The organism is Desulfosarcina alkanivorans, assembly GCF_009688945.1.
In the GTDB taxonomy this organism is placed as follows: Bacteria; Desulfobacterota; Desulfobacteria; order Desulfobacterales; family Desulfosarcinaceae; genus Desulfosarcina; species Desulfosarcina alkanivorans.
On the sequence record NZ_AP021874.1, the window covers coordinates 6617519 to 6787500 of the forward strand.

At 57.9% G+C, this 169982-nt stretch carries 163 protein-coding genes, 1 tRNA gene, 1 other RNA gene and 1 riboswitch (2 of these 166 running past the window's edge); of the genes, 101 read left to right on the forward strand and 64 right to left on the reverse strand.

Features of this window, described 5'->3' with window-relative positions; genetic code table 11:
* Positions 1-48, forward strand: the 3' portion of a protein-coding gene (locus DSCA_RS28710) for an FtsX-like permease family protein (RefSeq protein ID WP_155319707.1). It extends 2556 nt beyond the left edge of the window; only the last 48 of its 2604 coding nucleotides appear in the window; the start codon falls outside the window, past its left edge; the stop codon is at positions 46-48.
* 31 nt (positions 49-79) lie between these two features.
* On the forward strand, positions 80-1216 hold the full coding sequence (locus DSCA_RS28715) for a lipocalin-like domain-containing protein (RefSeq protein ID WP_155319708.1): 1137 nt from the start codon (positions 80-82) through the stop codon (positions 1214-1216).
* A gap of 208 nt (positions 1217-1424) precedes the next feature.
* Here DSCA_RS28715 and DSCA_RS28720 read toward each other — a convergent pair whose 3' ends face one another.
* The 4 genes from DSCA_RS28720 to lon all read right to left on the reverse strand — a co-directional run bounded on the left by DSCA_RS28720 (position 1425) and on the right by lon (position 8194).
* Positions 1425-2438 carry a DegV family protein gene (locus DSCA_RS28720; RefSeq protein WP_155319709.1) on the reverse strand — a complete coding sequence of 338 codons (1014 nt, stop codon included), beginning with the start codon at positions 2436-2438 and terminating at the stop codon, positions 1425-1427.
* Positions 2439-2461: 23 nt separating this feature from the next.
* Positions 2462-3553 (reverse strand): S1C family serine protease, encoded by a 1092-nt coding sequence (locus DSCA_RS28725; protein ID WP_155319710.1) that lies wholly within the window; start codon positions 3551-3553, stop codon positions 2462-2464.
* A gap of 101 nt (positions 3554-3654) precedes the next feature.
* Positions 3655-5517, reverse strand: a complete 1863-nt coding sequence (gene ftsH, locus DSCA_RS28730) for an ATP-dependent zinc metalloprotease FtsH (protein WP_155319711.1) — start codon at positions 5515-5517, stop codon at positions 3655-3657.
* 193 nt (positions 5518-5710) lie between these two features.
* Positions 5711-8194 (reverse strand): endopeptidase La, encoded by a 2484-nt coding sequence (lon, locus tag DSCA_RS28735; RefSeq protein WP_155319712.1) that lies wholly within the window; start codon positions 8192-8194, stop codon positions 5711-5713.
* A 116-nt stretch (positions 8195-8310) separates the two neighbouring features.
* Here lon and DSCA_RS28740 point away from each other — a divergent pair, with 116 nt between their 5' ends.
* On the forward strand, positions 8311-9264 hold the full coding sequence (locus DSCA_RS28740) for a MerR family transcriptional regulator (RefSeq protein WP_155319713.1): 954 nt from the start codon (positions 8311-8313) through the stop codon (positions 9262-9264).
* Between the two features lie 90 nt (positions 9265-9354).
* On the opposite strand, the gene DSCA_RS28745 is transcribed toward DSCA_RS28740, so the two are convergent.
* From DSCA_RS28745 to DSCA_RS28755, 3 genes are all read right to left on the reverse strand, one after another.
* A complete protein-coding gene (locus DSCA_RS28745; protein WP_155320586.1) occupies positions 9355-9645 on the reverse strand; it encodes an EF-hand domain-containing protein in 291 nt (96 codons plus the stop codon).
* Between the two features lie 267 nt (positions 9646-9912).
* Positions 9913-11079, reverse strand: a complete 1167-nt coding sequence (locus DSCA_RS28750) for a cryptochrome/photolyase family protein (protein ID WP_155319714.1) — start codon at positions 11077-11079, stop codon at positions 9913-9915.
* 161 nt (positions 11080-11240) lie between these two features.
* A complete protein-coding gene (locus DSCA_RS28755) occupies positions 11241-11642 on the reverse strand; it encodes an SRPBCC family protein (protein ID WP_155319715.1) in 402 nt (133 codons plus the stop codon).
* Positions 11643-12074: 432 nt separating this feature from the next.
* Between DSCA_RS28755 and sdhA the strand changes: the two genes are divergently transcribed.
* Complete coding sequence (sdhA, locus tag DSCA_RS28760) at positions 12075-13811, forward strand: succinate dehydrogenase flavoprotein subunit (protein ID WP_155319716.1); 1737 nt, start codon at positions 12075-12077, stop codon at positions 13809-13811.
* 16 nt (positions 13812-13827) lie between these two features.
* The gene (locus tag DSCA_RS28765; protein WP_155319717.1) at positions 13828-14556 is read left to right on the forward strand and encodes a succinate dehydrogenase iron-sulfur subunit; all 729 of its coding nucleotides are present in this window, start codon (positions 13828-13830) and stop codon (positions 14554-14556) included.
* A gap of 147 nt (positions 14557-14703) precedes the next feature.
* Here the strand turns inward: DSCA_RS28765 and DSCA_RS28770 are convergent, their stop codons facing one another.
* The 3 genes from DSCA_RS28770 to DSCA_RS28780 form a co-directional block, all read right to left on the reverse strand.
* Positions 14704-15225 (reverse strand): hypothetical protein, encoded by a 522-nt coding sequence (locus tag DSCA_RS28770; RefSeq protein WP_155319718.1) that lies wholly within the window; start codon positions 15223-15225, stop codon positions 14704-14706.
* A gap of 443 nt (positions 15226-15668) precedes the next feature.
* Positions 15669-16052, reverse strand: a complete 384-nt coding sequence (locus DSCA_RS28775) for a DUF2237 family protein (RefSeq protein WP_155319719.1) — start codon at positions 16050-16052, stop codon at positions 15669-15671.
* 235 nt (positions 16053-16287) lie between these two features.
* Complete coding sequence (locus DSCA_RS28780; RefSeq protein ID WP_155319720.1) at positions 16288-17613, reverse strand: acyl-CoA dehydrogenase family protein; 1326 nt, start codon at positions 17611-17613, stop codon at positions 16288-16290.
* 436 nt (positions 17614-18049) lie between these two features.
* Here DSCA_RS28780 and DSCA_RS28785 point away from each other — a divergent pair, with 436 nt between their 5' ends.
* The 8 genes from DSCA_RS28785 (at position 18050) to DSCA_RS28825 (ending at position 24126) form a co-directional block, all read left to right on the forward strand.
* Positions 18050-18256: a hypothetical protein gene (locus DSCA_RS28785; RefSeq protein ID WP_155319721.1), complete on the forward strand. Its 207-nt coding sequence runs from the start codon at positions 18050-18052 to the stop codon at positions 18254-18256.
* Complete coding sequence (locus DSCA_RS28790) at positions 18213-18473, forward strand: SDR family NAD(P)-dependent oxidoreductase (RefSeq protein WP_167527997.1); 261 nt, start codon at positions 18213-18215, stop codon at positions 18471-18473. Before DSCA_RS28785 ends, DSCA_RS28790 begins: the two co-directional genes overlap by 44 nt.
* A gap of 110 nt (positions 18474-18583) precedes the next feature.
* A complete protein-coding gene (locus DSCA_RS32075) occupies positions 18584-20551 on the forward strand; it encodes a putative DNA modification/repair radical SAM protein (RefSeq protein WP_167527998.1) in 1968 nt (655 codons plus the stop codon).
* A gap of 325 nt (positions 20552-20876) precedes the next feature.
* Positions 20877-21338 (forward strand): thioredoxin-dependent thiol peroxidase, encoded by a 462-nt coding sequence (bcp, locus tag DSCA_RS28805; RefSeq protein ID WP_231716310.1) that lies wholly within the window; start codon positions 20877-20879, stop codon positions 21336-21338.
* Positions 21339-21386: 48 nt separating this feature from the next.
* Complete coding sequence (locus DSCA_RS28810) at positions 21387-21869, forward strand: hypothetical protein (RefSeq protein ID WP_155319725.1); 483 nt, start codon at positions 21387-21389, stop codon at positions 21867-21869.
* 299 nt (positions 21870-22168) lie between these two features.
* Positions 22169-22606 carry an adenylyl-sulfate reductase subunit beta gene (gene aprB / locus DSCA_RS28815; RefSeq protein WP_155319726.1) on the forward strand — a complete coding sequence of 146 codons (438 nt, stop codon included), beginning with the start codon at positions 22169-22171 and terminating at the stop codon, positions 22604-22606.
* A gap of 210 nt (positions 22607-22816) precedes the next feature.
* Entirely contained in the window at positions 22817-23002 is a 186-nt protein-coding gene (locus DSCA_RS28820; protein ID WP_155319727.1) for a hypothetical protein, read from the forward strand.
* A gap of 59 nt (positions 23003-23061) precedes the next feature.
* Complete coding sequence (locus DSCA_RS28825) at positions 23062-24126, forward strand: MerR family transcriptional regulator (protein WP_155319728.1); 1065 nt, start codon at positions 23062-23064, stop codon at positions 24124-24126.
* Between the two features lie 77 nt (positions 24127-24203).
* On the opposite strand, the gene DSCA_RS28830 is transcribed toward DSCA_RS28825, so the two are convergent.
* On the reverse strand, positions 24204-24983 hold the full coding sequence (locus tag DSCA_RS28830; protein WP_197904687.1) for a lytic transglycosylase domain-containing protein: 780 nt from the start codon (positions 24981-24983) through the stop codon (positions 24204-24206).
* A 69-nt stretch (positions 24984-25052) separates the two neighbouring features.
* On the opposite strand from DSCA_RS28830, the gene DSCA_RS28835 reads away from it, so the two are divergent.
* The gene (locus tag DSCA_RS28835) at positions 25053-25193 is read left to right on the forward strand and encodes a hypothetical protein (protein WP_155319729.1); all 141 of its coding nucleotides are present in this window, start codon (positions 25053-25055) and stop codon (positions 25191-25193) included.
* Between the two features lie 233 nt (positions 25194-25426).
* Here DSCA_RS28835 and DSCA_RS28840 read toward each other — a convergent pair whose 3' ends face one another.
* The 3 genes from DSCA_RS28840 to DSCA_RS28850 are packed head-to-tail and all read right to left on the reverse strand — an operon-like array spanning position 25427 to position 29006.
* Positions 25427-26695 carry a DUF4382 domain-containing protein gene (locus DSCA_RS28840; protein ID WP_167527999.1) on the reverse strand — a complete coding sequence of 423 codons (1269 nt, stop codon included), beginning with the start codon at positions 26693-26695 and terminating at the stop codon, positions 25427-25429.
* Between the two features lie 49 nt (positions 26696-26744).
* Positions 26745-28205 (reverse strand): DUF5666 domain-containing protein, encoded by a 1461-nt coding sequence (locus DSCA_RS28845; RefSeq protein WP_155319731.1) that lies wholly within the window; start codon positions 28203-28205, stop codon positions 26745-26747.
* 3 nt (positions 28206-28208) lie between these two features.
* Positions 28209-29006 (reverse strand): DUF6502 family protein, encoded by a 798-nt coding sequence (locus DSCA_RS28850; RefSeq protein WP_155319732.1) that lies wholly within the window; start codon positions 29004-29006, stop codon positions 28209-28211.
* Positions 29007-29789: 783 nt separating this feature from the next.
* Here DSCA_RS28850 and murA point away from each other — a divergent pair.
* The 7 genes from murA (at position 29790) to thiC (ending at position 37486) form a co-directional block, all read left to right on the forward strand.
* Positions 29790-31061 carry a UDP-N-acetylglucosamine 1-carboxyvinyltransferase gene (gene murA / locus DSCA_RS28855; RefSeq protein ID WP_155319733.1) on the forward strand — a complete coding sequence of 424 codons (1272 nt, stop codon included), beginning with the start codon at positions 29790-29792 and terminating at the stop codon, positions 31059-31061.
* 114 nt (positions 31062-31175) lie between these two features.
* Positions 31176-31284: riboswitch (TPP riboswitch) on the forward strand.
* Positions 31285-31747: 463 nt separating this feature from the next.
* Positions 31748-33163, forward strand: coding sequence for a group II intron reverse transcriptase/maturase (ltrA, locus tag DSCA_RS28860; protein WP_155319734.1), 1416 nt, complete (start codon positions 31748-31750; stop codon positions 33161-33163).
* A 131-nt stretch (positions 33164-33294) separates the two neighbouring features.
* Complete coding sequence (thiS, locus tag DSCA_RS28865) at positions 33295-33495, forward strand: sulfur carrier protein ThiS (protein ID WP_155319735.1); 201 nt, start codon at positions 33295-33297, stop codon at positions 33493-33495.
* A 4-nt stretch (positions 33496-33499) separates the two neighbouring features.
* The gene (locus tag DSCA_RS28870; protein ID WP_155319736.1) at positions 33500-34300 is read left to right on the forward strand and encodes a thiazole synthase; all 801 of its coding nucleotides are present in this window, start codon (positions 33500-33502) and stop codon (positions 34298-34300) included.
* Positions 34297-35403: a 2-iminoacetate synthase ThiH gene (gene thiH, locus DSCA_RS28875; RefSeq protein WP_155319737.1), complete on the forward strand. Its 1107-nt coding sequence runs from the start codon at positions 34297-34299 to the stop codon at positions 35401-35403. Before DSCA_RS28870 ends, thiH begins: the two co-directional genes overlap by 4 nt.
* A 68-nt stretch (positions 35404-35471) precedes the next feature.
* A complete protein-coding gene (gene thiF / locus DSCA_RS28880) occupies positions 35472-36098 on the forward strand; it encodes a sulfur carrier protein ThiS adenylyltransferase ThiF (RefSeq protein WP_197904688.1) in 627 nt (208 codons plus the stop codon).
* A gap of 83 nt (positions 36099-36181) precedes the next feature.
* A complete protein-coding gene (gene thiC, locus DSCA_RS28885; protein WP_155319738.1) occupies positions 36182-37486 on the forward strand; it encodes a phosphomethylpyrimidine synthase ThiC in 1305 nt (434 codons plus the stop codon).
* Between the two features lie 218 nt (positions 37487-37704).
* Here the strand turns inward: thiC and cysK are convergent, their stop codons facing one another.
* Together cysK and epsC are read right to left on the reverse strand one after the other, a co-directional pair.
* Positions 37705-38625, reverse strand: coding sequence for a cysteine synthase A (gene cysK, locus DSCA_RS28890; RefSeq protein ID WP_155319739.1), 921 nt, complete (start codon positions 38623-38625; stop codon positions 37705-37707).
* A gap of 25 nt (positions 38626-38650) precedes the next feature.
* The gene (epsC, locus tag DSCA_RS28895; RefSeq protein ID WP_155319740.1) at positions 38651-39625 is read right to left on the reverse strand and encodes a serine O-acetyltransferase EpsC; all 975 of its coding nucleotides are present in this window, start codon (positions 39623-39625) and stop codon (positions 38651-38653) included.
* Positions 39626-39933: 308 nt separating this feature from the next.
* Between epsC and DSCA_RS28900 the strand changes: the two genes are divergently transcribed.
* On the forward strand, positions 39934-40278 hold the full coding sequence (locus tag DSCA_RS28900) for a hypothetical protein (protein ID WP_155319741.1): 345 nt from the start codon (positions 39934-39936) through the stop codon (positions 40276-40278).
* Positions 40279-40489: 211 nt separating this feature from the next.
* On the opposite strand, the gene DSCA_RS28905 is transcribed toward DSCA_RS28900, so the two are convergent.
* On the reverse strand, positions 40490-40951 hold the full coding sequence (locus DSCA_RS28905) for an Lrp/AsnC family transcriptional regulator (protein WP_155319742.1): 462 nt from the start codon (positions 40949-40951) through the stop codon (positions 40490-40492).
* Positions 40952-41043: 92 nt separating this feature from the next.
* On the opposite strand from DSCA_RS28905, the gene DSCA_RS28910 reads away from it, so the two are divergent.
* Positions 41044-41658, forward strand: coding sequence for a LysE family translocator (locus tag DSCA_RS28910; RefSeq protein ID WP_155319743.1), 615 nt, complete (start codon positions 41044-41046; stop codon positions 41656-41658).
* Here DSCA_RS28910 and DSCA_RS28915 read toward each other — a convergent pair.
* Together DSCA_RS28915 and DSCA_RS28920 are read right to left on the reverse strand one after the other, a co-directional pair.
* Entirely contained in the window at positions 41655-43274 is a 1620-nt protein-coding gene (locus DSCA_RS28915) for a B12-binding domain-containing radical SAM protein (RefSeq protein ID WP_155319744.1), read from the reverse strand. The genes DSCA_RS28910 and DSCA_RS28915 overlap by 4 nt on opposite strands.
* A 27-nt stretch (positions 43275-43301) precedes the next feature.
* Positions 43302-44450, reverse strand: coding sequence for a sigma-54-dependent transcriptional regulator (locus DSCA_RS28920; RefSeq protein ID WP_155319745.1), 1149 nt, complete (start codon positions 44448-44450; stop codon positions 43302-43304).
* A gap of 159 nt (positions 44451-44609) precedes the next feature.
* On the opposite strand from DSCA_RS28920, the gene DSCA_RS28925 reads away from it, so the two are divergent.
* From DSCA_RS28925 to DSCA_RS28945, 5 genes are all read left to right on the forward strand, one after another.
* Positions 44610-45089, forward strand: a complete 480-nt coding sequence (locus DSCA_RS28925; RefSeq protein WP_167528000.1) for a low molecular weight protein-tyrosine-phosphatase — start codon at positions 44610-44612, stop codon at positions 45087-45089.
* 8 nt (positions 45090-45097) lie between these two features.
* Entirely contained in the window at positions 45098-45385 is a 288-nt protein-coding gene (locus DSCA_RS28930; RefSeq protein ID WP_155319747.1) for a transcriptional regulator, read from the forward strand.
* Between the two features lie 37 nt (positions 45386-45422).
* The gene (locus DSCA_RS28935; protein ID WP_155319748.1) at positions 45423-45875 is read left to right on the forward strand and encodes a PaaI family thioesterase; all 453 of its coding nucleotides are present in this window, start codon (positions 45423-45425) and stop codon (positions 45873-45875) included.
* 94 nt (positions 45876-45969) lie between these two features.
* Positions 45970-46725: an SDR family NAD(P)-dependent oxidoreductase gene (locus tag DSCA_RS28940; RefSeq protein ID WP_155319749.1), complete on the forward strand. Its 756-nt coding sequence runs from the start codon at positions 45970-45972 to the stop codon at positions 46723-46725.
* 2 nt (positions 46726-46727) lie between these two features.
* The gene (locus tag DSCA_RS28945; RefSeq protein WP_155319750.1) at positions 46728-47648 is read left to right on the forward strand and encodes a DUF3786 domain-containing protein; all 921 of its coding nucleotides are present in this window, start codon (positions 46728-46730) and stop codon (positions 47646-47648) included.
* A gap of 62 nt (positions 47649-47710) precedes the next feature.
* Here the strand turns inward: DSCA_RS28945 and DSCA_RS28950 are convergent, their stop codons facing one another.
* From DSCA_RS28950 to DSCA_RS28975, 6 genes are all read right to left on the reverse strand, one after another.
* Positions 47711-49285, reverse strand: coding sequence for an MBL fold metallo-hydrolase RNA specificity domain-containing protein (locus DSCA_RS28950; protein WP_155319751.1), 1575 nt, complete (start codon positions 49283-49285; stop codon positions 47711-47713).
* The gene (locus tag DSCA_RS28955) at positions 49258-50019 is read right to left on the reverse strand and encodes a hypothetical protein (RefSeq protein ID WP_155319752.1); all 762 of its coding nucleotides are present in this window, start codon (positions 50017-50019) and stop codon (positions 49258-49260) included. Before DSCA_RS28955 ends, DSCA_RS28950 begins: the two co-directional genes overlap by 28 nt.
* A 68-nt stretch (positions 50020-50087) precedes the next feature.
* Entirely contained in the window at positions 50088-51365 is a 1278-nt protein-coding gene (locus DSCA_RS28960) for a diaminopimelate decarboxylase family protein (RefSeq protein WP_231716311.1), read from the reverse strand.
* Positions 51365-52651: an ATP-grasp domain-containing protein gene (locus DSCA_RS28965; RefSeq protein ID WP_155319753.1), complete on the reverse strand. Its 1287-nt coding sequence runs from the start codon at positions 52649-52651 to the stop codon at positions 51365-51367. Before DSCA_RS28965 ends, DSCA_RS28960 begins: the two co-directional genes overlap by 1 nt.
* Positions 52620-53591, reverse strand: a complete 972-nt coding sequence (locus DSCA_RS28970; RefSeq protein WP_155319754.1) for a GNAT family N-acetyltransferase — start codon at positions 53589-53591, stop codon at positions 52620-52622. The genes DSCA_RS28965 and DSCA_RS28970 overlap by 32 nt, the downstream gene beginning before the upstream one ends.
* A gap of 20 nt (positions 53592-53611) precedes the next feature.
* Positions 53612-53803, reverse strand: coding sequence for a hypothetical protein (locus tag DSCA_RS28975; protein ID WP_155319755.1), 192 nt, complete (start codon positions 53801-53803; stop codon positions 53612-53614).
* Positions 53804-54238: 435 nt separating this feature from the next.
* Here DSCA_RS28975 and DSCA_RS28980 point away from each other — a divergent pair, with 435 nt between their 5' ends.
* The 15 genes from DSCA_RS28980 to DSCA_RS29050 all read left to right on the forward strand — a co-directional run bounded on the left by DSCA_RS28980 (position 54239) and on the right by DSCA_RS29050 (position 71165).
* The gene (locus DSCA_RS28980) at positions 54239-55654 is read left to right on the forward strand and encodes a sigma-54 interaction domain-containing protein (protein ID WP_155319756.1); all 1416 of its coding nucleotides are present in this window, start codon (positions 54239-54241) and stop codon (positions 55652-55654) included.
* 158 nt (positions 55655-55812) lie between these two features.
* Positions 55813-56847 (forward strand): 3-dehydroquinate synthase, encoded by a 1035-nt coding sequence (gene aroB, locus DSCA_RS28985; RefSeq protein ID WP_155319757.1) that lies wholly within the window; start codon positions 55813-55815, stop codon positions 56845-56847.
* A gap of 13 nt (positions 56848-56860) precedes the next feature.
* Entirely contained in the window at positions 56861-57955 is a 1095-nt protein-coding gene (locus tag DSCA_RS28990) for a tRNA-queuosine alpha-mannosyltransferase domain-containing protein (protein WP_155319758.1), read from the forward strand.
* Positions 57956-58533: 578 nt separating this feature from the next.
* On the forward strand, positions 58534-59010 hold the full coding sequence (locus DSCA_RS28995; RefSeq protein WP_155319759.1) for a hypothetical protein: 477 nt from the start codon (positions 58534-58536) through the stop codon (positions 59008-59010).
* 109 nt (positions 59011-59119) lie between these two features.
* Entirely contained in the window at positions 59120-59704 is a 585-nt protein-coding gene (locus DSCA_RS29000) for a lipid-binding SYLF domain-containing protein (RefSeq protein WP_231716312.1), read from the forward strand.
* Positions 59705-59873: 169 nt separating this feature from the next.
* Positions 59874-60398 (forward strand): peptidylprolyl isomerase, encoded by a 525-nt coding sequence (locus tag DSCA_RS29005; protein WP_155319760.1) that lies wholly within the window; start codon positions 59874-59876, stop codon positions 60396-60398.
* Between the two features lie 90 nt (positions 60399-60488).
* Entirely contained in the window at positions 60489-61958 is a 1470-nt protein-coding gene (locus DSCA_RS29010; RefSeq protein WP_155319761.1) for a leucyl aminopeptidase, read from the forward strand.
* Between the two features lie 717 nt (positions 61959-62675).
* Positions 62676-63719 carry a GGDEF domain-containing protein gene (locus DSCA_RS29015; RefSeq protein WP_167528001.1) on the forward strand — a complete coding sequence of 348 codons (1044 nt, stop codon included), beginning with the start codon at positions 62676-62678 and terminating at the stop codon, positions 63717-63719.
* A gap of 392 nt (positions 63720-64111) precedes the next feature.
* A complete protein-coding gene (locus DSCA_RS29020) occupies positions 64112-64909 on the forward strand; it encodes an SPL family radical SAM protein (RefSeq protein ID WP_155319763.1) in 798 nt (265 codons plus the stop codon).
* A 142-nt stretch (positions 64910-65051) separates the two neighbouring features.
* Positions 65052-65654 (forward strand): GNAT family N-acetyltransferase, encoded by a 603-nt coding sequence (locus DSCA_RS29025; protein WP_155319764.1) that lies wholly within the window; start codon positions 65052-65054, stop codon positions 65652-65654.
* Positions 65655-66264: 610 nt separating this feature from the next.
* On the forward strand, positions 66265-67032 hold the full coding sequence (locus tag DSCA_RS29030) for a FadR/GntR family transcriptional regulator (protein ID WP_155319765.1): 768 nt from the start codon (positions 66265-66267) through the stop codon (positions 67030-67032).
* Positions 67033-67069: 37 nt separating this feature from the next.
* Positions 67070-68569 (forward strand): trimethylamine methyltransferase family protein, encoded by a 1500-nt coding sequence (locus DSCA_RS29035; protein WP_269434694.1) that lies wholly within the window; start codon positions 67070-67072, stop codon positions 68567-68569.
* A gap of 33 nt (positions 68570-68602) precedes the next feature.
* Positions 68603-69910, forward strand: a complete 1308-nt coding sequence (locus DSCA_RS29040) for an NAD(P)/FAD-dependent oxidoreductase (RefSeq protein ID WP_155319767.1) — start codon at positions 68603-68605, stop codon at positions 69908-69910.
* A gap of 350 nt (positions 69911-70260) precedes the next feature.
* A complete protein-coding gene (locus DSCA_RS33400; protein ID WP_155319768.1) occupies positions 70261-70404 on the forward strand; it encodes a glutamine amidotransferase-related protein in 144 nt (47 codons plus the stop codon).
* Positions 70362-71165, forward strand: coding sequence for a DUF3786 domain-containing protein (locus DSCA_RS29050; protein ID WP_155319769.1), 804 nt, complete (start codon positions 70362-70364; stop codon positions 71163-71165). Before DSCA_RS33400 ends, DSCA_RS29050 begins: the two co-directional genes overlap by 43 nt.
* A 7-nt stretch (positions 71166-71172) precedes the next feature.
* Here the strand turns inward: DSCA_RS29050 and DSCA_RS29055 are convergent, their stop codons facing one another.
* From DSCA_RS29055 to DSCA_RS29100, 10 genes are all read right to left on the reverse strand, one after another.
* On the reverse strand, positions 71173-74940 hold the full coding sequence (locus DSCA_RS29055; RefSeq protein ID WP_155319770.1) for an SIS domain-containing protein: 3768 nt from the start codon (positions 74938-74940) through the stop codon (positions 71173-71175).
* 49 nt (positions 74941-74989) lie between these two features.
* Entirely contained in the window at positions 74990-76069 is a 1080-nt protein-coding gene (locus tag DSCA_RS29060) for an iron-containing alcohol dehydrogenase family protein (protein WP_155319771.1), read from the reverse strand.
* A 183-nt stretch (positions 76070-76252) separates the two neighbouring features.
* A complete protein-coding gene (locus tag DSCA_RS29065; protein ID WP_155319772.1) occupies positions 76253-77446 on the reverse strand; it encodes a DegT/DnrJ/EryC1/StrS family aminotransferase in 1194 nt (397 codons plus the stop codon).
* Positions 77447-77680: 234 nt separating this feature from the next.
* Positions 77681-79072: a penicillin-binding transpeptidase domain-containing protein gene (locus tag DSCA_RS29070; protein WP_155319773.1), complete on the reverse strand. Its 1392-nt coding sequence runs from the start codon at positions 79070-79072 to the stop codon at positions 77681-77683.
* Between the two features lie 27 nt (positions 79073-79099).
* Positions 79100-81022, reverse strand: coding sequence for a methionine--tRNA ligase (gene metG / locus DSCA_RS29075; RefSeq protein WP_155319774.1), 1923 nt, complete (start codon positions 81020-81022; stop codon positions 79100-79102).
* Between the two features lie 3 nt (positions 81023-81025).
* The gene (locus DSCA_RS29080; RefSeq protein ID WP_155319775.1) at positions 81026-81832 is read right to left on the reverse strand and encodes a PSP1 domain-containing protein; all 807 of its coding nucleotides are present in this window, start codon (positions 81830-81832) and stop codon (positions 81026-81028) included.
* Positions 81833-81845: 13 nt separating this feature from the next.
* Positions 81846-82883, reverse strand: a complete 1038-nt coding sequence (gene holB / locus DSCA_RS29085) for a DNA polymerase III subunit delta' (protein WP_155319776.1) — start codon at positions 82881-82883, stop codon at positions 81846-81848.
* 99 nt (positions 82884-82982) lie between these two features.
* Positions 82983-83258: an HU family DNA-binding protein gene (locus DSCA_RS29090; RefSeq protein WP_155319777.1), complete on the reverse strand. Its 276-nt coding sequence runs from the start codon at positions 83256-83258 to the stop codon at positions 82983-82985.
* An 80-nt stretch (positions 83259-83338) separates the two neighbouring features.
* A complete protein-coding gene (gene nusG, locus DSCA_RS29095; RefSeq protein ID WP_155319778.1) occupies positions 83339-83866 on the reverse strand; it encodes a transcription termination/antitermination protein NusG in 528 nt (175 codons plus the stop codon).
* Between the two features lie 119 nt (positions 83867-83985).
* A complete protein-coding gene (locus DSCA_RS29100) occupies positions 83986-86277 on the reverse strand; it encodes an LPS-assembly protein LptD (RefSeq protein ID WP_167528002.1) in 2292 nt (763 codons plus the stop codon).
* Between the two features lie 217 nt (positions 86278-86494).
* On the opposite strand from DSCA_RS29100, the gene surE reads away from it, so the two are divergent.
* The 8 genes from surE to rsgA all read left to right on the forward strand — a co-directional run bounded on the left by surE (position 86495) and on the right by rsgA (position 95363).
* Entirely contained in the window at positions 86495-87259 is a 765-nt protein-coding gene (surE, locus tag DSCA_RS29105) for a 5'/3'-nucleotidase SurE (protein ID WP_155320591.1), read from the forward strand.
* A 44-nt stretch (positions 87260-87303) separates the two neighbouring features.
* Positions 87304-88272, forward strand: a complete 969-nt coding sequence (locus DSCA_RS29110; RefSeq protein ID WP_167528003.1) for a 3'-5' exoribonuclease YhaM family protein — start codon at positions 87304-87306, stop codon at positions 88270-88272.
* Between the two features lie 176 nt (positions 88273-88448).
* On the forward strand, positions 88449-89090 hold the full coding sequence (gene tmk, locus DSCA_RS29115) for a dTMP kinase (RefSeq protein WP_155319781.1): 642 nt from the start codon (positions 88449-88451) through the stop codon (positions 89088-89090).
* 210 nt (positions 89091-89300) lie between these two features.
* Positions 89301-91583 (forward strand): cysteine--tRNA ligase, encoded by a 2283-nt coding sequence (gene cysS / locus DSCA_RS29120; protein ID WP_155319782.1) that lies wholly within the window; start codon positions 89301-89303, stop codon positions 91581-91583.
* Between the two features lie 49 nt (positions 91584-91632).
* Positions 91633-92628, forward strand: a complete 996-nt coding sequence (locus DSCA_RS29125; RefSeq protein WP_155319783.1) for a hypothetical protein — start codon at positions 91633-91635, stop codon at positions 92626-92628.
* Between the two features lie 295 nt (positions 92629-92923).
* Positions 92924-93112 carry a ferredoxin gene (locus tag DSCA_RS29130; RefSeq protein ID WP_155319784.1) on the forward strand — a complete coding sequence of 63 codons (189 nt, stop codon included), beginning with the start codon at positions 92924-92926 and terminating at the stop codon, positions 93110-93112.
* A 143-nt stretch (positions 93113-93255) separates the two neighbouring features.
* Complete coding sequence (locus DSCA_RS29135; RefSeq protein ID WP_155319785.1) at positions 93256-93768, forward strand: methylated-DNA--[protein]-cysteine S-methyltransferase; 513 nt, start codon at positions 93256-93258, stop codon at positions 93766-93768.
* Positions 93769-94454: 686 nt separating this feature from the next.
* A complete protein-coding gene (gene rsgA, locus DSCA_RS29140; RefSeq protein WP_231716313.1) occupies positions 94455-95363 on the forward strand; it encodes a ribosome small subunit-dependent GTPase A in 909 nt (302 codons plus the stop codon).
* Positions 95364-95530: 167 nt separating this feature from the next.
* Here rsgA and DSCA_RS29145 read toward each other — a convergent pair whose 3' ends face one another.
* From DSCA_RS29145 to DSCA_RS29185, 9 genes are all read right to left on the reverse strand, one after another.
* Positions 95531-96931, reverse strand: coding sequence for a S8 family peptidase (locus tag DSCA_RS29145; protein ID WP_155319787.1), 1401 nt, complete (start codon positions 96929-96931; stop codon positions 95531-95533).
* A gap of 12 nt (positions 96932-96943) precedes the next feature.
* Positions 96944-100306, reverse strand: coding sequence for an AsmA family protein (locus DSCA_RS29150; RefSeq protein ID WP_155319788.1), 3363 nt, complete (start codon positions 100304-100306; stop codon positions 96944-96946).
* Complete coding sequence (locus DSCA_RS29155) at positions 100307-100972, reverse strand: potassium channel family protein (RefSeq protein WP_155319789.1); 666 nt, start codon at positions 100970-100972, stop codon at positions 100307-100309.
* Positions 100973-101132: 160 nt separating this feature from the next.
* Positions 101133-102821, reverse strand: a complete 1689-nt coding sequence (locus tag DSCA_RS29160) for a DUF6909 family protein (RefSeq protein ID WP_155319790.1) — start codon at positions 102819-102821, stop codon at positions 101133-101135.
* A gap of 47 nt (positions 102822-102868) precedes the next feature.
* Positions 102869-103351: a hypothetical protein gene (locus DSCA_RS29165; protein ID WP_155319791.1), complete on the reverse strand. Its 483-nt coding sequence runs from the start codon at positions 103349-103351 to the stop codon at positions 102869-102871.
* A gap of 26 nt (positions 103352-103377) precedes the next feature.
* Entirely contained in the window at positions 103378-104196 is an 819-nt protein-coding gene (locus DSCA_RS29170) for a transporter substrate-binding domain-containing protein (RefSeq protein ID WP_155319792.1), read from the reverse strand.
* A gap of 294 nt (positions 104197-104490) precedes the next feature.
* Positions 104491-104925, reverse strand: coding sequence for a hypothetical protein (locus tag DSCA_RS29175; protein ID WP_155319793.1), 435 nt, complete (start codon positions 104923-104925; stop codon positions 104491-104493).
* 265 nt (positions 104926-105190) lie between these two features.
* Positions 105191-105841: a PAS domain S-box protein gene (locus DSCA_RS29180; protein ID WP_155319794.1), complete on the reverse strand. Its 651-nt coding sequence runs from the start codon at positions 105839-105841 to the stop codon at positions 105191-105193.
* 188 nt (positions 105842-106029) lie between these two features.
* A complete protein-coding gene (locus tag DSCA_RS29185) occupies positions 106030-107472 on the reverse strand; it encodes a DNA integrity scanning protein DisA nucleotide-binding domain protein (protein WP_197904689.1) in 1443 nt (480 codons plus the stop codon).
* Positions 107473-107795: 323 nt separating this feature from the next.
* On the opposite strand from DSCA_RS29185, the gene DSCA_RS29190 reads away from it, so the two are divergent.
* Genes DSCA_RS29190 through DSCA_RS29205 form a run of 4 tightly spaced genes read left to right on the forward strand, consistent with a single transcriptional unit; the run spans position 107796 to position 112099 of the window.
* On the forward strand, positions 107796-108716 hold the full coding sequence (locus DSCA_RS29190) for an acyl-CoA desaturase (protein WP_155319795.1): 921 nt from the start codon (positions 107796-107798) through the stop codon (positions 108714-108716).
* A 53-nt stretch (positions 108717-108769) separates the two neighbouring features.
* Positions 108770-110017, forward strand: a complete 1248-nt coding sequence (locus tag DSCA_RS29195) for an NAD(P)/FAD-dependent oxidoreductase (RefSeq protein ID WP_155319796.1) — start codon at positions 108770-108772, stop codon at positions 110015-110017.
* A complete protein-coding gene (locus DSCA_RS29200; protein WP_155319797.1) occupies positions 110014-110781 on the forward strand; it encodes a DUF1365 domain-containing protein in 768 nt (255 codons plus the stop codon). Before DSCA_RS29195 ends, DSCA_RS29200 begins: the two co-directional genes overlap by 4 nt.
* A 16-nt stretch (positions 110782-110797) precedes the next feature.
* On the forward strand, positions 110798-112099 hold the full coding sequence (locus DSCA_RS29205) for an SAM-dependent methyltransferase (protein ID WP_155319798.1): 1302 nt from the start codon (positions 110798-110800) through the stop codon (positions 112097-112099).
* A 189-nt stretch (positions 112100-112288) separates the two neighbouring features.
* Here DSCA_RS29205 and DSCA_RS29210 read toward each other — a convergent pair whose 3' ends face one another.
* From DSCA_RS29210 to DSCA_RS29220, 3 genes are read right to left on the reverse strand one after another with little or no spacing between them, the layout of a single operon-like run.
* The gene (locus DSCA_RS29210; protein WP_155319799.1) at positions 112289-113083 is read right to left on the reverse strand and encodes a DUF1295 domain-containing protein; all 795 of its coding nucleotides are present in this window, start codon (positions 113081-113083) and stop codon (positions 112289-112291) included.
* A 10-nt stretch (positions 113084-113093) separates the two neighbouring features.
* Positions 113094-114482, reverse strand: coding sequence for an MFS transporter (locus tag DSCA_RS29215; protein ID WP_155319800.1), 1389 nt, complete (start codon positions 114480-114482; stop codon positions 113094-113096).
* Positions 114483-114489: 7 nt separating this feature from the next.
* Positions 114490-115071: a chalcone isomerase family protein gene (locus DSCA_RS29220; RefSeq protein WP_155319801.1), complete on the reverse strand. Its 582-nt coding sequence runs from the start codon at positions 115069-115071 to the stop codon at positions 114490-114492.
* A 675-nt stretch (positions 115072-115746) separates the two neighbouring features.
* On the opposite strand from DSCA_RS29220, the gene DSCA_RS29225 reads away from it, so the two are divergent.
* Positions 115747-116769 carry a hypothetical protein gene (locus DSCA_RS29225; protein WP_155319802.1) on the forward strand — a complete coding sequence of 341 codons (1023 nt, stop codon included), beginning with the start codon at positions 115747-115749 and terminating at the stop codon, positions 116767-116769.
* On the opposite strand, the gene DSCA_RS29230 is transcribed toward DSCA_RS29225, so the two are convergent.
* The 5 genes from DSCA_RS29230 to DSCA_RS29250 form a co-directional block, all read right to left on the reverse strand.
* Positions 116766-117662 (reverse strand): ABC transporter substrate-binding protein, encoded by an 897-nt coding sequence (locus tag DSCA_RS29230; protein ID WP_167528004.1) that lies wholly within the window; start codon positions 117660-117662, stop codon positions 116766-116768. The two genes, DSCA_RS29225 and DSCA_RS29230, sit on opposite strands and share 4 nt — an antisense overlap.
* A 265-nt stretch (positions 117663-117927) precedes the next feature.
* Positions 117928-119076, reverse strand: a complete 1149-nt coding sequence (locus DSCA_RS29235) for a hypothetical protein (protein WP_155319804.1) — start codon at positions 119074-119076, stop codon at positions 117928-117930.
* Position 119077: 1 nt separating this feature from the next.
* A complete protein-coding gene (locus tag DSCA_RS29240) occupies positions 119078-119986 on the reverse strand; it encodes an ATP-grasp domain-containing protein (protein WP_155319805.1) in 909 nt (302 codons plus the stop codon).
* Positions 119987-120245: 259 nt separating this feature from the next.
* A complete protein-coding gene (locus DSCA_RS29245) occupies positions 120246-121469 on the reverse strand; it encodes a GNAT family N-acetyltransferase (RefSeq protein WP_155319806.1) in 1224 nt (407 codons plus the stop codon).
* A gap of 4 nt (positions 121470-121473) precedes the next feature.
* The gene (locus DSCA_RS29250) at positions 121474-121770 is read right to left on the reverse strand and encodes a hypothetical protein (protein WP_155319807.1); all 297 of its coding nucleotides are present in this window, start codon (positions 121768-121770) and stop codon (positions 121474-121476) included.
* A gap of 351 nt (positions 121771-122121) precedes the next feature.
* On the opposite strand from DSCA_RS29250, the gene DSCA_RS29255 reads away from it, so the two are divergent.
* The 12 genes from DSCA_RS29255 to DSCA_RS29310 all read left to right on the forward strand — a co-directional run bounded on the left by DSCA_RS29255 (position 122122) and on the right by DSCA_RS29310 (position 136442).
* Complete coding sequence (locus tag DSCA_RS29255) at positions 122122-123132, forward strand: ATP-grasp domain-containing protein (protein WP_155319808.1); 1011 nt, start codon at positions 122122-122124, stop codon at positions 123130-123132.
* A 2-nt stretch (positions 123133-123134) separates the two neighbouring features.
* Positions 123135-124856: an ABC transporter substrate-binding protein gene (locus DSCA_RS29260; protein WP_155319809.1), complete on the forward strand. Its 1722-nt coding sequence runs from the start codon at positions 123135-123137 to the stop codon at positions 124854-124856.
* Positions 124846-125823, forward strand: a complete 978-nt coding sequence (locus DSCA_RS29265; protein WP_155319810.1) for an ABC transporter permease — start codon at positions 124846-124848, stop codon at positions 125821-125823. Before DSCA_RS29260 ends, DSCA_RS29265 begins: the two co-directional genes overlap by 11 nt.
* Position 125824: 1 nt before the next feature.
* On the forward strand, positions 125825-126781 hold the full coding sequence (locus tag DSCA_RS29270) for an ABC transporter permease (RefSeq protein ID WP_155319811.1): 957 nt from the start codon (positions 125825-125827) through the stop codon (positions 126779-126781).
* Positions 126778-127758 carry an ABC transporter ATP-binding protein gene (locus tag DSCA_RS29275; protein ID WP_197904690.1) on the forward strand — a complete coding sequence of 327 codons (981 nt, stop codon included), beginning with the start codon at positions 126778-126780 and terminating at the stop codon, positions 127756-127758. The genes DSCA_RS29270 and DSCA_RS29275 overlap by 4 nt, the downstream gene beginning before the upstream one ends.
* On the forward strand, positions 127755-128738 hold the full coding sequence (locus tag DSCA_RS29280; protein ID WP_155319812.1) for an ABC transporter ATP-binding protein: 984 nt from the start codon (positions 127755-127757) through the stop codon (positions 128736-128738). Before DSCA_RS29275 ends, DSCA_RS29280 begins: the two co-directional genes overlap by 4 nt.
* A gap of 256 nt (positions 128739-128994) precedes the next feature.
* Positions 128995-130434, forward strand: a complete 1440-nt coding sequence (locus DSCA_RS29285; RefSeq protein ID WP_155319813.1) for an adenylate/guanylate cyclase domain-containing protein — start codon at positions 128995-128997, stop codon at positions 130432-130434.
* A 258-nt stretch (positions 130435-130692) separates the two neighbouring features.
* Positions 130693-131481 carry a formylglycine-generating enzyme family protein gene (locus DSCA_RS29290; protein WP_167528005.1) on the forward strand — a complete coding sequence of 263 codons (789 nt, stop codon included), beginning with the start codon at positions 130693-130695 and terminating at the stop codon, positions 131479-131481.
* A 124-nt stretch (positions 131482-131605) separates the two neighbouring features.
* The gene (locus DSCA_RS29295) at positions 131606-134404 is read left to right on the forward strand and encodes an Npt1/Npt2 family nucleotide transporter (protein WP_155319815.1); all 2799 of its coding nucleotides are present in this window, start codon (positions 131606-131608) and stop codon (positions 134402-134404) included.
* Complete coding sequence (locus DSCA_RS29300; RefSeq protein ID WP_167528006.1) at positions 134370-134834, forward strand: cyclic nucleotide-binding domain-containing protein; 465 nt, start codon at positions 134370-134372, stop codon at positions 134832-134834. Before DSCA_RS29295 ends, DSCA_RS29300 begins: the two co-directional genes overlap by 35 nt.
* 291 nt (positions 134835-135125) lie before the next feature.
* Positions 135126-135533, forward strand: coding sequence for an SET domain-containing protein-lysine N-methyltransferase (locus tag DSCA_RS29305; protein ID WP_155319817.1), 408 nt, complete (start codon positions 135126-135128; stop codon positions 135531-135533).
* 102 nt (positions 135534-135635) lie between these two features.
* On the forward strand, positions 135636-136442 hold the full coding sequence (locus DSCA_RS29310; protein WP_155319818.1) for a crotonase/enoyl-CoA hydratase family protein: 807 nt from the start codon (positions 135636-135638) through the stop codon (positions 136440-136442).
* 190 nt (positions 136443-136632) lie between these two features.
* Here the strand turns inward: DSCA_RS29310 and DSCA_RS29315 are convergent, their stop codons facing one another.
* From DSCA_RS29315 to DSCA_RS29355, 9 genes are all read right to left on the reverse strand, one after another.
* A complete protein-coding gene (locus DSCA_RS29315; protein ID WP_155319819.1) occupies positions 136633-136956 on the reverse strand; it encodes a hypothetical protein in 324 nt (107 codons plus the stop codon).
* 329 nt (positions 136957-137285) lie between these two features.
* Positions 137286-138128, reverse strand: a complete 843-nt coding sequence (locus DSCA_RS29320; protein ID WP_174784004.1) for an ion transporter — start codon at positions 138126-138128, stop codon at positions 137286-137288.
* Positions 138129-138369: 241 nt separating this feature from the next.
* Positions 138370-138969, reverse strand: coding sequence for a hypothetical protein (locus tag DSCA_RS29325; RefSeq protein WP_197904691.1), 600 nt, complete (start codon positions 138967-138969; stop codon positions 138370-138372).
* Positions 138953-139495, reverse strand: coding sequence for a YeeE/YedE thiosulfate transporter family protein (locus tag DSCA_RS29330; RefSeq protein WP_155319820.1), 543 nt, complete (start codon positions 139493-139495; stop codon positions 138953-138955). Before DSCA_RS29330 ends, DSCA_RS29325 begins: the two co-directional genes overlap by 17 nt.
* Before the next feature lie 4 nt (positions 139496-139499).
* Positions 139500-140021, reverse strand: a complete 522-nt coding sequence (locus tag DSCA_RS29335) for a YeeE/YedE thiosulfate transporter family protein (RefSeq protein WP_155319821.1) — start codon at positions 140019-140021, stop codon at positions 139500-139502.
* Between the two features lie 5 nt (positions 140022-140026).
* Positions 140027-141112, reverse strand: a complete 1086-nt coding sequence (locus DSCA_RS29340) for a sulfurtransferase (protein WP_155319822.1) — start codon at positions 141110-141112, stop codon at positions 140027-140029.
* Between the two features lie 569 nt (positions 141113-141681).
* A complete protein-coding gene (locus DSCA_RS29345; RefSeq protein WP_231716314.1) occupies positions 141682-141981 on the reverse strand; it encodes a type 2 periplasmic-binding domain-containing protein in 300 nt (99 codons plus the stop codon).
* Positions 141982-142038: 57 nt separating this feature from the next.
* Positions 142039-142401 carry a hypothetical protein gene (locus tag DSCA_RS29350; RefSeq protein ID WP_155319824.1) on the reverse strand — a complete coding sequence of 121 codons (363 nt, stop codon included), beginning with the start codon at positions 142399-142401 and terminating at the stop codon, positions 142039-142041.
* A complete protein-coding gene (locus DSCA_RS29355; RefSeq protein ID WP_155319825.1) occupies positions 142398-142646 on the reverse strand; it encodes a hypothetical protein in 249 nt (82 codons plus the stop codon). The genes DSCA_RS29350 and DSCA_RS29355 overlap by 4 nt, the downstream gene beginning before the upstream one ends.
* Between DSCA_RS29355 and DSCA_RS33405 the strand changes: the two genes are divergently transcribed.
* The 11 genes from DSCA_RS33405 to DSCA_RS29410 all read left to right on the forward strand — a co-directional run bounded on the left by DSCA_RS33405 (position 142638) and on the right by DSCA_RS29410 (position 149936).
* On the forward strand, positions 142638-142847 hold the full coding sequence (locus DSCA_RS33405) for a tyrosine-type recombinase/integrase (RefSeq protein ID WP_407924264.1): 210 nt from the start codon (positions 142638-142640) through the stop codon (positions 142845-142847). The two genes, DSCA_RS29355 and DSCA_RS33405, sit on opposite strands and share 9 nt — an antisense overlap.
* A gap of 374 nt (positions 142848-143221) precedes the next feature.
* Complete coding sequence (locus DSCA_RS29365) at positions 143222-144433, forward strand: tyrosine-type recombinase/integrase (RefSeq protein WP_155319826.1); 1212 nt, start codon at positions 143222-143224, stop codon at positions 144431-144433.
* A complete protein-coding gene (locus DSCA_RS29370) occupies positions 144433-145065 on the forward strand; it encodes a hypothetical protein (protein WP_155319827.1) in 633 nt (210 codons plus the stop codon). Before DSCA_RS29365 ends, DSCA_RS29370 begins: the two co-directional genes overlap by 1 nt.
* A 170-nt stretch (positions 145066-145235) precedes the next feature.
* A complete protein-coding gene (locus tag DSCA_RS29375; RefSeq protein WP_155319828.1) occupies positions 145236-145415 on the forward strand; it encodes a helix-turn-helix transcriptional regulator in 180 nt (59 codons plus the stop codon).
* On the forward strand, positions 145412-145909 hold the full coding sequence (locus DSCA_RS29380; RefSeq protein ID WP_155319829.1) for a hypothetical protein: 498 nt from the start codon (positions 145412-145414) through the stop codon (positions 145907-145909). The genes DSCA_RS29375 and DSCA_RS29380 overlap by 4 nt, the downstream gene beginning before the upstream one ends.
* A 135-nt stretch (positions 145910-146044) precedes the next feature.
* On the forward strand, positions 146045-146455 hold the full coding sequence (locus DSCA_RS29385; RefSeq protein WP_155319830.1) for a hypothetical protein: 411 nt from the start codon (positions 146045-146047) through the stop codon (positions 146453-146455).
* Positions 146456-146762: 307 nt separating this feature from the next.
* Positions 146763-146978 carry a 30S ribosomal protein S21 gene (rpsU, locus tag DSCA_RS33410; RefSeq protein ID WP_155319831.1) on the forward strand — a complete coding sequence of 72 codons (216 nt, stop codon included), beginning with the start codon at positions 146763-146765 and terminating at the stop codon, positions 146976-146978.
* Between the two features lie 21 nt (positions 146979-146999).
* Positions 147000-147518, forward strand: a complete 519-nt coding sequence (locus tag DSCA_RS29395; protein ID WP_155319832.1) for a hypothetical protein — start codon at positions 147000-147002, stop codon at positions 147516-147518.
* A 180-nt stretch (positions 147519-147698) separates the two neighbouring features.
* Positions 147699-148220, forward strand: a complete 522-nt coding sequence (locus tag DSCA_RS29400) for a hypothetical protein (protein ID WP_155319833.1) — start codon at positions 147699-147701, stop codon at positions 148218-148220.
* Positions 148221-148602: 382 nt separating this feature from the next.
* Entirely contained in the window at positions 148603-148965 is a 363-nt protein-coding gene (locus DSCA_RS29405) for a hypothetical protein (protein ID WP_155319834.1), read from the forward strand.
* 14 nt (positions 148966-148979) lie between these two features.
* Entirely contained in the window at positions 148980-149936 is a 957-nt protein-coding gene (locus DSCA_RS29410) for a hypothetical protein (protein ID WP_155319835.1), read from the forward strand.
* Between the two features lie 90 nt (positions 149937-150026).
* Here DSCA_RS29410 and DSCA_RS29415 read toward each other — a convergent pair whose 3' ends face one another.
* Together DSCA_RS29415 and DSCA_RS29420 are read right to left on the reverse strand one after the other, a co-directional pair.
* Positions 150027-150338, reverse strand: coding sequence for a hypothetical protein (locus DSCA_RS29415; protein WP_155319836.1), 312 nt, complete (start codon positions 150336-150338; stop codon positions 150027-150029).
* The gene (locus DSCA_RS29420; protein WP_155319837.1) at positions 150328-150510 is read right to left on the reverse strand and encodes a ribbon-helix-helix domain-containing protein; all 183 of its coding nucleotides are present in this window, start codon (positions 150508-150510) and stop codon (positions 150328-150330) included. Before DSCA_RS29420 ends, DSCA_RS29415 begins: the two co-directional genes overlap by 11 nt.
* Before the next feature lie 216 nt (positions 150511-150726).
* On the opposite strand from DSCA_RS29420, the gene DSCA_RS29425 reads away from it, so the two are divergent.
* Together DSCA_RS29425 and DSCA_RS29430 are read left to right on the forward strand one after the other, a co-directional pair.
* Complete coding sequence (locus DSCA_RS29425) at positions 150727-150972, forward strand: hypothetical protein (RefSeq protein WP_155319838.1); 246 nt, start codon at positions 150727-150729, stop codon at positions 150970-150972.
* Entirely contained in the window at positions 150969-151223 is a 255-nt protein-coding gene (locus DSCA_RS29430) for a hypothetical protein (protein ID WP_155319839.1), read from the forward strand. Before DSCA_RS29425 ends, DSCA_RS29430 begins: the two co-directional genes overlap by 4 nt.
* A 252-nt stretch (positions 151224-151475) precedes the next feature.
* On the opposite strand, the gene DSCA_RS29435 is transcribed toward DSCA_RS29430, so the two are convergent.
* Positions 151476-151552: transfer RNA gene (locus DSCA_RS29435), tRNA-Pro, on the reverse strand.
* A gap of 60 nt (positions 151553-151612) precedes the next feature.
* On the opposite strand from DSCA_RS29435, the gene DSCA_RS29440 reads away from it, so the two are divergent.
* From DSCA_RS29440 to tyrS, 20 genes are all read left to right on the forward strand, one after another.
* Complete coding sequence (locus tag DSCA_RS29440; RefSeq protein WP_155319840.1) at positions 151613-152539, forward strand: S66 peptidase family protein; 927 nt, start codon at positions 151613-151615, stop codon at positions 152537-152539.
* 6 nt (positions 152540-152545) lie between these two features.
* Entirely contained in the window at positions 152546-153634 is a 1089-nt protein-coding gene (locus tag DSCA_RS29445) for a serine hydrolase domain-containing protein (RefSeq protein WP_155319841.1), read from the forward strand.
* A gap of 155 nt (positions 153635-153789) precedes the next feature.
* The gene (locus DSCA_RS29450; RefSeq protein ID WP_155319842.1) at positions 153790-154830 is read left to right on the forward strand and encodes a rod shape-determining protein; all 1041 of its coding nucleotides are present in this window, start codon (positions 153790-153792) and stop codon (positions 154828-154830) included.
* An 8-nt stretch (positions 154831-154838) separates the two neighbouring features.
* On the forward strand, positions 154839-155675 hold the full coding sequence (gene mreC, locus DSCA_RS29455) for a rod shape-determining protein MreC (protein WP_155319843.1): 837 nt from the start codon (positions 154839-154841) through the stop codon (positions 155673-155675).
* Positions 155676-155701: 26 nt separating this feature from the next.
* Complete coding sequence (locus tag DSCA_RS29460) at positions 155702-156199, forward strand: hypothetical protein (RefSeq protein WP_155319844.1); 498 nt, start codon at positions 155702-155704, stop codon at positions 156197-156199.
* The gene (gene mrdA / locus DSCA_RS29465; RefSeq protein ID WP_231716315.1) at positions 156196-158040 is read left to right on the forward strand and encodes a penicillin-binding protein 2; all 1845 of its coding nucleotides are present in this window, start codon (positions 156196-156198) and stop codon (positions 158038-158040) included. The genes DSCA_RS29460 and mrdA overlap by 4 nt, the downstream gene beginning before the upstream one ends.
* Before the next feature lie 97 nt (positions 158041-158137).
* Positions 158138-159241, forward strand: a complete 1104-nt coding sequence (rodA, locus tag DSCA_RS29470) for a rod shape-determining protein RodA (RefSeq protein ID WP_155319845.1) — start codon at positions 158138-158140, stop codon at positions 159239-159241.
* A gap of 212 nt (positions 159242-159453) precedes the next feature.
* Positions 159454-159855 (forward strand): bactofilin family protein, encoded by a 402-nt coding sequence (locus tag DSCA_RS29475; protein ID WP_167528008.1) that lies wholly within the window; start codon positions 159454-159456, stop codon positions 159853-159855.
* Positions 159856-160036: 181 nt separating this feature from the next.
* Positions 160037-160429, forward strand: coding sequence for an ATP synthase F0 subunit B (locus DSCA_RS29480; protein ID WP_269434695.1), 393 nt, complete (start codon positions 160037-160039; stop codon positions 160427-160429).
* Positions 160429-161040: a F0F1 ATP synthase subunit B family protein gene (locus tag DSCA_RS29485; RefSeq protein ID WP_155319848.1), complete on the forward strand. Its 612-nt coding sequence runs from the start codon at positions 160429-160431 to the stop codon at positions 161038-161040. The genes DSCA_RS29480 and DSCA_RS29485 overlap by 1 nt, the downstream gene beginning before the upstream one ends.
* Positions 161040-161591: an ATP synthase F1 subunit delta gene (atpH, locus tag DSCA_RS29490; protein ID WP_155319849.1), complete on the forward strand. Its 552-nt coding sequence runs from the start codon at positions 161040-161042 to the stop codon at positions 161589-161591. The genes DSCA_RS29485 and atpH overlap by 1 nt, the downstream gene beginning before the upstream one ends.
* A complete protein-coding gene (gene atpA / locus DSCA_RS29495) occupies positions 161591-163108 on the forward strand; it encodes a F0F1 ATP synthase subunit alpha (RefSeq protein ID WP_155319850.1) in 1518 nt (505 codons plus the stop codon). The genes atpH and atpA overlap by 1 nt, the downstream gene beginning before the upstream one ends.
* Before the next feature lie 54 nt (positions 163109-163162).
* Positions 163163-164053 carry an ATP synthase F1 subunit gamma gene (gene atpG / locus DSCA_RS29500; RefSeq protein WP_155319851.1) on the forward strand — a complete coding sequence of 297 codons (891 nt, stop codon included), beginning with the start codon at positions 163163-163165 and terminating at the stop codon, positions 164051-164053.
* A gap of 22 nt (positions 164054-164075) precedes the next feature.
* The gene (gene atpD, locus DSCA_RS29505; RefSeq protein ID WP_155319852.1) at positions 164076-165491 is read left to right on the forward strand and encodes a F0F1 ATP synthase subunit beta; all 1416 of its coding nucleotides are present in this window, start codon (positions 164076-164078) and stop codon (positions 165489-165491) included.
* 20 nt (positions 165492-165511) lie between these two features.
* Complete coding sequence (locus tag DSCA_RS29510) at positions 165512-165919, forward strand: F0F1 ATP synthase subunit epsilon (protein WP_155319853.1); 408 nt, start codon at positions 165512-165514, stop codon at positions 165917-165919.
* Between the two features lie 263 nt (positions 165920-166182).
* On the forward strand, positions 166183-166425 hold the full coding sequence (locus DSCA_RS29515) for a hypothetical protein (protein ID WP_155319854.1): 243 nt from the start codon (positions 166183-166185) through the stop codon (positions 166423-166425).
* A gap of 38 nt (positions 166426-166463) precedes the next feature.
* Positions 166464-166757, forward strand: coding sequence for a cell division protein ZapA (locus tag DSCA_RS29520; RefSeq protein WP_155319855.1), 294 nt, complete (start codon positions 166464-166466; stop codon positions 166755-166757).
* A gap of 93 nt (positions 166758-166850) precedes the next feature.
* Positions 166851-167030: non-coding RNA, 6S RNA (gene ssrS / locus DSCA_RS29525), on the forward strand.
* 154 nt (positions 167031-167184) lie between these two features.
* Complete coding sequence (gene rny / locus DSCA_RS29530; protein WP_155319856.1) at positions 167185-168747, forward strand: ribonuclease Y; 1563 nt, start codon at positions 167185-167187, stop codon at positions 168745-168747.
* 46 nt (positions 168748-168793) lie between these two features.
* Positions 168794-169982 carry the 5' portion of a tyrosine--tRNA ligase gene (gene tyrS / locus DSCA_RS29535; RefSeq protein WP_155319857.1) on the forward strand. The gene runs 101 nt beyond the window's last position, so only the first 1189 of its 1290 coding nucleotides appear in the window; it begins with the start codon at positions 168794-168796; its stop codon lies beyond the right edge, outside the window.

Here is a 169982-nt window from a genome sequence, read left to right on the forward strand (position 1 = left end):
GCCCTGAGCACTTCTCCGGCCACGCTGCTGAGGGGAGGCACACGCTAACCCCATGGTCGCATTGAAAAGAGAACAACCCATGACACCATGCAAGAAAGTCAGTGTGCTGGTCCAGATTCTTTTTCTGATGGCAACGGGCGGCTTCCCGGCGGTTGCCGCGGACGACGGGTTCATGAAGGTTACCGGTCCCTGCGGCCTCTCCTTTCCCGCCGATCATGGCCCCCATCCGGACTACCGCACCGAGTGGTGGTACTACACCGGCAACCTGACCGGCCGGGACGGCCATCGCTTCGGCTTCCAACTCACCTTTTTTCGCCGCGGGATCCAGCCGCCGGCGGATCGCAAGGGGTGGCCCGACCCCTCCTCGGCCTGGCGCACCGACCAGATCTACCTGGCCCACGCCGCGATCAGCGACATCACCGGCGGCCGGCACCCGCAGGCCGACCGGATGGCCCGTCCGGTGCTTTCCATGGCCGGGGCCGAGCTGGCGGATGGAGACGTGACCATCCACCTCCACGGCTGGCAGGCAACGATCACCCCGCAAGGTCACCGGCTGCAGGCCGATGCCGGTGACTTTGCCCTGGCCCTGGACCTGACCGCGCTCAAACCGCCGGTGCCGCACGGGGAAGGCGGCTACAGCCGCAAGGGGCAGTCTCCCGATCGGGCCAGCTGCTATTACTCCTTTACCCGGCTGCATGCCACGGGCAGCCTGACCGTGGCCGGCACCCGCCACACGGTGCAGGGGACGGCCTGGATGGACCACGAATTCAGCACGGCCCCCCTGCAGCCGGGCATTGTCGGCTGGGACTGGTTCAGCCTGCAGCTGGCCGACCACTCGGAGGTGATGCTTTTCCTGCTGCGCCAGCCGGACGGGACATTGAACCCGGCTTCCAGCGGTACCGTCGTGCTACCCGGAGGGGACACCCGGCACCTGACGCTCGGCGACGTGCGGGTCACCCCGCTGTCGTTCTGGACCAGCCCGCATTCCGGTGCACGGTACCCGGTCGGATGGCGGCTGCGCGTCCTGCCGCTGCAACTGGATTTCACCCTGACGGCCAGTCTGAAGGACCAGGAAATGCGCACCCCGCACAGCACCGGGGTGGTCTACTGGGAAGGCAGCGTGCAGGCCAGGGGCACCGGCCATGAAAAGACGATCGACGGAGTCGGCTACGTGGAGTTGACCGGCTATGCCGCGCCCTTCGACGCACCCATGTAAACCGCCGGGGCATACCGTATTATAATGTTTTGGGAGGTTCATGGCAGGTGCTCACCCCGCCGCTCGTACGGCGGGCAGTGCATCGACCGGCGGATGACCGTCGGCCGGTCGACACCGACGCTGGCGCACAGGCGATAAAAACCATTATGACTCCGAAGACATCCCCCTTCAGGACGTGCCGGGCGACGGCCTTTCTGCGGATCAGGGATCAACCGAACATGAAGGCCACGGAGGCGGCCCCCAATCCGGCACTGGCGCCGATGACCGGTGAGATGTTGACCCGGGCCACCGGGGAGGCGGCGGTGAGGGCCGTCATCTGGCGTGTATACCAGTCGGCCGCCGGCCGGTTGTTGGCATGCAGAACGATACAGTTCCAGATGGCCCGGTCCCGACTGGTCCGGTGGATGTGGGCCATGACCTTTTTCATGTTGGCCTTCTGGCTGAAGGGTTTGCCAAACACCATCGAATTCCCGTCGGTATCGATCGACACGATCGGCTTGAGGTTGAGCAGATTGGCCAGCAGGCCTTTCAGCGGCGAGACGCGTCCCCCCCGGACCATGTATTTCAAGGTGCTGACGCTTACCAGGATGCGCGTGTCGTCCACGACCACGTTGGCCCCGGCCAGAACGTCCAGTTGGAGCGGGGTCTCGGCCAGCACCTTTTCGAGGATGGCCTTCGATTCGACAAACAGCTGGCCAAAATCGTCGATCCGGTGCTGCTTGGCATCGATGAAGTCGGCCCAGGCCCTGACGATGGTCAACAAGGTCCCCTCCATCGGGTCGGCCACAGCCTGGTAGATGTATCGCACCGCATTTTTGACGCTGGCCGTAAACGGCTCAATCGACACACTGGCCCTCTCGCCGGTTTCGCTGCTCACACCGAAGAGGAACTGGGCGAAGATCATGCCTGAATTGCCGCGCGCGTTCGTCAGGGCCGTTTCGGCAATCCGATCCAGCATCTGTTTGTAGGGCCGCTCGGGCCTGACCGACGCGACGACCGCGCCCAGGGTAAACGCCATGTTGGCACCGGTGTCACCGTCTTTGACGGGAAAGACGTTGATCCGGTTCAGGTGTTTCCGGTCGGCAACCACATTCCGGGTGCCGGCCAGGAACATGTAGTACAGCCATCGACCATCAATTTCTCTAATGGGATCGGTTGCTTCTCTACCACCAGGTTGGTTGAACGGCTCATCTGCGGCCGGGGTATGCTGTCGCACCTGCATCGTGACTCCCGCCCGGGCCGGATTCAGGATATGTCCATGATCGTAACCGCCACATCGCGAACCGCATCCCCCCGCCGCACCTGGAGGGTGATGCGCCTGCCTATCTCGAAGGCCTGCAGGAATTGAGCGAAATCGGCCATGTTGGCGACCGGCTTTCCCTCCACGGCGACAATGGTATCTCCAAGGATTCGCCTGCGGTAATCGATTCCCTCCAGCCCGGCGCGTTGGGCTTCCGAATCGGGAATCACCCGGTCGATTACCACACCGACCACACCGAGACCGGCGGCGGCTTCCTCATCCAGCACAACGATTCCGATACCGGGCCGGGGGAACTTGCCCTTGGCGATGAGTTGCGGCACCACCCGGTTGACCACGTCCACTGGAACGGCGAATCCGATTCCGGCCGAACTGCCGGAGCCGGAGATAATAGCGGTGTTAACGCCGATCAGGCGGCCACTCGAATCAATCAGCGGCCCCCCGGAGTTACCCGGGTTGATGGCCGCGTCGGTTTGAATCACCCCGACCACGTCGCGTCCGGTGGCTGTGGGCAGCCGGCGATCGAGGGCGCTGATCACGCCGGTGGTCAGTGTGCGTGAGAGGCCGAAAGGATTGCCGATGGCCAGGACGCTCTGTCCCACCTGCAGGTTGTCGGATGTCCCCACAGGAATCGGCTGAATGGTGGAAAGGGGCCGCCGCAACCGGATGACCGCCAGGTCGTAATCGGGAGCGCCGCCGACATAAGTGGCGTCGATGGCCTCGCCGCTCTCGAGGCGTACCTGGACGCGCCGGGCGCCCTCGATGACGTGGAAATTGGTCACCACATGCCCATTGTTATCCCACAGAAAGCCTGAACCCGCTCCCTGGCGGACCTCACGCGTGCCGAAGAATCCGGCCACCGCATTTTCGGTGAAGATGTAGACCACGGACGGTGCCGACGCGTTGAAAATGGAGATGGTCGTTTTTTCGATGTCCGCCAGGCTCCCGCGCGGCGTGATTTCGCGGGTGTGGCTGGCGATGCGCTGCTTTTCATCGGCGAAGCGGTTCCAAAAGAAAAAACCTGCTGCTACGGCCAGGGCAATGATGGTGAAGACGGTGGTGCGGTTCACTCGTTGCATGGTTGATGGCTCCGATTTCCCGGGTTGTTGCAGGGCAGAAAACCAGGCGTTTCGCATAAGCCTGAACGCTTGATACCGGTCAAACGGGCGTCCTGTCAATGTCAGGCCGCCTTTTCCGCTTGCGTGGCCTCAGGTCCGGGGCGATCCTCCGGGATTGCGGCGGGGGTCACCGCCCCGGCCAACCGGGTCAGCGCATCTCCTTCGATGACTTCATCGGCAAGCAGCCGGCCGACCGTTTCAACCAGAAGCGCCCGGTTGGCCGTCAGAATGTGGAAGGCCACATCATATTGTTCGTCGACGATGCGCCTGACTTCCTCATCGATGGTTTTGGCGGTTTCATCGCTGTATTGACCGCCGGCATCACCCATTCCGCCCAGGAAATTCGGTTGCTGATTGTGGGCAAAGTAAACCTGCCCCATGCGTTCGCTCATGCCATACTCTTTGACCATGGAGCGTGCAATGCCGGTGGCGCGGGAGAGATCGTCCTGGGCACCGGTTGAGATGTCGTTAAAGATGAGCGCCTCTGCCGCTCTTCCGCCCAACAGGGTCGCGATGCGGTTGTTCAGTTCGGTCTTGCGCATCAGGAATCGGTCTTCGGTCGGCACCTGCATGGTGTAACCCAGAGCGGCAATGCCCCGGGGAATAATCGATATCTTCCGGACCGGGTCGGTTCCGGGCAATGCCATGGCGACCAGCGCATGCCCCAGTTCATGGTAGGCGACGATCTCTTTCTCCGCCGGATTGATCAGCCGGTTTTTCTTTTCCAGCCCGGCCACCACGCGCTCAACCGCCTCTTCCACTTCGGCCATGCCGACACATGCCCTGTCGCGCCTGACGGCCAGCAGGGCCGCTTCATTGACCAGGTTGGCCAGATCTGCGCCGACCATACCCGCGGTCATCGCCGCGATTTTCTCCGGATCGATATCCGTCCCGGTTTCGATCTTCTCCAGATAGATCCTGAGGATGTCCACCCGTCCGGTTTTGTCCGGGCGGTCGACGAGCACCTGGCGATCGAACCGGCCGGGCCGCATCAGCGCCGGGTCCAATATCTCAGGGCGGTTGGTGGCCGCCATCAGAATGACGCCAACATTGGCATCGAATCCGTCCAGTTCCACGAGCAGCTGGTTCAGGGTCTGCTCCCGCTCATCGTGACCCCCGGCCATACCGACGCCACGGGCCTTTCCCAGCGCATCCAACTCGTCGATGAAGATGATACACGGTGCTTTCTCTTTGGCCTGCTTGAAGAGGTCGCGGACCCTGGCCGCTCCCAGGCCCACAAACATTTCGACGAACTCGGAGCCGCTGAGGCTGAAAAACGGCACACCGCTTTCTCCGGCCACCGCCTTTGCCAGCAGCGTTTTACCGGTACCCGGCGGGCCGACAAGCAGTGTGCCCCGCGGGATCTGCCCGCCCAGACGCGTGTAGCGTTGCGGCTCTTTCAGGAAATTGATGATTTCCTCCAATTCCTGTTTGGCTTCGTCAACACCGGCCGCGTCATCGAACCGGACCGAGACGTCGTCATCGACGTATATCTTGGCCTTGCTCTTCCCGACGGTCATAAATCCGGCCTGCTGCCGGAAACGGCGCATCATCAGGACCCAGATACCGAAAAAGATGCCAACCGGTATCAGCCAGGAGAAGAGTGTTCCCCAAAAGTGGGTCTCGCGTCTTCCGGAGTACTTGACATCGTTCTCATCCATCAGCTGGGAAATTTCGGGATCCACCCGGACCGTCCTGAAAAGCGTGTTTGACTCCGCCCCGTCCTTCGAGATCAGCATGCGGCCTTGAATTTCATTTTCGGAAATGGCGATTTCAGAGACCTTGCCCTCCTTGACCGCTTTGACGAAGTCGCTGTAAGGGATGTTCTTCACGGCCAGAGTTGAAGCAATCAGGTTGTGCAGAAGCAAAACAGCCCACATGCCGATAATCGCGTACCAGATGGAGAATCGATGTTGTTTTTTCATATTGCCCCCTTCGGGCCATGCGTCGTGGCCTGTCCGTAAGCATGTCAAAAAAATCATTCCGTCGGCAAACCGATGGTGTCGCGGCGCAGCTCGTTGGAAAAGGCGTCGCGGCATGGTGATACCCTGCATCGGTCGACAGCCGGTCACCCTTTTCCGAGTAACCGGCACAAGCACGCCGCCTGCAGCAATTGGCTCAGCAGGCCATGGGCGTCAGGTCCGTATCACATTCATTGCCGCCACCGGTGTCTGCCGCGGAATTGCCGCGATCTGACGCACTGCCGCCAGGCTGGTCGGCGAATCCCCCGGCAATGGCCTCATCGATGTGGTCCACGGTCACAACGGTCAGTTCGCTGCGGACCTCTTCGGGCAGGTCTTCCACGTCGGATGCGTTCCGCCGGGGAAGGATCACCGTTTTCAGTCCGGCCCGATGGGCTGCCAGCACTTTCATCTTGATGCCGCCAACCGGAAGCACCCGGCCGCGAAGCGTTATTTCACCGGTTATGCCGACATCGCTGCGCACCGGCTTGCCGCTGAACAGGCTGGCCAGGGTCATGACCATGGCCACGCCTGCCGAGGGGCCGTCTTTGGGCAGGGCGCCTGCCGGGACGTGCAGATGCACATCCGACTGTTCGAAGGCGACCGGATCGATGCCCAGCTGATCTGCCTTCGTGCGCACGTAGCTGAGCGCAATTTCGGCACTTTCTTTCATCACGCTGCCCAGCTGGCCCGTCAGGGACAACCGTCCCTTGCCCGGCATGCGGGTTGCCTCGATGTAAAGAATATCGCCCCCGACCGACGTGACCGCCAACCCCTTGGCGATGCCCGGTGTATTGAAGGCCTCCGACCGTTCGGCCTCGAAGCGCTCTTTTTTCAGGCAATCACGAACCATCTGTTCCGTGACCACCACATGCGACCAGCCCTTTTCGCTCAGTGCCACGATGCCTTTCCGGCAGATGGCGGCGACGTGTCTTTCGAGATTGCGAACGCCGGCCTCGCGGGTATAGTCGTGGATGATTTTCAGGACGGCATCCTCCACAAAGGTGACCTCGTCATTGTCGAGGCGATGCGACCTGAGCTGACGGGGGATCAGGTGCCGTCGCGCAATCTGAAGCTTTTCGAGCGACGTATAGCCATCGATCCGGATGATTTCCATGCGGTCTCTCAGCGGGCCCGGTATGGTGTCCAGACTATTGGCCGTAGCGATAAAAATGATCTCGCTGAGATCGAAATCCACATCCAGGTAGTGGTCACGAAAGGTACGGTTTTGCGCCGGGTCCAGGACTTCAAGCAGGGCACTGCTGGGGTCGCCGCGCCAGTCCTGACCGATCTTGTCGATTTCGTCGAGCATAAAAACCGGATTGCGGGTACCGGCGCGCTTGACCGACTGGATGATCCGTCCGGGCATCGCTCCGATATAGGTACGACGATGGCCGCGGATCTCGGCCTCATCCCTGACACCCCCCAGGCTCATGCGGGTGAATTTTCGACCCATGGCGCGGGCCACGCTGCGGCCCAAACTGGTTTTGCCGACGCCCGGAGGACCGACCAGACACAAAATGACGCCCAGGGCGGTGCGCTCGTCTGCCTCGTTCGGCATCTCTTCCCGGCGATTGACGAGACGCCTCACGGCGATATATTCGATCAGGCGCTCTTTGATTTCCTCCAGGCCAAAATGGTCCTCATCCATAATGCGTCGTGCGTCGGGGATATTTCCACTGTCATCGCTCACCTGGCCCCAGGGCAGATCGATCAGCCAGTCAAGATAGGTCTTGACGATCGGATATTCGGCGGACTGGGGAGTCATTTGCTGCATGCGTTCCAGTTCGCGGACCGCCTCTTTGCGTGCTTCATCGGGCATGTCTGAGCCTTCGATGCGCTCGGCGTAATTATCCGGCTCCGACGGGGGGGCGTCGGTTTCGCCCAGCTCCTTTCGGATGGCCTTGAGCTGCTGCCTCAAAAAATAATTCCTCTGCGTTTTGCTCATTTTTTCCTGAACTTCGGACTGGATTTTTTTTCCGATGGTGAGCATTTCTTTTTCGTGGGACAAATGCGAAAGGAGCACACGAATTTTCTGGGACACACTGTCGATCTCGAGCAATTCCTGGCGTGACTCCGTGGTCAGATTCATGTTGAACGTCGTCACGTATGCCAGCTGGAGCGGATCGCTGATGCGCGTGATGGTCCCAGCCGCATCCTCCGAGGAATTGGGGGTCAACGCCAGCACCTCGGATACAGCGTCCCGCAACTGGCGTTGCAGCGCCTCCAGTTCAATGCCCGTTTCCACGATTTCCGGGGCGTGAAGTACACTTGCCTTGAGGTGCGGGCCATCGGTTTGCCAGGTGGACACCTTGAACCTGCGGATGCCATTCAGCAAGGCGACCATGACGCCCTCTTCATTTTTCTTGGCATGCAGAATTTTGGCAATGGTTCCCACTTCATGCAGTTGGCCCGGTACGGGATGCTCGACCGCCGGGTCCTTGACCGTCAGCAGTCCAACGGTCCGGTCCGCTTTCATGGCATCGTCAATCATGGATGCCGAACTGAAGGAGATCATAAACGGCACACTCATCTGCGGGAACGCCACCATGCTGCGAAGCGGCAGAATGGGAATGACCTCCTGGCCGTCGGTTTTCACTCCAATGCCATCGTCTTCGTATCGGTCATTGTCGTTGTTCATGTCTGGTTTCATCATAGCACCTCAGCGTTTGGGTGGGGGCGTTGGTTTTTGGATTAATTTAAACAAATGTTAAACATAATCTTGACATTGGCAAACGTTTTTTTTATCATTCATCCATGGACATGAAACCTTCCTACACCATCAAATACGTTGCCTCGAAAACAGGCCTGAAACCCTATCTGATCCGGAGTTGGGAATCCCGCTATCAGGCCATCTGCCCACGGCGATCCGACGGCAATCGCCGATGTTTCAGCGATAGCGATATCGAACGGCTGGGATTGCTCAAACAAGCGGTGGACGACGGGCATCCCATTTCCGCAGTCGCCAAAATGAGCCGTGATGAACTCACCCGCCTGCTGGAAAGGGGGGCCGCTCTGGCCGCTTCCGGCGGCGCCATCGAAGGCGGCACTGAATCCGGTGGGTTGGACGAGGGCGCAACGGCCGCACAATTGGTCGAACAAGCCCTGTCGCATATCATTCGACTGGACCCGTCGGCGCTGGAGTGCGTGCTGGAAGGTGCGGCAGTCGACATGCCCCGGCAATACTTTCTGCAGATGGTGGTGCTGCCCCTTTTTGAGCGTGTCGGTGAACTCTGGCGGCTTGGTCGACTGAAGACCATCAACGAACACATGGCCTCGGTCGTTGTCCGTACTATTTTGTGGGACATGCTGCGCAGCGTTCACGTCGCAGAGGCGGCCCCCCGGATCGTCGTGGCCACACCTGTGGGCCACTGGCATGAACTGGGAGCCCTGGCTTCGGCGCTGGCGGCATCTGAATCGGGCTGGCGCGTCTATTACTTCGGCCCCAACCTTCCGGCTGAGGAGATCGCCTATGCGGTCAAAAAATTCAGGGCCAGGGCCCTGGCCCTGAGCCTGTGTCACCTGCTGAACGATCACCGTCTGAGTGGTGAGCTGAAAAAACTCCGTCGTTTGGTCGGCAGCGAGCCATCGATCTTTATCGGCGGGCCGGGGGCCGGCACCGTCCGCCGGACCATCGCCCAAATCAATGCGGTGTCGGGTGCCGATCTGGGCGAATTCAGGGATAAACTCGAATTGTTGACCAAGGCGTGATGCAGCCGCGCGGCGGGCGGGGCGGTGCCCGGCGGGAACGCGGGGAAGGAGATGGCCGTCAGCAGGACGACATGCTGACGGCCCTGCGGGCTACTGGCCCGATTTCATGCTGTGCACTTCCAGAAACGCATTCCATTCGTCGACGCCGAGGTCGCCGTCACCGTTCGTGTCGATCATGTCAAAACCGGAGCGCCATTTTTCCATGTTGGGCGCGATGAACTCGGCGAAGGTCAACCGGCCGTTGCCGTCCGTGTCCAATGCCGCCATATCCCAGACCATATCCATGTTTCCATGACCGCCGTAATGGTGTCCGGCAAGAGCGAGTGGCGGCAGGGTCAAGGCCAAGATGGCCAGCGTCGATGCCAGCGTTTTCAAATGCATATGGACCTCCCGGCTCCATTTCGGAGCGTTGCTTGTTTAACATTAAACAAATGTTAAACTTTGATTCTGCGCTGTCAAGGGGGATGGAAAGGACCGCAATCGCGAGCGCATTCCCCCTGCCTGCCGGAGCAAGGCCCTGTTGCGGCGGGGATGGTGAGCGAACTGGGAACCGATTCGGGGGTCTTCCGGGGAACCTCTCCGCAACGCGTCGTCCGGATCCGCCCCGGTAACGTCAATCCCGGCGGCAGGTCGCGATTCAGCCGCGGCTCACAGGTCGTTCAGCACGGCCCGATAGGTTTCGGCCTGGGCCAGCAGTTCCTGCCGCCTGTCGTCTTTCATCCGGTTCCAGGTCCGAACCATCATTGCCACGCGCGGATTGCCGGCGAGTTTTTGTCGATGGCGGTGGATAAACGCCCAATAGAGGCTGTTGAATGGGCAGGATCTGTCACCCGTCGGTTTGCGCCACAGGTAATGGCAGTCCTCACAGTAGTCGCTCATCTTGTGGATATCGTTGGCCGAAGAGACGTAGGGTTTGGTCGCCACGATACAGCCGTCCGCGAACTGGCTCATTCCGCGGGTGTTGACGATCTCCACCCACTGAACGGCATCGATATAGACGCCCAGATACCAGTTGTCGACGCGATCGGGATGGACACCCGCCAGGAGGGCGAAATTGCCGGTGATCATCAATCGCTGAATGTGGTGGGCATAGGCATGCGTGAGCGATTGGGATATGGCTTTTCGCATGCAGTTCATGCGCGTGTCCGCAGTCCAGTAAAAATCCGGCAGGCCGGCCGTGTGGCCGAAATGGTTCATCGCTGCGTAGGCGGGCATGTGAGACCAGTAGATACCGCGCATGTACTCGCGCCAGCCGAGTATCTGGCGAACGAAGCCCTCCAGCTGTTCGATGCTCACGGTCACGCCCGAAGTCGCCTGTGAACGGGCGATTGCCGCCTGGATCACCTCCATGGGATGAAGCATTTTGGTGTTCAGCCCAAAAGAGAGCAGCGAATGAAACAGGCACCAGCTGCCGGCAGTCATGGCATCCTGATACGTGCCGAAGTGGGGCAGCCGATGGTCGATGAAGGTTGACAGCTGATGCAGGGCCTGGTCGCGGGTCACGGGCCAGATGAACCCCCTGGCGTCAATGTCGCCGAAGGTGGGCACCCCGCAACGATCGATCATGGCGACAATATCGGACACATCGTTGTCGAAAACGGCTGGCTCGGGAAGCGGCACAGCGCTATCGTAGCGCCTGCGATTGCTGTGGTCGTAATTCCACTTGCCCCCCGCGGGTCTGCCATCCTCCATGAGGATATCGTAACGTTTACGCATCAACCGATAGATGGTATCTTTTCGAACCTTCCGGAACCACCTGTGCTGTGCGTTGAGCTGGTCGCCGAGGATCAATCGAAGGGTTGTGCCTTTTTTCATGGGTGTTCTGCCTGAAATGCCCGGCGGCAATGGGAGTTCAACTGCCGGCCAGGGGAACCGGTTTGATGCCTGGCGTGTCAATCTTTGGCGGCCTGGAGGGCGCGAACGGAGTGCATCGATCGGGTTGGCAGGTCGACGGCCCAGGCGACCGCAGCCCCCCTCTATCCGCCATACCGGTTGCCGGCCTGCGCCAGCCACCGGTCAATGCGGTTCAGCGCCAGGCGGCAGACGAGACCGTATCCGAAAGCCCAGGCCGGCACGGTGAAGGTCAGCCGGCATCGATTCGGTCCAATAGGGGCCACACGGTGGCCGGTGGCAGCCAGACCGCCTACCCGCCAGTCCCAGTAACGCCCGGGGTCGAATGTCTCCGCCGAGAAGGGTACCCATATGCCGATCGGGGTGAGGATGCGCCCCGAAGATCCGGCATGGATGAAACGATCACCGCAATCGACCGCCCTTACAGACGGCCCCCAGTGTGGCCAGCTTCTTGTGTCCGTGATCAGCCGCCACACGTGCCCGCCGGCTGCGTCGAGTCGTTTGGAAAACCCACGTGGAGGGCTCATGGTCAACCGTTCTGGGGGTGAGGCGAATCGGCACGCCGGTGTCGGCTGCGGTGGGAACCACTTCGGGTGAGGCGCTGAACGTAAAGCGTGATGTCCTTTTCGCCGCGTGTCAATAAAAAAATGCTTGTCTGAACCCTTCCCGGTTGGTTTAATACCGGGGAGCATGTCGCGGTCTGAAGGGGGCCGGCACCACCGTGCGGGGCACCCCCCTCCAATCGCCGCGTCCATGCGTTTTTCCTCCATGGCGCGACCCATTCCTGCCGATTGCGTGGTCCAAAAGGTTCTTCACACAAAAATCTCCGGGTGGGGCCGTATGGACCGGGTGCTCCTGCCCGGCCGATACAACCGTTCAATGAATCGGGCGCCCGGCCGTTTTCGGTTGCCCGATATGAATAAACCAGCGTTTCCAACCACAGGGACAGGGAGGTGCTCGTGATCCATCAATTCGACACGGTGATCGTCGGGTCCGGCGGCGCCGGGCTATACGCCGCACTGGAAGCCAGTCAGCGATCGAAAACGGCGGTTCTCTCCAAGCTGTACCCCATCCGCAGCCATACCGGTGCGGCCCAGGGCGGGATCAGTGCCGCGCTGGGCAACGTGGAGGAGGACAAACCCGAATGGCACGCCTTCGACACGGTCAAGGGCGGCGATTATCTCGTCGATCAGCAGGCCGCCGCCATTCTGGCCGAGGAGGCGGTCCAGGCGGTCTATGATCTGGAAAACCGGGGCCTGCCCTTCAACCGCACCCCGGAAGGGCGCATCGACCAGCGCCGGTTCGGCGGGCACACCCGCAACTTCGGCGAGGGGCCGGTGCGGCGGGCCTGCTACGCGGCGGACCGCACCGGACACATGATTCTGCAGACCCTTTATCAGCAGTGCATCAAGAACGCGGTGACCTTTTTCGACGAATTCCAGGTCGTGGACCTGATCCTGGACGGCTCCACCGCCCAGGGGGTCGTGGCCGTGGAACTGGCCACCGGCGACCTGCATGTCTTTGCCGCCAAGGCCGTCCTGTTTGCCACCGGCGGGTTCGGGCGCATCTTCAGGATCACCTCCAACGCCTACGCCAATACGGGTGACGGTCCGGCGGTGTGCGCCCGGCGCGGGATCCCCCTGGAAGACATGGAGTTCTTCCAGTTCCACCCCACCGGGATCATGGGGCTGGGCATCCTGATATCCGAGGCGGTGCGCGGCGAAGGCGGCATCCTGCGCAACCGGGACGGGGAGCGCTTCATGCAGCGCTACTCGCCAACATTGCTGGACCTGGCCCCCCGGGATATCGTCGCCCGCTCCATCCTGACCGAAGTGCGGGCCGGGCAGGGGATCCGCGGCGACCGCCGCATCGACGACTACGTCCATCTGGACGCGACGCATCTGGGAAAAGAGACCCTGGGCAGCAAACTGCCCGACATCACCGGTTTCTGCAAGACCTACCTGGGCATCGATCCGGCCGATGCACCCATCCCGGTGCTGCCCACGGCCCATTACGCCATGGGCGGCATCCCCACGGATGTGCAGGGGCGGGTGATCATGGACGGTGCCGGCACCATCGTCAACGGCCTGTATGCCGCCGGGGAATGCGCCTGCGTCTCGGTGCACGGTGCCAACCGCCTGGGCACCAACAGCCTGCTCGACCTGGTGGTGTTCGGCCGCCGGGCGGGGCGGCACATCGGCGATTATGTGCGCCAGGCCGACATGCCCCGGCCCGGCACCGCCGCCGCCGACGAGGCCCGGGCCTTCATCGGTCGGCTGACCGACGGCGCATCCGGTCCCCACGGCGGCCACATCACGGACGACATGCAGACCACCATGATGGAGAACGTGGGCATTTACCGCAACGCGACTGACATGCAGGCCGCCGTGGACCGGATTCAGGAACTGCGGCAGCGCTACCGGTCCGTGCGCGTTCAGGACACCGGCAGGCCCTTCAACACCGATCTGCTGGAAATCATCGAACTGGGCAACCTGCTGGACCTGTCACTGGTCACCGCCGCCTCGGCACTCAACCGCCGGGAGAGCCGCGGGGCCCACAGCCGGGAGGATTTCCCCGAACGGGACGACGACAACTGGCTCACCCACACCCTGGCCTATCTGAAAGACGATTCGGTGCGTCTGGACGACAAAGCGGTGGACACCTCCGTCTGGGAACCCAAACCGCGCACCTATTGAAACCAAGGAGCCATACATGGAAATCACCCTCAAGGTACAACGCTTCAACCCCGACATCGACAAGGCCCCCTATTACCAGACCTACACGGTGGCGGCCGACCCCAACGAGCGGCTGCTGGACGCACTGATGCAGGTCAAGCGCTTTCAGGACGGCAGCCTGGGATTCCGCAAAAGCTGCGCCCACGGCGTCTGCGGGTCGGACGCCATGCGCATCAACGGAAAGGACGGCCTGGCCTGCAAGACCCTGATCAGGGAGGTGGCCGAAAAAGACGGCGACACCGTTACCGTGGAACCGCTTCGCTACCTGCCCGTGCAGCGGGACCTGATCGTCGATCAGAGCGCCTTTTTCAAAAAATACAGGTCGGTCAGGCCCTTTTTGATCAACGACGAACCGGTGGACGCCAAAGAGCGGATCCAGTCCCAGGACGAGCGCATGCGTTTCGATGATACCACCAACTGCATCCTGTGCGCCTCGTGCTATTCGGCCTGCCCCGTACTGGAAGACAATCCGGCGTTTCTCGGACCGGCGGCCATCGCCCAGGCCTATCGCTTCAACGCCGACACGCGCGATCGTGGATTCGACCAGCGACTGGCCGTCCTGGACCTGCCCGACGGGGTGTGGCCCTGCCAGAATCATTTCCAATGCACCCGATCCTGTCCGCGCGGCATACTGATTACCAAGCGGATCAACCAGACCAAGCGCATGCTCGAGGCGCACGAGCAGAAGGCGCCCTCGGAGAAATAGGACCTTCAGGGCATCAGGATATGGGGCCGATGTTTACGGGGACCGCTTTACTTCCGCAGGCATTCACGAATCCGCCGGGCAGCGGACACACGGCTTCCTACTCGGCGAGGGAATAGAAAGGCCGGGTGCCTTTCCTGTCGGCCGTTCTCAGTGAGGGGTGTCGAACGGGTCAAGCAGCATTTCAGGCTGCTCGGCCTCAAACGTCTTGAGATCGGGATGGTTGTTGATGAATCGGGCACAGGAGTTCCAGCGCAGCACGGCATCCTGGTTGTCCGGGTCGCAGCCGGCCAGGGCCTCGCCATAGGCCTTCATCGCCTTGGCAAACCAGTCGTAAGCCACCGCGCCGGATCCCGGGCCGCCCTGCTTGAGATGAAACTTGGCCCGCCGCTCGAAAAGAATGCCGGTGTAATAGGATTTGCAATAGGCGCTGTCGAGTTTGTCCACGATCTTGCGGCCCTGCTCATAGGCCGGATTGAGACCGTGGTCGGCAAACTTGTCGGTCAGCGCCAGGAGAAGGAGTACCAGGGCTTCCTGATTGGCGGCATCGACCGCCAGGATATCCAGGCAGATGCTTTCCGCCTCATCCGGTTCGTTGAGCAGACGATATCGTTTGGCCTTCTCAAGTGCAGATGGAACCACTTCGGGGCTGAGGGTTTTCAATGCGACCATGAGGACCTCCCTTCCTGTTTGGGTGACGGACAGCGACAAAATGGCTGTATCGTTTAGTATACGAATTTTTTTAGTATTTTCAAGAGGCTGGCAGATGGAAACACTCTCCGGCCCCCTCAGTTTCAGGTCACCGGCGGCCTGCCGCGCCCAATCCGGAGGACGCACAGCGCCATATCAACGGGCCGACTTGCCCGGCCTGGGGATGCATCCGGCATCCGCAGGCTCACCCCACCTCCGACAATGCCCAAGCGTGCCAGGGAACCGATCAGCCCCTGGACGCCGTGCATCCGGGCGATAATGACCGGCATTTTTGAAGACCCGTTCAAAGGTGGACATTCATCGATCCGGTGATTTTCCGCTGAGCTCCGCATGAACGCGTCCGATTCCTCCGGAGGGAAGCATCGCGGTTGTATGGCGGACGACACGGGTGGTCATGGCGTCGTTCACCCGTCGGTCGGGGTCGCCAGGGCGTGCGTCTCTATCCGGGCCAGGGGAATACGGTCCAGCACGCGTGCGTGCGTGGCGGCCATAATCACCGGCGGCGCAACGCCGTGGTCGAAGGCCTCCTGCCAGCGGTCCTCGCACAGGCACCAGCGGTCGCCCGGTTTCAGTCCGGGGAAACCGCCCAGGCGATCGGGGGTGTACAAATCGTTTCCGCGGCGTCGGGTAAATTCAAGAAACGCGCGGGTTACCTGGGCGCAGACCCCGTGCCTGCCGCGATCGGCCGCAGAAATCCGGCAGTCGCCATTGCGATTAAACCCGGTCAGCGGCTGCAGGCTGCAGGTTTCCAGTTTTTCGTTGAGTACATTTTTCTCATGGCTGTTCATGGTCGGCCCCCGATGCATTTCCAGCTTCAGTCTGGTGAGCGGGCCGACATGCTACGGCCAGCCCGTTTTACTGACCGGGTGTGCGACTTCTTCACACGCACACCCGGTCACATCTCCAGGGAGTGAAGGTAGTTCCTCTGACGGCAACGGCAATATGAGCCGGTTGACCGTTTGGTGATGGTTCAGAACTACCAGCCGGAGGCGAACCGGCGCCATCAGCGGGGGCCGCCGTACCTCAGCCCACCTTCTTGAAGGCCGATTGCGGGAAAAAGCAATAGGGGCACTCATCGGGAGCCTCATCCCCGTAGTGCACATAGCCGCACATCCGGCAACGCCACACGGGCCCCGTTTGCGGATCGGCATGGGGATCGGCGTCCCGGTGCAGGGGCAGGTCTTCCAGGGCCGGCATGACCGGCTGGTATTCACTCATCACGTAACCGGAAACGATCACCCGCTGGACTTCACTGGTCCCTTCGTAGATGCGCAGAAGGCGGACATCGCGCAGCAGCTTCTCGACAGGGAACATCTTGGTATAGCCATAGCCGCCGAAAATCTGCAGGGCCTCGTTGACCACTTCCAGGGCCACTTCCGTGCCATAAAATTTGGCCAGGGAGGCATTCAGGGTAGGATCCTGGCCCTGGTCGGCCTCCCAGGCCGCCTTGAGGGTCATCAGGCGCGCCGTTTCGACTTTCTGGTACATGTCCGCGATCTTGAACTGGATGGCCTGGAAAGCGCTGACGGGCATGCCAAACGCCCGGCGTTTTTTGGCGTAGTCCATGGCGAATTCCATGGCTGAACGGGCCGCACCTACGCCGAAAGCGCCGATGATGGGTCGCGTCCGGCCGAAGGTTTTCATGGCCAGGACGAATCCCTTGCCCGGCGGCGCCAGCACGTTGGCCTTGGGAACCCGGACATCGTCAAATTTCAGGCCCACCGTGTTGGAGCATCGCTGCCCCATTTTGGGGATCGGGCGGCCGACCCGTACGCCGGGCCAGTCCTTTTCCACCACAAAGGCGCAGATGCCGTCGTGCTGCGTTTCGGTATCGACCGTGGCAAAGACCGATATGTAGTCGGCAAGGCCACCATTGGTGATCCAGTATTTGGTGCCGCTGAGGATGAAGTCGTCGCCATCGGCCCGGGCCCGGCAGCGAATACCGGCCACGTCCGACCCCATGGTCGGCTCCGAGGTGGCAAAACAGATATTCTTGAAATCGTTGAGGATGCGGGGCAGGTACCGTTTGCGGGCGTCCTCGTTGTCAGACAGCAGGAGCGGCTCCATGCCCAGTGAATTGTCAAAAATCGACGTAGCCAGACCGGGGCAGGCTGCGGCCAGTTCTTCGGTCAGGATGGCGCCCTCGACCAGCCCCAAGCCCTGACCGCCGTATGCCTCAGGGATGTCCGTGTTCATAATCCCGGCATCGTAGGCCTTGCGCAGCACCGAGATCGGCATCTCGTCTTTCTCATCATAGTACCAGGCGATTGGAAGGACTTCTTTCAGCGCAAACTCGCGGGCTTTTGACTGAAGGGCGATCTGCTTTTTGGTCAGCGTAAAATCAAGCATTGGTTCCCCCTTTTTAAAAGTTTAGGGCCTGCCGCGATACCACTGATCGGTGCCTGTCGGTGCGTTGCCTGCACCCGATGGCACCGCATGCAGGCGGTGTGTCATGGTGATGGGATCGCTTCCACCATGGCACGGCGGCGGCCGCGATGCAAGTGGCGGAACTTCAGGCGGCTCGGGGCAACCCGACGTTTTTAGACGACCGGATCTTGCAGTCCCCGCCGGGTTTATAAAACCCCATAACCGCAAAAGGAAGCAATGTGCTTAAACCGCAAATGTGTACGCGTTGGTTTATGGCGGTTGCAATGGTATCCGGGATGCTTGTATTTGCCGGCAATGCCATGGGTTCCGGGTTTGCCCTTATCGCGCAGAGTGCATCCGGTGCCGGTTGTGCATATGCCGGCATCGGCGTCACCGCCCCCTGCGGACTGGATACCGAATGCAGCGACGGCTGGCCGGCCGCTGCCATGCCCTCAAATCCGAACTGGCCACGGTCAACATCAACCCCACCGACAACCGTCGCACACCGCGCATTCCCGGGGCAGACCGCATCTGGATGACCCTGGGCGCCGGAGGAGATTATCGAGGAAGTCAACCGGCGTTTGCGTCGGGTCGACATCCTGGTGAACAATGCCGGCTTCAATGAATGCGGCTATTTTTCAGAAACCAACCCGGGTCGTGAACTGCAGATGATCCAGCCCCATGTGGGTGCCGTAGCCAGCCTCACCCAGCGGTTGCTGCCGGCAAGGGGCAAACGGGCTTCAGGGAGAATTCTCAACGTGGGCTCCACCGGCAGCCTGGTTCCCAGCCCCTTCTGGCGGAATGCATATCGAAACCGGGCTGCCGACCGCCGGCCGGCCTGAAACGGTCACGCCGTATCGCGCACAAGCCATTGATCCGGCTGAAATTGCACCGCCTCCCATCGATGCCTATATTCGTCTCTGGCATTGATCCGAGGATATAGGGAAACGGTATGCGCATCGAGGACAAGCTGACCATACTGGCCGACGCGGCCAAATACGATGTCTCGTGTGCATCCAGCGGCAGCCGGCGCAAAAACAGCGGACGCCGGCTGGGCAACGCCGCCCCCTCGGGCGTCTGTCACACCTACACCGAGGACGGCCGCTGCGTGTCGCTGCTGAAGATCCTTTTCACCAACCAGTGCATCTATGATTGCGCCTATTGCGTCAACCGCTGCAGCAACGAAATTCCCCGGGCGGCCTTTACTCCCCGTGAAATCGTGGGCCTGACCATCGATTTTTACCGGCGCAACTACATCGAAGGCCTTTTTCTGAGTTCGGGCGTCATGCGCAGCCCCGACGACACCATGGAGCGGCTGGTTCGAACGGTTGAGGACCTGCGCCGCCAGGGATTCAACGGATACGTTCACCTGAAATGCGTGCCCTTTGCCAGCCGGCGATTGATCCGGCATGCCGGCCGGCATGCCGACCGGTTGAGCGTCAATATCGAGCTGCCTTCCGAGGCCAGCCTGAAGCGCCTGACCCGGTCCAAAACCTATCCCTCCGTGCTGACCCCCATGGGTATCATCCGTGAGAATATCGCGGAGAATCGCGAAGACCGCAAACGCCTGCGCCGGGTGCCGGCCTTCGCTCCGGCGGGCCAGAGCACCCAGCTGATTGTGGGTGCCAGCCCGGAATCCGACTACGAGGTGTTGAATCTGGCTGACCGGTTGTACCGGGGGCAGTCACTCAAGCGGGTCTACTATTCGGCCTACATCCCGGTGGCCGATATGCCGGCGCGGCTGCCGGATCTGGAAGGTCCCCCGCTGCAGCGGGAAAGCCGGCTCTACCAGGCCGACTGGCTGATGCGGCTGTACGGATTTTCAATCGACGAGGTGGTCAGCAGCACGTCGCCCTGGCTCGATCTGAGCGTCGATCCCAAGCAGGCCTTTGCCCGGCGTCATCCCGAGCTGTTCCCGGTCGACATCAACCGTGCTGACCGGGAAATGATTCTCAGGGTGCCGGGCATCGGACTGAAATCGGCCGACCGCATTGTGCGCCTGAGAAAAAAGGGCAGAATTCGAATCGAGCATCTTCGGCAGCTGGGTGCCATCGTCTCACGGGCGCGTCCCTACATCCGTTGTGACGGCCTTCCAACGGAGCAATGGTCGGGTGGCCGGCCGGCGACCCGCTCAGCCGCCGGGTCAGCGGTCCTGGTCGATGCCCGTCGACTGGTATTCGAAACGGACGGCAGTTTTGAAGGGCTGCTGACGGCCATTTACGAGGCCTATGCGAAGAACCGGGCACCGGATGCCATCCGGCCCGGGGGCCGTGGGCAGAAGGGGCTGTTCGACCAGGCGGCGACCATCGACACCGACCCGGATCTTGCCGGTCGGGTGTGGAAAGGCCTCAGGACCCACCTGGGCGTCCGGCGGCGCCGCAAACTGCTGGATGCCTATCTGTCGGGGCATGCCGACGTGGAGACGCTGATCTATCAGCTGGTCGCAGATGCCGTCGCGGTTCGCCGCGGGTTCGCCGCCAATGCTCATCTTTCCGCCAGCATCCGGATCGACAGGCTCAGCCGGCAGGTCCGCCAGGAGGCCCACCGCATCAAGGGCCTGGTTCGCTTTCAAAAAATAAGCGACGAGGGCTATCTGGCCCTGGTGGGGCCCCGTTACGACGTGCTGCCGCTGGTTCGCCGCCACTTTGAATCCCGTTTTGCCGACCAGCGCTGGATGATTGTCGATACGAACCGGGGCTATGGCCTCTGCTACGACCGACGGCAAACCCGCCAGGTCCAGGTGGATCCGGCCGCCATCCAGGCCGCCTCTCCGGGCGAACGGGCCGACGAGCGGCTTAGCCGCAGGCTCTGGCAGCGCTACTACGCTGCAGTGAACATCACCGCGCGCAACAACCCCAAATTGCACGCAAGTAAACTGCCGCGCCGCTACTGGCGGTACTTGACAGAAAAGCGGAACTGAAGGGCCGCCGGGATGGCCGTGCCGACCGGCCGGAGTCACGTCTTTGGGCCTGTCCCCCACCCGTGACGAGCTGGACCCCGGCAGACTGTCGCCGTCCGCATCCGATGCACCGTCGGGCCTTAACGGCAACACCCCCGGGAGATCGGGCCGCACTGCTGCGACGGTTGTCCGGACCAGCAGCAGCGGGCCATCTCATCCCTGCAAAAAGGGTGAGCACGGGGCTTCATGGTGACTGGCGGGCGCAAAAGAACGACCTTGCGGTGGAAAAAACCCCGATCCGCGTTATATTGGTTGATTTGAATCATTATACAAGGGGCGTAACGCGATGAATCAGCTGCAATCAGAGGACCGGGCTCCGGCATTCAGCGCCGTGGATCAGAACGGCGACACCGTCAGTCTGAAAGATTTCAAGGGGCGCAAGTGTTTTGTCTTTTTTTATCCCAAGGCCAACACGTCCGGCTGAGCCACCCAGGCCAAGGCGGTGCGGGACGCACTGCCCGATCTGGCGGCTGCCGGTGTGGCTGTTGTCGGTATCAGCCCGGACGACATTTCCCAGCAGAAAAAGTTCGACGACAGGCACGGGCTGGGATTTCCCCTGCTCAGCGACGGCGATCACCGCATCGCCGAGAGCTATGGGGTGTGGGGCGAGAAGAAAATGTACGGCAAAACCTTCATGGGCATTGTCCGCTCGGCCTTTCTGATCGACGAAGCCGGCAACCTTGCCGCCACCGGATACAAAATCAGTCCCAAGAATACCGTTCCCACATTGATGAAATGGCTGGCATGACGGCTCCGGCACTGAGGCCGCGGTTTCGCATGAACGCGGTCGGCTCCCATGGACAGTGATTTGGCGCTCAGCGGGAAGTACACCTTCCGGGCCGGCGGCCGCAAACTGGTGGTGGTCAAAAGGCCGGTTGAGCGCTTTCGTCACGTCGTGATGAAAGCATTGCTGTGGGCCCTTTTCCTGCCGTCATACCCACACCTTCGCGTCGAGGTGCCCATTGGCTGCAAGTACAAGCCCGACCTCGTCCAAACCGGCCCGCAGGGCCCCGAATTCTGGGCGGAAGCCGGCCACATCGGGACACAGAAGCTCCGTTGCATGCTCCGCCGCTTCCCGCGGACCCACTTTGCCCTGGCCGTGTGGGGCGGCTCGTTTGCCCCCCTGGAATCCCGCATCCACCATCAGACCTCACCAATGCGGCGCTCGGCGCCCATCGACCTGATCGCTTTTCCCGAAGATGCCGATACGCACTTCATCGATGGGCGCGGATGGATTCGCATCACCCTCGACGACCTGAACCGGCGACGCCTTCAGTGACACCGGGCAGCCCCCCGGTGCTGACCGCTGTCGAAGGATCGCTCCTGATCACAGCTGTATAAAAAATATGAACCTAACCTATACATCTCTGCCATTCGTCCGCCTGCTTGAATCGTGGTAATGGCCCCAATCCCTGTTTGGTCCGATCCGCAAACCTATACAAAACATTGACACCCCGGCCGGCGACACTATGTTGTGAACGTGTCATGATGGGCATGGCACCGCTGATGACGCTGCCAGTGGATGGTTCGGCAATCCCGACCGGCGTCATGTCCAACCCGAACGGGAAAGGAGGTTATATGCCGAGTTTCGTAATCGCTGAAAAATGCGATGGTTGCAAAGGCGGAGATAAAACGGCATGCATGTACATCTGCCCCAACGACCTGATGGTTCTGGATCCCAATCAAATGAAGGCCTACAATCAGGAACCGGACCAGTGTTGGGAATGTTTTTCGTGCGTGAAGATCTGCCCGACGCAAGCGATCGAGGTGAGAGGTTACGCCGACTTCGTGCCACTGGGCAGCAGCATTATGCCCATGATGGGAACCGAGGACGTCATGTGGACCTGCAAGTTTCGCAACGGGACCATCAAGCGTTTCAAGTTCCCCATTCGCACCACGCCCGAAGGCATGGCAAACGCCTACACGGACCTGAAAGGAAAGGATCTCGAGAGCAGCCTGCTGTCAACGGAAGAGGCCGACGGATATGAAATGCCACGGCCGAAGACGGCAGGGTAGCGATCGACTTCGCCTGACCGGATGGTCCTGCTTCAGTCGCGCACGGGGGGCTTCGGCCCCCCGTGTTCCCCCGTCTTTTCAAACCGATTGCCCGGCCTCTTGACCTCACCGGTTCCCTGACAGGGTCCGGCCCGGAATTTTATTTCACCCCTTTTTACACAGTTCTTTTTTTAATGTCGACCCATTGCCCGCAGGATACGTCTGGCGGCGATGACAGACGAAAGCGATGACATCATGAACGAAACCATATTTTTGAACTTGCTTAAAATGACAGTTGAAAACCATGGCTGCACCATCGTAGACTTGGATCTTGAAAATCACATCGTGAATCTGGACGGACCGGATGACGCTGTTGATGCATGCGCGCGGGCTATCGCCGAACTCGTCGGAGACTAGACGATGCGCCCGCCATCAGCCGGCATCGGGTGATCCGTTAAGGGCGATGATGCCGGTCGATGAGAGGTTTCCGACCCATGCGCGAAAGGGCGCTGCTCAGCGGCGCAGGCGTCACGCTGGATGGCAATCAACATACACGCCTGACCGTTTTCGCGGCCATCATGCCGGATCCGGGCGAGGAGGATTTTCGGATGAAGGAACCGGTTGGTTTCCCGATTGGGTTTGTCAGTTTGCGTACGGGGCTCTCCGTTCATGTGCTCAGAGCATGGGAACGGCGGTACCGCGCGGTGACACCGAAACGCTCAGCCGGCGGTCGTCGCCTGTACACCCAATCGGACATCGATCGCCTCGTTCTGCTCAAACGGGTCATCCAGAAGGGCCAGAGCATATCCCACATTGCCGGACTGGGGCAGGCCGAACTCCACCGGATGGCCGTCGCCGATTCCGGGGCGCCTGCTTCTGCCGGCACCCGCCCCCAACCGGTTTCCGGCATCCCCGCCCGTGGATGCACGGAAATGGTCGATGCCTGCCTGGAAGCGGTTGTGCGGCTCAACGGCGGTGCGTTGCGCCGGATACTGCAACAGGCCGCCATCGGCTTCAGCAGGCAAGCGATGCTTGAAACGGTCGTGAGGCCGCTGGCGGAAGCGGTTGGCCGTGGCTGGTCCGAGGGCTCGATGCGGATCGTGCACGGGCATCTGGTTGCCACCGTGATTCATGAACAGCTGGTCGCCATGCTGAATCATTCCAACGGAGACACAACCGGTCAACCCTGTGTCCTGATCACCACACCGACGGGGCAGCACTGCTATCTGGGCGCACTGGCGGCGGCCGTCACGGTTCAGGATCACGGCTGGGCACCGGTCTTTCTGGGGGCCAACCTGCCTGTGGAAGAAATTGCCGCCGCCCGCTCGATCCTCGATCCCCAGCTGCTGGCCCTGAGCATCACCTGCCGCGTCGACGACACCTTCATGCATGACCAGCTCGACCAGCTGTCGACCCTGCTGAATGGTCACTGTCCCCTCGTGATCGGCGGCCGGGCCAGCAATTATTATCGTCGAAGCATCGAAACGGCGGGCGCTGAAGTCTGTTTAACCGCCGCGGAGCTGGTCACTTTTCTCGAATAAACCGACCTGATTGCCTCCGGGCGAAAACCGTGCGCGATCGTCTCAACAGCCCTGAAAATCCCTTTCTTTTGGCACCCTCAGGCCGAAATCCCTTTGAGAACCCGTTCGATATAGTTTTGCGTCTCCCGGTATGGAACGTTTCCGTTGTACTTTTCTACGGTTCCCGGCCCGGCATTGTAGGCGGCCAGGGCCAGTTTGACATCCCCGCCGAAGCGATCCATCATCCGCCGCAGATAGCCGGCGCCGCCGTCGATATTCTGCCGGACATCAAAGGGGTCGTCCACCCCGAGTTCTTTCGCCGTCCCCGGCATGAGCTGCATCAGCCCCTGGGCGCCGGCCGGTGACACGGCATCCACCCGGAAGCTGGATTCGGCCTGTATTACGCTTTCAATCAGTTTGGCCGGAAGGTTGTATTTTCTGGCCGCGTCTTTGATGCTGTCGGCGATCAGTGCCCGGCTGTCCGTTTGGGGAGGGCCGCCGGCGTCGGCCTCAACCCCGCCGCCGTCGGATGCCGAATCTGAAATGACGTGCTTTCCTCTTGACGCCGCAACCGCATCGCCGAACCCCTTCGGGCCGCCGGGGCGGGGGGAACCGTTCATAAGGGTCGATTTCTGGAAGAATCGGGCTGTGGCAGGCGGGACGGCCTGGCGTCGATAGTCCGAGAGGGTCAGCCCGGCTGGTTTTCCCGTCGAGCCCACGGCGTTCTCTGGAACAGGCGATATCGCCGCTGCAAGATTCTCTGAAAAAACCGGATCGGGGCCGGTTTTTGCCGGGATGGATGATCTGCGGGCCGCCGTGGTGGCCGGCTTGATTCCCGCATTTCGCAGATACGCATCGATGGTCATATGGGTTTTCATGATCGTTCCGTTCCTGTTGACATTGCCTGCAGTCAGATTCAATTTTCATACCAGCACCGGGAAGGCCCAATGGGTAGAAAAAACAGGGGGCTTGGCAATGATCGCGCCGGCGGCATCGCTGCATCCGTCAATTCCACCGGGTCAGGAGACAAAACCATGACACCCGACGCCTGCGACTATGAATCCGGACCCATTTTGCGGGGGCAATGAAGCTGACGCCAGTTCTGGAAGCGTGTGGTAAATTATCGCTGCTCAGTTCTTCCGGATGTCAGCGACGCTTACCTCTTTCGTGGTAAGGTGATGGGGCCGTTGACGCCGCTTTTCGTTTTCCGCAGGGTTGATTTCCATGAATTGACATCGAACGCTGTTGCTCTCTGGAAAAAGGTGTGCCGGGCAGGATCGGGGCGTTCCTGCCCGGCACCGCTTACCCCAAATTGAAAGGGCTAATCGGAAAAGTTGAAGTTCAACGTATACGCCGCTTCCGTGTCGCCGGCATCAAAACCGACCACTGTTTGAGGGGCCAGTCCATCGCTGGTGGCCGTGACATCATAGCTGCCTGAAGGAAGCTCGATTCCGTATGTATACCGGAATGCGCCATCTGCAGGGGTGTAGACGGTCTCTGATGAGTCCTCATCGTCGGTGGTCCGGACATAGGCGGTTTCGACCGGGACCGGAAAACAGTCGCCGATCTGACGGCTGAAGCTGACGGTCACCACAGGCGCTTCTTCCGGGAAGGATTCCTCATCATCGTCAACAGGCGCCGTCCCGGTAACGGTCCCCGTTACTGTCACCACTCCAGTGGGTGAAAGGATAAAATCCGTATCGGGGTAGGTCTGGTCGGCCTCCACCGTCAGGGTGGTGCAGCCGGGGGCAAACCCATCTGCCGTGGCCACGATCCGGTACTCCCTGGCATCCAGCGCAACATCACCGCCCAGGTCCAGGTAGAGCATATAGTTGCCGTCTTCACCGGTCGGCGAACTCATGGCCTCGTTCCAGTTGCCCTCCGCATCTTCATACCAGGCGGTGACCGTTGCACCGGGCAGGGGGGCCGCTGTCAGACCATCCGTGGCCACCATCCCGGACACAACGGCCCGGTTGCGGGTGCCGATGACCTTGATGGTCGGTTTCAACAGGTATTTGCCACTGTTTCCGGCCTTGACCACACTGCGCGCCACATCGAAATCCAGGATCAGTTCGGTGGTCAGACGCGCCACGATGTCGAAGGGATGAACCAGCTTGATGCCGGTCTGGTACCCACTGGGGACCTTCATCTCGTGCGCTGCGCCTTCCTCGTCGATCAGGTATTGGGGGTATGGGTGCTCCGCCAAATCGTCCGGCTGATCGTCAAGCAGCAGTCGCATCTGGTTGTATGTCCCGGCTTCAAGATCCTTTTGCCCCAACGTTGCCATGACGCCGTTGACCAGTTCAAGGAGGTTGTAGGTCTGTCCGGGCGCGGCGATGGTATTCCATTGACACGCACAATCATCCTCCTCCTCGTCCTGGTCGCACAGGCCCGTTTGCATGCAGACCTGAACTTCCTTGATGGTCACATATACCGCCTGATAGGACCCTCCGGGCGCATCCACCATGGTGAGGCTCAATGTTCCCGAACTGCTTTCCGTCGACGCGCTGCCTGATCCGCCGCTGCAGGACCACAAGAATAAGATAAGTATCCCCAGGATCATGCATGCGGTTGTTCTGGATTTTTTCATTGTCGCTCTCCTTTGTGATTGTTTAATATGATCTAAACCTTCAACCCGTCTATTCCGTTGGTTCTGAACCCATGGTGATCGTTTCCCAGACCACCGAATTGCCGGCAAGCAGTTCTCCCCTGACCGCCACCGGGTCATTTTCCTGTAACCGGGCAAAAAAGACCTCTTTGGTTACCGACATCTCGTCAGCGGCAAAGAATCCGTCATCAGGGATCTCATCCGTATCGATGGCCACACCGTTGATGGTAAGGACCGGATCGTTGATTGACGTGACGCTGCCGCGAAGAAAAATTTTATTCTGAACCTCCGGTAACCCGAAGATCCGGGTCGCCGTTATTGTCCGATGATCTGTCGGCCACCCTTTGATCACCAGGTGGTCCCCCGCATTCAATTGCTGGAAACTGTCGGTTGAACCGGAGTACCGTGTGAGAGCATTGACCTGGAGGGTCAGCCCGTCCAACCCGGCAAGCGTCAGCGTGTTCCCGGACGGGTCTTTTTCGGCCAGGTGCGATTCCGCCCTGAAAACCTGGTTGAACGCTATCTTCTCTGCGAAGACGACACCTGCTGAATAGTTGCCCTCCACTTCCAACCCGACCCCGGCCAGCAGATCCTCGCTGTCTCCTCCGGCAAACTCGGTCGCAGGTGAAATTTCAACCGGAATTCCTTCCAACTGAAACCGGTTTTGATCCAGAGCAGCACTGATAATGCTTTCAATCTCCATGTAATCCGTTTCGATTTCTCCCAAACGTCCGTAATTGCCTATGGCGATAGCGATGAAGACGGCACCGTTATCCGCCATCTGGCCGGTAACGGTGACCATGCTCCCGTCTGCCATACCGGACGGCAGCCCCTGCCCGTTTTCCACTTGGCGGTAATCGATTTCCTGATCGTTAATTTGGAACGTCCGGTTGACCGGATTCAGTGTGCTGACCGGGCCGGTGATGGTGAAAATGACACCCGGAGCGGCCGCATCGGCCAAGTGGAGCAGAAAGGTGGCCTGTATTTGATTGACCTCGTTAAAGAAGCCTGAAACCTCTGCAAGATTTTCCGTGGTCAGTGCATCGATGCTCAGATTGTTGAGTACGGTTCGGTCGTCAACGATCACCCGTTGTCCCAGAATCGTCAGAACCAAAGTTGAATCATCAATGGTATCAATTGCTTGAACGGGTCCAACCAGTAACGGATCATAATACACCCTGTCGGCGTTGCCGTTGCCGTCGGGGGTCAGTCGCCCGATGACCCGCACGACCCTTCCCGGATCCAGATTGTCGATGACGGCCTGATCGCCGCTTCCTTGAAATCGGTCGCCCACATAAACCCCGGCCTCACTGGTATCGAACCTGACGCCGTTGACCCAGACGCTGCCAATGGCGGTTACCGAACCGGTGCTGACAACACCGGTTCCTCCAATACCTCCCCCGTCCGCAATTTCGCCGCCGCCGCCGCAGGATGCGGCGGTCAGGAGGAAAAATAACACCGTAAGATGAAGCATATTTACCGTGGGCTTCATGGCTTATCCGTCCTTATCGCTGTGTGGGCGCTGAAAGTAATAGATGCCCAATCCGGCGCAATGTCTGCCGACGCCCTGCACCTCCGGATTGGAATCCCGGTCGTTTCGTGCCAGCCATCCGTCAAGTTTCTCCAGGAGATGTTGGGCTGATTCCGCAGCCATGACCTCAAAAACGGGCAACGCTGCTTCGGGCAAATTGTCATAGCTGACTTTTCTCTGGAAAACCCGTCGAGATTCGTCTGCCTGCATATTGTGGTCGATGGTCTCGATCAGGAGGCCCGCGTCCGTCCCGAGGATATGAAGATTGACAGGGTCATCAGTCGCGGAAACATAGGCGGGGCGGAGCAATTTCACGCGATGCATGTCGGTTATCTCTACGGCGTCTGTATTGACGAGTTCATCCAGTATGGCCCGATAGGGCAGGTCGCCACTGAATTGTCGGACCAATTCCGCAAAGGAAGGCCCATCGCCCGTCAACGGAAGTACAAGCGGCGTTCCGCTTCGATCAGTATACCGCGGTTCCCGCCGCCAGGCCGCGATGACCCTGGCGGCCCGGTTGTATCGCTCTGCAATTTCAGCGTCCGAAGGGCGGGATTTTTCCTTTACCCGTTTTACTTCCTTGCGGGATAAGCCGGTAATCACCGAAATGCGGGATATGGTCTGCTTACGGTTGTCAAGGCCGAACTCATTTGCGGCGGTATCTACATAAACCCCCTTGGCGATATCGCTGAATGTCCTGAAGGAGACGCCGTTGCGCAACAAAATGCGTACAAGGGGGCGCAATATGCGAACAACAGCCATCGTCAGTGTCTTCAGGGCAGCAGATTCCATGGCCTTTATAAGTCGGACCGGTTACGCCTGATCCCGGCGAGCGGGGGCGAGATGCAATCAGGGTATTATGTTCAGAAACGGGATTGTTTGGGAAAAAATTCCCAAATTTTTTGCGCGTTGTCAAGCCATGATGCCCTTGTAAAAAGTCGTTTTAACGACGGGTTCGTAAGAAATTGGAGATCAGGCTTGAAGATTCCTTGGAATGATGGGTGCTTACGGTACAACGCAGTGACGGGGGATGGCCCGTAACGCAGGTATTGTTTTTTTTATGAATCCGTCATGTCATCAACGGCCATCCTTTTTTTTGCCCGGGAGTCGAAAGTGGACCTCAAGCCCGGGGATGAGCTTCCTTTACTTCCGATCCGGTGGCCTGAAGGAACGTCCGGGCGGCTTGAAATGCGGCGTCTGCCGGTATCCAGCGCTCGGGGCGTCTGACCCCAATTGCCCCCCATTGCCTTGTTGTCGCCGGGGCCTGCCCATGAATAAAAGCGGTTGCCGTCGGCATGCTTTTGTGCCTATTTATCGGACGGTGCCAGGAGTCGGAGGCGCTGATTTTCGTGGCGGTGGTTCTGCCGTTGCGTGTAAAACCATAGAGAGAGCCCACCCATAAATGGTCAATTTGCCCGATATCTGCGTTGCGCTCAAAATTTTATCCTCGGAATATCAACCATATGCCTGCGGTAAAATTTTTCGCGCGCCTTGATCTCGGCTAAACTGGCCTATTTCTGGACGAACACTAGAGAGGCAAATTAAATGACCGGTCAGGAATTCATCGAAATCGAGGGGGGAACCCCCCTTTCGGGCAGTGTCTGTGTCCAGGGATCAAAAAACGCCATCCTTCCCATGCTGGCGGCATCCCTGCTCCCCGAAAAAGGGTGCAGCGTCATCCGCAACGTACCCCCGTTGAACGATATCCTCGTCGCCTTTGAACTCATGCGTTACGTGGGTGCCAGGGTGGACTACTTCCCCAACGAAAAGGTGGTGTCCGTCGATGCGACCCACCTGACCCGGTCGGACCTTCCGGAGTCACTCACCTGCCGGCTGCGTGCCTCGGTGCTTTTCATCCCGCCGCTGCTGGCGCGGCTGGGGGAAGTACGACTGCCCAGTGTGGGCGGCTGCCCCCTGGGCGCCCGGAACCTGAACTACCACTACCGGGGGTTTGCCCGGCTGGGGGCGCAGATCACCAGTGAAGATGATTTTGTAATCAGCGGCGAAGATTTCACCGGCACGACCATGTACCTGGATTTTCCCAGTCACACCGGCACGGAAAACCTGATGATGGCGGCCTGTTATTCGACGGGGGTGTCCGTCATCGAAAATGCCGCGTCCGATCCTGAAATAACCGATTTTGCCAACTTCCTGATCAAAATGGGCGCCAAAATCCACGGCCTGGGCACCCGCACACTGACGGTGGAGGGCGTGCCGGCGTTGAACCCCATCGACTATTACGCCATGAACGACCGGCTGGATGCCGGCCTGTGGATGATGGCCGCCGGTATTGCCGGGGGGAAAATCTCGATTATCGGCGTCGCTCCCGGAGATATCCGCATTCTCATCGAAAAGATGATGCAGATGGGGATCGATATTGGTATTAACGGTCACGTGCTGGACGTCTCCTCACCGGGCCGCCACCTGAAGCCGGTGAACGTGCTGACCTGCCCCTACCCGGGGTTTGCCACGGATTTCCAGCCGGCCATCATGGCCCTGTCCTGCGTCGCCGACGGGCAAAGCTACATCCGGGAGCGCATTTTCGACAAGCGCTTCAGCCAGGTGGCGGAGCTGAGAAAGCTGGGGGCGTCCATCGAACTGGATGAAGAGGACGGCCTGGCGATCGTCAACGGCCCCACCACCTTCAGGGGCGCCGACACCAACCCGGACAACATCCGGGCCGCATCGTGCATTCTGCTGGCAGGACTGGCCTGCCCGGAAAAAACCATCATCCGCAATGTCTACCAGATCGATCGGGGGCATTTCGATATCGAGAGCCGATTCCAACAGCTGGGCGCCAGGGTGGTCAGAAAATAGCCGCCGCCCATCCGGCAACGGCTTCCACCAGTCCGGATTCTTGATCTCACTTCGCATGCGCGGCCCGCTGCCGTCTTGACTTTAGCGACCGTAAATTCTAACATATCAGATTGAACACGATGCTGGGGGTGCCCCGACCGAGGGGGCTGAGATGGCGCATCGGCGCCGACCCTTTGAACCTGATGCAGATAATACTGCCGTAGGGAAGCGCGACAAGAAAAACAGTTTGGGTTCTTTTTTGTCAGGCTTGCCTCTTGAGGCAGGCCTTTTTTTATGGTGTGCCAGGCATGACGTAATCCTATAGGGTGCAAGTCCCGAACAGGCCGTAGTGGTCGGAACTGTTAGCCGAAGGCAAGGGCGTTGTCGCGAGGCAAGGTCTGGAGGAAGCCGGAGGCAAAACTCGGACCCGACGAACAGAAACCGGATACAAGGCCGATGCTCGCAGGGTAATCTGGCCATGGACAGAGAAGCCCGATAGCCACTCGGATGCGACATAGGTAAATCCGGCGGGAGCCGAGGGAAAGGATTCCGTCTTACCCTGGGAGATCTCCAAACGTGTCTGACGAGCAGACTACCGATGCCGTAAGGCTACGGGATGCGTTTGGAGAAGTCAGCAGAGGCCATAGTAGACCAGACCGGTTGAAGGGCCGAATCCTTTAGTCCAAGGAGCAGTCTGAGACATCTCGATGAACGTGGAGCGGCAGCAAGGTATAACAGAACAACTGAGCCTGTTCGAGCAGGTAGGATCGGTTATACGCCCCGTCGATTTTGGAGAAGCCGGAAGCGGATCTGGAACGAGCGAGGAGCAGCAAGCGTTTGCGGCGGTGGCCCAGCAACGAGCCTTGACGCAGGACCTGATGGAACGGGTGGTCCTTCCATCCAACCTGAACGCTGCCTATCGGCGTGTGAAAGCCAACAAGGGATCAGCAGGGATCGACGGGATGACCGTCGACGACCTAAGCCCGTGGCTGAGCACCCATAAAGGGCAGTTGATCGAGCAGTTGGTCACCGGCACCTACAAGCCCTGTCAGATCAGGGGCGTGCAAATCCCCAAGCCAGCCGGTGGTATGCGACAATTGGGTATACCAACGGTGGTGGATCGGCTTGTCCAGCAGGCAATCCTGCAGGTATTGGAGCCAATTCTGGACGCGACGTTTTCACCTGCCAGCCATGGCTTTCGGCCAAGGCACAGCGCCCACACAGCACTGAAACAAGCTCAGGAGTACGTGGCCTCTGGCCATGAGGTCGTGGTGGACATGGACCTGGAGAAGTTTTTCGACCGGGTCAACCACGATGTGCTGATGGGTCGTCTATGCCGCTGGATCGGAGACAAACGGCTTCTGCGGGTTATTCGTCGGTTCCTGGAGGCGGGCATGCTGCAAGAGGGGGTAAAAATACGCCGTGTGGAAGGGACTCCGCAAGGCGGTCCCTTATCCCCGCTGTTGGCGAACCTTCTGCTTGACGATTTGGATAAGGAATTGGAACGGCGCGGCCACCGGTTCTGCCGGTATGCCGATGATTGCAACATCTACGTCCGGACAAAGCGTGCCGGAGAGCGGGTCATGCAGTCGATTACCCGCTTTCTGGAAAAGAAGCTATGTTTACGCGTGAATCAGGCCAAGAGCGCAGTGGCGCCCGTCCAGGAACGGAAGTTTCTGGGCTACAGGCTGATGCCAGGCGGCTGGCTGGGCATTGCCCCGGCCAGTCTAAAGCGAGTAAAAGATCGGATCCGACAGATCACCCGTCGGAACCGGGGTGTGAGTATGATGACGGTCATTCGGAAGTTAAATGAGTACCTGACCGGTTGGATAACATACTTTCGCTACGCGCGATGCCGGAAGTACTTAAGGCATCTGGATCAATGGCTACGGCGCAAAGTTCGGTGCTATCGTCTGAAACAACGTAAACGGCCAAAGCCGATTGTAGACTTTTTGGTTGATCAAGGCGAGCCGGAATGGCGATCCTGGCTGTTAGCACTATCTGGAAAAGGATGGTGGCGCATGGCAGGTTCCCCGCAGGCCAACGAAGCCATGCCGATCCAATGGTTCGAAAAGGTTGGAATGATAAACCTGACCAACAGGTATTTGTTGTTAAACCGCTAAAAGAAACCGCCGGGTACGTAGCACGTATGCCCGGTGGTGTGAGAGGGGGAGGCCGTGAGGCCCCCCTCTACTCGATTGGTCAGTTGCCATTAGGAGCCAAAATACAGGGCAACGGCAGCGTGGAGGAGACAATGGACATCCAGCTTAACGGTAGACGGACGTCGGTGGCCACCGGCACCACCATCGGCGATCTGATCCGGGCGAAGGACCTGGATCCGACCACCGTGGTGGTGGAGCGCAACCTGGCGATTGTCGCGTCGGCCGATTGGGACCGGATTACCCTGCAGGGAAACGATACCCTCGAAATCCTCAGATTCGTGGGTGGAGGATAACGCCATGCGCACAAAACCATCTACAGACCCCCTGATCATCGGAGGGCAGGAATTTGATTCACGCCTGCTGGTCGGCACCGGCAAATACCCGTCCGACGAGATGATACCGGATATTGCCGCGGCGTCGGGATCGCGAATCATCACCGTTGCCCTTCGTCGGGTCGATTTCGAAGCCGCCACCGACAATGTGATGCAGCATATTCCCGATCACATGCAACTGCTGCCCAACACCTCCGGTGCGCGCACCGCCGAAGAGGCCGTTCGCATCGCCCGCCTGGCCCGGGCCACCGGTTGCGGCAATTGGGTAAAAATCGAGGTTATTCCGGACAACAGGCACCTGCTGCCCGAGGGCAACGAAACCGTCCGGGCGACCAGAATACTGGTGGAGGAGGGGTTCGTGGTGCTCCCCTACATCAATGCCGACCCGATCGTCGCCCGCCAGCTGGAGGATGCGGGCGCCGCCGCGGTCATGCCCTTAGGGGCGCCTATCGGAACCAACCGGGGGCTGACCACCCGGGAGATGCTGCAGATCATTATCGACGAAATCAAGGTCCCCGTGGTGGTGGATGCAGGCATCGGCAAACCGTCGCAGGCCTGCGAGGCCATGGAGATGGGCGCCGACGCCTGCCTGGTCAACACGGCCATTGCCAGTGCCGCAGACCCGGTGGGCATGGCCGGGGCCTTTGCCGCCGCCATCCGGGCCGGCCGGGATGCCTGGCGCGCCGGACCGGGCGCAATACGCTCCGCTGCGGCGGCATCCTCCCCGCTGACCGGCTTTCTATACGAGCAAACGGACCCGTCATGAGTTTTTTTGATCCAATTACCGCCCTTGGAGACGGCGATCTTATCCGTCAGGTGGAATCGGTAACCGACGAAGATGTTCAGCGGGTGCTGGGCAGCCGCACCATATCCCCCGAGGCGTTTCTGTGTCTGCTGTCGCCGGCGGCCGAACCACATCTGGAACAGATGGCCCGGCAGGCCCACGACCTGACGGTGGCCCAATTCGGCCGCACCATGGTGCTCTACACCCCCTTGTACCTGTCCAATTTCTGCACCAACAGCTGCGTTTACTGCGGATTCAACCGGGACAACCGTATCGTTCGGCGCCAGTTAACCTTGGCCGAGCTCGACGTCGAAGCCTGCGCCGTGGCCGACACCGGGCTCAAACACATCCTGATTCTCACTGGCGACGCCCCGGCCAAGGCCAGCGTGGATTATATCGCGGCGTGCTGCGGGGTGCTGCGGCGGTATTTCCCGGCCATCGGCATAGAAATTTATGCCTTGTCGCAATCCGACTACCGGCGCCTTATCGATGCCCGGGTCGACAGCCTGACCATCTACCAGGAAACTTACAACGAAACGCTTTATGGTCGACTGCACCCCAAAGGCCCCAAGCGGGACTACCGCTTCCGCCTGGATGCGCCCGACAGGGCCTGCCTGGCAGGCATGCGCGCGGTCAACGTGGGGGCCCTCCTGGGCCTGGACGACTGGCGGCGGGACATCTTCTTTACCGCGATGCACGCCCGGTACTTGCAGGACCGTTATCCGGAGACGGAGATCAGTGTCTCGCTGCCGCGAATGCGGCCTCACGTGGGCGGTTTTCAGCCCGGATGCATCGTCGAGGACCGCCACATCGTCCAGACGATGACCGCCCTGCGCCTGTTCTTGCCCCGGGTGGGCATCACCATCTCCACACGCGAAAACGCCCGCTTCAGGGACCGCCTCCTGCCGCTGGGGGTCACCCGCATGTCCGCCGGATCCTGCACGGCCGTCGGCGGCCGGACCGAGGAGAACGCATCCGTCGGTCAGTTCGATATATCCGACGAACGGTCGGTGCCCGAAATGGTGGCCATGCTTCGTCGGGCCGGATGGCAGCCGGTGTTCAAGGATTGGCAGTGTCTGGGGTGATCGGCTGAAGCGCTATGGGCGCAAGGGGCGCGCCGACAGGCCACCGGGCGTGGCGAAAGAGATGATCAATGATGGATAATCCGTTGCTCGCCGGCCTTCGCACCCATTTTACGGATGATCAGATCCAACGATTTGAAGCGGTGTGCGTGGGTATCGCCGGAGCCGGCGGCCTGGGCTCCAACACCGCCGTTCACCTGGTGCGGTCCGGCATCCGCCGGCTGGTCGTCGCCGACTTCGATCATGTGGCCCCTTCCAACCTGAACCGCCAGTTCTACTTCCTTGACCAGGTGGGCATGAAGAAGGTGAGGGCTCTCGGCGTCAACCTGCAGCGAATCAATCCGGACCTCGAGATGCAGGGCCTTGATGTTCGCCTGGATGCCGGCAACGTCCGGCATGTGTTCCGGGACTGCCATCTGATTGTCGAAGCCCTGGACCGTGCCCGGGACAAAAAAATGATGGCCGACAGCTTCATGGCCGGCCCCCGGTTGCTGGTCTGCGCATCGGGCATCGGCGGCTGGGGGCAGAGCGACCGGATCCTCACCCGGCGGGTCCGCGACAGCTTTTACCTGGTCGGTGACGGGCGTTCGGAAATATCCGCGGTCCTGCCGCCCACCTCTGCCATCGTCGGCATCGCTGCCGCCAAACAGGCGGATGTGGTGATTGAAAAAATTTTGGAAGAACGGGTTCAAGGTTAGAAGACATCCGTTTGACAATCCGGCCAGGCCCTTGCCCTTGGAGTCCTTGGCCCCTAAACACCAAGTATTGAATGAGGACTCCCATGAACTACGCCACCCAGATGGACGCCGCACGGAAAGGCATCATCACTCCCCAGATGGTAACTGTTGCCCAAAAGGAGCAGATGACGCCAGAAGCCCTGCGTGAGTTGATTGCCGCCGGCCAGGTGATCATCCCGGCCAACAAGAACCACAAGAACCTTGATGCGGAGGGGGTCGGACAGGGCCTTCGAACCAAGATCAACGTCAATTTGGGCATTTCCAAGGACTGCCCCGATGTCGATCTGGAAATGGACAAGGTCAAAATGGCCCTGGCGATGAAAGCCGAAGCCATCATGGACCTGAGCTGTTATGGGAAAACCCGCGATTTCCGGCGCAAACTGGTTGACCTGTCGCCGGCCATGATCGGCACCGTTCCGATATACGATGCCGTGGGCTTTTACGACAAGGATCTCAAGGATCTTACAGCGGACGAGATCTTCGAGGTGGTGGAGCGCCACTGCGACGACGGCGTGGATTTTCTCACCATCCACGCCGGTATCAACCGCGGTGCAGCCGAAAAAATCAAGCGCCGGGAACGCATTACCAACATTGTCTCCCGGGGTGGATCGCTCATGTTCACCTGGATGGCGCTCAACGACCGGGAAAATCCCTTTTACGAATACTACGACCGGCTGCTGGATATCTGCCGGGCATACGATGTGAGCCTGAGTCTGGGAGATGGGTGCCGGCCCGGCTGCCTGCACGACGCAACCGATGCCTGCCAGGTGGAGGAGTTGATTACCTTGGGTGAATTGACCAGAAAGGCCTGGGAAAAAGATGTTCAGGTGATGATCGAGGGGCCGGGGCACATGGCCCTGAACGAAATCGCCGGCAACATGATGCTGGAAAAGCGCTTGTGTCATGGAGCGCCCTTTTACGTGCTGGGCCCCATCGTCACCGACGTGGCCCCCGGCTACGACCACATCACCAGCGCCATCGGCGGGGCCGTGGCCGCTGCCAACGGCGCCGATTTCCTCTGTTACGTCACTCCGGCCGAGCACCTGCGCCTGCCCGATCTGGAAGACATGAAGGAAGGCATCATTGCCGCCCGCATCGCCGCCCATGCCGCCGATATCGCCAAAGGCATCCCCGGCGCCCGGCGCTGGGACGATACCATGGCCCAGGCGCGGGCGGATCTGGACTGGGAGAAGATGCTCGGGCTGGCCATGGATCCGGACAAAGCAAGACGCTATCGTGAAAGTTCTCAACCCGAGCAGGAGGACAGCTGCACCATGTGCGGAAAGATGTGTGCCGTCCGCAACATGAACCGGGTGTTGGCGGGCAAGGATATACAGCTTAACGATTAGAACGCATGCTCTCAAGCGGCATCTTGGGGGCCATTTCAGCGTTCTCGAATCATCGGAATCCTCGACGTGGCGCTGCTACGCCTGTGGCTTCAATTATTCTGCGGCTTTGATCTGATTCCCAACCTACTGATTGAGAACAGGTGTTTCTTGGCGACTCCCGGCTTTTCGGCTGTTTGGAACAACGGCATGGACCAAAAGATGCCGTTTACGAACAAACACTAAATGAACAGTTCAGTACTTATGTACCGCTCCCCCGTACTGGGCAGCACGGTAACGATGCGTTTGCCGGCGTTTTCCGCCCGGGATGCAACCTGAAGGGCGGCCCACACCGCAGCACCCGAGGAGATGCCGCACAGGATGCCTTCCCGGGCGGCCAGGCCGCGGGCGGTTTCAAAGGCATCGTCGTTGGAAACGGTGACCACCTCGTCGATCAGCGTCTGGTCCAGCACCCGGGGAACGAAACCTGCACCGATGCCCTGGATCTTGTGGGGCCCTTTTTCGCCGCCGGAAAGTATGGGTGAGGCGCTCGGCTCCACGGCCACGACGCGAAAACCGGGTTTCTTCTCCTTGAGAAAACCACCCACTCCGGTGAGTGTGCCGCCGGTACCCACACCGCTTACCAGGATGTCCACCTCACCATCGGTATCCGCCCAGATCTCTTCGGCCGTTGTTTCCCGGTGGATGCGGGGGTTGGCCGGGTTCTCGAACTGGTTGGGCATGAACGCCCCCGGATTTTTGGCCACGATGCCATTGGCCGTTTCAATGGCCCCCCCCATGCCCTGGGGCCCGGGGGTGAGCACCAGCTGCGACCCCAGGTGCCGCAACAGTTTCTGGCGCTCGACACTCATGGTTTCGGGCATGGTGAGGCAAAGCCGGTACCCCCGGGCCGCACAGATAAAGGCCAGCCCGATACCGGTGTTGCCGCTGGTCGGCTCCACGATCAGGGTGTCGGGCCCCAGCTGTCCGTTTTTTTCCGCATCGTCGATCATGGCTGCGGCGATGCGGTCTTTGACGCTGCCCAGGGGGTTGAAAAATTCCAGTTTGGCGTCGACCTCGGCATGAAGTCCTTCCCCGGTCCGGTTCAGCCGAACCAGCGGGGTCCGGCCGATGGTGCTGTCAATGGCTTGGTGAACGGTCATGATTTCCTCCTTGCAGGGGCTGGCTTCAACTGCCGGCCTTCCGGCGGGCGTCCTTGATGATCAGTCTGGGCATTTCCATCATTACGGTGGTGTCCGGCGGAATGGATTCGGTCAGCCAGACGCTGCCGCCGACCACCGAACGGGCGCCGATCAACGTATCCCCGCCCAGAACGGTGGCGCCCGAATAGATGATGACATCGTCTTCGATGGTCGGATGCCGTTTTTTCCCGCGCAGCAGTTCTCCCGCATCCTTGGGCAGGCTCAGGGCACCCAGGGTCACTCCCTGGTAGATGCGCACGTTGTTGCCGATTTCGGTGGTTTCGCCGATGACCACCCCGGTGCCGTGATCGATCACAAAGCGTCCTCCGATGGTTGCTCCGGGATGGATGTCGATTCCGGTAATGCTGTGGGCATGCTCGCTCATGATCCGGGGGAGCATGGGGACCTCCAGCTCGTAAAGCCTGTGGGCCACCCGGTGGACGCTGATGGCATAAATGCCCGGATAGCTGAAAATGACTTCGTCATGGCTTTTGGCCGCCGGGTCGCCTTCGAAGGCCGCCCGCACGTCCGAGGCCAGGACCTGGCGGATGTCGGGGATGGCGTTCATCACCTCGAGGGCGATGCTGTGGCCCCGGGACTCGCATCCGCTGCACGATTGATGGTAGCGCAGGCAGTCATGGCGGATGTTGTGGGTGATCAGGTCGGCCAGCAGGTCGAACAGCTTGGACACGGTCTGCCCCAGGCTGTAGCGCAGGTTCACCGGATCAAGCTTTTCCCGGGTAAAATAGCCGGGGAAGAGCAGTTCCCGGAACATGTCGATGATGTCGGCCACAAAGCCTTCGGACGGAATGGGTTCGCTGTCGATGTGGGTGTAGCATGGGCTGTTTTCGCAGTGATCGATAATGCGTTCCGCGATTTCCGGCAGGTTGGACCGCGCCTGCTCGCGGCACTCGACTTCCGACCGGCAAACACCATCGGGAACGGGACTGCTTTCTTTCATCGATAATCTCCACAACTCCAATTGTTGGTCTTCAACCGGGGCGTTACGGTCGAGGGCGGGGGGGATACCTGCGACCTTTGATCTTCCTCCGGTCAAGCTGGTCAAATGGGACGGCCGTTATCAGTTTAGAGTAACCATAAAGAAAAGGTTGTCAAAAGCGGCCCCTTCGGGGCATATGGCAGAAGCGGCGCCCGGCAGGAATTGACAGGACGACGGAATCCCGATTATTTTCAATGCCAGCCGGGTATGGCCTCGACCGGTTCGTAACCCGCCGCTAAACCGATTTGAACCGATAAAGGAAGCACGCCATGACCGGACTGGAAGATCTCAAGATCGCCACCTTAAGCCCTGAGGATCTTGAAACCATTCGAATCCTCGAAAAGAAACTGGGGCCTGCCGTTCGGCTGGTGGCCGTGGAAACCAAAGATGTGCTCTACGCCCTGGAAGCCAAAATGGGCCCCAACCAGTGGCAGCGGGTGGATGAGGTCTACCCTATGATCAGGGACATCAAGGCCTACTATGCCGAGCAGGAAGCCGCCAGGGAAGCCAAGGGGTGGCTCAAAGGGTTTCTGATCAACAACAGCCTCACGCCCAGGCCCAAAAAACGACCCATCCGGATTCGCCAGGTGGTGAATACCGAGTCGGAAAAATAGCCCGGTCCCCGGAAAAAATAACATCTTGCGGCCCAGGCCGGCGTTCTCACGTCTCCGAAATCCTCAACGCAGCGCTGCTACGCCTGCGGTTGCGAAAACGCTGCGGCCTTGGCCTGAACCACAATCTGCCATTTTAAGCCGGGCAAAGAGCCTTGGTGGTTTACTAAATTTGTTGAAGGGCAGATAATGCCTCTTGCTTAGAATCGCCCAATCACTCCAGCGGCACCATCGTGCTTTTATCCACAGGCGTGGACAGCACGATGGCCGTTCGCGTCTGGCCGAAAGGGCTCAACCGGCCCACCACCGCTTCCAGGGCGGGCAGGTCGTCGACGCAAACACGCATGATAAACGAGGCATCGCCGCTGATGTGATGGCAGGAGGTGATCTGGGGCAGGTCGGCGGCCAGGTTTTTTATGGCCGGATAGTGCCTGGCGTCGGTGGTCAGGTGAACGAAGGCGGACACCGACCGGCCGACGGCTGCCGGATCGATACGGGCGTGGTAGCCTTGGATGATTCCCGCCTCCTCCATCTTTTTCACCCGTTCGGCGACCGCCGGCGCAGACAAGCCCACCTTTTCGCCGATGCGGGCCAATGGTATCCGTGCCATTTTCTGCAATTCGGCAAGTATTTTCAATCCGATGCGATCCAGCAATTTTTCAACCTGAAGGTCCATGGCCGGTAATTCCTTGTTTTATTAGGCGGACACCCCCAAAAAACGTTGATTCGCCATGGCATCGTCACTGTCGTTGACGTAGGATGGCCGCCATGGATCTCTCATTTTTTTTCAAAGGGCTGATATTCGGTTTTTCCATTGCCGCCCCGGTCGGGCCCATCGGCATTCTGTGCATCCGCCGCAGCCTGTCCGACGGGTGGCTGGCCGGATTGCTCACCGGTTTAGGTGCGGCCACTGCCGATGCCTGTTACGGCTGCGTGGCCGGTTTCGGGCTGGCCGGCATCAGCGGGTTTCTGGTGGACCAGCAGGTCTGGCTTCAGCTGTTCGGCGGCCTGTTTCTCTGCTGGCTGGGACTGCGCATCTTTCTGTCCGATGCCGATGGCCCGGCGGCGGAGAACATCTCCGGCAATGCCGCCATGGGCTACCTCTCTGCCCTTTTTCTCACCCTCACCAACCCCATGACCATTCTCGCGTTTGCCGCGGTCTTCGCAGGCATGGGGCTCGGGAGCGTGCGTGCCGCACACAGTGCCGTCGGCTGCCTGGTGGCCGGCGTGTTTGCCGGTTCCATGGCCTGGTGGGTGATTCTCTCATCGACGAGCAGCCTGTTCAGCCGCCGCATGAATGCCACGGCCATGCGCTGGATCAACCGCTTTTCCGGGGTGGTGCTGGTCGGTTTCGGCGCCATCGTGGTGATCGGGCGCTTCTAACCACCGAGGACGGGCCCCGCCTCCAGCCCCGACAGGAAACGCCTGCACAGACGGCCCGAAACCCGGTGGGCGTAAACGGTCCCGTCGGGTTCGACGCCCCTGATGACGCCGTCCATCAAAAATGCCGCCAGCAGTTTCGTGCCGATCTCCCTTCGTTCCAGTGCCGGATCGACCCGTTTGCCCATCGGTGCGGGGCGGGGAAGGGCCCCCTCGGTGGACAACAGGTGCTTCATGAAATTGAGCGTCCGACCCAGACGAAGCAGGGTGACCGAATCGGTGCGCGAGGTCCGCTGGTCGACAGGCAGGGCCGTGGCACGCATGCCGTCAAAGGATGCCGGCAGCAGGCCCAATTCCCGACAGCGCCCGTAATCCGTGCTGCCCGGTGCCGGGTAGAACACGGACACCCCGGCCAGCACCCTGCGCCGGGCCAGAAACAACAGGTCGTCCACCGAAACGAGCGGGTCCTGGTCCGGTGCCCCCACGATGATGTACCCCACTGTTGAAAGTCCTTCCCGGCGGGCCCATTCAAGCGCCCGGTCAAAGGCCTTGCGCACGTCAGGGCGGTTAAAACGCACCAGCTGGCCGCGGTCCGCACTTCCCAGGGAAAGATTCAGTGTCCTGAATCCGCTTATTCTCATGACCTTTACCACGGTTTCGGAGAGGGACGGCGGGAACAGGCCGTTCATGGCCCTGAGTTCGGGAAGCGATTGCCCGAAGATCTCACGAATTCCTTCCATCAGCTCAAGAAACCATTTTCGGTCCATGGTGAGGTTTTCATCCTCGAAATCGATAAACCCCACCTGCCGCTTCTCCGACGCCGACCGGATTTCACGCAACACCGCAGACACCGATCGCTTCCTGAACCCCATCCACGAACCCCTTCCGGTGGCACAGTAGCTGCAGGCCAGCGGGCACCCCCTGCCGGCGGTGGTTACGATGCTGTCCCTCCCGGCGCGTTGATAGAACTTGCGCCGGATCAACCCGAAGGCGGGAACGGGCAGCTGGTCCGGGTGCCTTGCCAGGGCAGGTCCGTCCACATGAAGGGAACCGTCGGCTCTTCGGAACACGATCCCGGGCACATCGGCCAGACGTCCACCGGCTTTCAGTGCCCTGGCCAGCAGCGGCAGGCCGGTCTCACCTTCTCCCCGCAAGACAAAATCCACGGCCGGTTCAGCCATCACCGCCGCCGGCAGGGTGGTGGGGTGGTGGCCGCCGAGAACCACTATGCAGTCGGGCAGGCTGGATTTAACCAGGCGCGCCACGGTAAGTGCCATCTCGCTGTAAGCGGTGAATAAAGAGGCGATGCCGACGAGAAAGGCCCCGGAGGCCTTTACCCCGCGGCCGATGTGTTCGAGGCTGTAGCCGTAGTGGCGAAATTGGTGAAACAGGGCAAACGGGCTCCGGTCCGCCCGGCCGTAAAAAGGGGAAAGGTCTCCCATTCCGTCGGGCGGAGATATGACCCGCGACCTGGCGGTGGCCATGGCATCCAGGATCTCCACTGAGAATCCTTTCCGGGAGGCGGCGGCGGCAATGGATGCCAGCCCATAAGGAATGGTCCGCTTGGCGGTAAGGTAGAAATCCGCGATAGGCGGCTGAATCAGAAGAATATCAACCATGACGGTGTGGGGGGATCAGACCCGCCTTCAGGCCATTTGGGAGATCGTGCCGAAAGTGCGAATTTCCGCGGGCAGGTCCTCAGGGCCGATGGCATTTTCAACACCCATGGCAAAGGCCCGCTCGATCACGTTCTGCAGCTGGATCAGGTTGCCCGGCCAGTGGTACCGGAGCAGGATGTTCATGGCCGCCGGCGTCATGCCGTATATCCGTGTCTTGGCTGCCGGGCTGTCAACGTAAAGAAAGTGGTTGATCAGCAGCGGGATATCCTCCTTGCGTTCCCGAAGCGGCGGCAGCTTGATGAACACGGCATTGAAAAGATCCAGCAGGTCTTTTTTAACGCTGCCGCTGGCAATGATTTCCTCAAGGTCCCTGCTGGTTCCGGCAATCAGACGGGGTCGATGCCCGGCGTCGACGTCCGTGTCGGCCAGCAGCGCCGTCATGCGTTTACGCACCGTCGATGAAAGTGACGAGATTTCGTCCAGGTAGAGCGTCCCGCCCCCGACGGATGTCAGCATGTCCGACAGATGCCCGGTGATCTCATCCTCTGTTTGGGTCGCTTTGGTCAGACTGTTGCAGTTTGCCAGAATGAAGGGCATCTCTTTCCGGTCGCTGTGATCGTGTATGGTCCGCGCCGTCAACTCCTTGCCCGTCCCGCTTTCTCCCTGGATCAACACCATGGGACTCTCGATGCTGATGGTGTCGATCACTTCATAAATTTCTCTCATCTTGGGACAGATGCCGATCAATTTGCCATAGTGGTGACGCTCCCGGGCAATCTTCCGGATCAGCTGGGCTTTGTTCTTGATCTTCTTCTCTTCAACGATCCGGTCGATGATCAGTTTGAGGTGGTCCAGCTTGAAGGGTTTTTGCAGGTAGTCGTAGCTGCCGAATTTCATCGCCTGTATGGCCGATTCCATGGACCCGTAGCCGGTGACGATGATCACTTCGGTCTGGGGCCGGTATTTTTTAATGGCCACCAGAAGTTCAAGGCCGTTGAATTCCGGCATCTTGTAGTCGGTGAAGACAATGTCAATCTCTTTTTCCTTCACAATGCCAACCGCTTCGATGCCGTTGTCCACGGTGGTCACATCGTATCCCTTGATCGTCAGGTACTGCTCGACCATGGCCAGAATGTCTCGGTCGTCGTCTACGAAAAGAATTCGGGTGTCAGGCATTGCATTCTCCGAAGATTGAACGGGGCAAAGGATAATCGTTCTTATTCAAGATGTATGTATAGTAAATCTCCTGTAAAAGATCAACCGCTGGCTTCATTGACTTTGCGCCGGGCCGTCTCTATAGTGAACCTACTGGCACCTTACGTTGATGGAGGCATTTTGACTTATCGCGTACTAATGGTCTGCACGGGGAATATCTGCCGCAGTCCCATGGCGGAAGGGCTGCTTCGCCAGATGCTGCCGGAATCCCTGACGCCGTCCGTAGAGATCAGATCGGCAGGGACCCACGGGCTTCACGGCAACCGGGCGGAGCCCTTCGCCATCAGGGCCGCCGCCGCCTACGGGGCCGACATCAGCGGGCACAGGGCCAGGATTCTGGACGCCGCCCTGGTCAGGGGGGCCGATCTGGTGCTGACCATGGAGCAATACCACATCGACAGGATCAATGAACTGCTGTTCCTTCGATGCAAATACGCCGTGATGCTGGGCACCTTTTCGGCGGACCGCGATAACCCGGAAATCGAAGATCCCTATGGGCAGCCATCAGGCGCCTATGAAGCCTGCGCCGATGAACTGGCCGCCTGCATGCCGGCACTCATCGATCATATCCGTCGCCAGGTGGGAACGGGTTCGTCGTGAGTTCGGCCATGAGAACGCCTCGCCAACAGATTATGGACCGGTTGCGCCAGGAATCCATGACGGCGCTGGAACTCTCCCAGGCGCTGCGACTTCCGGAAAAGGATGTATACCGGCATCTGGCCCACGTTCAAAAAACCATTGCCGGCCGGCGAGGAAAACTGACCGTCACCCCCAGCAGCTGCAGGGCCTGCGGCTATACGTTTACGGATCGGCGCCGGCTCACCAGACCGGGGCGCTGTCCCCGCTGCCGGGAGAGCCGCATCGATCACCCGGTTTTCAGGATTGCCCCCTATTAACATTCATCGTCCGCGACATCGGACGTGGAGTCTTGACATGCAACCAACGGCCATTCAGGATCATTTCAGCGGCGAACATGCCATCTGCTACGGCTGCGGCCACGATAACCCCAACGGTCTGCATGTCCGTACCCGGTGGGATGGACAATATGGAACGTTCTCCTTTACTCCGAAGGATTACCATACCGCTTTTCCCGGTGTGGTCTATGGCGGACTGATCGCCAGCCTGTTCGATTGCCATTGCATCGGCACGGCCATCGCTGCCGCCTATGACGCGGAGGGCCGCCAGCCGGGTACGGATCCGGCGATCATGTTCGTGACCGCCAACCTGAATGTGAACTTTCTCCGCCCCACGCCCATGGACCGTCTGCTGATGTTAAAGGCTCACATCGTCGAGACTGCGGGCAGGAAGGCCATTGTGTCGTGCACGCTGGCGGCAGACGACACGGAGTGTGCCAATGCCCGGGTTGTGGGGGTCCGGGTGACCTGAACCGTCACGGGCGGGTGAGAGGATCCGGTCCGGTTCGTGACGGTCCGTGAGAAAATGGCGCTGCCGGCCAACCTGTTGAGGAAATAATCGCACCATGGCGCAGGATCCCCTCGAGCATCTTTTTTTTATCACGGGCACCACCCGAGGCCTCGGCAAGGCGCTGGCGTCATCGGCATTGCATCTGCCGAACAGTTTTGTGGTCAGCCTTTCCCGGGCAGCCCCGTTTCTCTGGAACAACCATCAGAATATTTGCATTGATTTGAACGATGCCGGCGGCATCGGGCCGGCATTTAAGGGCATTCACCTGGCCGGGCAGCGCACCGGCCGGCTGAGACATACCGTCCTGATCAACAATGCGGGAGTCCTCGAACCCATTGCTCCCATCGGTGACTGTGATGACGCCCTGCTGGCCCGGAACATCCAGGTCAACCTGATCGCTCCGCTGATTCTCTCCCGGCATTTTTTTCACTTCAGCCGATCGCTTCCCGGTCGCAAGTGGATTGTCAACATCACCTCGGGGGCCAGCCGTTCGCCTTATTACGGCTGGTCGGCATACGGGGCCGGCAAGGCCGGTCTGGACATGGCCACCCGTGCCATGGCCCTGGAGTTTTCCAGCATCGACCCGGCCTTCGCTGCCTGTGCCGTGGCGCCGGGAACCGTGGACACGGCCATGCAGGAAAAGATCCGTGCCTGCTCGTCCGGGCAGTTTGAGCAGGTGGACAAGTTTCTCAGGCTGAAAGCCAGGGGCGGCCTGGCCTCGCCCGGGCGCGTGGCAGCGACCCTGGTCCGCTTATTGGTGGACGGGCGGTTTACCAACGGCGGACGATACGATTTGAGAAAAATGGAGTAAATATGGCCACCGGTGCCTGCGGCATCAATTGTGACGTCTGCCAGCTCAGCCTGCTGGGGCAGTGCACTTCCTGCGGACCGGGCCGAAGTGACCTGGCCGCTCGAAAAAGTGCCGCCCAGAAACGCAGCTTCGGTCATCCGTGCGCCATATTGGAATGCGCCCGCCTGAACCATATCGACTATTGCCCCAGAGACTGCCCGTCCTTTCCCTGCGACAACTTCAGTGAGTCGGCCTATCCCTATGGGGACGGCTTTCTGAATATGCAGCGCCGCCGCCGCAGCCAGGGGCCGCCGGCAGTTGATCCGTCGGGTCGGCCAATCGTGGTTTCCGATGCCCTGTGGGAGACCTTGCGCCAACGGGATATGGACCAGGTGGCGAACTTCACTTTGATGGACATCGACCCCGATTCGGGTCACCTGCGGTTCCAGTTTTTCAACCGGGAGATTCGGGTGGATATAGATGATCGATGCCTCGAGGAAAAAAGGGCCCGGGGCTGGGAAACGGTGACCGTTCCGCTGTTGGAGCTGGCGTTGCTGGACTACCTGTCCCGCGTGGAATGCCTTTATCCTGTCGGCCGGGAGATGGTGGGCATCGAAGACCTGGCGGATGCCCGATATTTCAGCGGCCGCAACCGTCTCAAAAAAGCGTCCCTGCTGGCGCGTTACGGCGACAACCCCAATGGGTTCGCCGCTGCAGGAAAATACCTGTGCGGGCGGCCGGAGAAAATGGGCGATGCCGCATTCCGGCTCAACCCCTTTCCACGGGTTCCCCTGTACTATCTGCTGTGGCTGGGAAACGGGGAATTTCCACCCCGCGTCTCGATCCTCCTCGACCGCTCCATCGAGCGGGCACTTTCCTCGCCGGCCATCTGGAGCCTGGTGACGCTCTGCACCTATTACCTGCTCAAGGCACCGGGAGACTGAACATGTGCTGAACCGGCGGCTGCCGGAATGCTGCCCCGGCAACGAATCCCCGGTTTCATCGATCAGATGGTCAAGGTTTCCCCCACCCGGGGCACCACTGCGTTGAATCCTTCGGTTTTCAGGTGTTGGGAAAAAGCCAGGCTCTGGTCTTCCTCGCCGTGGACCACGGCAATCCGCTTGACGTTCAGGTTGGATTCCTTCAGGAACCGGACCATCTCGTTGCGGTCCCCATGGGCGGAAAACCCGCCGATTTTAACCACCCGCGCCTCCAGCGGGTACTCCTTGTTGAAGATCCTGACGATGGGTGCCTCCCCCTTGCGGCCCGATTCGTCGTAGGCGGTTCCCTGCTCCAGGATACGCCGCCCCAGCGTATGGTTGGCCATATACCCCACGATGAGAATGGTATTTTTGGGATTGTGGATCTTGTAGCGCAGGTGGTGCAGGATGCGACCGGCCTCGCACATGCCCGAGGCGGAAATGACGATGTGGGGCTTTTCCTCGCGCATGAGCGCCATGGAGGCTTCGACACTTGCGGTGAACTGCACCTGCCGGAAGGCGAAGGGGTTTTTGCCCTGCTGCAGGAAGATCTCGTGGGTCTCCGCGTCGTAGACTTCCGGATGTTCGCCGAACACCTTGGTGATATTGGTGGCCAGGGGACTGTCAACGTATACCGGCATGGCCGGCACCTCACCGGCGTCGTAAAGTTCGTGGATCACGTAGAGCAGTTCCTGGGTCCGGCCATAGGCGAAGGAGGGGATCAGCACGGTGCCGCCCTGGTCGAAGGTTTCGTTGAGCACCTTTTTCAATCGGGGACGCAGGTCGATCACCGGTTCGTGGTCCCGGTTCCCATAGGTGCTTTCCATGATCATCAGATCCACATCGCTGCCGAGTCCGTTGAAATGACTGGCCGGGTCCCGCAGTATGGGCTTGTCGTAGCGACCGATGTCACCGGTGAAGCAGACGGTGCGGGACCGGCCGTTGTCGTCGCAGCGGATCATGGATATGGCCGATCCCAGAATATGACCGGCTTCGAAGAGGGTGCAGGTGATGTTGTTGCCGATGGTGACCGGCGTGCGGTAGGGGATGCCTTCGAAAGCCTTGAGGGCCCGGTCTGCATCCGCCGTGGTGTATAAGGGCTCGACCCCCTCCAGGTGGAACTTTTTGATATAGTCGTTGATTACCTCGGCGTTGAGCCCGTGCTTGTTTTTTTTCAGCAGCCGCTTGATCTCCTGAAGCTCGCGCTTGCTGGTTTTGCCGGCCTCGCCGGGCCGCATCTGGGACAGGGCCGAACGGACGGTTTTGTAGTTGAGGTATTCGGCGTCGCTCTCCTGGATGTGGGCCGAGTCGGGGAGCAGGTAGCCGCAGGCATCGGCGGTGGCCCGGGTGCAGTATATCCTGCCGTTGAACCCGTTTCTGGTGATCAGGGGAATACGGCCGGAGTGGTCGATGTGGGCGTGGGAGAGCACCATGTTGGTGAGAATTCCCGGATCGAAGGGCAGGACCCGGTTCTTTTCGGCGGCGGTTTTTCGTCGTCCCTGATACATGCCGCAATCCAGCAGGATCCGGTCCTGCTCGGTGCTCAACAGGTGCATGGAACCGGTCACTTCCCTTACCGCTCCGTAAAACGTGATGTGCATGCCAGCACTCCTTTTTTCTTTGTTTTAGGTGGTTGAATGATCAGCAGATCACCGTCATGGGTCAGGATGCCGAGCATGATGGCGCACACCAGACGGTCGATGTCGACGGAATAGTGCTGTCCGTCCGCCATGGGGTTGGAAAGAAACGGATCGGCGACCAGGGCGCGGCGGGTGTCGCGATTGTAACCGGCCAGGACGACGAAGTGACCGACGGATTCGCCGCGGACATCATCATAAACCACCTGATCGTCCACATCGTATTCCCGTGGCGTGTTATACAGATAGGTGGCACTCAGGCCGGTCATGATCGGGATTCCGCGTTTGAGATAGTGCCGGATCAAGGCAACCGTCAGCACCTTGAATTTCAGTCGGCCGCCAAGCTGAAGATAGTCCAGATAGGCGTCGGTCAGGCGATCGATTTCCGGCAGGTCCGGTTTGAGGGTGCGCTGCCGGCGGAGCTTCCCGGCGATATCGCCCGGGGCCGCATCAGCCCAGGTCGGATCGAAGATCTGCAGGTTGTATGGAAAAATGGTGGTCCGGTACCCGCGGCGCAGGGCGTGGTTGGCCAGATAGACCGACAGGGTGCCGCCGCCGTCCAGCGTGGGCACGTCGGCAATGATCGATGCCAGGCCGATTGGGTCGTCAAAATACCGATAGACGGCATGCAGGCAGGTTGGACCGCAGGTGGTGTTGTCCGGCTGGGGGCCGATATCGAAAGGGAAAGAGGTGGTCACGGGTCGCCGTTCATATGAAATTACCGTTTCCGGTGTTTCTCAAGATGCCATTTGTGTATGCATGGTCGCTAAATGGTAATAACACACGGCAGCGGTTTTATGAAGGTCTGTCTGAGGCTGTATGTATAGGCCCCCTGGGTGGGAATCATGAGGATGTCCCCGGGCTGGATATCCGTACCGAAATAGGTATAGCCCCACACGTCATGCGGGGTGCACAGGGAGCCGAGGATGTGGCAGGGCTTTTCCTCCAGCGACGGGCGGGTCAGGTTGAGCACCGGGAAGTAGTCGGTCTCGAACCGTTCCCAGCCGATGGTGTTGGTGCCGGCATCGGTGATCACCAGGTCCGGTGCTTTTTTATCGACCACCGAGAGCAGCAGGTGGACGGCATCGTTGCATATCCAGCGCCCCGGCTCCAGGCAGATCCGGCAGGCAGCGATCGACAGCAGGTGCGTTCGGACCGCATCGCCCAGCGCTTCGGCAAAGCCGTCGATGGACGTTGCCGGCAGATGATAATGGACGTCGTGCCCTTCGGTGGGCCGGCCCAATGCCTGGCGGCGCTTTCCCTGATCCGTTCCTGCCGCCTGAAGCCACTCGCCCTGTTCCGGCCAGTATCCCCCGCCGATATCGATAAATTCAATCTGCGCGCGCGCCGCCGCCGGCATTGCGGCCAGCGCGCTTCCCAGTTTGCCGATAAACGCAATCTGGGGCGCCGGCGAAAGGTTCCAGCTGCTGTGAAACTGCAATCCGCAAAGGGCCACCCGGGAATGCCGCCGGGCGGCGTCCATAAATGCCGGCAGATCGTGCAGGGGAATCCCGAACTTGCGCCACAGGCCGGTGGGGTTGACGGTCAACCGCACCCCGCAGCGGATGGTGGTCTTCATCGAAGCGGCCAGGGGCGCCAGCCGTTCCAGTTCGCCGAAGCTGTCCAGCAGCAGCACCACCCGGTCGGCGTGGGCTACCGCCAGGCACAATTCCGCGCCGGTTTTTCCCGGGCCGCTGAAAACGATGTCCTGCGCGCCCAGGGAAAGGGCCATCTCCAGTTCCTGCCCGCTGGACACGTCCAGGCCGAAGCCTTCTTCGATCAGTATCCCGGCCATCCGGGGGTGGTTGTTGCTTTTTACCGCGAAATAAAAGCCCACCTCGGGCAGGCGCTGTTGGAAGGCGCGCTTCATCCGTGCCGCGCTGGCCCGCAATACCGCCGATTCCTGGAGATAAATCGGGGCCGGGTGCTTTTCAAGGATCTTCAGATACCGGTCGCCCCGGTCAAAATACGTGCGCACGAAGGCCTGCAGCCGTTCCGGGGCCAGCAGCGGATCCGGTGAGCGTTCATCCGGATTCATCGGCATCAGGCCACCTTGACGGTCAACTTGTCGCCCAGCATATGGCATTGGGCGGCAATATCGGTGTGGGGGTCAGGCTCAAAGATGACATGGCCCAGCAACCAGGCATCGTAGTCCTGTGGGGGGCGTTGGATGCGATGGCCGGGTTTGCGGATCAGGTGGATTTCCCGCACACGCGGATCCTTTCCCAGATCGCGGGTGTCGATACCCACCAGCTCGCCCTCCTTTTCGGCATGCAGCCGCAGCCCCACCATCGGTGGATGCACCGGCAGGGGGCGCACGCCGAGCGGCTGCCGCCGGGCAAAATCGAGCATCAGCTGCAGGGTGTCCAGGCGGTAGCATCGGCGCACCAGCGACGGCAGGCAGTCCCCGCCGGGCCGGGGGGCCAGCTCCAGAAGGACCATCCTTTTGTCCTTTACGATAAAGTCCAGCATGCAGACGGCCCGCTCCAGCCCCAGGGCCCGGGCGCTTTGGTACAGGGTCCGTTCGAATTGGCCCGGATCGATCGCTTCGGGCCAGGTGCCCGGCAGGACGTAGGCCTTGGCCGTTCCGAAAGGATCCTGTGGGAAGCCTATCTTATGGGCCAGACGGATCGGTGTTACCCGGTCGTCCTGCAGCACGAAATCACAGCTGTATTCTTCACCGCCGACGAACGTCTCTGCGATAATGGCGGGGGCGCCCCCCGCCAGGGGCTGGTACAGGCGGTGATCCCGGCGGCGCGCCAGCCCCTGCACGATGCGCCGGTAATGGCGGTCACAATCGTCCTGGCTGTCGCACCTGAAAATCAGCTCGCTGCCGCTGCCGCTCAGGGGTTTCAATACACAGGGCCCATCCGTTTGCCGGAAAAAATCGATGGCGTCATCCGCTGAGTCGATCCTGCGAACGTCGGGCGTATCCAGGCCATGTTTCCGCCACAGGACTCTGGACCGGTTCTTGTCGCGGCAGTTGTCGACCGCCTGCACACCGGGGTAGGGCAGGGTGAACACGCGGGCCAGTCGGGCGGCCAGGGCCATGGACTCGCAGTCATAACAGGCGATGCCGTCCAGCGCCATGTGCCATTTTTGAAGGTGGCCGGCCAGGGCGTCGCGAACATGGTGCGCATCGGCCAGGTCGCACAGGAGCTCTTCCTCGGCGGAGGGCGCCGGTTCATCCGCCTCACGCCGTATGGCCGGATCGGTCAGGAACAGGACCTGACCCGGACGGCACCTCCGAAGCCACTGGATGTAATCGGCTGTGGTGCCGACAACCAGGACCCGCCGGTCAGCAGGCGGCACAGATTTGCTGCGATGCATAAGCCGGTTCACCCGCGCCGTCGATGCTGACGAGCTTCGACATCTGGTAAAGCGGACGGGGGGTCAGGTGGAAGCGGTTCTTCCAGTTGAATTCACCACAAAGGAAATCCACCTCGCGCATCTGCCGGCGGCAGGCCCATTCCAGGTGGTGGAAATTGATCAGCTTGGCAACCCCGGGAAAACCCTTGCCGGTTCCTCCCGCCACTACCGTATAGATACCGTTCCAGACCGCGCCGATATCCACCGCGGCAATTTCTCCGCCGACCAGCACCGTGGTCACCCGCAGCAGCTGATGCCGGCTGAGCCATACGACCATGTCTTCGAACGCACCCAGAAAACGTGGGTCGCTGAAATAGGAGTCGTCACCGAAACCGTCCAGGTTCAGGCGGAACAACCGGTCGACGTCGGACAACGTATCGTAGCGAAAGGATACGCCCCGCCTGTTGAGCCGGTCGATCTCACAGCGGAACTTTTTCCGGGTTTTTCCTGAAAACTGACCCAGATAGCGGGTGAAATCGTAGTCATACTGAGGCGGCCGAAACAGGTACCCCACCTCGTCCATGGTGACCGATGCATTCTCCGGCAGATACCCGTCGGGGTGCAGATAGCGGATCCGGGCCACATCGGGAACTGCCTCCCACAGGGCCTGGAACGATTCTTCATCCGCGGCGAGGATGCGGTTTTGCTCCAGCCAGGTTTTACCGTGCCACAATTCGCCCGGAAAATGCCCGTAGTAATGCCCTTCATCGATCCAGCTCAGGGCCAGCATCCCGCAGAATTGACCTTTTCTCCTGGCGACAAGCACATGCGGCGCATGCTGGAACCGTTTCTGGAAACAGGCCCTCACCGGCCACAGGTCAAACAGACACCGTCGGGGCCAGTGCCGCTGCCACAGTCGATGGATTTCTCCCAAATCGGTACAGACGCTGACGTCAATCATGGCGCGTGCTCCTTACCTCGTTATACGTCGGTATCGGGCCAGAACTCATCCTTGACCGTTTTCTGGCGGTGCGACCGTTTGCTTGATCGCTTCTCACGGTGAGCCACCGTATCCTCAATGTCCTCGACGGGCCTGAACTTGGTCCGCTGGGGCCGCCTGGGGCGGGTGCCGGTTTTGTCTTCATAGCCCTCGTCGTCTTCCTGCCAGGTCATTGCGACTGCATCTCCGTCTTCGGGTTGATTTTATTATTTTTCTTCCGTGAAAGTGTCTTCGCCTTATCACGGATCGTGCCATAGTCTGAAAAATTATTTAACCCATTTGTATTTCAATATAAAAATGTTTTGCCGTGGCTATCATGCGGAGATTTTTCGGGTAAAATTAAGCATAATTTTGCCTTTTATTGTATTTTTAGGTATATTAATGCTGATTTTGCCTCCTTTCGTCGATGTCGTGTCGTACCCCAGGATCAAAGGTCGCCGAATTTTCTTTTTTTAATTATAAATACAGCTTGTTGAAAGTATTATCACCTTGCGAACGCTAATTTGAACGGTTTTTTTCGGTATTATTTTGCTTTTTTTTTGAGATGGCAGTACATTGGCTTTCGATCAGAGGCTGTACCATGATTCCGTGAGCGTGGAGGTGCCGGCATGCTTATCCGGGTAGGGGTAGCGATTAAGGACAGTCGCCTGCAACGCTATCTGGCAAAGAAACTTTCGGATACCGATGTCCGGGTGGAGGTGTTCGGTCCACCCCGTTCGGTATGGCAGCATGCATTACGCAGCGGTATGGATGTCATCGTCATCAGCGACGCCTATGTCCTTCGTCCGATCGAAAACGGCATTGCCATTCTCAACGATCTGCCGGAAAGCCCCACCACGATCATCATTCATGGCAGCGAATCCCTGGAGGAACACGCCCACCTCGCTGCGGCCGGGGCCGATGTCGTTTTGTACGCGGGCTTGTCGCGAACCCGTCTTTACGAGGCGATCGATTCGGCCCTGGAATCCCGACGCCAGTTCATCCAGCGCAAACGCATTGACCGGAGGGGCATTGTCGAACCGAAGATTTCGGACTTTGTCATGGAAAGCCGGGCCATGCAGGTTTTCATCGAGGACGTCCAGCAGATTATTCCCAGTGACTCCCCCATCCTGCTGACCGGTGAAACCGGTGTCGGCAAGGAGCACCTGGCCAGGGCCATTCATGCCCAGAGTCCCCGTTCGGTGGGCCCCTTCATTTCCATCAACATGGCGGCCATGCCCGAGAACCTGCTCGAGAGCGAACTGTTCGGCCACGAGCAGGGGGCCTTTACGGGTGCGCTGCGCTATCGCCGGGGTGCCTTTGAACTGGCTCACGGAGGAACCATCTTCCTGGATGAAATCGGCGAAATGCCCCTGCATCTTCAAACCAAACTGCTGCGCGTCCTGCAGGATTATGAAGTCAAACCCCTGGGGGGAGAAAACATTGTCGAACTGGATGTCCGGGTGATCGCCGCGACCAACCGGGATCTGGAATCGGCTGTCACCCAGGGAACCTTCAGGCAGGACCTGTATTACCGACTGAGCGTGTTGACGCTTACGATACCGCCCCTGCGCCATCGCAAGGAAGATATTCCCGCAATGGTGAGGCGCTTTACCACCCTGTTTCGCTACAAGATCGGCCGGGAAATCAGCGGTTTTTCCGAACCGGCGCTCAGCGCCCTGTGCCGCTATGACTGGCCGGGCAACGTGCGCGAATTGATGAACGTTATCGAACGGGCCATCCTCTTGTGCCGCAACCCGGTGATCGGTATGGCTGAACTGCCCAATGTGTTCCATGGCGATGGGGTTGCCGATGGAACGCCCATGCAGGGAATGATGCTGGAAGCCGACGACCTGTTGAGCAGGACCCTTCCTGAAATCCAGCAGGAGGTGATGGACAGGGTGACGCGGATTTACCTTGAACGGGTCCTGTCAAAAACAAAGGGCCGGGTCAACCAGGCGGCCCGCATCGCCGGGATCCATTCCCGGGGCCTTTACAACAAAATGAAGCGGCTGGGCCTGCGAAAAGAGGACTTCAAGCGTTAATCCGCCGGAGCCTGGCGGCGGATGGATTTTGGTCGATGGCGGATTCACCGGTTTGGCTTTTCCATCCGGTCCTGCTGTGCTAAAGGAAGCAACGACATGGGACGCGCTGGCTTCTCCTGCCGGTTCTACCATCACATACATCCAATGGTGGTCTGGTTATGAAAAAATTATTGGTCAGAGGTGCATCCGGATCTTCCCAGATAATGGTGGGAGAATCCATCGCCAACCTGAAACGGTATATCGAGGCGCGGCGGACGGTGATCATCACCGACAGCACGGTCGAAGGTCTATACCGGGATCAGTTTCCCGACTGTCCGGTCATTGCCATTGGCGTGGGGGAGAAGATCAAAACCCTGGAAACGGTGACGACCATTTTCAGCCGTCTGGTCGACCTGGAGGCGGACCGGTCCACTTTCATCCTGGGCCTCGGAGGCGGGATCGTCTGCGATATCGCCGGTTTCGCGGCCTCCACGTACATGCGCGGCGCCCGTTTCGGGTTTGTCGCGACCACCCTGCTGGCGCAGGTGGATGCCAGCGTGGGGGGCAAGAACGGGGTCAATTTCGGTGGCTATAAGAACATGGTGGGCGTGTTCAATCAGCCCGATTTCGTCATCTGTGACCTGGGGTTGCTCAAAAGCCTGCCGGTTCGGGAACTGCTTTGCGGTTTTGCCGAAATCATCAAGCACGGGGCCATTGCCGACCCGTCCATGCTGGACTTTCTCGAAAACCACCGGGACGCCGCCCTGGATCTGGATGCGGCCATTATCCGGCACCTGGTTTACCGCTCCGTGGAGATCAAGGCCGGGGTGGTCACCCGCGATGAGCGGGAGCAGGGCGAGCGGCGCAAGCTCAATTTCGGACACACCTTCGGGCATGCCCTTGAAAAGCTGACCGGCATTCCCCACGGTGAAGCCGTGGGCATCGGCATGGTGCTGGCCGCCCGGCTGTCCGTCGAAAAAGGCCTGCTGGGCAGAAACGACGCCCGGCGCCTCGAGCGGATCGTCCACAGTTACGGGCTGCCGGTCCGGCCTCCCGTGGCGGTGTCCGCCATGCTGGCGGCCATGAGAAAAGACAAGAAGCGTGAAGGCGACCGGATCCATTTCGTTTTTCTGGACAGGCCGGGGCATGCCTGTGTGGAAGATCTGGCGTTCGAGGAACTCTCCCGTCTGGCCAAATCCGCCGGGATCGCATAGGAACTCATCCCCGATGCGTTTTCTTTTCATTGAACCGTTTTACGGGGGGTCCCACCAGGATTTTGCCCGGGGGCTGGCGGCCCACTCGCGGCACGATATACACCTGATGACGCTTCCCGCCCGGTTCTGGAAGTGGCGCATGCGCGGTGCCGCCCTTCACTTTGTACGCACCATCGACGACGTGTCCGCCTACGACGGGATCATTACCAGCGGCCTGATGAGCCTGTCCGATTTCACCGCCCTGTGCCCCGGCCGCCGCCCGCCGACGCTGGTCTATTTTCACGAAAACCAGTTGACCTATCCGCTGGCGCCGGGGGAACGCATGGACATGCAGTTCGGTTTTACCGATATCACCACGGCCCTTTGTGCGGACCGGGTCCTGTTCAATTCGCGGTTCCACTACGATCAGTTTTTTGCCGCCCTGCCCGGTTTTATCGGCCGGATGCCGGAGTTCAAACCCCACTGGGCCGTCGACGCCATCCGCAAAAAGGCCGGTGTTCTCCACCCCGGGTGCCGTTTTGACGCAGCGCCCGTTCCCCTTCCACCGCTGCCACCGGGGCCGCCGTTGATCGTCTGGAACCACCGCTGGGAGTTTGACAAGAATCCGGAGGCTTTTTTTACCGCCCTGGACCGTGTGGACTGCATGGGGATCGACTTCCGGATTGCCCTTTTGGGTGAGAACTACCAGGTCCAGCCAAAGGCGTTTGTCGCCGCCCGATCCCGTTTCGGTGAGAAGATCGTTCACTACGGGTTCGTCGAATCCCGGGGGGCGTATCAGGAGTGGCTGAAAAAGGGAGCCGCCGTTGTCAGCACCGCCAATCAGGAGAACTTCGGCATTTCCGTGGTGGAGGCCATGCGCCACGGCTGCCTGCCGCTGCTGCCGGACCGGCTCTCCTATCCCGAAGTGTTGCCCCCAGAATTCCACGACGCGTTTCTCTATCGGGGCGAAGATGACCTGGTGGAAAAACTCGCTGAAATCCTGCGGCATCCGGGGCGATTTGCCGGTGACCGGAAGGTGCTTTCCGGGATGATGGCCCGCCACGCCTGGCCCTCTGTGGTTGAGCGGTATGACCGGGAGCTGGATCTGCTTTCGTCGATGGCGACCTGATACCGGCTTGCGCAGCGGCGATCCCGACGCGGCCCAACCCGTCGATCACCTTTTTGACGATGTCATCGAATTTGATGTAGTGCCGGATCAACACGCGGCCGCGTTCGGGGAAGTCGGACTTGCAGTTGAGAAGATCTTTTCCCGCCTGCACCTCCCTCATCAATTTTTCCCAGCCAACCCAGATTCGCGGCCTTCAACAGCGGATCCCAGAACAGCCTGACCCGTTGGTTGGTCGGGGCTAATTTTACGCTTCGCTCGGCAAAGGCTGCGGCTTGTTCGATGGGGGGGCAGGTCGAACAACTCCAGGCTGTAATTGAGGGAATAGAGGCGTGCCAGCATGCTCCATGTCAGTCCGCACTCCGGTTCCTGGGGACACGCTTGCCAGAGGGCATCAAACGTACCGCGAAAGGTTTCTGGTGAGAAACTGTTCGAAAATCGTTAAAAACGAAGCATCGCCTGGCAGGAGGTGAGTTCCGCAGGGGGCATCCTTATCGCCTCAGGTGACAGGGTCTTGGCAATCACACCGATCGGCCGACCATTACCTATACCCCCCCTCATGGGAGAAAAAAGGGGTCAAAATGGTGATCATTTTCCGGCCGACGGCCAACGCCGCTGCCGAAGAGAACCTTTGCCGGCTGAAGAAACTGCTCGGTTTGGATCTCCATGTCAATGAATTCAAGGTCGTGCATGGCAAGTTCGCACTGGATAACAAGGAGATCGCCGTCCTCAACCGGTCGATGATGCAAATTATGACCGCATACGCTTCCTGTATCGACACGCAGGTATCTGATTTTAATGAAATTCCAATGGGTTCGGACGGGCAGGCCGGTGGGTCGAAGAAAATACCGGCCCAACCCTTGATTCATGCCCACAATGGTACGACAAGTCCGGACGACGCTTTTGTTTCCGTTCATTACCGGGACCGCTGGTGCTGGATCGATGATCGGGATGACGATTCAAAATTCATGTTTAATCTTTTGATCGTCCTATTCTCCTTTAAGGAGAGAGGAAGCCCCGATGCCTTTACGCCGGTGATAACCGTGCCGGCCAATTGAAATCCGACTCGTGCATGCGCAAACGAATGCTGCCGGGATTTACGGCTTCAGAGGAGGCCATGGCTGTCTCCTGGCGAGTCGCCTGATAATCTTAAGAAGAGGAGATTACATGATGAGAACAACGCGATGGATGGTTTTACCGGTTGCCCTGGTTTTGGCCCTGATTTGCTTCAATACGGCCCATGCCGACAAATATGCCAGTACGATCAATGTTTTTAAAAAGTCTGATACGGTCGCGCCCTTCTTCGAAGACTGCTACGGTTACGCGGTCTTTCCCACCGTGGGCAAGGGGGGCATCGGCATCGGCGGTGCATACGGCTCCGGACAGGTGTATGCGCAGGGTGTGCCTACCGGAATCGCCAAACTGTTCAAAGCGACGTTTGGTTTTCAATTGGGTGGGCAGGCTTTCAGCCAGATGATTTTTTTCGAGGATAAGCGTGCCTTCGAGGAATTTACCGGCGGCAACTTTGAATTTGACGCCGGCGTTTCTGCTGTGGCCATCACCGCCGGCGTGCAGGCCAAAGCCGGTACCGAAGGCGCCACGGCCGGAGCCAGCGCCGGTCCGGCCACCGGTGCACAGGCCGAGACGCGCTATCGCAAAGGGATGGCAGTGTTCGTTCATGCCAAAGGGGGGTTGATGTACGAAGCAACAATCGGCGGGCAGAAGTTCAGCTATACGGCCAACAAGCAGTGACGTGCCCACCCATATCAAACACCCCAAATTAAGCCGATGACCCGATCGGTCTTCCGGTGTGTGTGACATTGACACTACGGACAGACGTCACTATATTGCCCGTTTAAACGCAACCCGTTCCACGTCCGCGCGCGGCGTGGTTTTTCATTCCATGAACAAGGAGAAGTCAATGTCGAACCAGAAGGAGAGCTACAAGGAAGAGATCGATCGGGCGACGGCGGTTTTCGAGACCAGCATGGGGACCTTCGAGGCCGAGCTTTATGCCAAGGAATGCCCGGAAACCGTTTGGAATTTCATCAACCTGGCCGAAGGACGGCAGGAGACCGCCAGGGGCGGCAACTACTATGACGGCCTGGGTTTTCACCGTGTGATCGAAGGATTTGTCATTCAGGGCGGCTGCCCCTTCGGCAACGGCACCGGTGGGCCGGGCTATCAGTTTAAAGACGAGTTCGACGCCTCTCTCAGGCACGACGGCCCCGGTGTGCTCTCCATGGCCAATGCCGGCCCGGGCACCAACGGCAGCCAGTTTTTCGTGACCCTGGGCCCCACGCCCCACCTCGACGACCGCCACTCGGTGTTCGGCAAAGTGACCGAAGGACTGGACGTGGTTATGAAGATCGGTTCGGTGGCCACCGGCCCCATGGACAAGCCCAAGGAGCCTGTGGTCATGGAGAAGGTCACCATCCGGCGATAACTGCGCTGTCCGCGACGTAACCGCCGCACCACCAGGGCGATCACCCCCCCCATCCCGTCATCTGACGGGGCCTCCACGAAAGGGGCAAGCATGCTTGAACTCAAAACCGTCAATCTGAAACGTGTGAAGGTGGACACCCTGGTGGTGCCCGTATGTGAAGATCACGATATCCATGCCGACCAGACGTCGCGGTCATTGATCGACACAGCGAAGACCATAGCGGCGTTCAAGGGGCAAAAGGGCGACCGGGTCACCCTTTTTCAACCTGCTGGAACCCGCATCAACCGGGTCGTTTTTTTCGGGCTCGGCAGCCTCGATGATCTTGATGGGGAGGTCTTCAGGGTCTTTGCCGGCAAAGCGGTAACGTTCTGCATCGATGCCGGGCTGACCGCCATAACCGTTGCCACCCCGTCGGCCGCCAATCTGAAAATGGATGCCGGAACCCTATTCGGCGCCTTGATGGAAGGGGCCTGCCTGGGTAATCATATTTTTGACCGCTACAAGCAGAAGCGAGAAAAGACGCCGGTAAAAAAGATCATCCTTACGGCCACTGCCGCCCAGAAAAAGGCGTATGCCGGGCTGGCCGCCTCGGTGGCGGCCGTATGCGACGCCACGGTGATGGCCAGGGAGTGGGTGACGACACCCTCCAATGACAAGCGTCCTGCCGCATTTGCGGAGATGATCCAAAAGGCCGCCACGTCGGCGGGGTTGAAGGTCAGCGTCAGGGATGACCGCTGGCTGGAAAAACAAAAATTCGGCGCCATGCTGGCCGTCGGTCAGGGCAGCAGCGCCACACCCCGTCTGGTCATCCTCGAATATGCCCCCCGGGGTGCCAAGAAAACCCTGGTTCTTGTCGGCAAAGGCGTGACGTTTGATTCGGGCGGTATCAACCTGAAGCCTTCGGGAAGCATCGAGACCATGAAGATGGACATGTCCGGCGCCGCCGCCGTGGCCGGCACCATGATGGCCGTGGCCCGCCTCAAACCGGGTGTCAAGGTGGTGGGCGTCATGCCCCTGGTGGAGAACATGCCGTCGGGTACGGCGATCCGGCCCGGGGATATCATTCGATCCTATGATGGTAAAACCATCGAGATCGGCAATACCGATGCCGAGGGGCGCCTGATACTCGTCGATGCCATGGCCTGGGCCATCAGACGCTACAAGCCGGACACCATGATCGACCTGGCCACCCTTACCGGTGCCTGTGTCGTTGCCCTGGGTGAGAAGATTGCCGGTGTGTTCACAAAAGACCCATCGCTGGCCGATGCCATTGTCGCCTCGGGGGAGAAGACCCACGAACGCTGCTGGCCGCTGCCCCTTCCCGAAGACTACAGGGAACTTTTGAAAAATGACTTCGCCGATCTGAACAACGTAAGCAGCGGGCGCTGGGGCGGTGCCATCACGGCGGCCCTGTTTCTCTCTGAATTTGTCGGCGACACGCGCTGGGCGCACATTGACATCGCCGGGCCGGCCTGGGCCAAGAAGGCGTCAGACTACTGCGGGGCCGGCGGCACCGGTTTCGGCGTGCGGCTGTTGTGCGATTTGATCGAAAAGATATGAGATCGGCTGCCGGCCGTCTGAAATCGGAAATCCATCGGATTCCCGGGACAATGAATGGAACCCCGGGGGTGGAAGTACCGGGGGCGGGGGCTTGAAAGGGAAACGTTCAGCCGCGGCGAATCGAATTAAAGGTAATGGCCATACCCACGGCCGGGAATTTTTCCCGGCCGTCCCATATCTCAAACCAAAACACCGAATGGAAAAATTGAATAAAACAACTGGTATTTTCAGATCTGGTTCGTAAAACGCGCCCTGTATCTGCTGAGATGTCGATTTGTTGCCCATCGTCCAACATCGCAGGCATCTGTGTGGCTTTTGAGAATTTTAATTGCTCTTCAACGTGTATGAAAACGCACAAGTTTCATCAGTGTTCAATCCTCGTTCAACGGAGCGGCGGCGCTGAATTCGTAAAGAGCAGCCGCTTGTTTCCAAAAAACACAGCTCCCGGAGCCCTATTTTCCGCTTGACCACCAGGATCATCCCATCATATTCATACGTAATGACAGTGATTCACCGCTGCCTTCTTCCTTCCTGTCGCAACGGCTGTTTTGAAAATCCTGATCCTGAGATGCCCCTATATTTGATGCTTCATACCTGAAGGCGCTATCCATTAACGGTGATATGTCCGTCGATGATCCCATGGCGGGTGCCCGGATCCCGACATTTTCAGATGGACGGGTGGCGGCAATTGCCAGGCCTCGACCGCAGGGAGTGAAAATGAAATCGGGTAGCAGGCTAAGCCGTGAACAATTGTTGAGCTGTCTGGAATTTGGGAAAGCCCTGACTTCCGAGCTGGACCCGAACCGGCTGTTGAAGCGAATCATGGAAAAAATTTCCAGGCTTTTCCCTTCGGAGACATGGTCGCTTCTGCTTCTGGACGAGACCACGGAAACATTGAGATTCGAGCTGAGCATCGATCTCGATCTCGAGCAGATGAAAACGTTCCGGCTGCCCCTGGGACAGAGCGCGGCCGGGAGATGCGCCTTGACGCAGGAACTGCTCGTGCTGGAGGATGTCAGGCAATATGAATTTTTTCACGGCAAGGTGGATGAACTGTCCGGCTGCCGCACCGAGTCCCTGGTGTGTGTTCCCATCCTGTTCGCCGGCCGCACCCTGGGGGTTCTGGAAATGGTCAATCCCAGATCCCTGGACGAGGCGAGCATTACCTTGCTGGCCCTGATCTCAGACTATCTGGCCATTGGGATGGAGAACACCCGCCGATTCAGAAAATTGCGCGATATGGCCATCCGGGACAGTCTGACCGGTCTATACAACCAGCGCCATCTTTATCGTTCCCTGGAAGCCCTTATGGCAAAGTGTAAGGCCGGGGGAGGGTGTTTTTCACTTATTTTTCTGGACATCGATGATTTCAAGACGGTTGTCGACGCGGAAGGCCACCTGAATGGCAGCCGGACCCTGCGGGAAGTGGGCCAGAAGATAAAAGGGTGCCTTGACGCGTCATCCTTTGCCGTGGCTTATGGCGGGGATGAGTTCGTGGTGGTGCTGCCGGATGCCGACAGCGGCCAGGCGGCTGAGACCGCCCGCGAGATTCGAGAATCCATCAGAGCCGCCACGTTTCTGGCACGCTGGGGGCGCAGCGTTCAGGTGACGGCCAGTTTCGGTGTCGCGACCTTTCCTGATCATGCCGGCGATATCAAGGCGTTGCTGGCCCTGGCCGACCAGGCCATGTTCCGGGTCAAAAACACCGGAAAGGATCGGGTCGGATTGAGCCTGAATCGGCCCGGCGTTGAAACCGGCTGAGCGATTCAGCGCGGCGGCGGCAAGGGTGACGCCGAATTGGTTCCCATCGATGGGACAAACTGGGTTCGCTTGGATGAGAGGCGCTTCGTGACTGGAGTGCTTCACCTGTGGATCAGTCGGGGGGTAAACCGCCCTGCGATGCCCGGGGCTTTTTCCCCGGGTGGCCGCATCTTTCTTGTGCGTATCGCTGGTCTCCTCATATGCCGTTTTTCCAATTCCCCCACAGGCTTTTACGGTACTCCGGACACTCAGCTGTTTGAGCCGCATACAACCGCAAGGCAGTGCATCTTTTGCCGGCTGGATGAAAAGCGCCTTTTCCATAAATCGTTCCCGGGCAATGTCAGACAGGCAAGGGTGCATCCGGGCAAGATGCCGTAGTCAAGGGAGATAAAATGGCGAACATCAAGCCGTGCAGCAAGCGCCCTGTCCTGACCCCCTGCACTTTAGCGGGCCTGAACTACCAGGTCGATCCGTATATCGGATGTGAACATTATTGTTATTACTGCTACGCGCTCAACCAGGCTGAAACGGATTGGCGGGAAGAGATCCACATTCATGAGGACATCACCCGCCAGCTGGAATCTGAACTGGCAACAATTGCACCCCAGACCATATATATGGGCTGGCAAACCGATTCGTATCAGCCGTGTGAGGCGGAATACCGACAAACCCGCCAAGTGCTTGAGCTGATGCTGAAAAAAGGCTTTTCAGCAAGTATCCTGACCAAATCCGACCTGGTGTTGCGTGACACGGACCTGTTACAAAAAATGAACCGGGCATCGGTCAGTTTCTCGGTGGCATTCAATGATGATCGAACGCGCTGCCTGTTCGAGGCCAATACCGTTGACAATGAGAAAAGAATTGAAGCCCTCCGTGAACTGAAAAGGGCAGGGGTAAGAACCGCTGCGTTGCTCTGTCCGGTCATCCCTTATCTTACGGATGCGATCCAGTTGATAGAACTGCTGGCGCCATGCACTGAGGTTATCTGGATATACGGTCTTGGTATCGACGATCGTTCGGGCCGGAACTGGTTATATATGCATAAGATTCTAAACCGCGAGTTTCCCGGTTTGCTTGAGCCGATTGCGTCGGCTGTATTCTCAAAAGAACATGATTTTTGGGCACAGCTAAGAGGTGATCTGGTGAGGCTTAAAAATGATCGACAGTTGAACCTGAACATCCGTTTGTAGGAATTTCTTGTTGATTGTCGAGAAAAGGCCCAGCAAGGCTTTTGCTGCGGCGCGCAAAGCGCCGCACCCGTTGAAGGGCAAGGGCCCTGCAGGTGCGCCGCGTCACGGATGTCGACCCTCTATCCCCCCAAAAGGAACGAATATGGGCACCTTTCAGATCTCATTGATGGAAAAAAATGATATCCGGGAATCCGCAACCGTTCTCAGTGTGGCGATGCTCAACAATCCTCTCCACGTTGCTGTTTTTCAGGGCAACGGTGAGACAGAACGCCTGGAAATTGAAAACATGTTTTATACCCTTCTGGTTGAATTGCCCGGCATTGTCTTTCTGGCAAAAGAAAAACGAACGATTATCGGGGTGATGCGGATGACGTCATGCCAGGGGCGAAAAGTTGCCGGCGTCTCCAAAGCCGCAATATATGAAAATGATATCGGCTGGCGCAAGTCTGTATGGCATGCGGAGTGGGACCGTCACGACCCATCGGAGCAGCATTGGCATCTGGGGCCGATTGGCGTGCTGCCGGGTCGGCAGGGCTCAGGTATCGGTTCCATCCTCATGGAGCGTTTCTGCAGGGAAGTGGATGCCTGCCTGGCAAAGGCCTACCTGGAAACAGAGGGGGATAAAAATGTGCGCTTTTATGAGAAATTCGGGTTCAACATCGTTGGAGAGTCCGAAATATTCGATGTCCAAAATCGATACATGTCAAGAGATCGCATGAATCGACAGGATCGTTCGAAATGTTGACCAATGGCCAAGGCCAGCCACACGCGCACTCCGGTTGCACAAAACTGCTGCAAAAGGCCTGTTATTGGACGGGCGGCCACAACATCACCAGGTGGCGGCCGTTTTCGATCAAAAGTTGGATTCGTTTTCCCACCCGCGAGACCAGAACGGGCCAGTAATCGCTGACTGCCGATGATTCTGAAATGTTGGGGGAGACCTCAATATTCATGAACAGGCGCACCAAGGCCCGGTACGTTTGTTCCCCCAACCGGTCACTGCCTTCCCAACGCCAGGCAGCGCCCTGGTGGTTCAGAATAATGGAAATCGTCCGATCCTCTTTTTATGGACCGACCATATAAACCACCAATTTTACATTTTCTCCACTTGCAAACCGTTTATACCTTGACGCGACAAAGGCAAATCTGGTCTAAAGCCGTTATGGAAAGGTTAAATTAAAAAGAAGCCAACCACATAATAATATATTTAATATATAGTTATGTGCGTGGCCTCTGCTAAGGCTGAAATGTTGACCAAGCCAATCAGATCAGATTAAACGGCAAAATCGTAGCCTCAAGAAAATAATACTTATTGGTCGTACCATAAAAACACGGCCAAGATCAGAGGGGGTTAAGTGGTTACATTCAAACAGACCCGGAAAAAAGGCGTCGTTCAAGACGTCATCCAGCAAATCGAGAATGCCATCGTCCGGGCGGAACTGGTTGAGGGGGCCAAGCTCCCTCCGGAAAGAGAACTGCAGGGCGCGTTCCAGGCCTCCCGCACGACCATCCGGGAAGCCCTGCGGGTTCTGGAACAAAAGGGCCTTATCACTATCCGAAAGGGCAAAGGCGGTGGCTCTTTCGTAGACCCCAAAAGTGGACTCAGATTCGGTGAGAACCTGGACCTGATGATCCGTTTGGGCCAGGTCAGCTTGAGTCAATTGTTCGAGTTTCGCAGCAATATCGAAGTCCTCGCCTTCGAGTCGGCGATCTATAAGGCAACGGCGGCGGATATCCGCCACCTGAGAGAGATATACAGAAAAATGGAATGGGCCGCTGAAAACAATGGGGGTGACCACCAGGCGTTTTTCGAGATCGAAAAAAAACTGCACAGAACGATGGCGGTTCTCTCTGGAAACCCGCTGTATGGCCTGGTGCTGAATACCATCACGGCGAGCACCTGGAAAGTCATGCGCTTTTTACCGAACTCGGAAACAGAGATGGCGGCAGCGCTGGCGGACTGGCATGACATCCTCGACGCAATGGCCAAGGGCGATATCCACAAAGCGACCACGGTAATTCGGGCCCACCATTTAAATTACCGGCGGGTGTATGAAACCTATTTGAAAGAGAAGAACTTATGTGATCGGACGCTCGCACAGGCGATGGAAGACGTCGGATAGATCCGGCCTGGACCGTTTTTTATTTTGAGGAACGTCAATCAAGCGAAAAAGAAGGAAGAGGACCACCATGCTGCAATCGGGACAGACCCAGTCAAGTTCAATCCGAATGCGGATTTTTTCCGACGATCAGATCTGGGAAATTAAGCAGGCCGCTTTTGACATCGTCGAGAAGGTCGGTTTCGTCTGTTTCCATAAGGAGGCGCAGAAGATGCTGGCCGACGCAGGGGCCTGGGTGAAGGCGGACCGGATTCGGCTCCCGCGGCACATCGCCGAGGCCTGTCTGGCGACAACGCCCAAAGGATGGACCATCTACGACCGCGATGGCCGTCGCGCCATGGAGGTGGAAGGTCGCAAAAGCCACTACGGTACATCTACCGCCAGCCCCTATACCCGGGATGTGTATACGGGCGAAATCAGGGCCACTGGATTGACCGACATCGCCAATGGCGCCAGGGTGGCCGATGCCTGTGAGAATATCGACTTCGTCATGCCCATGGGGTCCTCCAGTGACGTGCCGCTCAATACAGCGGATGTCAACGAGTTCCCCACGGTGGCGGCCAACACGACCAAACCGATGGTGTTTATCGGGTACACCCCCCTGGGGTGCGCGTATGTCTATGAAATGGCAGCGGTTGTCGCCGGCGGTATGGACGCCCTGAAGGAGAAGCCTTTTGTCATCGCCTATCCCGAGGGCATCGCGCCGCTCTTCTATCCTGACGACACGATCGAACGCATCTTCGTCTCCGCCGATCGGTTCATGCCTCAGCTTCCCGGTTCCACTATCCAGGCCGGTGCTACCGGCCCGGTGACCCTGGCGGGGGTGACAGCCCAGATGACGGCTGAGGCCATCATTCACATCGTCATCGCCCAGCTGCGGAACCCCGGGTGTCCGGTGGCCATGAGCGCCAACGCAGCCGTTCTCAACATGACCACGGCCCTCAACACCATGGGGGCCCCGGAGCTGAGCCTGGGGCAATGTGCCCAGGCGGAGGTGGCCCAGTCCTTCAATCTGCCCACATGGGGGCTGGCCGGTGCGACTGATTCGAAAGGACTGGATGCCCAGGCAGGACTGGAGGCCGCCTTTTCGATTTTAAGCCAGGGCATGGGAGGACTCAACCTGATTCACGACGTCGGCTACATGGCCGCCGGCATGATCTGCAGTCTTGAACAGCTGGTCATGGGCAATGAAATCATCGGTATGGCCAAACGTTTCGTCAGCGGCATTACCGTCAACCGCGAGACCCTGGCGCGGGACGTCATCGAGGCCGTGGGACCGCGGGGCCATTTTTTGCAGCAGCGGCACACCATGAACCATTTCAAAGATGAGTTGTGGCGGCCCGGCCTGCTGGACCAGACTGCCATCGAGACATGGACCCAGGCCGGGCGGCAGACAATGGCGGACCGCACCCGCGACGCGACCGTCTCCATTCTGGAATCCCATACCCCGAAGGCGCTTTCCGACAAGACGATGGCTGAACTGGAGCGCCTCAGAAGGGAGGCGGAACGGGAACTTCTCGCCCAACTGGAAAAAGCGTAAGCCGCGTTTGGCTATAGAGAAAGGTTTATCCGGATGAACAAACTGAGATATGATGTCATCGTGATTGGCGCCGGAATCATCGGCAACTGCATCGCTTATGAGCTGGCCAGGAGCGGCCGCCGCAGTCTGGTCGTCGACAAGCTGGGCGGTTCAGGTTTTGGAACGACGGCCGCCAGCTGCGCCATTATCCGCCTGCACTACTCCACCCCCCAGGGGGTAGCCCTTGCCAGGGAAGGCTACTACTACTGGTTGGACTGGAAGCGCTATCTCAAGACGCCGGATCCAACAGGCATGGCGTCTTATAAAAATACGGGCAATCTGATTTTCAAAACCGAGGTCAACCGGAACCTCGAGAACGTTAAGGCCGCCCTGGACGAGATGGGCATCGGTTACCTGGACCTGGAACCGGAAACGATTGACGCGTTTCTGCCCGATCCGGATCTGCGCGCCTACCATCCCCAGAAAACGCTGGACGACCCGGCCTTTGGAACCCCCACCCGGGACCGCATCGCGGGCGCCATCTATGTGCCGGAGTCCGGGTATGTCAGCGACCCCAAACAATCCGCCCACAACGTGGAGGTTGCGGCGCGTGCGGCGGGGGCCGATTATCGCTTCAATGCGGAGGTGGTGGCGATACTGAAAAGGAATGGGCGTGTGGATGGTGTCCGGCTTGCCGGCGGAATGGAGATCGGGGCACCCGTCGTCGTCAACGTTTCAGGACCTCACTCGCACCAGATCAATCAGATGGCCGGTGTGGAGACCCGGATGAAGATCAAAACCCGGGCGCTTCGTGTGGAGGTGGCCCATGTCGAAAGCCCGGAGGGGGTGGACTGGGAACGCAACGGCGTCATGATGTCCGACAGTGACACCGGTGTCTACTCCCGGCCGGAACTGGGCAACCATTGGCTCATTGGAAGCGAGGAACCGGCCTGCGATTCCCTCGAGTACGTTGATCCAGACAACTACAACCCCAATTTTACGGATCAGGCCCGGGTTCAGGTCCTGCGTGCAGGGATTCGCATCCCCGGTCTTCCCGTTCCCAACCAGCTCCGGGGGATGGTCAGCCTTTATGACCTCAGCGACGACTGGTATCCCATCTACGACAAAAGCGACCTGCCGGGTTTCTACATGGCCGTCGGCACCAGCGGCAACCAGTATAAAAATGCGCCCGTGGCAGGCGCTTTCATGGCGGAACTGATCGACTATTGTGAAAAGGGCGGCGACCATGATCGACATCCGCTGCAGTATCGGATGAAGTATCTCAAACGGTCATTGGATATCGGGTTTTTCAGCCGCAACCGCGAGATCAACCGTGCGTCCAGTTTCTCGGTGATTGGATAAACCATTCGGTGAAAACGCGGTCAACCCTTCTGACCAATCCAAAAGGGTGAAACCAGCAACTGGCTTCACCCTTTTTTTTCTCGTAAAAATTTTCAATCCATTGGCGTGCTGCCACATCGCAGATTGGCCCAAGGTTTCGCCGGGGGCTCCAAAGCAAAGCGTGCTGAGGATGAACGTGCTGACAATGTCAATCGGTACATCGCGACGAGATGCATACACTGGCCATCTACACCATCAGTGCTCTCTGTCCGGCATTATTTTTGTTGACTTAATTTTTTTGCCTTTTAATAAGTTTTTTTCTATCCTGTCCGAGTCACTGACGGCATGGTCGTTTAAAGAGGGATAGCCAGGTGCCGCTATCGGGAATCTGCTACGGCCACCAGATCATCGCCACGACCATGGGCGGTGGGGTGGAATTTCATTTGAGATCTGAGAAAAGGAATTTTTTTGAATGTCACATATCAATAATCCCATGGAAATCTATAAATTGTTGAATGGGTCTAACTGTAGAGAATGTAATGAAAAAACCTGTCTGGCATTTGCAGTGGCCGTGTTTAAGGGGAAAAAACCGATACATGCGTGTCCACATTTGGATAAAGAAGTGATTGACCGGTATGGAGGGGCAATTGAGAAACCCAATACCATCGATGAGTATAAAGCGGAAGCCATTGCAATGCTAAAGCATAAGATTTCTTTAATCGATCTTTCCGAAGCAGCGACACGCCTGGGCGCCCGGTTTTCCCAAAACAAACTGACCATAAAGGTTTTTGGTAAGGATTTCAGTGTGGATACCGATGGCAACATATCATCTGAAATTCATATCAATGCATATATGGCTGTGCCGGTATTAAACTATATCTTGAACGGTTCGGGCACCTCTCCCCACGGAAAATGGATCACATTTCGAGAGTTGGCTGGCGGGCCTTCCCGATATGCCCATTTTCAACAATGTTGCGAAAAACCCTTAAAACGGGTTGCCGATAACTATACGGATCTGTTTAAAGATATGCTGGAAATTTTCGACGGGAAACAAATGGTCAGTCATATTGATTCAGATGTTTCAATAGTTTTGTATCCCCTGCCTCTTCTTCCTATAATGGTTTGCTACTGGAAACCGGAAGATGGTCTTGAGTCCAGTCTTCACATCTATTTTGATTCTGCATCTGATGATCATCTTGACATTGAATCCATCTATACACTTAATGAAGGTGTGGTTTTGATGTTCAAGAAGATCGCCTTGCGGCATGGTGCCTGATTCCTCTTCAGCCCCGGCGTGCCACCATCGCCTCGGCCAGTTTTTCCGCCGACCGGCCGAACAGGTCGTCCACGGGGACATCATTCAGGTAGGCGTCGGCCCAGGGGATGCTGTTTTCCTGGACGATGTTTTTGATGTGTTCATACTTTCCACCCAGCGCTTTGATTTTTCTGTCCAGAGGTATGGACGCCTTGAACGCGATGTTCAGCAGTAGCAGATAGCGGATGCGGCTGCCGTCGGTGGGATCTTCGGACGTGGCCGGGATGACGACGATGCTGCGTCCGTCTTTTCTTCCCTTGCCGATATAGACGTTGCCCTTGCCGACAATGATGCGTTTGGTGCCCTTGAGGACATTGTCGGTCTCTACCCGTGAGGGCAGTTCGGCCAGGATGCCCGTCTTTTTCAGGATGTCGATGGTGGTCTGTTCCGTGGGGTCCCCCAGCAGGCCCAGACCGTCAATGCGGTACAGAATGCTGCCTTTGACGCGGTCGATCACCCCCTGTATGTTTTTCATGACAATCACGTTGCGGTTGATCACCTGGGCGATATCCAGGGCGTGATCGACCAGGGCGTCGAAAAGGATGCCCTCCACCCGCTCGCTGATCCTGCTGGTGCCTACGGTGACGGTCTTGGCCTGGTGCTTGATGGCGTCCACCGGGCGGGACATGAGGTTGATGGACTCTCCCAATACCCGGAACAGGGTGTTGAGCACATTTTTGGCCGTGCCCTTGAGACCGAAATCCATTTCGAAATCGGTCAGCGGGAGCCGGCCCGACAGGTATTTGAACAGCAGGGTCAAATCCGATGCATGGGTGATGGCCGTGGGGAATTGGCTGGCCCGGCGCCTGCTTCGAAAGGCCTGGTAGAAGCCGGCGATTTTCTCACGGAATGTTTTTTCCAGCACCACCTCGTAGACGTCCAGCCCCTGTTCGGCCAGATCGTCGAGGGTGCTGTGGATGGATTCGCGCACGTCGTGCAGGAAACGGGAACCTTCGTGAATGGCCAGTGCGGCGTGGTAACCCCAGATATGTCCCACCAGCGTGTTGAGAATGGGCGCGAACTGGGGGCTCACCTGGGGAACGTGAAACACATCGTCGGCATAGGGACCGAAACGCTCCTCCCCTTCATCGGCGATGACCACCGGAGCGGCCTTGTGGGCTTTGAAGATGGCCGTGTCCTTGATGATGTCCCCGATGACGGTCCCCTTGGCGCCGGCGGCACAGACGATGATCAACGGCTCGGAGGAGAGATCGATGTGCTTCTTGTCTTCGACATAATCCGAGGAGATGGTCTTGTAGCACAGTTCGCTGAGCTTGATGCGAATTTCATCGGCAGACGCCTTGTTGGGGCCGCTGCCCACGGCAGCCCAATAGGTCTTGGTGGCCGCCAGTCGACGGGCCGACGCCTGGATGGACTCGCCCATGGCCAGAACGGTGCGCATGTGCCCGGGGATCTGCAGCAGTTCGGCCAGCTGGTCCGAGAGAAATTCGGAGGAGCGCCGGCCCGTGATGCTGGCCACCTTCAGCCCGAGCAGGGCCCCGGCGACGATCTGCGAGTAAAAGGCCTTGGTGGAGGCCACGCTCATCTCGATATCCCGGCCGCTGGAGGTATACAATACGCCGTCGACCTTGAAAGTGATGTCCGAATCCCGCCGGTTCACGATGGCCAGGGTCCGTGCGCCGCGGGCCTTGACCATGTCGACCGTGCGGTTGGTGTCGGTGGTGGTGCCGGACTGGCTGATGGCCACGACCAGGGTGTCGGCCATGCTGTTTTTATCGTCCCCCTCGTTCAGTTCGAATCCGCTGAGTTCCGAGGCTTTGAGGGCGCGCAGCTGAATGGCGGGATCGGCCAGATAGGATTTCAGGATATCGGCACAGGCCTGGGCGGCCACGCCGGCAGTGCCCTGGCCCACGAAAAAGATGCGCCGGATGCGATCCTCGGCGAAGGCCGCTTCCAGGCCACCCGGGAAGGTCCGTTCATCGAGATGAATGACATAGTGCGGACCGTCGCCGCTGTCGGCAATTTTCCAGCGATTGAGCAGGGTGCGCTCCACCGACAGGGGCGCTTCGGAGATCTCCTTCAAAAAATAATGGGGAAAGTTCTGGCGGTCGATATCCCGGGACGTGATTTCCGTATGTTTGATATCGGTATCGGTGAGCACGATGGGGGTGCCGTCGTAATACATGGCCGAGATGCCGGAAAGCCCGCCGGAAGATCGCTGGTCGAGGACGAAGATCTGGCCCTGGGTTTTTCCCGCCTTGCCGTCCACCACCTGTTCGCCGTTCATTTTCAGAAAATTCGCTGTTTCCTCGATGAACCCGTACACCTCTGAAGCGGGCATGTAATGGTCGTTGGCCAGCCCCACGAACACGGCCTGGCCGCTGCCTTTCTGTGCCAGGAAAAATTTGCCCGGGGCCAGGTCCGTGTGCATGGCGATGGCGTGAGACCCCTGGAAATCATTAACCGCCAGCCGAAAGGCCTCGGCCACGCCGGCACCGGTTTCCAGGTAACGCTCGACCTGCAGGGGGATAATCTTGGTGTCCGTGGTGATCGATGGGGGAATCGAACGCCCGGATGCCTCCATGGCGGCCCTGAGTTCCAGGTAGTTGTCGATATCGCCGTTGAGACAGGCATGGATGATGGGGCCGCCGTTCAGGGTGTCCCCCGAGACGGTATTGTCCACCGGGTGGCAGTTGGGTTCGGTGATGGCACCCACCGAGGCCCAGCGCGTATGGGACGACACGGTGTGAAACGAATGCTCGGCGTCGGCAATCTGCTGCAGGATTGCATCCTCCCGGATCTGCCGGCGAAGGAAGCGGATGTTGTCTCCCAGGCTGCCGATCTCGGCGGCAATTTTGTAGACCAGCGTCAGGGCCACGCTGGGCTTGCCGTCATCGGTGGTCGAGCGGTTCATGCTGATGCTGTTGTTGCCCAGCACCTCCCGATTCATCCGCTGATCGAATGCGGCCGCCTGCCCCTTGCGGTTGAATTCGGCCTGGAGGCGGTCGTAGGTCTCTTCCGGCAGGTGAAAAAGGATGGAGATGCCCGCGGAATCCCGGCCCCGGACTTCAAGCCGGTCGATGCTGTTGAGCACGGCGTTGATCTGCCTGAAAACGGTGATGCAGCGGTCCGCCCCCTGATGGCCGTCTGCAGGCATCAACGACCGGATGCGCTCGATGTTGCCGGCCAGTTCCACATCCAGGCACCAGATCATGTCCTTGAGCGATTCGATGCGCGCGGAGACGATATCCACCGCCCGGGTGTCGAGACTGCCCGCCTGGCGGACCAGCAGCGCCTGTTCCCGTTGCACGATCCCCGACAGCCGGTCGGAAAGCCGGGCCAGGGTTTTCTGAGCCGCCGGATCTTTGAAGATGCCCAGAAAGGGCGTTTCCTGCTTGAGGGAACGGATCGCCGCCAGCAGGGTGTCGTGTGTTCCCCGGCCTCCTAAATAGCCGTCGACGATGGCTTCGGATTGCTTAAGGTCCGATTGCAGGCCGGCGTTGTCAGCCGTCTCGACCAGAGGCGGCAGGGCGGACAGATCCACGGCCGTCGCCTGCTCGGCCCGGCCCTTGACCGCGATAATGCCGGCCAGACCGCAGCACAGCCGGTTGGGGCGGCAGGGAAAGAGGATCACTGCCGGTCCGGACACCGTTGCCGGATGGCGTCCCCAACGGACTGCGGGCAATCGGGAGAGCCGGCGTCGGGTGTGCCGGTGCAAACGGTCAACGGTGCATGCGGCGTGCCTGGCCACGGCGGCGATCAGTTGATATTTCATAGCTTTGCCTTTTCGGTGTCAGGGGTACTCGGTGGAAACGGACCGCGGGTCACATTTTCAGGTAGAGATCACTGATTTTTTCCCGGGTCATGACGGTCTTCCAGTCCCTGCCCAGGGCGTTTTCCCACAAGGGCTCCAGCACCAGGGCCACGTCGACCATCGTTTTCATCTGGTCATCGGTGATGCCGGCCGTCAGGTTGCGCGGCAGATCGATTCCCGATCGCGCCATCATCTGCCGGAATTCCCCGACCCCTTCGGGATAATAGTCTTCCAGATAGTCGAACGCCACACAGTTGCCGATGCCGTGATGCAGGCCCAGTACGAATGAAAGGCCGTAAGAAAGTGCATGGCAGATGCCCACCTGTGAGTAGGCGATGCTCATGCCGCCGCAGTAGGAGGCCATCATCAGCCGGTCGTCGGCGTCCTCGGGGGAGTCGAGGAACACGTCCCTGCACAGGTCCATGGCTTTTTCGCCGTAGGCCCGGGAAAAACTGTTGAGGTAGGTGCCCTCCAGGGATTCCACGCAGTGGATGTAGCAGTCCATGCCGGTGTAAAACCGCTGCGGGTTGGGCGCATCGGCGATCATTTCCGGATCCAGGACGATCTGGTCGAAGACGGTGTGGTCGGAGTTGATGCCCAGTTTTTTTTGCGGGCCGGTGAGCACCGTGGTCCGGGAGACCTCTGCGCCGGTGCCGGACAGGGTGGGCACGGCGGCATGGTAGACGGCCGGTTTTTTGATCAAGTCCCACCCCTGGTAGTCGGCGGCCGATCCCCGGTTGGTGAGCATGAGGGAGACGGCCTTGGCCAGGTCCATGGTACTGCCGCCGCCGATGCCGACAACGCCCGACGGGTGGCTGTCCTGCTTGCCGGCCATGTGCGCTTTGACCTGCATGACCAGCTGGTCGACGTAAACGGTCTTGGGTTCGTCATCGACATTGACCCAGACGAGCAGGTCGTCGGCATTGCGTGGCAGGCGGTTCTCCAGCGAACCGTCTTTAAACACGTCGTCCACCAGAAACACCATGACCGATTCACTGCCCTGGCGCTGCTCCTGGAGGATATCTCCCAGCTGCGAGAAGCACCCGCGGCCGAAGACCACTTTGGAGACCATTTTAAAGTTGCGAAACATATCGTTTTCCTTTTTTGTTGGTTTCTTATGCGTTTTAAAGCAAAGAGACGTCGTTCTCTAAGGTTCAAGGGTATGGTGCCAAGGCTGAAAGAACAAGAAACGAGGTATTCAAAAGAGGATCACCCCTTTCACCTGCCTCCCATTCCTGCCCCCTTGAATCCCCGAACCCTTCTATCAGGGGGCCTAACCAATTGTTTTCAAGGCCTTTACCGTTTTCTCCACACGTGTTTGCAGCTCCGTTTCGGTCCACCCCAGCTTGATCTGCATGGAGATGGCCCGCTGCATGATGGCATCGGACCGGGGGGTTTCCACGGAGCCGAAGTCCGGGCAATTGGCCAGGCATTGGACGGCCAGTCGGGACGAGGCTTTCATGGCATGGAAGTGGTCCCATTTGCGAAGGTAGTGCCAGTTGTTGTCGAACCAGTGAAAGCAGCCGTCCACGCCGGCCGCGCCCAGGGACTTGACCGCCTGCCGGGCGGTTTCTAGATCGGGCATGAAAAAAGAGAGAAACGTTGCCGAGTCGCCCGCGGGGTCCGGCAACTGCCTGAAGGTGATGCCGGGCAGGGTCGATATGGCATCCTTGATGGCGGCCTTGTTGCGCCGCTGGGTTTCCAGGATCCAGTCCAGTTTCCGCAACTGGGCCAGCCCCACGGCCGCATTCAGTTCGCTGATCCGGTAGTTGGCGCCGATAAAGAGGTGGTCTTCGGCGCCCCGGTCATTGCCGATGTGGTCATGCCCGTGGTCGGCATGGGCATGGGTGGCATCGTAGACCGCCCTGTCGTTGGTGACCACGGCACCGCCTTCTCCGCAGGTGATGGTCTTGACCGGATCGAAGGAAAAGCAGCCGGCCTTGCCGAAGCTGCCCAGCGCTTTCCCGTTGCAGCTGGCGCCCACGCTCTGGCAGGCGTCTTCCAGCAGAATCAGCCCTTTCTTGTCGCAGATCGCTTTGATTTCCTCGATGCGGGCCATGGCGCCGCACATGTGAACGGGAATGACGGCCCTGGTTGCCGGGGTCAGGGCCGCTTCCAGACCTTCCGGCGACAGGCAGAGGGTTTCGTCGATCTCGGCAAACACCGGCACCGCCCCGGCCATGAGCACCGACTCGACCGTCGCGACAAAGGTGAAGGGGGGAACGATCACCTCGTCGCCGGCACCGACGCCGCAGGCGGCCATGGCCGTAGAGAGGGCTGCGGTGCCGCTGGCGCACAGGTGGGCGTATTCAACACCCAGTCGCCGGGCCAGTTCCGTCTCAAATGTCCTGGCTTTCCAGTGGCCCTTGCGGGCCGCGTCAAAACCATAGCGGAACAGGACGCCTGTATCCAATACATCGTTGACCTGCTTGCGTTCTTCGTCGCCGAAGATTTCAAAACCGGGCATAATATATCTCCTTATATAACTCCGATAGATAACCAGCGAATATGGAACAGCCAAATTGCGCGTTATGAACTTTGTATCTGTTTACGGTTATCGGTTCACAGTTCACAGTTTTTTCAATGAACAATGCAAAGATGGAAGTCGTTTTAATATTGGCTTTAACGATGAAAACCCCATAGTCATCCTCAACCTTATGTTTTCCTTTAACCGTGAACCGATAACTGTAAACCGGGAACGCTATCCGCTGGTATCGCCAGCGGTTTTTTCTTTCTTTGCAAAATAGTCCTTGAAATAGTGTTCGATGGCCATCCGGGCGTATTGTCCGGCCCGGGTGCCGATATATTCCTCGTGGGCCACCATCACGGAAACCACCAGTTTTTCATGACCCTTCTTTTCCGTGGCAAATCCAACGAACCAGTCGAAGCGGGCGTCATGGGCCCGGTTGAAGATCGAGCCTGTTTTCCCTCCAAGGCGCAGCCGCGACAGCACCTTGCTGCGCCGGTGGCCGCGAAATATTTTTCTCGCGGTGCCCGAGGCCACGGTGGCGACCATGAGCTGGTCGATTACACCGGCGGTTTCGGGGGTTATCGCCGACGGTAAAAAGCGTGGCTCGGCCCGATAGACGGGGGTGCCGGCCTTGTCGATGATCCGGTCCACCAGGGTCGGTTCCGCCGGTATGCCGTCGTTGACGACCGCCGATGCGATCACCGCACCGTGAAGTGGGGAAATCGTCGTCTGGCGGTTGAATCCACTGGCAATTTCAGCCCGGTGGTAGGCGTCATCCTTCACCGCCAGGCGGCTGGTGGGCCAGGGGAGTTCGAAATCCACCCTCCGGTTGAAGGCGAAGGCGCTGCCGTAAGCTTCCAGGGCCTGCCGTTTCAGGTAGAGGGCCCCGATTTTTCCAAATACCGGGTTGACGGACTGGGCGAACGAATCCCGCAGAGAGATGGAATTGGTGTAACGGTTGGTTTTGTCCGTCAGCTGGCGCTTGTACAGTGTATGTTTATAGCCGTTGAACTTGAACCGGGAGCCTGCGGTGTAGCCTTTTTCTTCAACGGCGGCCGCCGCCGTCACAATCTTGAAGAGGCTGGCTGCGGGATAGTCGGCCGTCAGGCATGGATCCCGGTCCGGGTCTATTTTGTTGAATCCGGCCATGGCCACCAGCCGCCCCGTGTCCGGTGCCATGGCAACGATGCCGATATAGCGTGAGTTGACCCGGTCCATGCGTTTGAGCAGATACTGCTGCAACCCCAGATCCAGACTGGTGCTCAGCCGATAGGGCCGGCCGTCGAATTCCACCGTGACCGGTTGTGCTTCCAGGTTCATCAGGTGGGTGTTGCCCAGCAGGATATGCACATCGGTTTTTTCGATCAGTTCCCGGGGCTGCGCCGCCTGCTGCTGCGGAATCGGATCCGTGACGGGCAGGCCGGTCTCTCCGTTGATGCCTGCGGCGAAAACCCACCAGCCGCCTGTCAGCACCAGGATCAGCAGCCCGACCGCCAGCCACGGTCCGCCGCGGTCCAGCCGGACGCGGCGGGACGGCAGGTGCTGCCGCCTGAGGCGCTCCTGGTAAGCGACCCAGCTGGGTCGGGGTGGCGTATGGTTCTTTTTTTTAAAGAAGCGGGTCATTGCCGAAAATAGCGTTCCTGGCGACCATTAACTCAAGGCGGTGCCGGGTGCGACGGGTTTATCCAGCGTGGCAACGGTCACCCCGGCATCGTCCGTTGCCGCAATGAGCATACCCCTGGATAGAACCCCCATGAGCTTGACCGGTTTGAGGTTGGCCACGACGATGACCTGTTTGCCGACCAGTTCTTCGGGTGAATAGCTGCCGGCGATGCCGGAGACGATGGTTCGTTTATCGCCCAGGTCGACTTCCAGCTGGAGCAGTTTACGGGCCCGGGGAACGGCCTCGGCCGAAACGACTGTGGCCACCCGCAGGTCGACCTTGGCAAAATCGTCGATGCTGATTTCCGGCTTGATGGGTTTGTCCATTTTCTGTGATTCACTGCTTTCTGGGAGGGGTTGCCTGCTCTTGTCCAGATCGATGCGGGGGAAGAGAGATACGGATTTTCTCAGCTGAACGCCCGGCGCCATCCCTCGCCATGAGGCCAGCCGCTCCATTCGATAAAAATCGTCATCGCCCGCAAAGCCCAGGTGCTTTTGCATGTTGGCGGCGGTGTCGGGCATCACCGGATAGATCAGGCCGGAGATGATGCGCAGCCCTTCCAACAGGTTATAGATCACCGTTTCCAGTTGTTTGCGGGTGGCCTTGTTTTTGGCCAGCACCCACGGGGCGGTCACATCCACATACTTGTTCATGTGGGTGATGAAACCCCATACCGCCGCCAGTCCCTTGTGAAAAGCGAACGCTTCCATGCTGGCGGTGTAGGCCTCGATGGCCGCCCGGGAATTGGCTTCCAGACCCAGGTCCATTTCCTTTTCGACATCGGGGTCCGGTTCGGGAACCACACCACCGAAATATTTATGGGCCATGGAAAGCACCCGCGAAAACAGGTTGCCCAGGTCGTTGGCCAGGTCCGCGTTGATTCGCTGCACCAGGGCCTCTTCGTTGAAGTTGGAATCCAGGCCGAACGCCATGTCCCGCATGAGGAAAAAACGAAACGCGTCAAGGCCGTAAACGTTTTTCATTTCAAGAGGTTCCACCACATTGCCAATGCTTTTGGACATTTTGCTCTGGTCCACGTTCCAGTAACCATGGACATTCAGGTGCCGGTAAACGGGAATCCCGGCCGCCTTGAGCATGATCGGCCAGTAGATGCCGTGGGGTTTGAGAATGTCCTTGGCAACGATGTGCTGGGCCACGGGCCAGTAGGTTTGGTACAATTCACCATCCGGATAGCCCAGGGCCGATACATAGTTGAGCAGGGCATCGAACCAGACGTAGGTGACATAGTCATGGTCAAAGGGCAGGGTGATGCCCCACTTGATCCTGGATTTGGGCCGCGAGATACACAGGTCATCCAGGGGTTCCCGCAAAAACGCCAGGACTTCATTCCGGTAGCGTTCGGGACGGATGAAATCGGGGTTGGCGTTGATGTGGTCGATGAGCCACTGCTGGTACCGGCTCATTTTGAAAAAGTAGTTGGATTCCTTGATGGTTTCCGGCGGGGTCTGGTGGTCCGGGCAGCAGCCGTCCACCAGTTCCCGTTCGGTATAGAACCGCTCGCATCCAAAACAGTACAGGCCTTCGTATTCGCTGAAATAGATGTCGCCGGCATCATAGATGCGCTGGAGGATGGTTTCCACGACGGCCATATGGGCCGGGTCCGTGGTGCGGATAAAGTTGTCGTTGGATATGTTCAGCTCCGGCCACAGGTTGCGGAACAGGCCACTGATCCGGTCGACATACTGCCGCGGCGTACGGCCTTCCTTTTTGGCTGCGCGGACGATTTTATCTCCATGCTCGTCCGTACCGGTGAGGAAATAGGTCTGGTCGCTGGACATGGCGTGAAAACGCCGGACCACATCCGCTGCAATGGTGGTATAGGCATGGCCCAAATGGGGGCGGGCATTCACGTAGTAGATGGGGGTGGTTATATAAAACGGCGAGGCCATGGTTTATCTCCTGTTTGTGATGATGTCGTCGAGGCTTATTTCCGCTTCTCCGCCCTCTTCCAGACGGACCGTCAGGCGATTGCAGATGACGTTGTGGCGGGTTACTTTACCCCGGCCGTTTTTGGTGTTGACCATTTTCCCGATTTTGGGAAACCCCTGCTTCAGCTTGCGGTAGGTTTCGTTTTCAAATGTCAGGCAGCACATGAGCCGGCCACACTGCCCGGATATCTTGGTCGGGTTCAAGGAGAGCCCCTGCTGCTTGGCCATGCGGATGGATACCGGTTCGAACTTTTCCATGAATGACGAGCAGCAGAACACCCGTCCGCAACGGCCCATGCCGCCGCACATCTTGGCCTGGTTTCGAATGCCCACCTGGCGCATCTCGATGCGGACCCGGAACTGTTTGACCAGAATTTTGACCAGCTGCCTGAAATCCACGCGCCCGTCGGCGGTGAAAAAGAACGTCAACCGACTGGCATCGAAGGTGCTTTCGACGGAAAACAGGTTCATTTTCAGCCCGAGGTTCTTGATGCTTTTCAGGCAAAAGGCATGCGCCTCACGCTCCAGCGCCATGTTTTGCTCGACCTGGTTCAGGTCCTTTTCATTGGCTTTTCGAAATACCTTCTTCAGGGGTTTGCGCGGTCGGTTGCCCTCCTCGATCAACTCCGGCGCCGTCTCGACCGCACCGAAGCCCAGCCCCTTTTCCGTTTCCACGATAACCTGATCTCCAACGTTGAGGACAAATGCCCCGCAGCTGAAATCATATACCTTCCCGCCGGTTTTGAACCGGATTCCCACTTTTTTCTTCATGGTTTCTCGACTATCAGGTGCACGCCCCTGCTATTTGCAGGACCATCGCGTCCAGTGTCAATCTTGCGTTTGTATTGGATCGCAACGCCTTCAACGCGCGATCGACCGCATCGATTTGCAAAAGCAGCCGGGCCGGTTTGACCGATTCGGCGGCCCTTGAGAGGGCCTCCAGCCGATCCCGGTTTAAAACCCGCTGCGGATCATGTCTGGCCACCAGCACATCCCGAAACCACATAGTAACGATTTCCAGCGATTCTTCAATAAGATCCTTTTTCCTGGCAAGTTTTTCAGAAAATGCCAGCCAGGTGCGAATCTGTGGTGGCGGGGGGCCGGCCAACTGTTCGTCCATGACCCGGTGGATCCAGTCGCGGCGGCGAAGCCACCGGCTGTCCATCAATTTCTGTGCCCGGGTGAAGCTTCCGCCGCAAAGGGCGGAAACCGTTTCAGCGGATTCCGGTTCAATCCCGCCGGCCAGGGCCAGCAGCCGCTTGATGTCCGGGGCGCCGAGGGGGGAAAACCGGATGTGCCGGCACCGTGAAACGATCGTGGGCAGCAGGTCCGATGGCTGGCGCGCCGTCAGCACCAGCAGGGTCCGGTCCGGCGGTTCTTCCAGCACCTTCAACAACGCATTGCCCGCTTCCGCATTCATGGCCTGCGCTTCGGACAGGATGACCACCCGCCAGGCCGCCTCATTGGGCTTCAAGGCCAGTGATTGAAGCAGTGACCGGATCTGGGCGATTCGGATAACCGACGGCAGGGGGGCGACGCGGATAATATCCGGATGGTGGTTCCCGGCAATCTTTCTGCAGGGGCCGCAATCACCACAGGCGTCAATAATGGCATCGGGATGGGGTTGCCGGTCGATCGCCGATCCGAGTTTCCGGCAGTTGCAGGCCATGGCAAACGCCGTGGCCGTCGTTTTTTTTCCCACCCCGTCGTCACCGGTAAAGAGCAACGCATGGGGCATTGTCCCGTTGCGGATAAATGTCTTGAGCAGCTTGATGGGTTGCTGTTGGCCAACGATGGCGTTAAATCCGGTTGCCGTCGTCATTTTTTATGGATTCCGGGAGGTTGAATCGGTGCGGCACCCCTTTCGGCTGGGATCTGTAACCGGGTGGGGCGGCCGCCAGATGTTGGGTTCGCATGTTCTTTATTGATCCACCCGTTCCTTCAGTTCTTTGCCTGCTTTGAAAAAAGGAAGTTTTTTGGGTTTGATGGTGACCTTTTCACCGGTTTTGGGGTTCCTGCCCGTATAGCTTTTGTATTCTTTCACAAAGAAGCTGCATAGGCCGCGAATTTCAACGCGTTCTCCATCGGCCATGGCATCGGCCATACTGTCAAAAAAGATCTGGACCACTTTTGCCGCTTCGGATTTAGATATGTCAGCCTTGGTCTTCAAAGCGGAGATGAGCTCCAGTTTGTTCATGAATCCTCCTTGAACGATCAGTAGTGTATACGGGATTGAAAATGATTCTATAAAATAGAACTTAATAGAAAGTCAAGTAGTTATGATAATATTTCCGGCAGTTTCTCCACGTCGGCGGCATCGACGTTGACGGCGGCGAACTGCCCCAGGGCCTCGATATTGACGATGACGCGGCCGTCTCCACGGTAGCTCGAGAAAATGCCGGTCACCCCGGCAAATGGACCACTGATCACCATCACCCGGTCTCCTTTTTTGAACCGGGTGCCGGTAATGACCTCGCCATCCGTTGAAACCATGATCTTGAGGGACGCAATGGTGCCATCGGCAATGGGCACCGGGCCCCGGGTGCTTCCGATGAGCCGCACCGCTCCCGTGGTTTTTAATATTTCAATGTGTTCGTATGGGTTGAGATCGGTCCTGACAAACACATAGCCGGGGAAAAGAGGCACCCGGATCATCTTGTGCCGGTCCCGGCGCCGGCTCTTCACCGTAATCTTGGGCAGGAAGACGTCCAGGGTCTTTCTTTCCAGGCCTTCGTTGACCACATTCTCGAAACGGCTCTTGGTGTGCAGTGCGTACCAGGCGCGCGTCAGTTTGTCTCCAGCCATGGGATGTGATCCTGTTGGTTGAAATGGCATCAATGGCCCCGGCGGCTTGTCCGATAACCCGCCGGCGGCAGACCCGTTTATCATCCCTCCCACCAAAAGGCAATTGGCATTCGCATCCCTTATTCTCCGAATCCGCCGATGCCCGTCAGGTTGATCAGGAAGGAGAACCGGTTATCCTCGCCTTCCTCGGCATAGAAGCAGTCGATGGACCAGCATTGGGCCGCGTACAGAAAGCCGACACCCGTAATGATGTCTTCCCGTTCCAGCAGGTTTCGTTCGTATTCGCCCCTGACAGTGAGGCGGTCGGCCAGCCTCACGGACAGGGTGCCGCGTATGGATTCACTCTCGCTTTTTTCGTAGCGGTGTTCGATCCATAACCGGTCCCCCCGACGGTCGGCGATGGCGGCGGCCACATTGTGCGATGAAAAATGGCTTTCGTAAGTGTCAAAACTGGCATCGGAATCGATCTTCAAATATCGGCCGAGATTGAATTCCAGTTCGCCATAGATGTCGGAAAAAGGTTCGGGGTCATCATCCCGCTCCGCTGTGATATCGTAGGTCTGTTCCAGATAAAACCGGCAAAATCGACTATAGTCAAAGAGTTGGGGCTCCACCCGGTTTTCCTGAACCCGGTCGCCTGACCTCCCTGCCGGTTCCGATTCGGCCCGTTTCGTGGATGGCGTGGCCGTGGGGACCGCACTGGTCGTTCTTGCCGTAAGGGTGTTGGTCAGCGAGTAGGTGATCTCGTTGGCCTCGTCAATCCGGTCTATTTCGGTATCAAAATCGGGCAGGTCCGATTGATCCTGGTCAGGGATATACGTGTAAACCACCCGCGGCCTGATGCTGTGGCGGATTCGCTCGACTGCCGCCACCGGAGAGCCCATGACTTTCGAAAATTCCGTGGAGAGATCCAGCCGGGCGTCAACGATCTGCCGGTAGGTGGATCGATCCGGCGTTTCATCCTCCCGGCGGTCCATCCGCCAGGTGGTCTGCCGCCAGCCGGCAGACGGTTCTATGGACAGATAATTTTTCCACCTGAGTGGCAGATAGGCCCGGGGGTAGAGGTCTGCACGGTGGCCCCGGTCGCCGTCTTCCCGGTAAAAATAGGTGTATTCGGAGTCCAGGTCCCAGTAGATGCCGCTGTCGAACGCCTGCTGCTTGACGCTGTTGAACGCGATGAAAGGGAGTTGCTGCAGGGTGTCGTCGGTTTCTTCCCAGCGCCGGTTGGTCACATTGTCGTTCCATATCAGGTCGCCGTTCAGGGACGAACGTGACCAGGTCCGGTTGACCTTCAGTCGATTGGTGCGTGTGGTTTCATCGTAGGTGTCCAGGTCCCGGCCGAACGTCTCCAGGAAAAAATCCCGGGTTTCGTTAAACCCGCTTTTCCCCTCCCTGAACTCGACCAGGTAGTCCTGGTCGCTGACGATGTCCAGATCCAGTTGTGCGTTGGCCCCCCAGGGCAGCTCCTGGTCAAGTTTGGCCCTGAGCCAGTATCGGTCCGTGTTGGGCCGATCGTAGCCGTCGTCATCGTAGCCCCACTTCTTGGTTGCTTCCGAGGTGCCGTCGTCGACTTTGCGATCCTGCAGGCCGTCGGCCATGATGGCGCCATAGGCGCCGTTGGTCAGGGCGTAGCGATATTCCAGGCCTGCCTTGATGCCCCTTTCCTCCATGTAGTGGGCGTATACGGTGGCATCGCTGCTGTCGCTGATGGCCCAGAACAAGGGCTGATCCCAGGAAAACCCCTTGCGGTCCGAGTAACCCACCTCCGGGATGAGCAGGCCCGTCTGGCGCCTGGTCTTTGCCGGGAACAGCAGGTATGGCGTGTACAGCACCGGTACATCCCGGGCCCTGAGCACGGCGTGGGTGGCGCTGCCGTAGCCTTCGACGGTCACCTCGACCGTCCGGGCGGTGATGACCCAGTCCGGGCGGTCGCCGTCACAGCTGGTGATCGATCCCCTTTCCGCCCGGTAGGTATCCTTTCCGGTCTTTTCGATGCGCTGGCCGCGGATGTAAAAATGATTTTTCCTCAAAAATATGGTGCCGTCGTTCACGACGCCGGTTTCCCTGTCCAGGTCCATTTCCAGCCGGTCCCCGGTCAGGATGTCACTGCCCGCCGTCAGGACGACGTGACCGGCGGCCGAGGCGGTCATGGCCTTGTGGTTGAACGATACCCTGTCGGCCACCAGACGGGTGGTCTGCTTTTCGATGATGACATTGCCCCTGGCGTGATAGGTCGCTGCGGCGGCATCGTAGTCGACCGTATCCGCACTGATCTGCCAGGGCACTTTCGGACTGCCGGTGAACCGGTTCGTAAGGGACTCCGCACAGGCATGCGGGCACCCGAGCGTCCCGAAGAGGATGGCCAGGAATGCAGCCGCAACGTGTATGACGGGAGGCGATGGTCTGAACATGAACGGCCGCATCAATCGATTAAAGACATAGACGTTATGGGAAAGAGATGATTTTTGCTTGGATCCCGCCGGAGCGGGCGAAGGATAACCGCTTGCACATAAATGAAAAATTCAATATAAAGCTATCCTGCCTGAAAATGCAACAATAGTTTTATCCGTCGACCCGTGACCGGCGCGACACCCGATGCGGGTGATGCCAGGATGAAAACGAGTGCTCATGCATGTAATGCTGACCAATGACGATGGTATCCATGCCCCCGGATTGGGGGCCCTGTTCGATGCCTTTTCCAGCCGGCACCAGGTGACCGTGGTTGCACCGGACCGCGAGCGCAGCGCTGTGGGCCACGGAATTACCCTGCACCAGCCCATCCGATTCGAAGAGACCCGGGTCAATGGGGGCATGGCCGGCTTTGCCGTCAGCGGCACACCGGCGGACTGCGTTAAACTGGGACTGGCGGAACTGCTGGACACCCCGCCGGACCTGGTGGTCTCGGGTATCAACCCGGGGGCCAATGTGGGCATCAATGTCAATTATTCCGGTACGGTCGCAGCCGCCAAAGAAGCCGCCATGGCAGGCATCCCCGCCATGGCTGTCTCCATCATTTCACCCGGTGACCGGCATGTCGGCGCTGCCGCCCGGTTTGCCGAAGCGCTTTCACGCCGGGTGACGGGACAGGCGCTGCCCGCGGGCACGTTTCTCAATGTCAATTTTCCCGACCTGCCCATGGACCGGATCCGTGGTGTTCGATGGAGCCGACAGGGTGCCGGCGGTGTTGCCCGGCACTTTGAAAAACGACGGGATCCCCGGGACCGGATATACTACTGGCAGGGGTGTGACAGCCAGTCCGCCGACGACCCGCCGGACGTCGACGGGGCTGCCCTGGGCAACCGCTATATTTCCATCACGCCGATCAAATGCGACATGACCGATTACGACGCCCTGAGGGAACTGGCCCGGTGGAATATACCCGTAACCCCTTAACCCGAGGCCGTTCGTTGCCCAACGGCCGGGATACGGAGACTGTGATGACCAAACGTTTTGTCTCTGAGCTTGTGGCCGGCAGCGCCATTGACGAGGTGTTTCTGCTGGCCCAGCGCAACATGGCCCATAAAAAGGACGGCAATCCTTTTTTGAATGTGACCCTGTCAGACCGCACCGGCCAGGTCAAAGGGGTGGTGTGGGACCAGGTGGAGCGCATCGTTGCGGCAGTTGCCGAGGGAGACTTCGTCCATGTTCGGGCGCAGGTGAGCGAATACCGGGGCAGCCTTCAGGTGGTCGTCAAGGACATGGTCCGGGTGCCTCCGGAACAGGTGGATGTCGACGATTTCCTGGAGGCCACGACCCGCGATGTGGGCAAGATGCTGGCGCGGCTCAAGGAGATGACCGGCCGGATGAAAACGCCCTGTCTGAAGGCCCTGTTCGATGCATTCTGGGCCGATGACGCGTTCGTGGCCGCCTACGTCCGGGCGCCTGCCGCCAAGCTCATGCACCATGCTTACATCGGCGGGCTTCTGGAACACACCCTCTCCATGGCCGTTTTGTCGGAAATGATAGCCGGCCACTACAGCGGTGTGGACCGTGACCTGCTGCTGGCCGGGGTGATCCTCCACGACGTGGGCAAGACCCGGGAACTGGAATACACCCGCAGCATCGACTACTCCGATGAAGGCCGCCTGCTCAGCCACATCATCATCGGCCTGTCCATGCTGGATGAAAAACTCAAACAGGTACCGGATTTCCCGGAGCTTCAGGCGCAACTGCTCAAGCACATGATCGTCAGTCATCACGGTACCCGGGCCTTTGGCTCCCCCGAACCGCCCAAGACCATCGAGGCGGTCCTGCTCAATTTTATCGACGAGATGGATTCACGGGTCAACAGCATCCGCGAATATGTGGCCAAAGACCCGTCGGACGGATCGTGGACGCCCTATCATCGCCTGCTGGAGCGCCATTTTTACAAGGGGCCCAGGGTGAGCGATTCGCCGGAAGGCTGACAGGCCTTTTTAATTGTTAATGGTTGTATTCCGGCTGTTTTTGGGAAGATAGAATACCTTCATTCAAAATCAAGAATTTATAATTCATAATTGGATTCCCGTTGATAGTTACGCGCATCAATGAATCCGGTGACATTGATTATTGGAACTTAATTCCGAAATGAAAAAATCCGGTTATGTTCATCACTCTTGAAGGCATCGAAGGGTCCGGAAAAACGACCCAGATGCGGACGATTGCCCGATGGCTGACAACCGCCGGTCGGGATTTTTTGACCACCCGAGAGCCCGGAGGCACGCCCATCGGAACCCAGATCCGTTCCGTTCTGCTTAACCCGGAAAACAGGGACCTGGCGCCCATGGCCGAGCTGCTGCTCTACGTGGCGGACCGGGTCCAGCACCTGGAAACGGCAGTCCGCCCGGCCCTGGCGGCCGGCAAAGTGGTGGTCTGTGACCGCTACTTCGACGCCACCCTGGTCTACCAGGGCTATGCCCGGGGCCTGGACCGGGACACGATACACGAACTGCACCGGCTGGCCTGCGGCGGCTTGACGCCCGACCTGACGCTTCTTTTGGATCTGGAGCCCGGAGCCGGACTGGCCCGTGCCTGGCGCCGGATCCACGCCGATACCGCCCACGCACAGGAATCCCGCTTTGAAAAGGAGCAGCTGGATTTCCATCAGCGGGTGAGGGCCGGTTACCTGGACCTGGCCGGCCTCCAGCCGCAGCGATTTGTCATCATCGACGCCGCCCTTGACGAAACGGCAGTCGGCGTGCAGATCGAGGCCGCGCTGGCAGCGCATGTGACGGGTCGGCAGTGAATGCCCGAATGACCGGCGATAATTTTAAATGTTGAATCCTTAATTTAAAATGGACGTATTGGGCCTGTTGAAACGACAGAATGCCTTCATTCAACATTAAGAATTCAAAATTGGAACCCCATTGGCATTTGTGTGTATCAATGAGCCCGGCGGCATCGTCTGTTGGCATGTCGCTCCGTTTTTTTCCCATCGCAGACGGATATCAGTGTCATGAGCCCCAGCATCCTCAATCATATCGGCAATACCCCCCTGGTGGAAATCCGGCGGTTGAACCCCAATCCGAATGTGCGCATACTGGCCAAACTGGAGTATCTCAATCCCGGCGGGTCCATCAAGGACCGGCCGGCCCTGTCCATGATCGAGGACGGGGAACGGTCGGGTGAACTGAAACCGGGCAAGACGGTGATCGAAGCCACCAGCGGCAACACGGGCATCGGCCTGGCCATGGTCTGCTCGGTCAAGGGCTACCCTTTGCTGCTGGCCATGAGCGAAGCGGCCAGTGTGGAGCGGCAGAAGATTCTCAGGGCGCGCGGTGCCGAAATCCTGCTCACGCCCGGCCACCTGGGAACCGATGGCGCCATCGAGGAGGTGTACCGCCTGGCGCGGGAAAACCCCGACACCTATTTCATGACCGACCAGTACAACAACCCGGCCAACTGGAAGGCCCATTACCATGGCACCGCGGTGGAGATGTGGGAACAGACCGGCGGGACGATGACCCATCTGGTGGCCACCATGGGCACCTCGGGAACCCTGATGGGGTTGTCCCGGCGGTTAAAGGAATTCAGCCCCCGGATCCGGATTGTCGGTGTGGAACCCTACCTTGGGCACCGCCTTCAGGGGCTTAAAAATATGAAGGAGGCCTACCAGCCGGAACTGTTCGACAAACACCTGCTGGACGAGAAGGTCAACGTCGAGGATGAACCGGCGTTCGAGATGACCCGGCGCCTGGCCAGGGAAGAGGGCCTCATGGTGGGCATGAGCAGCGGGGCTGCCCTGGTGGTGGCCGTCGATATTGCCCGAAACCTCGATCAGGGGACGCTGGTGGTGGTGTTCCCCGACGGCGGTGAACGCTACCTTTCCACAACGTTGTTTGCCGTCCAGGAGAAGATCGATCTCCAATTGTTCAATACCATGACGCGCAAGAAAGAGCGCTTTCTGCCGGTGAACCCCGGAAAGGTATCCATGTACGCCTGCGGGCCCACCGCCCATGCGCGAATGCACGTGGGGGAGGGGCGCCGTTTCATTTTTTCGGACCTGCTGGCCCGCTACCTGGCCTTCCGGGGGTACGCGGTCAAGCAGGTGATGAACATCACCGATCTGGACGACAAAACCATCGAGGGGTCGCAGCAGGCCGGCATGTCCCTGAAAGACTATACGGGCATGCACATCGATGCCTTCCATGAGGATCTTCGCACCCTGGGCATTCAACCGGCCGACCACTACCCCAGGGCCAGCGAGCACGCCGACGAGATGGTCAGCCTGGCCGACCGGCTGGTCAAGAAAGGTTATGCTTACGAAAAGCTGCGCTCGATTTATTTCGACATTTCGCGTTTCAAGGCCTACGGTCGGCTGTCGGGCGTCGATCTGAACAAAATCCGCCTCGGCGCAACCGTGGACCTGGAAGAGTATGAAAAGGACAATCCCCGTGATTTTACCCTGCTCAAGCGGACCCGGCTGTCGGAACTCAAGCGGGGCATCTTCACCCGGACCGACTGGGGCAACATGCGCCCATCCTGGCACCTGCAGTGTGCGGCCATGTCCATGCGCTATCTGGGGGATTATTATGATATTCATTGCGCCGGCCGGGAACTGGTTTTCCCCCATCACGAAAATGAAATCGCCATTGCCGGTGCCCTGACGGGAAAAACCCTGGCCAAATACTGGATCCACTGTGACCGTGTGCTGGTGGACGGTAAGAAGGTGGATGAAAAGGGCGACGCCCTGACCATCCAGGATCTGCTGGACATGGGGTATACGGGGCGGGAAATCCGCTTCTGGCTGCTTTCGGTCAATTACCGCAAGCCGGTCCTGTTTTCCGAAGCGCGTCTGGACCGGGTGCGCAAGACACTGGCGCGACTGGATGCCTGCATTCGCGCCCTCAAAAATGTCCGCCAGGGGAACCCTTACCCGGAACTGGATCAGCTGTGCTACGATATCAAAAACGGTTTTACCACGGCCATGGACGACGACCTGAACATTTCTGCCGGCCTGGCGGCCCTGTTCGCCGTGGTCAAGCGTATCAACACGCTGATATTAAACGGTGACCTCGATCGTGCCGGCGCCCGGAAAGTGCTGGACACGCTGGCTGGCATCAACGCGGTGCTGAACCTGTTCGATTTTGAAGATGAAGCCCGGGACCCGGCCGTTCAGGACCTCATGGCCCGGCGCACCCGTGCACGGCAGGCCAGGGACTGGGCCCTTGCGGACCGGTTGCGTGATCAGTTGCTGGCCAAGGGGGTGGTTCCCCGTGATGAGAAAGCAGACGAATAGTTGAACGATGCCCGTTCCTGACAGACAAAGAAAATTTAGGGAGATCCCAATGACCCCAGCATACATGCCTTTTACCTACCTGTCGGAGTCCACGGCCCGCCTGCTGGCCGGCCTGGTGGGGCCCATTGTCGTATATCAGCCGTCCCCGAAAGGCATTTCCGACGGCCTGAGCGTCCTCGCATCCCGGGGGGTCGTCGATATCCGGACACCGATCGTCGACGATGATGACCGGGTGCGCGCCGCCCTGGCGGAATTCACGGACTGGGCCCGGCAGAACCCGGGAGCGTCGACCCCGGGTGCCGGTTATTTCGGCGCCCGTCAGGGGCAGATTCCTTTTTTCGATGAAACCACCATCAACCGGATTCGCAGCGACATCCAGCGGTATCATTCTGCGGATCCCCTGGCGGACGCATCGGAGGCGGGGTTCAGCGCCCGGCTGTTCCTGGCCGTGGCCCAGGAGAACGACTCTGCCGCCGACCACCTCGATCAGGACCTCAGCCGGGTCGACGCACTGGAGAAGGATTTTCTGGATGCCATGAAGGATGCCGACGATGCGGCATTCAACCGCAAGGCATACGCTGGGACGCTCTGGCGTGAGGATCCCGGAGCCAAGCTGACCGGGCAGCGCATTCGCGCCTGGTCCAGTCTTGCCGTGGCCGACAGCGTGCTGCCCGACCTGCTGGTTACCACCAGCAGGTCGGTAATGGAGACCCTGATGGACATCCATGGCGAAACCCTCGATCTCCAACGGCTGGGTGATGCGCGACTTTCCGTTCCGCCTGCCGATGCACCATCGGTAATGGGCCGGCTGCTGGCTGACCTGGCCACCCAGGCCACCCTGTCACCCGCTGATTTAACGCCCATTTCAGCCCCGGCCGCCGATTTGCCTTCCGAACCGGCCGTCACCGTCACCCTATTCGGCGCCGGGAATCATTCGCCGGCGGCCGTCCTGGGCCGGATGGCCCCTGCCGCCGCCGCTTCACCCCGGGAGGATGGCACCCCGGGACCGATCCGCCACACCCTGTTTCTGCTGGTGGAACGTTGATGCCGGGGCTGGTGACGCGGGTGCGGGGTTGCTGTCCCCAAGCCCTGTGGCGGCCCGCCAAAGAAAATAACAAAACCCATGACCCACCCTGTGGCGGCCCTCGGTGGCCTGCCACGGGAAGGTTATAAAAGCCCATTTGACGGGGATTTGCGGGCTGTCGGCCTGGGCGCCGAAAAAAACGGTTTCAACGCTTGACTGGGTCTATTATTTGGTATAAGCCCTTTTCCATAAAAGCAAAAAAGATGTTGGTAATTGGATCAACACGAATTGAACCTATTGAAAGGAGGCTTGTAAAATGGCTTTTATCCCGACCGTTGATGAAGCAAAATGCGTTGGCTGTGAAGAATGCGTCGATGTTTGCCCCGTGGAAGTGTTCGAAATGCAGGATGAAAAATCCGTTCCGGTCAACGCGGAAGAGTGCCTCGGCTGCGAAAGCTGCGTGGAAGTGTGCGAAGAGAGCGCCATCACCGTCGAAGAAACCTAATTCTCTGCGGAATTAAAGTTGGTTTACCCCCGTCGGATGCTTCTGCCGGGGGTTTTTTGTTTTCCATGCCTACCGCCTTCCGACGTCAGTCGTCCGCTTTCTGATTTCCGGGCACGATCCCGCCGGATTGTGAAAGGGAGCCCATGAACCGCTATCGGATTGTCGAAACCGCCTTTGGTCACGCTGCCCTGGCTTTTTCCGTCGAGCCGTTCAGGCTTTTGGAGGTCAAACTGCCCCAGGCCGACATCGATTCGCTCTGCCAGCCTTTCGATTCGCTCTGCTGGCAGATCGACGCTCACCATCCGGCGGTTGCGTCCATCGCGGCGAGCCTGATCCGTTATTTCGACGGTGAACCGATCGATATTCCCTGGCCGGTGATGGACTTCTCCCGTTTCACCCCTTCCCAGCAGGCCGTATACCGCACCGTGGCCACCATCCCCTATGGCGAAACCGCCTCATACGGCCAGGTGGCCCGCATGGCCGGCTTCCCCCGTGCCGCCCGGTTCGTGGGCACCACCATGGCCAACAACCGGTACCCGGTTTTTATTCCCTGTCACCGGGTGATCAGAAGCGATGGATCTCCCGGTGGTTTCGGCGGCGGGGAGCCGCTGAAGAAACGAATGCTGGCCTTGGAATCTGAATCCGCCGCCGGGTAGAAAATCATTGGAAGCATTCCTGGAAAAAGGTCTCTCCGGTGAAATGCGTTGATCCCGATCCTAATCCGAAAGGCGGTCGGATGAGAAAAATCTTGACAGCGCCCTGCTGTGCGAAATAGTAATGCCGCAATCTCACAATCAGGTGAAAAAGGTTTTTATGTTTCGAAAATCAACGGATATTGTGTCAATCGTTGCCGACAAGGGGACACCCCCGCCGGTGGTCGATTGCGCATAACCCTGCAATACGGAAAGCAAACGATTCCGTGTTAAAGACAGATCTGTTTTTCCGTTCTGTTGCCCAGCAGATTCCTGCCTGAACTGCCGTCGCTACACCTGCCCCCTCAGTCAGCAACGCTTCATCCCTTTAACACATCCACAAGCTGTTGAATGTGCCGATTGGCTGCGGGTCAAGTCCTCAGTGTCCTGCGTCAGCCGATACCGGCCTGAATGATGGAAAGAAAAAACGGAGGCGAACAATGGGCACCAGGAAACGCACATGCGGGACAGGTGAAAAAGACAACAGCCTACATCTTTCGCGGATGGGGTGGAATTCCTATTTTCAGGCTCAGCTGCAAGGTTGCTGCAGCGATGATTTTCTTCCGGCCAGAGTGGTCGGGGTAAGCAAAAATTCCTTTCGTATCAGCAACGGAGAAGAAGAATGGCGCGCCGTCCTGGCCGGAAGGCTCATGCACCCCCCCCATGGACGGTATCCGGTTACGGGGGATTGGGTCCTTGCGGCCGACTCCGTGATCGTTAAGGTGCTGAACCGAACAAATGCGCTCTGCCGCGGCGCTTCGGGCACACATGGGAAACCGGATGCGCTGCCCAAAAGAGAGCAGGTCATTGCCGCCAACCTCGATACCGTGTTTGTCGTTTGCGGTCTGGACCGGGATTTTAACCTGCGCCGCATCGAACGCTACCTGACGCTGGTATACAACTGCGGCCTGAATCCAGTCATCCTCCTGACCAAAGCGGATCTTCACCGGGATCCAATGCCTTTCGTCAGTGAACTTGAAACGGTTGCTTTCGGGGTTTCGATACACGTGGTATCCGGGCTGGATGGTAAGGGGTTGCTTCCGCTGGACGGATATCTGTCACCGGGGCAGACGGCGGCCATGGTGGGGTCTTCAGGTGCCGGCAAATCCACGCTGGTGAACCGACTCTACGGGAAAGCCATACAGGCAACGGGTTCTGTCAGTTTGCGTATCGGAAAAGGGACGCACACAACGACCGCCAGAGATCTGATTATGATGCCCCAGGGAGGAATGCTGATCGATAATCCCGGCCTGCGTGAAATCGCTTTCTGGAATGACGACGGCGGGGTCCGTGCCGCCTTCCCGGAGATCGAAAACCTGGCCGGGGCATGCCGTTTTTCCAATTGCCGGCATATGCACGAACCCGGCTGTCGGGTCCTCCAGGCGATCGCTGCCGGTGAGATCCTGCAAGACAGACTGGACAGCTATCACAAGATGAAACGTGAACTGGCCTATCTCTCGCTCCGGCAGCAAAAGCGTGCCGACCGGGTGGAAAAGGAACAGTGGAAGGCGGTATCGCTGAAAATAAAGGCGCTCAAAAAAGAAAGGCGCAACCGGTGAACGCCCGCCCCGCAGGGCGAAAACCGTGAGTACATGCGGCACTGAACGACCTGCCGGCAGTGAAACGGGAAACGCTTCGCGCAGGGTCATGATTGAGCGGCTGTCCGGGGGAGGGGGCTTTTCCCGGCCAATGCCAGCGTCGACCGTCTGGATTGCGCCGCAGCGGCTTATTTCTCTTCTGCCAGTATTTTCATGATGGTTGCGCCATCGGCATCGGGGTTGCGGGTCAAAATGGCGGCCACGCGGCGGGCGGTGTAGGCGGTGGCAATCGATGTGCCGGCGTAAATGCCCGGGTCGCCGTTGTAGCCCACCGGCAGATCGGCCAGGCCCGGGGCGGACACGGACACGAAATCACCATAGTTGGACTGGTCCCATGCCTTTCCGTCGGGGGTCAGGGCCCCCACACCGATCACATGCTCGTAGGCAGCCGGGTAGACCGGGTTGCCCGTGGGGGCGTTGCCCGCTGCGGCGACGATAATCAGCCCCTTTTCGGCGGCATAGCGCGTGGCCGTTTCCAGCAGGGAACTGGAGGTCTCGGACCCCCAGCTCAGGCTCAGCACCCGGGCGCCGTTTTCAATGGCGTGGTCGATGCCGCGCATCAGGGTGTAAGTGGACGTAAACCCGTTGTCGTCAAATGTGCGAATGGGAATTACCGGACTGCCTGGGGCGTCGTCCACCGCTGTGCCCAGGGGATTGATGGCTCCTGAAGCGATGAGGGTCATCTGGGTGCCGTGGCCCAATTCATCACCGACGTCGCCCCCCGGCGAGAGGGCATCATAGGCGGCCCGGACGAAAGGGCTGCCCGCAAAGTCAACCGACAACCCGCTGTCCATCACCGCCACGGCGGCATCGGCTGCCGACGGGGAGGAGGCCGGCGGGACGGAAGGCGATACGGCCGCTCCGGTTGCGGGGCCGCCGCCTTCCAGCGGATAGGCATAGTCCGGTTCGGCGCCGCGGATGCCTGGAAAATCGGCGATGGCACCGGCGATGGCGGGCACGTCACTGCCATGCGGCAGACGCAGCCGGACAATTCCCAGCGGCGGATAACTGTCGATGATCGATGCGCCCAGCCGGTCCAGAAGGGCGGCCATGACGGCTTTCGTCGCGTTGGGATTCAGGCGGACCAGCAGAACATCCCTGACGTGGTAGGTGCCGTCAGGATTCTTGAAAACGGCCAGGTTCGCCGTTTTTTTCAACGGCCGGATGCGTGCTTCCTGGCCCTTGTAGAAAATACGGATTTCCCAGAGCCGGGGTTCGCCCGCCGTCGAGGCCTTATCCTTTCTCCAGATGAGGGCGTAGTCGACGGATTTCAGGATCCCGGTGATCGCGGCGCCGATGGGCCGGTCGGTAAAGGATGCCGTCACCGTCGGGTTGATCCGGGGGTCGATACGGATGCGGATTCCCCGGTCGGACAACATGTCCAGAATGGTGGCCAGCGGCTGATCCTTCACGTCCAGCGTGAGACGGTCATCCTGGAGATGAACGACCGGACCGGCCGCGATGGCCGGGGACGTGACAGGGGCCGGGATGACCATGAGGATGACCATTGCCGTTTTGAACCATTTCATCGCATGTAACCTCTATTGTCCGGGGGCCTGCTCTGTTGGGGGGGCCGGCGCCGCCTGGCTTGCGGCGGATTCTTCCGATACGAACTCCGCTGCGCTTTCCACCAGTTTAAACGGTGCTTTCAACGTCCGCTCCATGATGCCGAGAAGGCCTTTGCCGACGGCTGACGGTGGCAAGGGCACGACGGACAGGTCGCCCATCTTCCCTTTAACCCCCAGCGGCACGGAAATCAGTGAGCCGCCCATGATATAGCCGATGATGGGAATCTTGTTGACGATCCGATCGATGGTTTTCAGGGGCGCGGCCAGCAGGATGATGTCAACGGTGTTGGTCCCCAGGTCGATGTTGCCCTGGCCGGTAATCTTCAGCGAGTTCCCGTCCAGCAGGATTTCATTGAACGTCAATTTGCCCTCCCCGATTTCGGCCGATGCATAGGCTTTGGTGTACCCGTATCCTTTTTCCGCGAGGTCGGATTTCCCGCCGGTAAACACTTCGGTGATATTGAGAACGGAAAAGATTTTCATCAGTACGTAGTCGGACTCGATCCTTCCGTTTAGCGATGAAAATTCCATCTGGCCGGACAGGAACGCGGCCGGATCTTCCTTTGTCGGGGGCAGGTGGATTTCACCGGAAAGGTCATATCTGGAACTTGCTTGAATCGGACGGTGCCAGAGGCAGTCGACGGTCTGCTGAAGAGAGGCATCCGTTGCCGTGGGCGTGATGCGCAGGCCGACGCCCCGGGGTGAAATTTCCACCATCCCGGTGGTTGAGATCCCGCACAGATCGGCCTGGTCAATTTGAATCCGCGTGTTGTCGCCGTCCAGGCGGACGCTTGCCTGCACCGGTGACCAGGTCATCCCGCCATAGGTGACGTTGGCAGCCTGGATGTGAACCGCCCCCCGCGGAGCCGTTGTCGACGGCACCGCCGGCTTGCCTGCGCCGTCCGCGTTGCCGCTGCCGATGGGCCGGAGGGCCCGGATCAGTTGCTCGTCAAGGCGGTCGGCGTCGACGTTCAGGTCAACTATCAGGTCGCCGTCGCTGCGTTCCAGTACACCGTCGACAACCATCAGGCTGTTGCACAGGGATACCTCCGAAGATCCGATTTTCAGTACCCCGTCCCGCCCGTCGATGGAAAAGTGATTCAAGTCGAAGGGCTCGGGGAAAAGACGGATGATGTGCACGCCCCGGCCCGCCAGTGTTCCGGAAAATGAAGAATTCAGCGGTTGACGGCGATTGATCTCCGTTTGAAATTCTCCTTCCAAGCGCCCCGACAAGACCCGGTTGTCTGCGAGGAGACGGTCGGCGGTGTTTTTCTCCACGTTGCCGGAAAAACCGATTGCTATCCCATGGGTGTTTTTACGGACAGAGACGGTGGCCCGGGAACTGCCATCGGCGAACTGAATCCGTCGAAACTGCCAGTCCTGCGGGGCGACGGTGAAATCCGCGCGGACGTCAACACCGCCGCCGGTTTTTAACCCGCCGGTGAAAGAAAAGGTATCGGTCGTGTTGAATTCGACCTTGACGTCGTAGAGTTCAACGGGGGGTTTGATCTGCAGGTGACTGGGGATGGGCAAAACCGTGCCGGCCCAGTCAATGGCCGCCTGACCCATGGATCCGTCGATGCGCCATACGGAGGATTCTTCGACGATGATGCCTTTGGCCTGGTAGGAGGCAACGATGAATCCGTCCAGGAAATCAATTCTGACCCCTTTTGCCTGCTCTTTCCCGGGTGTGTAGATGATTTCACCCCCTGAGAGCTTGACCTCAAACGGCACCAGGGGGCTGGTTGCCAGGAGCGTCTCCGGGGCCCCGGCTATTCTGAAGATCCATTTCTCAGGCTCGGTGAGGGGACCATTGATATCCAGTTCGTGGATCCGTGCGGTCCCGGATAGCGTTTCCACATTGTCTTTGAACTTATCCAGTCCTATAAAGCCGGTGAGCCAGTCGTACATGGGCCCTGTATCGACAGCCACCGAACGGGTCGATATCGCCAGAGTCGATTCCTTTTCCCAATCGATGGCGGCATCCAACCCCTTGAAGGTGGCTCCCCGGATATATCCGCTGACATTCTTGAATGCCACATGGTTGTCTTCGTAAAGGACATCGCCATCCATGCGTTCCAGGTCGGTCTCGATTCCCGGAATGGTCACCAGACCCTGTGCCAGGTGGCCCGAGGCCTTCATCCCGGTCAGTTGCAGCCCGTTGCTGCCGGTTTCAAATCCTGCAAAAAAGGCCACATCGGTCAGCTGCCCCGCCCTGGCCACGGAAAATGCGGTCCGGATCGCGGCCAGATCGCCGGCAACGGCACGGGTAAGTGCACCGGCGCTGGCGATATCCAGTTTGTCCATGGCGGCACGGACCTCTACCACCGACCCGCCGGGAGCAGACCGGGGTCGGATACTGGCGGCGCCGGTGAGTTCCAATGCCGGTTTCGCCGACCGAAGGGTGTCGACGGCAACCGACAGGCGTTGGCCGGCATAGGCCATCGACCCGCTGACGGCAACCCCTTCCAGGTCAAGCGTGCGGCCGTTGCGCTTCACCGTGAGGGACGGGAAACGCAGGTCAAAGCGCCCGTTTACCGTTTCGGGGCCGTCGACGGCGAAGGTGGCCGTGGCCGCTGCGCGGGTGTCTTCGGCCGTGATGCCGCCGGGAAGGGCGCCGTAGAACAAGAGCGGCCGAAGGTTCATGCCGCTCAGGGTGGCCTGCCCGCGGGCCTGCATGGCGTCAATGTCGACGCTGGCGCTGAAGGTCAGGCGTCCGGTAAGGTCGGATCGGCCGTCCAGGGTCAGGGACAGGCCGTCGTCCTCATTTTCGACCCGGGCATCGATGCCGCCGATGCGAAGATCCGGGGCATCGGTGAACCACAGGGTCACCGCGCCATCTTCAATCCGCAGGTCCGTCTGTGGATCGATGGCCTTCAGGGCGCCAAAAAAAACGTCGATGGCCTTACCGGGCCTGCCTTGAAGGGAACGGTGTTCTTCAGATGCCGGTGAAACTGCGGGTCTGGCCGGTCCTGAACCCACAGGTATCATGAGGTCGGGGGAAACCAGCACAATCTGTCGGATGCTGACCCGGCCTTTCAGGATCGGCAGGAAGCGGGGATACACCGACAGTTCCCGTGCCGCAACATCAAACGTTTGCGGCCGGTGCAGGTGAACATTGCGGGCCCGCAGGTGGGGAAGGGGAAAAAGGCTGACGTTCAGACGGTCGTAATCCAGTGTGCCGCCGGTTGCCTGGGCCGTTTTGCTGACGATCAAGGATTTCACCTGTTCGCGATTGGCCAGCAGGCGGGTGGTCAGGACCGTGATCAGCAGCAGGGCCATGGCGATGCCGGCGCAAAGGACACTGACCATGAATAGTTTTCGGGTGCGGCGCATTTATTTTCCTTCGGATCGGGCCAGAAATTTGCCGATCAGCATCGCGATGAGGATGGTCATGTACAACTGGCCGGTGATGGCGATCAATATCGCAATGGAACGGGACAGATGGGAGGCCGGCGTCACGTCTCCGTAGCCGAGGGTGGACAGGGTCACAAAACTGAAATAGATGAAATCGTTAAACTGGGGAACGCTCTCTCCGGGGAAAATGATGGATCGGCTTTCCGGTAGCAGCAGGTGGCGATGCACCGCATCTGAAATGCCCAGCAGCACACCTCCCAATACCCCGAGCAGCAGGTAGCCGTTGATGGCGCTGAGGATGATGGTGGGGGTCACGTGCCGGCTGCGCGCGATATGGCGGATCATCAGCACGACGATGGCCACCAGGAAAAGAAAGGTGCTGATGAAATCGATCAGGTAGGCCAGGTCGTTCTCGACGAAGTGGTTGATCCACGTCGTGGCTGCCGTTGCCGTCCCCAGCGGCAGAAGGATTTTCAGTGTTCTGGCGGAAAAATCCAGCGAGAAGATACCGGAGAAAAGAACAGCCGTGAGGATCAGGTCCCGCACCAGCGAATCCCGCTCCCTGAAAAGGGGAAAAAGAAAGAGCAGGGCAAGCAGGCAGGCCAGCAGGATAACGTTGTTGCGTGTCAGGCTATTCAGTTTCATCGGGCTGGGCTTCCCCGTTGTCCGTTTTCATGGGCCGGTGGCAGGCCAACGGTCACACTGCGCTGGTGCTTTCATTCCGGACGTTCCGAGTGGTAACACAAACGTCTTCAGGCCGCTCAAAGGGTCTGGACGGCGGCTTTTTTCTGAAACCATCTTCCCCTCAGCCGGCCGGTTTAACCAGAATTTTTTCGAGAATGACCTTGGTGATCAGGTACGTGGGCTTGACCCCCTCTTTGCCCATGGCGCCGGCCGCCAGGGTGCTTCCTGTTTTGATCGGGTTGTCCGATGCGTAGTAGGCATAGCGCACCGGCATATCTTCCCGGGCGTTGCCCTTGATGATGGCCGCGCTGATGGCCCGCTGAAAATGGCCGCCTTCCATTTCCAGCCCGATCGTCCGCCAGTCCGACTGGAATTTTTCCAGCATATCGCGGTTCTGAAGGGAGGTGCCCAGTACGGTGACCATGGGGCCCACGAACACTTTTTCGGTGTCAGGAAAATCCGACGGCGAAAGATCGTTGTTCACCCGGTAGTTGTCGGAGGTGCCTTCGAAAACATGGGCCGTGGCCAGCATGACGTCCCCCTTGTCACCGGGCAGGATGCCCGCCTTGCCCATAATGGAGATGGAACTGAAGTCAAACGCAACGGTGGTGCCGCCATTGTCATATGACTCCAGTAAATTTTCCATTATTTCAAACGCTTGTGCCCCAAATGCATAATCGACCACCAGGATGACGGGCGCGTTCTCTTCTGATTCGGGGATGGCGATATCCAACTCGGGGTGCAACGCCAGCCCATTCAGTTTGCCGGTATCGATGATCTGGCAGTCAATGTGTGCGCCGGACCGGTCCGGCAGCGCCAGAAAACCATGGGCTGCGGCGAAATTTTCGATTTCGTCCTGGTGCTGGCGCAGGTGATGGAAAAAATCGTACAGGCTGCCGCTGGCTGGATGGCCGGCCCTGTGCAATGCCGGAAAACCGTAAATCACATTCAGGAGGCTGTGAAGATTGGCACTGACAATGTGAATCGGTCGCCGGTGCAGGTTTTTCTGAATCAGTTGCTGTTTGATATCCGAGGCCCATTTTTTTTCATACTCCTGCTGCCCGATGATCCTCATGAGTGATGGGGTCAGGTAGATGATGATGGCATCGTTCCTGTTTTTTTGTTCGGCATCGATACGCTGGCCCAGCCGGTGGATCAGGTGAAACAGTCCGTTGTTGCTGCCGTGCTGTTTTTTATTGGTCTCAAGATAGTGGAACGTGTCCCGGGTTTCCCGGTAGGGTCGACCTAAAATGATGCTCAGGCTCCACAGGGCCTGATCCAGGTCGGCATCCGAGAGCGGTTCCCGGCGGTGAACGGTTTTTTCCAGTTCGGTCCATTCAATGGTCAGGCTGCCGGAATCATCGGTCATTCGGCTGTTGATCTTGCGGGCCTCAACGAAGAGGAACGTCATATGGGTGAGAATGTCATATATCTCGCTCAGGCCCCGGGTGATGACGAAACACATTTCGTTGGGCCCCACCCGGTAGCAGGTGCGCCGGCGCTTCAACGGAATGGTCGGTTGCAGGGTGTCGTTTTTAAAAGGGTCTTCCTCGGTAAGGATGATGCGGTTGCACTCTTCGATGCCTTTGGGCAGCCGGTCCACGACGTATTCGAGACCCTTGAGTTCCACGATTCTGGCGTCGTTCATGCTGCCGTAAATTTCAGGGCTCAGGTTCTGCAGGCAGTGTTCCATTGCCCGCCCCATTTTTCCGCAGGGGCGGTAGAATCCCCGTATGGCCATCGCGTCGGTCAGGGTCTTGAATTCGCGTATGGCATGGCGGGCTTTCTGGGCTTTGGTGAATTCCCTCACATTCGCACCTCCTCAATTGACTTCCCATGGGACCGATCTTCAGGATTTTATAACATATCTTGGATGGGCTGGATAGGCGCAAAGCGGTTGGAAAGGATCTCCATCCCGCGGTCGACGGTACTGATGGCCCGCGGTTGATGATCGTGACGATGGACCCAACGGCAGGTGCCTCTGCGCCTTTGGCGGCAGGGGGAGGTGTGGACTGCAAATCGCCTTGACTTCACGCCGGTACCCGCAGCCCCCGGTGCCGGATGGATCCCGGGCTTATCCGGCCAGACGAATTCATCTATTCGTCCGGCCGTCAGGGCCTGCAAGGCCTCGTGCTGGTCGGAAAAGGCCCGAATGGCTCTGGCGCCGTCGCTTTTCCGGCGGATGAAGGCCTCGCCGGTGCGCCAGGTGATGGGCTGGGCAAAGGCGGTTTCTCTGTTTTTGATGAAGATGGATTTAAGTGAATTTTTTTTGGGGTGTGGAAAGAGCCGCCCGCCGCGCATGGCGGTGGACGGATGCCCGCCCAAAGGCGCGGCGGCCACCCGTCACGGTTTATCCGCCTTGCCCCCTAGTTGAGATCCGACAGCCAGGACGGATCTTCAATCCACTTGATTTTCAGTTTGATCAGTTCGTCCGATTCCCTCATGGTATTGAGAAAGTTGCTGACCCAGTTCATCATCTGGGCATTTCCCGCCGGCAGCGCGATTCCCAGCGGTTCATAGGTAAACGGGGTAATCAGTGAAACCAGCCCTTCGTCGGGGTGCTTCAACAGCGACAGGACACAGACGTGGTAATCGGCAACCAGTGCGTCCACCTTGTTGGAGAGAACCATGTCGACGGCGGCTTCGTAATCTTTGGCCGTAACCAGGCGGGCTCTGGGCATCATGGTCTCCACCAGGGTGGCGGAGGTTGAACTTTCCAGGGCGGTGTAGGCAAACGCTTCCGAGTTGAGCTTCGATGTATCCTCCGAGGTGACCAGGGATTTGAACTTGGTCAGCAGGGCCTTGCCTGAAATATGATACGGACCGGCAAACGCCACTTTCATGTTCCGTTCGGGTGTGATGGTCATTCCGGAAATGACCATGTCCACCTCCCCGGCTTCCAGTGCCGGCAGCAATTCGGAAAAGGGTTTCACCACCAGGCTGAGTTCCACGCCCATGGCAGCGGCCATGTAACCGGCCAGGTCCACATCCAGCCCCATGGGGACACCGGATTTGTCCAGCATGTTCAGCGGCGGCATATTGGCTGCCGTGCCCACGCGCAGAACACCGCTTTGGGCAATCCCGTCCAGGCCCGACGATGTCATGCCGCCCGGGTCGGTATGGGCGCACGCGGTGGCGAAAACCAAAACAAGCAGCAGCATCAGACCCCGTTTGAACTGTTTCATTTTTTTCCTCCCCTTCTCAGTGTGTAGTTGTTGTTTTAAATGAAGACGGCAGCGTAAGACGTCCGGTATCCGTGCTGTATGCCATCCCGCGTCCAGGTGCGGTCAACGGGGTGGCCTCATTTCCGGGAACAGGCTGCCGTTATCCCGCACTTCTTGGGAAATCTTCTGGAATGCGACGACTTGCGCCGTCGTCAGGCTCGATCCATACTTTCAAGGTGTTCTCCAAACACCCGGTGTGAATCGCTTTACATGAGCGGCTGGACGGATCGGGTGGCTCAACGTGCAGGCAAGGGCTTATTCCCAGCCGGCCACCTCGTACCCTTTTTCGAAAAGGCAGCGCTCAACAATGGCCCTGAACACCCCTGGCGGATTCTCCTGCGCCAGCATGCCCGCGGCGATGGACGCTGAGCCGCCACCGACGGCACCGGCCACGGCGGCACGGTGGGGATCCCCTCCAAGCGCGGCGGCGGCTGCGGCACCGAAAACGGCCAGCGCGGCGGCATCCTTGGCCGCCTGCTGCTGTATCTGCGTTTCGCCGGTTTCGCTGGCACCGCTTTCCCGGGCCAACTGCCAACAGTCCTCAACATCCGTCCGGACGGATGCTTCATCCATGACCTTGTAGTGGGCGTTGGGGTATAGAATCGGCCGTTTTCCCGATTCAAAGGCCGAAACCAGCGGGGGAGACATCAGAAGCCAAAAACACGCTACGGCAAATCTGACAAGTTTCATGTGCCACCTGACCCAGCTCAAATTAGGGGATAGATCCGCTCGTCGACAGGGTGCCGAATGATAAAACGGTTGTTTCCACTTTCCCGGCGGTCGGAAATTGCGTGATCGCAGGCGTTGACGGATGGAGCCAGACAAAATTAACACATTGCTTCATGAGGGTCAATGTGTCCGATCCGGATTCGGTGGTGGCGCAGTCAGGAGGGATTCGCAGTGAGGTTGATCCCGTTGGCCCGTAAACACGCTCCCGGGGGGATCAGAAGGGGGCTCAACCCATATCCGGGTATATGGTTTTTCGGCAGGGCGGACAGATGGTGTGGGAGAAGTCAGCTTGGGAATGCATGGAGACATATTCTTCCACAGGCCACCATTTCCCCGTTTTATCCCGAATCCTCTTACAGCCGGAGCAGATGGGCAGCAGTCCCCGCAGCATCTCGTTTTCGGCTTCCAGAATTTTTTCGTTGCTCAGGGATGCTTCGAGCCGGCGAAGCAGTTCATCCCGCTCCATTTCGATGGCGTGCTGCCGGGAGATGTTGCGCATGACACCGAACAGCTGGGTTTTTCCATTCTCGCCTTTGAAAAATTTAGCGGTGACCTCCACCCAGTATGAAGAACCGTCCCTGTGCTGCAGTTCAAACTCGGCCTTCCGCTTGACGCTCCTGCCCATTTTGTATTTTCGATGTCCTTCGGCCAGGTACTCCATGGCTTTCTGATAGGACTCGGGCGCCAGCTGTTTTTTGATGGGCCGCCTCCGAATGTCATCGGCGGTGTAACCGCTGAGGGCTTCGATGGAGGGGCTGATGTAGGTGAAATGCATTTTTTCAACATCCACCACCCAGATGACATCGACAATGGCATTTTCTATTATTTTGTATTGTTTTTCGTAACTTAATATTTTTTTTTCGATGGTCTCGTGCATGGTATCTCGCCATTATCGGGTCGCTGAATGGGTCGGTTCTGACCTGTGAACCCATTATCGGCCGATGGATCGGCATCTTTAGTCCCAACGGACCCTGATTCCGAATTAGTTGGAACTAGAGGCTTTTTTCCGGCCGGAGGTTGAGCGGTATTCGCGGGAAAGGATAGCGTCCGAGGGCAAAAAAGGGGTCAATCCCCGTTGCCCTTCACCCAGTGGTTCAAGGGAATCGGTTGGACGATGCGACATGACACGGGCTTCCATTGGCAGGCCGCGCTGATTTCGATCCCCGATTGAATAATGGATACCGGCCGGTCCGAGGAAACCACCACGACGATGATATTGGCGTGCTCGGCGGTAAACCGCAGCGCCGAATTGTAGCGCGCTCCGCGAGCCCGGTTTTCACTCGCGATGGCGCGGCCGTCCAGCAGGCAGGCAAAACCGTGAAGGTGCATGTCGACACCGATATGAACGGCGCCGTCGACCCGAAGCAGGGATTTGGCCAGGTTGAGGTTGCCCGCTTCCCCCAGGTCCAGGGGGTGTTCGAAGCACTGGCCGGAAATGGCCACCGGTGTGCGATTCAAGTCCAGAACCAGCGTGGCGCCATGCTTCTGGTCCTCAGCCTGGTGAACCAGCGTTGACAGGATTTTAAATACGGCGTTTCCGCTTTCCCGGTCGAGGTCCGACTCCAGCAGCGCCTCTTCGAGATGAACCAGATTGGCCCGCCGGGTGGTGGACTGGTAGGCGCCATCGGCAAAGCTGCATATGGTGTCGTCAACCACCTTCAGGAATCCGTGGCCCCCATTGAATTCGGCGGTAATGGAAAAGTCCGGCAGGCTGTCGTCCGCAATCCCCGCCACGCAGCATCCGTCGGAAATCAATTTGAGTCCTGACTGTTCCACGGCGGCCAGCAATTTGCGCACATGCTTGATGTTTTCCATGGTGGGCTGTTCCGTCGGCGAAAAACGGGCCAGAAACGGTATGCGTCCCAGCGATTGGGGCTCCACGAAAACCAGTTTCCCGCGGGGCCAGGCCCCTTCTTCGCGCGTCCGGGAGAGTTCCAGGATGGCATCCAAAATGGGATAGATGCGCAGGCGGGTATCCCATCCCAGCAGCAGGTTCATGCGGTCGACCACGTCATCGCGCACGGCATGGGTGGCATATTCCCGTAAAAAACTGCCGGAAATGCCCGTATAGAGGGCGCTTTCATTGGCCATGTCGTGGGCAAAGCGCCAGGCGGCGTGCTCCAGCCACCGTTCCGTGGGGCCAATGCTGCACATGTCCGGGTGATGCTCGGTAAACCACATCTGGTAACAAACCGAACCGGACCGGCCGCCATAGGAGATCAGGCCTGTCATCTGAAGGTTTCTTTCAGGGGAGATGTGACTGTATTTCAGGCTGCCCCGTTGAACGAGGGGACGCTTTTGCCAGTCCCGGTTGTCCACATACAGTTCCTTCAACCGGGGCTCATGTCCCGACAGCAGACGCTGGGGATCGAAGATGAACATCTTCGATTCCGGGTCCGCGGCGAACACGACGGCGGCCCGGCTGGGACCTGAAAAATGGGATAGGCCGTCGCGAAGGCCATCCAGGGTGTCGCCGATGCAATGGCAGGTGAAGGGGGTGATGGTCACGGTGATGTTCCGTTGACGATGAATTTGGCAATCGGTCCGTGGGGCACCATTGGTTTCAGTTCTTAAACGACCCCGGAACTTTTGTCAATTTCTTCGCATGCCTTGGGATCGACCCCATTTGCGGTTGTGGATAACCACTTGATAGTTTTCTCCTCCCAGTGTGCCGTTGACGACTTCTCATTGCCGTGTCGCGGGACACTCTTAGTTTGACATTCAGGGAGCAGTTGTATTTTAATGACAACGGGGTTGTGGGCCCCTGTAGACCAACCCAGATCCTTCCTCCCGGTTCAACCAACCTCAAACACTGTTTTCCGGGTGGCGCCATGAACAAATCGGTCAGATACGCCTTGTTGAGATGGATCGATTCAGAAGCCGGTATCGAGGAGATCACCGCCAAGGGCGCGGAAAAAAAGGTGGACTGGCCCAGGATTCTTCCGTTTGTGCTGCTCCACCTGGCCTGTCTGGGGGTGCTGTGGGTGGGGTGGAGCCCGGTGGCGGTATGGACGGCCGTTGTGCTCTATCTGGTACGCATGTTCGCCATTACCGGCTTCTATCATCGCTACTTTTCCCACAAGGCGTTCAAGACCGACCGGCGCTGGCAGTTTGTCTTTGCCGTAATGGGAAACGCATCGGCACAGCGGGGCCCGCTGTGGTGGGCGGGCCACCATCGCCACCACCACCGATTCGTGGACACGCCGCAGGATGTCCATTCGCCCTCCCAACACGGCTTCTGGTGGAGTCACATGGGGTGGCTGACCTCACGGGCCAACTTTGTAACCCCATACCGGTATGTCCGGGAGTGGTCCCGCTTCCCCGAACTGGTGTGGCTCAACCGTTTTGACACGGTGGTACCCATCCTACTGGTTGCGGTCCTGTATGTTTTCGGTGCGATTCTCGGGCGGCTGGCTCCCGGACTGGGCACCGGCGGGGCCCAGATGGTCGTCTGGGGATTTTTCATCTCCACCGTGGTGCTTTTTCACGCCACCTGCACCATCAACAGCCTGGATCATATGATCGGCACCCGGCGCTTCGACACGCCGGATACCAGCCGGAATAATGCGTTGCTGGCCCTGGTCACCCTGGGCGAGGGATGGCACAACAATCATCATCATTACGCCGTTTCGGCCCGCCAGGGCTTTCGCTGGTGGGAACTGGACCTTACCTATCTGCTGCTGAAGCTGCTGGAGCGGGCCGGCGTCGTCCGGGATCTGCGGCCGCTGCCCCAAAGACTGCGTTTCGGATAGGCGGTCGTCCGACCCGGTTTTCAGCCTGCTGTTGCAGCCAAGGAGAATTTCTCATGCGCATCGCCATTATCGGCACCGGCATATCCGGGATGACCTGTGGTTATCTGCTGGGCGGCGATCACGAGGTGACGGCCTACGAAGCCAACAGCAGGATCGGCGGCCACACCGCCACCGTGGACGTGCCCCTCGGGCACCGCACCTGGCCGGTGGATACCGGGTTTATCGTGTTCAACCACAGGACCTATCCCCACTTTACCCGGCTGATGGACCATCTGGGGGTGGCCTCCCAGCCCTCGGTGATGAGTTTCAGCCTCCAGGACCTGCGAAGCGGGCTCGTGTTTTGCCCCAGCAGTCTCAATGCCCTGTTCGTTCAACGGAAAAACCTGATCCGCCCCGCCTTTTACCGCATGCTGTTCGATGCCTGGCGTTTTCGTCGCCAGGCTCCCAAGCTTCTCGATTCAGCCGATGAGGAGACAACCCTGGAGGCCTACCTGCGGGCTCACCGGTACAGCGCTGAATTCATCGATCGCTTCCTGATTCCCATGGGTGCGGCCATCTGGTCGGCGGGGCCGGACGCATTCCGTGGCTTCCCGGCCCGTTTTTTTGCGGAATTTTTTGCAAACCACGGGTTCCTCAACATCCTCGACCAGCCCCGGTGGCGGGTGATCAGGGGCGGCTCCCGCAGCTATATCGGCCCCATCACGCGGCCGTTCGCCAACCGCATCCGGCTCAACCGGCCGGTGGTGGCCGTCAACCGGGCGGCGGACACGGTGACCGTCAAGACCGCCGACGGCGGTGTGGACGACTTCGATCATGTGGTGATCGCCACCCACTCCGATCAGGCCCTGGCCCTGCTGGCCGATCCGTCGGAATCCGAGCGTGGCATCCTGGGCCGTATCGGCTACCAGCAAAACCAGGTGGTGCTGCACACCGACACCGCTGTGCTGCCCCCCCGGCCGGCGGCCTGGGCCAGCTGGAACTACCTGGCACCCGAACAGCCGTCGGACCGGGTGGCCCTGACCTACAACATGAACATGCTCCAGGGGCTGGACGCACCGGAAACTTTCTGTGTGTCCCTGAACATCGGGGACCGGATCGATCCGTCCAGAATTATCCGGCAGTTTGTCTACAGCCATCCGATTTACACCCCCGACAGCCTGGCTGCCCGGCGCCGGCATGCAGAAATAAGCGGGGTGAACCGCACCTCATTCTGTGGGGCCTACTGGGGATACGGGTTCCACGAAGACGGTGTCAACAGTGCGCTGGCCGTGTGCCGCCCCTTCGGAAAGGGGCTGCCATGATCAGCGCCATATACCGGGGCACCATTCGCCATCGCCGTTTTACGCCGGTGGAAAACGCCTTTCGATACCGGCTGTTTTTCATGTACCTGGACCTGTCCGAGATGCCGGCGGTGCTGGACCTGCATCCCCTGTGGTCGGCCCGCCGGGTCAACCTGGCTTATTTCCGGCGACGGGACCATTTCGGCGATGCCGGGATTCCGCTGGACCGGGCCCTGCGGGATACGGTTGAAACCCGGACCGGCATTCGGCCGTCCGGCCCCATTCGCATGCTCACCCACCTGCGGTATTTCGGCTACTGCTTCAACCCGGTGACCTTTTACTACCTCAACGATGCCAGCGATACGCGTCTGGAAACCATCGTGGCGGAGGTCACCAACACACCATGGGGGCAGCGGCATATCTATGTGCTGGACGACGGGCGCAACATCCACCCGGACCGGAAGTGGCGCCGGTTCCGTTTTTCCAAGGCGTTTCACATTTCTCCCTACATGCCCATGGATATCGACTACGACTGGCGGTTCTCCGTGCCGGGAGAACGCCTCAATGTCCACCTGATGAACCATAAGGACGGCCAGCAGGTGTTCGATGCCACCTTGAACCTGTCCCGAAGGCCGCTGGACCGCCAGAACCTGACACGGATGCTGCTGCTCTACCCGGCCATGACCGCCAAGGTGGTGGCCATGATCTACTGGCAGGCCTTCAAGTTGAAAATCAAACAAGCCCCGTTTTATGACCATCCGGGTGAGAAGATGCCTGTGAATTAAAGAAGGAGGTGACCGCATGACCACCACAACCATAATGCCCAAGCGTGAGCGCATGTCCGGTTCCAGACCTGTCCGTTCCCTGAACGGCGTGGGCCGGCGGCTGGTTCTGGCACTGCTGAAAAAACTCCGGTACGGCCGGCTGACGGTGTCCGACCTCCGGATGGAAGAAACCTTCGGCCGGGACGTCGACGGGTTTGCCGTGTCAGCCGCCATCCGGGTGCACCGGGATGATTTTTACCGTTTCTGTGCCTTCGGTGGCAGCATCGGGGCCGCTGAATCGTATATGCTCGGTCATTGGACCGCCGACGACCTGACCGCCGTGATGCGCATCATCGTCCGCAACCAGCAGGTGTTCGGGGAGATGGACCAGGGCTGGACCATGCTCTCCCGCCCGGTCAATCAGGCCTTTCACCTGATGCGCCGGAATACGCCCACCGGCAGCCGAGAGAACATCATGGCCCACTACGATCTGGGAAACGACTTCTATCGCCTCTTCCTGGACGAGACCATGACCTACTCGTGCGGAATTTTCGAGACGCCGGAGAGCACCCTCGAGGCGGCAGCCATCGCCAAGTATGACCGGCTGTGCCGTAAACTGGACCTCAACCCCGGTGATCACGTGCTGGAGATCGGCACCGGGTGGGGCGGGTTTGCCCTTCACGCCGCCCGGACCTATGGGTGTGAGATTACCACCACGACCATTTCCCGGCAGCAGTACGCCTACGCCCGGGAGAAGATCCGGTCGGCGGGTTTGTCACGGCGCATCCACCTGCTGAAAAGCGACTATCGTGAACTGACAGGCCAGTACGACAAGCTGGTCTCCATCGAGATGATCGAGGCAGTGGGCCACCAGTACTACAACGACTTCTTCCGCACCTGCGCCCGCCGTCTGAAGGATGATGGGCTCATGGCCCTCCAGGCCATCACCATTGCCGATGATGCCTTCGAACGGCACAAGAACGATGTGGATTTCATCAAACGGTACATCTTTCCGGGCAGCTGCCTTCCCTCGGTGTCGGCCCTGTTGTCGGCCATGTCCACGGCCAGCGACCTGCACCTTTTTCATCTGGAGGACATCACCCCCCACTACGCCACCACCCTGCGGATGTGGCGGGAGCGGTTTTTCGACAAGATCGACCAGGTCCGGGAGCTGGGGTACAGCGATGCGTTCATTCGCATGTGGGACTATTACCTGAGCTATTGCGAAGGGGGCTTTCTGGAACGGTATATCGGCGACGTCCAGATGGTGTTTGCCAAGCCGCTGAACCGGCGGGAGCCCATTCTCGCAGGGATACAGGGGCCTCAGGGATCACGCTGATCAGCCTGCCCGTGCGGTCCACCCAGGTGGCCTTGACCGATTCGAGGCAGGGGACACGAGGGCAGGGAGGCGGCCATCTCCCGCTCAACCCCATTCCCCGGGTCCTGGAGCGAGTTGATTTTTGTTTCATCTTCCGGCCGGGTCCGCTCAATCAACCGGCTGCTTCAACGGGAAGGGCGATCGGCGGTTTCATCGGACATCCTTCAAGGGGGGACGCGGGAAGAACGCACTGGTCCTGCGGATGTATTCGGCGTAGCCGGGCCGTCGGGCTTTCAGCGCCGCTTCGGTCAGCGGCACACCGGTCATTTTCAGCAGCACCGCAGATATGATCAGGGGGCTGACCACCGTCCACCAGCCCTCTTTTGTGGCCAGTGCCACCAGGAAGAACCCCCACCAGACTAGAAACTCGCCGAAGTAGTTGGGGTGGCGGCTCCAGGCCCACAGCCCCCGATCCATGACACGGCCGCGATTATCCGCATCGGCTTTGAATTGTGCCAGCTGCCAGTCGCCAACCGATTCGAAAATGAGACCCACCGCCCATACCAGCGTGCCCAGGATGTCAAGCGCTGTGATTCGGGCCGGTTCCGGGCTTGCCTGGGCCTGTTGCAGCACCAGCGAGATGGCCCACAGGAAGATCGCCTGCAGCCAGAACACCTTGAACAGGCTGACGATCCAGAAGCGGTGACCGCTTTTCTCGCGCCAGCTGCCATAACGATGGTCCTCCCCCTTGCCCCAGTTGCGGCGGGTCAGATAGCCAGCAAGCCTCAACCCCCAGATGCTGGTGAGGATGAGCACCAGCAGGCTGCGGGCGGTGAAACCGTTACCCGTCCGAAACGTGATCAGGGCCACCAGGACGAAACCCAGTCCCCACAGGCTGTCCACGATCGTTACATCCCGCCTCAAGAGGCTGATGATCCAGCCGATGGTCATCAACCCGGCAACTGCTGCCAGGTTGACCATAGCAAGGGAAAAGAAGTTTTCCATGGGTGTCCTCCTATCCGGTGTTCCGTGCCGGCTTCAGCGGATCGGCCACCGACAGGCCCGATTCCCGCCGACGGATGGCCGATCGGATACGAGCGTGGATGTCACCGCTGATGGGATAGTACAGGGCAATGACAATGGCCAGCAGGTTGCACACCGACGGCACCAGGGCATACAGGATCCGCAAGGCCAGGCGAACCGATTCGCTTTGCTGGGCATTGGGGGTGTATCCCACGGCGCCGAGCACGGCCAGTCCCACGCCCACGCCGGCTGCCGCGGCCAATTTCTTGGCGACGGACCACAGGCCGATGTATTGGCCCTCCCGGCGGCGCCCGGTTTTCAGTTCGTCGTAATCGATCACATCCGCCTGGATCGCCGAGGGCAGGGCCAGGGTGGCACCAAAGCCAATACCGGAGACCACCACCAGCAGGCTGTACAGGGCGGTGTCTCCGGGACCCAGGAAAAATACCCCGAGGAAGGCGCCAGTGTTGACCGCCATGGATGCCACCCAGGTTTCTTTTCTGCCAAATCGGCGGGCCAGGCGGACCCAGACCGGAAGGAGGAGGATGCCGGTCGTGAAGTAGAGGAGGAGGAACAGGTTGGCCTGGCTCGATTCGAGCACGTACTGGACGTAAAACAGGATCAGGGTGGCCGGCAGGTTGCTGCCGATCGCACTGATGGTGTATGCCGCCAGCAGGATCATGAAGGGCCGGTTTTCGAAGATCGTCCTGAAGTCCCTCCAGGTAGCGCTTTGAGCGGGTGACGGTGCCTGATCCCGCTCGCGGACGCCCCACGCGCACCAGGCGCACAGGGCCACCACCAGGGGGGCATAGACCGCCGAAATCCAGAAAAATGTGCTGCGTTCACCGGCCGGCCCGTCGCCGGTCTGAAAAACGGCATGTACCAGGGCCGGAGAGGCCGCAGCCGCGAGCGTGCCGGCGATGAGGAACCCATCCCGCCAGGCAAACAGGGCGGTTCTGGCATTGTAGTCGTAGGTGATTTCCGGCCCCAGGGACTCATAAGGGACCGCCACCAGGGTCCAGAAGAGAAACAGGGCATAAATCCAAAAACCGAACCACAGCGTATTCCAGGGGGAGGCGGCAGCCGGTGGATTGAACAGAAAAACCAACGCCACGGCGATCAGGATGGAACCCCCAAAAATAAATGGTCGACGTCGGCCGTAACGCGAGCGGGTTCTGTCGGACAGGGTTCCCACGAGCGGGTCCGTGATGGCGTCGAACAGGCGTACGCTGAAAAGCAGAACGCCAACCGCACCGACGTCAACGCCCACCACGTCGGTGTAGAATTTTGGGATGTAGACGTAGACGGGAATGCCGATCACCGCCAGGGCAAAAGCTGGAAGCGAATAGGCCAAACGGATCCGGAGTGCCGTTTTTTTCATGGTGACGCTACCCGTCGAGACCCAGCAGGTCGTTTTTGAAACGCCCGTCGAAGGGGGTGTCTCCCAGCCAAAGGGAAAATATGGCTGCCGCGAAATCCGCTCCGTCGATAACGCCCAGGGGCCGACCGTTCAGGGACAGCTCCGTCCCCACACCGGGCATGTAGGTCAGTGCATACCGGTCCCCGGGTTCTACGTCCACGTAGAGGCTGTTGTGATAATCAATGCGGGTCTTCAGACGCTCAATTTCCTGCGGATCATGGCTCCTGGCCAGCCCCTTGTACGTGGCCGAGCCGAAATCCTGGCCGTTGAGGGCATGAAAATATTCCACCTCCAGCCGCTTGGGTGTGTCTGAAAGGACAGCATCAGGGTCTGTACCGGGCAGGGTATACAGCGCTCCGGCATAGACCTTGATAACGCGCATGTAGCGCAGCACACCGGTACCCCTGATCGCCAGCGCCTGGTCACCCACCATCACCTGCCTGTCAAAATGAACACCATCCGTTCCGGTGGCCTCTGCTGCAGGCGGGATCAGAATAGCGATCAACACCATCAGCCGCAACCATCTACCGTATCTGGATACGGTTGCCATTTCTGCACCTCGTGTCTTGTCATGCCATGTTGCCAAAAAAAAGGATTCGCCGAGTACTAAAATGGTCAGCCGGTCAGGAGATTTCAATGCGGTTGGATTAGGTGGCCATTGGCAGGTTTAACCTCTAAACAGAAGCCCCTGACGGGCCGGATGCCAAGGCGTGCTGCCGGAAGATCGCCCGTCCGCAGCCCCTGAAGCCGGTCATGGCTGCCTGTGGGTTGGGTGAAGTCGTATTTTTGACTTTCAATCCGGAATGTGCTCTGCTTAAAAAGAGTATCGGAAACCTCTATGAAAGATATGCCGGGCATTACCTGATCCAGTCCAGCGGCTTCCGGAATATCTACGAATGTTCCCCGCCGCTGGCGGTCAGACCCATGTTCCTCTACCTGAATAAGAAGCATGCGGCCCTGGTCCCGCGTATTGCCAAAACGCTGAAAGAAATGAAAGCGGACGGTACCTTAAAGGCCATCAGGTCGAAGACGCTGAGCCATTTCGATCTGCACCGGGAAGCAGGACCGCAGCACTATCCGGGGGGGACCGGAAGGAAAACACCATTTTCCGGTCATGCGGTCCAAAGGGCCGTTTTCCAATTATGCGCCGACCCGTCCGGACGTCCCGCGCCACAGGAATCCGTTTCCATTAATCTGACCCGTTGACTGCAGCAAAGGAGGTGCCATGAACTTCGAATCCGTCAAAAAAGAGACCGTGATTCTGAACCCGCAAAAGGAGATAACCGAACGGCGAATCCCCAGTGAAATCCGCATCGATCCGCTCACCGGACGGACCGCCCGGATCTGCCACTTCATGAAGCTGCAGTGGGAAAAACCGGACTTCGATGCCCTGGTGGCCGGCACTGACGCCTGGTGTCCGTTCTGCGGCGACAACGTGCTCGAGGTGACGCCCTGCTTTCCCGGAGACCTGATTGCCGAGGGGCGCATGCGCCGGGACGACATGGTGATTTTTCCCAACATCGCCCCCTACGACAGCATCGGGGCCGTGGCCACCTTCGGTGCCCGGCATTACATCCCCATGACGGGTTTCACGCCGGAACACATGGCCGACGCATTCGGTTTTGTCCTCGATTTTTTCAGGCGGGTGGCCGCCGCCGGCCACCCGGAATCGGTTTATCACATCGTTAACTGGAACTACATGCCCCCGGCGGGCAGTTCCCTGATCCATCCCCACCTCCAGGTTTTTTCCACGTCGTCCGCGCCCAATCTCATGCGCCAGGAAATAGAGGCCTCCGAACGCTATTGCGACTCCAATGGGACCGTCTATTGGGATGACCTGGTGGCTGCAGAAAAGGATTCCGGCGAGCGCTACCTCGGCACGATCGGCCGTACCCACTGGCTTACCGCTTTCGCCCCCATGGGCGTCGCCGGCGATGTCCTGGCGGTCGTTGAAGATGCCCGCTGCACCCTGGATCTGACCGGCGACGATCTGGCAGATATCGCCAGCGGCCTGTCGAAGCTGATGGCCGAATACGATAAAATGGGCGTCTACAGCTTCAACATGAACTTTTTTACCGCTGTCTGGGGCGACGATCATTTTCGCTTCCACCTGCTCTTCTCGCCGCGCACCTTTTTTAACCAGAAGCTGGGAACGCCTGATATGGGCGCCCTGCGCAACCTGTTCAACGAGACCCTGTGCATGGCCTACCCGGAGGAGATCAATGCGCTGTTGAAGAAGGGTTTTTAAGGCAGGACATCCAAAGGCGCCGCCAGGAATCCGCGGATGGCAGAAAAGGGGGACGGCACAACGCCACAGGAAGGAACCTCAACGCCGGTCGTCGTCCCGGGCCCGCCCATCCCGCCGTCTTGGCCTCTGGGATGCGCGGAAACCTGTTCGCTGCGTTTCAATTCTTTGGCTTTGCAGACCAGCATGGCTGCATCTTTGAGGTAGGACACCATAAAAATCGCATCCGGCTGGTTTTGACGGACAGGGTTCAACACTTTTTCCAGGTAGGCCGGCGTGGCACCCTTTTTAAAGTAAGGATGGATGCCCTTGATCTTGATGTCATTTTCCCTGCAAAACCCCATCATGCGCCGTGCACCGCCGATTCCATAGGGACTGTTTTCATAAACGATCGACATGCTTTTTGGCCTGACCCGGTCAAGAAGCAATTCTTCCAGCCCTTTGGTGTATTCACAGGCAGGCGGGTTCAGGCGATAGATGTTTTTCAGGTCGTGCTGGGTGATGCGATCATCGGCGGCCGTGCACACCAGAAAAGGGGTGTCCAGGCGGTTGGCGGCATAGGCCATTTGAAGCGTGTTGCTGCTGGAATAGCCGCCCACCACCATGACGGCCTTTTCTTCCCGGACCAGTGCCTCAACCGCCTTTTCTCCTGCCGTTGGCTCCCCTTTGTCGTCGGAAAAGGCCAGTTGCAGCGGCTGTCCATTGATGCCGCCGGACCGGTTGATCTCTTCCCGTGCCATTTCAAAGGCGTTTTTCATCATCTTTGCATAGGCAAAGTCCTCTCGGTGAACAATGCCGACGACAATTGAGGCGGTTGCCGTGGCGGCTATGCCGGAAAGAAAAATGGAAATGGCGGCAGTGCCTGCGACGCTTATTTTCATGAATGCCCAACGCATGTCTGTCCCCCCGTTTTTTAAAAAAAAGTGGTGCGTGGCAAGTTGTTTTATGATCGTGGCGTTTGAGGCTCGTTCATTGAGAGGGAAAGCGACCTTGTCCAGGCGGGAAAGGTTCTGAAGGGCCGTTGCTGGTGCCTGCTCAACGTCAGCGCGGCGGGTATCCGGACATCCCATTTCTACGCGATCATATTGAACTATATGATATCCAGAACAATTGTAAACACCCAATATACAGGTAGGTATCCCGCAGATCGAATCAGGGGTGTCACCGGTAAGCAATATCGCCTGGCGACGCCTTCAGCTTTTCTTCGATTTTTGCTGCCAGGTCGCCCCGGCCGCGTGCTTTCAGTGGTTCGATAAGCTCTTCGTAAAACGGATTTCTGACACGGATGGTGATGCTGAAGGCATCCAGCCAGGCCGGGTCCACCGCATCCTCTTCAAATGCGCGCGTTTTGTCCAACAGGCCCAGGGCTTCCAGTTCCAGCATGGTGCGCACGCACTTCTCGCAGCGGCCGCAGTTGAGCTTGTCGGGCACATTGGCCAGGCAGACCCGAAAATTCTGGAAGGCCACCTCCCAGCCGGCCACGATTTTCAGTTTTTCCATGCGGGACAATCCCACATCCCGGTGGCGGATCTGCAGGTCGGTGCTGCCGTACTCCGGGTCCAGCAGCGGGTGGGAACCGCAGGGGTGCAGGTGGGGGATGTCGTAGGAAGAGGCCAACCAGGCCAGATTGATGCGCGGGGCAAAGGCATGGACGGCGGCGGCCAGTACGGCGCCGAAGAACTGGTTGAGCCACAGGTCACGGTTGTCGCACAGGTGGCGGATATTGGTATACACGGGAACCAGGGTCAGGCCGGCGGCGGCCGCGACAGGCGCCATGGCCGTCCTGGCACGTTCGAATACGTGATACTTGGCACCGCGTTCGACCACCCCGCCGATGTCGAACCCATGGACCAGCAGGGCGTCTTTGGGGCGGCCGGGATGGGCCGGGGCATAGTTGTCCATGATCAGCCTGAGGGCGGCCAGTGAATCCATTCCCCCGGACAGAAAGATCCCCGCGTGGCGGTTTTCCCCTTCATACCGTGCTGTTTCAGATACCGGGGCATCAATGGTCAGCGGCTGAAATTTTCCTGAGGTCCAATGCTGCATGAGGGCCATGACGGTTTCCAGCCCCTCTTTGAGCCGGGGGCAAATGGCCTCGTCAAGGGCCAGCCGCCGCTCCCCGAAGTAGAGGGCCGGGATGATGCAGCCCACGGCAAAGGCGTGGGGATTGGGACACATATCACTGGCAAACGCCTTCTCGGTTTCGATGAATATCTCCTTGTCCGGCTGGTCGCCATCCTCGAAGCCGACCGTGGCCGCGGCCCGGGTCAGGGAGTCGTTCTGGATCATGCGAAGATTGGATAGTTTCATTTCAGAGGCCCGTGTTTTCAGAATGGTTGCGATATCGCCGGGCGGCCAGGCGGATGATCCGGCCGGCGATGTCCTGACCGCTGACCGCCTCCATGCCCTTGAATCCCGGCGAGTAGTTGACCTCGACAATGAACGGTCGGCCCTTGCCGTCTATCATCATGTCCACGCCGGCCACGTCGCATCCGATTGCCGTGGCCGCCCTGACGGCGGTTTGCCCGAGCCTGCCGGACAGCTGCGTTGGCCGGATGAGGCCGCCCAGATGAAAATTGGCCCGGAAGTCGCCTCTGGCCGGAACCAGCGCTGCCGCGCAGATCAGCTGACCGTCGATCACCAGCGCCCGGATATCGCGGCGCTCGTCCGGCGGCAGGTAGCGTTGAACCATCAGACCCCGTTTTCGATCCAGGCCGGGCAGCGCGCGGTCTCGGGCATCCTCGGGGTCCACGATGCGCAGCACCCCGTCTCCCTGGCGTTCACTGACCTGCTTGGCCACCACCGGGTAGCCGCCCAGGCGATCCACCGCGTGAAAGAACCCCGGCGCTTCATTGACGAAGATGGTGTCGGGGCAGGGCAGGCCGGCGGCCGTCAGCGTCTGCAGGGTGAGAAATTTATTGCGGGCGATGGTGACGGCCTCGTACGGATTGACCAGTGGCACGCCCAGAAGCTGAATCTGGCGGATCAGGGCCAGGCAGGCATCGCCGATCTGGGCGCCCTGCCTTGGCAGCACCACGTGTGGCAGGCCGGCGGCGCGCTCTCCGGTTGTCCCCAGGCGCCCCGCTGAGTTTTCCGGCCACAGGCGATAGGGGTGGATGAGGATTCCCCGGTGACCCGCCGCACGGGCCGCTTCCAGCAGTCGTCGGTTGGGGTGGTAATCGGGACCTCGAACGGTGATAATGCCGATGCGAACGACCATCTGGTGTCCTCAAGCGTTCTATTTAAAAACATAGTCTTTGGTCCAGATTAAGGACAATCGGCTATGCCAGTGGGTGAGACAAGTGAATTCAGGAGTCAGAATTCTGAATACAGAAGGTCGTGGTGATAAAATCGCTGGAGCTCATCGACATCATTTTCCTCCTGGCTTCTGACTCCTGTCTCCTGAATTCCTGGATACGCCACAGACTATGGCCCTTTTCATGGGCAAACCAGAGCCTGGTCATTTGGGCCTGACTTCTTTACTGATTGTCGTTGATCATCTTCTCCGGCATCCAGATCCCCACCGCTTTGCCTGCCGCCTCACTGAAATAGGTGGCCACCTGCCGGGTCCGGTTGCGGATGGCGATGATCTTGGTGGCTTCATTGTCTTCGGCGATGACCGAGAAGATCTTGCGGTCTCCGGCCCGCCGGGTCAGCCCTTCCAGGAGCCGGGTGCCCATACCCAGCCCCCGGTATTCGGGGCGCACCGAGGTGTAACCCCGTTCGACATACCCGGTGAGATCAAGGCCCGACCGTTGCCGGACACTGTCGATGTATGCATCCCTGGGGTTTTTCAGGCTGGAGTTGCCCACGATAAATCCGCGTTCTTCCACGTAGCCGATGAGAAAGGCCCGCTCAAGGTTGGATCGGACATGGGTGGCGGCCACCGTTCCGCCTGCCGCCACCATGGCGCAGATGTCGTCCAGGCCGCCCGCCGGCAGCCGGTCCGGCGGGACAAAATGGTAAACCAGATTGTCGCCGATCCGATAGAGGCTTTCGCCGTCGACGTCCACACGCAGCCTGAGCAGTTGGTCCCGGGTCAAGCGGTCCGACAGCAAAAAACGCGCCACCGGGTCGCTGACCTCCCGCCAAAGCGGCCGGCCGGGAAGCGGGCGCACCTGGCCATAGGCAGGGTTGCAGTCTTCCATCCGCCCCTTTGGCTGGGTCGTCTCCCAGGAGTGAATGAGGTTCGGGTGGCGGGCGACGGCCACACGGTTTTCCGGCGACGCCGCCTCACCGTCAAGGACCAGGTGGTTCCAGACGCCGGCCCGCGAGAAGGCCTTGAAGAAGCCGATATCCGGCAGGGGGCCGGTCAGGCGCCATTGAATCTGCACGATCGTGCCATGATCGCCCATGGCGATGAAATCGGGAGTGACTTGATGGTCGATGATACAGCAAAGCGACAGGCGGACTCCGGGTGGGCGTTCCTCAACGGCCGCCACCAGGTTTTTCAACCCGGCCGCGTCGATTTCAACCGGGCAGTGAAAATGGATCGTGCCGCAGCGCACCGACATTCGCGCCAGCAGTTCAGGCAAATGATGGACGCCACCGGCCAGCCCTTCCCGACCGGCGTCGTTCCCGCAGGTTTTTATCGTGGTTCCGGAGAACAGTGTTTTCAGTTGGGCCAGGTTCCGCGGCGGCATGTCGGACGATACCGGAGGGGAGTGGATCGACAGAATCGAAAACGGGGATGTCTCGGTCATGTTATCAAGGGGACTCAATATCGGCAAGGGCTTTGAATTTGCTGGCGATCCTCCGGCAGGTATCGGCCACATCGTCATAATGTCCGGCGATCCTGGTATACGCCATGCCGATGATTTTTTCAGCCCGGGATAGCCGGTCCACCGCTTCATCGATATCGCCGGCGTCTGCGATTTCTTTTCGCAGGCTGGTCTTCAGGCGATTGTGCAGGGTTTCCAAGGGCGTGACCTGCAATTGGGGAATATGGGCGTCATTGCGGTAATTGGCGATCATTTCAGCGTGAATCAGGGCGAGCTGCGCCATTAAACGGCAAATCGTTTCCAGTGGTTTCAGATGCGGCTCCAGCTGAATATCCCCTTAAAGGATGCCAGATCATTTTCAAAAGTGCCACCAGATCAATAACCTGATAGGGGGGTTGGGGTCATTCTTCAACCTTTTTGCCACCGGTCGGGTAACCCCTGCAGGGCACCCGGGGAGTGCACGCCCGACGTTTTCACCATGCGAAAGCATAGGGTCTTTGCCCATTCGTGTCAATTGCTAATGCCCCGGGACAGCCGGTGCCACGCCGGCCTGTTGCCTTTGGGTTGCTAATTACGTTAAATTGAAGTAAAAATAGCAGCTGTCACGAGTGTTCCCCAAAGGATAACCACTGCCATGAAGATCGCTTACCTGATGGACCCGTTGGAGGACATCCAACCGGAAAACGAGACCACCAGCCACCTGATGTACGAGAGCAACGAGAGGGGGCATACCGTCTACTTTCTGGAACCCCACGATGTGTACATCCGCAGGGATCAGGTTGTGGCCCGCATGAGGAACATCACCGTGAAGCCGGGCCTCGGCATGGTTCAATACTGGCAGGAGATCATCCGCTGCACCAAACAGGAACACCTGATTTTCGAAGCCATCACCGAACTCGATGCCCTGTTTCTGCGCAGCAACCCGCCGCTCAACTACCAGACGATGGAATTTTTGCAGACGGTCAACAATCACGTTTTCATTCTCAACAGCACCACCGGCCAGATCCTGGGCAACAGCAAGCTTTACATTCTCAACTTTCCGGAAATCATTCCCGAGACCCACGTGTCCCGGGATCCCTCCCGTTTGAGAAAAATCATCGACGACTTCGGCGGGGCCATGGTGGTCAAACCCCTGCAGCGGTTTGGCGGCGAAGGGGTGATCAAGGTGAGCACCCGGGACCGGATGAACCTGAATTCCCTGATCCATTATTACGTGCGGGCTTATGAATCGTATGCCCGGCGCGAAGCCATCATGGTTCAGGAATACCTGAAAAGTGTCAAACAGGATGGCGACATCCGCATCCTGCTGCTCAACGGGGAAATCATCGGTGCCATGCGCCGCAAACCCAAACGGGGGGATTTCCGGACCAACGTCCATGCCGGCGGAGAGGTGTTCCCCCATCGTGTAACCGCTCGTGAGCGGCGCGTCTGCCAGGTCATCAAGGAAAAGTTGATCCGCGACGGGCTCTACTTTGTGGGTATCGACCTCATTGACGGCAAACTGGTGGAAATCAATTGTGTCAGCCCGGGCGGCATTCCGCGGATCAACCGGCTCAACAACGGCCGCCTCGAGCGAAAAGTGATCGATTTCATTGAAGAGAAAGCCAACACGATCAACCGTGAATCCCACCGGAAGCGGGCCTGACCATGGGGGGATGGCAACGATGGCATCACCTGGTCGCGCTCTTTCTGGCGGCGGTTGCCCTGGCCGCCTGCAGCGAGCCCAGCCGCCCCGATGCCCTTAGAATCGGCCTGGCCGAAGAACCGCGGACGCTCAACATCTGGCTGGCCAGTGACGCCAATTCCCGCAAGGTGCTTTCCCTGATCTACCAGCCCCTGTACACGAATGACCCGGAGACCCTGGACCTGGTTCCCTGGCTGGCCGATGGCATGCCGGTGTACGACCCGCAGGGCCTCTCCTATACGGTCACCCTGCGCAACGCCCGCTGGTCGGACGGCAGTCCCTTCACTTCGCGGGACGTGGCCTTTACCGGCGAGCTGATTCGATCGTTCAAGGTGCCCCGTTATGCCTCCAAGTGGCGGTTCATCCGGCGCATCGACACCCCCGATGCCCGAACGGTGGTTTTTTACCTGAAAAAGCCCACGGCGACCTTCCTCACGGGAACGCTGGCCACGCCCATTGTTCAGGCCAAGGAGTGGGCGGCGGCCGCCGAAACGGCGCAAACCACCGAAAAGCCGCTGGCCTCCCTGATCAACCACCGCATTCGCCAGCCCGTGGGGACCGGGCCCTTCACCCTGGAACAGTGGCGGCAGGGGGCCTTTTTGCATCTGAAGCGCAATCCCCATTTTTTCGGCACCGGCCTGACCATCAGCGGGCGTACCCTGGGGCCGTTTGTGGACAACCTCATCTACACCGTTTTCGGCACCTCGGACGTGGCCATCCTGGCCCTCAAAAAGGGCAGCATCGATATGTTCTGGTGGCCCATCCAGCCCGGCTACATGGCCGATCTGGACCGGCAGCGGGAGATCCGCCTTTTTACCAACGAAAAGAGCGCCCTGTACTTCATGGGCTTCAACCTGCGACGACCGCCGTTTGATGATGCGACACTGCGACGCGCGGTGGCCCACCTGATTGACAAGGATTTCATCGTTTCACGGATTCTTCAGGGGCATGGCACCAAAATGTTCTCCGTGGTGCCGGCCGAAAACCGGTTCTGGTACGCGACGGACCTGCCGCGTTACGGGGACGGCATGAGCCGGGAGAGCCGGGTTAAAATCGCTTACCGGCTGCTCGCCGAGGCCGGGTACACCTGGCGGGTGCCGCCGGTGGATGCCGCCGGCAGGCTCCAGGCGGCCAGTGAGATCCGGCTGCCCGGGGGGCAGCCCATGAAGCGGTTTACGATCCTGACCCCGCCGGCGGACTACGATCCGCACCGGGCCACCAGCGGGTTGATGATCCAGGAATGGCTGCGTGAACTGGGCATGCCCGCTTATGCCCGTCCCATGGCTTTTTCTTCCCTGCTGCAACAGGTCAAGGGCAATCATGATTTCGACGCCTTTATCCTGGGGTACGGCCGCCTGCGACTGGATCCGGGCTATGTGCGCAACCTGTTTCACTCGGCCAACGACAAGGCCAGGGGGTGGAACATGAGTGGATACCACAACCCCGCTTTCGATGATGTGGCCGACCGGTCGACTGCTGAAATGGACCCGGTCAAACGCCAGGCTCTGGTGGTGGAAATGCAAAAGCAGATCGCCGCGGACCTGCCCTACATTCCCATATACAAACCCTCCGTGGTGGAGGCGGTGCGCAGTGACCGCTTCGAGGGCTGGGTGGAGATGCTGGAAGGCATCGGCAACATCTGGTCCATGTGCCAGGTGACACCGGTGGACAACGATGGGACTTAAACGATTCATATTGAGGCGGCTGGTGGAGATCGCCGTGATCTTTTTTGTAATCATGACGGTGCTTTTCGTCCTGTTCCGCCTGGCCCCGGGAGATCCGGTCGACCGCATGGTGGATCCGTCCATGACGCCGGAGGATGCCCAGCTGCTCATGGAGAGCATGGGGCTGGATAAGTCCGTCTGGGCCCAGTACATTTATTACCTGAAAAACGTGGCCACCGGTAACATGGGGGTCTCCTTCCACTATGGTGAGCCGGTGATCCATATCCTGATGGACCGGCTGCCCAACACCATTTTGCTGTTTACCACCTCTATTATCCTGTCGGCCCTCCTGGGCGTGTTTCTGGGGAAAATTGCCGCCTGGAAGCGCGGGGAGCGCACCGATACGCTGATGACCATAGGCGCGCTTTTCTGCCACACCCTTTTTCTGCCGTGGCTGGCCTTGATCATGATCTGGCTTTTTTCCTACCGGGTGGGCTGGTTTCCCATCACCGGGATGGTTTCACCCCAGGTGTGGATCGACCCGGAGGCCGGTCTGGTCAGCAAGGCTGCGGATGTGCTTCATCACATGGCCCTGCCGCTGATGACGCTGGTCCTGATCCATTTCGGCAGCTACCTGCTGGTGATGCGCTCCAGCATGCTCGAAACCCTCAAGGACGATTACATCATCACCGCCAGAGCCAAGGGCCTTGACGAAAAGACCATCCGGGACCGCCACGCGGCGCCCAATGCGGCCCTGCCCGTGGTGACCAGCGTGGGACTGAGCCTGGCCTTTTCCATCAATGGCGGGGCCCTGACCGAAACGGTATTCACCTGGCCGGGTATCGGCAGGGAGCTGGTTTTTTCCGTCAGCCACGCCGACTATCCGCTGGCCCAGGCGGCCTTTCTGCTGATCGCCATCGTGGTGCTGGTGGCCAATTTGCTGGTGGACGTGCTTTACGCCTACCTGGACCCGAGGATACGGTATTGATATGAGCGATCCCTCCCGTCCGGCCCCTATCGGGGAAAAAACACCTGATATTCCCGTCGGCAAGCACCGGCCCCATTGGGTAGAGCGCTTCCTTGACGGTTGGGCCGTCTACCGTAAAAACATAATCGGCCGAATCGGACTGACCCTGCTGGGCGTTTTTGCCTTCATGGCATTGGCCAGCTTCATCCCGCCATTGGTGAGCCCCATGTACCACCCCATGATCGGGGTCGATCCGGATATCTCTTACAGCACCGGTCCGAGCCTGCGGCACTGGCTGGGTACCGATTTCATCGGGCGGGACATTTTCAGCCAGCTTCTGGCCGGTGCGCGCATCGCATTCATGGTGGGCATTTCGTCTGCCCTGATCAGCATCCTGTTCGGCACCACCATCGGCATGGTGGCCGGGTACGCGGGAGGGCGCACCGATCTGGTGCTCATGCGCCTGGCGGACATGATCATGGTCATGCCCACACTGCTGGTGGTGCTGATCCTGTCGGCCTTATTCGGTCAACTGAACATCTGGGTCATCGTGCTGATGATCGCCCTGTTCCGCTGGCCCGGTGTCGCCCGCGTGATCCGTTCCCAGACCCTCTCCCTTCGCCATCGGCCGTTTATCGATGCGGCGTGGGTGGCCGGAGCGTCGCATCTGCGCATCATTTTCGGGCACATCCTTCCCAACGTGATGCCCCTGGCGCTGCTGTACATGACGTTCAGGGTCACCTCGGCCATCATTATCGAGGCGGCCCTGGCTTTCCTGGGGTTCGGGGATCCGGGCACCGTCAGCTGGGGCATGATGCTTCAATGGGTGTGGAAGACGGGCCATATGTTCCAGGCGCCATACTGGCTGCTGCCTCCGGGCATCTGCATTTCACTGATTACCATGGCCTTTTACATGACCGGCAGGGCCATGGATGACGTGCTGGATCCGCGGCTGCGAAAAGAGGAGGCCGCCCCGTGACCAAGGCCCTGCTGGAAGTGGACAACCTGAGCGTCGGCTACCGCACCGCCAGCGGCATCCAGATGGCTGTGGATGACGTTTCTTTTCGCGTGGACCGGGGAGGGTCCCTGGGGCTGGTGGGCGAATCCGGATGCGGGAAAACCACCATCGGCATGGCACTCATGGGCCTGCTGGCGTCCAATGCAACCATTGTTTCGGGGCAGGTCCGCTTTGAGGGTGAAGACCTGACTGCCGTCAGCGACCAGCGAATGCGGCAGATCCGGTGGCGCCGCATCGCCATGATTTTCCAGGCCGCCATGAATGCCCTCAATCCGGTTCATCGGGTCCAGGACCAGATTGCCGAAGCCATCATCACGCACGAGCCGGAACTGTCCAGCCATGCCGTGGCCCACCGGGCACGGTCCCTGTTCGAACTGGTCAAGATTCCCGCAGACCGGCTCCAGGGGTATCCCCACCAGTTTTCCGGCGGCATGCGCCAGCGGGTGATCATCGCCATGGCCCTGGCCTGCAATCCTTCGCTGATCATTGCCGATGAGCCCACCACGGCCCTGGATGTCATTGTCCAGAATCAGATTTTAAACGCCATCGGTACGTTTCAAAAGGAGATGAACATCGGCATGATTTTCATTTCCCATGATCTGGCCGTGGTGGCGGATGTCTGCACCCATATCGGCGTCATGCATGCCGGCAGCCTGGTGGAATACGGCACCCGGCAGGAAGTGCTGGACTGTCCCGGACACCCCTACACTCGGATGCTGGTGGGATCGCTGCTCACCCTGTCGGATGAGCCGGCAGACCTGTCCGGCCTGGTTTGCCCCGCGGGCAGCAATGGACCCGTTGCGGCCGCCGGATGTCCCGTCCAGGCCATGTGCCCCAGTTCCACGGCTGCCTGCCAGCGTGGACAGGCCCAATGGGTTGAATTGTCGCCCACCCACCGGGTTCGCTGCCAGCAGGCCGGGGAGGAACTCTTCAGATGAACACCACCGGCCGCGCTGCGATCCTTTCAATGACCGATGTGACCAAGGTTTACCATGCCGGCAACAGCCTGTTGGGCAAGCCCGGAGGCCGCATCGTTGCCCTGGACCGGTTTTCACTGGACATCCGCGCCGGTGAGATTTTCGGGCTGGTCGGCGAAAGCGGCAGCGGCAAAACGACGGCCAGCCGGCTGATCGTCGGTCTGGAATCCCCCGACGAAGGCGCGATCCAGTTCGACGGACAGGATATTGTGGGCCTCAAAGGGCGCAAGCGGCGGGAACTCGCCAGGCAGGTTCAGGTGATCTTCCAGGATCCCTACCAGAGCCTCAACGCCCACCTCTCCATTTTCGACACCGTGTGCGAACCGCTGGCCATCCACGGCATCGGTGACCGGGGGAGCCGGCAGCTTCAGGTCTGCGAAGCCCTCGAAACGGCCGGGCTGACGCCGCCGGAAGCCTATCTGGGCCGCTACCCCCACCAGCTTTCAGGCGGTCAGCGCCAGCGGGTGGCCATCGCCCGGGCCATGGTGCTGAAGCCGGGGTTTCTGATTGCCGACGAGCCCACCTCGATGCTGGATGCCTCCATTTCATTTCAGATTTTTCGACTGCTGCACCGTCTGCGGGAGACGCTGGGCCTTACCATGCTGTTTATCACCCACAGCCTGGCAGCGGCCCGCAACCTGTGTGACCGTGTGGGGGTGATCTACCGGGGGCGGCTGGTGGAAGAGGGAACGGCCCGGGAAACCATCATGCACCCCCGGCATCCGTATACCCGGGCCCTTCTCGACGCCCATCCCCGCTTCGGCTGCAGCTCCCGCAGGGGGTACGACACCCTGCTGGAGGTCGAACGGCCCCGTCCGCAAACCGACCACTGCCCGTTTTATCCCCGCTGCCGTTCGGCGGTCGACAACACCTGCAATCGTCATGCACCGTCCCTGAAAAATCTGGAGGCCGGGCACCGGGTCTCCTGTTTTCTTTTCTGACGGGCATTGCCCGGACCGGCAGGCGGGTTTATTTTTCAATGGTGACCGCTTGAGCGAACGATCGCTTCGATTTCGACTGAACACGCAGCCGCCATGTTTCAAACCAAATTCCTGCACCCTGGAAAATGGTTTTATCGTGCAAGGGGCTCTGGCCGGTTCCGGCCAGTGCCCCGAAGGGGAACGCGCTCAGGCGTTACCAACATCTGCTTGGCAGCGGCGCTGATTCCAATACGGCGCCCGAAGAGGTTCAGGTCCGATGAAAGCCAACCCGTCGAATCATCGACATGAAAAAACCGCCGGCGATCGCGGTATCCGCGAGATCCTGCTGGCCGGCGTCTTCTGGCGGATCCTGGTTATCGAGATGATCCTGCTGGCCTGGTCCGTGGTCTACAAGATGGCCTCGGAGGGGGCCGGCGGCACAGAACTGCTGTGGTATGCCCTGCGTATCATTTTGCTGGTGGCCATCATCCTCGTGTTCATGATGATCTCCCTGCGCCGTTTTCTGGAAAAGAAGATCATCCGGCCCATGGAGGCCGTGGCCGAGGCCAATCGCCGGCTGGATGTCTCCCGCCCGGAGGTGGACCAGGTGCCCCTTGACGCGGATGCGGCCGTGGAAATCCGGGAAGTGGTTTCCACCCGGGCCAAAATGCTGGAAGCGATCCTGAACGTGTCCAACCAGCGGCTTCAGCTGGTCAATTTCATCAAGGACACATTCGGTCGTTACCTGAGTCGAAAAATCGTCGACGAGATCCTGCAGTCCCCTGAAGGGCGGCGGATCGGTGGTCGCCGGCAGACGGTGACCGTGCTCATGTCCGACCTGAGGGGCTTTTCCGACCTCTCCGATTCCCGGGACCCGGAGGAGATGGTACGCATTCTCAACCGTTACCTGGAGGCGATGACTCAGGTGATCGAGCGGTATGACGGCGTGATCGACGAATTTATCGGCGATGCCATTCTCGCCGTGTTCGGCATCCCTGAAGAAAAAAACGACGATCCGGCCCGGGCCGTGGCCTGTGCCCTTGCCATGCAGCAGACCCTGGCCGGCCTGAACCGGGAGTTCATCGCCGAGGGCCTGCCACCCATGGAAATGGGGGTCGGGATAAATACCGGCCCGGTGGTGGTGGGAAACCTGGGGTCCGAAGCCCGGACCAAATACGGCATTGTCGGAGCCGTGGTCAATGTCGCCTCGCGCATCGAATCCAATACCGTCGGCGGGCAGGTGCTGGTGGGTGAAGCCACCCATGCCCGGGTCAAGGCACTGGCCACGGCACTGCCACCGATGACGGTCATGATGAAAGGGTTGAAACGGCCCCTGGTCTGCTACCCGGTGACTGCCATCGGGCCGCCCTACGCAATTCGTTTCGCCCCGAAAACACCCGACCCGCTGGTGGAGATCCGGTTACCTTTTCAAATGTGGCAACTGGATGGCAAAAAAGTCGTTGCCGGGCCCACAGCGGGTGAAACCCAACGGCTCAACGCATCGACCGTTGTCGTCAGCGTTCCTGAATCCCTGGCGCCGTTGACAAATGTGAAGCTCTTATTTACGTTCTGCCAGGAGGCGCATTGCTTTTCAGACATTTACGCCAAGGTGGTTGAGGTGGACAATGATCTCCGCCCGCCTGTTTGCCGGTTGCATGTCACCTACATGGACCAGGCGGACCGGGCGCTGCTGGATCGGTGGATCCGGGCGGTCTGACTCATGACCCGACGGCCTTGGATGACATGCACCTGCAGGCGAAGGCCCAGCCGGTTGCGCCGAAGCGGTGGCGGCGCTTGACAACCCGCCTCCACGGCCGTTGCCGCAGATTCATCTCAATTCTTGAACCGTCACTCCTGACAAAGGTTTGAAGCGATGATGGATGCCCAAAACACTTTCCCGGGAAGCCCGAACGCCATACGGGGCGCGTCCCGTATGGCGGCAGGCGGAATAAATCGCGGTTGCCGCCGGTTCCTGATGATCCTCGCCTTTTCGGTCGTTTTTTTCCCGGCCTGGGCGGGCCACGCCCAGGAGCAGAAGGTGCACAATTCCCTGGGCATGGAATTCGTGTTGGTCCCCGCCGGTATGTTCCTTATGGGAAGCCCTCTGGATGAGGCCTATCGAAGCCCTTCGGAAGTCCAGCACCCGGTCACCATCTCGCGTCCATTCTACATGCAGACCACCGAGGTGACCGTCGACCAGTGGCGGGCGGTCATGGGGCGGCGTTTTCTGGCCCGCAAGAAAGGCTCCGGAGACATGCCGGTGGTCAAGGTGTCCTGGTACGACTGTAAAAAATTTATCCGTAAACTCAACCGGATGACCGGTGACCTCTATTTACTGCCCACCGAGGCCCAGTGGGAATATGCCGCGCGGGCGGGCAGCGAAACGCCCTATTTCTGGGGAAGCCAGATCGACTGCAGCCGGGCCATGTTTGCCAACAATCCCATGAAGTATGATGCCTGTGTCGGGGTCCACCAGGCTTCGGGAAGGCCGAAACCCGTGAAAAGCTACCCCCCCAATGCCTGGGGGTTGTATGACATGCACGGCAATGTCTGGGAGTGGTGCGAGGACCGCTTTGGCCGCTACGGCGCCGTTTCGATGGTCGATCCATGCGAGACCGAGTCGGGCAAAGACCGGGTCCGCCGCGGCGGCAGCTGGTTTGGCCCCGGATATTCCTGCCGGAGCGCCAATCGTGCCTATGGCCACCCCATGAGCCGGCTGCAGAATACCGGATTCAGACTGGTCATGGCATTGCCCGACCGTTAAAATGACACCCCTTTGCCCCATTAAACCGACGACATTTCCATGGCCGGCGATTCGACCCGCGACCGTCGCCGCCGTTTTCAACCGACCCGGACAGCGTCCTGCCACCTGAAAAGGAAGATCGGCATTGGCAATCCATAAAAAGATAGGCCGCTGGTTCAATGTCCATGAGGAGGAAATCGGTCTGTTCATGTGGACGGTTGCCCTGCTGTTTCTGGTCCGCAGTTCCGGGATATTCCTGAACAACTATGCCGAAACGGCCTTTCTGAAACGCTATGGCGTCGAATACATGCCCATCGTCAACATGATCAACGCGGTGGTGACATTCTTCGTCATGGGGGTCATGACCGGGTTCATGACCCGGTTGCCCGGTGCCCGGCTGTTGTCGCGCCTTTTCATTTTCTGTGGCCTTTCCGTGGCCTGCATCCGGGCCATTATCCCTTTCGGCATCGACCTGATCTATCCGGCCCTGTTCATGCTCAAGTCCCAGTACGAGGTGCTGCTGGCGCTTTTATTCTGGAACCTGGCCAACGACCTGTTCAATACCCGGCAGTCCAAGCGGCTGTTCCCCTTGATCACTGCCGGCGGCGTCATCGGACAGATCCTGGGCAGTTTCGCCACCCCCCTGGTGGCCAGATGGCTGCACTTGGACAACCTCCTGCTCGTCTACATGGTTACCGCCCTGGCCGGTTCCTGGGCCGTGCATGCAATGGGAAACCGGTACCCCACACTGCTGTTTCAGCAGAAAAAGGAGGGGCCTAAAAAGAAGCGGGCCACCATGATCGAGGAGTTCAAGGCGGTGCTCCCCATGATCAGATCCTCGGTGCTGGTGAAGATTTTGGTGGTGCTCACCTTCATGCCCAATGTGGTGATTCCCATCATGAACTACCAGTTCAACTTCGCCGTCAACGAACAGTTTGCCACCGAATCCGGGCTCATCGAATTTTTCAGCTATTTCAGAGGGGTGCTCAATATTGTCAGTCTGGTTATTCTGCTCTTCGTGGGAAAGCTCTATGATCGCTTCGGACTTCCCGTGGCCCTGATGTTCCACCCGTTCAACTACATGCTGGTGTTCATCACCTTCCTTTTCCGGTTCGACGCCGTGGCAGCCATGTATGCCCGCATGTCCGCCAACATCATCCGCACCACCATCAACATTCCGGCCACCGCGGTGGTGACGGGGCTGTTCCCGGAATCCTACCGGGCCATGATCCGGCCTTTTCTCCGGGGCACCGTCGTCCGTATTGGTCTGTTCCTCGGGTCGGGGCTCATTCTGCTCTCCGACACCCTTTTTCATCCGCGCTACCTCTCGTTGGTGGCCATGCCTTTTGTGCTCGCCTGGCTGGTCACGCCTTTTGTTCTCAAGCGCCGCTACGCCGCCATCCTGTTGGATCTGGTCGCGGATGACAGGATCGATTTCCGCTCCCTCGACGCCGGTGAACTGGGTCAGGTCTTTCGGGACAAACAGATTCAAACCAGCCTCATCCGGCGGTTCCAGCGGGAATCGGGTGAAAACCGACTGTGGTACGGCCGATTGCTGAAATCGGTTTCCGTTCCGGATCTCGACGCTCATCTGCTGGCGGCGCTGGGGGACGAGCCGGATATGCAAACCCGTATCGGACTCATCGAAATGCTTTCGGACCAGGCCGGCACTGCTGCTGCCGATGTCTTCAGTGCACTGATCGAAACAAGGATGCCCGAACTGGCCGTGGCCATGATCGATGCCGGCCACCGGATATCGCCGCAGACCTTTGCGCCGTTTCATCAGCAGATTTTTGAATCGGCGCTTCCCCTGGAGGTCAAGGCCCGAGCCGTAGGATCCTTATACACCGTGGACCCGGACCGGTTTGCCCCGATCATCCAGGGGTGGCTGGCATCCGAAGACACCGACAGCCTCCGTGCCGGCGTCATCGCTGCGGGGGTTTGCCGGGACAGGCGTTTTGCGGAGCGTCTGAAGTCCCTCCTGTCGACATCCGATCACGATGCCACGCTGCTCCTGGTTCTGGAAAGTCTCCACTCCCTTAACGTGACAGGACTCAATCCTCTGGTGGTGCTTCGTTTGTGGGACCCGGACCCGCGCATGCGGCGTGCCGTGATCGACGTATACCAGATAGAGGATGAGACCTCCCTGAAAAACGTGATCCCCCTGCTGGGAGACGACTCCAAGGAGATTGCCGGGCTGGCCCGCGAGAAGATCAGGACCGCCGGCTACCAGAACAGCCTGCGGTTGGTGAAATCCCTTTCACTTCCCCGGAAAAAATTGAGAGAGGCCCTGTTTGATCTGCTGTCGGACATGTCCATCAAGGACCTGGATGTTTTCCGTTTTGTCCAGCTTCAGGCACGGACCTGCTACCAGCTGATGGTTCAGGCTCGCGGGATCCGGCAGCTTTCCGACGGGGACCTGCGGAACCTCCTGGCCATCCATCTGGACGAGCGGGTCTGGTTTACGCTGCAGACGACGCTGCGGGTATTGGCCGCCCAGGATGCTTCGGGGCGGATGCGAATGATCGCCAGGAGCCTGTCCTCTTCGGACAAACGCCAGCGTGCCAACAGCCTGGAAGCGATGGATGACATCCTGGATAAAAGCCTGGCCCGTTTGCTGACGCCGCTATTGGACGATATGGACGTCTCGGAGCGTATTGCCGCGGGACGACGGCTTTTCCCCAAAGAATTTCATGAACCGGAGAAATGGGACCTTTTTGACGGACTGCTGGTCAGTCGAAACTGGGTTACCCTCGTGTTGACCCTTACCCTGGTAAGACAACTGGCGGTCGTGCCGGACGATTGCAGCCGTATTCAGGCGCTCGTCGAGCACGACAATCCGCATGTATCCCAAGCGGCGATCGAACTTCTTGAACATAACGGGTTTCCCACCCGGGCAGGAGACAACCATGGAAAGCGCAGCCTCGATTCCCTTGACCGATAGAATTTTGCATCTGAAAAATATCGAGATCTTTGCCGATCTGTCCGTCAACGAGCTGGCAGCCGTGGCATCGGTCACCCAGGAAGCATTTTTTGACGCAGGGGACGTCGTTTTTCGCGAAGGCGATCACGGTGACACCCTGTTTCTGATCCTGGACGGTGATGTGGCGGTTATCAAGGATTGCAATGTGGACAAGGCCATCGAGCTGGACAGCATCGGGGCCGGTGACTACTTTGGAGAGATGGCTCTGTTCGGTGATGATCGGCGCTCGGCAACGATCCAGGTTAAAAACGAGGCCCGGTTTCTTACCCTGCACAAACTGGAGCTTCAGGAGATAGTCCGCGAATATCCCCAGATCGCGCTGCATGTTTGCCGGGTCCTCAGCATGAGAATTAGACGTCTGCACGGAAAAATTTCGGACCACAGCTGCTGAGAACGATCCGGAGTCCTGTCTCCCTTTCATGCGGCCCGATCCGGACGCTGCCGGAAGCGGGCGATGGCCGCCACACTGGATTTACGGCCTGCAAATGCCCCTGCTTGAGACGATTACCGCACGATGCTGCCGGATGGCAGCATGCAGGAACAGGCCTGTATGATTTTCCGATCTGCCGATGCCGCTTCCGTTTCTGATGGCGGCAACCCTGCCGGCAGACAGGCTGCCGATTGACTTTGCCGGCCCATGTTGCTACACCCGTGGCCTAAGTGACAGGATGGTTGATTGAATATGAAGCCTAAAAAGAAGCGAAAACACCTTTTCAGACACCCGAGTATCGTTATTTCTCCTTGTGATTTCGGCCATGGGATTTTTGCCACCCGGTCCCTTCAGGCGGACACCACCCTCGAAGAGTGCCCTTTCCTGAGGATCAACGCGGACGAATGCACCGATGCCCTGGATGACTATGTCTTCAACCTGGAGACCGCCGAAGAAAATGGTGGCTCGGAGGTCTACTCCCTGGTGCTCGGGTGGGGAAGCCTGTTCAACCATTCCTACGACCACAATACCGAGTACTGGCACGATACGGACCGTGACCTGATCGTGTTTCACACCATCAAGGCGGTCCCTGCCGGCACCCAGCTGTTTGTCAATTACGGAAAAGAGTGGTGGGCTTCGAGGGAATTGACCCCCGGGTAGATCGGTACTTGCAGGCATGACGGGATTCTCGGGATCCAGGCCCGTGGCCCCCATTCCTTTGCGAGCCCCCGGGTGGCGAATCAAAACCATAGGAAACTGCGAATGAGCGAAGATCAAACGATGGTCGTGGAGATGGATGGGCATATCGCCTGGCTGAACTTGTGCCGGCCCGAACGGCGCAATGCCATGGGCATGGTTTTTTTCAAGGAACTGACTGAGAATTTCCGGCGGTTTGACGACGACCCCAATGTGCGGGTGGTGGTGATCCGGGCCCGCGGCAAAAGTTTTACGGCAGGCCTGGACCTCATGGAGGCCGGGGCCATGCTGGGCGGCAAAGGGGCCGACGACCGCGACATACTGAGAAATAAGATCCTGGAACTCCAGGAGAGCAACAATGCCGTCGAGCGTTGCAGAAAGCCGGTCATCGCGGCGGTTCACGGCCACTGCATCGGCGGCGGGGTTGATCTTTTATCCGCCTGTGACATCCGCATGGCCTCAACAGACGCTATGTTCAGTATCCGTGAAACGCGAATCGCCATCATTGCCGATCTGGGAACCCTGCAGCGGCTGCCCCACATCATCGGCCAGGGGTGGTTCCGGGAACTGGCCCTGACCGGGCGTGATTTTACAGCCGCCGAAGCACTCCGGATGGGTTTCGTAACGCGGGTCTGTGAGGATCGGGATGCACTGTTCGATGCTGCCGGCGACCTGGCCAGGGAGATCGCCGGCCTTGCCCCGCTTACCGTTCAGGGCGTCAAGGATGTGATCAACCACAGCCGGGACAACGGTGTCTACCCGGGGTTGGCCTACGTGGCGCAGAAAAATGCCGCCGCCCTGGCTTCCGAGGATCTGGTGGAGGCCGTCACCGCCTTCATGGAAAAGCGTGATCCGGTGTTCCACGGCAGATAGCCTATCTATTTTACTGCATCATCCGAACGGGAGACCCTTTGGCAGGGGGCTCTCCGCACTTTTTCAAGACTTTTATATCTCAGTTGACCGCCTTTTTTTCTGTTCCCCGAAATCAGGACGCTGGAGCATGTTATTCTCTGGTCAAACTGCGGAACTGCATTTTCTCATGCGGCCGGGTGGGCCTGCCGGATTAGCAGAGGGTCCCCACACCCTTGTGGACGACCTGGCCATGGTGAAACAGACGCGCCTCGTTGCCGTTCCCCGCATTTTCAATCGGGCGCACGACGGGCTGAATGCAAAAAATAACGAGGAGGGCGGGTTGGTCAAAAAATTGTTCGACATGGGTGTCGATGCCGGGATCGAGCGGCGGAAATTGAGAAGGCAGGAATGGACCAGCCTCGTCAATACGATATAACTGAAAATTGCCGATGCTGTTGTGTTCAGGGAGATTGGTGACAAATTTGGCGGCCGCCTCATGTATTCGTTGCGTTCCAGCGCGGCGCTGAGTCCCCACATCGCAGAATTCTTCGAAGATGTCGGCACGCCGGTGGACGAATCGTGGGGGATGTCCGAAGTGTCACCTGACGGCGCCATCAACAGCCCGCAGCACACCCGTCCGGCCCATCGACAAGGTGCTCAAGGTCTGCGAGCCGATGGTTGAAGCGGCATATCGGAAGCATTCACCTGTTCAAGGCAAGCTCGTCGGCTCTATTTGATTGTTAAAGAGATTCTCGGTACGGCGCGTCCTGCCTAAATACACCCCGCATGAGTTCCTAAAAAAACGAGAAGCTGTCTGCACTCCGAGAGCCCCATTATTCCAACCGTTCTTTGCTGGATTCGTCATTACAACATCGCACCACAAAACTTGCAGTGGCGGGCATCGGGATCGTGACCTTCAGCGCTGCACTCCGGACAAGCCTGGGTGGAAACTTTACGGCCGAAAGTCCGCGACATTTCCACGGTCACAATACCAGTCGGCACAGCGATGATGGCATAGCCGAGAAGCATCACCATCGACGCCAGCGTCTGGCCAAGTACGGTTTGAGGCGAAATATCGCCGTATCCGACCGTAGTCAGGGTCACGATTGCCCAGTAGATGCTGCGTGGAATGCTGGTGAAGCCGTTGGCTCCGCCCTCAATGACATACATCAGCGAGCCGAAGATGACCACCAGAGTTATTACCGTGTAGATAAAAACGGTAATCTTGTGGCTGCTCGCCCGTAGCGCCTTTATAAGGAGCCGTGCCTCCCCGAGATAGGGAACCAGTTTCAGGATACGGAAGATGCGCAGGATGCGCAGAATTCGGATGACCAGCAAGTACTGGCTTCCCGGCAGGAATAGGCTAACGTAGGTCGGGATAATCGCCAGCAAATCGACTACTCCATAAAAACTGATGGCGTATTTGAGCGGCCGTCCGACACACATAAGTCGCAAAAGGTATTCGACAGTGAAGATGATCGTAAATAGCCACTCGATCCCATAGAGCAAGCTGCCGTAATGTGACTGAACAGCACCGATACTGTCAAGCATCACCGCTATAACACTCACCAAAATGCTGACGATGAGCAATACGTCGAATACTTTCCCCAACGGGGTGTCGGCCTCGAAAATCACCTCATGCAAAACCGTTCGCCAGTGGGCCCTCGGAGGTGCCACCTCGCGGCGAGCATCCTTCAGCCATTTCATGGTTCTACTCCTGTCGGTGTTGAACGGAATCAGGGGATCCGCCTAACTTAAAAAAATCTTGCATTTCTAACGCAGACGTCAGCGGTTTTCAGGGCCTAGCGCAGCGAAGCGCTGCAAATCCGCTGGGATGACAGGTTATATGGTTTTTTCAGCATTCTTTGTTTAGGCTATCTAATTGGTATTGTTGATAAAGGTGGTCCCTGCAAAACTGAAAATTTGGATATTTATTCTTGCCGTTTTGCTAAGGGCCCCAATCGAATTCAACGATTCGAGCAAACTCGCGGTCTGTTCCAATATTTACGCGGTGATAAAGGATACTTTCAGGCCCAACGCGCCCGCCCATATCATAGGTAAAAGCTGCAACCGCCCGATGCCTGAGCCAGTAGCCGGTATGGACCGGGCCGACCGCATCGTAACAGGAGTGAAAGTGAATGAACTCTTCCTGCGGCGCTGGTCTAGTCTCCCACCAGGCGGCGGGAATGTCCTTGTCGAAAATCGGGAGCATGCGTTCATCCTCTGGCTTCGGAAGCGGTATCTCCCTCGGCAGGATGGTTTGAATGGCCTCGCCTTCATAAAGTTTGGCACCATCGGGTAAATCTTTGGTGTAGAACTGGCGCTCATTGAGGCAAATGAAATCCATACGGCTGAAATCGCTCGCATCTGCCGGTTTAAAGTAGTACCCGACAAACGGTCCAATATGGAGTTGGCGCCCATCTGCGACAATGCGGAGTGATGCAAAATAACCACGGGGAATTGTTGCCGGTGCCTGGCTCTGCTCACCGCTGCAGGCGGCGAGTAAAACGAGACATGCGACCAGGCCGTATTTAATGGGTCGATTCATTTTTCTGCCACAAACGGCCAATCATGACGACCCCGCCGGCGAACACCACAACCAAAAAGCCAAGTCCGGTGGCCGCACTGTTGAACAATCCATCCAGCGTCAATTGGCCTATATTGGTTGGTAAATAGAGCACCGGAATTAGGGCCTCATGAAAAGTGGCAAAAACGGCGGTGCCGGCAAAACCGCCCAGCAAGGCGAAAATAGCATCCCCCCGGCCTTCCCCGGCGGCCGCCCAGCAGGTTCCCGGACAGTATCCGGTCATTCCCCAGCCGACCCCGAAGAGAATAGCAGCCAGGCCGGTAGCCACGATACTGGTGGGCAGCGGCAGGAAGCGGCCGACGCCGGCCAGCTTAAGGCCGAAGACCCCGATCGCGGCAAATATCACAGTCAGCAGCATAAACTGGGGGATTTGCGGTTCGATCATTAAATGGGCTTTCGCCATTTTATCTGAGTTCGTCGCCCCGACCCTTTGAATGACAAAGCCGAAGGCGATTCCAGCCATGAGTCCCAGCAAGACTTTTTCCATGGGTTTACCTCCCTTTTTGCCTTCCATAGATGAGGCGGCTCGTCAGCATGGCCGCGCCGAAAATCAAGGCGCCGAAATAGAGCCCGCTCACGGCCAGCTGCGCCGATCCGGATATAAACAGACCGAGCGTACATCCACCCGCCAGCCGTGAAGAGAAAAGGATCAGGAAACCGCCTGTAAAGGTGACGACATAGCGTCGCAGGCGGCCCGGCCCGAATTTAGCCTCCCAGATTTCGGGCACGTCACGGACCGGCTGGGGAAACGTCCGGCCCGCGATGAAGCCGCCGATAGCCATGCCAAGCACAAACGCTAGCAGCCACGACCCGGGTCCGGGGATCGACTGGTAATGCGCCTTGGACGCGGCATAGTCGGGCGCCACGGCCTGCAGCAATCCTTTCAGGGCACTCACGAAACCGCTCGATGACGCCGGGGGGCCGAAGGTGGCAAAAATGAATACAATGATGCCGGCCAGCGCGATTGCCGCCGGATAAATATTCCAATAAGCGGATGTGTTATTATTTTTCATGGCTGTCATCCTCCACAGGAAACGTATCCGCCGGCGCTTTTGGAACCGGCTTCCGATTTCTTCTGATTCGCCACTGAGGCTCCCTTGGAGACGATTTGCGCACTCGCCCCGGGCAATCCGCCCACCAGTTGGTGGGCTTGTATCTCAACCGGAAAGAAGAGGCCGTTGTTGCCCCACTCGAACCAGGATGAATCATAAAGGGATACGTTTTCAAAACCCATCAGGCGCAGGATGAAATACGAAAACGACCCCCGGCGCCCGGAGTGACAATAGGTGATTACGCTGTGGTTAGGATCCAACCCGGCATACAGCGCCTGCAGGTCGGTGTAGGTCTTGACCGCCTTGCTTTTCCCATCGACCCAATTTTGTTTGTAGTCGATGTTGTAGGCCTTGGGTACATGGCCCGTTTTCAGGGGTTTGCCGTCCAGGCCCTCGTTGAGTTTAACGCCGAGGTATTCATCCGCTGAACGGACATCCAGGATCTGGTAAAAAGGATCTCCCAGTCGGGCCTGGATAAACGCGCCATCCGCCCAGCGATCCATGCGCAACTCCTGTACGGGCGCCTGGTAGAGTACCGGTTCGGCCGGGCGCGGCCCGGCATCGGTTTTAAAGCCGGCTTCAACCCAAGCTTCGATTCCACGCTCCAGAACCACCTTGCTGTCATGCCCCAATACATCCAGAATCCAGAAAAGATAGGACGAGGTGGCTCCGCCATCGCGGTCTACGGTATCATAAAGAACCACGGTGTCGCCTCGCGTGATACCGGCCTGGCCTAATATCGCCTGCGCCCGATCAACCCCGACAAAGACTCCGCCGATGCCTCGCGCCGTGGCCGGCTCCTGAAATTGTTTCCATTCCAGATGGATCGCACCGGGAATGAAGACATCCTTGAGGTATTTCTTTTCCCGAACGTCAACGATGACCAGTTTGGGGTCGTTAATTCGGCTGTTCAGCCACTGGGCATCAGCCAGGAAGCTTTCATTGGGATAGCCCTTGGTTGTGACGCCCTGAGCTGAAACCAGAGCCCAAAACACGCCCAAGACCAACAGCACGGCAATGATGCTGAATCGTATTGAATGCTTTTGTTTCATGATCCCGGTACCTCCCTTTAACGATCAATAATTTCAAGCAGGTGTGTAAATCATAGGCCTAAATGGTGTCCAGACCGCGATCCCGACGCGATTAAAAGTATTTCGGCCATGAACGAACAGCTTTCCCCATAGCGATTTCGGTTCAGGCTGGCTGTTGTTCGATCCCTTAGAAAAATATGTTCGGAATTCGGGTGTCTGAATTCGCCCCATGGCATCGACGTTTTCAATGCAGGAATCTGTCTCTCAAATGTACCGTATCGCATATTGGAATCAATACCCCCTACCTGGATCTTAGAGAGCAATAATTGATACGTCAATCTAATCAGGACGACCACCACAACATCTTATGGCCCGCCGATATACAAAATAACGACGTTTTCAACTCAACAATTCTTGTATTGATGCTTGAATCCAAAAGAACTCAACAATTCTTGCTATGTTCATAATCGATAAGGGACTTCCAAGCCATATAACGCAGAGTTCAGCGGCGGGCAGGGTTTGCCGAAGCGTCGCATTGCCGATGCGCCCCGCCCGTCCGCTGTAACGCCGGGTTTTATTTTGATAGCTGATTATTCGCTGCCACCAAACCTTTCTGCTATAAACCGAGCCCTTATCTTTTTTATCAGTCCTTCTTTTTCCATTTCCTCCAACGCGGCTGTAATTTCAGGCATCAGATGTCTGTTTTTCTTATGTCGGTAATGATAAAGCGGATAGCTTTCTATGGGAGGTTCCAGCGGTCTGATTCCGGGTATTTTCAACTGCTGCATCACTTCCAGTCCGTTTACCCGTGTTATGACAATAATGTCAACTCTTCTCGCACCCAGAATTTTGAAAAGGCTCTCATTGCTGTTGACAGTAGTGGGATTCATTCCTGCGGTACCCCTGTCTGAGAAATTGATACCTCTCCGCACCCCGACTTTGTAAGGTTAGAGACGGTCCCATCCTTTAATCGCAAATTCCGTCTGCTTCGTGAAAACCATCCCTTCCTGTACGTTTACAGGTACGGGAACCATAAGCAGATTCGGACATTTCTCGGTTACGCCTGCTATCCGGTATAACTCACCGTCAGTCTCACCCGTGTTCGAGTAAACGAGCGATCTTAACCCCGGAAATGATCCGAAAACGGTTTCGATGCCGATTCGCCGATAGGTTTCCGCAACAGCTTTCCCGCTTATAAGTGCGTTGTTGGCCCCTTCGATTGTTGAAAATGTCAGTTTCTCTGCGGCTTGCAATGGAACAGCTATCAGAACGAGACACACTGCAAGCAGGATAATTTTCTTCGTTTTCACGATTCTATCGGACCAAAAATCGGCAGGAGCGCCCCTTCGGCATCGGCGGCAACAGCCTCCAGGCCTTGCTGCACTGGCGCGAGCACCTTAAATTGATGCGTCATCGGAAAAATATCGTACCGGTGGAGAGCCGCTGCGTTTTTTGCAGGCTGAACGTCCAGCGGATCAAGCGATTCGACAGCGGCTGATACTCGGCTTGCCGCATTGCGGGAATAGAGGACTTGCATTATCATGATTTGCGGCATACGTTTTGTTCGCGTATCGTCCTACAGGGTGGTGACCTGAAAGATGCCAAGGAGATGATCGGTCACAGTGACCTGTCGATGACCGACCGCTATACGCACCTGACCCTGAATCGTAAAAAAAAGCTGAGCCGCCGACTGTCGGATTATTATAAAGACGATGGTAAACCGCTGGACGCAAACTCGGGTCCAGTGAGAAGTTGATGGCCGAACGGATTGGGTGTCATAAGTGAGCCGGCGACACAAAATGGCGAGTGAGGTACAGATTTGGCACACAAAGCCAAAAAACGCCCCAAAACGAAAAAAAGCGGTTTTCCCGTTTTGGGTAAGCCGCTTATTTCATAAAGTTAAATCTGGTCGGGGCGAGAGGATTTGAACCTCCGACCCCTTGAACCCCATTCAAAAATAGTCAGTTTTCACCCGCTTTCACCCACCCCCCTATTGTAGTAAAACACATTGACATAACAGCAAAAATTTACTATAATACACTTCATCAGGTTTCATCCAAATACCCCATAATAAGGGCCTATATTGTACCCAAATTTGTACCCAAAAAAAGTGAAAGGATTCAATGAATCATGGCACTTACAGAATTAGCGGTTAAAAAATTGGGTAAAAAAAGCAGGCGATACGAGGTTTTAGACGGCGGTGGGCTTTACGTCCGGGTGGCTCCATCCGGGTTAAAAACGTGGGTTTTCCGGTATCAATTCGACGGCAGACCACGGCGAATGACTATCGGGAAGTGGCCGGGCGTTGGCGTTGCATCGGCGCGGGAAAAGTACAGCCAAGCCCTTCAGGATGTCCAGAACGGTATTGATCCGGGCCGGAAGGCGCAAGAGGCCAAAGCAGCATTAAAAGCCGCTCCAACCTTTTCAGATTTGCTTGATGAGCACTGGGAAATCGAACTCAAGCACAAAAAATCGGGGTTACAAACAAAAAAGCTAATTGAAAAAAACGCCATGCCAACGTGGGGCAACTGGAAGGTGGCCGACATAAAACGGCGGCACATCGTTATTCTGTTGGATAAAATTGCACAACGCGCACCGATAACCCGGAACCGTGTCCATGGCGCACTGTCGAGGCTGTTTAATTTCGCTGCGGAGCGTGGCGTGATAGACGATTCACCCTGTACCCGGATAAAGAAGCTGCCGGAAAAGGGCAGGGACCGTGTTTTGACTGATGATGAAATCCGCTTGCTGTGGACGGCGCTTGACCTTGAAAACAAAGATTTTGACATCTACAAACCCACCAAACTTGCAATAAAGCTGATACTGCTTACCGGACAAAGGCCGGGGGAAGTTTGCGGCATGAGGTGGTCTGAGATCGTCGATGACGTATGGATTATTCCCCCTGAGAGGCGTAAAACCGCCGATGAAAATAAAATCCCGATACTGCCAATGGCTAAAGAGGTTCTTAACCAAGCAGGGATCTTTTCCGCTGATTCTGAATACGTTTTCCAATCTTCCTACAAACCGGAAAAATCTATGACCCGCCATGCACTTACAAGAGCGATTGCCCGGCACTGGTCAGAAATGGAAATTGATGAAAAATTCACCCCTCATGACTTGCGGCGGACCCTTCGAACCCGGCTGGCTGAATTGAAGGTTGATGACATCGTTGGTGAAAAAATATTGGGCCATCGGCTTCAGGGAGTGTTGGGCACTTACAACCGTCACGAGTATATGGATGAAAAGCGCGGAGGGCTTTTAAAATGGGAGGCGAAAATATCCGCGATTGTCGGTGATGGACAGAAAAATAATGTTATTCAGTTTGCCAGAAAGGGTGTGTGATGGAATCAAAGGGCCGTGAAGGAAAATCAATCGTTTCGAACAATGCATACGAATATGCAAACCTGCCAACCCGTGAAGATGCATTCAAGGATGGTGAGGTTAAGAGTGCAATTGAAAATATAATGTACTTTTCGATGTTAAACGAAGAGGACAGCCTACAAAGGGATTTTATCTACAATTATGACAAGTATCAATTGTCGATCCTTATTGATGAGATGGCGGATATTGCAACAAAATGGGCAACCGCGTTTGCTAAAAAAAAGAAACCCGGCCCAAAGAAAGCCAACCTGCCACAAGATTCTATGCCTCTTGTTAAGGAGGCAAAAAAACAAATTGCTCTACTATATGGAATAATAAAGCGAGATGTTGGACTTTCGACGGGTCGACGAACTAAGTACAGAAGCGATGAAACTCGTATTCAAGATTCTATAACAGCGGTTTTGGGTTATTTTGATAAGAATGAATCGTCGTTCCCCCATATTGATAGAGATTTATTGGAGGATAGAAGCTTATACATATGGGGGCAACCGAAACGGGATTTCGGTTCAAGGCTTTTGGCAAAAATTATAGAGAGGCGGAAGTGGGCTACGAAGGTTGCCGCAATTAAATTTTGGGGGAATAGTGCTAAGTAGAATTTAATCAGGAAAAAACTACTGAAGGCTCCACCTTTTTTTTAACTGGTGGGGCCTTTTTTATTGGGAAAACGACAAATATTACTCGTGTTGTTACTACACTTTTGAAGTGTGATTAAATCGCCTCAAAGAAACTGAAAGACGGTTAAATTTTGGAGAAGGAGCGTGGAATGAAAGTAATTCGATGGCCGGAACTAAAAGAAAAGTTGGGTGGCGTTTCATCTGTTAGTGTTTGGAGGTGGACCCGTGATGGTCTTTTCCCCAAGAGTCTAAAAATCGGGCCGAACACTGCCGGATGGATCGAATCGGAAGTTGATGATTTTTTGGCTCAGCGGGCGGCAGAACGATGATGGGCTGCAAGGTATGCGGTAGAGAACCGGCAAAGTCATACCGCGACGCAGTGCCACCGGTGGCAGTTTTCACTTGTTCGCAGTGTCTTCAGGACGCTGCCGATGTTGGCGCTGCCACCAAAAAAGTGCGTGAGCGTCTTTTCACCCAAGCCGCATTTATCCACGAGGTATGGGACCAAGATAATGCCAGAGCAAAATATTTGATGGATCTTGCCCGGCAAAAAATGGACCGGCGGCTTTGCATCAGGATACGGGACCAGGTTTCAGATTTGAAACTCCGCCAGAGATGGCTTGCTGCTCGATACGACGGAACGACATTGCCCCGGACAACGCAGGCAGTGAAACAGCTCTTTGAAAGAGAGTTCAACCGGTCGTATCCGAATGGGGTCAGTGACATTGACCCCGACCACAACCAAACGCACGAATATCAAGCCTTCCCCGATTCAAAAACACGGGTTCTGGGTAGTTCGACGAAAGAGGCTCTTTTGACCTGAAATAACGATTTTGCCCGGCGCTGTGTTTCCCCGTTTTCCACAGTGAAAAATCCCAGATGGGGTCTGGGTCGGGCAACCCCAAAAAAGCGGGATGCGGTTAATCTGATCCATGAGGGGGATCATAAGCGGGGATAAATGAAAGAGTATCGTTTTGCAGAGGGCTACAAGCCGCGCCTGCCCAACGGAGAATATGAAGCGCAATGCATCAGGTACGACAATAAATTTGTATTGGGGAAAACGAAAAAATTATTCCTCCACTTCAAAATTATTGAGCAGGGAGAACACAACGGCAAGGTGATATTTATGGCATTCAACATGCGGTATGACGACAAGATCAAGCAGGGATCGAAGTATTTCAAGACTTGGTGCATGGTCAACCATTGGAACCTGCCCAGCCGCAATGCCAAACTGTCACCCCGATTGTTTTCGAACAAAATATACAAGGTCAAAACCAGAACAGTGAAACCCGAACACAACAAGAAGCAGATGCCGGAGCCGTTTTGGTACTCGGTAGTTGATGAAATTGTGGAGGTGGTGGCCGGATGATTCTGCACCACAACCTTAACCACAACCACAACCAGAACCAATACCCATACCAATACCAACTTGGGCTTGGGAGAAAACCAACAGCGGCGTGCGTCTACGGCCAAAAAGATGTCAGGAAAACGCATTCAAGCTTGGGGGTCCCTTCACAGTTGATACCCCCACTTCACACACACAGTCAAACTACTTCAACTGCCCGGGCCGGTCTTCGGACCGGTTCCGGGGAAGGGCTTTTCCATTGACAGTGAACTCTCCATCGAATCGTGCTGATGTTGGTGAAACTTACAAAACTGTAAGGAGGCGGTAAAAAGTGGCTTGGACCAGAGACGACAACCCCGAAGTTGAGGTTAACGGTGATTTCAGCAAGGCCCTACGTTTATTCCGTAAGCGTGTTGACCGTGCAAATATTTATTCACTCCTTGGACGCCGGCGGGTCGGAGTGAGCAAAAGCGGGGTCAGACGATTGAAGGAAAAAAAGGCGTTGAAACGCCGGATGCGCGTTGAAGAGAGAAGATTCAGACATTAACCCAAATTAAGGAAAAGCGGCATGGTGTATTACGATCGAGTAAAAACTGAAGAGGAAATTGCTCGTGCTGTAGAGACGACCACGAGGAATTTAGACCACCTGCTTAGGAGTCGGGACAACATCGAACGCCAAGAGGACATGGTTCTGGCAGAACGGGGGCGACTGGTAGAGAACCGGGCCAAGGTCGGGACGCTGACAGAGGAAGAAATCATTATTGGCCGAATCTGCGGGACGCTTGAGGATCTTCCCGAGGAAACCTTGCCGAGTCTTCGGAAACTTGACAGCGATATAGCCGACTGCGACCGGGCCCTTGCCTACCTCCAAAAACAGAAACAGCCAATCTTGGAGGAAATCCCCAAGGCTGCCGCCGAGAAAGAAAACTGGCAGGGTGATTTAGAATATGTAGTGGCCCGAAGACAATTTATAAAGCGTGTGGCTTGCGGGACAGTAACCACTGAAGCCCGAAACAGGTTTAAAGCGGCAGCCGGGGCCGTGGGAAAAGAACACGCCGCCTATGAAATCCTGTCAGAGATAGCATGAGGCCCCCGGAGCTATACAGGCAACGACGGCAAGTGTTTGTCGAGGCGCTTAAAAATAACGCGCTGAACATAGATATTATCAAACGGACGCTGGTTGCCGCAGTCAGGGCCGGGAAATGGGCAGAACGTGATTTTGACAAATTATTTGAACAGATATTCGTTGTTTATGAGGATTTGAAACATGAGTAAATCAAACGACACTCCCCTTGACGGAAACGGCAAGATTGACCTGTCCAAGGCGCTACGGATGCGGCTTGAGAACAATCTGTCATATTCGGAAATAGGCAAGCAATTCGGGACCAGCAAACAGGCCGCATGGCAGGCGTTAAAGCCGTTTATAAAGATGCTGGGCGACCCTAAAGAGGTAGGGGCATATCGGGGCAACCGTGCGGGAATATTCGACGCTGCAACGCTGAAATTCCTCACACACGCTCTTGACCCGGCCAAACTAAAACAGGGGGGCGCGGCTGGTCTGGTTCGGGCCGCGTCCGAATTATATAAAATGCAGCGCCTTGAGACGGACCAGAGCACGGAGAACGTAGCCAATCATAACATCCAAGCGATGTCCGATGAAACCCGCGCCAGACTGGATGCCGTGCTTGCGGATGATTCCGAGACGGCAGCACCGGCACCAAGCCTTGATAGCCCGGTTCATTCCCACTTGATCGGACAGGGTGAGGACGGGATTGAAGATGAATCCTGATTCAGCAAAAGTAGCTATATTGTATCCGCAACGTCCGATAAGGAACAATAGGTTAAATACCAACAGATGCAAAGTGTTAGTATTATTAAGGATATAGATTTGACATAATATTACTGTATTATCAGCGGATATCATCAATATCAAGGGGGATGGTTGATGGATGCACAAGGTAAAACAGCACGTAATGAGGGCGGGCTCAGGGGTGGAGGACTAAAAGGAACCCCATATGCCGACCAGCCTCAGACCGGATCAAAAAGGAACTCTTGGATGGGGTTTTAGTCGATATATGTATCACTCACACCCCGACCAAGTTCAACTAAAATTTTAGAAAATTTTGAAAAAATACTTAGGGGTAAAACCCGCAACCACAAGGAGAAAAAAAATGGACGACAGATTGAAAGACCTCGAACACTTGGCAGCGAAAAACCGGCATGGTGACGATTTGGGCAGGGCCCACGAGGGCGACCCTGAAGCCATTTCAAACATTACCCGGTTTCACCACCCACGGATATTCGAAGACGAAAACTTGTTCGAAGACGTGCGTTACGGGGTGGAGCAACGATTGCAGCAGGGCAAGCCGAATATCCTTTCTACATACGAAGAGGCAATTTTGGAAGTTTACGAGGAAAATAATATTCCCCTGCCGCGACCAAGCGCCGAGGATGTTGAAAATTTTAACGAGCAGGCTCGGTTTCAAAAAGGCGTTCAGGAACTAATGGAAGAACGGCAAAAGGGGCTTGAGTAGAGAGGAAAACAGCGATGGTTGATTACAGTGCATATAACGTAGATCCGTTGAAATATCAGCGGGAGGCAAGAATTAATCTTCAAAACGCGGTTGCCCTCCGCGACCGAAGAAACAGGGTTGAGCAGGATAATGCTTTACGATGGGATGAACATGCTGCACGGCAGGCGCAGAATCAGATTGCCAACTCCCAGCGCCAGCAGCGCATTGACAATGAGTCCACCCGGATTGAACAGGCCGATGCGCTTAGAAAGATCCAGCAATATTCTGCTTTGTTCAAGACCGCTTCTGGTGCCAGAAGCCAGAAAGAGGCGGACAATATTATAGCCGCTGGTCAAAAGGCGTGGGGGCTTGAGGTTGTGCCACAGGTAACCATTAAGGGGGGCAAGATTGAATCGGTGATTGAATTGGGTGACGGCAGGACGCTTAATTTCAGCGGAACCAAAGAACAGTTTTCTGGTTATTTTGACGCCGTGAACGCCAATCCGACTATTTTGAGCGACCAGAATAAAGCGTCGGAGCTTGCTGCAAGAACCGGGTTGAGCGTGTCTATCGGGAAGTCTGCACAAGGCGGGTACAAGGTTGGGGCGACACGGGAAATCAAGAAGGGTGACTCAGTTGTCACTCAAGAATATGACGGGAAGAACTGGAACGAGATTGCTTCCGGGCCACGATTTAAAGCGACTGGTACGAAGCCAGAGATGACCGAAAAGGAAGCGCGGAAGGGGCTGCTTGATATCGCCAAATATCGTGAGAAACTGGCATCAACCGGGGGGATGGGGGACATTCTTTTTACCATGATGGCAAAGGACAACCCGGAACTCGCTGAATCCCTGAAGGGCAAGGATAAGACCGAAATCAACAAGGCGCTGGATGACCATCAAGCCTATCTTGAAAAGTATGCGTATCCAGATGGGAAACCGGGGGCTGCAAAGCGGTACATCTTTGAAAACGGCAGGTTGGTGCCAAAGTAATTTCTTTGGTTCAGGGCTTTGATGACGTTATTTGCCCGAAGCGGGAATATAACAGCTAACCGGAATCGGCGGTACTGGAAATCGTGCGCCTTAAAATTTGTCACGCCCAAACCACTTTTCTTTGGATTCGTATACAGCCTTAGGGATTTTTGATGAACCATCACGTTTAAAATAAATCACCAATACTGTACCCTCTTTCGCGTCGATTGATTTTTTAGAGTATTCAAGCCGTTGCTCTCTCGGCATTGTAAAGAGAATTTCTTCAGCCGTAAGTTGGGCTACGAAAGCTTTACATATTTCACATTGGAAGCATTTATATTGGTCGCTTACAGATATGGACGGTCCAGAATTAGCTTCCGAATTACATAACGGGCAATTTTGTGCCCCCTTCTTAATCGCCATTTTTCGCCCCTTTTTTCTCTTGTCGGTACTTCATAACAAGATCAGTGATGGCCTCTTCCAAAAGATCACCCAATGACTTGTCAGTATCAACAGCCAAGTGTTTCAGGTCCTTGACTTTATCCTCATCGACTCGTGTCGAAAATGGCTTTTTTTGTCCCATGTGTACATTCATACATTCATTTTTCCGATAATTCAATATTGACAAGCATCGTTCTGCATGCTTTCATACAATCATTAAAGTATGAATTAAATCTTTTCCCAAGCCGCCACGATGAAAAAACAAATTTCAACTATGCCTCAGATACCCGCAGTGGTGACGCTGCGGGGCCGTTGTGGCGACGGCGGGAAAGCTATCTGAGGCATTTTTATTTTTAAGGGGGTACACACCATGGAGCAGGCAAGCAGTGAGGCCAACGGATTTCTCAAGGACGCTATTGGCAATGTTCAGTATGTGCAGGAAATGCTGTCACAAGTCGAGGAGCGTTTCGGCAAGATGGACGCCGTCGACAACGAGGAACTTTGTCAGCACATCATGGCGTCAGCCGGACTTCGGAACGCTATCGAAACCTTGGAAAGGGGTGTTTCGGATTTTATCAACGAAGCTGTTCAAAAATTGGAAGGGGGTGGGGCATGACTGAAAGACTTATTGATGACATTAGAACATCCCTGGAATGCGTTAAAGATATCGATCTTATTCTGAAAGATATCCGTTCCTTTCTTGATAACATGCTCGAAGATGACCGGACACGATTGGAATGGATTAATGCGACTATAATGGCAGACAGCGGGTTAAGCTATGCCGTGACCCATTTGGAAGGCGTCTGCACCCAAACGCTTCAAGTTGTCCTTGAGGACTTGGAAAAAGAAACCGAGACAGCGGCATGATCACACGCCCGACCACCGGGCCATGAAAAAATAAAGGCCCTTGGGAAACCGGGGGCCTTTTTTTATGTCGTCAAACCGGCCATAAGGCCCTCTATGGCAGATATTTTTTTATCCGTTGCACATTTTCGGGATTTTTTTTAATGTTCCCTAATGGATATGAATCTTGTACCCAAACTTGTACCCAAGGCGAAAAAGCATAAAAAAAGGGAGCCGCAAGAAACTTGCAACTCCCTGATTTTACGAATTTAAATCTGGTCGGGGCGAGAGGATTTGAACCTCCGACCCCTTGAACCCCATTCAAGTGCGCTACCAGTCTGCGCTACGCCCCGACGAGAAAGCAGACACTTAGCATCATCATCAACCGGTGTCAAGGAGGCAAAAACAAAAAAATGAACACCCGGAACCATTTTGAACCGGCGCTGCCCCGGGCCCTAAAAAGGGGAGATACACTCGGCGTTGTCGCCCCGGCCGGACCATTTGAACACCGCCTGTTCGATGCCGGTGTACGGGTTCTGGAATCCATGGGTTTCAACCTTGCCATCCGTGAGGCTATTTTTCTGAAAAAAGGTTATCTGGCCGGTTCGGACCTTAGCCGGGCGGACCTGTTGAACAGGATGTTTGCCGACCCGGAAATTGACGGCATCATCTGTGCCCGCGGAGGGTATGGCACCATGCGTATACTGCCGTTGCTGAGTGTGGAAACCATCGCCCGCCATCCCAAGGTGTTTGTCGGATTCAGCGACATCACGGCGCTGCTGGGATTTCTGGTGCAGCCCTGCCGCATGGTGGCCTTCCACGGGCCCACGGTCACCACCCTGGCCAATGGCGATCCTTCGACCCGTGACCATTTTTGGTCGGCGCTGACCCAAACGACCCCCCTGACGCTTGCCGCTGCATCGAAACGGGTGATCCGCCCCGGCCGGGCCGCGGGTCGGTTTCTTTGCGGCAACCTGACCTTGTTCAGCCACCTGACGGGCACCCCGTTTCAACCTGATTTCAAGGATAGTATTCTGCTGATCGAAGACCAGGGAGAAGCGCCCTATCGTGTCGATCGCATGTTGACCCAGATGCTGTTGGCCGGCTGCTTTGATGGACTTGCCGGACTGGTGCTGGGATCGTTTAACCGCTGCGGACCCCCTGAAGAGATCCACCGCATCGTGGCCGATCGGATGGGCGGGCTGGCGATTCCCGTGCTGGCCGGGTTTGACGTGGGCCACGACGCGGTCAATATGACCCTGCCGGTCGGCCTGCCGGTGCAGTTGGACACCGCTTCCGGAACCCTGGCCTTTTCCGGGCCCGCCCTTCGGGAGCGATAGCCGGCGATGAACAGCAACCCCGTCAACGATCTGATGCTGGAAGGCATCCGGGACCGCGTGTTTCCGGGAGCGGTGCTGCTGGTGGGCCAAGGCGACCAGCCGCTGTTAACCGAAGCCTATGGCAGGGCCAACGTGTTCGCCGGCCAGGCCATGACCCGGGAAACCGTGTTTGACCTGGCATCGCTGACCAAGCCGCTGGCAACCACCCTGGCCGTGGCCCGACTGGTTGATCTGGGGCGGCTCGATCTGGACGAACCCGTGGGAAAGTGGCTGCCGGCGCTGACCGGCAGCGATAAAGGGACGATTACCACCAGGCAACTGCTCTGCCACCGAAGCGGCTTTCCCGCCCACCGCCTCTTTTACATGACACTCAAATCGCTCCCCCCGGGGATGCGCCACGATGCGGTGCTGGACCTGCTGGTGCAGACGCCGCTGGCAGATGCACCGGGCGCGTGTACGCTTTACAGCGATCTGGGTTTCATGCTGCTGTGCCGACTGGTCGAAGCGGTCTGCGGATGCCCGATGAATCAGTTTCTGGATGCTGAAATATATGCACCCGTGGGATTGAACGGTCTTTTTTTCGTGGACCTCACCATCCCCCGGCAGCATTTTGGCCCATACGCCGCCACTGAACTGTGCCCGGTCCGAAATCGGCTGCTGGTCGGCCAGGTGCATGACGACAATGCCTGGTTCGCCGGAGGCGTTGACGGGCACGCCGGCCTGTTCGGCACTGCCGGGGCGGTTTTTCATCTGCTCCGATACTTGTCCGCCGCGCTTCAGGGCCGGGCGCCAAACGAGGTTCTATCCAGGCAGATCCTCTCCGAAATGATCTTTGGGGTGAAGACCGATTCTTATCTGCTGGGCTTCGACCGCCCGTCAGTGCCCAACTCCAGTGCGGGGCGATACTTCTCGGCAAACACGATCGGCCATCTGGGATTCACGGGGGTCTCTTTCTGGATGGACCTGGAAAAAGATGTCTGTATTATTCTGCTCACCAACCGGGTGCATCCCTTTCGCTGGAATATGCGTCTGGGTTCGTTCCGGCCCCGGATCCACGACCGGATCATGGAACATTTTGAAATTTATTCGGATTAAAGCTGATTTCAATAAATCAAAGCTTGAAATTACTGGCTATTTCTGTTACCCGTTCGATTAGCTCGTCTACTGCGCAGAAAGGCCGGCCCGGCTGCCGTTGCCCGCGTGCAAGTCAAGGTTGGCGGCATTGCGATTTAAACTGAAAAAGAGGCGGCATGAACTTCATCGATTCTTTTCTGGGTGTCTTCTCCAGCGACCTGGCCATTGATCTGGGTACGGCCAATACGCTGGTTTACGTTAAAGGCAAGGGCATTGTCCTCAGCGAACCCTCTGTGGTTGCCGTGCGGACGGACAACCGCACAAAAAACCGCGTGCTGGCCGTGGGACTTGAAGCCAAGAACATGCTGGGCCGCACACCGGGAAATATTGTGGCCATTCGGCCCATGCGTGACGGCGTGATTGCCGATTTCGAAGTGACCGAAGCCATGCTTCGGCACTTCATCCACAAGGTCCACAACCGGCGGACCTTTGTGCGGCCACGAATTATCATTGCCGTTCCCTCCGGTATCACCCAGGTGGAAAAGCGTGCCGTTCGCGAGTCCGCGGAATCGGCCGGCGCCCGGGAGGTGTTTCTCATCGAAGAACCTATGGCGGCAGCCATCGGCGCCGACCTGCCCATAACCGAGCCGACCTGCAACATGGTGGTGGATATCGGCGGCGGTACCACCGAGGTGGCGGTCATCTCTCTGGCCGGTATCGTTTACAGCCGATCCCTGCGGGTGGCCGGCGACAAAATGGACGAAGCCATCATCCAGTACGTCAAACGCAAGTACAACCTGCTGATCGGCGAACGCACGGCGGAAATCATCAAGACCTCCATCGGCAACGCCTACCCGGACCCCAACAAAGTCGAGACCCTGGAAGTCAAGGGGCGCGACCTGGTCACCGGTATCCCCAAAATCCTGGCCATCGATTCCGAAGAGATCCGTGAAGCCATCTCCGAGCAGATCGAAGCCATCGTGGAAACCGTCAAAATCGCCCTCGAACAGACGCCGCCGGAACTGGCCGCCGACATCGTTGACCGGGGTATTGTCCTCACCGGTGGCGGAGCCCTGCTGAAGAATCTCGACAAGCTGCTCAGAGAGGAGAGCGGGCTTCCCATCACGGTCACCGAAGATCCGTTGTCCACTGTGGCCTTAGGGTCCGGTAAAACGCTGGACAGCCTGGAAATTCTTAAACAGGTCATCATTATTTAGCGGGCCCCATGTTTTCAAAAAGGATGGTTCTGGTCGCCGTGGTGATCGTAATGGTCGCGGTTAATGTCATCCTGCTCACCATTACCGGCAAACACACGCAGGCCCCTTCCGGGTTGGGTCGGGGCGCGCTTGTCGTTGTTTCTCCCTTCCAGCGGCAGTTCACCTTTTTTTTTCAGTCCGTCAAAAACATCTGGAACCAGTACTTTTTTCTGGTATCCACGGCCAAGGAAAACCAGCAGTTGAAAAAAGCCCTGGGGCAGAGCATTGAGCAGCTCAACCGGTTTTCCGAAACAGAGCTGGCCAACGGTCGGCTGCGGCATCTGCTGGGCTTTGAAAAAGAGGTTCCCCGGCCGATGGTTGCCGCCCGGGTCGTGGGCCGAGATCCCTCTGCCTGGTCAAAGACGGTTATCGTGGACAAAGGCACCCGTAACGGTGTCCGCCAGGGGGCTCCCGTTGTGGTTCCCGAGGGAATTGCCGGCGTGGTCGTCGAGGCGTCGGCCGGATATGCCAAGGTGCTCCTGTTGATCGATCCCAACAGCGCCGTCGACGCCCTGGTGCAGCAAACCCGTGCCAGGGGAATCGTAAAGGGCGGCGGCGGCGATTACTGTGTGTTCGATTACGTCCTTCGAAAACATGAGATCGGCGTCGGGGACACGGTGGTCTCTTCAGGGCTTGACGGGGTCTTTCCCAAAGGCCTCCGGGTGGGGCGGATTTCAGAAATCGTTCGCCTGAATGCCGGTATCTTCCAGAAAGTGTCGGTGACCCCATACGTGGATTTTGAGACCCTGGAAGAGCTGTTTGTTATTGCCGGTCCCGTTTTCGAAGAACTTCCCGGGGAATCATGATATACGCCTATCATTTGAGTGTTTGCATGGTTCTGATCATCGTCCAGACCACGGTGCTGGCGGGGGGCGGTCCGTCTTCCGCATATGACCTGCTTGCCCCGTTCGTCGTTTATATGGGCGTCTACCGTCTGCCGAGAGAGGCCGTTCCCGTTCTGCTTCTCGGCGGCCTGGCCATGGACGGGATCTCCGGCGGGGTTTTCGGGACTCATCTCAGTGTCTACCTGTGGATGTACGCAGGCGTTCGCTGGGCCATTCAATTTCTGCACGTGGGCAATGTCATTCTGCTTCCCCTGCTGGTTACGGCCGGCGTGGCTTTCGAAAGCCTGGCCGTGGCCTTTTCCGCCGTGGTGTTGGCATCCTCGGCCTGGCCGGTGGAGTCCATGTTTTCCGTGGTTTCCGGGCAGGTCCTGTGGGGGGCTGTTACGGGCCCCATTTTGATGCTGCTTTTCATCCGTGGACAGAAAACCGTCGATGGGGCGAGAACCTCCTTTGTTCAGGAAAAAGACCCCTTGAGGATCCCTTGACCGACTACCTGGACAATGTGGACAGTGACTGGTTCAACCAGCGGCTTAGCGCGACCCTGACCGTGATCGTTGCCGCCTTTGTGGTCCTGGTTGCCCGGCTGCTGTTTCTTCAGGTCATCGAGGGCGATGAACTCAGACGACTGTCGGAAATCAACAGCATTCGTCTGAAAAGTGTGGATGCGCCCCGCGGGCTGATTTATGATACCCAGAACCGCTTGATGGCGGACAACCGCCCTTCCTACGACCTTAGTGTCATTGTGAAAGACGCCAGTCCACTGGAAGAAACCATTCACAAACTGGCTCGCTATACGGGGCTTGACGAAGTTGAGTTTCGGGAGAATTTGGAGAAGGCCAAAGGCACCCGCGCATACAAACCCGTGCTGCTCAAGTCCGATATCAGCCGGGACGCCCTGGCGGCCATCGAGGTCAATCGATGGGATCTGCCGGGCATCGTGGTGGCTGTTTCACCCAGAAGGGACTATATTTTCAGCCCCAGTTCGGCCCATATTCTCGGTTATATGGGGGAGATCGGCGTCGAAGATCTGAAAAAAAAGATCTACAGCGACTGTAAAACCGGCGATTTTATCGGAAAGTACGGTATTGAGCGCGCCAGGGAGCACTGGTTGCGCGGCAAGCGTGGCGGCCAGCAGGTCGAGGTGAATGCTACCGGGCAGGTGGTCCGGGTGCTGAATACGGTGGATGCGGTGCCGGGGCACAATATCGTCCTGTCCATTGACCAGGCGCTGCAACAGACAGCCGAGCGGCTGCTTGGGGATCAGGCGGGGGCCGCCGTGGCGGTCGACCCGTCCACCGGCCAGATCCTTGCCATGGCATCTTCGCCCTCCTTCGACCAGAACGCCTTCATTTCCGGGATGTCCCATGAAACTTGGAACGCACTGGTCTCGGATCCCATGCATCCCCTCGAAAACAAGGCCATCCAGGCTGAATATCCACCGGCGTCCACCTACAAGATCATTGCCGCAGCAGCCGGCCTCGAAGAGGGCGTCATCGATGCGAATACCACGTTTTTCTGTCCTGGCTTTCTCAAGTTCGGCAATCGGACCTATCGGTGCTGGAAAAAATGGGGGCATGGGGAGGTAGATATCCTCAAGGCCCTGAGTGAATCTTGTGATGTCTACTTTTATAAGGTGGGGCAGGAGCTTGGCGTTGACCGCCTGGCCTGGTACGCCAGGGCTTTCGGGCTTGGAGAGCCAACCGGCATCGATCTGGATCATGAAGGCAGCGGCCTTATTCCCACCGCCCGGTGGAAGAAAAAACGGGTCGGCATCTCCTGGCAGAAGGGGGAGACCCTGTCCGTGGTGATCGGACAGGGGTTCAATCTGACGACGCCTCTGCAGATGGCCATGGTGGCGGCCACGGTCGGCAACGGTGGCACCCGCTATCGCCCCAAGATCGTCAAATCCATTCGGACGGCGGACGGGAAGACTCTTTACGAGAGTGTCCCCGAGGTCGTGGGACGGCTGCCGGTCAGCGAAAATACGATGTCGCTGGTCAGGAAGGGATTGTTCAATGTCGTCAACGATCGCCATGGGACAGCGTGGCGCAGTCGATTGGACGGGGTTGCCATGTGCGGCAAGACCGGTACCGCTCAGGTCGTGGGCCGACGGGATGATGGCGCCGAAGGAGACGGTGAACGTGAACCGATCAAAGACCATGCCTGGTTTATCGCCTATGCGCCGCAGGAGCATCCCCGGATCGCCGCGGCGGTGATTGTCGAACACGGCGAGCATGGCTCCAGCGCTGCGGCCCCGGTCGCGGCTGAAATGATCCGGTTTTATCTGTCGGGAGGAAAGCCAAAAGACGATCTGCCGGCGGAATGATTCTCATTGGGTCTGTATCGGCTGATTGGGCCGAAAAATTCCAGGCCGTTATGGTTTGGACCATAAATAGAGCAGAATTCATAGGAACGTGTGACCGATGTTTGACCGACGATTACTGCAGTGTTTCGACTGGGGGCTGCTTGCCCTGACCCTTGCCATCGGTGCCGCTGGTCTGGTGGCGCTGTACAGTGCGGTCTCCGCCGGGGCGACTGAGCCGGATCTGACGCTGTTTAAAAAACAGTTGATCTGGTATGGCGGCGGCCTGGGCGTGATGGTTTTTTGCTTTCTTTTTGATTACAAGCAGTTCGAACGATTCGCCAACGTCATTTACCTGGCGTCAGTCGGTTCGCTGACGGCCGTGCTGTTTTTCGGTAAGTATGTGGGAGGGTCCCGCCGCTGGCTGCCATTAGGGCCTTTTTCCCTTCAACCCTCCGAAATGGCCAAAGTCGCGGTCATCATTGTTCTGGCCCGCTATTATGCCAAGCTGATCAATACCGACGGGCTTACCCTGCGCGACCTGATGGTTCCTGTTTTTCTGACTGCGGTGCCTTTCGCCCTGATTGTCCGCCAGCCGGATCTGGGCACCGCCATGGTGATAGCGCTCATTGCCGGCGCCATGACCCTTTTTGCCAAAATCGAGAGACGGGCATTCAGCTGGATGGTGGCCACCTTAGCCATGCTCATCCCCTCGGTCTGGTTTTTTTTGCGTGGATACCAGAAACAGCGTATCCTGACGTTCCTGAATCCGGACCGCGACCCGCTTGGAGCCGGTTATCACATCATCCAATCCAAAATTGCCATCGGATCCGGGATGCTTACCGGAAAAGGTTTCCTGAAAGGGACGCAGAATGCCCTGTCCTTTTTGCCGGAGCAGCATACCGACTTCATCTTTTCGGTTCTGGCTGAAGAATGGGGGCTGATGGGGGCATTGACGGTGGTATTCCTGTTCTTGTTTATCATTGCCTGGGGGTTGAGGATCGCCGGCCGATGCAGGGACCCCTTCGGTACCATTTTGTCCGTCGGGGTGACCGCCATGATTGCCTGGCAGGTGCTGATCAACATCGGGATGGTCATGGGGCTCATGCCGGTAGTGGGCGTTACCCTGCCGTTTATAAGTTACGGCGGATCGTCCATTATTACCATGATGATCGGCATCGGCCTGCTGATGAACGTGAGCATGCGTCGTTTCAAATTTGAATAGATCGGATATCGTCGTGATTATGACCTGGCGTAAAAGCCTTTGGTTGTCTATCCGTAAGCGGTGTGCTCTCCAACATGATGATTTGGCCAGATGTCCGGGTTTAATATCACCTTTTATCGACAAAAATATGATATCCGGACCGTTGACGACATGGGCGCCTTGATTTCGGGATGATCCGCTTATCCGGGCATACACATACTTACGGAGGGGCAATGAAAAAAAAAGACAGTGCAGACCATATTTCCACCCTGCTGGGAATCGGAACCACCATCGAGGGGACCCTGGCATTCAAAGACACCATCCGGCTCGATGGCGCGGTCGAAGGAAAGATCTTTTCGGAAAAGGGCACCGTGATCATTGGCGAACGGGCGGTGGTGGAGGCGCAGATCCGGGTGGGAACTGCGATTGTCAAAGGGACCGTCAATGGGCATATCCAGGCAGCGGATCGCATTGAAGTCTATCCGCCGGCCAAAATTACCGGGGATATTCAGGCGCCGGTCGTGTCCATCGAAACAGGTGTTTTTTTTAACGGTAATTGCAGCATGGCCAAGCCCGACCCCCTGCCGGTCGATCCAAAAAAGAAGGAGGCGAGCGATGGTCGAAAGAAACCTTGATGGCGGATTAATTTTTAAAAAACCTTTGACATTTTGGCAGGGCTGATGGTATAGACCGCCGGAGTTCGCACCTTTCGTAAGTTATATCATTCATAGACAATATATTGTTTTCAGGTACATTTAATCCTACTTCAACGGAGGCTCTTAGATGGTAAGCGTCGATGGCTCTATAGTTGTACAGATGGTTAATTTTTTGGTCCTGATCTGGGTTTTGAACATGGTGCTATACAAGCCCATCCGGAAAATCCTGCTGGAACGAAAAGAAAAAGTGGACGGATTGCAGGCCGTCATTGACGGTTCCGCCGAGCAGGTAAAGTCCAAAGAAGACGCATACGCCGAAGGTGTCCGCCAGGCACGGGCCGCCGGGCAGAAGGAAAAGGAAGCGTTGATGCAGGCCGCCGAGGCGGAAGAAAAGGCGATTATCGGCAAAATCAATGAATCCGCCCAGGCCGAGCTCAAGGAAGTAAAAGAAAAGATTGCTCAGGAAGTGGGCACCGTCAAGGCCACGCTTGAAGAAGAAATTGACGCATTTGCGGATGCGATAGGACAAAAAATATTGGGGAGGGTTGCTTAATGAAAGTTCCAATTTTCGGCGGGAAGCGCAGTCTTGCCCAGTGGATGCTGCCACTGGCGTTGGCCGCGCTTCTTTTTTTTGGCGGCACAGTCGTTTTTGCGTCCTCCGGCGGAGGGCACGGTGATGAGGGTGCCAAGGGATGGGTGGCAACAGATACCTACCGGGTAATGAACTTTGCCGTGCTGGCCATCGGACTTTTTCTGGTTCTCAAAAAACCGGTTGCCCAGGCATTGGGCGGCCGGATCCAGGGCATTAAGGAGCAACTGGAGGAGCTTGAGGGTAAGAAAAAGGCGGCTGAAGCCAAGCTGGTCGAATATGATGCCAAAATGGCCGAACTGGACAAAGAGGCCGAGGCATTACTGGCCGAGTACGTGAAGCAGGGTGAAGATGCCAAAGTCCGAATCTTGAAGGAGGCCGAGGCAGCTGCAGAGAAGTTGAAAGAACAGGCCAGCAAGAATATCGAATATGAGTTCCTGCAGGCCAAAGCCGAACTCAAGTCGGAAATCGTGGAAAAGGCCCTGGCAAAGGCCGAGGCGATCATCACGGAAAAGATCAATTCGGAAGACCAGGAAAAACTGGTGGACGAATACTTAGAGAAGGTGGTGGCATAGTGAAGAATCTGGCGATTGCAAGGCGGTACGCCAAAGCGCTCCTGCTGATCGGTAAAGAGGACGGGCAGATCGACACCTACCGGGAGGAACTGGGCGCTTTTGCAGCTCTGATCGAGCAGGAAAAGAGCCTCCAACAGGTGCTGGTCAATCCGTTGTATGACGCGGACGGTCGAAAGAAAGTCCTGACGCGTGTGATGGACAATCTGAAACTATCTCAGGCCATGACCACATTTCTCCTTTTTCTATTCGATAAAGGTCGGATCGGTTTTTTGGGCAACATCAACGATTTTTTTCAAAGGTTCGCCGATGAACTCAAGGGCGTTGCCCGGGCAAGCCTGGTTTCGGCCACGGAGCTTTCCTCCGAAACCATAGACAAAATACGGTCAGCCCTGTCCAAACGGACAGGTAAGGATATCATTCTGGAGGTTGAGCAGGATTCGGGACTGATCGGCGGCATTGTGACCCGCATCGGCGATCTGGTTCTGGACGGCAGTGTGAGGACGCAGCTGCTCAATATGAGAGAATCTTTAAAAAGGGGTGAGAGTGTCTAATGGAACTAAGAGCTGAAGAAATAAGTCAGATTATCAAAGAGCAGATCACGGATTACGACAAGAAGATCGAGCTGAGCGAAACCGGTGTCGTTCTTTCCGTGGGTGACGGTATTGCCCGCGTCTACGGCCTGGAAAAAGCCATGGCACTCGAACTGGTTGAGTTCCCCGGCGGCATCCTCGGCCTGGTGCTCAATCTGGAAGAGGACAACGTGGGTATCGCCATTATGGGCGAGGACACCGGCATCAAAGAGGGCGACATGGTCAAACGGACCGGTAAAATTGCCCAGGTGCCTGTGGGTGAGCCGGTGCTTGGCCGCGTGGTTTCCGGTGTGGGTGAGCCCATCGACGGCAAAGGCGCCATCGACACCCCGGATTACCGCCGCGTGGAGATGGTCGCCCCCGGTGTTATCGCCAGAAAATCGGTTCACGAACCCTGCTACACCGGCCTCAAGGCGGTTGATGCCATGACGCCCGTGGGCAAGGGCCAGCGTGAATTGATCATCGGCGACCGCCAGATCGGCAAGACCGCGGTGGCCGTTGATGCCATCCTGGCCCAGAAGAATACCGACGTGTTCTGTATTTACGTGGCCTGCGGTCAGAAAAAATCGACCGTTGCCCAGGTGGCCGCCGTTCTCGAAAGGGAAGGGGCCATGGAATACACCACCATCGTTGCCGCCTGCGCCTCCGATCCGGCGACGCTGCAGTATCTGGCCCCATACGCCGGATGCGCCATGGGTGAATATTTCCGGGATAAAGGCCAGCACGCCCTGATCATTTATGACGATCTATCCAAACAGGCGGCCGCCTACCGGCAGGTCTCCCTGCTGCTCAGACGGCCGCCGGGACGTGAAGCCTTCCCCGGTGACATTTTTTATAACCACTCCAGATTGCTGGAGCGCTCCGCCAAATTGAGCGACGATCTCGGCGCTGGTTCCCTGACGGCCCTGCCGATTATTGAAACCCAGGCGGGTGACGTTTCCGCCTACATTCCAACCAACGTGATTTCCATCACCGACGGCCAGATTTATCTGGAGCCAAGCCTGTTCTTTGCCGGCGTGCGTCCGGCCATCAACGTCGGCCTCTCGGTATCCCGCGTCGGCGGCGCCGCCCAGACCAAGGCCATGAAAAAAGTGGCCGGGACCCTGCGTCTGGATATGGCCCAGTTCCGCGAATTGGAGGCCTTTGCCGCCTTCGGCAGCGACCTGGATGCGGCCACTCAAAAGCAGCTAACCCGTGGCGAACGTCTGGTTCAGGTTCTGAAACAGCCCCAGTACAAGCCACTTTCACACGAAATGCAGGTAACGATCCTTTACGCGGCAACCCGTGGTTATCTGGATGGGTTCCCCTCCGATATGGCCGCCAAGTACGAGGCCGGCCTCCATCCTTTCATGGAGGAGCGTTATCCGCAGATTTCTTCCAAGCTGGAAGAGGCGCAGGATATTACCGAAGAGATCGAAGGCTTGCTCAAGACGGCCCTCGAGGCATACGGCGAAGAATTTAAAGACACCATCAAGTAAGGGTTTTGGAAATACTGCTGAACTCAGACCACATGCGATAAGGACGACAACTTTATGCCATCATTAAAGGATGTCCAGTTAAAAATCCAGGGTGTCAAGAAGACCAAGCAGATCACCAAAGCCATGAACATGGTGGCAACCTCGCGGTTGCGTGGTGCGCAGGGGGCGATGGACGGATTCCGCCCCTATGCCGAAAAATTTTCTGAAGTCCTTGGCAGTCTGGCGGAAAAGGCCGGAGATGAAGCCAGTCCCCTGCTGATCCCCAAAGAAGAAGTCAAGAAGATCCACATCGTGCTGTGCACGTCGGATCGGGGATTGTGCGGCGGCTTCAATATCAACCTCACCGATGCGGCCAGCAACCACATCAAAAACAATCCGATCGAAGGCGCCGAATACTCCTTCACCTGTTACGGCAAGAAGGGGGGGGCGTGGTGCCGAAATGAAAAACATGCAATCGCCGAAACCCAGCTCGGTGTCGTTGGCAGCAAATTCGGCTTCAACGTTGCTTCCACCACCGGAAAGAAACTGGTGGACGGGTTCCTCGACGGGCAATACGACGAAGTCTATATCGTCTATTCTGAATTTGTGAGCATGGCCAAACAACTCCCGGTTGTTCAAAAGCTGCTGCCCATTCCCCCCATCGTAAAAGATGAAAGCGAAGACGGTGCTGCTGCGGAATACCAGGCTGAACATATTTGTGAACCCTCCCCGGAAGAGCTCCTTGGGGATCTTTTGCCTCGCAACGTGTATGTTCAGATTTTCCGGGCCCTGCTGGAAACATCCACCAGCGAACACGCCGCCCGGATGACCGCCATGGATAACGCCACCAAGGCGTGCAACGATATGATCGACAATTTGACCCTCGCTTACAACAAAGCCCGGCAGACCGCCATTACCGCGGATCTGATGGATATTGTCGGCGGCGCCGAGGCCCTCAAAGGGTAAATCACATTTTAGGAGGCTGTAAATGGCACAGAATATTGGTAAAATTACGCAGGTCATGGGGCCTGTCGTAGACGTTGAATTTGAACAGGGACAGTTGCCGAACATCCTTACTGCGCTGTTGATCACGAACCCGACCATCAATGACGACGAGGACAATCTGGTTGTCGAGGTTGCCCAGCATCTCGGTGATAACGTGGTGCGTACCATCGCCATGGATGTTACCGATGGTCTGGTCCGTGGAATGCCCGTGAAGGATACTGGCTCTCCGATTCAGATGCCCGTCGGCGAAGCCAGCCTGGGGCGCGTGCTCAACGTCGTGGGACGCCCGGTGGATGGCCTTGGCCCGGTTAGCCAGGAAAAATTGATGCCTATTCACCGCCCTGCACCTCTTTTTACTGAGCAGGATACGGAAGTGAATGTGCTCGAGACCGGCGTTAAAGTGATCGACCTTCTGGTTCCCTTTCCTCGTGGCGGTAAAATGGGCATGTTCGGCGGCGCAGGCGTTGGAAAGACCGTTATCATGATGGAAATGGTTAACAACATCGCCATGCAGCACGGTGGTATTTCCGTGTTTGCCGGTGTTGGTGAGCGAACCCGTGAGGGGAACGACCTCTACCACGAAATGAAAGATTCCGGCGTTCTTCCCAAAGCGGCCCTCGTTTATGGGCAGATGACCGAGCCTCCGGGAGCGCGTGCCAGGGTTGCCCTTTCCGCTCTGACCTGCGCGGAATATTTTCGGGATAAAGAGGGGCAGGACGTGTTGATCTTCATCGACAACATCTTCCGTTTTACCCAGGCCGGCTCCGAAGTATCCGCTCTGCTCGGTCGTATGCCTTCCGCTGTGGGTTACCAACCCACCCTGGCTGTTGACCTCGGTGGTTTGCAGGAACGAATCACCTCGACGGATAAAGGCTCCATCACAGCTGTCCAGTGTGTATACGTCCCTGCTGACGACTTGACCGACCCTGCACCGGCCACCACATTTGCCCATCTCGACGGTACGGTGGTTCTCTCCCGTCAAATTGCCGAACTGGGTATTTATCCGGCGGTGGATCCATTGGATTCAACCTCACGTATCCTTGATCCTAACGTGATCGGCGAGGAGCACTATGGAGTTGCCCGACAGGTCCAGAATATGCTGCAGAAATACAAAGAACTGCAGGATATCATCGCCATCCTCGGCATGGAAGAGTTGTCCGATGAAGACAAACTGACCGTGCAGCGGGCCCGCAAGATTCAGCGATTCCTTTCGCAGCCCTTCCACGTTGCTGAAACCTTTACCGGTAAGGCCGGTAAATACGTCAAGGTCGAAGATACGGTCCGTGCTTTTAAAGAGATCTGCGAAGGTACGCACGACAGCATTCCCGAACAGGCTTTCTACATGAAAGGCGGAATCGAAGAAGTGCTGGAAACGGCGAAGGAAATGGCCGAGGCTTAATCGATAGAAAGAGGCAATAAATGGCTGAAAACATAAGACTCGAAGTGGTTACCCCCGAAAAGTCTGTTGTCAGTGAAAATGCGCAGATCGTCATGGCCCCCGGTTCGCTGGGTGAGTTTGGCGTCCTTAGCGGCCACACACCGTTCCTGACGACGCTGAAAACCGGTTCTTTGAAGTATCAGGACGAAAGTGGCCGCGAACGGTTCGTTTTTGTCAGCAGTGGATTTGCCGAGGCTCTGCCTGATCGGGTAACGGTTCTGGCTGAATCTGCTGAGCGACGTAAGGACATTGATCCGGTTCGGGCCCAGGAAGCTGCTGATCGCGCCCAAAAGCGCCTCCAATCTGAAGATAAGGATGTCGATTTTATACGGGCGAAAGCGGCTTTGCTTCGCGCCGTCAGCCGGCTCCAACTCATCGAGACGCGTTAATTGATATCGAAGGCGTAGGAGATCCCGGGATAACGGGTTCCTGATGACAAACCGGCAGTGGTTTTAGAAAAACAAAGGGGCAAACCGAGTGCGGTTTGCCCCTTTTCCGTCTCTTGGAAATCCGGCCTTCACGCCATGAACAGCCTAAAATCGGTAAGGGGTTCTGCAAATTCAACTCAGGCCAGACGGTTTTCAATCGAGGTGAATTCCCTTGACTTAAAAACCGCTGACTGGTTATAGTAATAATCGAAGGAATAGATATTATGCTGGATATAGAAGTGATACTGCAACAATTTGAACTTATTGAACAAAAAGTTGAAGGTGTCGTTCAGGCCCGCAAACGTTTTCAAAAGGAAAACGAAGATCTGAACGCTCGAATCGAACATCTTGAACAGTTGATACAGGAAAAGAACGAAGCTGAAAAAAAACATGAGGAACTGACGTCACTCGTCAGAGCGAAGATTGACAGCCTGATTGGAAGATTAGAAGGGGATACAGAGGTGTAGAAACCTGACCCGCGGAACTTATTAGGAACGGACGCTAATTGGAAAAAACGGTTACACTGCAGATATTTGGTCGTAAATTTACCTTTCAGACAGAATCCGGCACGCCTGATGCCAAGAAGGTGGCAGCGCTCTTCGAAGAGGCCGTTCAAAAGGTACAATCCCAGTTTGATGGAAAACCGGGTAAGGTCGATAGAGAAACGATGCTGGTTTTAACCGGTTTGAATATTGCCAGCGAGCACTTTAAATGTGAAGAACGATATCACCAATTTTTCAACCGTATGACCCAAAAATCTGCAGTGGTTCTTAGTGAACTGGAAAAAGCGATTGTTTAACGTTTAAAAAATAACGGTGTGGTGAAAAAAAATCGCAAAATGAAAAAACGTTAAACCTAACTCTGTAATCGTGACTGAAAAAGCGTATCAATTCAACCCCTGCCGTGTACGTGATTGGAAGGTGAACTTTGACCCAACACTCACTTATCGGGAACCTTCACTAGTTTTGGTGAGCAAGTTCTGCTTGAACAGAAAAGCCTAAAGAAACTACAAGGTGCCCACCTGATCCATTGGATCAAAGAACTGCCAACACGGCACAATGGTGGGGGTTCCAACACCGCTTTCCATCTTTCCTTCCTTTCCTCCGAATCGGTCTGGCCCCCTGGTCGCTCCGTTTTATATTTCTTGTGGGTAACATAGGCATCATCTGGTTGTCAGGTGATGAACCTTCTTACATATATTTAATGTTTAGCTCTCGGAGATTCGTATGGATATATATACCATCATTATTGCTGCGGTATCTGCTGTTGTCGGATGTGTTGCGGCATTGCTGCTGAAGGGCGCATTGGGCTCGAAAAAACTGAAAGATGCCGGAAACGAAGCTGATAAAATTGTTCTTTCGGCCAAGGCAGAGTCGGAGAGTATAATCAAGGAGGCGGGCATAGAGGCGAAAGACCTCCTGTTTAAGATGAAGAGTGATTTTGAATCCGAGGCCAAGGAGACCCGTTCTGAGCTTAAGAGGACTGAGCGGCGGTTGATTCAAAAAGAGGAAAACATCGACCGAAAAACCGAACTCTTTGATCAACGTGAAAAAGAAATTACCCTAAAGGAAAAAGAGCTTTCCGGACGCGACAAAGCGCTTTCCCGGGACGAGGAAAAATACGAGGCTCTTTTAGCCGAACAAAAAGCGCAACTTGAAAGAATTTCGACCCTGACCGCCGATCAGGCTAAAGAACTGCTTATTCGAGCCATGGAAAATGAGGCCCGCTACGAAGGGGCCAAGTTGATCAAGCGGATTGAAAACGAGGCCAAAGAGGAGGCAGACAAAAAGGCCAAGAAAATCATGGCCACCGCTATTCAGCGATATGCCGGTGATTTTGTAGCCGAACGCACGGTGTCGGTGGTCCAGCTTCCCGGCGATGAAATGAAAGGTCGCATCATCGGTCGTGAAGGCCGGAATATCCGGGCCATTGAAGCTGCGACTGGAATTGATCTGATTATAGATGATACCCCGGAAGCGGTTATTCTATCCGGATTCAACCCGGTTCGAAGAGAGATTGCTCGATTGTCCTTGATTAAGCTGATTTCAGACGGAAGGATCCACCCGGCCAGAATTGAAGATGTGGTAAAAAAAGTCGGTCAGGAAGTGGATACCGCCATCAAAGAGGCGGGTGAGCAGGCCGCTTTTGATTTAGGAGTCCACGGGATCCATTCCGAACTGATTAAATATCTCGGGCGCCTCAAATACCGGACCAGCTACGCCCAGAATGTGCTTCAGCATTCGGTAGAGGTGGGGGTGCTGTGTGGTATTATGGCATCTGAACTTGGGCTGAAAGAAAAAGTGGCCCGGCGCATGGGATTGCTGCATGATATCGGAAAAGCCATTGACCACGAAGTCGAGGGGCCCCATGCTGTGATCGGATCAAAGCTTGCCAAGAAATTTGGTGAATCCCCCAACGTCGTTCATGCGATAGGTGCCCACCACGAAGATATTCCTCCATCTTCTGTCTATGCCCTGCTGGTTCAGGCGGCAGACGGGCTATCAGGGGCGCGGCCCGGCGCCAGAAAAGAGTTGCTTGAAAACTATATCCGGCGCATTGAGGATCTTGAAGGCATTGCCAATGGGTTCAAGGGGGTGGCCAACACCTATGCGATCCAGGCCGGCAGAGAAATTCGCGTGATTGTCAAAAGCGATAAGGTTTCAGATGAAGAGTCCGTGTTGTTGAGCCGTGATATTGCCAAGAAAATTGAAGACTCGCTGACTTTTCCCGGTCAGATTAAAGTGACCGTGATTCGTGAGACGCGATCAGTGGAATATGCCAATAAATAAAATCCTGTCGGAAAAGATTTCGGCCATTTGAAAAAGGTACTTTGTTATGGAAAATGTTCTGGACATACTCAACGAGCGTGGTTTTATCGAACAGACAACCCACGACGATGCGCTGCGCGAATACCTCGGGTCCGAAAAAGTGACCTGTTATATCGGCTTTGATCCTACGGCCTCCAGCCTTCATGTGGGCAGTCTGGTTCCGATCATGTCGTTGGCCCACATGCAGCGAAACGGCCACCGCCCCATTGCCCTGGTTGGCGGTGGTACCGGGTTGGTTGGGGATCCAAGCGGTAAAACCGAGATGCGCAAGCTCCTCACCGAAGAAGATGTGGCGCTCAATGTGACCGGACTCAAAAAACAGCTGGCCCGGTTTATCGATTTTTCTGATGGAAACGCGTTCATGGTCAACAATGCCGAATGGCTGACCCGCCTCGAATACATTCCTTTTTTAAGAGATATCGGTCGGCATTTTTCGGTCAATCGGATGGTCAAGGCGGAAAGCTACAAGATGCGCCTGGATTCCGAAGAAGGGTTGAGTTTTATCGAATTCAACTACATGGTCCTTCAGGCTTACGATTTTTTGGAACTGCGCAAGCGCCATGACTGTTGCCTGCAAATGGGTGGCAGTGATCAGTGGGGAAATATTGTGGCCGGTATTGACCTGATTCGACGCGTGGAGGGAAAAAGTGCTTTTGGCATCACCTTTCCGCTGATCACCACCGCCGGAGGCGCAAAGATGGGCAAAACCGCTGCAGGAGCCGTCTGGCTTGATCCGGACCGCACCGCTCCTTATGACTACTATCAGTTCTGGGTCAATACGGATGATCGGGATGTGGCTCGTTTTTTGGCATTGTTTACCTTTCTTCCCATGGCGGAAATTCAATCTGTGACATCACTGGAGGGGGCGGACCTCAATGCTGCAAAATCAATCCTCGCCTTTGAAGCCACCCGACTGGCCCATGGTCACGAAGAGGCGCTCAAGGCATACCAATCCGCATCCTCCATGTTTGGCGCGAGACGGCTGAGCCCAGTGCTGCTTCCATCAAGCAGCATACCGAGGAACCAGGAGACCCACGATGATGATACGGTGCCTCAGGCGGAAATGGGAATGGAAGCGTTTGAAAATGGGATTCCCTGTTTCAAGCTTTTCCACAACGTGGGTTTGGCTGGATCTTCGGGCGCGGCCCGGCGCTTGATCCAGCAGGGTGGGGGGTATGTGAATGGCAGGCGCCTGG

Bases quoted from the DNA above. Each gene is read 5' to 3' on its own strand.
- DSCA_RS29405 (WP_155319834.1), top strand. From the start codon at position 148,603: ATGGACGACAGATTGAAAGACCTCGAACACTTGGCAGCGAAAAACCGG.
- DSCA_RS29480 (WP_269434695.1), top strand. From the start codon at position 160,037: ATGGTTAATTTTTTGGTCCTGATCTGGGTTTTGAACATGGTGCTATAC.
- DSCA_RS29290 (WP_167528005.1), top strand. From the start codon at position 130,693: ATGATCCTCGCCTTTTCGGTCGTTTTTTTCCCGGCCTGGGCGGGCCAC.
- DSCA_RS29135 (WP_155319785.1), top strand. From the start codon at position 93,256: ATGAACCGCTATCGGATTGTCGAAACCGCCTTTGGTCACGCTGCCCTG.
- DSCA_RS29200 (WP_155319797.1), top strand. From the start codon at position 110,014: ATGATCAGCGCCATATACCGGGGCACCATTCGCCATCGCCGTTTTACG.
- DSCA_RS29385 (WP_155319830.1), top strand. From the start codon at position 146,045: ATGAAAGAGTATCGTTTTGCAGAGGGCTACAAGCCGCGCCTGCCCAAC.
- DSCA_RS28995 (WP_155319759.1), top strand. From the start codon at position 58,534: ATGGTGATCATTTTCCGGCCGACGGCCAACGCCGCTGCCGAAGAGAAC.
- DSCA_RS29445 (WP_155319841.1), top strand. From the start codon at position 152,546: ATGAACAGCAACCCCGTCAACGATCTGATGCTGGAAGGCATCCGGGAC.
- DSCA_RS28810 (WP_155319725.1), top strand. From the start codon at position 21,387: ATGGACAGTGATTTGGCGCTCAGCGGGAAGTACACCTTCCGGGCCGGC.
- thiH (WP_155319737.1), top strand. From the start codon at position 34,297: ATGAGTTTTTTTGATCCAATTACCGCCCTTGGAGACGGCGATCTTATC.
- ftsH (WP_155319711.1), bottom strand. From the start codon at position 5,517: ATGAAAAAACAACATCGATTCTCCATCTGGTACGCGATTATCGGCATG.
- metG (WP_155319774.1), bottom strand. From the start codon at position 81,022: ATGGCCTCGCCGTTTTATATAACCACCCCCATCTACTACGTGAATGCC.
- ltrA (WP_155319734.1), top strand. From the start codon at position 31,748: ATGAACGTGGAGCGGCAGCAAGGTATAACAGAACAACTGAGCCTGTTC.
- epsC (WP_155319740.1), bottom strand. From the start codon at position 39,625: ATGAAAGAAAGCAGTCCCGTTCCCGATGGTGTTTGCCGGTCGGAAGTC.
- cysK (WP_155319739.1), bottom strand. From the start codon at position 38,625: ATGACCGTTCACCAAGCCATTGACAGCACCATCGGCCGGACCCCGCTG.
- murA (WP_155319733.1), top strand. From the start codon at position 29,790: ATGACCGGTCAGGAATTCATCGAAATCGAGGGGGGAACCCCCCTTTCG.
- tmk (WP_155319781.1), top strand. From the start codon at position 88,449: ATGTTCATCACTCTTGAAGGCATCGAAGGGTCCGGAAAAACGACCCAG.
- DSCA_RS29430 (WP_155319839.1), top strand. From the start codon at position 150,969: ATGACTGAAAGACTTATTGATGACATTAGAACATCCCTGGAATGCGTT.
- DSCA_RS28725 (WP_155319710.1), bottom strand. From the start codon at position 3,553: ATGCAACGAGTGAACCGCACCACCGTCTTCACCATCATTGCCCTGGCC.
- atpG (WP_155319851.1), top strand. From the start codon at position 163,163: ATGCCATCATTAAAGGATGTCCAGTTAAAAATCCAGGGTGTCAAGAAG.
- rny (WP_155319856.1), top strand. From the start codon at position 167,185: ATGGATATATATACCATCATTATTGCTGCGGTATCTGCTGTTGTCGGA.
- DSCA_RS29510 (WP_155319853.1), top strand. From the start codon at position 165,512: ATGGCTGAAAACATAAGACTCGAAGTGGTTACCCCCGAAAAGTCTGTT.
- DSCA_RS29190 (WP_155319795.1), top strand. From the start codon at position 107,796: ATGAACAAATCGGTCAGATACGCCTTGTTGAGATGGATCGATTCAGAA.
- DSCA_RS28820 (WP_155319727.1), top strand. From the start codon at position 22,817: ATGACAGACGAAAGCGATGACATCATGAACGAAACCATATTTTTGAAC.
- DSCA_RS29125 (WP_155319783.1), top strand. From the start codon at position 91,633: ATGACCCCAGCATACATGCCTTTTACCTACCTGTCGGAGTCCACGGCC.
- DSCA_RS29050 (WP_155319769.1), top strand. From the start codon at position 70,362: ATGTCACATATCAATAATCCCATGGAAATCTATAAATTGTTGAATGGG.
- DSCA_RS28775 (WP_155319719.1), bottom strand. From the start codon at position 16,052: ATGAACAGCCATGAGAAAAATGTACTCAACGAAAAACTGGAAACCTGC.
- DSCA_RS28915 (WP_155319744.1), bottom strand. From the start codon at position 43,274: ATGGTTGATATTCTTCTGATTCAGCCGCCTATCGCGGATTTCTACCTT.
- DSCA_RS29080 (WP_155319775.1), bottom strand. From the start codon at position 81,832: ATGAAGAAAAAAGTGGGAATCCGGTTCAAAACCGGCGGGAAGGTATAT.
- DSCA_RS29345 (WP_231716314.1), bottom strand. From the start codon at position 141,981: ATGAATCCCACTACTGTCAACAGCAATGAGAGCCTTTTCAAAATTCTG.
- DSCA_RS28770 (WP_155319718.1), bottom strand. From the start codon at position 15,225: ATGGTCGCATTGAAAACCCTCAGCCCCGAAGTGGTTCCATCTGCACTT.
- DSCA_RS29210 (WP_155319799.1), bottom strand. From the start codon at position 113,083: ATGGAAAACTTCTTTTCCCTTGCTATGGTCAACCTGGCAGCAGTTGCC.
- DSCA_RS29220 (WP_155319801.1), bottom strand. From the start codon at position 115,071: ATGGCAACCGTATCCAGATACGGTAGATGGTTGCGGCTGATGGTGTTG.
- mreC (WP_155319843.1), top strand. From the start codon at position 154,839: ATGTTTTCAAAAAGGATGGTTCTGGTCGCCGTGGTGATCGTAATGGTC.
- rodA (WP_155319845.1), top strand. From the start codon at position 158,138: ATGTTTGACCGACGATTACTGCAGTGTTTCGACTGGGGGCTGCTTGCC.
- DSCA_RS29000 (WP_231716312.1), top strand. From the start codon at position 59,120: ATGATGAGAACAACGCGATGGATGGTTTTACCGGTTGCCCTGGTTTTG.
- DSCA_RS29265 (WP_155319810.1), top strand. From the start codon at position 124,846: ATGGGACTTAAACGATTCATATTGAGGCGGCTGGTGGAGATCGCCGTG.
- surE (WP_155320591.1), top strand. From the start codon at position 86,495: ATGCATGTAATGCTGACCAATGACGATGGTATCCATGCCCCCGGATTG.
- DSCA_RS29340 (WP_155319822.1), bottom strand. From the start codon at position 141,112: ATGAAACAAAAGCATTCAATACGATTCAGCATCATTGCCGTGCTGTTG.
- DSCA_RS28750 (WP_155319714.1), bottom strand. From the start codon at position 11,079: ATGAAAAAAGGCACAACCCTTCGATTGATCCTCGGCGACCAGCTCAAC.
- DSCA_RS28910 (WP_155319743.1), top strand. From the start codon at position 41,044: ATGGATCTCTCATTTTTTTTCAAAGGGCTGATATTCGGTTTTTCCATT.
- atpD (WP_155319852.1), top strand. From the start codon at position 164,076: ATGGCACAGAATATTGGTAAAATTACGCAGGTCATGGGGCCTGTCGTA.
- DSCA_RS29230 (WP_167528004.1), bottom strand. From the start codon at position 117,662: ATGCGTTGGGCATTCATGAAAATAAGCGTCGCAGGCACTGCCGCCATT.
- DSCA_RS29175 (WP_155319793.1), bottom strand. From the start codon at position 104,925: ATGAAACTTGTCAGATTTGCCGTAGCGTGTTTTTGGCTTCTGATGTCT.
- DSCA_RS29130 (WP_155319784.1), top strand. From the start codon at position 92,924: ATGGCTTTTATCCCGACCGTTGATGAAGCAAAATGCGTTGGCTGTGAA.
- DSCA_RS28965 (WP_155319753.1), bottom strand. From the start codon at position 52,651: ATGCATCGCAGCAAATCTGTGCCGCCTGCTGACCGGCGGGTCCTGGTT.
- DSCA_RS28920 (WP_155319745.1), bottom strand. From the start codon at position 44,450: ATGCCTGACACCCGAATTCTTTTCGTAGACGACGACCGAGACATTCTG.
- DSCA_RS29255 (WP_155319808.1), top strand. From the start codon at position 122,122: ATGAAGATCGCTTACCTGATGGACCCGTTGGAGGACATCCAACCGGAA.
- DSCA_RS29325 (WP_197904691.1), bottom strand. From the start codon at position 138,969: ATGAATCGACCCATTAAATACGGCCTGGTCGCATGTCTCGTTTTACTC.
- DSCA_RS29370 (WP_155319827.1), top strand. From the start codon at position 144,433: ATGGAATCAAAGGGCCGTGAAGGAAAATCAATCGTTTCGAACAATGCA.
- DSCA_RS28905 (WP_155319742.1), bottom strand. From the start codon at position 40,951: ATGGACCTTCAGGTTGAAAAATTGCTGGATCGCATCGGATTGAAAATA.
- DSCA_RS29055 (WP_155319770.1), bottom strand. From the start codon at position 74,940: ATGAAATATCAACTGATCGCCGCCGTGGCCAGGCACGCCGCATGCACC.
- DSCA_RS28990 (WP_155319758.1), top strand. From the start codon at position 56,861: ATGCGTTTTCTTTTCATTGAACCGTTTTACGGGGGGTCCCACCAGGAT.
- DSCA_RS29110 (WP_167528003.1), top strand. From the start codon at position 87,304: ATGACCAAACGTTTTGTCTCTGAGCTTGTGGCCGGCAGCGCCATTGAC.
- DSCA_RS29100 (WP_167528002.1), bottom strand. From the start codon at position 86,277: ATGTTCAGACCATCGCCTCCCGTCATACACGTTGCGGCTGCATTCCTG.
- DSCA_RS29225 (WP_155319802.1), top strand. From the start codon at position 115,747: ATGAACTTCGAATCCGTCAAAAAAGAGACCGTGATTCTGAACCCGCAA.
- DSCA_RS29090 (WP_155319777.1), bottom strand. From the start codon at position 83,258: ATGAACAAACTGGAGCTCATCTCCGCTTTGAAGACCAAGGCTGACATA.
- holB (WP_155319776.1), bottom strand. From the start codon at position 82,883: ATGACGACGGCAACCGGATTTAACGCCATCGTTGGCCAACAGCAACCC.
- DSCA_RS29270 (WP_155319811.1), top strand. From the start codon at position 125,825: ATGAGCGATCCCTCCCGTCCGGCCCCTATCGGGGAAAAAACACCTGAT.
- DSCA_RS29015 (WP_167528001.1), top strand. From the start codon at position 62,676: ATGAAATCGGGTAGCAGGCTAAGCCGTGAACAATTGTTGAGCTGTCTG.
- rsgA (WP_231716313.1), top strand. From the start codon at position 94,455: ATGCACCCCCCCCATGGACGGTATCCGGTTACGGGGGATTGGGTCCTT.
- DSCA_RS29515 (WP_155319854.1), top strand. From the start codon at position 166,183: ATGCTGGATATAGAAGTGATACTGCAACAATTTGAACTTATTGAACAA.
- DSCA_RS29155 (WP_155319789.1), bottom strand. From the start codon at position 100,972: ATGAAACTGAATAGCCTGACACGCAACAACGTTATCCTGCTGGCCTGC.
- DSCA_RS29280 (WP_155319812.1), top strand. From the start codon at position 127,755: ATGAACACCACCGGCCGCGCTGCGATCCTTTCAATGACCGATGTGACC.
- DSCA_RS28935 (WP_155319748.1), top strand. From the start codon at position 45,423: ATGCAACCAACGGCCATTCAGGATCATTTCAGCGGCGAACATGCCATC.
- DSCA_RS32075 (WP_167527998.1), top strand. From the start codon at position 18,584: ATGCGCATCGAGGACAAGCTGACCATACTGGCCGACGCGGCCAAATAC.
- DSCA_RS28980 (WP_155319756.1), top strand. From the start codon at position 54,239: ATGCTTATCCGGGTAGGGGTAGCGATTAAGGACAGTCGCCTGCAACGC.
- DSCA_RS29150 (WP_155319788.1), bottom strand. From the start codon at position 100,306: ATGCGCCGCACCCGAAAACTATTCATGGTCAGTGTCCTTTGCGCCGGC.
- DSCA_RS29415 (WP_155319836.1), bottom strand. From the start codon at position 150,338: ATGGCGATTAAGAAGGGGGCACAAAATTGCCCGTTATGTAATTCGGAA.
- aprB (WP_155319726.1), top strand. From the start codon at position 22,169: ATGCCGAGTTTCGTAATCGCTGAAAAATGCGATGGTTGCAAAGGCGGA.
- thiF (WP_197904688.1), top strand. From the start codon at position 35,472: ATGATGGATAATCCGTTGCTCGCCGGCCTTCGCACCCATTTTACGGAT.
- DSCA_RS28970 (WP_155319754.1), bottom strand. From the start codon at position 53,591: ATGATTGACGTCAGCGTCTGTACCGATTTGGGAGAAATCCATCGACTG.
- DSCA_RS29170 (WP_155319792.1), bottom strand. From the start codon at position 104,196: ATGAAACAGTTCAAACGGGGTCTGATGCTGCTGCTTGTTTTGGTTTTC.
- DSCA_RS28950 (WP_155319751.1), bottom strand. From the start codon at position 49,285: ATGCACATCACGTTTTACGGAGCGGTAAGGGAAGTGACCGGTTCCATG.
- DSCA_RS28945 (WP_155319750.1), top strand. From the start codon at position 46,728: ATGGCCACCGGTGCCTGCGGCATCAATTGTGACGTCTGCCAGCTCAGC.
- DSCA_RS29020 (WP_155319763.1), top strand. From the start codon at position 64,112: ATGGCGAACATCAAGCCGTGCAGCAAGCGCCCTGTCCTGACCCCCTGC.
- DSCA_RS28780 (WP_155319720.1), bottom strand. From the start codon at position 17,613: ATGCTTGATTTTACGCTGACCAAAAAGCAGATCGCCCTTCAGTCAAAA.
- DSCA_RS28845 (WP_155319731.1), bottom strand. From the start codon at position 28,205: ATGAAGCCCACGGTAAATATGCTTCATCTTACGGTGTTATTTTTCCTC.
- DSCA_RS29460 (WP_155319844.1), top strand. From the start codon at position 155,702: ATGGTTCTGATCATCGTCCAGACCACGGTGCTGGCGGGGGGCGGTCCG.
- DSCA_RS28840 (WP_167527999.1), bottom strand. From the start codon at position 26,695: ATGAAAAAATCCAGAACAACCGCATGCATGATCCTGGGGATACTTATC.
- DSCA_RS29420 (WP_155319837.1), bottom strand. From the start codon at position 150,510: ATGAATGTACACATGGGACAAAAAAAGCCATTTTCGACACGAGTCGAT.
- DSCA_RS29025 (WP_155319764.1), top strand. From the start codon at position 65,052: ATGGGCACCTTTCAGATCTCATTGATGGAAAAAAATGATATCCGGGAA.
- DSCA_RS29320 (WP_174784004.1), bottom strand. From the start codon at position 138,128: ATGAAATGGCTGAAGGATGCTCGCCGCGAGGTGGCACCTCCGAGGGCC.
- DSCA_RS29375 (WP_155319828.1), top strand. From the start codon at position 145,236: ATGAAAGTAATTCGATGGCCGGAACTAAAAGAAAAGTTGGGTGGCGTT.
- DSCA_RS29260 (WP_155319809.1), top strand. From the start codon at position 123,135: ATGGGGGGATGGCAACGATGGCATCACCTGGTCGCGCTCTTTCTGGCG.
- DSCA_RS29205 (WP_155319798.1), top strand. From the start codon at position 110,798: ATGACCACCACAACCATAATGCCCAAGCGTGAGCGCATGTCCGGTTCC.
- DSCA_RS28745 (WP_155320586.1), bottom strand. From the start codon at position 9,645: ATGCATTTGAAAACGCTGGCATCGACGCTGGCCATCTTGGCCTTGACC.
- DSCA_RS29410 (WP_155319835.1), top strand. From the start codon at position 148,980: ATGGTTGATTACAGTGCATATAACGTAGATCCGTTGAAATATCAGCGG.
- DSCA_RS29060 (WP_155319771.1), bottom strand. From the start codon at position 76,069: ATGTTTCGCAACTTTAAAATGGTCTCCAAAGTGGTCTTCGGCCGCGGG.
- DSCA_RS29195 (WP_155319796.1), top strand. From the start codon at position 108,770: ATGCGCATCGCCATTATCGGCACCGGCATATCCGGGATGACCTGTGGT.
- DSCA_RS29355 (WP_155319825.1), bottom strand. From the start codon at position 142,646: ATGCCGCAAATCATGATAATGCAAGTCCTCTATTCCCGCAATGCGGCA.
- DSCA_RS29235 (WP_155319804.1), bottom strand. From the start codon at position 119,076: ATGAAACTATCCAATCTTCGCATGATCCAGAACGACTCCCTGACCCGG.
- thiC (WP_155319738.1), top strand. From the start codon at position 36,182: ATGAACTACGCCACCCAGATGGACGCCGCACGGAAAGGCATCATCACT.
- DSCA_RS28720 (WP_155319709.1), bottom strand. From the start codon at position 2,438: ATGCAGGTGCGACAGCATACCCCGGCCGCAGATGAGCCGTTCAACCAA.
- DSCA_RS28900 (WP_155319741.1), top strand. From the start codon at position 39,934: ATGACCGGACTGGAAGATCTCAAGATCGCCACCTTAAGCCCTGAGGAT.
- aroB (WP_155319757.1), top strand. From the start codon at position 55,813: ATGAAAAAATTATTGGTCAGAGGTGCATCCGGATCTTCCCAGATAATG.
- DSCA_RS29395 (WP_155319832.1), top strand. From the start codon at position 147,000: ATGGTGTATTACGATCGAGTAAAAACTGAAGAGGAAATTGCTCGTGCT.
- DSCA_RS29245 (WP_155319806.1), bottom strand. From the start codon at position 121,469: ATGACCGAGACATCCCCGTTTTCGATTCTGTCGATCCACTCCCCTCCG.
- DSCA_RS28975 (WP_155319755.1), bottom strand. From the start codon at position 53,803: ATGACCTGGCAGGAAGACGACGAGGGCTATGAAGACAAAACCGGCACC.
- DSCA_RS29380 (WP_155319829.1), top strand. From the start codon at position 145,412: ATGATGGGCTGCAAGGTATGCGGTAGAGAACCGGCAAAGTCATACCGC.
- DSCA_RS29250 (WP_155319807.1), bottom strand. From the start codon at position 121,770: ATGGCGCAGCTCGCCCTGATTCACGCTGAAATGATCGCCAATTACCGC.
- DSCA_RS29440 (WP_155319840.1), top strand. From the start codon at position 151,613: ATGAACACCCGGAACCATTTTGAACCGGCGCTGCCCCGGGCCCTAAAA.
- DSCA_RS29240 (WP_155319805.1), bottom strand. From the start codon at position 119,986: ATGGTCGTTCGCATCGGCATTATCACCGTTCGAGGTCCCGATTACCAC.
- DSCA_RS29485 (WP_155319848.1), top strand. From the start codon at position 160,429: ATGAAAGTTCCAATTTTCGGCGGGAAGCGCAGTCTTGCCCAGTGGATG.
- thiS (WP_155319735.1), top strand. From the start codon at position 33,295: ATGGACATCCAGCTTAACGGTAGACGGACGTCGGTGGCCACCGGCACC.
- DSCA_RS28940 (WP_155319749.1), top strand. From the start codon at position 45,970: ATGGCGCAGGATCCCCTCGAGCATCTTTTTTTTATCACGGGCACCACC.
- DSCA_RS28825 (WP_155319728.1), top strand. From the start codon at position 23,062: ATGAGAGGTTTCCGACCCATGCGCGAAAGGGCGCTGCTCAGCGGCGCA.
- DSCA_RS28765 (WP_155319717.1), top strand. From the start codon at position 13,828: ATGGAAATCACCCTCAAGGTACAACGCTTCAACCCCGACATCGACAAG.
- DSCA_RS29040 (WP_155319767.1), top strand. From the start codon at position 68,603: ATGAACAAACTGAGATATGATGTCATCGTGATTGGCGCCGGAATCATC.
- DSCA_RS28740 (WP_155319713.1), top strand. From the start codon at position 8,311: ATGGACATGAAACCTTCCTACACCATCAAATACGTTGCCTCGAAAACA.
- DSCA_RS29310 (WP_155319818.1), top strand. From the start codon at position 135,636: ATGAGCGAAGATCAAACGATGGTCGTGGAGATGGATGGGCATATCGCC.
- DSCA_RS29365 (WP_155319826.1), top strand. From the start codon at position 143,222: ATGGCACTTACAGAATTAGCGGTTAAAAAATTGGGTAAAAAAAGCAGG.
- DSCA_RS29475 (WP_167528008.1), top strand. From the start codon at position 159,454: ATGAAAAAAAAAGACAGTGCAGACCATATTTCCACCCTGCTGGGAATC.
- DSCA_RS29400 (WP_155319833.1), top strand. From the start codon at position 147,699: ATGAGTAAATCAAACGACACTCCCCTTGACGGAAACGGCAAGATTGAC.
- DSCA_RS29450 (WP_155319842.1), top strand. From the start codon at position 153,790: ATGAACTTCATCGATTCTTTTCTGGGTGTCTTCTCCAGCGACCTGGCC.
- DSCA_RS28830 (WP_197904687.1), bottom strand. From the start codon at position 24,983: ATGAAAACCCATATGACCATCGATGCGTATCTGCGAAATGCGGGAATC.
- DSCA_RS28715 (WP_155319708.1), top strand. From the start codon at position 80: ATGACACCATGCAAGAAAGTCAGTGTGCTGGTCCAGATTCTTTTTCTG.
- DSCA_RS29215 (WP_155319800.1), bottom strand. From the start codon at position 114,482: ATGAAAAAAACGGCACTCCGGATCCGTTTGGCCTATTCGCTTCCAGCT.
- nusG (WP_155319778.1), bottom strand. From the start codon at position 83,866: ATGGCTGGAGACAAACTGACGCGCGCCTGGTACGCACTGCACACCAAG.
- DSCA_RS29145 (WP_155319787.1), bottom strand. From the start codon at position 96,931: ATGAAATGGTTCAAAACGGCAATGGTCATCCTCATGGTCATCCCGGCC.
- DSCA_RS28835 (WP_155319729.1), top strand. From the start codon at position 25,053: ATGGGTAGAAAAAACAGGGGGCTTGGCAATGATCGCGCCGGCGGCATC.
- DSCA_RS28930 (WP_155319747.1), top strand. From the start codon at position 45,098: ATGAGAACGCCTCGCCAACAGATTATGGACCGGTTGCGCCAGGAATCC.
- lon (WP_155319712.1), bottom strand. From the start codon at position 8,194: ATGAACAACGACAATGACCGATACGAAGACGATGGCATTGGAGTGAAA.
- DSCA_RS29065 (WP_155319772.1), bottom strand. From the start codon at position 77,446: ATGCCCGGTTTTGAAATCTTCGGCGACGAAGAACGCAAGCAGGTCAAC.
- DSCA_RS29305 (WP_155319817.1), top strand. From the start codon at position 135,126: ATGAAGCCTAAAAAGAAGCGAAAACACCTTTTCAGACACCCGAGTATC.
- DSCA_RS29180 (WP_155319794.1), bottom strand. From the start codon at position 105,841: ATGCACGAGACCATCGAAAAAAAAATATTAAGTTACGAAAAACAATAC.
- DSCA_RS29330 (WP_155319820.1), bottom strand. From the start codon at position 139,495: ATGGAAAAAGTCTTGCTGGGACTCATGGCTGGAATCGCCTTCGGCTTT.
- cysS (WP_155319782.1), top strand. From the start codon at position 89,301: ATGAGCCCCAGCATCCTCAATCATATCGGCAATACCCCCCTGGTGGAA.
- DSCA_RS29300 (WP_167528006.1), top strand. From the start codon at position 134,370: ATGGAAAGCGCAGCCTCGATTCCCTTGACCGATAGAATTTTGCATCTG.
- DSCA_RS29425 (WP_155319838.1), top strand. From the start codon at position 150,727: ATGGAGCAGGCAAGCAGTGAGGCCAACGGATTTCTCAAGGACGCTATT.
- DSCA_RS29005 (WP_155319760.1), top strand. From the start codon at position 59,874: ATGTCGAACCAGAAGGAGAGCTACAAGGAAGAGATCGATCGGGCGACG.
- DSCA_RS28850 (WP_155319732.1), bottom strand. From the start codon at position 29,006: ATGGCTGTTGTTCGCATATTGCGCCCCCTTGTACGCATTTTGTTGCGC.
- DSCA_RS28755 (WP_155319715.1), bottom strand. From the start codon at position 11,642: ATGAGCCCTCCACGTGGGTTTTCCAAACGACTCGACGCAGCCGGCGGG.
- DSCA_RS29010 (WP_155319761.1), top strand. From the start codon at position 60,489: ATGCTTGAACTCAAAACCGTCAATCTGAAACGTGTGAAGGTGGACACC.
- DSCA_RS28960 (WP_231716311.1), bottom strand. From the start codon at position 51,365: ATGCCGATGAATCCGGATGAACGCTCACCGGATCCGCTGCTGGCCCCG.
- DSCA_RS29070 (WP_155319773.1), bottom strand. From the start codon at position 79,072: ATGACCCGCTTCTTTAAAAAAAAGAACCATACGCCACCCCGACCCAGC.
- DSCA_RS28870 (WP_155319736.1), top strand. From the start codon at position 33,500: ATGCGCACAAAACCATCTACAGACCCCCTGATCATCGGAGGGCAGGAA.
- DSCA_RS29285 (WP_155319813.1), top strand. From the start codon at position 128,995: ATGAAAGCCAACCCGTCGAATCATCGACATGAAAAAACCGCCGGCGAT.
- atpA (WP_155319850.1), top strand. From the start codon at position 161,591: ATGGAACTAAGAGCTGAAGAAATAAGTCAGATTATCAAAGAGCAGATC.
- DSCA_RS28785 (WP_155319721.1), top strand. From the start codon at position 18,050: ATGCAGCGACGGCTGGCCGGCCGCTGCCATGCCCTCAAATCCGAACTG.
- DSCA_RS29335 (WP_155319821.1), bottom strand. From the start codon at position 140,021: ATGAAAAATAATAACACATCCGCTTATTGGAATATTTATCCGGCGGCA.